This is a genomic window from Bradyrhizobium sp. TM102 (assembly GCF_009176685.1).
Lineage (GTDB): Bacteria > Pseudomonadota > Alphaproteobacteria > Rhizobiales > Xanthobacteraceae > Bradyrhizobium > Bradyrhizobium ottawaense.
On the sequence record NZ_AP021855.1, the window covers coordinates 7,078,744 to 7,277,500 of the forward strand.

Here is a 198,757-nt window from a genome sequence, read left to right on the forward strand (position 1 = left end):
ACGCACCCTTGGTCCACTTCTTCAGCTCGGTGCGGAACATCGAGTGCGCCAGCGCGCCCGCTTCCCGCACCGTGTCCTGCAGCAGCGCCGCATCGCGCGTCAGGATGGTTTCGCCCGGGGCGTTCGCCTCAACGTCCGCCAAGCGTCAATCCCTCGATGCGCACCGTCGGCGCATTGATGCCGTAGCGGAACTCGAGATTGTTCGCGGGCTGCATCGACTTGAAGATCTCGAACAGATGGCCGGCGATCGTCACCTCGCTGACGGGATAGGTGATCTCGCCGTTCTCGATCCAGAAGCCGGAAGCGCCGCGGCTGTAATCGCCGGTGACGCCGTTCACGCCGGAGCCGATCAGATCGGTGACGTAGAAGCCCTGCTTGATATCGGAGATCAGCTCGGCCGGGCTCGGCGTGCCGGGCTCGAGATGCAGATTGTACGGCCCGGGCGAGGGCGAGGAAGAAACGCCGCGGTGGGCATGGCCGGTGGTGGCAAGGCCGAGCTCGCGCGCAGTGGCGCAGTCGAGCAGCCAGGTCGTCAGCACGCCCTCGTCAATCAGCGCGATCTTCTTCACGGCAACGCCTTCGGCGTCGAACGTCTGCGAGCGCAGGCCGCGCTTGCGCAGGGGATCGTCGATGATGCGGATGTTCTTCGCAAACAGCTGCTGGCCGAGCTTGTCCTTGAGGAAGCTGGTCTTGCGCGCGATCGAGGCGCCGTTGATGGCGCCGACGACATGACCGACCAGGGAGCCGGCGACGCGCGGATCGAACACGACGGGCACCTTGCAGGTCTCGACCTTGCGCGGATTGGAGCGCGCCACGGTGCGCTCGCCGGCGGAACGGCCGACGATCTCCGGCGACAACAGGTCCGCGCCATGCGGCGCCGAGGTGAAGTCGTAATCGCGCTCCATGCCGGTGCCTTCGCCCGAGATGGCGGTGGCCGAGATGCCCTGGCTGGAGCGCAAATAGGAGCCGTGGAAGCCGGTCGAGGTGACCAGCACCATGCCGCCCATGCCCGCGGACGCCGAGGCGCCGCCGGATTTGGTGACGCCCTTCACGGCGAGGGCCGCAGCCTCGGCTGCGAGCGCGCGGCGCTCGAGCTCGCTGGTGGCGGGCACATCGGGATCGAGCAGATCGAGATCGGGAAAGTCGCGCGCGAGCAGCGCGGGATCGGCGAGCCCGACATATTTGTCGTCGGGCGCAACGCGCGCCATCGCGACCGCGCGTTCGGCAAGCTTGGTCACGGCATCGCCGCTGACGTCGTTGGTCGAGACCACCGCCTGGCGCTGGCCGACCAGCACGCGCAAGCCGACGTCGTCACCCTCGGAGCGCTCGGATTCCTCGACGCGTCCGTCGCGCACCTCGACGCCTTGCGAGACGCCGCGCACCGCGACCGCGTCGGCCGCATCCGCGCCGGCGCGCTTGGCCGCCTCCACCAGCCGCTGCGCCAGATCCGACAAGGCGGACTGGTCGAACAGGTCACGGCTGGCCTTTGACCCCTTGGCGGAATCCTTGGACGAAAGCGTCGAGCTTGCGGATGGTGAAGAGTTCACGAACGAAATCCTGTTGGGGCGGGGGTTCGGGACCGGAACCCACAGATGTGCCCTGATCGCGCGGACTTCAAGCATTTTCAGCCCGCCAAAAGCTCAGATTCGCACCTTTGGCGCAACGTCTCGTCAATCATGCGCGCCAAGGTCTTGTCAATCATGAGCAGCAGTGACGGTGGGTTAACCAGCCTTTTTAAGCGGTTTCGGAAAGCCGCGCGCTAAGGTCCTCGCATCGACCGGGAACATAATCCCGGCGGGGAGAACAAAAGCCGTGAGGCGTCAAACAGCAACATGCGGGGTCGCTCCCGCCGGGTCGAGCCGCTCTCTGCGGCTCGACCCCCTTTCCCTTCCGGTCCGCTTCGATGCGCACGATCCGCGCGCCGACGGACATGTCAGGCAGATCGAGCTTCATCGCGAACGCGTCGTGCTTCGCCGTGCCGTTCGCGGCATGCAGATGGCGATCAACGTCCGCGTCAGCGACTTCACGGGCGTCGCACTGCGCGGCAATGACGAAGCGCAGGCCCTCGTCCTGGTGCATCGCGATCCCTCGCTCTCCGTTCCGCTGCTCGTCGGCGCGGAAGGCGACGAGCTCGTCGAGGCCTTGGCGATTTGGAGCGAGCTGTTCGCGCTTCCGCAGCTCGACGAAGGTGCGCGCAAGCCCGCAGCCCGCCGCCGCCGCGCCAATGCGATCCGCGCCCGCCGTCCGAAATTCCTGATGCGCCGCCGCGTTGCGATGGCGCGCGAGCTGTCGGTTCATCGCGAAGAACGCGAGATCATCGCGAGGAATTAGACGGCATTCACAGGTGCCGTAGGGTGGGCAAAGCGAAGCGTGCCCACCTTATTTGTCAATCATTGAGAGATCGTGGGCACGGCGCAAGGGCGCCTTTGCCCACCCTACGGCAGCTACGCCGCCCGCATCACCGCGTCCACCAGCAACCCCGCAAACAGCAGCGCTCCCGCATATTTGTTCGACTTGAACAGGCGCAGGCACAGCTCCGGATCATCGATCCTAAGCCGCATGATCTGCCACGCCAGATGCACGGCGAAGGCGATCAGCCCGAGCCAGGCCGGCCAGCGCGCATCGCCTGAGGCCAGCGCGACGCCGATCAACATCACAGCGAGCCCGTAGAACAGGATCAGCGCCTGGTGCGTGTGCGCGCCGAACAGGCGCGCGGTGGACTTGATGCCGATCAGCGCGTCGTCGTCGGCGTCCTGATGCGCGTAGATCGTGTCATAGCCGATCACCCATGAAATCGCGCCGGCATAGAGCACCATCGCGGTGACGTCGATGCGGCCGAAGGTGACGGCAAATCCCATCAGGGCGCCCCAGGAGAAGGCAAGCCCGAGCACGATCTGCGGCCACCAGGTGATGCGCTTCATGAAGGGGTAGATCGCGACGATCAGGAGCGAAGCGATGCCGGTCGCAATCGCGAAGCGGTTGAACTGCAGCAGCACGATAAGGCCGATCAGCGCCTGCACGACCATCCAAGCCAGCGCCTGCTTCGTGCTCACCTGCCCCGAGGGCAGCGGCCGCGAGCGAGTGCGCTCGACCTTGGCGTCGAGGTCGCGGTCGGTGATGTCGTTCCAGGTGCAGCCCGCCCCGCGCATCACGAAGGCGCCGATGAAGAACAGCACGATGGTGAGCGGCAGTCCGCGGACGTCATGCGCCATGCCGCTCGCGAGCGCCGCCGACCACCAGCACGGCATCAACAGCAGCCATGAGCCGATCGGACGATCGAAGCGGGACAATCGCAAATAAGGCCGCGCCCATGGCGGCGCGAGCGTATCGACCCAGTTGCCGGTGGAATCGGCAACGCGGGCGGATGTGCTAGTGCCCAGTTTTCGAAGTTCGTATTCCATCGCGGCGTATTCCGGTACGAACTTCGAAAACTACAAGGGCACTAGCAAGAAATTATAATTCACGTGCCGCTTGTCGATTTGAAGTTCCTATGAGGATCTCGCGGCAAGCACCGTAGGAACTTCAAATCGGCGGCACGTGTATCATCGGGTCAGGACGTTGCCGTTGAGCGTGTCGAAGGTGCTGCCGCCCTTCTTGCCGGCATTGGCCTCAGGCGCCGAGCCTGAACCGAGCACCTCGCTCAGCGACGGGCCGGCCGGACCGCGCGGCTGGTTCTGCATCTGCTGCGCGACGTTGCAGACCTTCGTCGCCATGGCCTCGGTATTCTTGTGACCGTCCTTCATCTGCGCGCCGATCTGCGCCGGGATTCCGCATTTGGCGGCGTGGGACTCGATGTACTTGATCATCTTGGTCTCAGCCTGGCTGAAATTGCGGATCAGCTTGCAGGCTTCGTCCGGCGGCGCATGACGGTCGCTCGCGGCCTTGATCAGCTTGCCGCGCTTCTCGGCTTCCTCGCGCAGAGGAATGAAAGCCTTCATGCAGTCCTCGCCGGGGCCGCCCTGGGTCGGCGGGGCCGCGCTGAACGCGCCAGCGCCGCCGACGGGCGCGGCGCCATTCACGGGAAAGGACGATTGCGGTGCCGTGCCGACCGAAGCGGTCGGCGCCGAGCCGTTCACCGGGGGAAACGCGGAACTGGTGGCGGCCTGGTTCGGCAGCGGCGCCGGGAAGGCGCTTTGCGCATAGGCGCCCGCGGTGCTCAGGGTGACCATGGCGGCAGTGATCGGAACCATCAAATGACGGATCATCAGGATAGTCTCTCCGGCAGGAGCTACGGGGTTCAGCGTCTTCCCAATTGAAGCGCAACCAGCGTGTTCGCGTTTTTACGATTCCCGCCGGCGCTTAACAACCCGTTGAATAGGGCAAGAGCGCGGCGCGGGGACGCACCATTTCGGCAATATTTACCCCCGGAATGGCTGCTTTCGGTTAAGAACGGCCCCAAATCGGACCCCTGAACGATGCCCTCCCACGATTTTCGCGCTCCCCGCCTGTTCGTCGACGCTCCTCTTGCCCAGGACGCCAGGATCCCGCTCGACCGCGACCAGAGCAATTATCTCGGCAATGTGCTGCGGCTTGCTGCCGGGGCCGAGGTTCTGGCCTTCAACGGCCGGGACGGCGAGTGGCAGGCCGCCATCGAAGGCCGCAAGCGGCCGGACGGTCTCGTGATCCTGCAGCAGACCCGGCCCCAGGACGGACTGCCCGACGTCGCCTACGTTTTCGCCCCGCTCAAGCATGCCCGGCTGGATTACATGGTCCAGAAGGCCATCGAGATGGGCGCAGCCGCGCTGCAGCCGGTCCTGACCCGGTTCACCCAGGCCTCCCGGGTCAACACCGAGCGGATGCGCGCCAATGTCGTCGAGGCGGCCGAGCAATGCGGCATTTTGAGCATCGCCATGGTCGCCGAGCCGGTGCCGCTGGAGCGGTATCTCAGTCAGCGCCCTGCGGGCCGCCTGCTGATCTTCTGCGACGAGGCGGCGGAGGTGCAAAACCCGGTGCAAAGCCTGCAAGACACCCGCGAGGCCGGACAGGGGATTGACGTGCTGATCGGCCCCGAAGGCGGCTTTGCCGAGGAAGAGCGGGCCCTGCTGCTGCGGCAGCCCAGGATCCTCCGGCTGGCGCTCGGCCCGCGGATCATGCGGGCCGATACCGCCGCCGTGGCCGCCCTGGCGCTGGTACAGGCGGTGCTGGGCGATTGGGGCAATGCCAGCTGATCCCGGCGTTGCCCGCCTGTTAAGCGATTGATCCTTTGGAGGTCGAAACCGCTTTCGGGCCATGCTAAGGGCAGCGCAATTCGCTTGCCTCCCCTTGCCCTGCCCGGTTCCACCGGGACGATGGACCCAGTTATGACCGCGACTGCCACCTCAAATGCTGCCGGCTCCGCCGCCTGGGCGGATACGCTGCTGTTGTCGTTCGCGCAGGCCGGTTACGTCAGGGCCGAGCCCGCCATCCTGCAGCCGGCCGAGCCGTTCCTGGACCTCTCCGGCGAGGACATCCGCAAGAGCCTGTACCTGACGAGTGACCTCTCCGGCGAGGAACTGTGCCTGCGCCCGGACCTGACCATTCCGGTGGCGCGCGATTACCTGACCTCCGGTCGTGCCGGCCAGCCGGCCGGGTTCAGCTATCTCGGCCCGGTGTTTCGCTACCGCAGCGGTCAAGCCAGCGAATTCCTGCAGGCCGGCATCGAATCGTTCGGCCGCCAGGACCGCGCCGCGGCCGACGCCGAGACGTTGGCGCTCGGGCTCGAAGCGACCGCGGCCTTCGGTGTCCGCGACGTCGAGATCCGCACCGGCGACGTGGCGCTGTTCAACGCGCTGCTCGACGCGCTCGACCTCTATCCGGTCTGGCGCCGCCGCCTGGTCAAGGATTTCAACCGCAAGATCAGCCTGGAAAAGGATCTGGAACGGCTGGCGGCCGCGACCACCGCCACCCGCAGCGAATATGAGGGCGTGCTCGCCGCCCTCGCCGGCTCCGACCGCAAGGCGGCGCTCGCCTTCGTCACCGATCTGATGTCGATCGCCGGCACCACCAATGTCGGGGGACGCACCACGGCCGAGATCGCCGACCGCTTCCTCGAGCAATCGACGCTGAAGGGCGGCGCGCTGCCGCGCGAGGCGATTGCCGTGCTCAAGCGCTTCCTGACGATTGCAGGCAATCCCGACGATGCCATCGCCGAGCTGCGCGCGCTCACTGCCGACGCCAGGCTCGACCTCACGGCAGCGATCGACCAGTTCGAGAGCCGGGTCGGCTTCATGGCGGCGCGCGGCATCGACGTGAAGCAGACGCGCTTCTCGACCGCGTTCGGACGCGGCCTCGACTATTACACCGGCTTCGAATTCGAACTGCATCACCGGGGCAACGGCGCCGAGCCGCTGGTCGCCGGCGGCCGCTATGACGGGCTGATGACCCAGCTTGGATCGACTGAACCGATCCCTGCGGTCGGCTTCTCGGTCTGGGTGGATGCGCTGACGAAGATCGGCCGCAAGGTGGGAGCTTAAGTCATGAGCGCGCCATTCGTTCTGGCCGTTCCCTCCAAGGGCCGCCTGCAGGAAAACACCGAGGCCTTCTTCGCCCGTGCCGGGCTCAAGCTGTCGAAGGCCGGCGGCGCCCGCGACTATCGCGGCACGCTTGCAGGCCTCGACAATGTCGAGGTCGCCTATCTCTCGGCGAGCGAGATCGCCTCGCAACTGTCGCGCGGCCTCGCGCATCTCGGCGTCACCGGGGAAGACCTGGTGCGCGAGAACATCGCGGACGCCGACAAGCGCGTGTCGCTGATCGACGGGCTCGGCTTCGGCTACGCCGACGTCGTCGTCGCGGTGCCGCAGGCCTGGATCGACGTTCGCACCATGGCCGACCTCGACGACGTCACGACCGGCTTCCGCGAGCAGCATCACATGCGGATGCGGGTCGCAACCAAGTTCGTCAACCTCACCCGCACCTTCTTCCAGAGCCACGGCATCACCGATTACCGCATCGTTGAAAGTAGCGGCGCGACCGAAGGCGCGCCGGCGGCCGGCAGCGCCGAGCTGATCGTCGACATCACCACGACGGGCGCGACGCTCGCCGCCAACGGCTTGCGGGTGCTCGACGACGGCGTGATCCTGCGCAGCCAGGCCAATCTGGTCGCCTCGAAAGAGGCCGACTGGACGCCGCAGGCGCGGGAGACCGCGCGCGTCATCCTCGATCACATCGCAGCAAGGGCGCGAGCCAACAAGTATCGCGAGGTCCGCACCCGCTTCCGGCAATGCGACGCCGCGCTGCTCGGCGAAGCCCATGGCCGGTTCGGCGTCGAGGCCCCGTTCGGCGGGCCGACCTCGTCGGGCATGTTGACGTTGCACTGCCCGCCGGGACAGCTCTATGCGCTGGCAAGCTTCCTGCGCGAGCATGGCGCCGAGACCGTCTCGGTGGTTTCGCTCGACTACGTGTTCGACCGGGAGAACCCGCTGTTCGCCAAGCTGGAGGCGTTCCTGCGGCAGTGAGCCTCAGGCCGTTCGGCTTTTCCGTTCAGCTTTGCGACAGCAAACGGCAGCTACCATATGCTGTTAAGATGACTTTGAACGCTTCTGGAACTTGATCGATGACGCTGGGCTCTGACGTTTCCGGCATGACGACGACCGCAGGCACCGCCGCGGCGAAGGGACTGTCGATCGTCGTCCCCGTCTACAACGAGGCGGCGGGCCTCGCCGCCCTGCACCAGCGCATCTGCGATCTGGCAAAAACCTTGCGGGAGCGCTATCGGCTGGCTTGCGAGGTCGTCTATGTCGACGACGGCAGCAAGGATGCGACGCTGGCGATCGCCCGCGCGCTGCCGGCCGACGCGATCGACGTCCAGGTGGTGTCGCTGTCGCGCAATTTCGGCAAGGAAGCGGCGCTGATGGCCGGCCTCGACCATGCCCGGCTCGGCGCCGTCATGTTCATGGACGGCGACGGCCAGCATCCGCCGGCCCTGATCGAACAGCTGGTGCGGCACTGGATCGATGACGGCTATGACGTCGTCTACACCGCCAAGGCGCATCGCGACAACGAGACCTTCCTGCGCCGGGTCGCCGTGCACGGTTTCTACGCGCTGATCAATTGGGGGGCACGGCAGAAGATTCCCGAGGACGCCGGCGACTTCCGCCTGCTGTCGCCGCGCGCGGTCACAGCGCTCAGGCAGCTGCCCGAGCGCAACCGGTTCTTCAAGGGCCTCGCCAGCTGGATCGGCTTCCGCCAGATCCGCGTCGACTACGAGCCGTCCGCGCGCGCCCATGGCGTCACCACCTTCAACGCCGCGAGCCTGCTCGGCCTGTCGATCGAGGGCCTGACCTCGTTTTCGGTGGCCCCCCTGCGCTTCGCCAGCCTGCTCGGCGTCATTCTCGCCGGGGGCGCCTTCCTGTTCGGCCTTTCGATCCTCTGGGAGGTGTTCACGACCGGCAAGCAGGTGCCCGGCTATCCCTCGCTCGTGATCGGCCTGATGACGATCGGCGGCGTGCAGCTCATCATGATCGGCATCGTCGGCGAATATATCGGCAAGATCCTCTCCGAGCTGAAGGCGCGCCCGATCTACTTCGTCGCCGAGCATAGTGAAAAGCACTTCGAAGCGGCGCAGGACGCTTCGAGCGACGCCGCGAAGAGGACGGCGGCCGAATGAGCGCGGCCGCGGGTCTGCGGCGGATCTGGCTCTGTGCCGACGATTACGGCATCAGCCCGGGCGTCAACCGCGCCATCCGCGACCTGATCGAACGCGGCCGCCTCAACGCCACCTCGGTGATGATGGTGGGGCCTGCAATCGCGCGCAGCGAGGTCGAGGCGCTTCAGGCCTCGGCGAAGACGAGCCCGCGCTGCGCGATCGGATTGCACGTGACGCTGTCGGCGCCGTTCCGCCCCCTCACCATGCATTTCCGCCCGCTCGACGGCGACATGTTCATGCCGTTTCCGAAGCTGCTGCGCGCGGGCATTTTGCGGCGGCTCGACCGCGAATTCTTCCGCAACGAGGTGAAGGCGCAGCTCGCCGCCTTCGCCGAAGCGTTCGGGCGCGCGCCTGACTTCGTCGACGGCCATCAGCATGTGCAGCTCTATCCGCAGGTGCGCGACGGCTTTGTCGATGCGGTCCGCGAAGGCGCGCCGAACGCCTGGGTGCGCCAGGGCGGCCGCGACCTGCCGCTCAAGCAGCGGCTGGCCTCACCCAAGGCCATCGTGCTCGACGTCCTCAGCGCGCAATTCCGCCGCCGTGCCGGCAGCGCGGGGCTCAGCTTCAACCCGGGCTTTGCCGGCGCCTATGACTTCACGCGGGCGGCCGATTTTGGCGAGCTGATGCGGCAATTCCTGGAAGGCTTGCCGGATGGCGGCCTCGTGATGTGCCACCCCGGCTTCGTCGACGATGTCCTCGCCGGCCTCGATCCGATGACGGATGTCCGCGAACGCGAGCACGCCTATCTGGCGGGCGACGCCTTCGCGCGTCTGCTGGCGGACAGCGGCGCCACGCTGGGATGACACCGGCGGACAGCAAGCCGCGGGGCAGCTTGTCGCATACCGAAATTTAATCCGGCCGGCACTGTTGGGGCCACAATGGAACCCTACATCTGCTTCGCGCTTGTTTTGCGCGAGGGAGACTGATCATGACGCCGCAGGAACGCCAGCTCGTCGACGACCTTTTCGACCGGCTTTCGAAACTGGAAAACGCACCGCGCGATCCCGACGCGATCGCCGCGATCTCGGACGGGCTGCGCAAGGCACCCGGCGCGATCTATGCGCTGGTGCAGACCACGCTGCTGCAGGACGAAGCGCTGAAGCGCGCCCATAACCGCATCCAGGAGCTGGAAGCGGCCCATGCGCCCGAGCAGGCGCAGTCCGGCGGCTTCCTCGACACCATGCGCGATACCTTGTTCGGCGGAGGCCCCTCGCGCGGCTCGGTTCCGAACGTGCCGCCGCGTGACACGCGGCCGGTCTGGAACAGCGGCGGAGCGATGCAGCAGACGCAGCCGGGCTACGGTCAGCCGCCTTACGGCCAAGGCCCAGGTCAGGGCCCGGGCCAGGGCCAGGGTTATGGCGCACCGCCGATGGGCGGTGGCGGCGGCTCGTTCCTCGGTACCGCAGCGGCAGCTGCCGCCGGCGTCGTCGGCGGCTCGCTGCTGCTCTCGAGCATCCGCGGCATGATGGGCGGATCGCATCAGCAGGCCTTTGGCGACACCAACGCCCTCGGCGACCGCAGCGCTGGTGGAAGTCCTTGGGGCGGCAGCGACCAGTCCGGCGGCTCGCTCGCGCGCGATGCCGGCCTCAATGACATCGGCTCGAACCGGGAGTCCCGCCAGAGCTTCTCCGACCAGGCGAACAACGATCGTAACGACAACGACCAGAACTACGGCGACAACAACGACGACGGCAATATGGACGTAGCCGACGACAGCGATTTCGGCGGCGACGACGATGGCGGCAGCGATTACGCGTGAGCAATTCGTCCGAAAGATGCGGACGGCCGCCTCTCGGCGGCCGTTTTCTTTAGAGCATGGGCTCGAGCGCCTTTTGTGCCACGGCAAGCAGAGAGGACGCTCGATATAGTATGACTAATGCGCAGCGCCATTGGACTGAGCTGAACGTTACCCGACGCGCCTGAATTCACCATGACAAATCAAATCGCCGTCTGACGCGTGCGACCGTAGACTCCCGGATTTCCAAATTCGGACATGGGTGTTCAACTGGAAGAACACGTTGCTCATGCCACACACCAATGTGGTTGCCTCTCTTGGTTATAGTCGGGGTTTTAAAAATGAGTCCACTTCAGCAGCGCATCGCAACCCTGACCAACGTGACAACTCATCTCATCACCGAGTTGTCGGAGTTGGAGGGACTGCACGAGCGCCTCAAGAAGGCAGAGCTGTCGGCGCGGCGGTTGAAACGCTCCGTTCGCGCATCGCTTTCCCATTCATCAACTCGTCGTCGCTGCTCTGTTGCCCCTCGTCTCGGTTCGAGGCGGCATCGTCGGCCAGCCTAAAGCATGATCCGGAAAAGGTGCGCAGCGGTTTTCCGAAAAGATCATGCTTAAGCAACAACCTGAAGCGCGATGACGATTCATCCTGATCGCATCGCGCTTTGGACCTTGGCCGGAGGACGTACGCCGGCGGCGCGCAACGCCTTCGATGCCGCGCGTCGCGAGCCGGCGCGACACGCGGAGTTGACGGCTCGCAGCGAGCGCTGGGCTACATCACCACGACCTTGGTGCCGACATTGACGCGGCCGTAGAGGTCGATGACGTCTTCGTTGCGCATGCGGATGCAGCCGGAGGAGACGTTGGTGCCGATGGTCCAGGGCTCGTTGGAGCCGTGGATGCGGTACAGCGTCGAGCCCAGATACATCGCGCGGGCGCCGAGCGGGTTCTCCGGACCGCCTTCCATGTGCCGGGGCAAATCGGGACGGCGCGCGATCATTTCGGCCGGCGGCGTCCAGTCCGGCCATTCGCGCTTGGCTGTGATCGCCTTCACGCCGGACCAGGTGAAGCCGGGACGCCCGACGCCAATGCCGTAGCGCATCGCCCTGCCGTTGCCCTCGACGAGATAGAGGAATTTGTTCGGGGTATCGACCACGATGGTGCCGGGACTTTCCTTGCCGCTATAGTCAACAGATTGCTTCTCGAACCTTGGATCGAACTGACGCTGCCGCGGGTCGGCCGTCTCCTGCTGAACCGCGCCTTGCTGATATCCACCCTGCATCTGCGGCTCGCCCATCGGCGGCAGGCGGCGCTGGTCGTAATAGCCGGGCTGCTGTTGATAGACCGGCTGCTGCGGCGCGTAGGCCGGACCGCGGCCGGGACCGTCGCCGAACAGGAACTCGATGAAGCCGCCGCCCATGTTCGCATTGGAGGCGACGCGCACCGGCGCCGGCGGCACCTGCGGCTGGTAGAGCACCGCGGGCGGATCGTTCGGCACCGAATTGTCGAAGGCGCTGGCACTGTTTGCGCCGGCAATGAAGGTGCAAGCGCTGCCGAGCAGCGCGACAGACATTTTCTTGAACATCGACGTACTCTGTACTGTTTCGTCTAGATCACATGCGCCGTGGAGAGCTGATGGCTGGTCCGCGCCCCCGACGTGGTCAATAAAAAGCAAAAGCCGTTTTGTTTGGTAAACAGAAGCGGCGTTTGGATTCACCACGTCGTCAGCAGCGGGGCAATTTGGCGATCAGCGTTTATTTTCGATGAACGCCGCGCGCCCATGGTTAATCGCTTCTTTGCGCGCCGTCGCGCGCAGCCGCACAACAGTTCCTGCCGTGAACTTCGTGTTAAATCGCTTCTGCCTACAAAGACGCGTGAGTGAGGTGGGGGGAGTATCCAGATGGCTGTTCACCGCAAACGTTTTCGCGTCGAGGATATCGCTGGTGGCGAGATGCCGATTTTGGACGTAACTGAAGAGGCAATCCCGATGCATAGCGAGATCATGGCCGAGCTACGTGCGATCCGTGCACAGATGGCGAAAGGCACCGCGCCCTTGCCCTTGTCCGGCAGCGCAGCCATGGCGGCGATCGACGCCTCCACCGCCCACGAGCTCTCCGAGGCTCGGACCATGCTCGAGACCTATCGGGCCCAGATCGAGCAGTGCGAAAAGCTGAAGGTCGAGCTCGACCTCATCCATGACGCCATCGACCGCACCAAGCGCGAAATCGCGACACTGCACGGCAAGAGCTTTGACGGCGGCGAAATGGCCAAGGTCAATGGCGAGCTCGGCGCGGTGGTCGGCGGCACCGAGCAGGCGACCCAGCAGATCCTCGAGGCCGCGGAGTCGATCGACCAGGCCGCCAGCGCAATGTCCAAGGTGGACTCGATCGACCAGCAGAAGCGGCTCGCCGACGACATCCAGGAACGCGTCATCTCGATCTTCGAGGCCTGCAACTTCCAGGACCTGACCGGCCAGCGCATCAGCAAGGTGATGGGCACGATGAAGTTCATCGAACAGCACATCAATGCGATGATGGAGATCTGGGGCGGCGTCGACGCGATCAAGTCCCACGTCGTGCCGCAGGTCGACAATCGCAGCGAGGACGACAAGCTTCTCAACGGCCCCAAGCTCGCCGGCGACGTCGGCCACGCCTCGCAGGACGACATCGACGCGCTGTTCGACTGAGCGGACGCGGCATAGCGAAAAACAAAACGCCGGCGAGAGCCGGCGTTTTTGATTTTGGCCCAGCCCGTCATTCCGGGGCGGCTCGACAGAGCCGGACCCGGAATCCGGAGATTTAAGGCAGGAAGCTCACCACATCGAGATTCTCAGGTGCGCGAGTGCGCACCATAGTTCGCGCTTCGCGCGCCCCGGAATGACGGAAGACGAACATCACGCCCGCGGCGCGCAGCGGACGTAGACCATGTTGCCGTAGCGGGTGGCGGCGTCCTTGTCGATGAAGCGGGTGATCAGGACGCGGCCGTCGAAGGAGATGATTTCGCGGTCCTGCTCGCCGGGGGTCGGACCCGCCGGTCCGATGTAGTTCTTGCCGCTCGGCGAGCCCTTCAGCCGCAGCTCCTGGGGCGTTGCCTGGTCGGCCAGATGCATGATCACGCCGCCGGAGGAGCCGGCGGTGATCACGTAGGGATTTTTGCACTGGGCCCGGGCGGCGGCCTCGGTGCGGGCGCGGTCGGCCGGGTTCTGGAACGAGGCGAGGCCCCAGCGGCCGACGATCTCGTCGCCGCGAATGGTCGCAGGCATTTCGGGCGCGACGCCCGGCTCGGCTTCGGGCGGCGGCGAGGACGACGAGAAGGACGGCAGGCTCATGCCGCCGCCGCAGGCGCCCAGCAGCAGCGCCAGACAAGAGGCGGCGGCCAGATTGGCAACCGTGCGCGCGTGAGCTGAACTGATCATGGCATTCCCCCGAACAAGACCATGGCCGCACCCCTCCTGCAGCCAAGCGCAAAACCGCTGCCGGAGCAATGACGTCCTTTAATACGTCGGCGCCCCGAACAAGTTTCCAGTGCCACCATCCTATATCCGCCTCACCAATCGCTTAACCACCTTTGCTTGACAGGATCGCGGCCAAGCCATATTTCCGGGCCCACTATTAGCACTCGGAAAGCCCGATTGCTAAGCACGCCGTTCGATCCTCGGGATAGGGGGATGGACGGAAGCGCCGCCCCACCCACTTCCACTACTTCCGAAGCGAGCCTCCAAAGGGAAACGTCATGGCTAAATCCAAATTTCGTCCGCTGCATGACCGTGTCGTGGTCAAACGTATCGACGCCGAGGAAAAGACCAAGGGCGGCATCATCATTCCGGACAGCGCCAAGGAAAAGCCCTCCCAGGGCGAGGTCGTCGCCGTCGGCCCCGGCGGCCGTGACGAGACCGGCAAGCTGACCCCGATCGACCTCAAGGTCGGCGACCGCGTGCTGTTCGGCAAATGGTCGGGCACCGAGGTCAAGATCGACAACGAAGAGCTCCTGATCATGAAGGAGTCGGACATCATGGGCGTACTGGCCTAAGGCCATCCGCCTGAACAGCCGCTGAATGTCATGCCCGGATCCAGGCGGTCCGGGCATCCATCATTCCGCCGGGTTCGGTCCACGAATCCCGGAATTGATGCGACGGGCGTGCGGCAGACACATCACCAAACACGAGGGATTGCTAAAATGGCTGCCAAAGACGTCAAGTTTTCCGGAGACGCGCGCGATCGCATGCTGCGCGGCGTCGACGTTCTCGCCAACGCCGTCAAGGTGACGCTCGGCCCGAAGGGCCGCAACGTCGTCATCGAGAAGAGCTTCGGCGCACCCCGCATCACCAAGGACGGCGTCACCGTCGCCAAGGAGATCGAGCTCGAGGACAAGTTCGAGAACATGGGCGCCCAGATGGTGCGTGAGGTCGCCTCCAAGACCAACGACCTCGCCGGCGACGGCACCACCACCGCCACCGTGCTGGCCCAGGCCATCGTGCGCGAAGGCGCCAAGGCGGTTGCCGCCGGCATGAACCCCATGGACCTCAAGCGCGGCATCGACATCGCGGTCGCTTCCGTCATCAAGGACATCGAGAAGCGGGCCAAGCCCGTCGCCGCCTCCTCCGAGGTCGCCCAGGTCGGCACCATCTCGGCCAACGGCGATGCCGCCATCGGCAAGATGATCGCCCAGGCGATGCAGAAGGTCGGCAACGAAGGCGTCATCACCGTCGAAGAGAACAAGTCGCTCGACACCGAAGTCGACATCGTCGAGGGCATGAAGTTCGACCGCGGCTATCTCAGCCCCTACTTCGTCACCAACCCCGAGAAGATGACCGCCGAGCTCGAGGATGCCTACATCCTCCTGCACGAGAAGAAGCTTTCGGGCCTGCAGGCCATGCTTCCGGTGCTGGAAGCCGTGGTGCAGTCGGGCAAGCCGCTCGTCATCATCGCCGAAGACGTCGAGGGCGAGGCGCTGGCCACCCTGGTCGTCAACCGCCTCCGCGGCGGCCTCAAGGTCGCCGCCGTCAAGGCGCCGGGCTTCGGCGATCGCCGCAAGGCCATGCTCGAGGACCTCGCCATCCTCACCGGTGGCCAGCTCATTTCCGAAGACCTCGGCATGAAGCTCGAGAACGTCACGGTGAAGATGCTGGGCCGCGCCGGCAAGGTCGTGATCGACAAGGAGAACACCACGATCGTCAAGGGCGCCGGCAAGAAGCCGGACATCGAGGCCCGTGTCGGCCAGATCAAGGCCCAGATCGAGGAGACCACCTCGGACTACGACCGTGAGAAGCTCCAGGAGCGTCTCGCCAAGCTGGCCGGCGGCGTCGCCGTGATCCGCGTCGGCGGTGCCACCGAGATCGAGGTCAAGGAGAAGAAGGACCGCGTCGAGGACGCTCTCAACGCCACCCGCGCCGCGGTGCAGGAAGGCATCGTCCCCGGCGGCGGCGTCACGCTGCTGCGCGCCAAGAAGGCGGTCGGCCGTCTCACCAACGCCAATGCCGACGTCCAGGCCGGCATCAACATCGTGCTGAAGGCGCTCGAGGCTCCGATCCGCCAGATCTCGGAAAACGCCGGCGTGGAAGGCTCGATCGTGGTCGGCAAGATCCTGGAGAACAAGTCCGAGACCTTCGGCTTCGACGCCCAGACCGAGGACTATGTCGACATGATCGAGAAAGGCATCATCGATCCCGCCAAGGTGGTGCGCACCGCGCTCCAGGACGCCTCCTCCGTGGCCGGCCTGCTGGTCACCACCGAGGCCATGGTCGCCGAAACGCCGAAGAAGGAAGCCTCGCCCGCGATGCCCGGCGGCGGCGGCATGGGCGGCTTCTAAGCCTCCGTTCCGTTACAATGTTGCGAAGGCCGCCTCCGGGCGGCCTTCTTTTTTGCCGACCCTGCCCCTCCGCTTTCCGATTCAACCGACGGCCAAAACCCACTACGGTGACGCGCCGATTCGAATTGTTTGGGCATGATCCTCTCGGAAAACCGCTTCACACTTTCCGGATCATGCCCGTTGCGCGAGGATTTCATCGATGCGTGCGCTTCTGGTTTGTTCGACAGCCCTTTTGGCTCTGCTTGCAGCTTCTCCGCATTCCGCATCCGCCCAGATGAAGCTGTCGCCGAAGGCCACGACGCCCGGTGGGCCGGAGACACGCTATTTCACCTCGATCGACGGGCTGATGGACGGCAATGCCGACGTGATCCTGAAGGAGACGCGCCAGGGCAAGACGGTGACGGCGGCCGTGCTCGACGTCTGCTATCCCGTCGCAAAGAATTCCGACCGCAAGGACCGCTTCGTCGTCAATCTCCAGGTCGCGGGCCAGACCCTGACCGGCACCACGCAGAGCATCAGCGAGAAGTCGCCCGTCAGCGTCAAGCTGCTGCGCAAGCAGAGCGGCGACACCTTCGAATTCCGCGGCCAGATCAGCATTGGCCAGGTCGTGACCGAGGTGACCTCGCCCGACAATTCCGATCTCAGCGAGAAGGAATTTCAGGACAACCAGACCTCCGACGACGGCATCACGCCGCAGCCGAAGGATTTCACCGACGTCTCGCCGGAGGCGATCGCGGTCAAGGTCAAGCTCGACGCTGCAACCGACTTCCTGAAGAGCCTGAAGGGCCAGGCGGTCGAGGTGACGCTGGCGAGCCTCACGGTCGGCTGCGATGCGCTGCGCGCAGGCGAGCAGACCATCAACATGTCGGTCGATCCCGAGCGCGCCGGCGCGCTGCTGGCGAAATTCAAGGCGACGCCGGGCGTCACCTCCGCGGGCTGGACCGCGGGCATGACCGAGATGGACCGCACCATCCGCTTCGCCGCAGCCGACTGGCGCGAGGGCGACAAGATCAGCAAGGACAAGCTCGCGGCCGCCGTCTCGAACGTTTTGAGCCGGACGCTCGCGGCAAAGCCGGTCTCGCAAAGCTTCAACCCCGCCACGGGCAAGCTCAAGCTGGTCTTCAAGCGGCCGAACCCGGATTTCCCCGCGCTCGATCTCACCGACACGATCGAGGTCGCAGGGCTCGTCTCGCCCGACAAACCGGGCGCGACCGACAAGCTCATGCTGTGGATCGGCAGCCCCGCGACGACGACCGCCGACGAGAGCAGCGGCGCCAAGCTCAATCTCTCCGACGACACGTCGGTCGACGAGGAAGGCGAGCAGCCCGACGACAACGGTTCGATCGAGGCGCTTGCCAAGGAGCTCAAGGGCCAGCGCTGGGATGCCGACAAGTCGGTGTGGAAGTAGGCTTTCGTGCCCCGGACGCTGCGCAGCACGTCAGTGATGCGCAGCAGAGCCGGGGCCCAGAGGCCACACACGAATTTGCCGATAGAAAATCTGGGTCCCGGCTCTGCGGCGCATCGCTTGCGCGACGCGCCTTGTCCGGGACACGAGAGCGGAGCTAATTCCCCGTCGTCCTGAAGCGCAGTGGCTTGGGGCCGATCAGCGTCAGCACGTCGCCCTGACGCTTCCAGGTCTCGACGCTGCTCAGTGCCGCGACCAGATCGTCGTCGGCCTGCGCCCTTGCCGGCGGGCAGGAGCGATCCTGGATCTGACCGGGGACGAAGATCACGGTGTTGCCGGCGACCGAGAACTGGCCCTTGCCGCCCTTGCACCAGAGCTCGAGCACGACCTCGCCATGGTCGCCGATTTCGATGTTCGGAATTCGCTTCGAGCCTGCTTGCGGCAGCGCTTCCAGCGTCATCTCGGTGCCGAACGGGAAACCGTCCTCGGCACGCGCGACAATGGACATCGCTAGCATTGCAACCGCAGCACACACCAATCGCCTGAGCGAAACCATGAGACCTCTCGTCCGACCTGATTTGCCGCACCTTCTATAAGACGGCGGCGCCAATGAGAAGGTTCGCTCGACCTGGAGCGCGATGAGATTTGATTGGGCGCAAAAATCCCCGCGGGGCGGAACCTCGCGGGGATTTGCGTTCGAGCCGGAGTTGGCCTGCTACTTCAGGACCATTGCCGTGAACGGCCAGACATAGGCCTGCAACGTCACGAGCACGCCGACGAGACAGGCCAGCACGATCGAGTGCCAGAACACGAAGCGCAGGATCGTGCCCTCGTGCCCGTACCAGTTGGTGGCAGTGGAGGCGACCACGATCGACTGCGCGTCGATCATCTTGCCCATCACGCCGCCGGACGAGTTCGCCGCGGCCATTAGGACCGGCGACAGGCCGAGCTGCTCGGAGGTGATCTTCTGCAGGTTGCCGAACAGCACGTTGGAGGCGGTGTCCGATCCCGTCAGCGCCACGCCCAACCAGCCGAGCAGCGTGCCGAAGAAGGGATAGAGCACGCCGGTTGCGGCGAAGGCGAGGCCGAGCGTCGCGTCGACGCCGGAGAGCCGCGTCAAGGTGCCGATCGCCAGCATCGCCGAGATCGTAATCAGCGAGATCGCACAGAGCCGGATGGTACGGCCGTACTCGGTCACGAGCTTGCCGGGACCGACGCCCATCAGGACACCGGAGATGATCGCCGCGATCAGCATGCCCGTGCCGGTGAAGGACAGGTAGGTGAAGCCGAACACGGCGCTCTCTTTCGTCGGCCCTGGCGCGACCGGCGGCATCTTGTTGATCATCTGGTGCAGCTCGGGCACGGGATAGTTCCAGACGAAGATCGAATTCGCCCAGGCCTTGAACGCCCCGTTACCCCAGATCAGCATCACGATGCAGACGATGATCCACGGCAGCAGCGCGCCGAACAGTTCGCTCTGCGTCAGCGGCGTCTTGTCGAGCGGTTTGGCCGCCGCCATGGTGGCTGCCGATTCATCGCGGCCGCGCAGCGCCGGCGACAGCCAGAGCTGCCTGGGCTGCCAGACTTTGAGGAACAGGATCAGCGCGCCCATCGAGATCAGCGACGCGCCGATGTCGACGATCCAGGGGTTGATGAAGTTCGAGATCACGAATTGCGGAATCGCGAACGACACGCCGGTGACCAGGATTGCCGGCCAGACATCCTTCATGCCCTTCCAGCCCGCGAACGCCCACACCACCCAGAACGGCACGATCAGCGAGAAGACCGGCAATTGCCGGCCGACCATCGCGCCGACGATGTAGGGATCGAGCCCGGTGACCGAGGCAAGGCCCTGGATCGGCGTGCCCAGCGCGCCATAGGCGACCGGCGCGGTGTTGGCGATCAGCGACAGGCCGGACGCCGCGAGCGGCGAGAAGCCGAGGCCGATCAGCACGGCGCCGGTGATGGCGACCGGCGTGCCGAAGCCCGAGGCGCCCTCGAAGAACGCGCCGAAGGAGAAGGCGATCAGCAGCAATTGCAGCCGCCGGTCCTCGGTGACGCCGCCGATGGCGCGCTTGAGCAATTCGAAGCGTCCCGTGCTCACCGTCACCTGGTAGAGGAAGATGACATTGAGCACGATCCAGCCGATCGGGAAAAAGCCGGTCACGATGCCCAGCACCGAGGCACGGATCGACATGTTCGCCGGCATGGTGAAGACGAAGATCGTGATCAAATTGGCCACGATCACGGCGATGACCGCCGCGATATGCGCCTGGACGCGACCGCTCGCGATCAGGACCAGCAGCGTGACGACGGGCACCGCCGCCGCAATCGTCGACAGCACCGGACTGTGCAGCGGATCATAGACTTGATTCCACATGGTCTTCCTCCCCCACGCATGTTTGCGGCAGACGGCCCGCGTGGAGAGCCGATCCTGCTTGACGCTGGAAGCGATAACCCCCGAGCTGGACGCGAATTCTTCGCGAATGCGGCGGTTCCCGTCCCGCTCACAAGCTCGCGAAATCCCAGAGCACCCCACCCCGCGCCGTCGAGCCCCATGCTAGGGTTGCAAGCTGCGACAAGCCAACGCAAATTGCAGCACTTGCGACTTTAGTCTAAGCGCGCCCATTTCCGCCATTACCTCAAGCCTCTGGCTCCGGGCCGTTGTGCACATCCCCCTAGGAGATTCTGCTCTGTGAAGAACCTCAGCGCCACGCTCGCGATCGTCTGGCGAATCGCCGTCCCCTATTTCCGGTCGGAGGACAAGTGGGCCGGCCGCGGCCTGCTCGCCGTCGTCGTCGCGATGGAGCTGGTACTGGTCGCGATCAACGTGCTGCTCAATCAGTGGCAGAACCGGTTCTACAGCGCCCTGCAGGCCTACGATCTGCCCGAATTCGTCAAGGAGGTCTGGATCTTCCTTGGGCTTGCCTTCACCTTCGTCGCTTTGGCCGTCTACAAGCTCTACCTGAACCAGTGGCTCCAGATCCGCTGGCGGCAATGGCTGACGCAACACTATCTCGGCGAATGGCTCGAGGGCGCCACCCATTACCGCATGCAGCTCAGGGGCGATGCCGCCGACAATCCGGACCAGCGTATCACCGAGGACGTCAAGAATTTCGTCGAGCAAACGCTGACCATCGGCCTAGGCCTTTTGTCGTCGATCGTGACGCTCGCCTCGTTCGTCGTCATCCTCTGGGGCCTGTCCTACAAGGCACCCTTGTACATTTACGGCACCGATATCCTCGTGCCCGGTTTTCTGGTCTGGTGCGCACTGGCCTACGCGATCGTCGGTACCGCGCTGACCCATTGGATCGGCGCCCCGCTCATCAATCTCAATTTCGAGCAGCAGCGCTTTGAGGCCGACTTCCGCTTCAACCTGATCCGCGTGCGCGAAAATTCTGAGCAGATCGCCCTTCTGAAAGGCGAGAACGCGGAGCGAGGGCATCTCCTGCGGCGCTTCGGCTTCGTCATCGGCAATTGGTACGAGATCATGGGACGGACCAAGCGCCTGACCGCCTTCACGGCAAGCTACGGTCAGGCGGCGACGCTCTTTCCCTATGTGGTGGTGGCGCCTGCCTACTTCGCCAAGCGCATCCAGCTCGGCGACATGATGCAGACCGGCTCGGCGTTCGGCAGCGTGCAGGATGCGCTGTCGTTCTTCGTCACCGCCTATCGCTCGCTCGCAGAGTGGCGCGCGGTGATCGCCCGCCTCGATGGCTTCGAGATGTCGGTCAGCTCCGCCGCCCACGGCGCGGCGCTCGAACCGACCATCGACATCGCACCATCGAACGGCAAGGCAATCGCGCTCGAGCAATTGCTCGTCAAACTGCCGAACGGCGCGCCTCTGGTCGCAGCCGATGCCTTCACGATCCAGCCCTCGGAGCGGGTGCTGGTGACCGGCCCGTCGGGCTCCGGCAAGTCGACACTGTTCCGGGCCATTGCCGGCGTCTGGCCGTTCGGCACCGGCACGATCGCCATTCCCGAGACGGCGAAGCTGATGATGCTGCCGCAGCGGCCGTATTTCCCGATCGGCGCGCTTGGCGACGCCGTCATCTACCCGACCGAGCACGGCTCGGTCCCGCCCGAGAAGATCCGCGATGCCTTGATTGCCGTCGGCCTGCCGCGACTGGCGGACCGGCTCGACGAGCACGGCCACTGGAACCGGACATTGTCGCTCGGCGAACAGCAACGCCTTGGGCTTGCTCGTGCGCTGCTACACATGCCGGACTATCTCTTCCTCGACGAAGCGACCGCCTCGCTGGACGAGCCGTCCGAGGACCGGCTCTATCGGCTGCTGACGGAGAAGCTGCCGCAGGCCACCATCGTCTCGATCGGCCATCGCTCGACGCTCGACGCCTTCCACACCCGGAAGGTGGCATTGGTGGAGGACGGCGAGATCCACGTCCTCGGTAAAGCCGTCGAGCCGGCCCGGGCGGAGCCGACCGCGGCGCGCTGAGAGGCCGGCCGGCGTCTCGGACGACCAAGGCTGGGCACCCGCACCCCATAAAGCAAAAGGGCGGCAGATTGCTCTGCCGCCCTCGTAAATGGTCTCGGGAAGAAACTTACTTCAGGTTGGTCATCGCCGTCAGGTCGAACGAGAGCTTGGCGATGCCGGCCGCGCCGCACCAGTTGGAGCCGACGCCGGTGGGATTGATGTTGCTGAAGCTGCCGTTGGCGGTCGCCGTATAGTCGCTGGTGAACGCGTTGCAGTTCGCCTTCGACAGGTCGGTGTCGGAGTAACGCAGGTCGAGCGTGAAGACCTTGTAGGTGAAGCCGACGCCGATATTCCAGGTGTTGTAGTCGGCGTACTTGATGCCGTTCGGGAACGGACCGGCGAAGCCCGGCGCGGCGAAGCCCGTGCCGTAGAACGAGTCGGACGTGCCGAGGAACTGGCGGCCGAACTCACCCGACACATACATGCCGACGCCACTGGAGCCGAAAATGGTGCTCGGAGCGGTGTACTTGGCGGTGATCGACACGTAGTCGCCCCACGCACCGGAGTTCAGGAAGCTCGGCGTGTAGTACTCGTTCAGGCCGACGCTCCAGTTGTCGTTGATGGTGTAGTTCACCTTGCCGTAGACTTCGAAGAAGCTGACGTCCTTCTTCATCACGTTGCCGTTGAGCAGGGCGTTCGCGGCGCACTGCGCGCTGAGCGCGTTGCCGGCGGTGTCGATCGGCGCGCCGTAATAGCAGGTCCCACCCGGATACAGGTAACCCCAGACGCCGATGTCGAAGGCGAACGCACCGAAGGTCGGGCGGATACCACCGTAGACGTCGATCTCGGCTGCGGCGCGGTTCGGGAAGGAGATGCTCTCACCGGCCACGCCGACATAGAGCTGGAGGTCCTTGGTGACGTTGTAGCGCGGCTCGAAATAGGCCGAGACCGACGGCTTGTGGTTCGACTGGGTGATACCGCGGAAGATGTAGTCGCTCATGACCGCACCGCCGAAGGCGATATCCCAGGGATCGAAGGCGGGCGGCGGCGGGGCCTTCAATGCCTTCACGCGCAAGTCTGCCGCGAAAGCCGAACCCGTCGTCACCATTGCCAGCGCCGTTGCCAACAAAGCCACTTTTTTCATTTCGATCCCCATCGCCAGTTCTTACCCAGTCGGATCCCGGAGGCCCCCCGGGGCAACGACCTGTCTGCAAAATTGCGTTACTGCGACAATCTGGATTGAGGGATGGGGACCGTGAAGCAAAAATCACGGGCATCTGCCGACTTTTTGGGCGTTTTGACGATTCCAGGAAAGGTTGTCAGCCTGTGTGTCTTCTCGATCACATTATTTGCATTCCAAAGGGCACGGCAGGACCCGTGCAAGTACGGGGAAGGCGGCTAGCGTGGCATCCGGGCGACGAATCAAACAGGCGCCGTGAACGGAAGACTTCCGGAGGCCCTGCGGCGATGCAAAAAGGCCGCAGCGTCACCGCAGCGGCCTTCCCTGTTGTTGGCGATCGCGGTCGCTGGATGGGACCTAGCCTTGTCCCTCGGCCGGTGCCGCTTCCGCAGAAGACGAAGGCATCGCCCAGCTCGTCTCGGCGGCCGGCTCGGGAGCCGGAGCTGGCGACGGCGCTGACGGCTTCGGCGCGGGAGCTGCCTTCGCCTTCTTCGGTGCCGCTTTCTTCGCGGCCTTCTTCGGTGCAGCCGGCTTGGCTGCTTTCCTGGCTGCCTTCTTCACAGCCTTCTTTGGAGCGGCCTTCTTCGAAGCTTTCTTGCCAGCTTTCTTCGTGGATTTTTTGGCAGATTTCTTCGCGGACTTCTTGGCTGCCTTCTTCGCGGATTTCTTCGCCGCTACAGCCTTCTTCGCCTTTTTGGCCTTCTTGCTTTTTTTCTTCTTCGCTTTCGCCATCGTGGTCCTCCTGTTGTCGACGAACAATGGTCGATCGGGCGTCGTTCTACCGTCGCCTCCGGAGGAAAGCTCAGGCTTGAAAGCTCAAACTTGCGCGTTCAATGCCGGCCGCGACCCGCCCGTAGCCCAATCGAGAAGCTCAATCGTGTGTACGACCGGAACTGACGTGCCACTGGCAATCTGCACCATGCAGCCGATATTGCCCGCGGCAATCATGTCCGGCTTGACGCTCGCGATGTTGGCGACCTTGCGATCGCGCAATCGGCCCGCAAGCTCGGGCTGGAGAATGTTGTAGGTCCCCGCCGAACCGCAACACAAATGGCTCTCCGGTACATCTTTCACCACGAATCCATTCTTGGAAAGCAATTCTTTCGGAAGGCCCGTGATTTTCTGCCCATGCTGCAACGAACACGCCGAGTGATAGGCGACGACGATGTTGTCCTGTCGCGCAGTCGGCTCGAGTGCGAGGCCGGCGATGTATTCGGTGATGTCCTTGGCGAGCGCGGACACCTTCGCCGCATCGGCGGCGAACGCAGCATCCTCGCGCAGCAGATAGCCGTAGTCCTTGATCACTGTGCCGCAGCCGGACGCCGTCACCAGGATGGCGTCGAGCCCCTCACCGGCCGCTTCCTTCCGCCACGCCGCGACGTTGGCTCGCGCCCGCGCCAATGCATCCTGATCGTTGCCGAGGTGATGGGTCAGCGCGCCGCAGCACTGTTCGTCCCGGACCAGGACAACCTCGACGCCATGGCGGGTGAGAAGACTGATGGCCGCCTGGTTGATGCGCGGCGCCAGGACCTGCTGGGCGCAGCCCTGGAGCAGCGCGACCCGGCCGCGCTTCTTGCCGAGCGCCGCGAACACACTGCCGGCGGCGGGGCCCGGCGGCGGCAGCCGGTGCGGGGCCAGCGCCAGCATCGCCTTGATGCGCTGGATCAGGCCGGGCGTCGCCGAGGGCCGCGGCGTCGGCAGGAAAACGGCAAGCGGACGGGCCACCCGCGCCAGCACCATGCTCATGCGAAAGCGCTGCGGGTCGGGCAGGACGAAAGCCAGCACCTGACGCAGCAGCCGCTCAGCCAGAGGCCGCTCATAACGCTGCTCGATCCTGACCCGGGCCTGGTCGACGAGATGCATGTAGTTCACCCCCGAGGGGCAGGTCGTCATGCAGGCCAGGCACGACAGGCAGCGGTCGACATGCTTGACCACTTCCGCCGTCGGCGCCTGGTCCTTCTCCAGCATCTCCTTGATCAGATAGATGCGGCCACGCGGGCTATCGAGCTCGTCGCCGAGCAGCACATAGGTCGGACAGGTTGCGGTGCAGAAGCCGCAATGGACGCAGGCACGCAGGATCTTGTCGGCTTCCGCGATGTCGGGATCGGCAAGCTGGGCGAGTGAGAATTCGGTCTTCATGCCACAGCGCCTCGGCTCAAGCGGCCCCGGTTGAGAACGGCCTTTGGATCGAAACTGGCGCGCACCCGCTCGCTCAGGGCGGCAATGCCCGGCGCCTGCGGATGAAAGACGTCGACATCGCGCCTGACATCCTCGGCCGCCCGGATCAGCGTTGCGTGACCGCCGACGGCGTTGGCACGCATCCGCACCGCGGGAGCATGCGCGTCGCCCTTCGGCGGCAATGCCGCCCAGATCAGCCCGCCGCCCCAATCATAGATCACGTCGCCGCCCGTCTCCCGCGCCAATTGCGTGCCGAGCGCAGCGCCTGAGGCCGGCGGGCAGACGATCCGCCAGACCGGCCAGGCGCCGAGCGCGCCGCTGGCCGCGAACGGCAGCACGTCGCGGATGGTGGCCCACAGCGCGGCCGACGCCGCGTCCTCGATCAGAGTCGCGGTTCCGAACGGCGCCAGCAATTCGCGCAGCGAGCCAGCGCGATGGGCGGCCGAGGCCGTGATACCCTCGAGCCGCAGCACGGTCAGGGCCTCGCCTTGGCCTGCGAGATCGCCAAGCCCGTCGGTCTTGGCCCGGAACGCCGATTTCGGCAGGTGCGCCGCACCGGAGACGTCGAAGGGCGAGCCGAGCGCCGCGGTCATCGCCTTGTTGGCGGCGGCATCGTCGAGGCCGCTTAGCAGCAGCGTCCGCTCGGCCTCGGGCTTGGGCATCACCTTCAGCGTAACCTCAGTCATGACAGACAGCGTGCCCCAGGACCCCGCGAGCAACTTGCAGAGGTCGTAGCCGGTGACGTTCTTCACCACTTTGCCGCCGGTCTTGAAGCTGTCCCCGAAGCCCGAGACGGCGTGGGCCCCGAGCAAATGGTCGCGCGCCCCGCCCGCCCTGATCCGCCGCGGACCGGCGAGCCCGGCCGCGATCATGCCGCCGATGGTCCCCGATACGGGCGTGCCGAGCAGCGGCGCGGTATTCATCGGCTCGAACGCGAATTGCTGGTTCTTGGCGTCGATCAGCGACAGCACGTCGCCCAGCGGCGCACCGGCCAGGAGCGTGATGATCAGCTCGTTCGGCTCGTAGGAAGTGACGGCGTTCAGCGCGGAGAGGTCGAGCACGGCGTTGGTCGCCATGGCATGGCCGATGCCGCGCTTAGAGCCATGACCGATGATCTCGAGCGGCTGCTCATTGGCAATCGCCGCGCGCACCACTTCTTCGACGTCTTTGGCGTCTCTGACCTTAAGCGTATCCACGACTCAGCCGGTATCCAAGTTTAGAACGGAAAGCAAATTTGGCGCGTTGCAGCGAGGCGCAGCGACCGACGCTAGAACCGCGGCAAATCAGGAAACGCCAGCTTGCCGGCATGCACATGCATGCGGCCGAGCTCGGCGCAGCGGTGCAGGGTCGGAAATACCTTTCCGGGATTGAGCAGGCCTTGCGAATCGAAGGCGCATTTCAGCCGTTGCTGCTGGTTGAGGTCGATCTCGCTGAACATGTCGGGCATCAGGTCGCGCTTCTCGATGCCGACGCCGTGCTCGCCGGTGAGCACGCCGCCGAACTCGACGCAGGCGCGCAGGATATCGGCGCCGAAGGCTTCGGCGCGCTCGATCTCGCCGGGCTTGTTGGCATCGTAGAGGATCAAGGGGTGCAGATTGCCGTCGCCGGCGTGAAACACGTTGGCGCAGCCGAGCTGGTATTTTTCGCCGAGCTCGCGGATGCGCGCGAGCGCCTTCGGCAGCGCCCCGCGCGGGATGGTGCCGTCCATGCAGAGATAGTCGGGCGAGATGCGCCCCACCGCCGGGAACGCGGCCTTGCGGCCGGCCCAGAACAGATTGCGCTCGGCTTCCGAATTGGAGATCTGCAGCGTTACCGAGCCGCAGCCTCGTGCAATGGTCTCGACCCGCGTGATCAGCTCGTCGACCTCGATCTTGGGGCCGTCGAGCTCGATGATGAGCAGCGCTTCGACATCGAGCGGATAGCCGGCATGGACGAAGGCCTCGGCGGCGTGGATCGCCGGCTTGTCCATCATCTCCATGCCGCCGGGGATGATGCCGGCGCCGATGATCCGCGCCACGCATTCGCCGGCGGCCTCGACCTCGGCGAAGCCGACCATCAAGGCGCGCGCCGTCTCCGGCTTCTGCAGGATGCGCACCGTGACCTCGGTGATGACGCCGAGCAGCCCTTCCGAGCCGGTGATGACGCCCATCAAATCGTAGCCCGGGTTCTCGCACCCCTTGCCGCCGATGCGCAGGATCTCGCCGCTCATCAGCACGATCTCGCAACCGAGCACGTTGTTGGTGGTCATGCCGTATTTGAGGCAGTGCACGCCGCCGGAATTCTCCGCGACATTGCCGCCGATCGAGCAGGCGATCTGCGAGGACGGGTCGGGCGCGTAATAGAAGCCGGCATGGGCGACCGCCTGGCTGATGGCGAGGTTGGTGACGCCGGGCTCGGTGACGACGACGCGATTGTCGAAATCGATCTCGCGGATGCGCTTGAACTTGCCGAGCCCCAGCAGCACGCCGTCTTCGAGCGGCAGCGCCCCGCCTGATAGCGATGTGCCGGAGCCGCGCGGCACCACCTTGATACCTTGCCCTGCACAATATTTCAGGATCACCGAGACCTGCTCGGTCGTATCGGGCAGCACCACGACCATCGGCGGCTGCCGATAGGCCGTCAGCCCGTCGGATTCATAGGCCCGCATCTCGGCAGGCGTATCGATCACGCCCTCGCCGGGCACGATCGCGCGCAATGCAGCAACGATCTCGGCGCGGCGCGCGAGCACCGCCTGGTCGCTCGCAGGCATCATGATGGCCATATCAAATCCTTCATGGCATATCTTTCCGGCTCACGCCGCACGATCAATTTGTCTCGGCAAATCAATCACGTCCGCGGGTGTTTGGGTAGGCCATCCGAAAGTCGGATCGGCCATCTTTCGCCAGTTCGCTCTGGGACAAGTCGGAAATCATGAAACCTGTCATGGTTTGGTGGCTTGTCCAAGCCGAGCAGGCCTGCCAAAACCGGCAGGTCGGGCGATTGCCGATCCGGCGAGAGACTGACCAGGCCAGACCCACCAGGGAAGAGACGAAGAGCATCCGATGACAAAACTGACTTTTGGCGCACTGACGATCCTCACCATGATTGCCACCGCACCCGCCGCGATGGCGCAGGATGTCGCGGCCGGCAAGACATCGTTCAACAAATGCCTGGCCTGCCACGCGATCGGCGAAGGCGCCAAGAACAAGGTCGGCCCCGAGCTCAACGGTCTCAACGGCCGCAAGTCGGGCACGGTCGAGGGCTACAGCTACACGGACGCGAACAAGAATTCCGGCATCACCTGGGACGAGGCCGTGTTCAAGGAATACATCAAGGACCCCAAGGCCAAGATCCCCGGCACCAAGATGGCGTTCGCCGGCATCAAGAACGAGACCGAGATCAACAATCTCTGGGCCTATGTCGCGCAGTTCGACAAGGACGGGAAGATCAAGCAGTAAGCACGGATCCGTCGACAGCTTCGGCTTCGGTTCTGACCGGGTCAGAACCGAAGCTGCGGCTTTTTGTTTGATGCGTTTTCTTCACGGCGTCGTTGCAAGCGCCGCGACTTGTCCGCCGAAGCCTCGGCGAAGGCGGAAGCAATCCAGAATCCCTCCTCGGAAAGACTCTGGATTGCTTCGTCGCAAGAGCCCCTCAATGACGAGTATGAGGCGGCATCGCGATGCTCCAATGCACATCCCAGCTGCAGTGCCGTAGGGTGGGCAAAGGCGCGTAGCGCCGTGCCCACGATCTCCCTCCATGAGCAACAAGGCGTGGGCACGCTGCGCTTTGCCCACCCTACGAGATCGAGATTGTGGCACACAGCTCAAGTCGCGGACATGCCTTCTCGTCCTCGCGGCGGATTTCGCCCGAGCTTTGCTTGATCTCGCCACCCTCATAGCCAAGAGGGCGCAGGGAAGGCCGGGTGCCGGCTCGCACCCGCGGTCCGCTGCGCGAAAAGCGCACGCAGGAAGAACCGCACAGCAGCATACAGGTGGTGCCGATCACTCGGCCTTCCCTGCGCGGTGGTCGGACGGCTTATGCCGTGCTCTCCCGGGAGCCGAGTTCCCTCTGGCCTCCCTCGCCCCGCGAATTGGATGATGCAGTCCGCCCGGTTGGGCTCGCTCGCACCTTCGCAAGACTTGACCGTAGCAACGACGGCCAGGACCACACGGTTTTGCCGTACGCGTTCAGCGTCGCTCGTCCGCACGCGGTTTCGGGCTCACAGGGACGACCCGCCCTGCCCGCTACCATCTCGTGCCGACGCTGCCGCGTCCACCGCAACCCGGCTCGCGAAACGTGACGACGCGCGATCGCCCCTCAAGGTCAAGCCGGGATGAGCGACACATACGCCGAAACCGAATTTCGGTAAAGTGGAATATTTTTAGCGGAGCGGATTGACAGGGGCCGACACAGGCCCGGTCCCGTAGGGTGGGCAAAGGCGCGCTCTTGCGCGACGTGCCCACGAATCCTCCCCAGTCACACGCAGATCGTGGGCACGGCGCAAGTGCGCCTTGCCCACCCTACGAGAGCTCTACGGGAGCAGCCACTTCGCTCGAAGACGCCCTAATCGGCGGCCGCCTGCGCCGGGGCGATTTTCCCGATCATCGTTTCGATTTCCGTCTTCACGAGCTCCGGCACGGCGTTCTGCACCATGTGGCCGAGATCGGGCAGCACGATCAGCTTCGCATTCGGCACCATGGCTGCGAACGGGCGCGCGTGAATGTTGGTCTTCACCGTCTTGTCGGGCTCGCCGGCAATGATCGTGACTGGCGCCGATATCTCGCCATAGCGCGCGGCTTGCGCAGTCACCGCCTCCTTCAGCGTCACCAGATCATAGGCATTGGCGATGAACTCGCGCGGGCGCAGCAGCAGCGGCGTCGCGGAGTCCTGCACGAATCCATCCGGCATCATCTGCGGCAGGAACACGTTGCGCGCGCCGGCCTCAGCGACGAAATAGCCGAGCGGCAGGGTGATCGTGTAGGCGAGCAGCGGACCGATCACCGGCGTTGCGATGAACTCATTGTAACGGCCGACACCGCCGCGCCAGGGATGGGTGACGGGGGCGAGCATGACCAGGCCGGCGACGCGGCCGGGATGATCGAGCGCAATCCGCGCGCCGAGCGCGCCGCTCCAGGAATGCACGACGAAGATCGCGCGATCGATCCCGAGCTTGCCAAGCGCCTCGTCGATCATCCGGGCCTGGATCTGCGGCGTGGAATCCTGGCGCCGCGCGCGCGTGCTCCAGCCATGGCCGGGACGGTCGACCAGGATGACGCGATGATCTTTGGCGAGCAGGTCCCCGAGCGGGCGCCGCATCGCTTCGAGATTGGAGCTGGCGCCGTGCAGCATCACGATCGGCAGGCCTGCATCGCGCGGACCGATATCGACGACGTGAAGCGTCGCGCCGTCGACCTCGACCATCCCGCCCTGCGGCGGAAAGGCGCGCTGCACGGCGACGATTCCAGCCTGCGTGACCAGCGCCAGCAGAACCAGCGCCGTCACGACTGACATCACGATCATGGAGAGAATCCGGGTGATCCTGGGCACAGGGCAGTTACGGGCGTTACGGGTGGCAGTTTCGCTCCGCCGGCTTTCCGGATTTGCGCCGAAACTGCCGGGGCTGTGGATATGTGCATAATTGAAGAACGTGAAAACTCAATGGAATCAACAACATTCCAGGAGGCCGCGCAAGCCTCGGAACAGCTTCATGCAGCCGTCATCGCGGCTTCCTTATAATCGCCATGGTCGGTTCCGCCATCTAGGCGCGGGTGGGCGCCGATCCTCCTCGCAGGCCCCAGGGCAACCTCAGGGGATGCGGGAAAGACCGGCAGGATTTGTCCTGATTTGAACCGGAGGATTTTCGATGAGCTTCAGATCGAACGACACTGCGATCGACGAGATCGTGGCGAGCTGCAACGGCGATCTGCGCGGTGCCCTGCGGGCGCTGCTGCTGATCAACGAGCACCTGGAATCGGAGCTTGCAAAGGCTTACGCCGCAGCCGCCGATCGCGGCCTGGTCGAGCGCGGCGGCAACGCTCTGCACTAAAGTGCGGTGGACCGCACTTTAGGCTCTCTATCGAGCATGATCTCGTCGGAAAACCGCTGCACACTTTTCGCGAACGCGGCTCTTCGGGTCCGGATCATGCTTGGCACGCAGACTAGTTCGCTCCGTCCTCGTCCTTTTCCTCGTCCGGGGTAAGTGCGGGACAGGCGCGGATCGTCGAACGGGCAAGCTTGGCATCGGCCCTCGACTTGTAGGGACCGTCGCCGAACCAGATATCGCCGATGATGACCGGATTGCTGGTCACGATGTTGCATTTTCCGGTGGCGCGGTTGCCGACCACCCAGAAAAGTCCGTCGGCGAAGCTCACCGTCCCCGACGCGAGCAGCAAGCTACCCGCAAAGATCAAACGCTTCATGGCTTTTGCTCCTGCCATGCAGGTAGGCCCCTGGCGGCGCCGGCAATAGTCCTCACGATGCCGCGCTTCCAATCGTGGTTAATCCACGTAAGGCGCCATCGCTCGGAAGATGATCAAACTATCCGCTATTGCGCGAGCACGGTCCTCCCGAACTATTCCGGATCGAGCTCTAGATATCGCGGCCTTCGACCTTCTCGGTCAGCGCCTTGACCTGGTCGGGAATCTTTTCGAGGTGCGGATTGACGGCCAGCGCCTTGCGATAGGCCTCGAGCGCGCGCTTCTCGTCGCCGACCTCCTGCATGATCATGCCGAGGCCAGCGAGCGCGCCGAAATGGCGCGGCTCCCGGATCAGCACCTGCTGGATATCCGCGAGCGAACGGCCATAGTCATTCTGCATGTAGTAGAGCGTGGCGCGCCGGTTCCAGGCCTCGATGTAGTCGGGCCTCAGCTTGATGACCGAATCCAGCAGCTTGATCGCGACCTCGATCTTCTTGGCGTCGACCGCGGTCTTGGCGCGGGCCATCAACAGCGCGGCGGTGTCGCTCGGGGTCTGTAGCCAGATTGCCCAGATCCGCGCCTCGACATGCTTGGCGCTGGCCTCGTCGGGCGCCGCCTTCAACGCGCCGAACAGGAATTCGAGATTCTTGTTGCGATCGACCTTGGGCAGCTTGGCCGGCGCTTCCGGGAGCTTCTTCTGCTTGCCGGGTGGATCAACCTGCTGTGCCAGGGCCGGAGCAAGGCCGGAGGTTCCCAGCACAAGGGCCAGACACAAGGTGCGCGCGAAGAGGAATCTCACTGCCATGGTCGAAGTCTAAACGCGCAAAGCCGCCCTTGCAAAGCAAAGGCGGCGTCAAACTCGTGTGAGACCGTGGTCTTGCGGGGCGCGCGCGGGCGTCCGGCAGGGCAATATCAGCCCTGACGAGCCTTGAAGCGGCGCTGCACCTTGTTGATCACATAGACCCGGCCCTTGCGGCGGACCAGGCGGTTGGCGCGATGGCGACCGCGCAGCGATTTCAGCGAGTTACGGACCTTCATGGCGGAATCCTGAACGTTCGAAAGGCCGTGTTCGGCACTACCGTTTCGGCACGCGCGAATGTGGCAAAATGAGATTTTTCCCGCCGGCGGACGACCGCCCGGGACGGGGCGGTTCTTAAGGCATGGCGGGAGGTGATGTCAATGTTAACTGCCCGGTTCCGAACCGGCAAATTCGCGAAAACAACCCCATGCACAGTCGAAGCGGCCGAATCGGCCCGATTCAGCGCTGGGGAATCAGACCTTTCGACGACGCCTTGTCGACGACGCCTTGCCAAATTCGTTATATGATATAATCAATTCGGCAACCCGTCGGGAGGAAACCCATGCCGAAGCTGAAGCTGCCCAACATCGACGATGTCGTCGCCATCGACATCCACACCCACGCCGAGGAGCCCTGCGGCTGCCACCCCGACGACGGCTATGACGATTTCCAGGCGCAGATGGCGGAATACTTCAAGTCGCCGAACAAGCATCCGCCGACGGTGCCGGAGACCGCGGCCTATTACCGCTCCAAGAACATCGCCGCGGTGATCTTCCCGGTTGATGCCGAGCGCGAGACCGGCTTCCGCCGCTACAACAATTACGAGATGATCGAGGCCGCTTCCGACCATCTCGACGTCCTCATCCCCTTCGTCTCGATCGACCCGCACAAGGGCAAGCTCGGCGCGCGCGAGGCGCGCAAGCTGATCGAGGAATACGGGGTGCGCGGCTTCAAATTCCACCCGACCATGCAGGGCTTCTACGCCAACGACCGCATGGCCTATCCGCTCTACGAAGAGATCAACAATGGCGGCGCGGTCGCGCTGTTCCACACCGGCCAGACCGGCGTCGGCTCGGGCATGCCCGGCGGCATGGGGATGCGGCTGAAATATTCCAACCCGATGTACATGGACGACGTCGCGGCTGATTTCCCCGACCTCAAGATCATCCTCGCCCACCCCTCCTTCCCCTGGCAGGAAGAGGCGCTGTCGGTCGCGACCCACAAGCCGAACGTCTATATCGACCTGTCCGGCTGGTCGCCGAAGTACTTCCCGCCGATCCTGGTGCGCTACATCAACTCGATTCTGCAGGACAAGATGCTGTTCGGCTCGGACTGGCCGGTGATCACGCCCGACCGCTGGCTGTCGGACTTCGCCAAGATCGAGATCCGCGACGAGATCCGGCCGAAGGTGCTCAAGGCCAACGCGCGAAAACTGCTGGGGATCTGAAGCGCTTCTCATCAGCGCCGCGCATGAGGGCTTCGGGTGACCGAAGCCCTCATGCGAAAAACCTCAGATCTGAGCGAGGCCTCCGTCGACGAACACTTCGCTGCCGGTCATGAAGCTGCTGTCCGACGAAGCCAGGAACGCGGCGACCGCGCCCGTCTCCGACGGGGCTGCCACGCGGCCGAGCGGCGTCGTGCTTCCAAGCGCGTCGAAGGCTTCCTCTCCGACGATCTCCAGTGCCAGCTCCGTCTTGGTCGGCCCCGGCGACAGCACATTGACGCGGATGCCGGTGCCGCGCAGATCCTGCGCCCAACTCCGCGCCAGATTGCGAACCGCGGCCTTGGTCGCGCTGTAGATGCTGAACTGCGGCGTCCCCATCACGCCCGTGCTCGAACCGGTCAGGATGATCGACGATCCCTTCGTCATCAGGGGCAGGGCCTTCTGCACCGTGAAAACCAGTCCCTTCACATTGACGTCGAAGATGTGATCGTAATGCTCGACCGTGATCTCGCCGAGCGGGGCGAATAGTCCGGTGCCGGCATTGGCGAACAGAATGTCGAGCCCGCCGCGTTCTTTCTTCACCGTCTCATAGAGCCGGTCGAGGTCGGCCAGATCCGTCACCGAGCCCCTGACGGCGCGCGCCGAGGATCCGAGCTTCGCCACGGCGGCGTCGAGTTGCTCCTGCCGCCGCCCGAAGATGTAGACGAACGCGCCTTCGTCGATGAACCGTTTCGCCGCTCCAAATCCGATGCCGGTGCCGCCGCCGGTCACCACTGCCGTCTTGCCTTGTAGTCTGCTCATGATGTGCTCCTTCACTGAGGTTGCACTGAGCTGGCGGCATACCCACCTATCGACAAGTATGCACCTTTTGGTAAGTACCCAAAAAAATGTCAGACACGACTTTCCCGCCTGCGCAGTCTCCAACACCGGTCCAGAGCTGCACGCCGACTCTGCCCGGCTTCACCTGCGGCTTAGATGCAACCTTGCGGGTCGTCGCCGGCAAGTGGAAGCCGCTGATCCTGTACTTCGTCGCCCAGGACGGCCCGACCCGCTACGGCGAGCTCCGCCGCGCCATCCGCGACGTCAGCGACAAGGTACTGATCCAGCAGTTGAAGGAGCTGGAGGCTGACGGTCTCGTGAAGCGGACCGACTACAGGGAAGTGCCCCCGCGGGTCGACTACAGCCTCACTCCCTTGGGTCACAGCCTGGCCCAGGCTCTCGTGCCGCTCTGCACGTGGGGCACCGAGCACATGGCGGAGGTCAGCCAGGTCTTCGCCGAGCGCGCGACCTGGACGCGGCGAGGACGTCAGCCGACTGGCTAGCTTGAATGGTTGCATCGAACGCCATGCAACCTCTACCTCTGCGTCTGCTTCCTCTTAAAACGGTTGTTCAGACAGTTGGCTGGCGAACAATATTTGCGGTGTTTTGCAAAAGCCGAACCGTCCATGGCGCAACTGCCGGTGGGGCATTGTCCGTTGTCAGAGCTCATCTTGGCTGCTGGACTGTGCACCTGAGCCCTCGCTTCGACCGCAAACACCAGCGGAAACATTACAACAAAAAGAACTGCAAGAATCCTCGACATCACCCGGCCCCTCGTTTCAGTGTCAAGTCAGACTTTACCCAAGAATTTGACTGAGAAAGAAAGCAAATCGATCATTGAGAGCATGCGCCTTGCGCCTCGACCGTTGAACGACTCCATCCATTTGAGCCGATGCGAGTTCAAAACGCGACTGCGCCGACAACAGCCCAAACACAAGCAAATTTCATTTTTCTCCGCCTTGGTGATTCAGCACGTCGGCTGCCGACTGCACCAGATCTTGGCTCTCTGCGGGTCCATCTGCTGAATGGCCCTTGCATAGCATCCCGTGATGGGGCCCATGCATTTCTGGTAGGTGCCGTTAGATAGAGCCGCATCAGCGCGCGTGACGGCGGAGGACGAAGAGGGTCTTGCTTCGCGGTGCTGCAGCTCTGGCTTTTTCTTTGCTTCAGGCAACGCTCCCTTCTTCTCGCACTCATTCTCGTCGTTCAGGACGTAGCCCTTGCGGCAGGTGATTTTCGTGCAGCGGTCCCCCTCTGCGCGGTAGCCGTTCTCGCAAGTCAGCGGACAGATTCGCCCGCCCTTGTTTCTGACGGCGTCCAGCGCGTCGGTAGTGGCGACGCTCACATTCAGTTTCATGCCAGCGTGCTTGTTGAAGAGGTCGAGGGCTTTCTGCGAGGGCTCACCCCAAACGCCGTCGACAACGCCCACATTGCATCCCACGCGACGTAGCTCGGCTTGCAGCGCGCGAGCTGTGTCGGCACTGATCTGCTCCGTCTCGACGGGAGGTGGTAGAGCAGCGACTTGCTGGTTCTTTTCTCGCGAGGCATTCTCTCGAGTTGCGAGTTCCCGCGCCGCGTTCTCCTGGGCTGTCAGACGAGCTCTTTCAGCCGCAGCAGCCTTGTCCTGCTCGACCTGCTTGACCTTCTCGGCAGCGATGCGGGCCTCTTCAGCTGCCTTGGCAGCCGCAGCTGCTTTTTCTATCTCGAACTGTCTTGCACCTTCTGCGGCAAGTCGAACCCTCTCCTGCTCCGCTAGCCTCGCCTTTTCAGCGGCAGCTGCCCGCGCCTCTTCTGCAGCGATTTTTTTCGCGTGCGCTCTCGCAAGGTTGGCATAGAAACCATCCGGATATTGAGACAGAAAGGCTTCCCAGCCATCGCGGGTGCCGAGTTGCAGCGCCAGTTCGTAGTCCCTTCGGATTGCCGTCTGCGGATCCGCCTGCGGTCCTGTTGGTGACGGCGCCGCCACTGCCGGGACAAGCGATAGATCATCGCCTCCAAGTGAGCCGTAGAGGTATGGCTCTTGCCTGTTGGCGGTAGACTTCAAAACTTCGTCGCGGACGTAACCAAAAGCCTTTCGCAGATCCAGGCCCGGCTTGGTGACGTGGTGAACCATCGCCGCCGTGAACGGACTATTCTTGCCGTCACCATCCAGCGCTGTTGAACCTGCCTTCGATGCGAAGGCAATCAGGGTGTTGGGGCCTGACGGTTCTACCTTTGCGAGGCCGCGCCCAATCGCCCTGGAAGCGAGGGTCCGCTTCATCACCTTCGAGAACGGGCTGTCACGGCATGCGTCAAGAACCACCAGCCGCAGCTTTTTCGCAGGCTCGATAGCGACCAACACCCGATCCAGCGACATTGCCTCGTCATAAATGTCAGTGTCACGTTCGAGGACAGCATCGATCGGGACGAGATAATTGACCCCATCAACCTCGATGCCGTGACCTGCATAGTAAACGACCGCAACCTCGGCATCGCGGGACTGTTCGATAAAGTCCCGCAGCGCCCGCCTCATATCGGCTACTTTCAGGTCATGACGCAGGTCGACAAGATCGAAGCCGGCAGCCTTCAAGGTTTCCGCCACGAGCGCAGCGTCGCTGGAGGGATTGCCGAGCCGGGCGACCTTTTCATAAGCCGAGTTACCGATCACCAGCGCCACGCGACGCTCGGCCTGCGCCGAACCGCAGGTCAGCCAGATGAAAAAGAATAATGAAAACCAGCGAAGAGCGCCCATCGTAGGCCCCGATCAAAGTGTGCGCAGCCTACGTCGAGCCTGATGAAAGGCAAGCATTGGCTCTGTGATGCTGATCACACTTCGATGCCGTGCCTGCAGTTTGGCAAACTTCCGCTGTGCCTTGGTAAGCTGACGACAACGCGTACTCCCCCAAGCGGAGTTCTTGTGCCCACAACGATCCTGGAAGGACAGCCGATGACCATCAAAGCCGTCGTCTTCGACGCCTACGGAACGCTCTACGACATCCAGTCGGTGGCCGAGGTCACCGAGGATGCGTTTCCCGGCTATGGCGAGATCATCACGCAGGTCTGGCGCATCAAGCAGCTCGAATACACCTGGTTGCGCTCGCTGATGCAGCGCTACCAGGATTTCACCGCGGTCACCCGCGACTCGCTGGCCTATACGCTGCGCGTGCTCGGGCTGGCCTATGAGAGCGAGGCGTTCGAGCGCGTCATCGAGAAATATCTGCATCTCGACCTCTATCCGGACGCGACAAGCGCGCTTGCAGCGCTCAAGCCGCGTAAGCTCGCTATCCTCTCCAACGGCAGCCCGGACATGCTGAATGCACTGGTGCGCAATTCCGGCCTCGATCGTCTGCTCGATGCCACCATCAGCGTCGATGCCAAGAAGATCTTCAAGCCGAGCCCGGAGGCCTACTTGCTGATCGGGGAAGTGCTCGGCACCGCACCGAGCGAGACTCTGTTCGTGTCCTCCAACCCCTGGGACGTGGCGGGCGCGAAAGCGTTCGGGCTGAACGTCGCCTGGATCGAGCGGGTGACACCGGAAGCCATGGCGCTGGCTTGCGTCGAGAACGAACTCATGGCACCGCTGACGATGTTTAGGGCGATCCGCACCCAGATGGACGAGCTTGGTTTCGCACCGGATCATCGTGTCCGGGCGCTCTCCGAGCTGCCAATGATTGCTTAGGCATCGCCGCCCGCAAAGTCTGAAATGAGCTGCCCGGAATGAGCCTGGAATCCGTTCGCGCCTTTTTCGCCGAGAAAGCCCCCGACATCACAGTGATGGAATCGCCGATCAGCTCGGCCACGGTGCCGCTGGCGGCCGAAGCCTACGGGGTCGAGCCCGGAATGATTGCCAAGACGCTGAGCTTGCGCGTCGGCGAACGCGTGATTCTGATCGTCGCCGCCGGCACCTCGCGCATGGACAACAAGAAGGTCAAGGCGCAGTTTGGCGGCAAGCCGAAGATGCTGGGGCTGGAGGAGGTCGCCGACATCACCGGACACGAGGTCGGCGGCGTCTGCCCGTTCGGGCTGAAGTCGCCGCTGCCGATCTATTGCGACGTCTCCCTGAAGGCATTCGACGTCGTGGTCCCGGCCGCGGGCTCGACCCACAGCGCGGTGCGCATCACGCCCGACCGGATGGCCGAGCTGACCGCCGCCGAATGGGTCGATGTCTGCGAGGTCAGGCCGTAAGGCGGCACCGGATACGATCCCTGATGCATTTGCCGATCAGGGAGGCTAGCATGGCGCCGATGACCGACGACAAGGTGAAACGACGACTGACCACCGTGCTGTGCGCTGACGTGTACGGCTATTCTCGTCTCATGGAAGCAGACGAGACCGGAACGCTGGAGACGCTCCGCCGCTACCGCACCGCCATCGCGCGATTGGTCGAGCGCCATGACGGCCGCATCGTGAATACCTGGGGCGATGCCGTGATCGCCGAGTTCGCCAGCGTCGTCGAGGCCGTGCAATGCGCGGTCGAGATTCAGCAGGAAATCTCCAGTCAGGCCGCGGACGCGCCGCAGGCGAGCCCGATGCAGTTTCGCATCGGCATCAACCTCGGCGACGTCATGGTGGACGGCTCCGACATCTATGGCGACGGGGTCAATATCGCATCGCGGCTGCAAGAGCTCGCTGAGCCCGGCGGCGTCGTGATCTCGAGCTCCGTCTACGACCAGGTGCACAACAAATTGTCGGTTGGCTTCGACTGTCTCGGCCAGCGTCCCCTGAAGAACATCGCGCCCCTGACCAGCTATCGGCTGACCCTGGGTAGCCAAACGGCGGTGCCGGGAAGCGTCCCGATCGAGGCAAGCGCAGCGCCCTCAGAGCGAGCGCGTGCTCCGCGAATGGACAACAGGCGCGAGCTGTCTTCGGCGACGAATGTCGTCTCGGATTGGCTCGCAAAGCTGCCCCGCCCGCTGGCAGCGGCCCTCACGGTGTCGGCCTTCCTGATTCTGATCAATCTTTTCACTGGCAACAAGATCTGGTTCCATTGGCCGGTCGCAGCCATTCTCTTCGGTGTCGTCCTGCGGATGGTGCTTGGACAACCTGAATCGGACAGCAAGACCGAGCGCTGACCCGGCGGCACGACCGCATCGTCGCGCCTGGCGCTGCGCAATTTTCCGGATCCTGCTCTCTTCAGAGCCTAATCGTCGTAATCGTCATAGGGACGCTGCGGAGGTGGCGGCGGCGCATTGTTATAGCGCGGCGGCGGTGCGGCGCGATTGCGCGGGACCTGCTGCTGCGGCGGCATCTGGTTGTTGGACTGGAACACGGCGCGGCAGCCGCTCGACAGCTGCGGCGTGTTCTGCTGCAGGCAGGCGGTGATCCGGCTCACGTCCGGAATCTGGTCGCTGCACAGACGCCAGACGTCCGGCGTACATGCCATCTGCTGTTCCATGGTGCCGCGATATTCCTGGGCGCATGCAGCGCCCTGCGCGACGATGCCGCCGACCGCGAGCGCCACACCCAGCGCAATCCGCTCTGTTCGCATGTCCCGATCCTTCTCGATTCCCGTCGATTTTCATCAATCAATGAGGCAGGACCCGGTTCTGAACCAACAACAAAATGTGAAAATGGCTTCGGAACCCAATTCACCCTAAATATTCGGGTTGCCCGCAACGTCATCCCCTGCGCTGTTGTCCACTTGCCCGGGCGACATGCGGCGCCACGGTCCGTGGCACCGCCGCAACAGGGCCAGCGCAAACCGGCGGGCTTGCGCCTTTGGCCATAGGGCATTTCGCATAACGCCAAGAACCGCGGCGACGGCCCCGCTAGCAATTGCGCTGGAATGAGGGAATCCGTCGATGCCGACTGCAATACCGGCCTGTGCGCAAAACACCACAACGGCCGCCATCCTGCGTAACAGGCTGCTCGTGACTGCGGCGCTGGCGCCGCTGGTGCTTGCCGCGCTGCCCGTCCTTACAGCCGTCCCGGCGCTCGCGGCCTGCACTGTGGCCGGCACCGGCACGATTGGCGCGCTCAATTCGGGCGATGTCGCGACCTGCACCGGCCTCGGCAACACCGACCACATCAACGCCACCGGCGGCAGCAACGTCACGGTCAACGTCGGCGACGGTACCTTGACGTCGCTCCTGCCGGGCGCCGGGATTCCCGCGATCGTGTTCGACGGCACCATCGCTTCGCATGTCACCGTCAACGATCAGGCGACAGCTTCGACCTACAGCGGAGCCGTGCTGCTCTCCAACGGATCAAGCCACAACAATGTGACGATCGCGGCTGGCGGGATCGCGGAAGGTACGGGCAACGCCGAAGCGGCCATCGTCATCGACAATTCGAACAGCAATCTCGTCAACATTCGCGGGACGGTCGTCGGCACCGGAGGAAACACGACGGGACTGCGGATCAGCGGCACGTCCAGCGACAATGTCGTCCTTGTCTATCAGGGTGGATCGATCGGCGGCGGCCATACCGGCGTGCAGCTCATTGCCGGCGGCAATACCCTCATCAATGGCGGCACGATTTCGGGCGGCTTCTTCATCGCCATCCAGGGCTCTTCCGGCACCGACACTGTCCTCAATGCCGGAACCATCTCCGGCGGCGGCAGCGGAGCGATCGACCTGTCCGGAGGCGATGACCTGCTGGGCCTCGCCCCGGGCTCGACGATCACCGGAAATGTTCGCGGCGGGACCGGCACCGACACGCTGAACCTTGGCAGCAGCGGCAGCGCCTCGTTCGATCTCGGCAATCTCGGAGCCGGCCTTCAATTCGACGAGTTCGAGCAACTGACAAAGACCGGCACCTCGGTCTGGACGCTGACCGGCACCACCGCCTTCAACGGAGCCACCACGGTGGACGCGGGCGGCCTGATCGTGAACGGCACGCTGCCATCGGTCGTCACCGTCAACGGCGGCTATCTCGGCGGCACCGGCACGGTCGGCGGCATCGTCGTCAACAATGGCGGCATGGTCGTTTCAGGCAATTCAATCGGGACCCTCAATGTCAGCGGCAACCTGACCTTCAACACCGGCTCGACCTTTCAGGTCGAGATCAATCCCGGCGGCCAGTCCGACAAGATCGCAGCGACCGGGACGGCGACACTCAATGGTGGCACGGTGCAGATCGTGCCGCTCGGCGCGGGCTTCCTCGCCAACACCCAATATACGATCCTGACCGCGACCGGCGGCGTCACCGGCACGTTCGCGACGCTCACGACCTCGGGCAGCCCGCTGGTCTCGGGGCAACTCAGCTACGATGCCAGCAATGTCTACTTCCTTCTGCAACAGATCGGCGGCTTCGGAACGCTGTCGGGCCTGACCCCGAACCAGACGGCGGTGGCCGGCGCGCTGGATCAGGCGCAGTCCGGCGGCGCATCCGGTCCGCTCGGCACCGCGATCAATACGCTCGCCGCGCTCAATACGTCAGGCATCAAGGCCGGCCTCGACGATCTCGCCGGGCAGATTCACGCCGACGGTCGCCGCTTCACCGCGGACCAGGCCGACATGTTCCAGAGCTTCATGTGGAACGCCGGCACGCAGTCGCGCGGCGAGAGCGTGCGGATGTCAGCCACAGCCTACGCCGAGGCGCCGGTGGACCCGATCGGCAAGGCGCTGCGGGGTCGCCGCGCTGCACCGGTGCAGAGCATCTGGTTCGGCGGCTACGGAAACTGGGACAAGGTGGCGGCGAGCAACATTGCTTTCGGGACCAGCACGGCCGTTGGCGGCGCGGCCCTCGGCGCCGATCTCTGGAACCTGCCGGGCTTCACGGCCGGCCTTGCGATCGGCGCATCGACCGGTCAGTTGCGCATGGCGGGCCGGGCCGACCGCATCGACGCCAATGCCGGTCATGCCGGCTTCTACGCACGCGGTGAAGCGGGAGGATTCAATCTCGCATCCGCCATCAGCTATTCCTTCGCGGCGCTGGAATCCTCCCGCACGATCTCGTTCCTGGGACAGACTGCAACGGCTTCCTCGCGGGCGAATACCTTTGCCGCGTCGTTCGGCATCGCACGTCCCTTCGAGACCGGATGGGGTTTTGCGGCCGAGCCGTTCGCCAAGGCCGACTGGTATTCAACGCGCCAGGGCAGCTTCTCCGAGACCGGCGCGCCCGGCGTCAATCAGCTGGTGCGCGCCGGCAGCTTCGACGTCGGCTACGGCACGGCCGGCTTGCGCACCCATCACCGCATGATGATGCCGAACGGTCACGCGGCGCAGTTCGGCGCGACCCTTGCCGTACGCCATGAGTTTTCCGGCAACGCAGCAACCATTACCGCTGCGCTCGAAGGCGCGCCCGGCATTCCGTTCGCGATCACCGGCGTCGAGCGCGCGCGCACGGTGGCGCTCACCGGTGCCGAGATCCGATGGGACCTCACGGCCGCGACATCGTTCAAGGCATCCTACGAGGGCGCGTTCGCGCCGGGATATGACCGGCATACCCTTCGGGGCGTTGTCCGCAGCGAATTCTAAAGCATGATCCGGAAAGTGCGCAGCGGTTTTCCGAAAGATCATGCTTAAACAGACAACTTGAAGCGAAGCCCTACTCCACCTTGCCGATCTTCTTCACCGCCGCGATCAGCCGCTTGCTGTCGGTCGCGACGAATTCGGCGAAGGCCGGCGCATCCTGATAGGCGACGAGGCTGCCCGAGGTTTCGAAGGCCTTGAGCACCTCGGGACTCGCCATCACCTGTGCCATCGCCTCGCGCAGGCGGGTCGCGATCGGCGCGGGAAGAGAGCTCTGTGCGAACAGCCCGGCCCAGATATACATCTCGACGTCCTTGTAGCCGAGCTCCTGGAAGGTCGGCACATCGGGAAAGCTCGCGATGCGCTGGGCGCCGCAATTGCCGAGCACGCGGAGCTTGCCGTCGTCGACCTGCGGCTTCAGCGTCCCCGGCGCGGCGGCGATCGCCTGCACGGTCCCACCGAGGATTGCGGTGAGCGCGGGACCCGCGCCACGGAACGGCACGTGCAGCAGCTTGATGCCGGCACTGTTGGCGAACATCTCCATCGCCACATGCAGCGTCCCGTAAGGGCCTGACGAGCCGTAGGTGATCTGACCCGGCCGCTTCTTCGCGTCCTCGACGAAATCCTGCGCCGTTTTCCATGGCGCGGAGGCCGGCACCGCCAGCAGCGTGGGATCGGCGAGCACGCGCGCGATCGGCATGAACTGCGAGACCTCGTAGGCGGCGGGACGGTCGAACAGCCGGTCGGCCTCGGGGAGCACCGCGAGCGAGGACAGCGTCATCAGCAGCGTGTAGCCATCGGGCTCGGCGCGTGCCGCCGCGGCATTGCCGACCGAGCCGCCGCCGCCTCCGGCACGGTTGTCGACGATGACGGCCTTGCCGAGGATCCGCTCCAGCGCCATCGCCACCGGCCGCGCGGCGAGATCGGCCTGTCCGCCCGCGGGAAACGGCACGATCATGGTGATGTTGCGGGCGGGGTAGGTTTGCGCAGAGGCCGGTCCGGGTAACGCAGCGCGCAGCAACGGCAGTGCAGCAGCGGCGCGCAGGACGTCGCGTCGATCCATGGCAGGTCCCTCTCCCGAATTTTCTTGTTTCGCACCCAGCCTAGCGCCGCGATCGGCAAGAACAAGATTTTTACGAAGCGTTAGCCATGTTCGGCCGAGCCCGGAACGCATGCCTGGAGCCGCTGTTGCCCTCTTGAGGGAGTTCGTGATGCCAAACATTGGAACCATCGATGTCGCCCTGGACGAGATGCTGGTGAATCTCGCCGCGATCGTTCTGCGGCTTGCAAGGCCCGAAGTGACGCGTACGCCGGAAGCGCGCCGCGCATTGGCGCAATCGGTCCATCAATATGCGGTTTGTGCGAAGCGTTCGAGAGACCCTCGCGTTCACGAATTGAAGTCGCAGCTGGAAGAAACGCTGAAGCCAAGCCTGCGTATCGTCGCGATCGACGGCGTGAAGGTGGCGTAGGCGAACACCGTCATTGATGCCGCCCGCTTTCCTACGACGCCTTGACCTTCCCGCGCGTCCGCCGCTTGCAGGTGCCCGGCAACTTGGCCGCGAGGAAATCGCCGAGGGCTTCGACGCGGGCGGGACGCGGGCCGCCGGGCGGCGTCACCAGGTGCACGGCGCCTTCGGCCTGCTTCCAATCCTTCAGGATCACTTCGACGGCGCCCGATGAGATCGCTTCGCCAACGATGAACTCGGGCAGCTCGGCGATGCCGAGGCCCGCAATCAGCGCCGGCATCACGGCTTCGCCGTTGTTGACGCGGAGCTGTCCACCCGGGCGCACGCTGGCCTGCTCGCCGGCGGAATTGGTGTAGTGCCAGATGTTGGGCGTCGACATATAGGCGTAGCTGAAGCATTTGTGCTCGGCCAGGTGCATCGGATGCGTCGGCCGGCCGTGCTTCTTCAGATAGGACGGCGCGGCCACGGTGAAACGCGGCATGGTGAAGAGCCGCCGCGCGATCAGCGAGGAGTCCGGCAGCCGCGCGATCCGCACCGCCATGTCAAAACCCTCGCCGATCAGGTCGACGGTCGCATCGCTCAAATGCAGATCGACCGAGACTTCCGGATAGGCCTCGAAGAACTCAGGCAGCAGCGGCGCCACCGCCTTGATGCCGAACGTCATGGGCACGGCGAGCCGCACCAGACCTCGCGGCGCCACCGATTGCGCCAGCGCCTCGTTCTCCGCCGCTTCGCCGTCGGTCAGCAGCCGCGTCGCACGCTCGGCGAGCTTGTGCCCGGCATCGGTCAGCGCAAGCCGGCGTGAGGTGCGGTTGAACAGCCGGGCGCCGAGCCGCTCCTCCAGCCGTGTCACCGCCTTGGACACCGTGGCCTTGGACATGACGAGCTCGCTCGCGGCCCCCGCAAACGACCGTAACTCCACAACTTTCGCAAAGATCGCGAGCGCCTCGAAATCAGGGAGTTTTGCCATCAGGGCTATCCAATCGGGGCATCTATGGAAACAATGCGTTTCAACAGTTTCTATTTCTATACCACAAGCGGAGGCTTATCCAAGGGTCAATCGCAAACCTACGCAATGGAGAAATCCAATGACCAAGAAGCTCTCAGGCAAGGTCGCCCTCGTCACCGGCGGTTCGCGCGGCATCGGCGCGGCCTCTGCCCGCGCTCTCGCAGACCAAGGCGCGGATGTCGCCATCAGCTACGTGGCCTCGCCGGACAAGGCGGAAGCCGTCGTCACCGAGTTGAAGGCCAAGGGCGTCAGGGCCCGCGCTTTCAGGGCGGACCAGGCTTCCGCCAAGGACGTCGCGCAGCTCGTCAACGACGTCGCCAAGGAATTCGGCCATCTCGACATCCTCGTCAACAATGCCGGCGTTGCCGCTGGCGGTGGCATCGACGACGCAAATGCCGACACGGATGCCCTCGCCCGCCAGGATCAGGTCAACGTGCACGGCGTCATCGCGGCAATCCGCGCCGCCTCGCAGCTGATGGGTGAAGGCGGCCGCATCGTCACCGTCGGCTCGATGCTGGCCGACCGCGCCTCGTTTCCGGGTCTTGCCGACTACGTCGCCACCAAGGCCGCCGTGGTCGGCTACACCAAGGGCGCGGCACGCGACCTCGGACCGCGCGGCATCACCGTGAACGTGGTGCAGCCCGGCTCGATCGACACCGACATGAATCCGAAGGATGGCGGCGAGTTCGCCGAGAGCCAGCGCAAGCAGCACGCATTGCAACGCTTCGGCCGTCCGGAGGAAGTCGCCGCCGGCATCGTCTTCCTCGCAAGCCCGGACGCCTCCTTCGTCACTGGCACGGTGCTCAACGTCGACGGCGGGTTCGGCGCCTGATCGAGGCGCCAACCACCCACACAGGAATTACGCAAATGATCGAACTCAGACCTTTCAATAAGCTCGGCGGCGCCGATCACGGCTGGCTCAAGGCCAAGCATCACTTCTCCTTCGCTGGCCATTACGACCCGAACAACATGGGTCACGGCGCATTGCGGGTGTGGAACGACGACGAGATCGCGCCCAACACCGGCTTTCCCGCTCATCCCCACGCCAACATGGAGATCATCACCTATGTGCGCGAGGGCGCGATCACGCACCAGGACAGCCTCGGCAACGAAGGCCGCACTGAAGCGGGCGACGTGCAGGTGATGAGCGCGGGCAGCGGCATCCGCCACTCCGAGTACAATCTGGAGCCGACCCAGACGCGGATCTTCCAGATCTGGATCGAGCCGACGACGCGCGGCGGACAGCCGACCTGGGGCTCGAAGCCGTTTCCGAAAGCGGATCGTTCCGGCAAGCTCGTCACCATCGCGAGCGGCTTCGATGACGATGCAGACGCGCTGCCGATCCGCGCCGATGCGCGGGTGCTCGCAACTACGCTGAAGGCCGGCGAGAGCGCGGAGTACGCGCCGCAGAAGGCGCGGCATCTCTACCTGGTGCCTGCGGCAGGTTCAGTCGAGATCAACGGCGTGCGCGTCAACGCCCGCGACGGCGCCGCGATCCGCGACGAGGACCGGCTGAAGATCACCGCGCTCGAGGACACCGAGCTCGTGCTCGTCGACGCGGCGTAAACGCTCTCGCCGTCATGGCCGGGCATAGCCGTCTGAAGGACGGCGTCGCTTCCGCCAGCCTATGTCCCGGCCATCCACGGCTTCGACGAGCCGAAGATCGTCATGCCCGGGACAAGCCCGGGCATGACGATCCCAACAATCATCCAACTCTTCCCCTCAACGGAGACCACCATGACCAAAGTTCTCGTCCTCTATTATTCCGCCTATGGCCACATCGAAGCGATGGCCAACGCCGTCGCCGAAGGCGCGCGCGAGGCCGGCGCCACCGTCGACGTCAAGCGCGTGCCGGAGCTGGTGCCGGCCGAGGTCGCGAAAGCCTCCTATTACAAGGTCGATCAGGCCGCCCCCGTCGCCAAGATTGAGGATCTCGCCAATTACGATGCGATCATCGTCGGCACCGGCACCCGCTTCGGCCGCATGGCCTCGCAGATGGCGAACTTCCTCGATCAGGCCGGCGGGCTCTGGGCCAAGGGCGCGCTGCACGGCAAGGTCGGCGGCGCCTTCACGTCCACCGCGACCCAGCATGGCGGCCAGGAGACGACGCTGTTCTCGATCATCACCAACCTCCTGCATTTCGGCATGGTCGTGGTCGGCATGAACTACGGCTTTGCCGGCCAGATGAAGCTCGACGAAGTCACCGGCGGCGCACCCTACGGCGCCACCACGATCACCGGCGGCGACGGCAGCCGCCAGCCCAGCGCCAATGAGCTCGCCGGCGCGCGCTATCAGGGCCGCCAGATCGCGGAGACCGCCAGGAAGCTGCACGGCTGAGCTCCATGGCTGAGATGTACGGCTGATGCGGCAGGCGGCATTCCCGTTCGGGAGTGCCGCTTCAACGTGTTCCCTTGCCCATGGCGCGCGCCGCAAGGGCGGCCGCCGCGGGATGGCGGCGCAGGCCCTGCGCGGCATGGTCGCGCCATGCGAAAGGAACGCCGCGCCAGGACAGCGCGATGCTGACGTCGGTCAGCGGCACCCTCTCGGCACCGAAGCGCCGCTTGTAATCCTGGTTGCCGATGCTGAGGTCGAAACGGCGCACGCCCTCTGCATGCAGCGCCGCCATCGTGCGCTCGGCGACGAGCAGCCCCGGCGAGCAGCTCGACCATGAATTGCCGGCGTGGCTGATGCGCAAGAGGTAGTAGGTCGCGCCGGATCTGACGCCGAACGCGGTGGCGACAATACCCTTATCGCAGACGAGCGCTGTGACGACCGCATAACCTTCCGCGACGCCCTGGCGGGCGACCTCGCGGTAAAACCGGGCATGGGCGTCGTCGTTGAGGACGAACCGCGAGCCGAGCTGACGCATGCGCGCCTGCTGCTGGACATCCGTCACGTCAAGGAGCTCATGCGCGCGCGCAACGTCCGCGGCGATCTCGAACCGCGCTCCTTCGTGCCGGCTGAAGACGCGCCAGCAACGCGGCATCTGCATGCGCTTGATCGAGGCCTGGTAGTCCTCATAGTCGTCGCTCAGCAGCACGACATTGCCGTTGAGCGATGAGGATCCGATCCGCCCGAGCGACACCAGCGGATTCGGCTTGCCGCCGACCTGGGCCGGCATCTTCCTCAGGCGAAGCAGGTCGAAGCGATCCGGCAAGGCGCGCATCGCCTCGACCAGTGCCCCGCCGATCGCATCCATCGCCGCCGCGTCCAACGCGGCATCGAGCGCCAGGATCGGCGCGTTGTTGTCGGAGACGCCGAGATCTGCGAATTCGACGATGCGGATGCCGCGCCTGATGTGGCTGACCATCGGCACGACCGCGATATCCTTGCCGGTGGCGGCATCCGAGATCATCGCGATCAGCGGCGCAAAATCGTGAAACGCCTCATACCATGCATCGAGCCAGTAACCATGCTGGAATGCGGTGCGATGCCCGGCGTTCAGACGCGACGCGGCCTGCCGCCAGTCACGCACGAAATCGACAGCGACGTTCGACGTGCTGGACACGAGGCCATCTGGTTGCTCGACGCTGAGGAACGTCATCTGCGGGGCATACGATTACTGAATGTTTCGAGATAGATTATGTTTGTCGCACATCACAAGAGACGTAGCCGCTCAATCGTTAAGCCGATGCCACCATCGCCCCGGCTGCGACAAGCTGTCAGCGCTCCGGTTCCATCGGCTCGACGCATTGGAACCTGGCGAGGAAATGCAGGCCGGCCACCGCGAGCGCGAACATGAACCAGATCGGATTTTGCCGTTCGAGCAGGAAGGTCTCGGTCGCGCCGTAGTACAGGCCGAACAGCCACACGGTCAGGAACAGCTTTGCCAGCGCCCCACTGCGGCTGTGAGCCTGGGCTGACTGGAAATTGCCGAGCGGTGCAAGCACGAACACGAGAATCACGAGCAGCAGCCCCGGCAGACCGATGGTGACCGCGAGGTCGAGATAGCTGTTGTGGCTGTGCGCCGCCGACGTCGCCCATTCGGCGCCCTGGGCGGTCTGCCGCGCCGTGACATCATCCCAGAAGGCCGCATAGCCGTGACCGATGATCGGCTTCTCGGCGACGGCCGCGAGCGCGAACTCCCAGATCGCGGAGCGGCCGGTGAAGGTCGGATCGAGCGGCAGCAAGCGCGTCATCGCTCCCAACGCCGGGCTCAAGACACTGCCGACCGTCAGCAGGTTCATCACGATCAGCGGCACGAAGCAGATGATCCGCTTCAGCCACAGGCTTGGCGTCACGTAGACGAGCGACGCGAGCGCGTAGATCGCAAGGCACAGCACCGTCGAGGTCTTGCCGCCGGTGAAGATCAGGAAGATGCCGGCCAGCGCGGCGATCGCCGGTCCCATCACGAACGAGCCGACGGCGGTCAGGTAGATGCCGACATAGACCAGGATGGTCATCACGGGCGAGGCGATGTTCTTATGGCCAAAACTGCCGCGCCAGTCGCCGGCAAGCTGCGGCTCGCCGATATCGAACGCGGTGTGGATCGAATAGTGCGGCGCGAGGAAGACACCGAGATAGCAGAGCGCGAGCAGCACCAGCGCGGCCGTACCCAGGCACAGATTGAAGCTGCGCTGCGTCGGCGGCAGCAAGGGCAGCAGGACGGCGAGCGATGTCACGCTGGCGGCGAGCACGAAGCGCTGGATCGAAACGCCGCGGCTTTCAGAGAGGGCGATGTTGATCACCAACCAGCCCACGAGACAGAGATGAAGCGGCGTCACCAGGGTCTTCAGCGCCGGCGCATCCGTGGTGGCGACGAGCAGCACCGCGACCGCAGCGAGCAGTCCCCAGGAAATATAGGCCAGCGCCATTCGTCCGCCGACGACGGTGGTGACATCGGGATTGCGCAGGTCCGGGAACGGATCGAGCGTCACCAGCACCAGCAGCAGCGAGGCGACGGCGACGAGGCAGCGCGCCGCCTGCACGGCATTCAGCCCCGCAAGGCCGTCGCGGAAGGCGCGGCCCAACGATCGGGCCTCGAGGTCGGTGATGTCGGCGGCGCTGCGGTCCATGGTTCAGGACACCTGGTGATGCCGGTGAGGCTCCAGGTCGTGGCTTAACCCCATCGAGCGTCCATCGACCGGGTTAGCGGGGGCCTGCGACGCCGCCGGCTGCCGCACGATGCTCCGCGCGATCTCGTAATATTGCAGCGCCCGTTGCTCCAGCGTGAGGCTGTCCAGGACATAGCCGCGCGGATCGAACACGCCCGCAGCGCACCCTTCCCAGAAGTCGTTCCACCCCGCCTCGAACCCGGCGACGTCGACGAATTTGGCCCCGCAGCGCTCATCCCAATACGGCACCGACGACACCGGCGCGAACTGCACGCGGTGCGGATAGTAATCGGGGTCTCGCCACGGGCCGCCCGGATCCCAGGCGAATACCGGCACGCCGCAAGACAAGGCCTGCTGATAGGCGATGCCCTGGCTCTCGTTCTGACACAGGAAGATCATCGCGCGCGAGGCCGCCAGCGCCGCCTGATAATCTTCCTCCTTGTAGCTGCCATAGCGCAGCTCCGCGAAGGAGCGCCCCTCTTTTCGCAGGCGGGCGCGGACGGGTTCGATCAACTCCGGCGCAAAACGCTCGCGATCCCAGTGGACCTTGTCGTAGATCAGCACGTCGACGGCCTTCTGCGAGGCCTGCGACGGCGCCCATAGATCGGTGTCGATACCGACCGGCCAGGCCTCCGTCTCGGGCCAGTACGGCCGGTACATGTCCACGTACCAGGGGCCGGGTACCACGACTTTCTTCACCGGCAGCCGCTTGAACAAATCAGGATCGTCGAGCGGATGATTGTGGGCGGCGACGCCGAGCAAGATCGGGTTCTTCCACGCGAACTTGTCGAGCAGGAAGGTGCGGCCGACGATGCAGGCCAGCTCTTCGGGATGCCGCGCGATGTAGCCGTAGTCGTTGACGCGGTAGCGGATGCCGAGCCGGTCGAGCCCCGCACAGAGATTGAGGAACACGCGAAGCTGGCCGCTCATGCGCGGCTCGCCGAGCAGCAAGCGGCGCGCCATGCGCCGCAGATGCCGGTCGCCGGGAAACCAGCGATCGTCCTTGTCCTCATAGAAGAGGTTGAGGATCATCGCATCTGGGTCGTGTTCGAATGTCTTTGCGGGCACTGGATTCCATCCGCGGCAACCGGATGCGCATTCTCGCATGGGACCGGCTGTCACTCTCTTCCAAATTTGCCACAGGCTTAATGCCAGCGGCTTAACGCTAATTGACGAAACCGGCGCCGCGCAGGCCTTCCCGGCAACGATCAGGCTGTAATGCGAGTATCATTCGCTGGGCCTGCCCATGCTGCGATCGATCGCATCATCCATTCAGCGCATGCGTCCTGGTTAACAGACTCTTAAAGGCGAGCCGTGGCTCAGATCACCGCCGAAGACGTTCTCGATTTGCCGGCCACCACGCGCCTCGTTCCGGCGGGACGCCAGCCCCTGCCGTCGAGCTCGACCTCGTCGGTGTCCGTCGTCATTCCCGCCAAGAACGTTGCGGCCTATGTCGGCGAAACCCTCGCCAGCGCACTGGCGCAGGGCGAGGTGGGCGAAGTGATCGTCGTGGACGACGGCTCGACCGACGACACCACCGCCATCGTCCGCGGCATTCGCGATCCGCGGCTGCGCCTGATGACGAATGATTCCGCCGGCGTGTCGGCCGCGCGCAATCTCGGTGCGCGATATGCCCGCGGCGAATGGCTGCTGTTCCTCGATGCCGACGACCGCCTTCGCCCCGGCGCAGTGGCGGCACTGCTGGAGGCGGCACGCGGGGCTCCGCGGGCGGTGCTCGTCTATGGCGATTACAACACGATCGACAGCGAGGGACACCAGATCGGCCGGCGCGGCCTGCTGAAAGGGCGCCGGAAGCCGTCCGGCGACGTGCTGACGCGGCTCGCCGCCGGCAATTTCATCGTCAATGGCGGTATTGCGCTGGCACGCGCGGAAGCTTTCCGGGCCATCGGCGGTTTCGACACATCGCTGCGCTATTGTGAGGACTGGCACTGCTGGTGTCGCCTCGCCGCAATCGGCGAGTTCGAGTTCGCGCCAAAACTGCTGCTCGATTATCGCCTGCACACCGCCAACACCATGAACGCGGCGGTGCGGACGCCGAAGGACTTCTTCCCTGCCATCGCGAGGGTATTCGACGACGGACTGATCCTGGCACGCCTGCCCGAGGGCATGGCGACCGGACTGCGCCTCGCCGCCGAACTTCATCTCATCACCTACTCGGCGATGCAGGCGGTTCGCTTCGGCCGATATCGCCAGGCTTTTGGCTATCTCGGAATGGTCGGCCGGCGCTCGCTCAAGGCGTTGCCGCGCGCCGCGGCCAGGACCGCCCTCGCCCGCTTCGGCATCTAATCGTCACGACACGATCTTCGAGGCCTCATAGGGCTTCGGCTCGATCCCGAATGCCGCGAGCATCGAGCCGAGCGCGACCATCACCGGATGCATCGCGACGACGGCCTTCGACGACGTCAACAGACCTGCGGACCGAACCAGCGAGAGCGGCAATCGCCCGAGCATCTGCGCGAACACCCGCGCTCGCGCCGCCGCGCCCTGCGCGGCCTTGTACTGCACGCGGTAATTGATCGCGCCGATGCGCAGGCCACGCTTGGCGATCCAGCCGAGGCTGGTGCGGCTTTGCGGCACGGTCTCGGTGATGACCGCCTCCGCGGTCCAGTAAAATATCATGCCGGCATCACGGCACCGCACGAAGAAATCACAATCGCCGCCGCCGAGGAAATTGAAGCGCAGGTCGAACGCGGGACGGTCGAACCGCTCGAAGGCGGCGCGCGTGATCAGACAATTGCCGCAGCCATAGATCAGCGGCACAGCGCCGGAATAGTCGTAGGCGGGACAAAAGGCGGGATGACGCGAAAGCCACGGCTTGCTGTCATCGTCGAACATCGGCAGCACCGGCCCGCCGACCACGTCGGCGCCGGTCGCCTCCGCGGTACGGACCATCAGCTCGAGCCAGTCGCTTGATGCGATCTCGTCGTCGTCGATCATCAGGAAGCGGGTTGCGGCAGGAAACAGTGCCTGCGCCGTCTCGAACGCAGCGTTGATGGCCTGGCAATTGCCCTGCCGCTTCTCGACGAGGCAGACGCCCTGCAACCTGCCGGCGGCCAGAAACTCCGCGGCAACCGGCGCGCTCTCGCGCTGCGTGGCATCGTTCTCGACCATAACGACGGCAAAGGACCGCGGGGTCCGCTGGCTCGCCAGCGACTCCAGCGTCAGCCGCAGGTGCTGCGGACGGCGAAAGCAGGGAATGCAGACGACGATACCGACCGACAGGTCGATGACCCCGGAGCTCGCCGCGATCTCCCGGTTGGGATCGCGCACGGCATCCGAGATACGCGTGGCAGACAGGTCTGTCGGGATCAATGTCATGACGTTCTAGATGTCCGAGATATATTGAAAAAGCCCTGCTTCATTCGTACGTCCCGCGACGGCACATCGTCGCGGGACAGATGCGTCCCAAAACGAACGGCCAGTTCATGGCGCCTCACGCGGGTCTCCCGGCGGTCCCAAGACAACATCATGCGTTTAACTGCTTTCGTCTGTTTCTCCCGCGAAATCATGAGCACGTGGTACTGCAATTCGCGGTCCATGCGCCGGCGAAGACCCAACATGAACAATGCCGTAGTTAATGCGCATGGGCATTAACCCGACCGTAAGCACTGCGACCGGTGAGACGGCGCGGCATCGGATTTGCTCTTCGGGCTCGCGATATTTTTCCTGTAAATTTGAATAGAACAAGCGCGGTCAGAAAATATGAACAAGCCAGCCACGATCGATTTTGCGCGAGCCACGGCGATCCAGATTCCTGCGGCCGCGGCCCCCGTCCAGGCACTTCACGATCTCGTCCCCGGCGAAGCCCGCGACAGCCTGCTCGCCGTTCACGACGTGCTGCGCCGTGAACTGCCGCAAGGCCAGCTCGCCATCTATGAAGCCGGCGGCGGCTCGTGCAGCGTCCTGCCGCCGGAATTGCCTGGACGCAGCAAGGTCACCGTCGTCGACATCGACGAGGACCAGGTCCGCAACAACACCTACGCGGATGGGGCGATCCTCGGCGACGTGCAGACCTATCGCTTCGGACGCGAGACCTTCGATCTCGTGATCTGCTACAACGTGATCGAGCATCTGCCCCATGTCGACGCCGCGCTCCTGAACTTCCGCGATGCGCTCAAGCGCGGCGGGCTGATCCTGATCGGCGCGCCCAATCCCCGCTCGCTCTCCGGAATCGTCACCAAATACTCGCCGCACTGGTTTCACGTCTGGTTCTACCGGCACATCCGCGGCATCAAGGATGCCGGCATGCCCGGTGAGCCGCCATTCCCGACCTTCTTCCATCCGCTGGTGACGCTGCCCCGGCTCGAAGCCTTCGCGGCTGCCAACGGCCTTGAGATGATCTACCGCCGCGAGGTCGAAAGTCCGCGCTATCCCGAGATGCGCCGGCGCAAGCCGCTGTTCGCGGCGCTCGTGGACGCCGGCGCGGCCGTGCTGAATACCATGCTCTCGCGTGGGACCGACGTCCGTCGCGGCGACTATCACGTCATCCTGCGGAAGAGCTGACGGTCATGGCGCGCGCGCGGCTCATTGCAGAACAAGCCGAGCCTCGCGGCCAAGCCGTGCGCGGTAACGAACTGTTAATCTCAAGGGAGCCCCGGCATCGCTGGCGTCACGAGGACGCACTGCGGAGTGGCATGCGCTTAAACGCTTTGTTTGCCATTTCGGTGAATAGTCCCTCAATGAGTATGGTTAATTTTCCCTGTTGCGTTGATTGGGCACCTATATCCCGGGTGCATGGCGTAGAGCGAAGAGTAGCCCCTCAGCCTGCGGCAGTTGGAATGAAAGCTGGGGATCATGCTTGACTATAACCAGCCGATAGATCGGGCCGGACCGGAGTCGCCGCTACAACGGCCCCAGGCCGGCTTCAACGTGCTGGAGCTCGCCAATCTGCTCTGGCGGCGCAAGGTCGCGATTGCCGCGGCTGCCCTGCTCGGCGCAACTCTTGCCGTTACCGTGGGCAAGAGCCTGACGCCCCGCTACACCGCCACCGCCCAGCTCTATGTCGATCCGCGCGAGCTTCAGCTCGTCGATCGTGAGCTCACGCCGCGCGCGCAGGACGTGTCCGGCATGTCCATGGTGGTGGAGAGCCAGGCGCGGCTGATCACCTCCAACAGCGTGCTGCTCAAGGTGATCCAGCAGGCGGGTCTCGACAAGGACGCGGAATTCGGCGGCGGCAGCGACGGCCAGAGCCTGATGTCGTCACTGCTCGGCCTGATCGGCCTGCAGCCCCGCGCTCCCTCCGCGGCGGACAACAAGGAAGTGCAGCTTGCGGCGCTCGAGGCGCTGAACCGGCACATCACGATCCGCAAGACCGAGAAGAGCTTCATCGTCGACATCGAGGTCTGGTCGACGGATCCGGCGAAAGCGGCGATGCTCGCCAACACGCTGACCAATGCCTACCTCACCGAATCCCGCAACTCACAGGCTTCGGCGGCACGGCGCGCCACCAACGATCTCTCCGGCCGCCTCAAGGAGCTGCGCGAGCGGCTGCGCAACGCCGAGACCGCGCTCGCGACCTACAAGGCCCAGAACAATTTCGTCGGCACTCAGGATGCACTGATCAGCGATCAGCAGCTTTCCGCCAGCAACCAGCGGCTTTCCGCGGCCCGCGCGGCGACGATGGATGCGCAGGCGCGGCTCGATCAGATCGAGGCGAGCCGCCGTACCGCTGCCGATGCCGGCGCGATTCCGGAAGCGCTGCAATCGCCGACGATCGCGAATTTGCGCGCGCAATATGCCGATGCCCGCAAGAAATATGCTGAGCAGGCCGGCGAGCTCGGGCCGCGCCATCCGGCGCTGCGCCAGACCGAGAAGCAGGTCGAGGATCTCAAGCGCACCATCAGCGAGGAGATCGATCGCTTCGCCCAGTCGGCCAAGAACGATCTGACGCGCGCTCGCGACTATGAGGCCTCGCTGAACCGGGCCATGGAAGCGCAGAAGCGGCAGAGCGTGCAGCTCAGCCAGGCCGCCGTCCGCCTGCGCGAACTCGAGCGCGAGGCCGATGCCAGCCGCGACGTCTATCAATCCTTCCTCAAGCGCTCGCGCGAGACCGAGGAGCAGGAGACGCTGAACACCTCGGCGGCCCGCGTCATCGGCGAAGCGACGGTGCCGCAGCGGCGCTCGTTCCCGCCCGCCATGAGCCTGTTCGCCATGATCGGCTTCGTCTTCGGCGCGCTCGCGGCGTCAAGCTGGTTCGCCGCGGTCGAACTCCTGCTCGTCGGCGCACCGGCGCCCGCACCGGCCCGCCGTGAGCGCAAGCCGGCACCGGAGAGAACGCGCACTCCCGAGGCTTTGCCGGCTCCGGAAGCTCCGCAGCCTCCGCAGGTCTCGCGACCTCAGGAAGTGGCGCAGGCCCTGCCCGAACTTGCCGCGCCATCGCTGCAGCCTGCGATGGTCGAAAAGCCCCTGATCGAAAAGCCGCTGATCGCGCGCCTCCAGGAGGCCGACGTCATCCACACGCTCGGAGCCATTCTCGCCACCGGCGGCGGCGTCGACCTCACCCGGCTGGGCTGGCCGACGTTGCGGCCCGGCTTTCCCCTGACGAAACTGCTCAACGCCTGGCGCGATATGCGAGCTGCCGTGGCCCGGCGCGCCGGCGACAAGACGATGCCGGTCATCGCGCTGGTCGGCGCCGGCGACACCACCGGACGCAGCGTGATCGCGCTGAATTTCGCGCTCGCGGCGGCGCGCGACGGCGCCCGCGTGCTGATGATCGATGCCGACCATCAGGCCCGCGCGCTCTCGAACAAGGTCAGCCGCCCCGGCAAGAGCGAGCCGAGCAGGCTCGGCTGGCTCTCGATCGGCAGCAAGGCCGCTCGCGAGATCAAGACGGTCAACGGCATTTCGGTGCTGCCGGCCGGCGAGGGTGATGCCGGCAAGGCTGCCGACGCGATCCGCAAGGCGATTGCGCAGGCGCGCGCCGCAGGCGGCTATGACCTCGTGATCCTCGACGGCCCCGCGATGCCGCTCTCGGCCGGCGGCCGCAAGCTGCTCGACGACACCGACGCGCTGGTGGCGGTGCTGCCAACCAGCCTCGACATCAACGACAGCCTGGAAGAGATCCTGACCGCGCTGGGCCGCGCCGAGCGCAAGCTCGTCGGCGTCGTGCTGGACGAGCTCACCCCTGCAATCCAAACGCGCCAGCGAGGCAGACAATATGCTTGAGCGTCGCGTCAACCTCGACGGACGGGCAGCAACGGCCGACGTGCCGCGAATCACCGTCGGCGGGCTCCGCATGGCCGCGATCGATCTCGAAGCGACCGCCGATTTCATGATCGAGGCGACCGATCCCGACAATCGCATCGGACGTCCGCTGTTCATGACCTCGGCCAATGGCGAGGTGCTGGCGCGCTGCTCGACGGAACCGCAGACCGAGCGCCTCTTCCGCGCCGCCGACCTGATCAATGCCGACGGCCAGCCGCTGGTGGCGGCCTCGAGGCTGCAATCCTGGTTTCCCCTGCCCGAGCGCGTCGCGACCACGGACCTGTTCCACGTCGTCGCGCGCAAGGCGGAGGCGGTCGGCCGCACCTTCTACATGTTCGGCGCCAGCGAGGCCGAAAACATCGTGGCCGTCGAGAACGTCCAGAAGCTGTATCCGGACCTCAAGATCATCGGGCGCAGCCATGGCTATCTGCGAGGCGAGGCGCTGCGCGCCAAGGTCGAGGAGATCAACGCACTTGCGCCGGACTATCTGTGGGTCGCGCTCGGCGTGCCCAACGAGCAGGCATTCGTGGAAGAGTTCACGCCGTACCTCACCAATGTTGGCGTTATCAAGACATCGGGCGGCCTCTTCAACTTTTTGTCGGGCAGCCGTTCCCGCGCGCCGCAATGGATGCAGAAGGTCGGACTCGAATGGGCGTGGCGCACCTTGCTCGAGCCGCGCCGCCTGTTCTGGCGCTATTTGACCACCAACCCCCGCGCGCTCTATCTTCTCTTCAGCCGCAACCGACCACTCCGCTAAGAGAAGAGCATAAGACGATATGACCGACCGACCGACTGTCCTCGTCACTGGGGGCGCGGGCTATATTGGCTCGCATGCCTGCCGCGCATTGACCGCCGCCGGCTATCAGCCCGTCGTTTATGACAATCTCTCGACAGGTCATCGCAGCTTCGTTGCCGGCCCCCTGGTGACGGGCGATCTGCTCGATGGCACGGCGCTGGCACGCGCCTTCGCCGACCACAAGATCACGGCGGTGATGCATTTCGCGGCGGCCAGCCTGGTCGGCGAGTCCATGACCGATCCGCAGAAATACTACATCAACAACGTTCAGGGCACGCTGTCGCTGCTGCAGGCGATGCGCAACGCAGGCTGCCATCGCATCGTGTTCTCCTCGACCGGCGCCGTCTACGGCAATGCCGATTCCAAGGAGCTGCCGGAAGACTTTCCCTGCGTACCGATCAACCCCTATGGCGCGTCGAAATGGATGATCGAGCGGATGCTCGCCGATTACCGCTCGGCCTACGGCTTCGGCGCGTTCTGCCTGCGCTATTTCAACGCCAGCGGCGCCGATCCGGCCGGCGGCATCGGCGAGCTGCGCGACAATGAAACCCATCTCATTCCCCGGGCCATGATGGCGCTGCAGGGCCATGTCGACTTCGCGGTGTTCGGCGACGACTACGACACGCCCGACGGAACCGCGATCCGCGACTACATCCACGTCACCGACCTCGCCGCGGCGCATGTCGCGGCCCTGAAGCTCCTGGAAGAGGGGCATGCCGGCGGCAGCTTCAATCTCGGCACCGGCTCCGGCTTTTCCGTGCGCGAGATCCTGAACGCGATCAGGCAGGAGACCGGCCGTGAGGTGCCGCATACCATCAAGCCGCGCCGCGCCGGCGATCCGACCTATCTGGTTGCGGATCCCTCCGCTGCGCGAAAGGTGCTGGACTTTGTGCCTGGCCATTCCGACCTGGCTACGGTCATCCGCACCGCCTGGGCCTGGCACCAGAAGGCGCATCCGTTCAGACAGCGTTAGGCAATCCGGGCGCCCGCGCCTTGCTCAGCGGTGGCGTGAACGGCTAGACTGGGCCTTCGCTGCCGGCGACGATGCCGGCATGCCTGGCTCGTCCGAATGCGCGAGCCGATTTTTCCGAGCGTCAGGTCACGATCATTTCGGCGCGAAGGCCCGTCATCGGTCGCGGATCCCTGGGAGCATGGAACGAATGCATCAGGCCGCACGCCTGGAGTTCGAGCGCGTGATGGAGGAGTTTGCCCGCTGGCACATTGTGCCCGCGGACGAGCGCTCGCCTGCGCCCGCCTGGTGGTGGGGACCCGCGATGGCAGTGTTCGATGACCGGGAGCCGATGAGCTGCGCATGGTGCGCCGAACTCGGCTTGAACGAGGGCGCGAGCTTCGCCGAGGGCGCGCACACGATTCTCGCGCTCTTCGTCGAACAGACATCGCTGACGGGACCGCAGGATTTTCCGAGCAAGGCCGAGGGCGGGGAACACGACGCCCGCGAGCTGCACCCGCAGCCGTCAGACGACAGCGCGTTTCAGCCGTGACGCTGCAGCTTCCATGGCCGCAACGTCCGGCTCCGGCTGGAGCGGCGGCGCGATAGGCAGGACCATCGGTCGCAACAGCCCGGCCATCTGCTTGGCTGGCAGCGGCTTCGAGATCAGGAAGCCCTGCATCTCGTCGCAGCCATGGGTGCGCAGGAACGCCTCCTGCTCGGCGTTCTCGACGCCTTCGGCGACGACGGTCATGCCGAGCGCCTTGCCCATGCTGATGATGGCCTGTGCGATCGCCTGGTCTTCCGAATCCTGCGGCAGGTCCCGTACGAAGGAGCGGTCGATCTTGATCGTGTCGATCGGGAAGTGCTTCATCAGCGACATCGACGAATAGCCGGTGCCGAAATCGTCGATGGCGAGGCGGATGCCGCGGCTCTGGATGGCATCGAGCACCTTGAGCGCGCGGCCGACATTGCGCATCATCATGCTCTCGGTGACCTCGAGCTGGAGCAGCACCGGCGACATGCCGCTGGCTGCCAGCGCCTCGTCGACGTCCTGCAACAGATGCTCGTCGGCGAACTGCCGCGGCGACAGATTGACCGCCATCGACAACGGCAACAGGCCGCGGCGCTGCCAGGCCATGGCCTGCGCGCAGGCTTCCCTCAGCACCCAGCGGCCGATCGGCACGATCAGGCCGGTCTCCTCCGCAAGCGGGATGAACTGAGCCGGCGAGATGTTGCCGAGATCGGGATGCGCCCAGCGCAGCAGCGCTTCCACGCCGGTGATCTGGCCAGTCGCCATGTCGACCTTGGGCTGGTAGTTCAGCGAGAACTGCTCGCGCTCCAGCGCGCGGCGCAGCGCGCTCTCCAGCGACAGCCGCTCGATCGACTGCGTCGTCACTTCCTTGGAGAAGAAGCGGTAGCCGTTCTTGCCGTCCTCCTTGGCGAGATACATCGCCATGTCGGCGTTCTTGGTCAGGGTCTGCGCATCGGAGCCGTTGGCCGGATACATCGCGATACCGATCGAGGCCGTGGTGTGGCACTCGTGTCCGGCCAGCTCCATGGGCTCGGCGAGTGCAGCGAGCAGCCCGGTCGCGATGCGCTGGACGTCGTCGATCTCGCCGCACTGGTCGAGGATCACCACGAACTCGTCGCCGCCGAGGCGCGCCACGACGTCGCTTTCCCGCAGCGCGCCGCGCAAGCGATTTGCCACTTCGAGCAGGAGCAGGTCGCCGGCCTCATGGCCGAGCGAATCGTTGATGACCTTGAAGCGGTCGAGATCGATGAACAGCACCGCGAAACGGTGATCGAGGCGCTCCGCCGTTTCGATCGCCTCGCGCAAGAGCCCGTTGAAGGTCTCGCGATTCGGAAGGTCGGTCAGGCTGTCATGCGAGGCGAGGTACTCGATCCGCTCGTCTGCCTCGTTCTTCTCGTCGGCGCGATCGAAATTCTCCATCGCAAAGGATACGTTGTCGGCCAGACGCTGCAACAGCTCGACGAACTCGACCGTGAAGGTAGCCGGCTCGGTCGACATGTAGATCATGACGCCGACGGCCTGGTCGTGCACGATGAGCGGAAATGCCGCGCCCGACCGCGCCCCGTCGCCGCGGACAACGGCGTGGAATGCGCTGACGCGATCGTCGTTGAGATAATCGTTGCTGATGCAGGGCTGGCGCGTGCGGAACGCCGTGCCGCTCATCCCGCGTCCTTCGGGACGCTCGGGGTCGATGGAGAGGCGAACGTTGCGCGTGGTGTCGGAAGATGGCCCGGCGCTCGCCACGATCTCCAGCTGGTCGCTGTCGGCCCTGGCCAGCGCGATCGTGGTCGAGGTGAACTTGGCGCCGTTCGATGCGGCAAGGCAGACGAGCTCGAACAGCTCGGCGCGCGACTTCGCCCGCATGATCGCTTCGTTGGTCGCGCTCAGAGCCGCGAACATGCGCGTCAGGCGCTCCTTCTGGGCATCGGTCCGGACCTTCTCCTCGGCGCGGTCGAAATTGTCGAGCGCGAAGGAGACGTTCTCGGCAAGGCGCCCGAGCAGTTCGACCAGATCGGGCGTGAATGTGTCCTCCTCGGGCGCGAGGAAAAGCAGGATGCCGATCGGCTCCTGGCCCGCCTTTAGAAGCGGGAAGCTGGCGGCGGCCCGCGTTCCGTCCTCGATCGCCTTCGCCCGCCAGTATGCCGACCGCGGCTCGTTCAGATAGTCGTTCATGACGCTGGGCCGGCGGGTCCGGAGCGAGGTGCCGATGATCCCCTCGCCTTCGGGATGGTCGACGGAAATGCTGCAGGTCCGTCCAACCATTTGCTGCTGCAGTCGCCCCTTCACCGCGACGACGCGAACGAGCTCGTTTTCCGCGTCGATGATCCCGATCGTTGCCGACGCGAACACGTCGCCGAGAATAGCTGCCTGGCACGCGGCCTCGAACAGGTCCTCGCGCGTCTTGGCGCGCATGATCGCTTCATTGGTTGCGCTGAGCGCTTCGAACATTCCGCTCAGGCGATTGCGCTGCTTGTCCACCTGCGCCTTCTCCTCGGCGCGATCGAAGCCTTCCAGTGCGAAGGCGACGTTGGCCTGGAGCTTGCGCAGCAATTCGACGAATTCGGGTGTGAACGTGCCGCACTCCGGAGAGTTGAACAGGAACACGCCTTCGACACGGTCGCCGTTGAAGAGCGGCAACGCCGCGGAGGACGCGATCCCGTTGCGGCGGGCGCTGGCGTGCCACGGCGCGATGCGCTCGTCGGCGAGCACGTCGTTGCTGACGGCGGGCTGGCGCGTGCGGAACGCGATGCCGGTCAATCCGCGCCCTTCCGGCACCTCCTCGGAGATCGAGAATTTGAAGTTGCGAACCTGATCGGCGTTAGGTCCGTAACAGGCGACGACGCGCAGCAGCCTGGCGTGAGGGTCGACCAGTGCGATGTTGGCCGAAGTGAACTTGGCGCCCTTCGCCGTCGCCTCGCAAACGAGGTCGAACAGATCGGCGCGCGACCGCGCCCGCAGGATCGCCTCGTTGGTGGCGCTTAGCGCCGCATACATGCGTGCCAGCCGTTCCTCTTCGGCGGCGATTTTGGCCTTCTCGGACTCGCGGCCAAAATTATCGATCGCGAACGAGACGTTCTCCGCCATACGCAGCAGGAGCGCGACGATCTCCTCGTCCTTGGCCCAGGAGCGGCTGATGAAGAACAAGAGCACGCCGACACTTTCACCGTGCCTGATCAGCGGCGCGACCACGCAGGCGGCAACGCCAGTGTTGACGTTGGCCTGCTCCCACGGCGAGCCTCTGGTGCGGCTGGCGAGATCGTCCTCGACGATGGCCTTCTGCGTCCGGAACACCTCGCCGGATATTCCCTTGCCGTAGGGATTCTCCGGATCGATCGAATAGCGCGCCTGGGTGATCAGTGCGAGGTTCTGGCCGGTGGACGCGACCGGACTCATCCAATGCGAATCCGTTTCGCGGAGCAACACGATCGTCGCCAGCGATTTGCCCCCGTGAACGGAGGCGTCACACACGAGCTGATAGAGCTCCTGCTCGGTTTTGGCGCGCAGGATGGCTTCGTTGGTGGCGCTGATGGCGCCGAACATGCGGTTGAGCCGCCGCGTCGCCCGTTCGCTGGTCTGCCGCGCGGTTTCGCGCGCGAAATTGTCCAGCGCATAGGAAATGTTGGCCGACATGCGCCCGAACAGCGACACCATCTGCTCGTTCAGCGAGCCGGCTTCGCGGCGGGTCACGTAGAGCACGCCGACACTCTTGCCGTTGCAGAGCAGCGGCAGCGCCGCAGCCGCGCCAATGGCGGCCGAAGCGGCACCCGCGCGCCACGCCAGCGAACGGGGGTCGTTCAGATAATCGTTGCTGACGCACAGCTTCTGATCTCGAAATGCCTCGCCGCCGACGCCCGAGCCTTCGGGTGTGCCGGCAACCGTCGTGATCTCGATCGAGCGCAGCCGCGCAACGTCGTCGCCACAGCCGGCCGCAAAATGGAGTCGCCGGTCGTCCGGTCCGACCAGAAACACGGCGACAGCCAAGAAATCCCCGCTCGAAAACCCGGCGTCGCAGACCTTCTGGTACAGCTCGTCCGGCGACTTCGCATAGAGAATCGCTTCGTTGATGGCGCTCAACGCCGCAAAGGTGCGCGCGAGTGTCGTCGGCACGATCTCAGCTCCCGGGCATTTCTGCCTATTTCTCCCGGGTGCCTTTATGAGGGGCCATCGCCTAAGTGGTCGTTATTGCGCGCTGCAAACAATCGATCAAAGTGAACGAGCTGCGAACGACCCGGGGTAAACTATCGAAAATACCGCCGCACGGGACGAATCCTCAGCAGGAGGCGAGATCTCTTTACGAATTTGCAGCCCTGTATTGGTTTACGGGAGATTGATATCACAGCCGCGCTTTGAGACGATGGCCCCCAACAATCAGTGCCCGCCAAGGGCAAAGACCCCGGGGAAACGCCATGCCGATCGTCACGGCCGATCGCCTCACGCGCGTCAGCGCTGCCCTGCTCCGCGCCGCCGGAGCCTCCGAGGAAGAAGCCGACGCCGTCGCGATCGGCTGCGTCAACGCCAATCTCGCCGGCCATGATTCCCACGGCGTGATCGCCGTTCCCACCTATATCGACCGCATCAAGGCCGGCCACATCGTTCCCGGCGCCAAATGGACCGTCATCCAGGAATCGCCGACCACGACCGTGATCGACGGCCATTGGGGCTTTGGTTTCCACGTCAACGCCAAGGCGATGGCGCTGACGATCGAGAAGGCAAGGACGGCGAATGTCGCTGCCTGCACCGTGTTCCGGCAAAGCCATGTCGGCCGCCTCGCCGCCTACCCCTTGATGGCGATGCGCGCAGGCATGATCGGGATTGCCACGGCGGATTCCGGCCGCTCGCCGAAGCACGTCGCCCCGTTTGGAGGCAAGGAGGCGCGGCTCGGAACCAACCCGATCTCGATCGCGGTGCCGTCCGATCTCGATGCGCCGTTCTATCTGGATATGGCGACTTCAGCTGTCGCAGCCGGCAAGATCCAGCTCGCGGTCGCCCGCGGCGAGGAGATTCCGACGGGCTGGATCATCGATGCCGAGGGACGGCACACCACCGATCCGACCCAATACCGCAAGGGCGGCGCGCTGCTGCCGCTCGGCGGCACCGAGGGCTACAAAGGCAGCGGCCTCGCCGCCATGGTCGAGGTGCTGTGCGGCCTGCTCACCGGCCTCGGCTTCGGCGTCGAGCCTACGGGGCGGCACAATGACGGATGCTTCATGGCGGTGTTCAATGTCGCCGCATTCCGCCCGCTGCAGGAGTTCAAACGCGAGGTCGCCGAGTTCGCGCGCTATCTGAAATCGACGCCGCCGTCCGAGGGCAGCAAAGGCGTCTACTATCCCGGCGAGATCGAGGGCCTGCGCGAGCAGCAGCGTCTGCGCGACGGCATCGAGATCGAGGATGCCACCTGGGAAAAGCTGCGCGCGCTGGCGCGGGAATACCGGCTCGACACCGTCCTCGATCTGGCCTGACGGCATCAGGAGAACAGCAGCATGAATCGACAGATGGTCCTGGTCGGCTTCCTCCAGGCGCAGAACTGCACCAACCTGCCGAGCTCCTGGCGGCATCCGGATTCGCGCGACGATTCGATGTCGGCGGACTACTATCAGGAGATCGGCAGGATTCTCGAAGCCGGCAAGTTCCACATGGCCTTCTTCGACGACCGCCTGGCGATGCCGGACCGCTACGGCAACGACCACGCCCATACCGTCGAATACGGCATCCGCTGCGTGAAGATGGATCCGCTGATCGTGCTGACCACGATGGGCATGGTCACTGAGAGGCTCGGGCTGGGAGCAACCTGCTCGACCACCTATTACGAGCCGTTCGACGTCGCCCGCCGCTTCGCAACGCTCGACCTCATGTCGGGCGGACGCGCCGGCTGGAACGTCGTGACCTCGCTCAATGACGGCGAGGCCCTCAACATGGGGCGCGACTCCCATCCCGAACATGATTCCCGCTACGACAAGGCCGACGAATTCATGGAGGTGGTGCTTGGCCATTGGGACACATGGGAAGACGGCGCGCTGATCATGGACAAGAAGACCGGCCGCTTTGCCGATCCGACCAAGGTGAAGCGGCTCGACCACAAGGGCGCGGCGTTCAGGTCACGCGGGCCGTTCACCGTGCCGCGCTCGCAGCAGGGCCACCCCGTGATCATCCAGGCCGGCGCATCCGGCCGTGGCCAGCGCTTTGCCGGGCGATGGGGCGAGGTGATCTTCACCGCCGCGCGCAATCTTCAGGGCGCCAAGGACGGCTACGCAGCCGTGCGCAACGAGGCCGCCAAGGCCGGCCGCGATCCCGACCAGATGTTCCTCTGCAATCTGACGACGCCGGTCTGCGCGGCGACCAAGGCCGAGGCCGAGGACAAGATGGCGCTGATCAACAAGCTGCCGCTCCAGATCGACGCGCTGTCGCTGCTTGCCGAAGCACTCAACTACGACTTCGCCTCCAAGGATCTCGATGAGCCGCTGACCACTGACGAGCTGAAGAGCATGCAGGGCATTCTGGGCATCCGCGACGGCGTGCTGAAGAATTCCGGCAAGAGCAATCCGAGCGCGCGCGACTTCGTCACCTTCTCCGGCCGCGGCCAGGTGCAGGACGCCATGGTCGGCGGCCCCAAGGAGATCGCGGACAGGCTCGAGGAAATGTTTGTCGAGCGCGGCTGCGACGGCTTTGTCATCGCGGCGACCTATGTGCCCGGCTCCTACGCCGATTTCGTGCAGCATGTCGTCCCGGAGCTGCAACGCCGGGGCCTGTTCCAGAAAGACTATCGCGGCAAGACGCTGCGCGAAAATCTCGGGCTGAAGCGGCCCGCCGCCGGCGCCTGGAAGGTGCCGCCGCGCGATGCCGCGGAATGATGGCGGGTACACAACATGCGCTGGCTGAAGTTCACTGAGACAGGCAAGACATCGTGGGGAATCATCGAGGGCGACAAGGTCATCACAGTCGACGGCGATCCCTTCGGTGAATGGCAGCGCACCTCGCGCACGCATTCGCTGCCGCAGGTCAAGATCGAGCTGCCGCTGATCCCGCGCACCTTTTATTGCGTCGGCCTCAACTATCTGAAGCATCTGAAGGAGGCCGCCGACAAGCGTGGCGAAGTGCCGGCCGTGCCTGATCGCCCCGAGATCGGTTATCGCGCGCAGAACGCGCTGATCGCACATGACGAGGAGGTCGTGATCCCGTCTTTCGCGACGGAGAAAATCCATTACGAGGGCGAGCTCGTCGTCGTCATCGGCAAGAAAGTGAAACATCTCACCGAAGACACCGCGATGGATTGCGTGTTCGGCTACACCATCGGCAACGACGTCAGCGAGCGCAGCTGGCAGAAGGCCGACCGCAGCCTGTGGCGCTCGAAGAACGCCGACACGTTCAAGCCGATGGGACCGTGGATCGAGACCGAGGCCGATCTCGAACAGATGGAAACGATCGTCCGGGTCAACGGCAAGGAGACCAACCGCTTCGCTACCGGCGACATGATCTTTGGCGTGGTGCCGTTCCTGGTCGAGCTGACCAAGTATTTTACCTTGTGGCCCGGCGACGTGATCTGGATGGGCACGGACGGTGCCTCGCCCGACATCAAGCACGGCGACGTCGTGGAGATCGACATCACCGGTGTCGGGACGTTGCGGAACAGGTTTGTGCGGGAGGGGCAATAGCAGCCCCGTAGCACCGGTGCCGTAGGGTGGGCAAAGCGACTTGTCCGCCATAGCTCGAAGAGCGACGGCGGAAGCGTGCCCACCACCTCTCTCGATCATGGAGAGATCGTGGGCACGGCGCTATGCGCCTTTGCCCACCCTCCGGCACCTCCCGCATGTCAAAACGGCAGCGCCACGCTCGACTTGATCTCCTTCAACACCACGTTGCTGCGGACATAGCGGATGCCGGGAATGCGGAACATGAACTCGTCGAGGAATCTGTTGTAGGCGGCCATGTCCTGCACGACGACGCGCAAATGATAATCGGCATCGCCCGTGGTCGCAAAGCACTCCAGCACCTCGCGGCGTTTGGTTACCCGCGCGACGAACTCGTCGACGAACTTCGCGTCGTGCCGTTCCAGCGAGACGTGGAGAATGGCCGACATCGCAAAGCCCGCCGGCTCGCGCGCGACCAGCGCCGCGTAACCCTGGATGATGCCGACCTCCTCCAGCGCGCGCACCCGGCGCCAGCAGGCCGACGTGGACATGCCGACCTCGTCCGCCAGTTGCTGGTTGGTGGCACGGCCATCCTTCTGGAGATGAGCGAGAATCCGCGCGTCCTGGTCTTCGATCATCGATCGACCCAATTCGGTTTATTCTACCGCATGATAGCCTAGTTCGGGATAACTTACCAGAATCTGGTTGCAGCTAGGAAAGATAGGTAAGACCTACCAACCATCAGGGCCTACCCTCCGCTCATTCGGCAAGGATGCCGCGGGAGGTCCGCATGGACGCCTTTCCGTCACTCGACCCCTACGAACTCTCCGATCGCTACGATCGCGAACACGGCCGCGTCTTCCTCACGGGCACACAGGCCATCGTCCGCATCGCGCTCGATCAAGTCAGGCGCGATCGGGCCAGCGGCCTCAACACGGCCGGCTTCATCTCGGGCTATCGCGGCTCGCCGCTCGGCGGCATCGACCTCGAGCTCTGGCGCATCCAGGAGCGGTTGAAGCGGGACCGTGTCGAATTCCTCCCCGCCGTCAACGAGGACCTCGCCGCGACCGCGGTGCTCGGCTCGCAGCAGGTCGAGACGCAAGGAGATCGCGAGGTCGATGGCGTGTTCGGCCTCTGGTACGGCAAGGGCCCGGGCGTCGATCGCTCCGGCGATGCGCTGAAGCACGGCAACGCCTACGGCTCCTCGCCGCATGGCGGCGTGCTGGTGGTCGCCGGCGACGACCATGGCTGCGTCTCCTCCTCGATGCCGCACCAGTCCGACGTCGCCTTCATGAGCTGGTTCATGCCGACGCTGCATCCCGCGAGCGTCAGCGAATACCTCGCGTTCGGCGAATATGGCTATGCGCTGAGTCGCTTCTCCGGCATGTGGGTCGGCTTCAAGGCGATCTCGGAGATCGTCGAGTCGGGTGCGTCCGTCGCGCTACAGCCGCCCCGCCACTTCCGCACGCCCGACTTCACGCCGCCGCCTGATGGACTGCACTACCGCTGGCCCGATTTGCCGGGCCCGCAGATCGAGGAGCGGCTGGAGGCGAAGAAGCACGCGGTCTACGCCTTCGCCAAGGCCAATCCGATCGACCGTCACATCTACGACATCCCCAGCGCCACCTACGGCATCGTCACCACGGGCAAGGCCCATCTCGACCTGATGGAGGCGCTGCGGCTAATGGGGCTCAATGAGGCCGCCTGCCGCAGCATCGGCATCGACGTCTACAAGGTCGGCATGGTCTGGCCGCTGGCGCTGCATGACGCCATGGACTTCGTGAAAGGCAAGCGCGAGATCCTCGTGGTCGAGGAGAAGCGCGGCATCATCGAGAGCCAGTTCAAGGAATATTTTTACGACTATCCTGGCAGCAAGCCGGAGCGCATGGTCGGCAAGCACGATGAAACCGGGGCAAGGCTGATCTCCTGGATCGGCGAATTGTCGCCTCGCGCGCTCGCAGGCGTGCTGGCGCGCCGGCTCGATCCGATGTTTCCAGGCCTCAATCTCGCCGCACGCGCGGCCGCCCTGATGCCAGAGGCCGCACGCACCATCAACGTCGCTGGCGCAACGCGCACGCCGTATTTCTGCTCGGGTTGCCCGCACAACACATCAACAAAGGTACCTGAAGGCTCCAAGGCGCTGGCCGGCATCGGTTGTCACTTCATGGCAAGCTGGATGGACCGCGAGACCTCGTCGCTGATCCAGATGGGCGGTGAAGGCGTTAACTGGGCGGCTTCGTCACGCTTCACTGGCCACAAGCACATCTTTCAGAACCTCGGCGAAGGCACCTATTACCACTCCGGCTCGATGGCGATCCGGCAGGCGATCGCCGCCAAGGCCAATATCACCTACAAGATCCTGTTCAACGATGCCGTCGCAATGACCGGCGGCCAGCCGGTCGACGGTCCCATCAGCGTTCATGCCATTGCCCACAGCGTCCGCGCCGAAGGTGTGGCGCGCATCGCACTGGTGTCGGATGATCCCGCACAGTTCTCGCCTGCCGACCTGCCGACCGGCGTCACCCTTCATCCGCGCGAGGAGATGGATGCCGTGCAGCGCGAGCTACGCAATATCTCCGGCGTCTCGGTCCTGATCTATCAGCAGACCTGCGCCACGGAGAAGCGACGCCGGCGCAAGCGCGGGCAGATGGCCGACCCCAAGCGTTTCGCCTATATCAACGATCTCGTCTGCGAGGGCTGCGGCGACTGCTCGGTGGAATCCAACTGCCTCAGCGTCGAGCCGAAGGAGACGCCGTTCGGCCGCAAGCGCCAGATCAATCTGTCGGCCTGCAACAAGGATTTTTCCTGCCTCAACGGTTTCTGCCCGAGTTTTGTGACTGTCGAAGGCGCGACGCGCCGGAAGAAGGGCGCGAGCCAGATCGACGCGGTTGGTCGGGCCGCCACACTTCCGTTGCCCGCGACGGCAACGCTCGACCGTCCCTACGATCTGCTCATCACCGGCGTCGGCGGCACCGGCGTGATTACTGTCGGCGCGCTGATCGGCATGGCCGCGCACCTCGAACGCCGCGGCGTCTCGGTGCTGGACTTCACCGGCTTTGCGCAGAAGTTCGGGCCCGTGCTGAGCTACATCCGCCTCGCCGCGAGCCCCGCGGCTCTGCATCAGGTCCGTATCGACCAGGGCGCAGCCGATGCGCTGATCGGCTGCGACCTCGTGGTGAGCTCCTCGCCAAAAGCCTCAGGCACCTACCACCGCGGCACGCGCGCCGCGGTCAACACCGCGGAGATGCCGACCGGTGACGTGGTCCGCTTTCGCGACGCCGATCTCGCCTCCCCCGCGCGCCTGCGTGCCATTGGCCAAGTCATCGGCGAGAGCGATCTCAGTACCATCAACGCCAACGCACTGGCGGAACGGCTGCTTGGCGATGCCGTCTATGCCAACATCATCATGCTGGGCTTTGCCTGGCAGCGCGGACTGGTGCCGATTTCGCTGCAAGCGCTGCTGCGCGCAATCGAGCTCAACGGCGTCGCCGTCGAACGCAACAAGCAGGCCTTTGCCTGGGGCCGGATTGCGGCAGCCGATCAGGACTTTTTGCCGAGGGTGGACGATGCGCCCAGGGCCGAGACGCTCGACCAGATGATCGAGCGTCGCGCCGATTTCCTCACCGCCTATCAGGACGACGCCTATGCGGCGCGCTACCGGGCGACCGTCGCAAGGGTCCGCCGCGCCGAAGCTGTCCTGAACAGCGAGGTCCTGACCGAGGCCGTCGCCCGGGCCCTGTTCAAGCTGATGGCCTACAAGGACGAGTATGAGGTGGCGCGCCTGCACATGCAGGGCGGATTCCTCGATGAGCTGAAGCGCGAGTTCGATGGCTTCAGAGTCCAATATCACCTCGCCCCGCCCTTCCTGCCGTCGCGGCGCGACGCACGTGGGCGTCCGCGCAAGCGCGCCTTCGGTCAATGGATCCAGATGCCGCTCGCCATGCTCGCGCGCTTGAAGGGACTACGCGGCACGCCGTTCGATCTATTCGGCTACACCTGGGAAAGGCGCACCGAGCGCGAACTGATCGCCTGGTACGAAGGCTTGATCGAGCGGATGCTCGGCGGGCTCGATGCGGCGCATCTGCCAGGTCTCGTCGCAATCGCAACAGCGCCGATGGACATCCGCGGCTACGGCCCGGTCAAGGACGCCGCGATCGGGAAGGTGAAGGCCGACGTCGAGCGACTGCTCACCGAACTCGACACACCGTCGCCGGCGAGGATGCACGCCACCGGTTGACGCCGGCTGCTCCCAATCGGCATGGTTCTGGACAACGCGTTCAGACGATTGCCGCCGCCACGCTGATGGAATCGTAGGGCGGGCACAGCGAAGCGTGCCCACCTCTTTTCGAATTCATGGAGATGGTGGGCACGGCGCGTTGCGCCTTTGCCCACCCTACGGCACTGCCGACGTCGCTCATGAATACGGATTGATCAGCTTTTGCTGCTCGGCGCTGTGGTGCGCGAGCAGGTCGATGAAGGTCCTGACCTTCGCCGACAGATGATGACGATGCGGATAGACCGCGTTCATGGACAGTTCGATCGTCCGATATTCCGGCAAGAGGCGCACGAGGCGACCGGCTTCGAGGTCGTCCTGAATGAGAAATCCCGCCATCAGACAGATTGCGGCCCCCTCCAGTGCGACCTTGCGCAGCGCTTCCCCGCTATTGGTGACGAAGCTGCCCGAGATGCGTACGGAGGCCGGTGCGCCTTTGCGATCCAGGAAGCGCCATTCATCGCCAAACGGATAGTTCAGGTGCCGGCCACAATTATGCGCGGCGAGCTCGTCGAGCTTCTGCACCCGGCCGTGCTTCTCGAGATAATCGTGCGAGCAGCACAGCACGTGACGCCAGGTGGCGAGGCTGCGGACGATCAGGCTTGAATCCGGCGGCGAGGTCATGCGCAAGGCGACGTCGTAGCCTTCCTCGATGAGATCGACGTCACCTTCGCCCATGCGCAGATCGATCTTGAGCTCCGCATAGGTCGACAGAAGCTTTGCCACCACAGGCGCGACGAACTGCACCATATGCGTGGCGACGTGGATGCGCAGCGTGCCGCGGGGCACCGACTGCAATTCGCCGGCGATATCGTCGGCCTGTTCGATGTCGGCGAGGATCTGGACGCAGCGGTCGTAATAGGCCTTGCCGATCTCGGTGAGGTTGACCTTGCGCGTGGTCCGCTGAAGCAGCCTCACCCCGAGCCGATCTTCCAGCGCCTGAACGTGATTGCTCACCATGGTGGTCGACATGTTGAGCTTACGGGCGGCTGCAGAGAAGCCGCCGGTCTCTACCACCCGGCTGAAGACTTCGAGGCTGGTCAATCGATCCATGGCAGCGGATTATCCGCCTTTGATGGATAATCGCAATGAATTCACCCCGATTATCTATCAAAAACTTGGAGTTCGTCCGGCTTGGAGGCTCGGGTCCAGCAGGACGCATACGTTAGCGCAAATCGCTCGACGGGCGCGGCAATCGCTCTGGGGCAGGCGCGGGTCTGGCCCGCTAGACATTACAACCAGCCGGATTATCCAGCCCCGATGGATAATCCTTCCAGCATTTCGCCGATTATCACCCGGCCCAGAAAGACCAATAGTCTCGGTACGCCGATAGGAGACTTCCATGTCCGAGATGCCCCGCGCCGAGATTTTTCAGCAGGCAACTGAAATCACCCCCGATAGCACCAAGCCGCCGCCGACTATCCCGCTCCGGAACAGGGTGCGGCGCGCGGCGCTGGCGCTCGCGCTCCTCGCGGGCACGGCAACCGCTGTCTATTACGGGCACGACTACTGGACCAACGGCCGCTACCTCGAGACAACCGACGACGCCTATGTGAAGGCCGACTCCACGATCATCGCGCCAAAAATCTCCGGCTACATCGCCAAGGTGCTGGTCAGTGACAACGAAAAGGTGAAGGCTGGCCAGGCGCTGGCCAAGATCGACGATCGTGACTTCAAGGCGGCGCTCGACCAGGCCAAAGCCGACGTCGCCGCGGGCGAAGCCTCGGTGCGCAACATCGATGCCCAGCTCGAACTGCAACAGCCGATCATCGAGCAGAGCACGGCGGATGTCACCGCTGCCGACGCCAACCTGAAATTCGCGCAGGAAGAGCGCGCCCGTTACGACGACCTCATGAAGACCGGCTCCGGCACGATCCAGCGCGCGCAGCAGACCGACGCGGCGCTACGCGCGAGCAGCGCGCAATTGCAGCACGCGAAATCCGGCCTGCTGGCCGCGCAGCGCAAGATCGACGTGCTCACCACCCAGCGCGCCCAGGCGGCGGCCCAGCTCGAACGGGCCCGCGCCGTCGCGCAGCAGGCGGCGTTGAACCTGTCCTATACCGAGATCACCGCGCCGGTCGAGGGCACCGTCGGCGCCCGCTCGCTGCGCGTCGGCCAGTACGTGCAAGCCGGCACGCAATTGATGGCGGTGGTACCGCTCGATGCGGTGTACGTGGTGGCCAACTTCAAGGAGACCCAGCTCACGCATGTGCGGCCGGGTCAGCCGGTCGAGTTGCACGTCGACAGTTTTCGCAATCGAACCCTGCACGGCCATGTCGACAGCCTGTCGCCGGCAAGCGGGCTCGAATTCGCGCTGCTGCCGCCCGACAACGCCACCGGCAATTTCACCAAGATCGTGCAGCGGGTCCCGGTGAAGATCGTGCTCGACGACCACAGCCTCACCGGCCTGCTGCGCCCCGGCATGTCGGCGGTGCCGACGGTCGATACCAAGCATGCGGTGCTGGCCGAGCGCGAGACGGCGAAGCGCCTCGCCGACAACACGTCCCGCCCGAACGGCGGCTGAAGCCGGAAGGCGTCGGCGGGATTATCAAATCCTGCCGGACGATCCTTCCACAACTTCATCGATGATCGAAACCATTCGCCGAACGCATCCTGTCTCCGTACCCGAGACGAGGCTTCCATGAGCACGCTGCAACCGACCGTCGACGCCGCCGCCAATCTCACCGCCCCCGCAGCTCCGACCACGCCGGCCGTATCCGCAAAAACCTGGGTCGCGGTGATCGGCGCGACGCTCGGCGCCTTCATGGCGGTGCTGAACATCCAGATCGTCAACGCCTCGCTCGCCGACATCCAGGGCGCGATCGGCGCCGGCATCGACGACGGCGGCTGGATCTCGACCTCCTATCTGATCGCCGAAATCGTGGTGATCCCGCTCTCCGGCTGGCTGGCGCAGGTGTTCTCGATCCGGATTTACCTTCTGACCAACGCGGTCCTGTTCCTGGTTCTCTCGGCGGCTTGCGCACTGGCGCAGGATTTGCCGCAGATGATCGTGCTGCGCGCCGTGCAGGGATTTACCGGCGGTGTCCTGATTCCCATGGCGTTCACGCTGATCATCACGCTGCTGCCGCGCGCAAAACAGCCGGTCGGCCTTGCGCTGTTCGCGCTGTCGGCGACGTTCGCGCCGGCGATCGGCCCGACCATCGGCGGCTATCTCACCGAGAATTTCGGCTGGGAGTACATCTTCTACGTCAACCTCGTCCCCGGCGCGGTGATGGTCGGCATGCTCTGGTACGCTCTCGAGCCCAAGCCGATGAAGCTGGCGCTGCTGCGCGACGGCGACTGGGCCGGCATCGTCACCATGGCGATCGGGCTATCGACGCTCCAGACCGTGCTGGAGGAAGGCAACAAGGACGACTGGTTCGGCTCGCCCTTCATCGTCAGGCTGTCAGTGATCGCGGCCGTCGCGCTGACCGCCTTCCTGATCATCGAGCTCACGGTGAAGAAGCCGCTCCTCAACCTGCGCTTGCTCGTCCGCCGCAATTTCGGCTTCGGCATGCTCGCAAATTTTCTGCTCGGCATCGCGCTGTACGGCTCGGTCTTCATCCTGCCGCAATATCTGTCGCGCATCCAGGGCTACAATTCCGAGCAGATCGGCATGGTGCTGGCATGGACCGGATTGCCGCAACTCCTGCTGATTCCGCTGGTGCCGCGCCTGATGCAGAAGTTCGATGCGCGGATCATCATCGGCGTCGGCTTCGTGCTGTTCGCGGCTTCCAACTTCATGAACATCTATATGACCATTGATTACGCCGCCGACCAGCTGCTGTGGCCCAACATCGTCCGCGCCATCGGCCAGGCGCTGGTGATGGCGCCGCTGTCGGCGGTCGCCACATCAGGCATCGAGTCGGAGAACGCGGGCTCGGCCTCGGGCCTGTTCAACATGATGCGCAATCTCGGCGGCGCCGTCGGCATCGCACTGCTCCAGACCGTGCTGACCAAGCGCGAGCAGTATCACTCCAACGTGCTGATGCAGTCGGTCTCGGTGTTCGAGCAGGCCACCCGCACACGGCTGGAACAGCTCACGCAATATTTCGTCAATCATGGCATCCTCGACCGTGCGGATGCGGCGCATCGCGCCTATGTCGCGATTGGCCATATCGTGCAGAAGCAGGCCTATATCTTCGCCTTCAGCGACACGTTTTATCTGCTCGGCATGGCGCTGATCGTCGCGCTCGCCGCGGTCCTGTTCCTGAAGAAGCCCGGCCAGACCTCAGCCGGTGGTGCCCACTGACTCAACCCAGCAGCAAGGAGAACGACCATGAAACCCCGCATGAACTACTATCAGGCCGCGCCGGACACGATCAAAGCGCTGATGGCGCTGGAGACGCAGATCCAGTCCACGGGGCTCGAGAAATCGCTGATCGAGCTCGTCAAGATCCGGGCGTCGCAGATCAACGGCTGCGCCTTTTGCATCAACATGCACACCGAGGACGCGCGCAAGCGCGGCGAGACCGAGCAGCGCATCTACCTGCTCGATGCCTGGCGCGAATCCCCGCTCTACACCGATCGCGAGCGCGCCGCGTTGGCCTGGACGGAATCGGTCACGCTGATCGCGCAGACGCATGCGCCTGATGACGTCTACGGGCAGGTCCGCGCGCAGTTCTCCGAGGAAGAGACGGTGAACCTGACCATGCTGATCGGCGCCATCAACGCCTGGAACAGGATCGCGATCGCGTTCCGCGCGGTTCATCCGGTGAAGGTGAAGGCGTCGGCGGCGTGAAGGGGCGCGCCCCGAGGCAGGTCTCGTAGGGTGGGCAAAGCGACTTGTCCGCCGTAGCTCGTAGAGCGAAGGCGGAAGCGTGCCCAGAGCGAGACAAGACGTGGGCACGGCGCAAGTGCGCCTTTGCCCACCCTACGGCAGCGGTACGCGGCTCAGACCGCCGTCGCCTTGGCAAACTCCACGTAGATTTCGCGCAATCTCGTCGCCATCGGGCCGGGCTTGCCGTCGCCGATCTTCTTGCCGTCGATCGCAACCACGGGCTGGACAAACAGTGACGCCGAGGTGGCAAAAGCTTCCTTTGCAGCCAGCGCCTCGGCCACCGTGAACGAGCGCTCCTCGACGCGAAGCTGACGTTCCTCGGCGAGCGCCACCACGGCCTTGCGGGTGCAGCCCGGCAGGATCGCGTTGGAGTTCTTGCGGGTCACGATGACGTCGTCCTTGGTCAGGATGAACGCCGAGGATGAACCGCCCTCGGTGACGTATCCGTCTTCCAGCATCCAGGCTTCGCCGGCGCCGGCTTCGGCCGCCGCCTGCTTTGCCAAGACCTGCGCCAGCAGGGCCACGCTCTTGATGTCGCGCCGCTCCCAGCGGATATCCGGCACCGTGATGACATTGATGCCGGTCTTTGCGGAGGCGGCGTTGATGATGTCCTTTTCCGAGGTGAACATCACCAGGCTCGACTTGACGTCGCCCTTGGGGAAGGGGAAGTCGCGGCCCTTGTCGGCGCCGCGCGTCACCTGGAGATAGACGAGGCCGCTTGTGACCTTGTTGCGCGCGATCAGTTCCTTCTGCAGCTCGGTGATGCGTTCGAGCGTCTCCGGCAGCCTCAAGCTGATCTCGCCGACCGAGCGCTCCAGCCGCGCCAGATGCGAGGCGTTGTCGACCAGCTTGCCGTCGAGCACGGCCGAGACCTCATAGATGCCGTCGGCGAACAGAAAACCGCGATCGAGGACCGAGATCTTGGCGTCCGAGAGCGGGACGAATGAGCCGTTGACGTAGGCGATCGGGTCCAAGGCAGGTCTCCTGGGGAGAAAGGGGGATTTGGGGCGTTATACGCCGATTGAGGGGCGCAATCATCCCTCGTTTCGTCATTCCGGGGCATTCGCGCAGCGAATGAGCCCGGAATCCATAACCACCATCGGGAGTATGGATCCCGGGCTCGCGCTACGCGCGCCCCGGGATGACGACCGGTTAATGCGACAAAATCTTCGACAGGAACTTCTGCGCGCGGTCGCTGCGCGGCTGGCCGAAGAAATCGTCCTTCGCCGCGTCCTCGACGATCTCGCCGCGGTCCATGAAGATCACGCGATTCGCCACTTTGCGGGCAAACCCCATCTCGTGGGTGACGACCATCATGGTCATGCCCTCATGGGCGAGATCGACCATGACGTCGAGCACTTCACTGACCATTTCGGGATCGAGTGCCGAGGTCGGCTCGTCGAACAGCATCACGATCGGGTCCATGGCGAGCGCGCGCGCGATCGCCACGCGCTGCTGCTGGCCGCCGGAAAGCTGCGCGGGAAATTTCTGCGCCTGTTCCTTCAGGCCGACGCGATCCAGCAGCATCATGCCCTTCGTCACCGCCTTGTCAGACGACCTGCCCAGCACCTTCTGCTGCGCGAGGCAGAGATTGTCGATGATCTTGAGATGCGGGAACAGCTCGAAGTGCTGGAACACCATGCCGACGCGCGAGCGCAGCTTGGGCAGATTGGTCTTGGGATCGTTGACCTTGGTGCCGTCGACGCTGATGTCGCCGCTCTGGAACGGCTCCAGCGCATTGACGCATTTGATCAGCGTCGACTTGCCCGAGCCCGAGGGACCGCAGACCACGACCACCTCGCCCTTGGTGACGCTGGTGGTGCAATCGGTCAGCACCTGGAAGCTCGGAGTGTACCATTTGTTGACGTGGCTGATTTCGATCATGACCGACACGCTCTATCGAATGATGGCGATGCGCGCCTGGAGGCGACGGACGCCGAAGGACGCGATACAGGAAATGGTGAAGTAGACGACAGCTGCGAACAGGTACATTTCGACGAGGCGCCCGTCGCGCTGCGCGACCTTGCTCGCCGCTCCCAGGAAGTCCGTGATCGAGAGGACGTAGACCAGCGAGGTGTCCTGGAACAGCACGATGGTCTGCGTGATCAGGACCGGCAGCATGTTGCGGAAGGCTTGCGGCAACACGACGTAGCGCATGGTCTGGGCGTAGGTCAGCCCCAGCGCGCTGGCCGCGGCCGGCTGGCCGCGCGAGATCGACTGGATACCGGCGCGCATGATCTCGGAGAAGTACGCCGCCTCGAACATGATGAAGGTGATGAGCGAGGATGCGAACGCGCCGACGCTGATGGGGCGCGAGGCGCCGGTCAGCCATTGCCCGATATAGGGCACCAGGAAGTAGAACCAGAAGATGACCAGCACCAGCGGCAGCGAGCGCATGAAGTCGACATAGACGCCGGCGATGCGGCCGAGGATCTTGAAGCCGGACAACCGCATCAGCGCGAGCGCCGTGCCGAAGACCAGGCCGCCGAGAGCTGCGAGCCCCGTCAGCGTCAGGGTGAACGTCATGCCCTCGTAGAACAAATAGGGCAGCGCGCGGCGGATGACGTCGAAATCGAGATTGCCGAACATGGCGCTATTTCCCCGTGATGTAGCCGGGGATCGCGACCCAGCGCTCGAGGAAGCGCATCGCGGTCACGACGACGGCGTTGACGAGGAGGTAGAGAAGCGTCGCGGCGGTGAAGGCCTCGAACACCTGGAACGAGAACTCCTGCATCGAGCGCGCCTGTCCAGTCAACTCGAGCAGGCCGATGGTGATAGCGACCGCCGTGTTCTTGATGGTGTTGAGGAACTCCGACGTCAGCGGCGGCAGGATGATACGGAACGCCATCGGCAGCAGCACATAGCGATAACCCTGCGCGGTGGTCAGACCCAGCGCGGTCGCCGCCATCTTCTGCCCGCGCGGCAGTGAGCCGATGCCGGCCTGCAATTGCACGGCGACGCGCGCCGACATGAAGAAACCAACGCCGATCGCCGCCGTCCAGAACGGCGCGTTCGGCAGCTGCTTCAGCCAGGTGCCGGCGCCTTTCGGCAGCAGTTCCGGCAGCACGAAGAACCACAGGAACAGCTGCACCAGCAGCGGCATGTTGCGGAAGAATTCGACATAAGCGAAGCCGAACCAGTTCGCACCCTTCGACGGCAGCGTGCGCATGACGCCGACGAGCGAGCCGGTGATCAGCGCGATGACCCAGGCCAACGCCGCGGTCTTCAGGGTCAGCACCAGGCCCGACAGCAGCATGTCGAGATAGGTGCCCGTCCCCATCGGGTTCGGCTGGAAAAAGATTCCCCAGTTCCAGTTATAGTTCACGTGTCCCCCGCGCGAACGCGCCAGTCAGAGATATCCTGGCCGCCTATGCAAATGTCCGGCCACCCCTGTGTCAAGAGTGGCCGGACATGATCCCGATCGAAAGATCGAGGTTATCTTACTTATAGTCGTCCGGGTTCGGCGAGTCCGAAGGCTTCGCGAACTCGTTCTTCAGCTCGGCCGAGATCGGCGTATTGAGGTTGAGGCCCTTCGGCGGGATCTTGGCCGTGAACCATTTGTCGTAGATCTTCTGGGCCTCGCCGGACGTATAGAGCGCAGCGGTCGCCGCATCGACCACCTTCTTGAAGGCGGCGTCGTCCTTGCGCAGCATGATGCCGTAGGGCTCGGGCTTGGAGAACGCGTCCTTGGAGACGGCGTAGTCATCCGGCGACTTCGAACCGGCGACGAGGCTCGCGAGCAGGATGTCGTCCATGACGAAGGCGACCGCGCGGTCGGTCTCGACCATCAGGAAGGCTTCGGCGTGGTCCTTGGCGGGGATGATGTTTGCGCCGAGGCTTTTCGCGACGTTAGCCTCGGTGAGCTGCTTGATGTTGGTGGTTCCCGCGGTCGAGACCACCGTCTTGCCCTTGAGGTCGTCGATCGACTTCAGGCCGCTCGACTTCTTGAAGACGTAGCGGCTGGCGGTCAGGAAGTGGGTGTTGGTGAAGGCGACCTGCTTCTGGCGCTCGGCATTGTTGGTGGTCGAGCCGCATTCGAGGTCGATGGTGCCGTTGGCCATCAGCGGGATACGGGTCGCCGACGTCACCGGATTGAGCTTGACCTCGAGCTTGTCGAGCTTGAGCTCCTTCTTCACGGCGTCGACGATCTTGTAGCAGATGTCCATCGCGAATCCGACGGGCTTCTGGTTGTCGTCGAGATAGGAGAAGGGGATCGAGGAGTCGCGGAAGCCCAGCGTGATGGCGCCGGTGTCCTTGATGTTCTTCAGCGTGCCTGCCAGCTCCTGGGCCCCGGCCTGGCTGACGGCGAAGGTCGCGGCGAGCGCGAGCCCAATGCTACGGAAATGTTTCACTTTTTTGGTCCCCTTTCAGGATGATGCGGCCCGGATGCAAGCACAGATTGGGCCGGATTAGAATGTGACTTTCGGCTGGCTTGCGGCAGAGGTTAATGGGCTCAGGTCAGCGGCTTGGGCAATTCCCCGAGATCCCAGAACAGGCCGGCCATCACCGTCAAGGCTTCTTCCGTCAATGGCAGCAGGATGTGCTCATTGGGCGCATGCTGGGAGCAGCCGGGATAGGAGTGCGGGACCCAGATCGTCGGCAGACCCAGGATCTCGGAGAATACGTCGTTGGGCAGCGAGCCGCCGAAGTTCGGCAGCACCGCCGGCGGTTTCCCCGTGGTCTCTTTCACCGAATCCGCCGCCCATTTGATCCAGGGGCTGTCGAAATCGGTCCGCGATGCAGCAAAGCTCTGCGCCGCCCGCACCTCGACCATCGGAAAGCCCTTCTGGACAAGATGCGCGCGGACCGCCTCGATCAGGCCGCCGACCTCGGTGCCGACCACGAAACGCAGTTGCAGCACGGCGTTGGCATGGCCCGGAATGGCGTTGGCCGGCTTCTCGATATTGCCCGATGACATCGCCAGCACTTCCAGCGTGTTCCAGGCGTAAAGCCGCTCGGCGGCCGACAGCCCCTCCTCGCCCCAGTTCTCGGCAAGCGCCGGCTCGTCCTCGGTCGGTACCACCTGCACGTCGGCGAGATAGCTGCGGATCTGGTTGCTGAGGCGCGGCGGCTTCAGCGCGTCGAGCTGCAGGCGGCCATGGCCGTCGACCAGCGTCGAGATCGCGTTGACCAGGATGGTCGCGGGGTTGGCGAGCACGCCGCCCCAATTGCCGGAATGGTGGCCGCCATCGCGCAGGTTTACATCCAGATGAATGCGGATGCCGCCGCGGCATCCCAGGAACAGGGTCGGGCGGTCGGCGGACAAACGGGGCCCGTCGGAGGCCATGAACAGGTCGGCCTTGAGCGCGTCGCGATTGAGGTCGCAGACCTTGCCAAGATCGGGCGAGCCGATCTCCTCGCCCATCTCGACGATGAACTTGGCGTTGAAGCCGAGCTTGCCGCCACGGGCGTCGCGCACCGCGCGGAGTGCCGCCATGTTGATGCTGTGCTGGCCCTTGTTGTCAGCGGTGCCGCGGCCATAGAGCCGCGTGCCCGCAACCGTCGTGCGCCAGGGATCGCGGCCCTCGCGCCACTCGCCCTCCATGCCGTCGACGACGTCGCCATGGCCGTAGATCAGCACGGTCGGCGCGGAGGCGCTTTCGTGATGCTCGGCGAACAGGAACGGCGACTTGCCACTGGGGGACTCGACGATGCGGCTGGTGAAATCGAGCGCCGCGAAGGCCGGCACCATCTCCTGTTCCAGATAGGCGCGCAGCTCGGGGCCGCGCGCGGGATTTTGGCTTTCGGTCTTGAAGGCGACGCGGCGGTCGAGTTCAGCGAGGAACGCACCGGATTTGAAATCCTCACGGGCGCGGGCGATGGCGTCGGCTCTGGTCATGATTTTCTTTTCGGACTTCGAGGCGAAGGACCCTACCCGAGACAGGGTGGCCTTCGAAAGTGGCAGGGACTTGGATAGCTCTTGTACTTCTCTTGTAGTTCTCTTGGGATTTCGTTCTTGCTCTCTTGAGATTGGCTTGCCAAAGGCTGCCGCCCGCTGATTTTGGCCTTGCCAAGCGCAGGTTATATGCAAGAACTTCGCCAAGTTCGGGCGCACATCTACCATTCGAAGAGCGCTCAGTATAGAGCGCCGGGGAACGATCATGGCCAAGCAGATCAGGCTCAATGCCTTTGCGATGAATTGCGTCGCGCACCAGTCGCCGGGCCTGTGGACCCATCCGCGCGACCGCACCGCCGAGTATAACCGCCTGCCCTACTGGATCGATCTTGCCAGGACGCTGGAGCGTGGCCGTTTCGACGGATTGTTCCTCGCCGACGTGCTCGGCGTCTACGACGTCTACGGCAACAGCCCTGACGCGGCCTTGCGCAACGCTGCGCAGACGCCGTCGAACGAGCCGCTGCTGCTGCTCTCGGCGATGGCCGCGGTAACGCAAAATCTCGGCTTCGGCGTCACCAGCAATCTGTCGTTCGAGCCGCCCTACCCGTTCGCGCGGCGGATGTCGACGCTCGATCATCTCACTGAAGGGCGGATCGGCTGGAACGTCGTCACCGGCTATCTCGACAGTGCCGCGCGTGGCGCCGGCAAGGACAAGCAGACCGGGCATGACGACCGCTACGACATCGCGGACGAATACATGGAGGTGGTCTACAAATTATGGGAAGGGAGCTGGGAAGACGACGCCGTGCTGCGCGACCGCAAGCGCGGCATCTTCACCGATCCCGCCAAAGTCCATCGCGTCAACCATGAGGGCGCAAACTATCGCATCAACAACACCATTCACCTCAGCGAGCCGTCGCCCCAGCGCACGCCCGTGCTCTACCAGGCCGGCACCTCGCCGCGCGGCCGGCAATTCGCGGCACGTCACGCCGAATGCGTGTTCATGTCGGGACCGTCGGCCAAGATCATCGGGCCGCGCGTGTCGGCGATCCGCCAGGAGGCCGCCGCGGTCGGCCGCAATCCGGCTGAGATCCTGATGTTCAACATGATGACAATCATCCTCGGCAACACGGAAGCGGAAGCTGCGGCGAAATATGCCGACTACCGGTCGCATATCAATCCGGAAGGCGCGCTGGCGTTGATGTCGGGATGGACCGGCATCGACTTCTCCGGCTACGAGCTCGACCAGCAAGTGCGTCACGTCCAGAACGACGCCGGTCGCAGCGCGCTCGACAACGTCACCCGGGGCGACCCGGACCGCGTCTGGACCGTGCGCGACGTCATCGAGCATGTCGGCATCGGCGGCGCCGGCCCTGTCGTGGTCGGCACGCCGGAGATGGTCGCGGACAAGATCGAGGATTGGTTCGAGAAGACCGACGTCGACGGCCTCAACGTCGCGTTTGCGGTCTCGCCCGGCGACTTCGAGGACATTGCCGACATGCTGGTGCCGGAGCTGACGCGGCGCGGACGGTACAAGTCGGAATACGCAAAGGGCACGCTGCGGGAAAAACTGTTCGGCAACGGCCGCGCAAGGCTGGATGCGCCGCATCCGGCGGCGGGATATCGGGTGGGGAGGAAGGGGTAGTTGCCACACCCGCCGTGTCGTCCCGGCGAACGCCGGGACCCATAACCCCAGGGAGTAGTTTTGGCGAAGATTGGTCGTTCGGGATTGGCAGCCGCGATCGATAGATCACGCGGTATGGGTCCCGGCGTTCGCCGGGACGACAGCGGATCTACACCTTCCCGTCGACCATCACCTCGATCAACTTCGTCCCCGGCCGATTGAACGCCGACGCCAGTGTCGCCTTCAGCTCTCTGGGATCGCTGACCTTGATCGCCTCGCAGCCGAGCGCCTTGGCGACGCCGGCGAAATCGACGGGCGGATCGACGAAATCCATGCCGACATAATTGTCGTCGTCATGGAAAGCGAGCAGGCGCTGCTTGATGATACGGTAGCCGCCATTGTTGGCGATGACGACGTTGAGCGGCAGCTTGTGATGCGCCGCGGTCCATAGCGACTGAATCGAATACATCGCACTGCCGTCGCCCGAGAAGCAGACGACCGGACGATCAGGATTGGCGATGCTGGCGCCGACCGAGGCCGGCAGGCCCCAGCCGATGCCGCCTGAGGCAAGGCCGTGATAGCCGTAGCGATCGCGATGCGGTCGCAGCGCCGTCACCTGGCGGCTGGAGGTGAGGCCTTCGTCGACGAGAATGGCGTTATCGGGCATCGCCTCGACCATCTGCAGCACGAGGAAGTCCGGATCAATGGGCGCGCGGCCGGCGCTCTTGCCGATCTGCTCGACCAGCGCGGCACGCCGCGCGGTCCAGTTCTTCGGCGCGATCTCGGCGAGGCGCTGCTTGGCGCGGCTCGCAAGTGTCGCGCCACCCATCTCCTTCAGCACCGGGATCAACGCGCGCAGCGTTTCCTTCAGATCCGCCTTGAGCGCGATCTCGGCGCCGTAATTCTTGGCGATCTCCCAATCGACGAGGCCGATCTGGACGATGCCGAGTCCGTCAGGCAGCGCATCGACCTCGCTATAGACAGACATCCGCAAGGGATCGCCGCCGAGCGCAATCAGGAGATCGTACGGCGCGAGCGTATCGCGCGCGACCTTCTGCACGCGTGCCAGCGTGCCGACAAAGCTCGGGCTCTCCGACAGGAAGTGCGAGCCATAGGGCGTCGAGGACTGGTAAGCCGCCGCGCCGAGCAGCTCGGCAAGTTGGGCAGCCTCCTTCAGCGCATCGCTCTTGACCACCTCGTCCATGGTGACGATGACGGGGCGCTCCGCCCTCAGCAGCCGCGCGGCAAAGGCCGTGAGCGCTTCGTCCGACGGCCTTGTCCGCGCGTCGATGCGGGTGGAGCGACCGAGATCGATCCCCGCTTCGCTGTTCAGGATGTCGCCGGGCAGTGAGATGAACACCGGACCGGTCGGCGGCGTCGTTGCAATCTTGGCGGCACGGCGCACGATGCGCGGCAAATCCTCCAGCCGCGTCACCTCCACCGCCCATTTCACCAGCGGTTCGGCCATCCGCACCAGCGGCCCATACAGCACCGGCTCCATCAGGCCGTGCCCCTGCTCCTGCTGGCCGGCCGTGAGGATCATCGGCGTGCCCGTGAACTGGGCGTTGTAGAGCGAGCCCATCGCGTTGCCGAGGCCGGGCGCGACATGAACATTGCAGGCGACGAGTTTTCCGGAGGCGCGGCTATAGCCATCGGCGGTCGCCACCACCAGGCTCTCCTGCATCGCCATCACATAGGTGAGGTCGGGATGGTCCTTCAGCGCATGCATGATCGGCAGCTCGGTGGTGCCGGGATTGCCGAACAGATGCGTGACGCCCTCGTCCTTGAGCAGCGCGAGAAAGGCGGAGCGGCCGGTGATCTTGTTCTTCATGTTTCCTCCAGGGAGCGGACGTTGCCGTAAGGACGGCGGCATGATGGCCGAAGTCGCGGGAGGCGCGCAAGGAAGCGTGCTCATGGCTGCGTTGCGTGGAAGCCCCGCTCTCGTGTCCCGGACGCGACGCGGCGAAGCGTTGCGGCGCAGAGCCGGGACCCAGTTGCTCACCGCATTCTCCGCTGCATGGGCCCCGGCTCGGCGGCGCGGCACTTCGTGCCGCACCGCGTCCGGGGCATGAGAGTGGAGCTAAATTTCCTCCCGGCCCAGCTCGAACGGGTCCTCGCCGCCCGCGCGCTTCTTCTTTTTCGAGCGCTGGCAGACCACGCCCGGAAAGCCCTTGAGCGGCACCAGCGGCTCGCCGGTATAGGCCCATTCCTGCAGCTCCTCGATCGCGATGTGATAGAGCGGCTGGCGGCCGGTGCGCTCCCTGAAGAGCGCACGCGGGATGTTGACCATGTGCGGACCACGCGGTCGTTCATAGGCAATCGGCGTGCCGCATTGCGAGCAGAAGCTGCGCGTGGTCCTGGTGGCCTTGTCCTCGTAGCGCGTGAGCGCCGTCTTGCCCGACGTAATGCGAAACCGCTTCTTCCAGCTTCCGACATAGGTCGCATAGGCCGCGCCATGGGCGCGGCGGCTGGCGGCGGAGTGATCGTGCCAGGCCCAGCGCGCGGGGACATCGATCTCGAAGGTGACCTTGCCGCAGAGGCATTGGCCGGTGGCGATCCCTGCGGCGGCTGCGGCTTTGGCCATGGACGTCTTTCCGTTGTCATTGCAGACAATACGATCGTCATTCCGGGGCGCGACAAAGTCGCGAGCCCGGAATCCATCAGGCGGCTTGTTCAGACGGAGAGATGGATTCCGGGTTCGATGCTACGCATCGCCCCGGAATGACAGCCGAACTACGCCGGCGTCAGCTCGTCATAAACAGGATAATCCGTGTACCCCTTCTCCTCGCCGCCATAGAACGTCGCACGATTGTACGGCGTGATCGGGTAGTCGTGCTGCAGGCGGCGCGGCAGATCGGGATTGGAGATGAAGATGCGGCCGAAGGCGATGATGTCGGCATGGCCGTCGGCGATCGCCGCATTCGCAGTCTCGCCGGTGAAGCCGCCGGCGGTCATCAGCACGCCGCTGTAGAGCGGACGAAACAGCAGCATCGCCGACGGCACATTCTGCCAGTTGACCTCGGCGCGACCCGAGCCGCTCGATCGCGGCTCGATGAAGTGCAGATAGGCGAGGCCGAGCTTGTCGAGCGCCTTCACCACGTGGGTGTATAGCGGCATCGGATCGGGCTCGCCGGAATCGTTGGCGATGCCATGCGGCGACAGCCGCACGGCGACGCGGTTCGCACCCCAAACGTCGATCGCGGCCTGCGTCACCTCGAGCAGCAGCCGGGCGCGGTTCTCGATCGATCCACCATATTGATCGGTGCGCTGGTTGCTGCGTGATTGCAGGAATTGCTCGAGCAGATAGCCGTTGGCACCGTGGATCTCGACACCGTCGAAACCGGCCGCGAGCGCATTCTTCGCGCCTTGCCTGAAGGCCTCGACGATACCCTTGACTTCCCCGGTCTCCAGCGCGCGCGGCGTCTCATAGTCCGAGATCTTGCCGTCGGCCGTCATCGCCTTCATGCCTTCCGCCTTGATCGGGATCGCCGAGGCCGAAACCGGCAGCTCGCCGCCGTGGAAGGAGGAATGCGAGACGCGGCCGACATGCCAGAGCTGGAGGAAGATGATGCCGCCCTTGGCGTGCACGGCATCGACCACCTTGCGCCAGCCGGCGATCTGCGCCTCCGAATAGATGCCGGGCGTCGCCGGATTGCCGCGGCCGTGCGAGAGCACCGGCGAGGCCTCGGCGATGAGCAGGCCGCCCGGCGTCGCACGCTGGCCGTAATATTCGGCGTTGAGCGGGCGCGGTGAAAAGCTCTCGCGCTCGGCCCGCATGCGTGTCAGCGGTGCCATCGCGACGCGATGCGCAAGCTTGTACGGACCGACCTGCAACGGTCTAAACAACGCCTCGAATTTCATGCTGACCCCGAGTTTCTTTGGAAGGATGCGGATCATATCGCGAGGGGCGGCACCCGGAAAAGGCGCCGCCCCCATAAAAGCAGATATTCCCTCCCGCGGAAGGGGAGAGAACAAGTGCTAGGCCGTCTTGATCCAGACGGACTTCACGTTGAGATATTCCTCGACATGCTGCTTGCCGGACTCGCGGCCATAGCCGCTCATCTTGTAGCCGCCGAAGGGCACGGCCGGGTCCATCGCCTGGTAGCAGTTCACCCACACCGAGCCGGCGCGCAGCGACTTTGCAACCGCATGCGCCTTGCTGACGTCGCGCGTCCACAGGCCCGAACCGAGGCCGAAGGTGGTGTTGTTGGCGCGCTTGACCAGCTCGTCCATGTCCTTGAATGCGATCGCGGAGATGACGGGGCCAAAAATCTCCTCCTGCGCGATGCGCATGTTGTCCTGAACGCCCGCGAACACGGTCGGCGAGACGAAGAAGCCCTTCGACAGCGCGCCCTCGGTGACGCGGCCGCCGCCGGCGAGCGCCCTCGCGCCTTCCTTCTGGCCGATATCGAGATAGCCGGTGACGCGCTCGAGCTGCTGCTCTGACACCAGCGGGCCGATCTGCACATTGGGATCGAGACCGTTGCCGACCTGCAGCTTCTTGCCGAACTCGGCGACGCGGCCGACGAACTCCTCGTAGATCGACTGCTCGACGAACAGGCGCGTGCCGGCGCTGCAGATCTGGCCCGAATTGGCGAACACCGCCATCGCCGCGCCGGGCACGGCGGCATCGAGATCGGCATCCGCAAACACGATGTCCGGCGACTTGCCGCCGAGCTCGAGCGAGACACGCTTGAGGTTGCCGGCGGAGGCGCGGATGATCGACTGCCCCGTGACGTGCGAGCCGGTGAAGGCGACCTTGTCGACGTCATGATGCGAGGCGAGCGCGGCGCCCGCGGTCTCGCCATAGCCGGGCACGACGTTGACGACGCCGGGCGGAATGCCGGCCTCCATCGCCAGCTCGGCGATGCGCAGCGAGGTCAGCGGCGCCTCTTCGGCGGGCTTGAGCACCACGGTGCAGCCGGTCGCGATCGCCGGGCCGATCTTCCAGATCGTCGCGGTGAGCGGGCCGTTCCAGGGAATGATGGCGCCGACAACGCCGATCGGCTCCTTCAGCGTGTAGGAGAAAATCTCGCCGGGCAGCGAGTTCTCGATGGTCTCGCCGTGGATCGCCGTGGTCTGACCGGCGTAATAACGCAGCATGCCGACGGCGCGCAGGCGATAGGCGCGGGTGCGGCTGAGAGGCGCACCCATGTCGAGGGTGTCGAGCTGCGACAATTCGTCGAAATTCTTCTCGACGAGGTCGGCAAGCTTGAGCAGCAGATTCTGCCGCTCGAACGGTTTCACCTTGCTCCAGGGCCCCTCGAAGGCGCGGCGGGCGGCGGCAACCGCACGATCGATGTCTTCCTTGTCGCCCTCGGCGACGGTTGCGAGCAATTCGCCGGTGGCAGGATTATGAGTCTCGAAGCGCTTGCCTGAGGCTGCATCAACCCACTTCCCGTCGATCAGCATCTGCTTGTAGGACCCATTCGCGAACGGATGGCGCGTGATCGGAATAGCCTGCGACACAGCCATGGCTGCACTCCCTGTCAGGTGATTGATTGGTTCGATCTGGGCGGGATCGTTAGGGTGAAGGATACAGCCGTGCCGGAAAGGCGTAAAGGCAGCGCTGAACGAAGACCTCCCATGCCAACTTGTGCAGGGTCGGACTGCTGCCATGTTATAGCTCGATGAAGAGTCCTCCCCGGAGATGATCCATGCCCCATCCCGCCATCGTCAAAGACAATGTCGCCGTGATTACAGGTGGCGCATCCGGAATCGGATTTGCCGCCGCCGCGGCCTTCGCGCGCGCGGGCATGAAGGTGTGTATCGCGGACGTGGACCGCGAACGTCTGGCGGACGCCGCAACAAGACTCTCATCCGTCACGTCTGCCACAAACGTGATGACCTTCGCCGTCGATGTCAGCAGCGCGGAGAGCGTGAGGGAACTGGAACGCGCCGTGGCCGCGCAGTTCGGCGGAACGGACCTGCTCATGAACAATGCCGGCATCCAGCCGGGCAGCACGCTGTTCGGCGAACCCGACAATTGGCAGCGCGTCATCGCCGTCAACATGTGGGGCATCATCAACGGCTCGCGCATCTTCGCGCCCAACATGATCGCACGCGGCAGGTGCGGCCTCATCATCAACACGGGCTCGAAGCAGGGCATCACCACGCCGCCGGGCGATCCCGCCTACAATGTCTCCAAGGCCGGCGTGAAGGCATTTACCGAAGCGCTCCAGCACGAGCTGCGCAACACGAGAGACTGTCGCGTCACGGCACATTTGCTGATCCCCGGCTTCGTCTTCACGGGCCTCACCGCGAAAGGACGCACCGAGAAGCCGGCCAGCGCCTGGACGCCGGAGCAGACGGTCGATTTCATGCTGGCGCGGCTGGAGATGGGCGATTTCTACATCCTGTGCCCGGACAACGACGTGCCGCGCGCGCTCGACGAGAAGCGCATGCAATGGGCCGCCGGCGACATCGTCGAGAACCGGCCGCCGCTGTCGCGCTGGCACCCGGATTACGCGGATGCGTTCACGAGGTTCGTGGAGGGGAAGTAACTGTCAGACCCTCATGGTGAGGAGCGCGCCCTTGCGCGCGAGGCGGACGATGCTGCGCATCGCCGCGAGAACCATGCAGGCGCGGCTGCAGCAGCCCGGCCTCGATCCTTCGAGACGCCCGCTTTCAGCGGGCTCCTCAGGATGAGGGTTGGAGTGTTCGCGGCGCGGCAGTTCGCGCAACCGCCCTACAGCGTCTCTTGCTGGTGCCCGCAATTCTTGCAAGCGAACTTGACCCGGGTCTGGCCTTTCTCCGCCTGGACCCGGTTCGGCGCGCCGCACTTGCCGCAGACGGCCTCGATGCGGGTCGCGCCCTGCTTGACGACGATGGTCTTCTTTTCCATCGATTCGCGGATCAGGCGCTCGGCCTCCTCACGCAGCGATTGTTTCGACAAAGCTCGTCTCCGCCTCTGGAAAGCGCGAGAGCCATATCGCACCTGCGTTCGAAGTACAATGCGAGATGCGGACCGCGAGGCACGATCAAGACGTCATTCCGGGTGGCCCCGGACGCGAGAGCCGCGGCGCGTCGCTCCGCGGCTCTCCTGCTCGTCGTCCGATTGGCGCAAGGCACATTTTTCAAGCCGCCTTGGAAACCTCCATCAGCAAACGCTCGGCCTTGGCATCCTCGATGCGGTTCACCAGCCGGCTGCTCTCGTGATTGTCGCGCACGGTCTTGGTCAGGGTGATGCAGGTCTGGATCAGCATGACGATGCCCATGGTGAGATAGCCCTTCATCCAGAGGTCGATCGGCAGGAAGAAGATGCCGATGGCGACGAGGAACGCGGAGGCTGCGAAGGACGCGTAAGTGAAGGTCACCCAGGCGCTGCTATGGGGTTGGCCGTTCTGGTTCATGACGGTCTCCTGTTGGTTCGAATGATGATGGGATTGGGGATCAGGCAGTCGGCGCGCGCTTGGACTTCAACCGGACCAGCACGTCGTCCGCAGTCGTCTTCAACCGTGGGCCAAAACCCTGCTCGGCTAATCTCTCGGCGGTGGCGAGCGGACCGGTGGCCGCGTCGAGCTCGACCAGCGCATCATCGGCGGCCTGGGTTTCCATCTGCCGTTCGCGCAGGCGCCGCAGGGTGCTCTCCGCCTCCGGCAGCGTGGATTCGTAAGGGCGTGCCGCCTCGATGCCGCTGCGCCGAAGCGAGCGTACCGCCTCCGAGGCTCGAGCGACGCGGCGGCCGCGATCGAGCTCGGTGATGCGGGCCTGCGCGGTCGCGACGTGCCGCTTCAACCGGGCGATCTCGGTCGCGAACAAGGCGCGGGCCGTCATTGCCGCATCGCGGTCGGCCTCCAAGCCTGCGATGGCTTCGGCAGCGTCCCTGGCGAGATCCTCGCGGCCGCCGTCGAGCGCCGCAACCGCGCGCGTCTCGAGATCGGCAATGCGGGCGATCGTCGCCTCGAGCTTGCGGCCTTCCTGCTGATCCTGCGCGATCGCCAGCGCCAGCGTCCGCTTGCTGCGCTCGACGGCCGCGGCCGCATCGCGCATCTGCTGGTCGAGAATGAGGAGGGCCGTGCGGTCCTCCAGCTCTTCGCCCGCGGCGGCCACGCTGCCGCGGAAAAGTGTCACGACGGTCTTGAACATCTGTTGCTCCCTGTTATGAGCGTTGCTCACAGATACTTTGTAGCAACAACCTTGAACATTGTTCAAGGGAATTTTGAGCAACGCTCAAGAATTTGACCGATGCATGTCTAAAGCCTTGGAACGTCGAGAGAAACTTCGATCCGCGCTCATTCAGGCGGCGGAACGGATGATTACGAATCGTGGATTGTCAGGGCTGAAAACTCGCGATCTCGCCCGCGAGATCGGCTGCGCCAATGGTGCAGTCTATAATCTCGTGGCCGATATGGATGAGCTGATCCTGCGTGTGGGGTCGCGCACGCTGCTCCGGCTCGACGAGGCGCTGAGCGTGGCGGAAGGCGCGGGCGCCCCCTCGCCGCAGGAGACCCTGGTCCGCATCGCCATCGCCTATTGCGATTTCGCGGCGGAAAATCTCCAGCTCTGGCGCGCGCTGTTCGAGCACCGCATGGAGGCCGACAAGGTCGTCCCCGACTGGTCCGTCGACGACCAGATGCGGCTGTTCCGCCACATCTACCAGCCGCTGGCCGCGCTGTTTCCAAAGCGCGGCCCGGAGGAGCTCGGCATCACCGCACGCAGCCTGTTCTCGGCGGCCCATGGCATGGTGGCGCTGGGGTTGGAGCAGAAGCTGGTCGCCGTGCCACTGCCGGCGCTGCGCAAGGAAATCGCTGGCCTCGTGCGCGCGATGATTGACGGACTGATCGCGCGGGCAGCATAGGGCCGCGCAGCAGCGGGATCATAGAGATCTCGCCGGCACCAACGAACGTGCATATGCGCTCCGCTTCACTCCTTCGCGCAGCACCGGATCTGAATCTCGGCGAGAGCTAGGAACGAACATTCCGAGGGTCGGTTGACGCGCATAGTTTCCCTCAGAGCGCGAGCCTTCCCATGTATCACCACGTCAAGAAACTGATGTTCACCGTGCGTGTCGACGAACCCGATCCCCGCTTCGGCAATATGCTGCTGGAGCAGTTCGGCGGCGCCAACGGGGAACTCGCGGCAGCGATGCAATATTCGATTCAAGGTTTGAATTGCGAGGACCCCGACCGCAAGGATCTCCTGATGGATATCGGCACCGAAGAGCTCAGCCATCTCGAAGTCGTCGGCTGTCTCGCGCGGATGCATCTTGCGCCTTCGAAGAATGACCGCCAGGCGGCGGAAGCCGATCCGCTGATTGCGATCGCCGGCGGCGGCGGCGTCAACCTGTTCAATTCGCAAGGCAATCCCTGGACCGCCGACTATCTCAAGATCACCGGCGAGCTCGACGTCGATCTCCGCAGCAACATCGCCGCCGAGGCGCGCGCCAAGATCGTCTATGAACGGCTGATCAATTTCTGCGACGACGCCGGCAGCAAGGACGCGCTCCAGTTCCTGATGACGCGGGAGATCACTCATATGAAGGCGTTCGCGCGAGCGCTCGAAAGCCTGTCGAAGCCGGCCTTCAGCGTCGGCAGGCTCGCGCCGACGCCCGGCCTCGTGAACCAGTACTTCAACGACTCCACCGGCAGCGGTGACCACGGCGAAATCGACACCCGCGGTCCCTGGAACGAGGGCGAGGATTGGGTGTTCACGGAATCGCCTGCGCTGCAGTCCGCCGATCCCGGCGCCGGCACGCCGATCGTCACGGAAAGCTCACCGCCCGTCGACGAAGCCGGCCTGACCGATCTCCTGCTCCATGAACTGCGCGACATTCTCCATGCCGAGAAGCAGTTGACCAAGGCGCTTCCCAAGATGGCGCAGGCCGCCCGCTTCGACCAGCTGCGGGAATTATTCGAGCAGCATCTGACCGAGACCGAGAATCAGATCGAGCGCATCAACGAGTGCTTCGAGCTGCTCGGCGAGAACGCACGCGCCAAGCCCTGCAAGGGCATGATGGGCCTCATCGAGGAAGGCCAGGAGGTCATGAAGGAAGGCGAGGAAAAGGAGGACGCGGCCGCCGACCTCGCACTGATTTCTGCGGCTCAACGCGTCGAACATTACGAGATGTCCGGCTACACCACCGCGCGCAACCTGGCGCAGCAGCTCCGGCATAGCGCAGTGGTCGCCCTGCTCTCCAAATCCCTCGCCGAAGAAGAAAACGCCGATCTCCTGCTCAATCAGGTCGCGCGATCGCTGATGTCGGTTGCGAAGATGCCTGCCGCACTGGAGCAGGCCGAATAGGAAGCGCCTGGCGCGCGCAGACGCACCGAATGAAACCGCCTCGCGCCGTCGCGCGGGGCGGCCGGCCACGGACACGGTACGATCATTCGTGCCGGTGGCACACACCTTGCCTCTCGATGCCGGACAATTGCCGGACAGGAGGCACCCATGAGCAGTTCACCCTTCCATATGAGCCGCCGCAGCGTGCTGCTCGGCGGCGTGGGTGCCGCCGGCATCAGTGCCGTCGCCCCTCCCTTCGCCTGGGCGCAGGGCCGGAGCGAAACGCTGCTGGTGGTGCAGGAGCTGGGTCCGAACTCGCTGGACATGCAGGGCGTCGGCTCCAACCAGACCGTGAACGGGCTATCGTGGAATTGCTACGACCGCCTGCTCTCCTACGCCTCCAAGACGCTGCCGGACGGAACGCTGTCGTATGATCGCGAGAGGCTCGCGCCCGAACTCGCCGAGAGCTGGGAGGTCGCGGCCGACGGCATGTCCTGCACCTTCCGCCTCCGAAAAGATGCGAAGTTCCACGACGGGTCGCCGGTCACGGCCAAGGACGTCAAATGGTCGTTCGACCGCGCGGTGAAGGTCGGCGGCTTCCCGACCTTCCAGATGTCCGCCGGATCGCTGGAAAAGCCCGAGCAGTTCGTGGTCGTCGACGACCACACCTTCCGCATCGACTATGTCCGCAAGGACAAGATGCTGCTGTTCAACGTCGCCGTCGTGGTGCCGTTCATCATCAATTCCGAGCTGGCGAAGAAAAATGCGACGGCCGAAGACCCGTGGGCGCTGGCGTGGCTGAAGAACAACGAGGCCGGCGGCGGCGCCTACAGGATCGAGAGCTGGAAGCCCGGCAGCGAGACCGTGCTGGCACGCTTCGACGACTGGAAGAGCGGACCGTTGCCGAAGATCAGGCGCGTGATCGCACGCGACGTCCCCTCCGGCGGGACCCGCCGCGCCATGCTGGAGCGAGGCGATGCGGACTTGTCGAGCGGCTTTGCGCCGCGGGATTTCGACCAGCTCATCAGGGAAGGCAAGGTCAAGGTGTCGGGCGTGCCGATCCCCAATGCGCTCTGGTACGTTGCTCTGAACACCGCAAAGCCGCCGTTCGACAACGTCAAGCTGCGCCAGGCCATCGCCTGGGCGATGCCATATGAGCAGATCCAGAGCAGCGCGTTCTTCGGCCGTGCCGTTCCCATGTACGGCGGCGCCGCCGACATTTCAAAGCCGGTCTGGCCGCAGCCGTTTCCCTATGTCACCGATCTCGACAAGGCCAACGCGTTGATGAAGGAAGCCGGCTTCGCCTCCGGCGTGGAGACGACCTTGTCACTCGACACAGGCACCGCGACCGTCGGCGAACCGACGGCGATCCTTATCCAGGAGAGCCTCGCCAAGATCGGCATCAAGGCGGCAATCGAAAAGATCCCCGGCGCGAACTGGCGGACGACGCTGAACAAGAAGGAGCTGCCGCTCGCGCTCAACCGCTTCAGCGGCTGGCTGGATTATCCCGAATATTACTTCTACTGGAATTTCCACGGCAACAACTCGATCTTCAACATCTCCTCCTACCAGAACAAGGAGATGGACGTGCTCATCGACAAGGCCCGCTTCACCGCTGATACGGCCGAGTACGACCAGGCCGTGAAGGATTTCATTGCGCTCTGCATCCGCGACGTCCCGGTCGTTCCGCTCAACCAGCCGATCCACGACGTCGCCATGCAGAAGGCCGTCACCGGCTACGAATTCTGGTTTCACCGGGAGCCGGACTACCGTCAGTATGCGAAAGGCTAAACCGCGATACGATCAGGACGAATCGTCATCGCGCTTTGGCTTTTTGTTTAAGCATGATCTTTTCGGAAAACCGCTGCGCACTTTTCCGGATCATTCTTTAGTCCTGACGGGCGAGGCTGATCGCGCCAGAACCCGCTCGGGCCTGCTCGATCGGAAATCCTCTTTCCAGACGCGTCGCGCTTGCGCGCAGCATCGCCGCATCGAGCCTGCCGTGCCGCAACCCGTCCAGAGCGCAGGCGAAGACGCGATAGAACTGCGCGCCGTCATAGGCGACCAGCAGCAGGTCGACGCCGGCATTGATCGCCTCGACCACGGCCTTGCAGACGTCGTTCTGGTAGATCGCACCCATCACGAGGTCGTCGGTCATCACCATGCCCTGGTAGCCCCATTTGTCCCGGAGAATGCCATCGACGACGCGCTTGGAATGCGAGGCGGCGCGGTCGGGATCGACCGCGGTCAGCGTGACATGCCCGACCATCAGCGCGCTGCGCGAATGCGACAGCACATCGCGGAACGGAAGCCAGTCGGAGGCTTCCAATTCCCCGACCGGCGTATCGAGATTGGCACTGAAATGATGCGTGTCGGTGCGGACGCGGCCGATGCCCGGAAAATGCTTGAGCGTGGCACCGACGCCGGATTCTTCCAGCCCGCGGACATAAGCGCTTGCGATCGTGCCGACGACAGCAGGATCGGTTGCAATTGCGCGCTGGCCGATCAGCGTGTGGAAATCGAGACGGTTGCGCCTCGCCGGCGGCTTGAGGTCGAGCACCGGCGCGAGATTGAGGTTGACGCCAAGCGCGCCGAGCTCGTGTCCGTGGATGCGGCCGAATTCTTCCGCTTTGGCCTGCTGGTCGTCGGGAGCCAGCCCGGTGAGCGTCGCCAGCGCCGGCACCTTGGTGAGCGGCGGGGCAAGGTGCCCGACGATGCCGCCTTCCTGGTCGGCGGCCACGACCAGCGGCGGCAGGCCCGCCGCGCGCCTGATATCCTGAAGCGCCGAGATTTCGGCACGTAGCGCCGCAATCGTCCGGCCCCGGATGTTGTGCCGGGTCACATAGACGCCGCCGATCAATCCCTGCTCGGCCAGCCGCGCGACCTCGGAAAACGAGGAATAGCCGACCATGAAATGAGGCCCGAGCTGTCGCGCCTCGGCGGCGCTTGCGCCGAGAACGTCGTGCTTGCGCAGCTCGAACTTCAGATGCGCGGCGGACATCAGGAGCGGCGGCAGGCACCAGAGCGTGACGAGCAGCTTGCCCGCGATAGTGCGCCACCGTTCTCCGCGCAGCAGGAGGATGACGATCACAAGGCTTGCGACGACAAGCGCGACGTTTCCGGCGCCCCGGAGCGCGACCAGATAGGGATCGTTCTTGTTCGCGGCCACGAATGCGACCAGGGGTGCGGCAAGCCAGAGCAGAATGAGACCGATACGGCGGAGGAATTGCATGATGCATCACGCGCTGGGAGTGGCGATGCTTCGCACCTATCAAAGCGATTTGCGCTCCGCGAGAGGCAAACGCGTGCCTGCACGAAATCTGCAAAAGACTCCTGAAACCGTGCAGACGATGATCCCGGCTTCTGCACAAGCACCGTTCAGACTTCGTGATGCCACCCATCACGAAAGGTCTTCTGGACATGACGAGCCTGGCTTCGACGATCGTAGAGGAAATCAAGCCGATCGGTCATTCCTCGATCCCGGCCAAGCTCGGTCTCGCGCTGGTGCTGGCCGCACTCGCCGACTGGCTGTTCTACGGCCAGCGAATCGGGCTGTCGCTGACGCTCTTTGCGATCGCGCTCGCCGGCGTGTCGGTGCTCTTCAATCACGCGGCCCTAAACCTGCGGCGCGCCCTGATCGGCACAGCCATTCTCATCGCCGGCCTCGCACCGGCCGTCGAGGAGCTCAACGCGCTCTCGTTGCTGATCCTCGGCGCGGCGCTGCTTATCGCCCTGCTGCTGGCGACCAATCCGGAAGCGACCGGGCTCGCCGACCGCGTCCGCGCGCTGCGCAATTTCGTCCTGCTCGGGCCCTTCAGGTTCTTCCTCGATGCGCCCCAGGTGTTCAACGCGTCGGCGCTGACCCGCGGCATCGCGCGCTGGCTGCTCCCTGCAGCACTCAGCACGGTCTTCGTCGCGCTGTTCGCCGCGGCCAATCCGGTGATCGAGCAATGGGTGTTTATGCTCAATCCGAAACTCATCCTCCAATATATCAGCATCCCGCGCGTACTTTTCTGGGCCTTGATGCTGGCGCTGGTCTGGCCGTTCATCCATGTGCGCTGGCGGCGCAAGACGATCGTCACCACCGCCGTCGCGGACGGACCTGTGCCGCCGCCGCTCCCGCCTCTGGTCTCGGCGGAGTTTCTTGGTCCCTCCACCATCCTGCGCTCGCTGATCCTGTTCAACCTGCTGTTCGCGGCGCAGTCCATTCTCGACGGCATCTATCTCTGGGGCCATATGGCGCTGCCGGACAATCTGACCTATGCGGGCTATGCGCATCGCGGCGCCTATCCGCTGATCGTAACCGCCCTGCTCGCCGCGGCGTTCGTGCTGGTGGCGATGCGCCCGGGCGGGCCGGCCGAGAAATCGTCGGTGATCCGGCCGCTGGTCTATCTCTGGGTCGGCCAGAACGTCCTTCTCGTCGCCTCCTCCATCCTTCGCCTCGACCTGTATGTCGATATCTACATGCTGACTTACTGGCGGATCGCGGCCTTCATCTGGATGGGGCTGGTGGCGCTCGGATTGCTCCTGATCGTCGCCCGCATCGCGCTCGGCCGGTCCAACGGCTGGCTCGTGGGCGTCAATCTGACCGCGCTCGCGATCGTGCTGTATGGCTGCGCGCTGGTGAACTTCGACGCCTTCATTGCCGACTATAATGTGGCGCACAGCAAGGAAGCTTCAGGTAAAGGCGTGCAGCTCGACACCAATTATCTCCTCTCGCTCGGGCCGCAGGCGCTGCCTGCGATCGACAAGGCCATTGAACTCCTGGCGAACGCGAAGGGCAGCGATCTTTCGGCACGAGGCTACTGTCTTGTGTCCCGACGCGACCGCCTTGTAGAACTGCAGCGCCAGGATCTGGCCTGGCGGAGTTGGGGCTTTCGGAGCTGGCGGCTGCAGCGCAGGCTGGACGCGCAGGCGAAAGATCAGTCCGGCAGCCGGCCGGCAGGGTGAGCGGAGACTTTCTTGGCGCATCGCATTCTCATCGTCGACGACGAAGGCCATATCCGCGAGGTCATCCGCGTTGCGCTGAAGAAGGCCGGCATGGACGTGATCGAGGCCCGCGACGGCAAGGAGGCGCTCAGCCGCTTTGCCGCCGACAGGCCCGATCTGATCGTGCTCGACATCGGCATGCCCGAGTTCGACGGCCTCGATGTCTGCCGCGAGATCCGCAAGGCGTCCGACGTGCCGATCCTGTTCCTGTCGGCGCGCGACGAGGAGATCGATCGCATCCTCGGTCTCGAGATCGGCGGCGACGACTACGTGACGAAGCCGTTCAGCCCACGCGAGTTGGTGGCGCGGGTCAACGTCATCCTGCGCCGGCTCAGCCCGCGCAATGGCGAGGCCAAGGCGGGCCCGGCCGCGCTGTCGCAAGGCGGCCTGCTGATCGATCCCGAGCAGCATGTCGCGACCTTCGCCGGCACGCCGCTGAAGCTGACCGCGATCGAGTTCGGCATCCTCCGCGCGTTCCTGACCCGGCCAACTTCGGTGTTCAACCGGGAGCAGCTGATGCGGGCGGCCTATCAGCTCAACATCCAGGTCTCCGACCGCACCATCGACAGCCACATCCGCAACATCCGCGCCAAGCTCGCAGTGCTGGCCTGCGACAACGTGATCGAGACCATCCACGGCGTCGGCTTCAAGCTCGGCCGCTGCGAGAAAGCGGCATGAGCGCGGCGCCCGACAAATGGCGGCCCTCGCTCGCCCTCGTGATCTTCACGGTGCTGACCACCGTTGGCGTGCTGCCGCTGGTCGGCCTGTTCTTCTTCCGCCTTTACGACAACCAGCTGATCCGCCAGACCCAGGCCGAGCTGATCGCGCAAAGCCGCGTGCTGGCGACGATCTATGCGCAGGAGGTCACGGCCAGGCTCGACAGCGGCCTGACGCTCGGCGCCGAGGTGCCGCCGAACGTGCTGCCCGACCCCGGCGACCAGGTCACCCCGATCCGCCCCGCGCTCGACCTCACCGCCAACGATCTGCTGCGGCGGCGACCGGATGCGCAGGCCGCGCCTCATCCGGCGCAGGCGGCCTATATCGAGATCGGCGCAAGACTGTCGCCGATCATCCGCGAGACCCAGAAGGTGACGCTGGCGGGCTTTCGTATCCTCGATCCGCAAGGCGTCGTTATCGCCGGGCGGCAGGAGGTCGGCCAATCGCTCGCCCATATCGAGGAGGTCGCCGACGCGCTGCACGGGCAGTATCGGGCCACCTTGCGCAACCGCGTGCCGGACAAGCCGCCGCCCCCGATCTATTCCTTCAGCCGCGGCCTCGGCGTGCACGTGTTCTCGGCAATGCCGGTGATCGTCAACAACCGCGTCGCGGGCGTGATCTACACCACGCGGACGCCGAGCAACATCTTCGACCATCTCTACCAGGAGCGGGCAAAGTTCGTGCTGGCGGGGCTCGCCGTGATCCTCGGCACGATCGCGATCGGCCTCGTGTTCTCGCGCACCATCACCCTGCCGATGCGCGAGCTGATCGACCGCGCCGCGCGGATCGGCCGCGGCGACCGCGAGGCCTTCCAGCCGCTTCGGCATTACGGCACGCGTGAGTTCGCCCAGCTCTCGCACAGCTTCCTCGGCATGGCCGAGCAGCTGGCGCGACGTTCCGACTATATCGCGACGTTCTCGGCCCATCTCACCCACGAGCTGAAATCGCCGCTGACCTCGATCAAGGGCGCGGCCGAGCTGCTGCAGGATTCCTATCAAGGCAGGTCAGACGGACTGACGCCGGCCGAGCAGAAGACATTCATCGCCAACATCCTGTCCGACACTCAGCGGCTGGAAGCGATGGCGCAGCGGCTGCGCGATCTGGCGCGCGCCGAGAGCCTGCCGCAGAACGAGCGCACGGAGCTGGCGCCCGTGATCGCCGACCTCAGGAACAGGTTTCCGGCCAGCTCCATCGAGGCCAGCGGCAGCCTCGACCGCCCCATCGGCATGTCCGGTGAAAAGGCACTGATCGTGCTGTCGCATCTCGCCGACAACGCGATGCGGCACAAGGCTGGGACAATCAGGCTGGAGGCTGTGGACGAACGCACGACCTTGCGTCTGACGGTGAGCAATGACGGCGAGCCGATCTCGGCACCGAACCGCGACAGGATCTTTGATGCGTTCTTCACCACCCGCCGCGACCAGGGGGGCACCGGGATGGGGCTTGCGATCGCGCGCGCGGTGATGGCGAGCCATGGCGGCTCGATCAGGCTCAAGCCGACCGACGAGGGCGCGGCCTTCGAGCTGCAATTCCCTGCGGTCTAGATCGCGAACACCCAGGCGGCGACGATGGTGCCGATGGTGACGAGACCAGCGATGGTCCAACCGGCGGCATATTCCAGCTCAGGATGACCGGTCGCCCGCATGATCTCTGCCGGATCGGCGGTATGTTTGTGTGCCATGACAGCCTCGCACGTTTCTTCCCGCGTCATATGTAAGTCGCATCAGCCGCCATTAGGTTCCATCACGGAAATGCGAGGAATGACGCAGCTTGGCTTGTTCGCCGTCCCTGACGAAGGCCCGACCGGCCTTCGCTACATGGACAATTTTATCGAAGCCGCCGTCGAGCAGGCCTTGATCGGCCGCATCGCAGCATTGCGGCTCGAGCGTTTCCAGTTCGGGGCGTTCGAGGGCAACCGCCGGGTGGCGTCGTTCGGCTATCGCTATGACTACACGCTGCAGCGGCTGGCCGAGGCGGAGCCGATTCCGGACTGGCTGTTGCCCGTCGCGCGTCAGGCCGAGGCCTGGGCGAAGCTGCCGGAGGCCAGCGTCCGGCAGGTGCTCTGCACCGAGTATGAGGCCGGCGTCGGCATCGGCTGGCACCGCGACAAGCCGCACTTCGACAAGATCCTCGGCCTGTCGCTCGGCTCGGCCTGCAACTTCCGCTTCCGCCGCCGCAGCGGCGACAAATGGCAGCGCCACACGCGCGAGGCCCAGCCGCGCTCGCTGTACATGATGGAAGGCGAGGCGCGCTCGCAATGGGAGCACAGTATCCCGCCGGTCGAGGCGCGCCGTTACTCCATCACGTTCCGGACGATGAAGCGGGCGTAACGCGGCCGGCCAGACAAAAAATGCGAAACAACCCCATGCAAAGTAAAACGCCCGTTCCGCCCGAGGCGCGGCGGCGCCGCACAAGGGTTTGACACATCGGTGCAAAACCGCCGCCTTGCGCAATCACCGCACGGCTTGCGTCTTGCCTTCCGAATCCGGTTGCATGCTAGATTGGCGGCACGCATTCCGCGGCAGGAGGGAAGCATGGCCGACAATAAGGCAAAGCGCGGCGGGGCCGATCGGGCGCTGATTGCGCTCACGGAAAAATATGAAGTCGCCTACTGGTCGAAGAAGTTCAAGGTGACCCCGGCCAAGCTGAAATACGCCGTCAAGAAGGTCGGCCGTTCCGCCAAGAAGGTCGAGGCGTATATCAAGCTCCAGAAGCACCGCGCCTCCGACAAGAGCCGGATCGCGCTGAGCGAGGCCTATGAGGTCCGTTACTGGTCGAAGAGATTCAAGATCACCCCGGCCAAGCTGAAGGCTGCCGTCGCCGCGGCCGGCCATTCTTCCAGGAAGGTCGAGGCCTATCTCGCCGCCCGGAAGACGGCAAAGAAGAAATCGGCCAGGAAGACGACAAGGAAGACGACGAAGAAGGCAGCCAGGCGCAAGAGCGCCGCCTGAGACCTCGGAAGCCAGGGATGCGGGGGGCCGCAACCTGTCCTCACATGGGCCACGTCGTCGCCAGTGCGACCGGGGGCCGCTGGCGGCCGGGCGCCAGCCGAAAATCTCGCACACGACGACGGTGGGGCTTTCGGGATGGTCGCCTTGCTGTCGCCGAACAAAGGTGCCGTGAAATCGCCTCAAGGCGGACGAATAAGGCGAATTGAAAAGACAGGCCAAACCGGCGAACCAATATGGGGGGCGCAAAGGCCGGCACCAAATGAAGAATTATCTCGCTTTTTTCCTGTTTCTGACCATCACGACAGCATCCGCGCATGGCCCGTTGCCGGCGCGGCTGACGCCGCCCTCCGACCTCATCCTGACAGGCCTGACCGATTCCGACACCACCGCCGGCGGCACCGCGCGGCTGTGCGAGCAGGTCACCTTCTCGCGGGGCCTGCGCTACGGCGAAAACGAGGCCAATGTGCTCGACGTTGCCGCCAGCACGACCAAGGCGGATACGCCGCGGCCGGTACTGCTGTTCGTGGCCGGCGACAGTTTCACCGGCGACCGCGCCGCGCCCGAGCTGTCGCGCCAGATCCAGGACCAGGTCATGTGCTTTGCCGCCCGCAACGACATGATCGGGGTGCGCGTCAATTATCGCTTGGCACCCGCAGCAACCTGGCCGATGGGAGCGACCGATGTGGCGGCGGCGCTGTCCTGGGTCCACGGCAATATCGACCTGTTCAACGGCGACGCACGCGAGATCGTCGCGGTCGGCTACGGCGCCGGCGCATTCCATGTCGCAACCCTGCTGGCGCATCCCGAGCTCCAGGCCGACCGCGCCGATGTTGCGGCCGTCGTGCTGGTGTCCGGCATCTACCGGGCCGGCAAGGACGCCAGCGACAGCGAGAAGGCCTATCTCGGCGGTGACGCCAGCCAGTACAACGCGCGCTCGGTATTCCCCGGCATCCTCAATGTCGATGTGCCGATCGTGCTGGCCTGGGCCGCGGACGATTCCCCTGGCCTCGTGACACAGGGCGAGACCTTGAAGAAGACGCTCTGCGGCGCCGGCCACTGTCCGCGCAGCGCGCTGCTGCGCAGTCGCGACGGCATCGCCTCCGCCTTCGGATTGGATGGCTCCGGCGACAGCCTCGCCGAACCGACCCTGCTGCTGGTGCATCAGCTGGAAGCGCGGGGGCTGCCGTAGCGGCGTGTCAGCACGCCTGCCACTTCGTACGGGCCTGCGCTGTATTGAAGCGGGCTGCCAGGCCACACGATTGCCAAACGCCTGATCTAGATCAACTCGCCTTGGTGCGGACTGAGCCGACCTCGTTGGGGGCCAACGACAAGGTGTCGAGCATGCGCGTCACCGGCAGACTGCTGTTCGTTTTGATCGCCGCACTCGCGTCGCTTGGCGCGATGTCCGAGCAACGCCCAGACCAACCCACAAGCGACAAGGAAATCCGCATCGGCAATGTCATGCCGTATTCGGGAGCGCTCTCTGAATTCGGCGCGATCGGTCAGGCGGAGGCCGCCTATTTCGACATGGTCAACGCGCGCGGCGGCATCAATGGCCGCAAGATCCGCTTCATCACGCGCGACGACAATTCCGATCCGTCGACCGCACTGGAGCTGACGCGCAATCTGGTCGAGAAGGACGACGTGCACCTGATGTTCGGATCGTTCGGCACGCCCGGCAATCTCGCCACCCGCTGGTATCTGAACGAGAAGAAGGTGCCGCAGCTTTTCGTCGCCTCCGGCGACGAGGAGCTGAGCCAGGCCAGGGCTTTCCCCTGGACCATGGGCTGGCAGCCGTCGATCCGGTCGGAGGGGCGCATCTACGCCAACTACATTCAGGCCTATTATCCCAGGAAGAAGATCGTCGTGCTCTGGCAGAACGACCAGTTCGGACGCATGCTCTACAAGGGAATCCAGGACGGACTTGGCGATCTGAACCGCCATGTCCTCGTCGACATCGCCTTCGACATCGGCGACGAGCACCTCGACGGGCACGTCTCGATCCTCAAACGCGCGGGTGCCGATATCTTCGTCTTTCTCGGCGTGCCGTCGACTGCATCCAAGGTGATCAGGCTCGCGGCTTCGCTCAACTGGCGCCCGGTCTTCATCGTCAACGATACCTCCGCCTCGATCGCCAATGCGATGGCGCCCGCGGGCCTGGAGAATTCGGCCGGCGTGATCTCGGCCGCCTTCCTGAAGGACCCCAGCGACCCCGCCTGGAAAGACGATCCTGCCATGAGGGAATGGTTCGCCTTCATGGACAAGTACCATCAGGTCGAAAGCACCAACAACAGCGCAGCGGTCTACGGCTACGCCGCGGCCGAGGCGTTGACGCAGGTGCTGAAGCAATGCGGCAACGACCTGTCACGCGAGAACATCATGCGTCAGGCGGCTTCGCTGAGGGGTTACAACCCCTCCGTCGCGCTGCCCAACATCAGGATGAATACCTCGCCGAACAACTATCTGCCGATCAGGCAGATGCGGCTCGTGCAGTTCGACGGCCGCTCGTGGCAGCCCTTTGGTGAGGTGATCGAGACGGCGTTCACGGAGGGGGCGGCGAGGTGAGGCCCACCTGAACGCTGTCCAGCGGATGGATAGGTAACAAAACAGACCGGATGGATGGGTAACAGTCGTTCATGATCTGGTCGGCTGCGGCGCGGCGCTGGCGCTGCGCCGCAGCTTGCGCGTTTTCTGGTCGATGATGCCGATCGGTACGTCGAGAAGCGCACTTGCCAGGATCCGTCTTCGGTCTCCTCGACGGCAACGGCTTCACCAACGAGAGCGCTGCAAATGTGAATGAGCTCGCCTCGCCATTTGATCTCGCCGTTGGAGCGAACCTGGCGCACCGCGGCTTCGGCCGGATAATCCGGCTCGGGAAGCCGCGTCGTTCAGCGTCGTCGACCGAATAGGGAATCACCTCGCGGCTGATGGAGACAGCTCTGAGAACCAGGAGCCTATGCCGCATCGAGGACTTGCATTGAGAGACCGGGTCTGGCTGGTTTGAGCTCCTGACAATCAGACCGGAACTCACCATGATCCAGTTCGACACGTTGCTGACTTATATCGCGGTGGTTCTCGGCCTCTTTCTCATTCCGGGTCCCGCCGTCCTCTTGGTGCTCGGGCGCGCGTCTGTGGGCGGGCATCGCGTCGGAATTGCCACCGGTCTTGGCATCGCTACTGGAGACCTGCTTCACACCGCGATGGCTACGCTCGGATTGTCGGCGGTGCTGATGACCTCGGCGCTCGCCTTCAGCCTGGTGAAGTACGCCGGCGCTGCCTACCTCATATATCTTGGCATCCGCGCGTTTATGGAAAGAGGCGAGGATATCAAGTTGGCGCAGTCGCGTTTGGTCGACGCGTCGCTCGCCTTCCGGCAGGCCGTGCTGGCCGAACTGCTCAACCCGAAGACGGCGCTCTTCTTCCTGGCCTTTCTCCCACAGTTCGTACATTTCGAGAAGGGCTCCGTCGTTGCCCAGCTTGCAATTCTTGGCCTCATCTTCGTCATCATGAGCGCGATCTACACCGCGTTGATCGCACTTGTTGCCGGACAAGTCGCTGGCTGGCTCACCCGTCATCGCAGCATCGGCCGCTGGCAGGGCCGCGTCATCGGGGTGATCTACCTGGGTCTTGGCGTTCGCATGGCCTTGCAGCAAAAGTAGCCTGATCGTTCCATCCCGCCTGGAGAGATTCATGACCGAGACCATCCGCATCCAACGCTTCCATGCGCGGGCCGTGATCGTGCCGATGAACCTGCCGCTGCAGACCTCGACCGGCGCTGTCGCCAAGGCCCCGCTGGTGCTGATCGACTGCGAGACCGACCAGGGCGCCCGCGGGCACGCCTATCTGTTCTCGATCACACCATCGGCCTTGAAGCCGCTGACGGCGATGGTCACGGAAATGTCAGACTTGCTTGCCGGCGACGAGCTGCTGCCGTTCGAGATCGAGCGCAAGCTGAGCCAGCGCTTCACCCTGCTTGGCCTTGCCGGCCTGCAGCGGCTGGCGCAATCCGGCATCGACATGGCGGCCTGGGACGCGCTTGCCCGCAGCAGAGGCTTGCCGCTGGCCCGGCTGCTCGGCGGCGCGCCGAAGCCGGTCAAGGCCTACAATTCGAAGGGGCTCGGCATCATGCCGGCGGGCGCCGCCGTCGAGGAGGCGCACAAGCTGCTGGCCGAGGGGTTTCAGGCCGCCAAGATCCGCGTCGGCCGGCCCGATGCGCGGGAGGATCTCGCCGTCGTCCGCGCGGTGAGAAAGGCCGTCGGCGACGAGGTGACGCTGATGTGCGACTACAACCAGGCACTGACGGTGACCGAAGCCATCCGCCGCGGCGAGATGCTCGACGACGAGGGCTTGAGCTGGATCGAGGAGCCGATCCGCCATGACGATTATGCCGGCTGCGCCCGCATTGCCGACGCACTGCATACGCCCGTCCAGATCGGCGAGAATTTTGACAGCGCCTTTTCGATGCAAACAGCGTTCTCGGCGGAGGCCTGCGACTACGTGATGCCCGACGTGCAGCGCATCGGCGGCGTCACCGGCTGGCTGCGCGCCGCCTCGCTCGCCCATGCCGCCGGCATCGAGATGTCGACGCATCTGTTCTCTGAAGTCAGCGCGCATCTGCTCTGCGTGACGCCGACCGCGCACTGGCTGGAATATGTCGATTGGGCCGACGCGGTGCTTTCGACGCGACTGAAGATCAAGGACGGCTTTGCGCTGCCGAGCGAGGAGCCCGGCAACGGGATTGCGTGGGACGAGGCGGCAGTTGCCAAATATCTCGTTGGATAGGCTGCTTGCTATGACCGAACAGCGGCAATCATGTTCAGCTCGACCGGCGCCCCTCGCGGCAACTCGGCGACACCGACGGACGTCCGCGTATGACGACCGCGCTCGCCGAGGCGTTCGATCAGCCGATCGGAGGCACCGTTCATGACTTGCGACTGCTGGGTAAATCCAGGTGCCGAAGCGACGTATCCAACGAGCTGGAGGACCTGGACGATCCGGTCCTCTCCGCCTGTGGCGTGATTGATGGCGGAAATGCAGAGATCGGCGCAAAGGGCTGCAGCTTCTTGTGCGGCCGCGATATCGACGCCTGCTCCGACCTTGCCCACATACAGCAGGTCTTCGCCGCGACGCGGCAGCTGGCCACTGACATAAGCGAGTCCACCATGGATGATCACCGGCAAATAGTTGCCGCCGGGCTTGTTCACGCTGCTCATCTCAATAGCCTGCCTTTGCTTCACATCCGGCGAAGCGACGCATTTCGCCGCACGCCATAACTCGATCGCACCGGCTCGTTGCCGTGGTGGATAACCGGACAATGGCAGGCGGCGAGTCATGGATCAAGGCTGCGAAGCCTCATCCGGCCCGACGGAGCTCGCCCCACGCATTGCACCACGGCGGCGCGCGCGATAACGATCCGCTATGACCATTTGGCGCCCGCATCCCCACATCCGCGTCGTCGCGATCGGCCTGCACTGGCGGGACGGGCGCCTGCTGGCGGCCGAAATTCGCGACGATGCCGGGCGGATCAAGGGCGTTCGGCCGCTCGGCGGCGAGATCGAATTCGGCGAAAGCTGGCGCACTGCGCTGATGCGCGAGTTCAACGAGGAGCTCGGCATCGACGTCACCATCACAAGCGAGCCGTTGGTGCTGGAGAACATTTTCATGCACGAGGGCGCAACCGGGCACGAGGTGATGTTCATCTGCGAGGTGGAGTTTCCCGACGGCGCCTTCGCCGACCGGGATCGCCTCGACTTCCTCGAGGACGATGGAGAGCAGATCGTCGCGCGCTGGTTCGACCTTGCCGACCTCGACGTGGACGGTGGACCGAGCCTTTATCCGGCCGGGTTGAAGGATGTGCTGCTCCAACCGGCGAGCCAGCCCGATTGACGGCGTTGGCTAGCTCCACGCGGGGGATTTACGCGATTGGCTGATTTTCCGCCGGGTAGACCAGACGCTCTTCGGGAACGACCCGCGCAGCCGGATTCATCTCGGCCTCTTTGACCTGCCCCGGCCCCAGAATGTGGAACACCGTCTCGCCCGCCGCGAGCAAGTAATCGGTGATGATCCGACGGTGACATCGCCACCACAATGTTTCCGCGCACATGATGGCGCAGCGCTCCACCTGCCCGACGGCGCGCAAATGTGCGAGCCCTTCGTGAAAGGCCGCGCCCATCGCGTGATCGGCGTAATTGTGAAAGCTGACGTTCTGCCAGAAGGCGTTGGTCTCGCGCGGCACCTCGCGCTTGCGGCTGCGCAGGCCGCCGAGCGAGGCAATGTGCTCGTAGCCGATCGAAGCAGCCGCGAGCGATTGCGGCAGGGTCTCGCGATTGTACTGCGGGTTGGTACGGGAGCGGGGCACGGTCCGAACGTCAGCCACGAAGGTGACCGCGCTGCCCTGCAGCAATTCGACGAATTCCTCGATCGAACGTGTGGCGTGGCCGATGGTGAAGAACGGATGAGCCATGGTGACACCTCGACCGCCCGGCTCGCGGGCCGTCAGCTTTTCAACGACCGCAATGCGCGGCCCTTGTGCAGGGCGACGTGATCGGTCTTGTCGCTCCTGATCTCGTACTGCGGATCGTCGGGCGTAGCGTGATGGACGTAGCCCTTGTAATCGACGTCGGCGGTGTGCACGCGCAGGATATGGCCGCGCACCCGGCCGGCCTCGGAATTCCAGCTGACGTGGTCGCCGACGGCAAACCTTTTTCCGGGGGTCTTGGACATGGCCGATCAATGCGCGGCAGCACCGGCCTGTTCCAGGGGGCAGCCCCCGACCGCGCGAGGGCAGGCTAAATCCCTGCGGCAATCCACCAAGGCGTGGGCAACGAAGACGTGATGCAGCGGCGACCGCGGATCGCGCGATCCTGAAAGGCCGGCGAGGCGATTGATGATATGACGATCAACATTCAAACGAGAGGTGACCATGCCCCCTTCCGAGATGTCTCGAGGCTCCATCAGGCCGCGGCCCTTTGCGCGATGTCGTCGTCGTGCTGCGGCAGCGACCGCAGCGCTGCTCCTCGCCGCAGCGTTCTGGCCAGCAGGAGGCGCGCAAGCTGCCGCAAATGACGCGGAGGCAAGAAACATCTTCGAAAAATTCATCGCCGCGCAGAATGCGCATGATGCGGACGATGTGAAGATGATGCTCTGGAATTCGCCCGGCACACTGTTGTTTGCGAGGGGCATCGAGACGAGAGGCCGCGATGCGGTCGCCACCCGATTCAAGGCGTATTACGAGGGCACCTGGCACCTCGAGCCCAACATGTCGGAATTCCACGTTGCGGTGATCTCGAACGAGGTGATGCAGATCCTCGTTCCCATCGTTTTCACACGCGGCCTTCCGGGCAAGCCGTCGCAACAAAATACGTTTCTGATCAGCCAGACCTACGTTCAGGATGCGACCGGCTGGCACGTCGCCTCCATCCTGCCGGTGGCGAACACGGAACTGAAGTGATGGCCGGGATGGGCCTCTGGAGGGGCATCCCTGATTGCGCTTCGCTCCATCCCGGCTACGGGCTGTCCAGGGAAACCGAGCAAGACGCGCCAGTCCGTCTCCGCTCTTCGAGCTACGCCGGACACGCTTCGCATGGAGATCGTGGCTTGCCGAGCCGAAGCTCGCGGCGGCAGCCCGCCTGCGCCCTTTGGGCTTCGGCGCGGCATCCTTCTCTCGCTATCGCGAGCGAAGGATGGTGGGCACGACAGGGATCGAACCTGTGACCCCTACCATGTCAAGGTAGTGCTCTCCCGCTGAGCTACGTGCCCTAAAAGTCCACTTACGTCGGGTGGGGTCCCTATAACGGACGAGGGGACCCTGTGCAAGGACGGAACGGGGCCGATTTAGGCCGCCAGCATCTTGTTCACTTCGCTGACCAATTCGCGCAGATGCACGGGCTTGGACAGCACCTTGGCGTTCTTGGGGGCGTCCGAATCCGAGTTCAGGGCGACCGCGGCGAAGCCGGTGATGAACATGATCTTGATGTCGGGGTCGAGTTCCGAGGCCCGGCGGGCGAGCTCGATGCCGTCCATCTCCGGCATCACGATGTCGGTGAGCAGCATCTCGAACGGCTCTTCCCGCAACCGCTGATAGGCGGCCATGCCGTTGTCATGGGACGAGACCTGAAAACCGGCGTTTTCCAGCGCCTTGACCAGGAAACGGCGCATGTCGTTGTCGTCTTCGGCGAGCAGGATTTTTGGCATGGCAGGAAACGTCGAATCCCCAGAGGATATCAGCAGAGCTTACTAAGCCGGACAGAGGGTAAATTTGGGGTGAAAATCTTAACCCCAAGCCGGCTGCACTGCCGGCTCCTTGTGAACCGGAATGCCGCTCGAATCAATCGAGCCGCCGGCGCATCCCCGCTTCCCTGCCCACACGGTTAAGACATGTTCCAGCGCCAATCACATCTTTTCGCTTGGCAGAATGGTTGCGATTCCGGACAATGACGACACATAAGAGCCGCATCGATCGGCCGAATCAATTCGATCCGAGGCCCGGATCCTGCCGCTAAGGGACGAAGCCTGAGAAGATGACCCGGTTTGACGGCGAGGTGTCGCCAGCCTTCGAGATCGTTGAGCCCGCGCAATGGCGCGCGCCTGTCATCTTCAACTCGCCCCATTCCGGCTCGACCTATCCGGACGAATTCCTCGCGGCGTCCAGGATCGACCTGCCGACGCTGCGGCGGTCCGAAGATTCCTTCATGGACGAGCTGATCGGCCACTTGAGCGAGCGCGGCTTTCCGACCGTGCGGGTCAACTTTCCCCGCTCCTATGTCGACGTCAACCGCGAGCCCTATGAGCTCGATCCCCGCATGTTCAGCGGACGGCTGCCGAGCTTTGCCAATACCCGCTCGATGCGGGTCGCCGGCGGCCTCGGCACCATTCCGCGCGTGGTCGGCGACGGCCAGGAGATCTACCGCGACCGCATCCTGGTCGACGATGCGCTGGGGCGGATCGAGACGCTATACAAGCCCTACCACCGCGCGCTGCGCCGGCTGATCAACAAGGTGCACCAGATGTTCGGCACCGTGGTGCTGGTCGACTGCCATTCGATGCCCTCGGTCGGCGTCAGCAGGGACGAGCCGCGCCGGCCCGACGTCGTGATCGGCGACCGCTACGGCACAAGCTGCACCCCGCTTCTGCCCGACCGGGTCGAGGAGACCATGACCGGGCTCGGCTATTCGATCGGCCGCAACAAGCCCTATGCCGGCGGCTTCATCACCGAGCATTACGGCAATCCCGCGAGCGGCCTGCACGCGGTGCAGCTCGAGCTCAACCGTGCGATCTACATGGACGAGCGGCGGCGCGAGCGGAGTGCACGCTTTGCGCAGGTGGCGTCCGACTTCGGCGTTCTCGCCGACGTGCTGGCGACCACGATTCCGTTCGGCGATCTCGGCCCGTTCCAGGCCGCGGCAGAATAGGCGCCGGCTTTTCTTCGTCAGATCGTATTGTCTGTGATCGGGCGAACGCGTCTTCGCTTCGCTTTCGCTGCGCACCTTGAAACGAAAACGACAGGCCCAAAGAAAAAAGGGCCGCTCGCGAATGACGCAAGCGGCCCAAGTCTAGGGAGGAAACGCCCAAGGAGGGCAGCGGTAACGCCAAGCGCTACCGCACCGCAACAATATGCGACCGCGCCGCACAAAGTGCAAGGGCTTTTGAGCCATTTCCCATGCAATACGCACATGGCTCAATTGCTTCTATGGAAACCCAGATTCAGTTTCTTTGATAAGGAATTTCAATGGGTTGATAGCCATTTGCATACGAACAAGGCATATTCGGAACTAAGTTTTCAACTCTGTGATCGATATTTGGCCAGCAGATGACTTGGATGGGGCAGCAGCCTTCGGCATCCAAAATACCAGGGTGCAAGATCAAGTCAGCGCTGCACGCGGGAGGCGAATTGAGCTAGGCAAGAGGGAGCTCCATCCAACCTTCGCTTTGAGGATTCGGCCTGTGACGGTGATCGACTTTTCCGCCTTCATCGGACGGCTCGCCACCGCCTCCGGCGAAACCATCCTGCCGTTCTTCCGCACCTCGCTGTCGATCGACGACAAGAGCAAGACCAAGGATTTCGACCCCGTCACGGAGGCCGACCGCGCCGCGGAGGCGGTGATGCGGCGGCTGATCAAGGCCAACTTCCCTCAGCACGGCATCGTCGGCGAGGAATTCGGCAATGAGCGCGAGGAGGCCGACTATGTCTGGGTGCTCGACCCCATCGACGGCACCAAATCCTTCATCGGCGGCTTTCCGATCTGGGGGACGCTGATCGCACTGCTGCACAAGGGCGCGCCGGTCTACGGCATGATGCACCAGCCCTTCATCGGCGAGCGCTTCTCCGGCGACAACGGTTCGGCCAACTACAAGGGCCCGTCGGGCGAGCGCCGGCTCCAGGTTCGCCGCTGCGCCTCGCTTTCGGAAGCCACGACCTACACCACCAGCCCGCTCCTGATGAACGAGCGCGACCGCGCCATTTTCAGCCGCATCGAGAAGGGCGCGCGTCTGTCGCGTTATGGCGGCGACTGCTACTCCTATTGCATGCTGGCGGCCGGCCACGTCGATCTCGTGGTCGAGACCGAGCTGAAGCCTTACGACATCGCCGCGCTGATCCCGATCGTGACCGGCGCCGGCGGCGTCGTCACCACCTGGGAAGGCAAGCCGGCCCAGGGCGGCGGCCGCATCGTCGCCGCCGGGGATGCCAGGGTTCACGAAGAAGCACTGAAGCTGCTCAACCAATAACACGCGAGCGGAGGCTTGCATGACCATCTCACGCAGGCTTCTTCTTGGATTATTGCTGCTGCTGCCATCAGTGGCGTCCGCTCAGAATTTCCCGGCCAAGCCGATCAAGCTGATCGTGCCGTTTCCGGCCGGCGGGCCCAACGACATCATCGCGCGGGTCATCGGCCAGCGCATGTCGGAGCTGTCAGGGCAGCCGGTGCTGATCGACAATCGCGGCGGCCAGGGCGGCGTGCTCGGCACCGATGCGGTCTCCAAGGCCGCCCCCGACGGCTACACCACAGCGATCTCCTCAGCCGGCGCGCTCGCGATCAGCCCGAGCATGGAGAAAGTCGCCTACGACACCTTGAGCGACCTCACACCGGTGACGCTGGTTGCGACGGTGCCGGAGATGCTCGTGGTCGCCACCAACGTGCCCGCCAAGGACATGGGCGAATTGATCGCTCTGGCCAAGGCGCAGCCGGGAAAGCTCAACTTCGCCTCTTCCGGCCCCGGCAGCCTGCCACATCTCGCCGGCGAGCTGTTCAAGCTGACGGGGAAGATCGACATCGTCCACGTGCCCTATCGCGGCGCAGCCCCCGCGGTGAACGATCTCTTGGGCCAGCAGGTGCAGATGACGTTTCTCGATCTCCCCGTGCTGCTGCCGCAGGTCAAGGCCGGCGCGCTGCGGCCGATCGCGATGGGCTCGGCAGAGCGCGCCCCGACCGCACCTGACGTGCCGACTCTTTCGGAAGCGGGTTTTCCCGATCTGCGCGTCGAGAACTGGTACGGCATGGTGGCGCCCAAGGGCACGCCGAAGGAGATTGTCACGGCGCTGCACGCCCTGGCGACGAAGGCGATGGCCGATCCCGCGGTGAAGGAGAAGCTCGCCGCGCAAGGCGCGACGCTGGTCGGCGACGAGCCGGAGCACTTTCGGTCATTCATCGCGGACGAGACTAGGAAGTGGGCGAAGGTGATCAAGGACGCCGGGGTGGAGACGGCGAAGTAGTTCGCGTTTTCGCTGGGTAAGCACCACCTTCACAACGCGACAGGTGCGTTCCCTCCCCCCTTGCGGGGGAGGGTTAGGGAGAGGGGGCCACACGGGGACCCCATCGATCTCTCTTCTTCACGACAGAGGCACCTGTTCCTGGACTACCCCTCTCCCCCGCCCTCCGCCACAAGGGGGGAGGGAGCGCAGTTTGCTCGCTGCGGGAGCGTGCCTCACACTAGCGCAGGAACAACTGCTCACACCGCCTCTGCCCGCAGATGCTCCACCAGCATCTTCGCAGGCCTTGGCAGCGTCTTGAAGCTGCGCGCGCAGATCACGAGCTTGCGGTTGGCCCAGGCATCGCGTAGCCGGACCATGGCGAGCGGCATCAGTTTTGCGCAGCGGCGGGCGGCGGATATCGGCACCAGCGCGATCCCGACGTCGGCGGCGACCATCTGGCAGATCGCATCGAAGTCGCGCAGGCGCGCGCGGTAATGCGGGCGCATGCCGAGCCGGGCGGCGTGCTTCGAAATGTGCATCTGGAGCGCGGTGGCGCTGGTGAGCCCGACGAAGTCGCAACTGCCGGCTTCCTGGAAATCGATCTGGCGGCGACCCGCGAACGGGCCGCGCCGCGACGTCACCAATGTCAGGTGGTCCTCGCTGAACACGAAGCGCTCAATATGGTCGGGCAGCGCGTGCTCGGCGGCGAAACCGAGGTCGGCGGCGCCTGCGGTGATCGCCGCCGCGATGTCGGTGCTCTCGCGCTCCTCGATGTCGATGGCGACGTCGCGGTGTTCGCGCAGGAAGCCGGCCAGCGCCTTCGGCAGATGTTCCGACAGGCCCGAGGTGTTGACGAGGAAATGCACGCTGGCGCGCACGCCGCTGGCAAAACCGGCGAGATCGCCGCGCATGGCATCGATCTGGTGGATCACGAGCCTGGCATGATCGAGCAGGCTCTCGCCGGCCGCGGTCAGCTCGACGCCGCGCCGCCCGCGCTTGAGCAGCGCGACGCCGAGCGCGTCCTCGAGCCCCTTGATGCGCGCGCTGGCCGAGGCCAGGGCCAGGTGCGACCGCTCGGCGCCGCGGGTGATGCTGCGCTGGTCGGCGACCGCGATGAAGAGCTGGAGGTCGACGAGGTCAAAACGCATGGCAGATCTCCCAGCCTTCGTTCAGAGCGAAGGCTTACTCCGTAACCTCCAGATTGTGCGCCCGCGCGGCTTCGGTCAATGTGCTGTCATGATCGACCCGCTTCTCATTGTCATCGCCGCCGTGTTCCTGATCGCCGGATTCGTCAAGGGCGTGGTCGGGCTCGGCCTGCCGACGGTGTCCATGGGCCTGCTCGCGGTGAGCATGACGCCCAGCCGCGCGATCGCCATCGTTATCGTGCCCGCCATCGTCACCAACATCTGGCAGACCTTCGTCGGCCCTTATTTGCGCGACATCCTGAAGCGGCTGTGGCCGCTGATGATCGGCACCGTGATCGGATGCTGGCTCAATGCCGGCGCGCTGACCGGGCCGCATGCGCGCTACGGCACGATCGTGCTCGGCGTCCTGCTCGTCATCTATGCCGTGATCGGTCTGAACAAGTTCCAATTCCGCGTCGCGCCGCAGAACGAGAAATGGGTCGGCGGCGTGGTCGGTGTCGTCACCGGCGTGATCTCGGCCTCGACCGGCGTGCAGGTGATCCCCTCGATGCCGTTCATGCAGGCAATCGGCATGGAGAAGGACGAGCTGGTGCAGGCGCTCGGCGTGTTCTTCACGACGGCGACACTGGCGCTCGCCTTCAACCTGACGGCCGTTGGGCTGTTGACGCCAGCCAATGTCGTGCCGGGCGCGGTGGGCATGGCGATGGCTTTTGCCGGCATGTTCGTGGGACAGTCGGTGCGAGCACGGATGCCGGCCGAAGCGTTCCGCCGCTGGTTCCTGATCGCGATGATCCTGCTCGGCCTTTATCTCGCCGGCAGTGCGCTGGCGAAGGAGTTCGTTTGAGGGAAGATCGCCCTACGCTGCCCGCCTCATTCGTTCGAATGAGCCTACCGCGTCTCCAGCATGGCGACGCGGATGCCGAGATAGATGAAGAGGCCGCCGAGGGCGCGGTTGACCCAGGCGATCACGCCTTCGGACTCGCGCAGGCGGTGGGCGGCTTTGGCCGCGAACGCGGCCAGCACCAGGCACCACAGCGTGCCCGTAGAGATGAAGATCAGGCCGAGCGTCAGGAAGGCGAGCGGCTTGTGCGGTGAATCGGCCGCGACGAATTGCGGCAGGAAAGCCAGGAAGAACAGCGCGACCTTGGGATTGAGCGCGTTGGTGAAGACGCCCTGGAGTAAGACCCGCCGCAGCGAGCTCCGCACCGGCTCGTCGATCGCCGTCGCCAGCACCGGGCGCGACCACAGCATCTGAAGCCCGGTGAACACGAGATAGGCCGCGCCGACCAGCTTCAGGATCGAAAAGGCGGTCGACGAGGCCATCAGCAGGGCCGAAAGCCCGATCGCGGCGGCCGCGACATGGACGAAACAGCCGCAACTGATGCCGAATGCGGCCGCGGCGCCGCCCCGCCAGCCCATCTGCATGCTGCGGCCGATGACGTAGACGGAATCAGGCCCCGGCGTGATGTTGAGCAGCACGCCCGACAGGATGAAGAGCCCGATTTCGTGAATGCCCAGCATGCAAAGGTGCCCCCTGCCGCCCGTTCCGGCGGTCAATTCCGCTTAGTCGGTTCGGCGGCCGCCGTCCACCGCCGGGATTGCGGAGGATTTACCTCGAATTTGCAATGCGGATCATGCTTCCGCTCGGCCACATCTGCTTTATAAAGGCGAGGTTCTTGAAATGCGGGATTCGCGTCGACTTGCCACGCCGTGGCCAGTCCCAGATCCCTTCTCGATCCCTTGGAGCTTCCGGGATATGGAAAGACGTCTGGCTGCCATCGTCTGCGCCGATGTCGCCGGCTATTCGCGCATGATGGGCAGCGACGAGGCCGGCACCCATGCCGCCTTCAAGGCCCATCGCAGCGCGATCCACCCGATCATCCTCAATCACGGCGGCCGCGTCGTGAAGAACACCGGCGACGGCTTCCTGCTGGAGTTCCCTTCGATCGTCGGCGCCACCGAGGCCGCGATCGCGATGCAGACGCTGATGGCGGAGCGCAACCACCATCTGCCGGCCGACCGCGCCATGCAGTTCCGCCTCGGCATCCACATGGGCGACGTCATCGCCGATGAGGACGAGGTATTCGGTGACGATGTCAACATCGCCGTCCGCCTGGAGTCGGTCGCGAGCCCCGGCGGCTTTGCGATCTCGGCCAAGGCCTACAAGGAGGCGAGCAAGCATCTCAGCGTGCCGCTGGTCGATGCCGGCAATCATCGCTTCAAGAACATCAAGGATGCAATCGGGGTCTGGACCTGGACGCCCGAGGGTGCACCGGCGCTCGCGCCCGAGCTCCGCGAGGCGTCCGCCCTCTCGCAACAGTACCGCACCGCGATCGTCGGCGTGCTGCCGTTCGCCAATCTCAGCGATGCCCAGGACGAGTATTTCTCCGACGGCCTCACCGAGGATCTCATCCACGCACTGTCGCTGCAATCCTTCTATCGCGTGCTGAGCCGCAACTCGACCTTCGCCTTCAAGGGCAGGAACACCAGCACCCGCCTGATCGCGCGCGAGATCGACGCCACCTATTTGATCCAGGGTTCGGTGCGGCGTGCCGGCGCCAAGATCCGCGTCACCGCCGAGCTGATCGCCCCGGAGACCGGCGAGCAGCTCTGGACCGGCCGTTACGACCGCGACATCGGCGACTTCTTCGCGATGCAGGACGAGATCACGACCAATTTGTCCGCCGCCATCGCCACCGAGATCGTCCGCGCCGAAGCCTCGGCGCCCGCGCGGCTCTCGACGGACGTCACCGCCTGGGATCGCTTCCTCAAGGGGCTGTCGCATTACTACCGGCAGACCAAGGAGGACCTGACTGCCGCCGTCGATCTGTTCCGGGAAGCCATCATGGTCGATCCCAAGCTGTCGATCGCGCACGCCTATCTCGCCACGATCCAGATCCAGAGCATCCAGTTCGGCTGGGTCAAGGGCACGCGCGAGATGTGGGCCGAGGCGATGAACCTCGCCGAAACCAGCGTCCGGCTCGACCCGCGCTCGTCCTTTGCGTTCTCGATCCTGTCCTGGGCGCACGCCATGGAAGGGCATTACGAGGCGGCGATGGACGCGGCCAAGCGCGCGGTCGCGCTCAATCCCTACGACATGGGCGCGCGCGGCGTGCTCGGCATCTGCCATTTCGTCATCGGCGAGCACCGCGAGGCGATCGAGATGTTTTCGATGGCCGCGCAGCGCGACAACAGCGACCCGCGCTACCAATGGGCGGCGCTGAACGCCTTCAGTCATTATCTGTTGCGCCAATATGACGCGACCCTGTCATGGGCGCGCGAGCAGCTCTACATCAATCCCAACCACATGCAGGCGCTGGCAATCCGCGCCGCGGCCCTGGCACAATTGGGCCGGACCGCCGAGGCGAGCGAAGCGACCTCCGTGCTGATGGGCAATTACCCGACGCTCAATGTCGATCGTCACTTGCGCAACTTCCACTGGAAGCGGCCCGAGGACCTCGCCCACTATCGCGAGGGACTGCTGAAGGCCGGCGTGCCGCTAGGCAAGCTGACCCTGGTTCAGAGCGACGTCAAACGCGTCGCCGAGTCCTGACCGGCAGGCCACGGTCCCCCCGCAGCCGTTCCCTTAGGTCTTTGGCGAGACCCCGCCTGCACTTGTTGACAGGACAGTGAATTCGGCCACACTTCGCCACACGCTGAAGTAGTATAGTCTGCTGTCGGTTTGTTAGGACTTTCCGCGCTTGATCGGCGCCTCATTTCACGATTCGCTGTTTTCAGGATTTTGGGCCATGCATGACCCCGCTTCGAAACCGCCGTTCGACCCCTCGATCCAGGTCTCGCCGAACAATCCCTGCCCATTCCTGCGCGGCCTCGTCGGCGAGGGCTTTGTCGAGGGCGGCACTGTCCCGCTCGGCAAGCTGTCGGAGACGATCGCGAACGCGACCGGCGAAACCGGGCTGAAGAAGGCGTCTGCCCGGCTTCAGGTCCGCGGCGTGGCGCTCATCGCCAACGGTCTGGGTCACATCCTCAAGAGCATCTTTTCGGGCGCGCAGCTCGATGCGCTGCGCGGCGGCCCGCTGGACAAGCGCGGTGCCGGCTCGCGCATCCTCGGAGTCGACGGCAAGATCAACGAGGACGAGATCGCGCGGCTCGCGAGTTTCGGCCGGACTTACACCGATCCGAACGGCGGCTCCGAGCTGGGCCTCAACGCCTCGGAAATCGACATCTTCATGCGCGACAACCTCAAGCGCGCCGGCAGCGCCGCGCGCTGGTACTACCCGCTGCTGATGAAGTTCGAATGGCCGATCCTCCTGAAGATCATCGGCAAGGGCAGGGGCGAGGATCGCTATCTCGGCGTTGCCGACGTGCGCACGCTGTTCAACGAGCGCCAATTCCCGGCGCGCATCAACGAGCGGCTGGTCCCGCCGGTGCTGTCGACCTGCCAGCGCGTGGTGCGGGGCGCCCTCAAGCTTGCGGCCTTGCTGATCGCCGTCGGCCTCGTTGCCCTCGTCGCGGTGGCCGAATTCCCCAATCAGGTTCGCGCCATGCTGCCGCAGAAGGGAATTCTCGTAAATCTCTTGCCGCCGCCCTTGCCTGCGGTCCCGGAGACGAAGGCGGCCTTCTGGCTCGAGCAGAACTGGTCGCTGAAGGACCGGCACTGGTTCCATCATGCCAGCCAGGGCACCGCGACCTTCCCCGTGCCCTATGAATGGTTCATGGCGCTGGAGCAGCCACGCCTTCATCTGTTCTCGAAACCCGGCATGATGAAGGAGAGCGCCTATCTCGAAGGCTTCGGCTTCATCCCGAGCCCGCAGTCGATCCAGACCGACACGACGACGTTGCGCCGCTTCGGTTACGCCAATGTCTATGAGACGACGCAGGTGCCGGACTGGTCGACCAGATGGACGCCGGTGGAGAACGTCGACGGCCTGCCGGTCGGATTCGCGCGGATGACCGGGGTCGTCGATCCCGCGACCGGCCGTCGCGAGGAAGACAAGATCGGGTTGACCTGCGCGGCCTGCCATACCGGGCAGATCCATTACCAGGGCGTGGACGTGCGCTTCGACGGCGGCCCGGCCATGACCGACCTGAAGAAGCTGGAGCTCTCGACCGGCCTGTCGATCGCCTACACCCTGTATGTCCCGTTCCGCTTCCAGCGCTTTGCCGATCGCGTGCTCGGCCCCGATGCCAGCAAGACGGACCGCGCCGCGCTCAAGCAGAAGCTCAGCGCGATCGGCACGTTCCTGATCGACTGGGCGAAAACCCAGCAAAAGACGGTTGAAAGCAAGAAGACCTGGAACGGCAGGCAGCAGCAGGACACGGAGGAAGGGTTCGGCCGCCTCGACGCTCTCAATCGCATCGGCAACCAGGTCTTCTCGCAGGATCTCGCGCTGAGCGGGGTCAAGGGCTTCGAGAAGAACCTGCATGCCCAGGATGCTCCGGTCAGCTACCCCGCGATCTGGACCGTGCCCTGGTTCAAATTCGCCCAGTACGACGCATCGATCGAGCAGCCGTTAATTCGCAATGCCGGCGAAGCGCTCGGCGTGACCGCACTGCTCAACCTGTCCGACGCCTATCCGGAGGACCGGGTGTGGCGGTCCTCGGTGAACATCAGGACACTCGGCTGGATCGAGGACATGCTGAGAGGCCCCGATCCGTTCAAGCCGGCCGATCCCTCCGCCGATCCGAAATTCGGCGGCCTGCTGGCGCCGCAATGGCCCTCGCAGATCCTCGGCGACGCATGGAGGATCGATCAGGCCAAGGTCGAGAACGGCCGCAAGATCTACACTGAGATGTGCTCCGGATGTCACCTGCCGGCCGTCAACACCAAGGCTTTCTGGTCCTCGACACATTGGGAGCCGAGCGGCGACAGCAAGGTGCTGAACGCGGTCACGATTCCCCTCAAGGAGATCAACACGGATCCCGAGCAATCCCTTGTTCTCAGCAACAGGATGGTCGATGTGCCCGGCTTCCTGAAGGTGAATACGGCCGACCTCCAGACATGGTGGCAATGCGATATCCCGACCGCAAGCAAATCGCCCAACGAGATGGTCTACGCGCTCGGCCTGATGACGGTGGTCGACCTCGTCGCCCGCAAATGGATGGACGACGAGAAGGTCCCGGAGGCCGAACGGGCGAAAATGTGGAATCTCGCGCGCAAGAATTGTCTCAATCCGGCGCCTGACCCGCGCTATCGGGCGCGGCCATTGAACGGCATCTGGGCTACCGCACCTTACCTGCACAACGGTTCGGTGCCTTCGCTGTACTGGTTGCTGAAGCCGGCGAACGAGCGCCCGACCAAATTCTGCATGGGCCGCCGCGACTATGATCCCGTGACCGTCGGCTTTGCGGTGACCGCGGATGAGAAATGCAAGACGGGCGAAACGCAGTTCTCGGCGGGATCGGAGAAGGACCCGATCCAGGGCAACAGCGTGCTCGGCCATTCCTTCGAGCGCAAGGAAGGCGAACCGAAGCGCGATGGCGTCATCGGCCGCATGTTCAAGGACGATGCCGAGCGCTACGATCTGATCGAATATTTGAAGACGCTTTAACGCGACCAGAGTTCTTCGTCTCGTCATGGCCGGGCTTGTCCCGGCCATCCACGTTCTTGTCTCGCCGAACCGAAGTCCGTGGATGCCCGGGACAAGCCCGGGCATGACGAGTTTGTAGCGCGATGACGCGCTCTTTCCTCACTTGAACAACGGCGTGCCCGGCACGAAGGCGTCGAAGGCGGCCCAGAACTGGGAGCGGTAGCGGTCCTGCTCCTGGAGGATCTCGTGCTTGGCGCCGGCGATCACGAGGTGGGAGCCGGCGCGCAAGTGATAGGCGAACTCCTCGATCGCCGCGGTCGAGACCACCGCGTCGTTGGAGGCCGCCAGCATCAGGATCGGCTGGCGGATCTGCGAGGGGTAGTTCTTGCCCTTGAAGGTGTTCATGGCGCGGAAGGCGGTATCGGCCCAGGCCACGGTCGGTGATGCCAGCCCGAGCGTGGGGTCCTCCTCCAGGATCGCGGCATTGCGCGCATAGCGTACCGGATCGCTGGTCACGGGATTGTTGATGAAGGGATCGAGCCCGGTGAGACGGTCGCTGCCGCCGGGGACATAACGGCCCCCCTGCCCGAGCAGGCGCATGGTCTTGAGCAGCGCACGCACCGGAAGCGAGGTGGTGCGGCCGGGCAGGTCGATCATCGGCGCCGACAACACCATGCGGTCGAACCAGCGCTTGCCCGCATGCGCCACCCGCAGCATCACCGTGCCGCCCATGGAATGGGCCAGCGCGAAGAACGGCGGCGGGCAATCCGGCAGCACGACCTGCTGCACGAACGCCTCCACGTCGACCTCGAAATCGGAGAAGTCGCGCACATAGCCCTTGCGCGGGTCGCGCAGGCGGCGCGAGGAATGGCCCTGCCCGCGCCAATCGATCATTGCCACTGCAAAGCCGCGGTCGCGCAAATCGCGCACGGTCTCGAAATATTTCTCGATCTGCTCGCTGCGTCCGGTGAAGACGCAGACGGTGCCCTTGCGGTTCGCCGGCGGCGCCCAGCGCGCAAAGCGCAGCTCGGCGCCATCGGGCGTCTTGATGGTACCGCTGACGACGTCTTCGGGGACGGGATTGGACGGGATCGAGACCAGCGTCATGATTGGAAGTGCTTGGGCGCGAAGTGCTGCAAATCAAGGGGCGGGAGCGCCGAAAAGGCGCTGATTGCCGCCCTCTTGAACGCCGTCTCGTTCCACCCATATCATCTTCGTGCAGGCCGCTACCAGTGTTTCGGACCCGGAACATCAGGCTGCACACAGACTAAAGCCCGGCCCGATTGGCGGGCGGGTTACCCAACAGTCGCTCAATGGAGGACTAGACCATGCGTAGCTACGATCTCACCCCCTTCTACCGTTCCACCGTCGGCTTCGACCGCCTCTTTAGCCTGCTCGACCAGGCCAGCTCGGACGGCAGCCCCGGTTATCCCCCCTACAACATCGAGCGTACCGGCGAGAATGCCTACCGCATCACCGTTGCGGTCTCGGGCTTCGCCAGGGATGAGCTCTCCATCGTCGCGAAGGAAAATACGCTGACGATCAAGGGCGAGAAGGTCGCAGGCGAGAACAGCAAGAACGAAGTGCTCTACCGCGGCATCGCCGCGCGTGCATTCGAGCGCGCCTTCCAGCTCGCCGACTTCGTGCAGGTGAAGGACGCCTCGCTGGAAAACGGGCTGCTTCACGTCGACCTCGTCCGTGAGATTCCCGAGGCGAAGAAACCGCGCCAGATCGCGATCAATACCAGCGCACCGAAGGCGCAGGTGATCGAGAACTCGGTCGCCGCCTAACCACGGCACGCCACTTCCAGGTTTGAGAAAACGCCCCGGTGCCCCGGGGCGTTTTTTTACTTGTCCAGTTGTATCGCGAAACGCCGCGAGTAGCCCCGCAGCGACTCCTGCGTCGATATATTTCGTACCGGCCTGTTTGTCAGTGCCGCAGAATCCAGCGGCAGTTTTCGGTTGAAATGGAAATACAGGTTGGGCCTGTCGTTCTACGTTACCCCCACTGCAAGCTCGCCCACGCGTCCCGTACACGCCCGACCAAGACGCTGCTCACAGGTAGGTGACTGAGCGTAACGCCGCTGCCCCACGCTCCGTCCTTTGGACATCGAACACAAAACGAGACGGAGCACGATCATGTCACTTTGGCGCAGCCTTTTCGTCGCCGCGAGCCTGTTGGCGGCCCCCCTCAGCCTCGCTCACGCGCAGACACCGCAGACGGTGAAAGCAAAGAACGTCGTGCTGGTGCACGGCGCCTGGGCCGACGGCTCGAGCTGGTCGGAGGTGATCCCGATCCTCCAGGCCGCGGGCCTGCATGTCACGGCCGTGCAGAATCCGCTGTCGTCGCTTGCGGACTCGGTCGAGGCGACCAGGCGCGCGCTGGCCGAGCAGGACGGACCGACCGTGCTGGTCGCGCATTCCTGGGGCGGCACGGTGATCAGCCAGGTCGGCACCGATCCGAAGGTCACCGGCCTCGTTTATGTCGCCGCACGTGCGCCCGATGCGAACGAGGATTTCGTCGCGCTGTCGAAGCAATTCCCGACCGGCCCGGTGCGCGCCGGCATCGTCGAGCGCGACGGCGACACAAAACTTTCGGAAGACGCCTTCCTGAAATATTTCGCCAATGGCGTGAAGCCGGAGCAGGCCAGGGAGCTTTATGCCGTGCAATGGCCGACCGCCGCGTCGATCTTCGCCGGCCGCACCACGGAAGCTGCGTGGCATTCGAAGCCGAGCTGGTACGCGGTGTCGAAGAACGACTACACCATCAATCCGGATCTCGAACGCTTCCTCGCCAAGCGCATGAACGCCACCACGGTCGAGCTCGATGCCGGCCACCTCTCGCTGGTGTCGCATCCGAAGGAGGTCGCCAATTTGATCCTGGAAGCCGCGGGATATCCGCGGAGCTGAAGCGATCGCTGAAATGCGGAAGGCGCCTGAATTGCTCAGGCGCCTTTTTTGTTTTGCCCGGCCGTCGTCCCTGCGTTCGCACTAGGGCATGCACATATCTCTGAGGCTCCATCCTGCTGCGACGGCGTTGAAGTATTCGAGGCCGTTTTTGAAGGTGATCGGGCCCGGCGGCTTGGACGATGGGTAGCCATCCCACCCGCCGAGACGGCCGATGATCCAGGCGGCCCAAGCGAGACTATCGGGCGGATGTGGGTTCTTTAGTCGCTTGCTCGCGGCTTCGAGTTGCCGGTTGAGGGCTGTGAGCGCGCCAATTTGGCCGTTGTCGAAGGCCGCGAGAATGGGCTGGCGACCACCATTGCGGGCCTGCAGAAGCTGGATGGTGATGACGGCCGCCTTGGCGGCGATCGCAACCAGCTTGAGAAGCCGATCGGCGGATCCGATCTGACTGTCTTCGAGCTTGAGGCCTTGTGTCTTCAGGATGCGGAAGAACTGCTCGATGATCCAGCGCTGCTTGTACCATTGGACGATGCGCCAGGCGTCCTCGATGCTGGTGACCTCGTGAGAGGTGAGAAGCCGCCAGTGCAGCGGCTCTATGCCGGTTTCGGCGTTAATCTCGCGCACATCGACCACCGCCAGCGGCAAGCTTTTCGGCAGATGGTGCAAGAACTTATTCTGCGGGCGGGCGAGCTCGATTGCGCCAAAGCGAAGTTCGAGGTGGGCCAGGCGAGCCGGCCGCGCGGCGCGCGCAGGCAGTTGGATCATACGCTGGTCCACCGCGGCCATGGCATCGCTGGCCTCATACAGGCTGCTGCGGTCGGCAAGCTTGCGATCATGCATGCTGCGCGCGATGACGTGGAAGTGTTGCTTGGCCGAGCTGGCATAAAGGGCAAAAATATCGCTCTCGCGGTCACCCAGCACCGTCACCGCCGCGGCCTTGGTGAGCAGCGGCCTTGCCGCCACGGCAGTCGATATCCAGCGTTGCGATTCCTTGTCCGATAATTCCCGATCATCATGCGAGGTCGTGCGGCGACCTGCGCGCGTCCATATCTGCCCGCTCAAAAGCCCAAGACAGCTGCCGTCGTCGGCGTCCACAGCCAGCAGCGGGTGCAGCAGCACGCCGTGGTTATTGCCTTTGCCGATTTCTCCGAGCCCGCGCCGGCGTTGCGGCGTGGTGTTGAAGTGGATCTCGCTGGTGTCCTGGATGGCCAGCACGTGGCGGCCTTCCACGGCAGGGCCCGTGCTATTGCTCCAGCTTTCGATGATCCGATCCACCGTCACCTTGTCATGGCCAAGAAAGCGGTTGAACCGCACTTCCAGCGCGCGGTTCCCCCTGGAGAGCTGCCGAAGGCAGACAGTTTTGCCCGCAACCATGCGTTCAGCGAGCGCCGCCCCCCTTTATCGAGACGACGATCCCCGAACCGGCCCAGCGTCCAGTCAATCCGTGACAACATCGCAGCACCCCCGTCCAAACCATGGAGTGCCGCAATAGGAATCACACAGATCTCCGATTCTGGAACCCCCAGGGCGAACCCGAGTCAATCCGCCGCACCAGAATGTGCATGCCCTAGTGCGAACGCAGGGACCCATAACCACAGGGAGCAGTTTGGCGAAGATTGGTCGTTCGGGACTCGCACCTCATCCCCACCGATAGATCACGCGGTATGGGTCCCTGCGTTCGCAGGGACGACAGCGTGGGTGTGGCTGGCGCTATCGCATCAAACTCGCAGTGCTAATCCAGTCCCTGTGCCGCCGGCATCTCCTGCGTCGGCAAAATCGTCGCCGACGGCTTGGCCTGACCGACGGTTGGAGCCGGGGCTTGCGGTGCCGCTTCCGCCGGCTTGGCCTGCGCGGCAGCGGTCTGCTGCGGTGCCTGTGCCTGCGGCGCTTGAGCCTGCTGCGTCACAGGCTCGGCCGGCTTGGCGGCGGCGACCGGCGTCTCGCTGCGCGGCGGGGCGGCCCTGGGCAGCGGCACGGTGCGGCTCGCCACGTGCGGGATCGAGGCCGGCGGCCGCGGCGGGCCGCTGCGGATCACGGTCGGCGGCGGCAGCGCGCTTTGCGGACCGTAAGGCGAGGCCGCGCGCTCGTCATAGGCGGGCGCCATGCCGTAGGCGTCCGCGGCCGGCATGAAACGGATGATCCGCCCGTCGCGGGCATCGATCACGAGCCGGCCGTCGTCGCCGCGACGGTCGATCACCGCGATGGTGTAGACGCTGCCGCGCAGGCGCGGGATGCCGAGCGGCGAGAAGCCGTTTTCGCGCAAGACCGCGTAGACCTCGGTCGACGGCAGCAACGCCGGACCGCGCTCTTCGTAGCCATAGCCGGGACCGTAGCCTTGGCCGTAACGCGGCGGCAGTGGCGGGGCGGCTTCGGGGGACGCATAGGGTCCGTCGAAATCCGACACCGCGATAGCCGCCCCTCCTGCGATACCTTTCGCGGGAACTTGCGCCAGAACCTGCCCATGCCCGGCGCTCATGGCGAGCGCCAGCGTGGCAGCAGCCACACATCCTGTGAAAAACTTCATCGTCGACACGCTCCTGTCAGGCCCCCGAATGCCTCGCGCTCTTTCGCCTCTTGCGGCGTGGCGCGCCTTTCGAAGGGCTGATCCGAAGCTTCATTTGGGATTTCGGCGCCCACAGGGCCGGATCGGGGCGCGTTTGCTTCAAAACCGGGGCCGCGCAACTTTCGGAAAGCGATTGATTGACATATCGGGAATCGGGACTTCCACGCGCTTGTGTGATAGACAAAAATTTGGCAAGGTGACGGTTAGGACAGGAAGACTGTCTCAATTTTGCTTGCGGTTCCGGCATAGGGATTGCAACGAAAGTCGGTGCTTTCGAGCACAATAAGGCAACAGGCAAAGCCGTTCTCGGGGACGAAGAACGCCTAGGCCTGAATTTAAGAAAATGCGGCTCGCAGCGGACGAGCGGTGACCCAGAGGCGGGTGCCGCGGAACGCCCAAGGTGCGCCGAAGATGGCGGTGAGGCAGCTTGCCGCATGGAGAGGATTAGAACAATGAACGGGTCGCAATTCGAGAGCGCAAACATCGTGGCAGAAGAACTGTCGGCGACGGTCGCCTCGAAAACGACCGATCCGATTCGGGAACACAATTCGCGCCCGCCAGCCGTTGGCCTCTACGATCCGAGCCTGGAAAAGGATTCCTGCGGCGTCGGCTTCATCGCCAATATCAAGGGCAAGAAGTCGCACGAGATCGTCGCGGACGCGCTGAGCATCCTGTGCAATCTCGAGCATCGCGGTGCCGTCGGCGCCGACCCGCGCGCCGGTGACGGCGCCGGCATTCTGGTGCAGATCCCGCACGCCTTCTTCAGCCGCAAGGCCGGGGAGCTCGGCTTCGCGCTGCCGGCGCCCGGCGAATACGCCATCGGCGCGCTGTTCATGCCGCGCGACACCGCATGGCGCAACGTCATCAAGAGCATCATCGCCGACCAGATCAAGGAAGAGGGCCTGACCCTGCTTGGTTGGCGCGACGTGCCGACCGACAATTCCTCGCTCGGCGTCACCGTGAAGCCGACCGAGCCGGCCTGCATGCAGGTGTTCATCGGCCGCAATGGCACCGCCAAGACCGAGGACGAGTTCGAGCGCCGGCTCTACATCCTGCGCAAGTCGATCTCACAGGCGATCTACCAGCGCCGCGACCGCGGACTTGCAGGCTATTACCCCTGCTCGATGTCCTGCCGCACCGTGATCTACAAGGGCATGTTTCTCGCCGACCAGCTCGGCAAGTACTATCCCGACCTGCACGAGAAGGATTTCGAGAGCGCGCTCGCCCTGGTGCATCAGCGCTTCTCGACCAACACCTTCCCGGCCTGGTCGCTGGCGCATCCCTATCGCATGATCGCGCATAACGGCGAGATCAACACGCTGCGCGGCAACACCAACTGGATGGCGGCGCGCCAGGCCTCGGTGAGCTCCGAGCTCTACGGCAAGGACATCAACCGGCTCTGGCCGATCTCCTACGAAGGCCAGTCGGACACCGCCTGCTTCGACAACGCGCTCGAATTCCTGGTGCAGGGCGGCTACTCGCTGCCGCACGCCGTCATGATGATGATTCCGGAGGCGTGGGCCGGCAATCCCCTGATGGATGAGAAGCGCCGCGCCTTCTACGAATATCACGCAGCGCTGATGGAGCCGTGGGACGGTCCCGCCGCGATCGCCTTCACCGACGGCCGCCAGATCGGCGCCACGCTCGACCGCAACGGCCTGCGGCCCGCGCGCTATCTCGTGACCAAGGACGACCGCATCGTGATGGCGTCCGAGATGGGCGTGCTGACGATCCCCGAAGATCAGATCATCACCAAGTGGCGGCTGCAGCCCGGGAAGATGCTGCTGGTCGACCTCGAGCAGGGCCGTCTTATTCCCGACGACGAGATCAAGGCCGAGCTCGCCAAGAGCCATCCCTACAAGGAGTGGCTGGAACGGACCCAGATCGTGCTGGAAGAGCTGCCGAAGGTGCCGACCACCGGCGTGCGCTCCAATTTGTCGCTGCTCGATCGCCAGCAGGCGTTCGGCTACAGCCAGGAAGACATCGCCATCCTGATGACGCCGATGGCGGCCACGGGCGAGGAAGCCGCGGGCTCGATGGGCAACGACACGCCGATCTCGGCGCTGTCGGACAAGGCCAAGCCGCTGTTCACCTACTTCAAGCAGAACTTTGCGCAGGTCACCAACCCGCCGATCGACCCGATCCGCGAGGAGCTGGTGATGAGCCTGGTCTCCATCATCGGACCGCGGCCGAACCTGTTCGATCTGCAGGGGCTTGCCACCACCAAGCGCCTTGAAGCGCGCCAGCCGATCCTGACCGACGCGGATCTCGAAAAGATTCGCTCGATCTCGGATGTTGCCGAGTCGCACTTCAAGTCGCGCACGCTGGACACCACCTTCCACGCCGGTCTCGGCGCGGCAGGCATGGACCAGGTGCTCGACGAGCTCTGCGCGCGCGCCGAAAGCGCTGTGCGCGAAGGCGTCAACATCATCATCCTGTCCGACCGCATGGTCGGCACCGACCGGGTTCCGATCCCGTCGCTGCTGGCCTGCGCCGCCGTGCATCATCATCTTATCCGCACCGGCCTGCGCACCTCGGTCGGTCTCGTCGTCGAGTCCGGCGAGCCGCGCGAAGTGCATCACTTCGCCTGCCTTGCCGGCTACGGCGCCGAAGCGATCAATCCTTACCTGGCGTTCGAAACCATCATCGCGATGAAGGACCGCCTGCCCGGCTCGCTCGACGATTACGAGATCGTCAAGCGCTACATCAAGTCGATCGGCAAGGGCCTTTTGAAGGTGATGTCCAAGATGGGCATCTCGACCTACCAGTCCTATTGCGGCGCGCAGATCTTCGACGCCGTCGGCCTCAAGGCCGACTTCGTCGCAAAGTTCTTCGCGGGCACGCATACCCGCGTCGAGGGCGTCGGCCTTGGCGAGATCGCCGAAGAGGCGGTGCGCCGTCATGCCGACGCGTTCGGCGAGGCGCTGGTCTACAAGGGCGCGCTCGATGTCGGTGGCGAATACGCCTATCGCAGCCGCGGCGAGGACCATGCCTGGACCGCCGAATCGGTGTCGCTGCTGCAGCACGCCGCGCGCGGCAATTCGCAGGAGCGCTATCGCGCCTTCGCAAAGATCCTCAACGAGCAGTCGGAGCGCCTGCTGACGCTGCGCGGCCTGTTCCGGATCAAGAACGCGGACGAAGAGAAGCGCAAGCCGATCCCGCTCGACCAGGTCGAGCCCGCCAAGGACATCGTCAGGCGCTTCGCCACCGGCGCGATGAGCTTCGGCTCGATCTCGCGCGAGGCCCACACCACGCTCGCGATCGCCATGAACCGGATCGGCGGCAAGTCGAACACCGGCGAAGGCGGCGAGGAAGCCGACCGCTTCAAGCCGATGCCGAACGGCGATTCCATGCGCTCGGCGATCAAGCAGGTCGCCTCGGGCCGCTTCGGCGTCACCACGGAGTATCTCGTCAACTCCGACATGATGCAGATCAAGATGGCGCAGGGCGCCAAGCCCGGCGAAGGCGGTCAGCTGCCCGGCCACAAGGTCGACGCGACCATCGCCAAGGTCCGGCACTCGACGCCGGGCGTCGGCCTGATCTCGCCGCCGCCGCACCACGACATCTACTCGATCGAGGATCTGGCGCAGCTCATCTACGACCTCAAGAACGTCAACCCGACGGGGGACGTCTCGGTCAAGCTCGTCTCCGAGATCGGCGTCGGCACGGTCGCCGCGGGCGTCGCCAAGGCGCGCGCCGACCATGTCACCATCGCGGGCTTCGAAGGCGGCACCGGCGCTTCGCCGCTGACCTCGATCAAGCATGCCGGCTCGCCGTGGGAGATCGGCCTTGCCGAAACCCACCAGACGCTGGTGCGCGAGCGGCTGCGCAGCCGCATCGTGGTCCAGGTCGACGGCGGCTTCCGCACGGGCCGTGACGTCGTGATCGGCGCACTGCTGGGCGCCGACGAGTTCGGCTTCGCCACCGCGCCGCTGATTGCGGCCGGCTGCATCATGATGCGCAAGTGTCATCTCAACACCTGCCCGGTCGGCGTCGCGACCCAGGACCCCGTCCTGCGCAAGCGCTTCACCGGCCAGCCCGAGCACGTGATCAACTACTTCTTCTTCGTCGCCGAGGAAGTCCGCGAGATCATGGCTTCGCTCGGCTTCCGCACCTTCAACGAGATGGTCGGCCAGGTTCAGCTGCTCGACCAGACCAAGCTGGTCGCGCACTGGAAGGCCAAGGGCCTCGACTTCTCCAAGCTGTTCGTCAAGCAGAAGGAAGAGAAGGGCCAGAAGATCTATCACTCCGAGCGCCAGAACCATCATCTGGAAGCGGTGCTCGACCGCACGCTGATCGAGAAGGCAAAGCCTGCGCTCGACCGCGGCGCGCCGGTGAAGATCGAGGCCACGATCAACAGCACCAACCGTTCCGCCGGTGCGATGCTGTCGGGTGCGGTCGCCAAGATCTACGGCCATGCCGGCCTGCCGCACGACACGATCCATGTCGGCCTCAAGGGCACCGCGGGTCAGGCCTTCGGCGCGTGGCTGGCGCAGGGCGTCACCTTCGAGCTCGAGGGTGAAGCCAACGACTATGTCGGCAAGGGCCTCTCGGGCGGCAAGATCATCGTCAAGCCGCCGGCCAACAGCGGCATCGTGCCGGAAGAGAGCATCATCGTCGGCAACACCGTGATGTACGGCGCGATCCAGGGCGAGTGCTACTTCCGCGGCATCGCCGGCGAGCGCTTCGCCGTGCGCAATTCGGGCGCCGTTGCGGTGGTCGAGGGCGCGGGCGATCATTGCTGCGAATACATGACCGGCGGCATCGTGGTCGTGCTCGGCAAGACCGGGCGAAACTTCGCGGCCGGCATGTCGGGCGGCATCGCCTATGTCCTCGACGAGACCGGCGACTTCGACAAGCTCTGCAACCTGGCGATGGTCGAGCTCGAGCCGGTGCTGTCGGAAGAGCTGATCAACGCCGGCACCTACAATCACTCCGGTGACCTCGAGGCGCATGGCCGGGTCGACGTGTTCAAGAATTTGCTCGACTCCGACGTCGAGCGCCTGCACGTCCTGATCACGCGCCACGCGAAAGCGACCGGCTCCAAGCGCGCCGCCGACATCCTTGCCAATTGGAAGGAATGGCTGCCGAAATTCCGCAAGGTGATGCCGGTCGAGTACCGGCGCGCACTGCGCGAAATGGCCGCCAACGCGGACGCCGAGCCGAAAATCGCGATCGGGGCGTAAGAGAAAGCTGAGGAGGCGCGGAAAGCGCCGCCTCGAACCATGAGACCATCATCCGGGCCTCTATCCTTCGAGACGCGGCGCGAAGAGCGCGCCGCTCCTCAGGATGAGGAGTGAGAGAACAAACGACTAAGCGGCAGGGACTTCGGGTTTAATGGGCAAGATCACGGGTTTTCTCGAAATCGAACGGCATGACCGCAAGTACACCCCGGTCGCCGAGCGCGTGAAGCATTACAACGAGTTCGTCCTTCCCTTGACCGAGAAGGAAACGCGCGACCAGGCCGCGCGCTGCATGAACTGCGGCATTCCCTATTGCCACGGCACCGGCTCGGTCGCGCCCGGCACGCCCGGCTGCCCGGTCAACAACCAGATCCCCGACTGGAACGACCTCGTCTACCAGGGCAATTGGGAAGAAGCCTCGCGCAATCTGCACTCGACCAACAATTTCCCGGAGTTCACCGGCCGCATCTGCCCGGCGCCGTGCGAGGCCTCCTGCACGCTCAACATCGACGACAACCCCGTCACCATCAAGACCATCGAATGCGCGATCGTCGACCGCGCCTGGGACAATGGCTGGCTCAAGCCTGAGGTCGCGTCCGTCAAGACCGGCAAGAAGGTCGCGGTGATCGGCTCGGGCCCGGCCGGTATGGCCTGCGCGCAGCAGCTCGCGCGCGCCGGTCACGACGTGCACCTGTTCGAGAAGTACGCCAAGGCCGGCGGCCTGCTGCGCTACGGCATCCCTGACTTCAAGATGGAGAAGGGCGTCATCGACCGCCGCGTCAAGCAGATGGAAGGTGAAGGCGTCACCTTCCACTACAACAGCCATGTCGGCGCTGACGGCAATGTCGATCCGCGCGAGATGCTCAACGAGTATGACGCGGTGGCGCTGACCGGCGGCGCAGAAGCCCCGCGCGACCTGCCGATCCCCGGCCGTGAGCTGTCCGGCATCCACTACGCCATGGACTTCCTGCCGCAGCAGAACCGCCGCGTCTCTGAGGAGCCGCTGAACGGCGTCCAGGAGATCCTGGCCGGCGGCAAGCACGTCGTCGTCATCGGCGGCGGCGACACGGGATCGGACTGCATCGGCACCTCGCTGCGCCAGGGCGCGCTGTCGGTGACCCAACTCGAGATCATGCCCGCTCCTCCCGAGCGCGAGAACAAGGGCCTCACCTGGCCGAACTGGCCGCTCAAGATGCGCACGTCCTCCAGCCAGGCCGAAGGCGCGGTGCGCGAATACGCCGTGCTGACCCAGAAGTTCTCCGGCGAGAACGGCCAGGTCAAGAAGCTGCACTGCGTCCACGTCGATGACAAGTTCAAGCCGATTGCCGGCACCGAGTTCGAACTCGACGCCGAGCTCGTCCTGCTCGCGATGGGCTTCGTGCATCCGGTGCATGAGGGTCTCTTGAAGCTGCTCTCGGTCGAGCTCGACCCCCGCGGCAACGTCAAGGCCAACACGCTGGACTACCAGACCTCCCGCCCGAACGTGTTCACCGCCGGCGACATGCGCCGCGGTCAGTCGCTGGTGGTGTGGGCGATCCGCGAGGGCCGGCTGTGTGCAAGGTCGATTGATACGTTCCTGATGGGGAAGACGGATCTGCCACGCTGAGCTGTCATTCCGGGGCGCGCCACTTGGCGCGAGCCCGGAATCCATCAGGCCGCAAGCTTAGTGGATAAATGGATTCCGGGCTCGCGCTTCGCGCGCCCCGGAATGACGAGCGGAGAGAGCCTCGCCCCCGCGCTGCATCTCACTCCGACGTGTGCCGACAGGCGCACTAATTCTGCAGCCTCACCCCGACCATCACCACCGTCCCCTGCGAGCTCGAGCCCGCCTGGTTCGAATCCAGGATGTCGTGGCGCAGCGTGCCCTTGACCCAGATGTTGCGGTTGAGCTTGTAGATCAGGTTGCTTTCGAACGAGTAGGTCTTGTCGTTGCGGTTCTGGCCCTGGTAGTCGAGCGTGCCATAGGTGAACTTGCCCACGGCCGTCAGCCAGCGGCGGAAGTCGTGGTCGACTTCGGCCGAATAGGTGCGCACCAGCACGCCCGAGGAGCCGGGGATGGTGGTCTCGGCGATCTGCGTGTCGGTGAAGAATTTCACCGTGGTGAGGCCGCTCGCGTTCCAGATCAGCGAACCCGTGGTCAGGAAGCCTGCGAGCTGGCTGAGACGCGGGTCGGTGTAGTTGCGCGCGGAATAGCCGACCGAGATCTCGCCGGTGAGGATGCGCGAGAACTCGAAGGACGAGCCGACCTTGGCATAGCCGCCGTTTGAATCGCGGAAGTAGCCGTTGCGGTCGGCGGCCTGGTCGTGGATTCGGGTGTCGCCCTGAATCTCGACGAACGGCTTCAGGCCGGGCTTGAGGTCGTAGGAGAAGCGCCCGATGCCGCCATACTGGTTGAAATCGCGATCGCCGTTGCTGAAGGTCGAGCCGTCGGTGAGCTTGGAGTCCGTGTAGGCGGTGCGATCGACGGTGGCGCCCGCGGCGACCTGGAAACGATTGAAAGTCTGGTCGAAGCCGACAGTGGTGCCGTAGGCGGCGTAAACCGGATATTTCTGAAGGCCGGCCTGCACGTTCGGGCTGCCGGGATTGTCGGTGGCGAGCCGCAGGCGCAGCTGCGAGGTCAGCTTGAGGTCGCGGTCGACGTCGAGGCGGCCGTCGACATGGCCAGTGAAGTCGGGACGATTGATCTCGACCGGCGAAGGCGAGGCAAAGCCGTCGATCGTCGCCGGCATGTTGTTGGTGTAGCCGGAGAACGAGCCGCGCAGATCGGCGACCAGCGCGTGGCGCTCCCAGTCGGACATCACCAGGAGATCGGGTGCGACGACGTAGACCGGCGATCCCACCGGCTTGTTGAGACGCGCAGGATTGGTGTCGTAGCCGGTGGAGAGCTCAAGCCCGCCCTTGATCAGAAAACTGCCGGCGTAGTCGCCGACGGCCCCAAACGCATCGTCATCCGCCTTGAGGCGGCGGCGCAGCGGCTGGCCGGGCACGGTGCCCGCCATCGCCGCCGGCACCGGCGCCTTGTTGGCGGAGGCGGATGGCGGCGGCGCGATTCTGGGCAGGCCGAGCGTCGATGGCGGCGACACCGTGGTCGGCGCCGGCGAGCCAGGACCGGCCGCGCGCTTCGGCTTCGGCTGGCCCGGATAGAGCTTGGGTTGCTGTCGCTTGCGGTTGAGCGAATCATAGCCGGAGCTGCTCGCGCCGGTGGCGGCAGATAGGCCATAAGTCGGGACCTGACCGACGCGTGAGGCCGCCGGCCGCTCGCGGGCCTTGCGCGGATCGGCGCTCGGATCGGGCAAGGCCGGCAGCGCGTCCGACGGCGCCTGCGGCACGCCCGCGGTGCGGCGCGTCGGCAGCGTCTCGGGCGCGGCGAAGCCGCCGCGGTTGGGATTGAACAGATCGGGCGTGAGGCTCTGGCCGGCCGCGGGCGCGCTTGTGAGGGCCGTCAGCGCAAGACCCGGCACAAGGCACGGCAAAGCCGCGCGCAGGAACTGCGCGCGTTTGCTCCGGCCGGTGCCTGGAGACGACCCCACGATGGAATAACTCCAACGAAATCAAACACTTTCACGGTGGCTTCCGCCGGTCAGCGGGAACCATCGTTAATGGAGTTAAAACAATTATGGTTAATGACCGGTTGAGGGCTTAGGCGCGCGCGTCGCCTCCACGGCCGCGGCGTGCTAATGAGGCGCCGACCGGGCAAATGCCCCCTTCTCCCTGGACCAGTACATGCCGAGTTCGAAACCGCTGATGACCGCATCATCCGGCCCCATCCCCGACAGCGTCGAATCCGCGCTCCGCACGCTGGAGACGGAGAGCGGCGGCATCAACGCGCTCGCCGCCGCCCTGCGCGGCCCGCTCGGCGCGACATTTTCGAAAGCAGTCGACCTGATCCGCAACGCCAAGGGCCGCGTCATCGTCACCGGGCTCGGCAAGTCAGGCCATATGGGGCGCAAGATCGCCGCGACGCTGGCCTCGACCGGCACGCCGGCTTTCTTCGTGCACGCCGCCGAGGCCGGCCACGGCGACCTCGGCATGATCACCACCGACGACGTCATCATGGCGCTGTCCTGGTCCGGCGAGCAGCCGGAGATGAAGAACCTCGTGAACTATTCGGCGCGCTTTGCGATTCCCATGATCGCGGTGACGTCGAACGCGGCCTCCTCGCTGGGCCAGGCCGCCGACCTCGTGATCGAGCTGCCGAAGGCGCGCGAGGCCTGCCCGCACAATCTGGCGCCGACAACCTCGACCCTGATGCAGGCCGCGATCGGCGATGCCCTCGCGATCGCGCTGCTCGAAGGCCGCGGCTTCACCGCGCTGGAATTCGCGCATTTCCACCCCGGCGGCAAGCTGGGCGCGATGCTGAAATTCGTCCGCGACTACATGCGCACGGGCGCCGAGATCCCGGTCAAGCCCCTGGGCACCAAGATGTCGGAGGCCGTGGTCGAGATGTCGGCCAAGGGCCTCGGCTGCGTCTGCATCGTCAACGAAGCAAACGAGGTCGCGGGCATCATCACCGACGGCGATCTGCGCCGCCACATGCGCCCCGACCTGCTGACGGCGTCGGTCGACGAGATCATGACGAAGCAGCCGAAAACGGTGCCGCCCTCGATGCTCGCGACCGAGATGATCGAGGTGCTGAACACGCGCAAGATCACCACGCTGGTGGTGACCGAGGCCGGCAAGGTGGTGGGCATCGTGCACCTGCACGATCTGCTGCGGGCGGGCGTGGCCTAGGGCACGCGCTTTCTCTCCGCACCGTCATTCCGGGGCGCGCCATTCGGCGCGAGCCCGGAATCCATTCATCTCCGAGCTCGCTGCCCAATGGATTCCGGGTTCACGCTTCGCGCGCCCCGGAATGACAGCTACACCGGAAACCGCGCCGCGTTCTCCTCCAGCGGCAACCGCAGCCCGTTCGCCAGATACGATACCGTGCGGTAGAAGCCGCACAGCAGCATGATTTCCAGAATCTGCGCCTCGTCGTAATGCGCCGACAGCTCGGCAAACTCTTGATCGCTGAACGTCGCGCGGTGATGCAGCGCGTCGACCGCTGCGATCAGCGCCTGTTCGGCCGGCGACCAGCACGGTGACGTCGCATCGCCCTGCACTGTGGCACGCACCTCGTCTTCGGCGAGCTTCGCCGGCCCGGCGAAAACCGCGACATGCACGCCCCATTCATACTCGCATCTGTTCAGCGCACAGGTGCGGTCGATGACGATCTCGCGCTGGCGCAGCGAGAGCGGGCCGGGGTCGAGCAGGCCGCCGGCGCGAAACTTGTCCCAGGCGCGGCTGTGGCCCGCCATCACCCGGAACAGGATCAGCGGCGGCGCGCCGCGCATGATGCGATCGAACTGCGCCTGGATCTCCGGGGGATAAGGCGGGGTGAGCGGGGCAATGCGCGGCGTGGACTGGGACACCGGCCGTTTCCTTTGCTACATCTATTGTAGCAACATGCTACACTATCTGTAGCATGTCGCAAGAGGGTGGCGATGGCAAAACAGGCGGCATCACGAAGCGTCCGCGGCTCGCGCACCGGCCGGCCGGTCATGGCGCTGCTGGACCTGCTCGGACGGCGCTGGAGCCTGCGAATATTGTGGGAGTTGCGCGGCGAGCCCCTCACCTCCCGCGCCCTGCGCACCGCCTGCGACGACGCCTCGCCGACAGTGCTGCAAGCGCGCCTGACGGAGTTGCGCGAGGCGGGGTTCGTGGAGCTTGGCGAAGGCGGAGGTTATGGGCTGACGCCGCTCGGGCGGGAATTGTGCGAGACGTTCATGCCGCTGCACCGGTTTGCGGAGAGGTGGAAGGACTCTTCCCCTTCTCCCCGCTTGCGGGGAGAGGGTCGGGGTGAGGGGGAGCCTCCGCGCAAACGGTGAGAGACGGACTCGCGGAGAGTCCGCTCACCCGGATTGAATCTGCGATGCAATCCCGCCTCTCCCCGCAAGCGGGGAGAGGCGAAGAATCCTCACGCCGCGGCCACTGTCAGGTTCGCACCGTCCACCTGCACCACCTTCACCCGCGTCCCCGCCGGCGTATCCGGACCTGCGACGCGCCACACCGTGTCACCGATGCGCACGGTGCCGCTGCCGTCGATAATCGGCTTCTCCAGCGTGAACTCGCGGCCGAGCAGTGCCTCGGTACGCTTGTTGAGGAACGGACTGGCGCTTGCATCCGGCTTCGGCCGCGCAAGGCGGCGCCATATCGGCACGGCGGCTGCGGCGAACACCGCGAACATCACGAGCTGGATCTGCCACGATAGGACGACGGTGAACGAAATCAGGCCGACGAGCAGCGCGGCGAGCCCGAGCCAGAACAGGAATATGCCCGGCGCCAGCACCTCCAGCGCCATCAGGATGAAGGCGAAGATCAGCCAGTTCCAGGTGCCGAGCGATACGAACATGTCGGTCATGATACGACCTTCCATCATGGTGCATGCCCCTGCCTGAAGGGACATGCGCCGGGGACTATCCCTGCCGCGGCGGCACCGTCGGCGGCGTGCTGCCGGTCGTCGGCACCGAGCCACCACGGCGGGCGGCGGCAGCGGCGGACGCCGCGCTTTCGCCGAACGTTGCTTTCGCGATCTCGCCGATGCCGGCGAGCGAGCCCAGCATGGAGGTTGCTTCCATCGGCAGCATGATGATCTTCTGGTTCGGCGCGTCCGCGAACTGGCCGAACGCCTTGATATATTTGTCGGCGATGAAGTAGTTCAACGCGGCGACGTCCCCCTTGGAAATCGCATCGCTGACCATCTGCGTCGCCTTGGCCTCGGCCTCGGCGGACCGCTCGCGCGCTTCGGCATCGCGGAACGCAGCTTCCTTGCGGCCTTCGGCCTGGAGGATCTGCCCCTGCTTGGCGCCCTCGGCGCGCAGGATTTCCGACTGGCGCTGGCCTTCGGCGGCGAGAATGTCGGCGCGCTTGACGCGCTCGGCCTTCATCTGCCGGCCCATGGCCTCGACGAGGTCGGCGGGCGGCACGATGTCCTTGATCTCGATGCGGTTGACCTTCAGGCCCCACGGCGAGACCGCGGCATCGACGACACGGAGCAGGCGCTCGTTGATCTCGTCGCGATGCGACAGCACCTGGTCGAGATCCATCGCACCCATCACCGAGCGGATGTTGGTCATGGTCAGGACCGTGATCGCCTGGGTCAGGTTGGAGACCTCGTAGCTCGCCTTGGCGGCGTCGAATACCTGGTAGAAGGCAACGCCGTCGACCGTCACGGTGGCGTTGTCCTTGGTGATGACCTCCTGCTCGGGGATGTCGATCACCTGCTCCATCATGTTGATCTTGCGCCCGACGCGATCGAAATAGGGCACGATCAGATTGAGCCCGGGGCTCAGCGTCTGGGTGTATTTGCCGAACCGCTCGATGGTCCAGTCATAGCCCTGCGGCACCGTCTTGACGCCGGCGACCAGCGTGACGATGACGAGCAAAACCAGAACAATCGCGAAAATGTCGAAACCGCTCATATTTCCTCCAAGGCAGAAAAGCCCTTTCCCGCGCTGTCATTGGTCGGGAGCGCAACCCTACCGGTTCAGCGGTCGCAATTCACGTCGGTATCGATCCAATTCTGCACAAGACATCCAAACGGGGAAGGATCAAGATATGTATTTGTAGCGGGCCCTTGAAAGCGTGCAGCGGAAACCCAGCGGCAAAAATTAACGAATCCGAAGGCGCGCATTGGACGACTTCATTCGATCACGTCATTCGCTAGGGCAATGAGGCCCGGGTGAAGTGTGACGCCACACTCCCTGGCGGCCTTGAGGTTGACCGCGAGCTCGAATTTGGTGGGGTTCTGCACTGGCAGGTCGGCTGGCCGCGCGCCCTTCAGAATGCGGTCGATATAGTCCGCGGCGCGGCGGAGCTGCTCGGCGCTGTCGGTGCTGTAGGACATCAGCCCGCCCTCCTCGACGAAGGTGCGGCTCCAGAACACCGCGGGCACGCGCGCCTGCGCGATCGCCGCCAGAAGACCGCCGCGGTTGGCCATGGTGAAGAAGTCCGGCAACACCAGCAACCCACCGTCTTTCCGCAAGCCCAGCGCCGCGATCGAGGCCGCGTCATGCACCGGCGCGGGCTCGACCGCCACCTGAAGGGTCCGTGCCGCGTCCTCGATCGTCCGCAGCATCAGCGGCGCGAACGGCGCGGTGGCGGGATTGTAGACGACGACAACGCGGGACACCTTTGGCGTGACCTGCGTCAGCATCTCCAGCCATTTGCCGGCCAGCGGGCCGTCGTAATCGGTGAAGCCGGTGACGTTGCCGCCGGGATGCGCGAGGTTTTCGACAAAGCCCTGGCTGACGGGATCGGTGACGACGGCGAACACGATCGGGATCGTCGTGGTGCGCTGGCGCAGCTCCTCGACCGAGGGCGTGCCGACCGCGAGCAGGACGTCGGGCCTGAGCGCGATCAGCTCGTCGGCAAGCTGCGCGATGCGGGCGCGGTCGCCGCCACCGCTGCGCCAGTCGATCTTGAGGTTGTCGCGCTCTTTCAGGCCATGTCCGGCGAGCGCCTTGACCAGGACCATGCTGCGGGTCTGGCCGATCGCATCATCGGCAGCCGTGACCGAGAGCACGCCAAGCCGACGTGCCGCGTTCGGCTGTTGCGCCAGGACCGGGACCGGCAGCGCCGCGATCATCCCAAGAAACGCCAGACACTCACGGCGGTTCATGGGACGCCCATCAGATCCAGCCCTGAAGCTCGCGCAGCACCAGGGTGCGGATCACGTCCATGCCCGGGTCACTGTCGTTGAGGCAGGGGATCGCGGAAAACTGCTCGCCGCCATTGTGCTTGAAAATCTCGGCGTTCTCCTGCGCGATCTCCTCCAGCGTCTCCAGGCAGTCCGCGGAAAAGCCCGGCGTCACCACCGCGAGGCGGCGCACGCCTTCCTTCGCGAGCCGCTCCATGGTCTTGTCGGTGTAGGGCTGGAGCCACTCGGCATTGCCGAAGCGCGACTGGAAGGTCAGCAGCAGCTTCGTCTCGTCCATGCCGAGCCGGCGACGCAGCGCCTCGGTGGTGGCGATGCAGTGCTGCTGATAGGGATCGCCCTTGTCGACATAGGATTTCGGCATGCCATGGAACGACGCCACGATCAGCTCCGGCTTGAAGGACAGCGTTGCCAGATGCGTCTCGATCGAGACGGCAAGCGCCTCGATATAGGCCGCGTCCTCGTAATAAGGCGGCGTTACCCGCAGCGTCGGCTGGTTGCGCAAACGGGCGAGCACGCGGAACACTTCGTCGCAGACGGTCGCCGAGGTCGAGGCGGAATATTGCGGATAGAGCGGGACCGCCAGGATGCGCTCGCAGCCTTTCGCGATCAGTGCGTCGATGCCCGACTTGATCGAGGGATTGCCGTAGCGCATCGCCCAGTCCACCACGACGTGGGTCCGGTCCGACAGGGCGGCGGCCAGCTTGTCGCTCTGCGACCGCGTGATGGTCTTCAGCGGCGACTCGTTCTGCTCGGTGTTCCAGATCTTCTGGTAGTCGAGCGCCTTGGTACGGGGGCGGCTGCGCAGAATGATCCCGTTCAACACGAACTTCCAGACCAGGCCCTGATCCTCGATGACGCGGGCGTCCGAGAGGAACTCCTTCAGATACACCCGCACGCCCGGCGCATCGGCCGTGTCGGGCGTTCCGAGATTGATCAGGAGCACGCCAGCGCGCGGCAGGGCGGATTGGGCGGCCGGTCTCGCGGCCTCGATGGGGACGACACTGGTCATGGCCCTGTGGGTCGCGCGTTGGTCCGAACTTGTCAAGATGAGGCCGGTTTCGCTAGGGTCGCACCCAGGCGGGGGAGGCAAAGATGACACTCGCGGAATGGTGCGTCTTTGGAGCGCTGCTGCTCTATCTGTCGACGATCGGCTCGATCAAATGGATCAGGTTTCGCCGCTTCGACAATTCCCGGCCACGCGACCCCGCCTTCTACGAGGACGCGCTCTCGCAACGCGCGCTCGGCGCGCACCAGAACGGCATCGAGACCTTCCCGTTTTTCGCCTTCGCGGTGCTCCTCGCCGAATTCAGGGATTCGCCGCAGCGGCTGATCGACGAGCTCGCGGCCCTCTTCCTCATCGTCCGCCTCGCTTATGTGCTGACCTATCTCGGCAACCGCCCGACGCTGCGCTCGATCCTCTGGAGCATCGGCTTTGCGATCAATCTCGGGATCTTCTTCATGCCGGCGCTGAAGCGGTTTCTGCCGGTGTGAGGCGCCGTGTCCCGGACGCGGTGCAGCGCTCTTGCGCTGCTCCGCAGATCCGGGATCCAGAAAGCTACGTCCTAATGCGCGGAGAGATGGGCCCCGGCTCTGCAGCGCACCGTCAAAGGGACGCTGCGCTGCGTCCGGGGCACGAGAACTCGGCCTAGAAACACGTCGTCCGCTCGGCCGCGATGTAGCCGAACAAGAGGCCAGCGCCGAACAGCAGCACGACGCCGGCGGCGGCGAATTCGATGCCGCGCATGAACAGCGCGCCGCCGCCGTCGCGCCCGGCACTGAGGCGGGCGGCGATGTCCTTGGCGGAGACGGCGACGACCGCGATGGCCGCAACCGTGATCGCGGTGCCCAATCCCATCAGGAAGGTCGCGGCGATGCCGGCCCAGAACAGGCCCTGGGCGAGCGCGAACACCAGCACCAGGATCGCGCCCGAGCAGGGGCGGATGCCGACGGTCAGGATCGCCGCAAAGCCGCGCCGCCAGCCACCGGGGCCGGCGAGCTCGCTCGGCGTGGGGCCGTGGGAATGGCCGCAATGTTCGTCATGAACGTGGTCATGCCCGTGGTGGGCCGGAGCGTGCGCATGACCATGATCGTGGTGATGGTGATCATGTCCGTGATCGTGATGATCGTGGGCATCATGATGATGGTGATGACCGTGATCATGATCGTGCGGCACGCCGGCGATCGCCGGCAGCGGCTGGGCCGCCTGCAGCGCCCGGATGAAAATGCGGCCCTTGACCCAGACGAGACGCAGCCCGAACAACGCGATCAGGGCGTAACTCGCGATCTCGATCGCCCCTTCCGCCTTGCACATGGTCTTGGCGGTCGCGTTCAGCACCCAGGCCGAGATGCCGACGATGAGGATCGCGACCAGCGACTGCATCAGCGCCGAGGCGAACGACAGCGCGATGCCGCGCCGCGCGGTCTCGTGGTTGGCGACGAGATAGGAGGCGATCACTGCCTTGCCATGGCCGGGGCCGGCGGCGTGGAAGATGCCGTAGGCAAACGAGATGAAGAGCAGTGTCCACACCGCCGAGCCGTCGGACTTGGCGGCGCGGATGGTCGCCGACATCTGCCGATAGAATTCCGACTGTTTGGCCAATAGCCAGCCGATGAGGCCGCCGGTCTCGGGCTGGGCCGCCTGCGCCGGCCGCGGCGCGCCAAAGGGGTTTTGCGCGAAGACATCGTGAAGCGCGGCATCGGCCACACCCACGACGAGGACAACGGCGGCGCAGACAAGAAGCCCGCGGGCAATCGGCGACTGAAGACGACCGATCAAGGACAATCCACCGTGATCTTGTTGGCGAACATCATGCCGAAATTCGAGTTCTCGCCGTTCATGAAGGTCTGCTCGTTGAGCTTCTGCGCGCTCGCGGTGCCGTCGCTCGGGCGTTCCAGCTTCATCTGGCAGCCGGCGGGCGCGCCGACCAGTTTCACCGGGCTTTCCTTGGCCATCTGGAAGTCGATGAAGAAGGAGCGGTCGAACACTTCGAGCACCAGCTGCTTGGACTTGACCGGGTTCTTCAGCGGCAGCGTGAAGTGCAGGGTCAGCACCGTATCCTTGTAGTCGAGGAAATAGTCGACCGGCTCCTGGAATCGCTCATTCTTGCCGTCGGCTCGCGCAAAGGTGAAGTAAGCGTATTCCTTCAGCGACTCGACGTTGGTCTGCGCCAGCGGCCCGAGCTCCTCGCGCGTATAGGCGCCCTTGGTCTTGCTCTCGAGCCCCTGCACCGCATAGGCCGAGAACATGTCGTCGAAGGTCCAGGCGTGGCGAACGCCGGTGATCGAGCCGTCGGCGGCGTAGAGCAATTCGCTGGTCGCGGTGATCCAGACATGCGGATGCGCACGCGCCGTGCCCGCCGCGAGCGACAGGCCGGTGGCGAGCAGCAATCCCAACAGGGCGCGCATGCCCATCAGGCGGCCTTCGCGTCGTCGAGCAGACCGCGCCGGCGCAGCAGAGCGTCGGGTTCCGGAGGACGGCCGCGGAACGCCTCATAGGCGGCTTCCGGATCCACCGATCCGCCCGAGGCGTAGATGTCGTCGTGCAGGCGCTTGGCGACGGCGGGATCGAAGATATCGCCGGCCTCCTCGAACGCGCCGAAGGCGTCGGCGTCCATCACCTCCGACCACATATAGCTGTAATAGCCGGCGGCATAATGATCGCCGGTGAAGATGTGACCGAACTGGGTCGGACGGTGGCGCAGCGCGATCTCCTCGGGCATGCCGATCTTCTCCAGCTCGCGTCTCTCGAAGGCGCGCACGTCGCTGGCCGCTTCGGCCGGCTGGGTGTGGAATTCGAGGTCGACCAGCGCGGAGGAGACGAACTCGACCGTGGCAAAGCCCTGGTTGAATTTTCGCGCGGCAAGGAACCGTTGCAGCAACTCGTCGGGCAGCGGCTCGCCGGTCTGGTAGTGACGGGCGAACTTCTGCAGCACCTCTGGCCGCTCCTGCCAGTGCTCGTAAAGCTGCGACGGAAGCTCGACGAAATCGGTGAACACGGAAGTGCCCGACAGCGACGGATAGGTCACGTTGGAGAGCATGCCGTGCAGGCCGTGGCCGAACTCGTGGAACAGGGTGCGGGCATCGTCGGGCGACAGCAGCGAAGGCTCGCCGCCGGCGCCCTTGGCAAAATTGCAGATATTGAGAACCAGCGGCGCAACATCGCCGTCGAGCTTCTGCTGGTCGCGCAGCGAGGTCATCCAGGCGCCGGAGCGCTTCGACGGCCGGGCGAAGTAGTCGCCATAGAACAGCGCCTTGTGCTTGCCATCGGGGCCCTTGACCTCCCAGACCCGGACGTCGGGGTGCCAGACCGGAACGTCCTTGCGCTCCTCGAAGGTGATGCCGAACAGGCGCGTGGCGCAGTCGAAGGCGGCGGCGACCATGTGGTCGAGCGAAAGATACGGCTTGATCGCGGCGTCGTCGAAATTGGCGCGCTGAAGGCGCAGCTTCTCGGCGTAGAAGCGCCAGTCCCAGGGGGCGAGCTTGAAATTGCCGCCCTCTTCCGTGATCAGCGCCTGCATGTCGTCGCGGTCGGCAAGCGCCCGGGCGCGGGCTGGCTTCCAGACCCGCTCCAAGAGGCTGCGCACCGCGTCAGGCGTCTTGGCCATGGAGTCCTCCAGCCGGTAAGCGGCGAAGGTCGGATAGCCCAGCAGCTTGGCGCTCTCTTCGCGCAGCTTGAGGACCTCGACGATGGTTCCGTTGTTGTCGTTGGCATTGCCGTTGTCGCCCCGTGCGGTGAAAGCCTTGTAGACCTTCTCGCGCAGATCACGCCGGGCGGAGCTTTTCAGGAACTGTTCGACCGAGGATCGCGACAGCGTGACGATGGCCTTGCCTTCCATGCCGCGCTCTTCTGCCGCAGCCTTGGCGCTGGCGACGAAGCTCTCCGGCAGGCCCTGGCGGTCGGCCTCCCCGAGCTCCATGACCCAGTCCTGCTCGTCGCCGAGCAGATGATGGCTGAAGCTGGTGCCGAGTTGGGCGAGCCGCTCGTTGATCTCAGCCATCCGCGTCTTGGCCTCCTCGGAGAGGCCGGCGCCGGCGCGGTGGAAGCGGGTGTAGGTCCGCTCCAAGAGGCGAAGCTGCTCCGGAGCCAGATCCAGATTGGCACGGTTCTCGTGGAGCTGGGCGATGCGGCCGAACAGCACGGCGTTCATCATGATCGGATTCCAGTGCCGCGCCATCCGCAGAGAGACCTCCTTGTCGATCTCCAGGATGGCCGGGTTGGAATGCGCCGAAACGAGGTCGTAGAATACGGCCGCCACCTTGCTCAGCAGCTTGCCCGAGCGCTCCAGCGCGGTGATGGTGTTGGCGAAGTCGGGCGCGGCCGGATCGTTGGTGATCGCCGCGATCTCGGCCGAGTGGTCGGCGAAGGCCTGTTCGAAGGCCGGCAGGAAATGCTCCGGCTTGATCTCGTCGAAGGGCGGGGTTGCAAACGGCGTCACCCAGGCCTTCAGCAGCGGGTTGGTCTCGGAGTCCGTAATTTGGCGGGGTTCTGACATCACAAGTCCCGATTTCGTGGCTCAATTGTTGCGGCCAGCTATAGCACGCGATGGGGCTTTTTTGGGCCATTTGCCCTTGCTCCCGGCCGCCTTTTCGGGGAGATTGCGGCCCTCGACAGACCACGGATCCCTGAGCTCATGAACGCGCCTTCCTCGTCTTCCCGTCAGATCGCTTGGCCAAGCGTCATCACCGTCATCAGCGCCGCCATCCTGATCGGCGCGGAGGTGTTCGGCGCGGCCTTCGCCGGTGGCTGGGCACTCGCGATCCTGTTCGGGCTCGGCGACCAGGGCACGCACATCCTGCAGGCCGTGCTGTTCGCGCTCGGTGTGCTCGTGATGACCGCGTTCATCCGCGCGGCCCAGCGTGTCGAGCCCTTCACGAAGCGCCGCTGACGCTTCGCGTGCGCGAGAGACGCGCGCACGAGGCTTCAAGACTTAACGCCCGTTCATCTTCCGCGGCGCTCGCGCAACACCGCGCAAGCAGATGTTAGGCAATTCTGTTCTCAGCCTAAAAAAATTCTTGCGAAGCAGAGTCAAAACGCTTATGTGCGCTCTTGCCCAATTTCGCACGTGCCTGTGGTCGTGTGTCAGTCGGTAGGTATCCGGACAAGAGGCCGGACAGCCGCCAAGGGGTGAAGAAGCCGAGGGGCTCTTCGGAAGTGCGGAAGTCAGAAGACTGAAGGTCGCAAGGCCTGAAGGTCGGACGAGGAAGCAAACCCGGAGCGTCCAGCATCTCTCTCAAAGAGATGCCTTGTCGAAGGTGACTTCGCTCTTTGCAACCGTGACTGGCAGCCGGAGGCGAACCGGCGCACCCCGCTCTCAACGGGGGACGCGACTTAAAGCAACGACGGATCGGGCTTTTTTGGTCTCTACCGGCAGTCCAACGCCGGCGCGGGCTACTGAAAAGGCTTGTCCTTCATTGCCAGGTGTGCGGGCGGGAAATTCCCAACCAATCCACGGCAGCACAGTCTGATTTGAGTCTTTGGCTCGTCACGCCTCCATCGCGTGATCTGGCCGGGGCGCTTATCCGACGACATTTTTTGAACGGATCCCCGTCGCTGGGCCGTTTGGGAGAGTGCTATGACCGAACGTATTCAGGAATTCCTGCGCAACCGCCGCAAGGATGGCCTCGACACCGAGCCGTGCCTCGTCGTCGACCTCGAGGTCGTGCGCGACAATTACCAGACGTTTGCCAAGGCGCTGCCCGACAGCCGCGTGTTCTACGCCGTCAAGGCGAACCCGGCGCCGGAAGTGCTCGCGCTGCTGGCGTCCATGGGCTCCTGCTTCGACACCGCCACGGTCGCCGAGATCGAGATGGCGCTGGCCGCGGGTGCAACCCCGGACCGCATCTCCTTCGGCAACACGATCAAGAAGGAGCGCGACATCGCGCGCGCCTTCGCGCTCGGCATCCGGCTTTTCGCCGTGGATTGCGCCGCCGAAGTCGAGAAGGTCGCCCGTGCCGCTCCCGGCGCGAAGGTGTTCTGCCGCATCCTCTATGACTGCGCCGGCGCCGAATGGCCGCTGTCGCGCAAGTTCGGCTGCGACCCGGAAATGGCCGTCGAGGTGCTCGACGTTGCCAAGCGCCTGGGCCTGGAGCCGTGCGGCATCTCGTTCCATGTCGGCTCGCAGCAGCGCAAGGTGAAGGCGTGGGACCGTGCGCTGGCGATGGCCTCGCAGGTGTTCCGCGACTGCGCCGAGCGCGGCATCAACCTGTCCATGGTCAACATGGGCGGCGGCTTTCCGACCAAGTATCTGAAGGACGTGCCGCCGGTCGTGACCTACGGCCGCTCGATCTTCCGCGCGCTGCGCAAGCACTTCGGCAACCAGATTCCGGAGACCATCATCGAGCCGGGCCGCGGCATGGTGGGCAACGCCGGCATCATCGAATCCGAGGTCGTGCTCATCTCGAAGAAGAGCGACGAGGACGAGGTGCGCTGGGTGTACCTGGACATCGGCAAGTTCGGCGGTCTCGCCGAGACGATGGACGAGTCGATCCGCTACGCCATCCGCACCGCCCATGACGGCGCGGACATGACGCCGTGCGTGCTCGCGGGTCCCACCTGCGACAGCGCCGACGTGCTGTACGAGAAGAACCCGTATCCGCTCCCCGTCACGCTCGAGATCGGCGACAAGGTGCTGATCGAAGGCACCGGGGCCTATACGTCGACCTACTCGTCGGTGGCGTTCAACGGCATCCCGCCGCTGAGGACGTACCACATCTGATCCGCCTCTTTCTCTGAGGCCTGACGAACCCGGGAGCCGGCTTGCCGGCTCCTCCCTGACATTTCGATCTGACGACGTCTTGGACAGGCGTGCTGCGCGCACGCCGGTTCAAGCGGGGACTGACGCGCCATGACCGCTTTTCGGAAGCCACAGATCGCCCTCACCTCGAAAGCCGCTCCGTTCGTGATCCGCGCGGAGCGTGCTGCCGACGTCGCGGTGCGTGAAGCGCTGCTCGATGCCTGCTTTGGCGAAAACCGCCACGGCCGCACCTGCCAGCGCCTGCGCGACGGACGCGCGCCTGCCGCAGGCCTTGCCCTGTCGGCGGTGCGCGAGGGACAGCTCGTGGGAACCGTGCGGCTGTGGCACGTCAGCGCCGGAGGCAGGCCCGCTTTGGTCCTTGGACCGCTGGCGGTAGACCCTGCCTGCCGCGAGCTCGGGATCGGCGCCGCGCTGATGCATCAAGCGCTGGCCGCCGCCCGGGCGCGCGGGCATGAAGCCGTCATCCTGCTCGGCGACGCCCCCTATTACGCCCGCTTCGGCTTCTCGGGCGAGAAGACCGGCGCGCTGGCGCTGCCCGGCCCGTTCGAACGCGACCGGCTGCTCGCGATCGAATTCCAGGCGGGTGCGCTCGATGGCGCCGAGGGGATGATCGTTCCGACCGGCGCGCCCCTGTCCAAATGGAGGGTCCTTCGCGCCCTCCATGCGCACGCGGCCTGAGGGATTGCCATGATGGTGACGACCGAAGCCGCATAAAGCGGCAACGCTCGGCTGCGCCGTCCTGACGCCTGTTCTTTCGGGGTTGCGCAGGCCCGAGAAACGCCCTTTAACCCCGCGAAACACGCCTTTCAGCCGAGGTCCGAAACATGTCCCGTCGCCTCATCTCCACCGGCTCTCCGCTCGAGAAGACCGTCGGCTACAGCCGCGCCGTGATCGACGGTGAGTTCGCCTTCGTCGCGGGAACCACCGGCTATGACTACACCACGATGACGATGCCGGCCGATGTCACGAGCCAGTCACGCAACTGCTTCAAGACCATCGAAGCTGCCCTGAAAGAGGGCGGATTCGCGATGGCCGATATTGTCCGTGCGACCTATTACGTCACCGACGCCAGCCACATCGATGCCCACTTCGCCGTCTGCGGCGAGGTTCTCGGTGACATCAGGCCGGCGGCGACGTTGCTGGTCGTCAGCGCCCTCGCCAAGCCCGAGATGAAGGTCGAGATCGAAGTCACCGCCAAGCGCCGCAGCATCTGACAAGCGCCGCAGCGCCTGATCCACCCCTCACCATTTGTTTGCCAGCACGTTCCGGAGAAACCATCCCATGAGCCCCGCCTCGCAGATCTACGCGAAGATCATCGGTCCCATCGTCATGGTCGGCTTCGGCTCCATCGGCAAAGGCACGCTGCCGCTGATCGAGCGGCATCTCGACTACGACAAGTCGCGCGTCACCGTGATCGATCCCAAGGACGAGGGCCGCAGGGCGCATTGCGAGAAGCAGAATGTGCGCTTCATCCAGAAGGCCGTGACAAAAGACAATTATCGGGAATTGCTGACCCCGCTGCTCACCGAAGGCGGCGGCCAGGGCTTTTGCGTCAATCTCTCGGTCGATACCGGCTCCACCGACATCATGGAGCTCTGCAACGAGCTCGGCGCGCTCTACATCGACACCGTCAACGAGCCCTGGCTCGGCTTCTATTTCGATTCCTCGAAGGGCCCGGAAGCGCGCTCCAACTACGCCCTGCGCGAAGCCACGCTGGCCGCCAAGCGCGCGCGCCCGGCGGGATCGACGACGGCTGTCTCCTGCTGCGGCGCCAATCCCGGCATGGTCTCCTTTTTCGTCAAGCAGGCGCTGCTCAACGTCGCCGCCGATCTCAAGCTCAATGCCCCCAAGCCCAAGACCAAGGCCGAATGGGCAGATTTGATGCGGCAGGCCGGCATCAAGGGCATCCACATCGCCGAGCGCGACACCCAGCGCTCCAAGAAGCCGAAAGAGGCCGACGTCTTCGTCAACACCTGGTCGGTGGAAGGTTTCCTGTCGGAGGGCGTGCAGCCGTCCGAGCTCGGCTGGGGCACCCATGAAAAATGGATGCCCGAGAACGCGCGGACCCACGAAGCCGGCTGCGGCGCAGCGATCTATCTGATGCAGCCCGGCGCCAACACGCGCGTTCGCACCTGGTGCCCGACCCGCGGCGCGCAATATGGCTTCCTCGTCACCCACAACGAGTCGATCTCGATCGCCGATTACTTCACGGTGCGTGACGCCTCGGGCACGGCGGTCTATCGGCCGACCTGCCACTATGCCTATCATCCGGCCGACGATGCCGTGCTGTCGCTGCATGAAATGTTCGGCCGCGCCGCGAAGATGCAGGAGAAGCACCACATCCTCGACGAGAACGAGATCGTGGACGGCATCGACGAGCTCGGCGTGCTGCTGTTCGGCCACGACAACAATGCCTATTGGTACGGCTCGCAGCTCTCGATCGAGGAGACCCGCAAGCTCGCGCCCTACCAGAACGCCACTGGCCTGCAGGTGACCTCCGCAGTGCTCGGCGGCATGGTGTGGGCGCTGGAAAACCCGAACGAAGGCATCGTCGAAGCCGACGAGATGGATTTCGATCGCCTGCTGGAAATCCAGCTCCCCTATCTCGGCCCGGTCAAGGGTTTCTACACCGACTGGACGCCGCTGACGGATCGCCCGGGACTGTTCCCGGAAGACATCGACACCAGCGATCCCTGGCAGTTCCGGAATATTCTGGTGCGGTGAAACGGCGCCTCTCTCCGCCCGTCATTCCGGGGCGGCGCGTAGCGTCGTGCCCGGAATCCATCGGGCGGCAGGGATCAATGGATTCCGGGTTCGCGCTATGCGCGCCCCGGAATGACGAAGAGACCTACTTCTTCTCGATCGGCGGCGCGATCTTCTCCGCCGGTGCCGGCGGCAGGGCCGGCTTGGTCGCCGCGCCTTGTGTCTGCGGCTCGGGGCGTGCAGGCTCGGGGGCCGGCGTAGTCGGCCGGTCGCCGCCGGGCTTGGCTTCCGCGGGCACCTTGCTCTGCTCGTCGGAAGGCGTGCCCTGAAGCGGCGGTGTCGCCTGCGCCAGCTGCATCCGGCTCTCGGCGCGGATCTGCGCGATCGATATGCCTGATATCACGACACCTGCTGCGAACAGCGAACAGGCGATCACCAAGTCGAGTTTCAGTCTGCGCTTGTCATTGACCGTCATGTCGATCACCGCCTTTGTCCGCGGGATCAACGAAATTGCCCGACCAGGGTTCCGTTCCCGGCAAGGCGGAACTGCGCGCCTGCGCGCCAAAACGCCGCGCTTACTCCGTCGTGCTGACTTCCCAGGTCGCGTGGCGCACGCCCGGCAGGTGCTGGAGATCGGTCGCAACGGTGTTCAACTCGTTCGGATCGACCGCGCTCGCGACCAGCTTCGCCACAATCTCGAGCATGTCCTCGCCGATCTCGACGACCTCGATACCCGCCACCGGATATTTCGCGGCTTCGAGCTTGTCGACGAGCCGGTCGCGCATCTCGGGCAGGGCGTCGGCCGCAACCGCGAGCTTGAAATAGTAGGTCGCCTCGGAGGCCTTCTCGTTCAGCGGGATGCGGTTGATGGCATTGACCAGCGGGCGCAGCATGGTGTTGCCGGCGATGACGAACACAGTCAGCGCGGCCGCCTGCGCGATCATGTCGGCGCCGGCGCAGGAGCCGACCGCGGCCGAGGCCCACAGCGTCGCCGCGGTGTTGAGCCCGCGGACGTCCATGCCCTGCTTCATGATGACGCCGGCGCCCAAGAAGCCGATGCCGGAGACGACGTAGGAGATCACGCGCACCGCGCCGTCGGCGCCGGTCAGATGCATGGCAAGATCGACGAACGCGGCGGCGCCGACCGCGACCAGCACGTTGGTGCGCAGGCCCGCGGTGCGCTGGCGATATTGCCGCTCGGCGCCGATCAGCGTGCCCAGCACGAAGGCCGTGAACAGGCTGACCAGCGTGTCGGCAAAATCAGCAATCTGGAAGGTCGTTAGAAATCGCATCTATTCGCGCCGCCATTGAGGATGCGGTAGGGTGGGCAAAGGCGCGCTCTTCGCGCGACCTGCCCACCACTATTGTTTCGCGGAGAGATCGTGGGCACGGCGCAAGGGCGCCTTTGCCCACCCTACGGCCGGAACCATGACGGATTAAAGCTCCAGCAGACCGCCGTCCCCATTTTCATCGGCGAAGGCGAGCAGCGTGCCCTTGGCGTTCCAGGCGATCGCGGCCACCGGCGGGGTGCCATTGCGGCGGACCAGGATCTCCGCGCCATCCTCCAGCCGCACCATCAGCACGGTGCCGTCGCTGTAGCCGGCGGCGAGGATATCGTTCTTCGGATGGCAGGCGACCACGGAGACCCGCGCCTGCAGCGGCGCGAGCATTGCGGGCTCCTTGCCCATCGGGCCGTCCTTGCTGGCGAACGGCCACAGGATGATGGTGTCGGCACCCGAGGTCGCCAGCGCCTTGCCGCCCGCGCTCCAGGACATCGAGCGGACGCGGCCGGGATAGCCGGTCATGCGCATATGCCTGTTGTCGGCAAGCCGCCAGCCATGCAGCGCCGCCTCGTGCATCGTGGTGACCAGGAACTTGTTGTCCGGGCTGAAGGTGACGCCGAGATGCGAGCCGGCCCAGGGCAGGAATTCGGCCGATCCCGCCATGTTCGGAAACCACAGCGTCGCGCCGTTGTAATGGGCAATCGCGAGCCGCAGGCCCTTCGGCGCGAACGCAAGCCCGCCGACGGTCGAGGGCACCTCGAGCGACTTCTCCTCAGTCTTGCCGCTCTTGACGAACGCCGTCTTGCCGGCAGACCAGGCGTAGGAGCCGTCCGCATGCAGCGCCACCGCATCGATCCAGCGTCGCTTGGGATCGGTGGCGAGCAGCGTCACCTCGCCCTTGGCGTCGAGCGAGACGACCTTGCCGTCGTCGCCGCCCATGACGAGGCGCTTGCCGTCGGAGGCGGTGGAGAGAATGCCGCCGCCATGCACGGCGACCGTCGTGATTTCGCCTTGGGCGTCCACGAACGCGACGTTCTCTTCGCCGCCGACGAAGGCGGCGCGGGGGCCAAGGAAATGCACCGAGGTCACGCCCATGCCGAGCGTAACAGGCTTGACGCGATCGGTGACGGAGACGATCGAGGCGGAATCGGGGGCCGGCGTAAACTCTTTCATCACGAGACGATGCAGCTCTCAAAACCCTTGCGGATGGCCTCTTCCGGCAATTCGCGGCCGATGAAGACGAGGCGGCTCTCGCGCGGCTCGCCCTCCTTCCACTTCCGCTGATGGTCGCCCTCCAGCATCATGTGGACGCCCTGGAAGACGTAGCGGTCGTCGTCGTCGTGGAAGGCGAGGATGCCCTTGGAGCGCAGGATCTTGCCGCCCTCGACCTGCACCAAATTCTGGAGCCAGGGCATGAACACGTTCGGATCGAGCGGCTTGTCGGTCTTGAGCGACAGCGACTGCATGTCCTCGTCGTGATAATGCTTCAGGCCGTGACCGTGATCATGGTGGTGATGATCGTGGCCGTGATGGTGGTGATCATGGTCGTGGTCATGATCGTCGGCCTCCAGGAAATCCGGCTCGATATCGAGGATGCGGTCGAGATCGAAGGCGCCGCGGTCGAGCACGTCGGCCAGGGCCACCGAGCAGCGCTCGGTGCGGTGGAGTTTCGCATAGGGATTGATGCCGCGGATGCGGGCTTCGACCTCGGCAAGCTCGCCCTTGCTGACGAGATCGGTCTTGTTCAGCACGATGACGTCGGCAAAGGCGATCTGGTTCTTGGCCTCGGGCGCGTCCTTGAGCCGGTCGGACAGCCACTTGGCGTCGGCCACCGTGACGACGGCATCGAGGCGGGCGTTCTTCTGCACGTCCTCGTCGACGAAGAAAGTCTGCGCGACCGGCGCCGGATCGGCAAGGCCGGTGGTCTCGACGATGATGGCGTCGAACTTGCCCTTGCGCTTCATCAGGCCGTCCATGATGCGCACGAGGTCGCCGCGCACGGTGCAGCAGATGCAGCCATTGTTCATCTCGAACACTTCCTCATCGGCGCCGATGATGAGGTCGTTGTCGATGCCGATCTCGCCGAATTCGTTGACGATGACGGCGTATTTCTTGCCGTGGTTCTCGGACAGGATGCGGTTCAAGAGCGTGGTCTTGCCGGCACCGAGATAGCCGGTCAGGACGGTCACGGGGATTTTCTGGGAGGTCGCTTCAGACATAACAACTCCGGACATAGGGCTTTTTCGCGCGACGCGAGGCGGGGTGGCCCCTGCCCTAGTGGTCAAGCGCACTGGTCAGGGCCTTTATATTGTGCCTGACCATATCAATGTAAGTGGGTGCAGGCCCCTTTTCGCCGGTCAAACCGTCCGAAATCAGGGTCCCGCCGACTTTTGAGCCGGTCTCCGCCGCGATCCGCCGGATCAACCGGTCATCGCTGATATTTTCCAGGAACACGGCCGGTATTTTTTGGGCCTTGATCTGGCCGATGATGGCCGCGATGTCCCGGGCGCTCGGCTCGGTTTCGGTGGAGACCCCCAGGGGGGCGATGAACTGGATACCGTATTCGGCGGAAAAATAGCCGAAGGCGTCATGGGTGGAGATCACCTTGCGCCGCTCCGGCGGGATTTTCGCCACGGCCTCGCGGACCTCGCGGTCGAGCGTTTCGAGCTTTTCCAGATAGGCTTTTGCCTGGGCCCGGAAGAAGTCCGCATCATCCGGGGCGGCCGCGGCCAGCGCATTGGCGATGTCGGTTGCGTAGGCTTTGGCGTTGGGGACGGACTGCCAGGCATGGGGGTCTGCGGCCGAGCCGAGCTTCAGCGGCGTGATGCCGGCGCTCGCGGTGACGACCACTGCCTTGCTACCTGCAGACTGCACGAGCCGCGGCAGCCAGCCCTCCAGCCCGAGCCCATTGACGATGACGAGCCTTGCCTCCGCGACCCGCTTGGCATCGCTTGGCGCGGGCGTATAGACGTGGACGTCGCTATCGGGGCCGACCAGCGTCGTCACGTTGACCCGATCTCCCCCGACGTTACGGACGAAGTCGCCGAGGATCGAGAAGCTCGCGACGACGTTGAGCCGTTCCGCGGCGTGCAGCGGCGAGGCAGCCAGCAACAGCAGACAAAGCAGGATGAGTCGCATCGCCGTCACGCTTCCAGATGCCGGCCGGGAAACAGTTGCCGGACGATGCCGCCGACGCGGCCGAACAGCACGGAGACGATATAGAGCACCGTCGCCACGAGAATGACCGCAGGGCCCGACGGCACGCGGGTCTGGAACGACAGCACGAGGCCGGCATAGCCGGAAGCCGCAGCGGCGACCACGGCGATGCAGATCATGACGGTGAGATCGCGTGACCAGAACCGCGCGATGCCAGCCGGCAGGATCATCAGGCCGACCGCCAGCAGCGTACCAAGGGCCTGAAAGCCGTTGACGAGGTTGATCACGACCAGCGCAAGGAAGGCGAGATGCGCGGGACCGCCGGCGCGACTGACTGTCCGCAAGAACAAGGGATCGACGCTCTCGATCACCAGCGGCCGGTAGATCACCGCGAGCACGAGCAGCGTCACCGTGGCGTTGAAGGCGACCACCAGCAGGGTCTGGTCGTCCATCGCGAGGATGTTGCCGAATAAGACATGGAGCAGGTCGATATTGGTGCCTTTGATCGAGACGATGGTGACGCCGAGCGCCAGCGAGGCCAGGTAGAAGGTCGCAAGCGAGGCGTCCTCTTTCAGCCCGGTCGAGCGCGCGACGACGCCGGCGAGGATGGCCACGGCGAAGCCGGCGATGAGTCCGCCCGCCGTCATCGCGAACAAATTGAGGCCGGAGAGGAGGAAGCCGACCGCCGCGCCGGGAAGAATCGCATGCGCCATCGCATCGCCGACGAGGCTCATCCGCCGCAGCATCAGGAAGACGCCGATCGGCGCGCCGGCCAGCGACAATGCGATCACGGCGGCCAGCGCCCGCCGCATGAACTCGAATTCGGTGAAGGGACCGATCAGCGCGTCATAGAGCATCGGTGATCACGCCGCCCGCGAGTTGATGTCATCGGCCGCGCAGGCCGCGGCGGTGTCGTCAAAGGCCTCACACATCCGCATCGCCACCAGCAGGTTTTCCGGCGTCAGCACCTCCGCCGTCGGTCCCCACGCCACGGGGCCGCGCGCCAGCACCAGCGTCTCGCTGAAATGGTTGCGCACCATCTCCATGTCGTGCAGCGCGGCGAGCACGGTGCGGCCCTCGCCGTGCCAGTGCTTGACCAGCGCGAGCAGGTCGGCGGTGGTCTTGCTGTCGATGGCGTTGAAGGGCTCGTCAAGCACGATGAGCGAAGCGTCCTGCAGCAGCACGCGCGCAAACAGCACTCGCTGCATCTGGCCGCCCGAGAGCGTGCCGATCGGACGGTTCTCGAAACCGTTGAGGCCGACGGAGGCGATCGCGCGCAAGATCTTTCCGCGCGCGGCCTTGCCGATGCCACCGAACAGGCCGGCGTTGCGCCACAGCCCGGTGCCGACGAAGTCGAACACCGAGATCGGGAAGCTGCGGTCGATCTCCGCGCTCTGCGGCAGATAGGCGATATCGCGAGAGTCGAGCCCGCCGAGATGGATGCTGCCGTCGAGCGGCCGGAGGATGCCGACGATGCCACGCAGCAGGGTCGACTTGCCCGCGCCATTCGGGCCGATCACGGCGACCAGCGCGCCCCGCGCGACCTCGCCGTTGAGATGGTGCACCGCGGGATGCCGGTCATAGCCGAGCGTCACGTTGTGAAAGCGCAGCGCCGCCATCATCACCTCATCGCCAGGAAGACCACGCCCCAGAGCACGGCACAGACGGCGAGCGCGGCCCCGAGGCGCGCGGCCATGGTCATGCGCAGGATCGACCAGGGCGCGGCCTGGGCCGGATGCGGCGAGGCCGCGTCGTGGACATGGGCGTGGGTGTGGTCGTGCCCGTGCGAATGGCCATGAGCAGGCGAATGGTCATGGGAATGACCGTGAGCATGATCGTGATGATGGGCGTGGGACGCGGCGGGAACCATGCAGAGACGTTATATTATAACATTACCCCTGTCCACGACCCGGGTGTCAGGGCTTGCCGATCACCATCGCAATGGCAGCTGCCACGAATGGAAATGGCACCGACACGGCACAGCGGAACCAGACGAAGCGGGCGGGCATGAAGGGAATTTCCCACAAGATCACCCGCTGGAAGGCAAACAGGGCCCAGGCGACGACATAGGCCACCACCTGCGGCACACCGCCGCCCGACTTCAGCGCCACCGTGCCGATGGAGAAGCCGATCACGGGGCCGCCGGGGGTGGCGGCGCCGGCGACCACGGCGGTCGCAACTCCGAGCCAGCCGCTGTCCGGGCCGAGCCAGCCGGTGATCACCTCCTGCGGGATGATGGCGGCGATGTAGCCGGAGCCGATCACCCCGAGCGCGATCCGCGGCACGATGTTGATGAAGTCCATCGAGCCTTCGCGCAGCGAGGCCTTGAACACCGGAGGGCCGCGGCGAAACGCGATCAGGCCGACGCCGAACACCGAGCCCCACAACAGGATGTCGATGAAAAGCGCGGCGCTCATGCCGGGTCCTCGTCGCTTTCGCGCTTCGGATAGAGCCGGACATAGACGAAGCGGCCGAGGGCCCCTGCGAGCACCGGCAGCGGCAGCGAGATCAGAATCCGCCACAGCGTGAAGTCGGTGCCCATGATCGGGATTTCCCAGGCCACTGCCCGGCCATAGCCGATCAGGGTCCAGCTCACGACCATGGCGATGGTTGCGCCGAAATCGGCGCCGACCGCGAGCAGCGCACTCGCCACGGGATAGGCGGTGAAGGGACCGCCGGGCAGGATCGCGCCGAAGGCTGTGCCGATCAGAAGGCCCGTCAGGCCGGATTTCGGCCCGAGCGAGCGCGAGACCTTTTCATGCGGCAGGATCTCCGAGATGAAGGCCCCGAGCAGGCAGCCGGCGAGCACGCGCGGCAGGATGCCTGAGAACAGCGAGAGATCGTGGGTGAGAATATCGAGAACGCCGTCGGTGCCATCACGCCGCCAGACCAGCGCCGCGCTCACCGCGACCAGCGCGGCGATGATGATCGTCGACCAGCCGATCGGCTTGCGCACTCGCCCCGGCCGCGGCTCGGACTCGACGTCCTCGGCAGGCGCCGGGTCTTTCGGGGAAGGTTCTGACAACGGGCTCGGTTGGCTCGAGGGTGATGCCCGTCCTGATTAAGGGCGGCCTCCACACGATGCAAACAGTAGGATGACAGACCCGTGCGCGCGCCACGCAGGGCAATTCCGCACAGCAAAAAGGAGGCCGCGCGAGCGACCGCCCCTTGTTGTCATTCCGGGGCGGCGAAGCCGAACCCGGAATCTCGAGATCCCGGGTTCTATACTGTGCATCGCCCCGGGATGACGGAGTAAAACTCAGGCCTTCTCGAACAGGGACTCGACGTATTCCCAGTTCACGAGGTTCTCGACGAACGCCTTGAGATAATCGGGGCGGCGATTGCGGTAGTCGATGTAGTAGGAGTGCTCCCAGACGTCGCAGCCGAGGATCGGGGTGGCGCCATGCACCAGCGGATTCTCGCCGTTCGGGGTCTTGGAGATCTCGAGCTTGCCGTTCTTGACCTGGAGCCAGCACCAGCCGGAGCCGAACTGGCCGACGCCGGCCGCCTGGAAATCGGTCTTGAACTTCTCGAAGCCGCCGAGGTCCTCGTTGATCTTCTTCTCGATCTTGCCCGGCAGCTTGGTGCCGCCGCCATTGGGCTTCATCCAGCTCCAGAAGTGGATGTGGTTGTAGTGCTGGCCGGCATTGTTGAACACCGCGGGGTTCTTGCCGAACGAGCCCTTGACGATCTCTTCAAGGGACTTGCCTTCCCATTCGGTCCCCTTGAGCGCGTTGTTGCCGTTGGTGACGTAGGCCTGATGATGCTTGTCGTGGTGGAATTCCAGCGTCTCCTTCGACATGAACTGGCCAAGGGCGTCATAGGCGTAAGGGAGTGGGGGCAGCGTAAAGGTCATGGGATGTTGTCCGCGACTGATGGGGAACTGGCTTAACGGGGACTCTTATAGAAGGTTCCACCGCCGTTAAATACCGCCAATTTGCGAAAAGGCGCGATGCCACGGCTTGGCCGGATTGCACAACTTCGCCGCACCGAGGGACATCCAATCCGGGCCGGCCGCCCGCCGCAAAATATCATTGCCTTTGAACCGGTTATGACAGAACGAATGGACCGCGCAGCGTGTTGCGAGAGACAAAGCCATGAGCATCGAGATCGACATTTTGAACGGCGACGCCTCGTGGCCGATCGCGGAGCCGCTGCATCAGGCCGTCTGGGGACCGCACTTGGTCGCGGACAAGCCCTGGGCTCACATCAAATGGGCCAATGCGGACCTGCGCGTGCTGATCGAGACGCCCGAGGATGGCCTCGTCTGCCATGTCGGGATCTACTTCCGCACCGTCATCTGGAACGGACAGAAGGTCCATATCGGCGGAATCGGCGGGGTCTGCACCCGCGAGGACCGGCGCGGTCGCGGCTACGCGACCGTGGCGATCGACGCGGCCGTGCACACCATCAGGGCCAACGAAGCGGTCCGGTTCGCGCTGCTGTTTTGCGAGCCACACAATTTTTCGTTCTACGAGACCCGGAGCTGGCTGCCCTTCAAGGGCGAGGTCTATTGCGAGCAGCCGGAGGGGCGGATCCGCTTCACCGAGATGGCGCCCTACGTCTTCAACATCGTCCGCGCGCCGACGCTGGGCACCATCGACCTATGCGGCCTGCCGTGGTGACCCCTGCGTGGCGTGAGGGCTGCCGCAGGGGCTCGGCCATCCTATAATATGTCGATCATCATCTAAATTCCGCCCGGTGAACATGACGATCGACGCCCCCTTAGAGGCCGTCCCGCCGCTTGCGCCGGTCGCCTCTCCCATCGCCAGCCTGCTGACGGCCCCGATCCTGCCGACGCTGCTGCGGCTCGCGATCCCCAACATGATCGCGATGGTCGGCAGCACTTTGGTTGCGATCGCCGAGACCTCCTATATCGGCCGGCTCGGCACCATTCCGCTCGCCGCGATCGCGCTGGTGTTTCCGTTCGCGATGCTGACGCAGATGATGAGCGCGGGCGCGATGGGCGGCGGCGTTTCGTCCGCGATCAGCCGCGCGCTCGGCGCCGGGGATCGTGACCGCGCCGCGACGCTGGCGCTGCATGCCGCCATCATCGGCCTCTGCGGCGGGCTGTTCTTCACGGTGATGATGCTCGTCTTCGGCCGTTCCTTCTTCACGCTGCTCGGCGGGCGCGATCGCGTGCTCGAGGAAGCCAGCGGCTATTCGCAGGTGCTGTTCTCCGGGGCGGTCGCGATCTGGCTCGTCAACACGCTAGCCTCGGTGATCCGCGGCACCGGCGACATGCGCCTGCCGTCGATGACGCTGATCGGGGCCAGCGTGTTGCAGATCGCGCTCGGCGGCACGCTGGGGCTCGGCCTGTTCGGCGTGAAGCCCTTCGGCATGCCGGGCGTCGCCAGCGGCCAATTGATCGCGTTCACCTGCGCCGCGATCTTCTTCCTCTGGTATCTCGCGTCCGGCCGCAGCCGGCTGCCGCTGAATATTCGCGCGTTTCATTTCGAGCGCGCGATGTTCCTGGACATCCTCAAGGTTGGTGCGGTGGCCTGCCTGTCGCCGCTCCAGACCGTGCTCACCATTTTGATCTTCACGAAGATCCTGGCCACGTTCGGCACCGAGATGCTGGCCGGCTACGGCATCGGCTCGCGGCTGGAATTCTTGTTGATCCCGATCACGTTTGCCTTCGGCATCGCCTCGGTGCCGATGGTCGGCATGGCGATGGGCGCCGGACAGGTGAAGCGCGCCCGGCGTGTGGCCTGGACCGCCGCTGCAGCTTCCGGATTGACGGTCGGCCTGATCGGCCTCGCTGTCGCGCTCGCTCCATCGCTGTGGGTCGCACTCTTCACGCGCGATTCCGGCGTCACCGCCGCCGCGCACAGCTATTTCCACTGGGCCGGCCCGACCTTCGTGTTCTTCGGCATCGGCGTGTCGCTCTACTTCTCCTCGCAAGGCGCGGCGCGCGTCGGCGGCCCTGTGCTCGCTTCCACCGCGCGGCTCTTGATCGTCGCGATCGGCGGCGTCGGCCTCATGATGACGCAGGCGCCGGCGTGGACCTTGTTCGCGCTGGTCGGCGGTGCCATGGCGGTGTTCGGCCTGTCGACTGCGGCCGCGGTCGCCTTCGCGCGCTGGGACAAATGATCGCAGGACATCGAACGAAGGCAATGAACGCAGGAATGTGATTCCAGCCTGCGTTGCACTATCCCGCCGGGCTGCTATGGAGGCGCTCCATTTTCGGGGCCTCTTCCATGACTTCCAGATTCGCTGCTCTCATCGTCCTCCTCGCTGCGCTGCTCGGCGCGACGGCCGCACATGCGCAGAGCGCCGATGGGACATGGCTCACCCAGGCGGGCGATGCGCGCGTCAAGATCAGCAAGTGCAGCGGCGGCATCTGCGGCGTCGTCGCCTGGCTGCGCGAGCCCTACGACACCGCGACCGGCCAACCCGCCACCGACAGCAAGAACCCCAATCGCGAGCTCGCCAGGCGCCCGATGATCGGCTTGCCATTGTTCAGCGGCATGCAGCCGTCCGGTCCGAACAAATGGTCCGGCCAGATCTACAACGCCGACGACGGCAGCACTTATGCCAGCAGCATCTCCGTGACGGGAGCGGATTCGCTGCGGGTCGAAGGCTGCGTCGGCGCGCTCTGCGGCGGAGAGACCTGGACGCGGGCGGGACGGTAACCCCGCTCCCGTGTCCCGGACGCGATGCAGCGTGCAACGCTGCTTCGCTGCGTCCGGGACCCAGAAAGCAGCACGGTACGATCGAGACATGGGCCCCGGCTCAGCAGCGCATCACTGCGTGCTGCGCTGCGTCCGGGGCACGAGATCGTCCTACGCCATCATCGCCTTCAGCGCCGTCGCCGCCGAGGCGTAGCCGCCTCGCGCGCCATCAATGAAGTGCACATGATCGCTGCGTAGCGCCGACGGCGTGAAGCAGGTCATCATGGCGGCATCCTGCTGGTAGAGGCCGTAGCGTACGATGCCGTCACGGGCCGCAATCGCCAGTCGGTCGCTCAGCGCGCGTTCGAGCTGCGGCGTGCAATCGAGGATCATGCGCAGGCCGTCGTCAAATTTCCTGAAGTCCGAGTTCTCGACCACCTGACGCCTGTAGACGTTTGGCACGAAGCCGCCGACGTTGAGGTCGAAACGCATGATCAGATAGACGAACAGCGTATAGGCCAGCACGGTGGCGCGGCGCGCGAGCAGCGGACCACCGCGCCTGGTACGGGCTTCGTATTCCAGCCCCTGTGGCGGCCATTTCAGCGGCGGCCCCTGCGGCGGCACCGGACGGGCGCCGTCCGGGCTGCGCTCGACGAGGTGGATGATGTCCTCGATCACCTTGCGGAAGGCGTGCGGATCGGCGCCGCGCGCCGGCATCACCAGAACCGAGAGGATCAGCCCACGTGAGGCCGGTATCACCTCGAAGCGGCAGGACAGGCCCGAGAGATCGGGCTGCGTGCCCGCCGGCGCGGCCGGGACGGCAAACTCCCCGCGCTTCATTGCGGCATCGGCGAAGGCGAGCCCGCCGCCCGAGAACATCGCGTAGGACAGGTTGGCCGACGGACCGAACCGCGCGACGCGCACGTCGAGGCCCTGCGCGCGGATGGCGCTGACCGGCACCAGCGCGACCCGCATCGTCAGATCGAGATCTTCCCGCACCCAGGTCGCGGTTGCCGCCAGCGCCTCTCGGGCAGATTCGAGATCGCCTGGCGCAACCGCAAAGCTGGCGCCGTCGCCGCCGAACACGAAGGGGAATTCGCGTCCTCCCAATGCGTTCGTCACCGCCGCGATCACGGCGGCGCCGGCCATGTTCACCGCCTTGTAGCGCTGCGCCGCGATCGCCTTGGTGGAATCGACGATATCGGCAACGCCGATGCTCCAATCGTCCGGCAGCGGCGCATAGAGCACAGGGTCCATCAGGCTGGTGAAGCCGCGGAAGACGGGAATGCCGCCATAGAAGGATTCGCCTGAGATCATCGGGAATGCCGGATGGTTGGAATGCGAAACAAATACGTGGCAGGATCGATCCGGGTTCGCCGGCCGGCGGCCCCTTTCAATCATTGGCCGAAACGGGCCAGGACAACAAGATAAGGCGACAACAAGATACGGCAGCAACAACACGAGGCCGCGTTGCAATGCCGCAGCGTGTCTTTGATCGGCATCAAGCGGCCGGTCGGGAAGAACGGCTATCGTCTTCAGCTCCAAGGGTTGCATGGGATGATCGAGGTGTCCGACTTCGGCAGCAAGGATTCCACCTCTCCGGTCCGCCGGCGCACGGGCATCGACCCGATCAGCGCGGTGAAGATGCCCGAAAGACTGACGGCAGCCGTCGATGCCTGGGCTGAAGCCCATCAACTGACCCGCTCGGATGCAATCTGCAAGCTGATCGAGCTGGGCCTGAAGGTCGCGCCCCCGGTCCTCTCCCCGGTGCACCCGATCGCATCGGACGCCGCCAGGATCGAAGAGATCGCGGTCCACGAGATCGAGACGCTGCTCGATCCGGCATTGCCCGTGGACGAACGCGACCGCCGCATCCGCCGCCTCACCGAAGGGCCGCCGGAATTTTCACACGAACGAATTGACCTGCCGAAAGACCGGACCTGAGCTGCTAATGCAGCTTCTCGTCCTGACGCTTGCGCAAACTATCGGGAGACGCATCGTGGCAGCCGACCAGGCGCACGAATTGCTGCGGGTACATTTCGTGGCCATGACCGCCGGAATTCTGGTGCGTCATCGGCGGGCAACGGGCATCGTCCGGCTTCGCGCGGGATTGCTCGGCCCGGCCCTGATTTGAAGCGGTCATGTTGGGCATGGTCATGGACTGCTCCCTGTCGATTAGGGCAGATCGATTGACGTAACCCAATCGATTGCGGGGCATCTTACGACCAAATCCGGCTGGATGTCATTGTGCCGGATCAACGCAATCGTGTCGGCGGAGTTCCGCTTAGGCTGTATTCCCCGCGTCCACGGTAAACACGGTCCCGGTGACGTTGCGGCCCCCCTCCCCCAAGAGATATTCCACCATGCGCGCGACGTCGTCCGTCTCCGGCAGGCGGCGTAGCGCGCTGCGGCCGGCGATGCGCTTGCGCGCCTCGTCGGACAGATTGTGCGTGAGCTCGGTGTCGATGAAACCCGGCGCGATCGCGTTCACGGTGATGCCAAGCTTGCCGACCTCGCGCGCGAGCGAGCGGGTGAAGCCGGTGGCGGCCGCCTTGGTTGCGCCATAGACGGACAGGCCGTTGTAGCCGGTGGTCGCGATGATCGAGGAGATGTTGACGATGCGGCCGGCGCCGTCGGCCATCATCTGCCGTGCCACATATTTGGTGAGGATGATCGGCGACAGCACGTTGAGCTGCACCAATGCCTCGATCTCGGAATTATGCATGGTGGCGAGCAGGCCTTCGGTGCCGAGGCCGGCATTGTTGACGAGGCCGTAGGTCGGGCCGAACTCGTCGCGCACGAGTTTTGCAAAAGCCGGAATGGCGTCGATCACGGCAAGGTCGCAGGCGCGGAAATGGAGGCGCCCTTCGGACTCCGCAATCGCTACCTTGAGCTCCTCGCTCTCGCGTCGGGCGGCCGCGACCACGTTGTAGCCGGCGCCGGCGAGGCGCTTGCCGATCGCGAGGCCGATGCCGCGGCTGCCGCCGGTGACGAGGACATTATGCATCGGTGCGCGCCAGTTTTCCGGCCGGGGTGACGTCGAGCGCCTCGACGAAGCGGATCACCGCCGGCACCTTGTGGGACGCGAGCTGCGCGCGGCACCGCTCCAGGATCTGGTCGCGGATCTCTTTCGCGCGCGCGGGATCGGTGCCCTCGGTGAGGATCACGTCGGAGACCACGATGCCGCCGGTGATCGGGCTCTTGCGCGATTTGGCCCGCGACATCCGCACGTCGGGATGGCGGTTGATGACCGCCTCGATCTCCTCGGGGTGAACCTTCAGCCCGCCGATATTGATGATGCCGCCGCGGCGGCCGACGAAATAATAACGCTCGCCACGCAGCTCGACGATGTCCCCGCTGTCGACAAATCCGTCGTCATCGGTGAGCGCGGCGGCATTGCGGCCGACATAGGCATGCGCGGTGCGCGTCGAACGGATACGGAGCGAGCCGTCCACCACCTTCATCTCGACGCCATTGCGATTGCCGAGATAGTCGGCCGGAAAGCCTTCCAGGCCGTCGTTGACGGCGAAGCCGACGCCGGCTTCGGTCGAGGCATAGGCATGACCGACGGAGGAGTTGGGGAATGCCGCCTTCAGCCCGTCGAGCACCGCCTGGTCGGCGATTTCACCGGAGAGGCGGACGTAAGCCGGAGCGAACTGCGCGGCCGAACCGCTCATCAGGAGCTTGCGCCAGTGCGAGGGCGTGCCGGAGATGTGCGAGACGCCGCGCGCCTTCAGCCGCGCGACGTGATCGCCGAGCGCCTCATGGGGATCGGACAGCACCATCGAGCCGCCGGAAAGCACGGCGCGCAGGAAGATTTGCAGGCCGCCATAGCGGCGAATGTCATAGAAGGTCGCCCAGACCGGCGCCGCGCCCCGCGCGGGGCCTTCGGCAACGATCGCGCCGGTCAGCGCCTCCAGCGTGTGGCCGACGATCTTCGGCACGCCCGAGGTACCCGAGGTGAGCATCAGCCATTCCGTTCCGCGTTCGGTCTTGACCGGCGCGGTGGCTTCAGGCGGCAATTGCGCAGTGACGATGAGCGGGATGCCAGTCCCGGCCCGGCGGTCGGATTCGTCGGTCACGACGGCATCGATCCCGGCATCGGAGATCAGCGCCTCGAGATACGCCGGATTGAGATCGGGCGGGCACAGCAGCATGCGACGCGCGATGCCGTCGAGCTCGATCATGGCAAGGCCCGACCGCAGCTGGTCGGACAATTTGAGCAGCACGGAGCGGCCGGACAATTCGCGCAGGCGGCCGCCCAGGACCGTCTGCGACAGGATATCGGTCAGCGACACGCAGGTGTGCGCGTCCGACAGCGTACGGCCGGTCAGCTCCGCGCCGAGATGGTCGCGAAGCGCAAAGATCTCACGCGGGGACATTTTCGTAGGCCCGCACGAAATCGCCGATCGTGGCGGGAAACGCTGCGTCCTCGGAGATGGTGAAGGGGTCGACGCCGGTCTCGTCCTCGAGGCGCGCGACCAGGATGGCGAAGGCGAGCGAGTCGAAACCCGTCTCGTGCAGCGACAGATCGTCCGAGAGCGCGGGAAGCGTGACGTGCTGCTCTTTGGCGATCTGCTGGATCGCGTCAATGACCTTAGACCTTACCGACATGGCTGGCTCGCTTTGTTATCGTTGGCGTTGCGGCGGCTCTTGCTGGCCGCCTCCCCATGGCCGCTTGTTTACCCGACAGAAGTAAATGGCTTCTTGGACAATTCAGATAAAATTGGACCTATCTGCGGATTTTGGCGCGATTTACAGCCTGATCGAGCCGTCCACGATTCGCGCATAGGCCTCCGTATCGAGCGCCACATAGGCCCCGGACTTCGGGTCTGCCATGAACAGCGGATCGGAGATCGCGGCGGGATCGAAGCCCTCCCGTGCGAGCTCGCCCTTCTTCTGCTTGAACGTCTCGGTCGCATCGATCTCGCTGGAGACGCGAATGAAGACGGGCCGTGCGTAGGCCGGCAGCCGCTGCGCGAGATGTGCGGGCAATGCCGCGATGTCAAAGCCCTCGTTGACGACGATCACGCTCATGCCGGCGCGGCCGTCGGCGCCGGGGACGCTGACGCCGTAGGTGGTGGCATCGACCACGCCGGTGAAATCGCGCATCGCGTCGTTCACCTCCGAGGTCGCGACGTTCTCACCCTTCCAGCGGAACGTGTCCCCGATCCGATCGACGAAATGGAAGAAGCCCTTGTCATCGATCCGCATCAGATCGCCGGTGCGGAACCAGGCATCGCCCCTGGCAAAGACATCGCGAAGAACCTTCTTCTCGGTCTCGCCGGGGTCGGTGTAGCCCTCGAACCGGCCGCCGCCTTCATTGGCGGTGCCGATGCGGCCGATGGCTTCGCCGGCCTCGCCGCGGGCGCAGGCGAGGCAAAACCCCTCTTCGTTGCGCAGCGGCGCGCCGCTGTCGGGATCGAGCTTGACGAGATTGGCAGGGAAGCGATGCGCCAGCAGCGGCGGGATGCGACCGATCGCGCCCGGCTGCCCCTCGACGTTGAACAGCGAGAAATTGCCTTCCGTCGCCGCATAGAATTCGAGGATGCGCGGAATGGCGAAGCGCGCCTGAAAGTCTTCCCAGATGTCACCGCGCAGGCCGTTGCCGCAGACGAGGCGGAGACGATGCCGGTTCTCATATTCCGACGGCGCCGCCTTGAGCAGATAACGGCAGAGCTCGCCGATATATTGAAACAACGTGCAGTCATGGCGCACGATGTCGGACCAGAAATGCGGGGCCGAGAATTTCTCCGCGATCACCACCGAGCCGCCGGCAGCGAGCATGCTGCAGGGCGCGACGATGCCGCCGACCGAGTGAAACAGCGGCAGGCAATCGTAGAGCCGGTCTTGCGGGCTCGCGCCGGTGAGGCCGGCGAACCAAAGGCCCCAATTGAGAATGCGGCGGTGGCTGATGCTGGCAGCCTTCGGCAGGCCAGTGGTGCCTGAGGTGTAGATCAATAGCGCGCGATCATCGATGGTGACCTCGCCGTGCTCCTCCGGCGACAAAGGAGCATCGTCCAGCGCCGCAAGGGCGACGTCGATGGCGCGCTCGCTGCGGGCATCGCCATGCGTCCAGACCTTGGCCTGCGTCTTCAGATGCGGCGTTGCGCTCTCCAGCATCTCCGTCAGCTCATGCGCAACGATGATATGCGAGGGCTTTGCCACATCGAGGCAATGCGCGAGCGACTGCCCCACCAGCTTGGTATTGAGCAGCGCCGCCACACCGCCGATCCGGCTGATGCCGAGCCAGGCCGCGACATAATCGATGCCGTTCGGCATGATCAAGGCGACCGCATCACCCTTGACCACGCCGGCCGAGCGCGCCCAGCGCGCGTAGCGGTTGATGCGCTTCGACAGGCCTTCATAGTCGAGACTTGCGTCGTCCGTGACCAGCGCGACGCGGTCGGGCTGGCGTTGCGCCCAATCGTCGATGACGTCCGCGAACAGACGTCCCGGCAGCGTCTCGATCCGCGCCGTGAGCTCGATGGCCTTCAGCCATATCTTTGAAGCCGAAGGCGCGCGCGCGACTTTTTGTCGTTCGATGACACCGGTGGTCATGCCGTTGATTCTTTCGGGCCGCCTGCTGACATCAGGCAATCTAGCCCCCGCGCCCTGCCCAGGTGTTAAGAGACAAGGTAAAACTCTGTTAGGGCGCGGTTAACTCTAGTGATCCTTTACCGCCGCACGGCAACGCCGGTGAGTTCGGCGGCATGGTGACGGCCGAGACCGATCGCACTGGCCCAAGGTGGTCGAGCTGTGGGGGCAGGAAGGAGATGCGCGCTGCCGACGCTAGCCGCTACGCCTGTAGCGCAAGTGCGGCGGCGGCGCGTGAACCGGATAATACGGATTGAGATCGCAGATCGCGGATCGGCCATAAGCAGTGGCGCGGCACTGGGGCAACGAGGTGAAGGAGCAGTCGTACCACTCCCCGCCTCCCCCGTTCGCACCTGAATAAACGTGCATGCAGACGGGATAGCGCGGATCAAAAGTCTGCGCATGCGACGGCGCGGCTGCGAGCACCGCGCCCACCATCACGACCATTCCGAACGAGAAGCGCATAAACAGTGTTCCGGTGCGTTGCATCGCAGATCGCTATTGCTGTTTCTTGTGACGCCGGCGCGGCGGCGGCTGGTCGAAGGCGTAGTAGGGATTGACGTCGCAGCTGGCCGAGCGGCCCGACGCGGTCGCGCGGCACTGCGGCAGCGAGGTGAAAGAGCAGTCGAAATAATCGCCGCCGCCACCGCCGAAGCCGCCGCCGGGCGTGTAAACGTGCATGCACACCGGGTAGCGCGGATCATAGGTCTGGGCGCTGGCATCCGCCGCGACGAACAGCGTGGCAATCGCGGTGAGGGTCAAAATCGACAGGCGCATGGACTTAGTCCTCGAATCGACGGCGTCGTCGGATCTGATGCCGACGGCCTCGTATGGCATAACACCAGGCCGGAGGCGACTGTTCCTAGGGACAGATGACGGCAAGGTGAGCGCCGCGGGCTGCGGCGCTAGGCGTCGAGCCCCTGCAGCACCAGCCGGTTCAGCCTCGCCGCAAACGCGGCGGGATCCTCCGGCAGTTCACCGTCCAGGATCTGCGCCTGCTCGAGCAGGAGCAGGCTGAGATCGTCGACCGCCTTCGAGCCGGCTTGCGCCTTGGCGATCGCGCCCACCATCGGATGGCGCAGATTGATCTCCAGGATCGGCTTGGTCTTCATGCCGCGGTTTTGCTGCGACAGGATGCGCTCGAGCTCGCGGCTCGGGCCCTGGCTGTCGGCGATGAGGCAGGAGGCCGAGCTGGTGAGGCGCGTCGAGGCCTTGACGTCGCTGACACGCTCGCCGAGCGCGGCCTTGATCACGGCGATGGTGGCGGCTTCATCCGCCTCGGGCTCGTCCTTCTTTGCCTCGTCCTTGTCATCGACGCGCGGGATCAGGTCGAGATTGAGATCGCCCTGGCTCAGTGACTTCAGCGGCTTGCCCTCGAACTCCGACGGCATCGAGGTCCAGAACGCATCGACGGGATCGGACAGCAGCAGCACCTCGATGCCGCGCGCGGTCGCAGCCTCCAGCCGCGGATTGGATTTCAGTCGCTCGATGCTGTCGCCGACGAGATAATAGATCTCGGTCTGGTTCGGCTTGAAATCGGCGATGACCTGCTTCAGCGACCGCTTCTCGCCCGACGTCGTGGTGAAGCGCGACAGTGCCAGCAGCTTTTCGCGCCGCTCGAAATCCTCGTAAATGCCTTCCTTGAGCACCGCACCGAAGGCGTCCCAGATCCTGGCAAAGTTCTCCGGATCCTTCTCGGCGAGGCTTTCGAGCTCCGACACGACCCGGGTCGCCACCGCTTTCCGGATCTGCGCCAGCTGTGGATTGTTCTGCAGCATCTCGCGGGAGATGTTGAGCGGGAGATCCTCGCTGTCGACGACACCGCGGATGAAGCGCAGATAGCCCGGCAACAGATCGGCATCGTCGGTGATGAAGACACGGCGGACGTAAAGCTTCACCCGGCCCTTGCGGTTCGGCTCGAACAAATCGAACGGCTTGGTCGAGGGTGCGAACAGCAGCACGGCGTAGGAGTAGCGGCCCTCGGCGCGGTAATGCAGCGTCATCGCGGGATCGTCGAAAGCCGAGGCGATCTGCTGATAGGCCTTCTTGTAGTCCTCCGGCGTCAGCTCGGATTTCGAGCGTTGCCACAACGCGCTGGCCGAATTGATCTGGCGCGGCTCGCCCTCTTCCGGCACCAGCTCGATCGGGAACAGGATGTTGTCGGAATAGGCACCGACGATGCGCTCGATCTCAAAGCTCTCGAGATATTTCTTGGCGTCGTCCTTCAGGTGCAGGACGATCTCGGTGCCGCGCGTCACGCGGGCGGCCTCCTCGTCGCCGGCACGGGCGATCTCGAAACCGGAGCCGCCGGAGGACATCCAGGTCCAGACGTCGCTTTCGCCGGCGCGGCGGCTGACCACGACGATCTTGTCGGCGACCATGAAGGCGGAATAGAAGCCGACGCCGAACTGGCCAATCAGGCCGAGGCCGTCCTTGGCCTCCTTCAGCTTCGACACGAACGCCTTGGTGCCGGAGCGGGCGATGGTGCCGAGATGGTCGATCAGCTCCTGCCGCTCCATGCCGATGCCGTTGTCGGCGATCGTGAGCGTCCCGGCCGCCTTGTTCGGGATGATGCGGATCTTGAGCGCGTCGCCCTCGCCGAGCAGCGAAGGACTTGCGATCGCCTCATAGCGCAGCTTGTCGCAAGCGTCCGAGGCATTGGAGACGAGCTCGCGCAGAAAGATATCGGTCTCGGAATAGACGGAGTGCACCATCAGGTGCAGAAGCTCGGAAACCTCGGCCTGGAAGGGCTGCGTATGCACAGCCGTGTCTGACGTCGTCATGCGTTTACCCGGTCAATACGAAGGGGAAGAAACCCGGGATATAACGCGAGCCTAGAGGGGATCAAGTGGACGTGAAGGATCGCCCTCCGGGCGGGAGGACGATCTGTCCAGTGCCTAGGCGGATCAGGTCACGCAGCGGCCGGGCTGGAGCAGCTTTGCGACCTCGGTCAGGGAGCTGACCATCGGCTCGCAGGCGATCGTCGGCCGGTTGCGCACCTTCTTCTGGTTCTGGAGCAGCGCCGGCGGCTTGGCATTGCCGGTTTCGATCACGGCGGGGACCCGCAGCAGCACCGAGGTGTCGGCGAGGTCGTTCAGCCGCATCGAGACGGTGCGGGTTGGAACTGCTGCCTGCTTGATCTCGGCGAGCCGGTCGGCCTTGCCGGTACGATTGACGTTGTGTCCGGGCTTGTCGGCCTTGTCGGCGACCGCCTGCCAGCGGTCCGCCAGATCATGGCCCGAGGCCAATTGCACGGCACCGAGCGTCGCAGCAACGGCGACGGCGCTCAAAAATACCTTATGAATCTGTGACATGGCTGTCGGTCCCTCGCCCCATGGCGATCGCGGGAACAACGCCGGGGAAGGATCAGGGGTTCTCAGCGGTTACGATCACTTAACCGTGTGCGACAAATGCGACAACGTGCACAAAATATTCCGCGAGGGGTGGAACGACTTTCGCAGACAGGAGTCGTCTCAACAGCCGGCTATTCCCCCCTGCCCCATAAGCCGGCGACGTAGGGCGCGACTGTGGTGATGCCAGTCGCGCCTTACTTTTTTTCTGGGGTTCACTTCCCCGCCAACCACTCCCGCCCTTCGCCACAGAGCTTCTCGACCTCGGGTCCGATCAGCCCCGGCATGTCGCGCTTGACCTTGTAGCCGATCAGCTCCTGCATGTAGGCGAGGTGGCGATAGCCTTCGGGCAGCCCGGCGAGCGCTGTCTGATCGAGACGGAGCGTCGCGGCGGGATCGACCGGGTCGATCCGATCCTTTTCATAAATCGGCTGGCGGCGGACGATGCCCCATTTTCCCTGCCGCTTTTCCAGGAAATCGTAGAAGCGCCCGGTGCAGACGACGTCGCAAACGACGTCGTGCACCGGGGCACGCTGCGAAATCGTCATCTTGGTCTGCGCGATGGCCCGTTCGCCTGCGAGGTCGATGCTGGTGCCGCCGAGGAAATGCAGGATGCGAACGCCCCTGGCAAATCCCTCCTGGCTGACGCGCATGAAATCCCGCGCCGGCCCCTGAAACCAGGTGGCGGACATCCAGCCCTCTTCGTGCCAGACCGTGGCAAAGCGCTCCCAGTCGCCGGCATCGCGCCACACCGCCCAGTTCTCGACGAGGTCGCGGATGGCGAGGCGATCGAGGAGTTGCTGGTCCATGGGCACATCTCCGGCTGGGATCAATGCAGGAGGTATGAGCGGCGAAGCCGACGCACGTCAAGCACGGCAGGCGAAACGAAAAATCCGGCGTGCCTTGCAGCACGCCGGATCGGATCGTTTGGCCAAATGGCCAGCTCTATTAAGCCGCCGGCGCCTTCGGTGTGCGGTTGCGCGAGTTGCGCTGGAAGAACAGAGCCTGGCTCGCCACCGCCGAGACCATCGCGGGCTGGAACGGTTTTGAGATCAGGAACGCCGGCTCCGGGCGCTCGCCGGTGAGGAAGCGCTCGGGATACGCGGTGATGAACACCACGGGCACCTCGAACGTGCGCAGCAGCTCGTTGACAGCGTCGAGGCCCGACGAGCCGTCGGCGAGCTGGATGTCGGCGAGGATCAGGCCGGGCCGCTTGTTCTTGGCCAGCGCCACCGCATCGGCATGCGTGCGCGCGACGCCGACGACATTGTGGCCGAGATTCTTCACCAGGCTCTCGAGGTCCATGGCGATGAAGGTCTCGTCCTCGATGATCAGCACGTCGGTGGCGATCTCGGCGGCCATCTCGCGTCCGGCGGCATCCGCAAGCCGCCGCGTCTCGGCGACGTCGGTGCCGAGGATGTAGCCGACTTCCTCTTCCGAAAATCCCTCCAGCGAGAGCAGCAGGAAGGCCTGGCGCGGCAACGGCGTGATGTTCGACAGCCGCCGCTCCGGCGGCATCGGCAAGGTCGTCACCTCGGAATCATCGTTGACGGAGACCGAATTCCAGATCTGGGTGAACAGCCGGAACAGGCCCGCGCGCGGCCCATGGCTCTCGTCCAGCACCGAGGGATCCCCCAGCATGGCTTCCAACATGGCTGCGACATAGGCGTCACCGGAGGCCTGGCTGCCCGTCAGGGCGCGTGCGTACCGGCGCAACAACGGCAAGTGTTCAGCAACAAGCTGTGAACGGGACATCCCCACTCCATTCATCTTCGGGCCAACCTTAAGGTCCAGGCAATCCGAGGGGGGCCCGGGTTCCCCTGCTGGGCTGATTACGCCTCAGGCCAAGAAAAGTTCCGTCTGAGCGGGAACTTTTTCTCGAACCTCGAATTGAGCCTATCCAGGGAACGGCTCCCGGTTGAGAAAACCTCTCGATTTTACAGTCACTTAACTCGGGGAAACGTGGAACAGGTCATGAAAGATCTCAAGTCTCAAGCCAGCAGAAGCACGACCCCCGGCAAGGGAGGCCTCACTCCGGAGATTCAATCCCGGATCGGGCACCAGTTGCGCGCCATGTATGATGATGTCGTGCGACAAGGGGTTCCAGATCGGTTCGCAGAGCTGATCAAGAAGCTTGATGCGCCGGGAGCGACACCCCACGTGGGAAATGAGGGCGGATCCAACGACAACAATGGGAGGGATTAATGCCTCTCACGGACTCCCTGCGTAATGACATCCTGGCGGCCGTGCCCAGTCTGCGCGCGTTCGCCATTTCGCTCAGCGGCAATGCGGACCGCGCCGATGATTTGGTCCAGGAGACGCTGCTCCGCGCGCTCGCCAACATCGACTCGTTCCAGCCCGGCTCCAATCTGCCGGCATGGCTGTTCACGATCCTGCGCAACCTTTTCCGCTCCGACTATCGCAAGCGGCGGCGCGAGGTCGAGGACGCCGAAGGCAACTACGCCAAGACGCTGAAGACACAGCCGTCGCAGAACGCGCATCTCGAGTTCGAGGAGTTTCGCACGGCGCTCGACAAGCTTCCACAGGACCAGCGTGAAGCGCTGATCCTGGTCGGCGCCTCCGGCTTCTCCTACGAAGACGCGGCCTCGATCTGCGGCTGCGCGGTCGGCACGATCAAGAGCCGCGTCAACCGCGCGCGGTCGAAGCTCGCCGCGCTGCTTTATGTCGATGGCGCCGAGGACTTTGGCCCGGACGAGACCGTGCGGGCCGTGATCGGCGGCAGCGGCGGCTGACGGCCGGCGTCAACCCGAGCTCAGATGAGATGAAGACGGCCGTTCTCACGGCCGTCTTCGCGTGCGTCCGGCAGCGATAGCGCAGAGCTACGCCGCTTGATCACTCGTCCGCGAAGGTCACGGTCTCGGCCACGCTGGCGCGCGAGGTGCGGTAGCTGTTGACCTTGTGGGCGTCGTCGGCATAGCCGAACGAAATGCCGCAGACGACGCGGCGATCGTCGGGCAGATTGAAGTGGCGGCGGATCAATCCGGAATGCCGCGCGAGCGCCGCCTGCGGAATCGTGCCCAGCCCGAGCGCCTGCGCGGCCAGCATGAAATTGCTGACATAGGCGCCGCAATCGATCGCACCGTAAATGCCGAGCGGCTCGTTGGTGTGAATGATGGCGACATGCGGCGCGCCGAAGAAATTGTAGTTCTCCAGCGCCTGCCTGGCGTAGGCGCTTCTGTCGCCCCTGATGATGCCGAGCGTGTTGTAGAGCTGAAAGCCGCTTTCGCGTCGGCGTTCCAGATAAACACCGACATACTCGCGCGGCGGCGTGAAATCGTAGTCGTCGCCGAGACCGCCCGAGGCTTCCGCGTAGATCGCCTTGCGGAAGCGCTCCTTGGCCTCGCCGCTGGCGATGATCACCTGCCAGGGCTGGCTGTTGCACCAGGACGCAGTGCGCTGCGCGGTGGTCAGCACATGCTCGATGGTCGCGCGGTCAACCTCTTTGGGAAGGAAGGCCCGGACGGAGTAGCGCTCGTTGAGCAGCTCTTCGAGTACGCCGATGCGATCGGTTTGTTTGACGGTAGCGTCCATGGTTCAGCTCGCGCTCTTCTCGTAGGGTGGGCAAAGGCGCATCGCGCCGTGCCCACCGACAGACTTGCTCCGGAGCATCTGCATATGGTGGGCACGCTTCGCTTTGCCCACCCTACGAGATGCAGCGAGAGGTGATATCACCGCCCCTTGGTCGGGATCTTGTTGTACGGCACGTCCTTGTCGACGCGGATGTCGCCGGGCAGTCCCAGCACGCGCTCGGCGATGATGTTGCGCAGGATCTCGTCGGTGCCGCCGGCGATGCGCATCGAGGGCGAGGACAGCAGCATCTGCTGGAACTGGCCCTGCACGGTTTCCTCGTCGCTGCCCGTGAGAACACCGGCCGCGCCTTGCAGGTCCATGGCATAGGTCGCGATGTCCTGCAGCATCATGCCGGAGACCAGCTTGCCGATCGAGTTCTCCGGGCCCGGCCGCTCGCCCTTCGACAGCGCCGAGATCGTGCGGTAGCTGGTGTATTTCAGCCCGCTCGACTTCGCCGCCCAGCTCGCGAGCCTGGAACGCACCGCAGGATCGTCGATCGCGAGGCCATCTTCCAGCATCAGATTGGAGCAGAACTCGAACATTTCCGGGACGCCGGTCGCAAGGCGCGAGCCGATCGACATGCGCTCGTTCATCAGCGTGGTCAGCGAGACGCTCCAGCCCTCGCCGACAGCCCCTAACCGCTGGCTGTCTGGGATCACGACGTCGGTGAAATAGACCTCGTTGAACTCCTGCATGCCATTGGCCTGCTTGATCGGCCGCACCTCGACGCCGGGGCTCTTCATGTCCAGAAAGAACATGGTGAGACCCTTGTGCTTGGGCACGTTCGGATCGGTCCGCGCGATCAACAGACCATAGTCGGAGTAATGCGCGCCAGAGGTCCAGATCTTCTGGCCGTTGACGACCCAATTGTCGCCTCTCTTCTCCGCGCGGGTGCGCAAGCCGGCGACGTCCGAACCGGCGGACGGTTCGGAGAACAGCTGGCACCAGATCTCCTCGCCCGAAGCCAGCTTCGGCAGATACCTGCGCTTCGCATCCTCGCTGCCGAAGGCCATCACGGTCGGGCCGCACATGCCCTCGCCGATCTGGAACGGCTGCGTCAGCTTGCCGTAGACACCCTCTTCCTGCTGCCAGATCACCTTCTCGATCGGCGTCGCGCCACGGCCGCCATATTCCTTGGGCCAGTGGAGGCAGGCCCAATTGCCTTCGAACTTCTTCTTCTGCCAGGCCTTGCCGACCTCGACGATGTCGTGGCTGGCAAGGCGAATGCGGCCGAGCGAGGATTTTGACAGCTCGGCATGCAACTCCTTCGGCGCATTGGCGTCGATCCATTGGCGCGCGGAGGCGCGGAATGCGGCTTCCTGCGGGGTGTCGTCGAAATTCATCTTCGAGCTCTCCTCTCTCGTGCCCCGGACGCGGCGCAGCGCGGAGCGGTGCGCTGCAGAGCCGGGGCCCATCGTAGTTTCTGGATCCCGGCTCGCCGGCGCGTTGCGCCGCGTCCGGGACACGCATTCATCTTCCCTTCGTCGGGATCTTGTTGAACGGCACGTCCTTGTCGACACGGATATCGCCGGGCAGGCCCAGCACCCGCTCGGCGATGATGTTGCGCATGATCTCGTCGGTGCCGCCTTCGACGCGGGTGCCGGGCGCACGCAGCAGCATCGCCTGGAAACGGCCGGCGAGCTCGCCATCCTCGCCGCTGACGACGCCGCCCGCGCCCTGCAAATCCAGCGCGTAGGTCGCGACGTCCTGGATCATCGAGCCCGCCACCAGCTTGCCGATGGAATTTTCCGGCCCCGGCCGTTCGCCTTTCGACAGCGCCGAGATCGCGCGCATGCTGGTGTATTTCAGCCCGCTCGCCTTCACCGCCCAGTTCGCCAGCTTCGAGCGCACCGCGCGATCTTCGATCGCGGGGCCGTCGTCGAGCATCAGGCTGGAGCAGTACTCGAACAGCTCCGGAAATCCGGTCGCGACGGCCGCGCCGATCGCGCTGCGCTCGTTCATCAGCGTGGTCAGCGAAACGTTCCAGCCGTCACCGACCTCGCCGAGGCGCTGGTGATCAGGGATACGCACATTTGTGAAATAGACCTCGTTGAAATCCGAGGCGCCGCTTGCCTGCTTGATCGGCCGCACTTCGACACCCGGGCTCTTCATGTCCAGGAAGAACATGGTGAGGCCCTTGTGCTTGGGCACGGTCGGATCGGTGCGCGTGAGCAAGATGCCGTAGTCGGAATAATGCGCGCCCGAGGTCCAGATCTTCTGGCCGTTGATGATCCAGTCGTCGCCGTCCTTTTCCGCGCGCGTGCGCAGGCCAGCGACGTCAGAACCGCCGGCCGGCTCGGAGAACAGCTGGCACCAGATCTTTTCACCGGAGGCCAGCGGCGGCAGATAGGCGCGCTTATGCTCCTCGCGCGCGAACGCCATCATGGTCGGCCCGCACATGCCGTGGCCGATGATGAACATGCGGGACAGCAGTCCGAACGGCCCTTCCTCCTGCTGCCAGATCACGCGCTCGATCGGCGATGAGCCGCGGCCGCCATACTCCTTCGGCCAGTGCAGACAGGCCCAGCCGGCGTCGGCCTTCTTTTTCTGCCAGGCTTTTGCCACGTCGAGAATATTGGCGTTCTTGAGCACGGTGCGGCCGAGCGAGGATTTGCGCAGCTCGTCCTCGTATTGCGTGGGCGCATTCGCACCGATCCAGGCGCGCGCGGCGGCGCGAAATTCGGCTTCCTGCGGGGTGTCGTCGAAATTCATGGTCTCATCTCTCGGTTCGTTCCCCGGACGCTGCGCAGCACGAAGTGATGCGCTGCAGATCCGGGGTCCATTGCGGCCTCCGGGTCCCGGCTCTGCGGAGCGGCATTACATGCCGCATCGCGTCCGGGACACGAGCGGCGGATTACGCCGCATTCTTCTTGCGCATGCGGTCGATCAACTGGTCTTCCCAATAGCTGAGGCTGCCGAGCCCGAGCGCCATGGCGTTGGCGCGGCGGTAGTACATGTGGCAGTCGAACTCCCAGGTGAAGCCCATGCCGCCGTGGACCTGGATGTTGTTCTTGGCGCAGTGCTGGAACGCCTGCGTCGCGCTGATGCGCGCGGCAGCGGCGGCTTCGGGCAATTCAGCCGCGTTGGTCGAAAGCGCCCAGGCACCGTAATAGCTGTTGGAGCGCGCCAGCGTGGCCGAGACATACATGTCGGCAAGCATGTGCTTGACCGCCTGGAACGAGCCGATCTGGCGGCCGAAGGCGATGCGGTCGAGTGCGTAGTCGCGGCCCATTTCCAGCGCACGGTCGGAGCCGCCGACCTGCTCGAACGCACAGAGCACCGCGGCGCGGTCGAGCACCTGGGTCAAAATGCTCCATCCTTCGCCGGTAGCGCCGAGCGGCTCGGCCTTAGCGTCCTTGAAGGTGATCTCCGCCTGCCCGCGGGTCGGATCGAGATTGGTGAGGCTCTTCACCTCGACGCCACCGGCCTTGAGATCAACGAGGAACAGCGAGATATCACCGTCGCGCCCGCTCGCTCCTGTGCGCGCCGCGACCACCGCGAAGTCGGCAACCGCACCGTCGGCGACAGGCTTCTTCACGCCGTTCAGGACACCGTTCGCGGCCGTGAGCTTGACGCTCTTCGGCGACGGATTGCCCTTGCCCTCGAACAGCGCCAGCGTGCCGATCGCCTCGCCCGAGGCAATCGCCGGCAGCCATTTCTTCTTTTGCGCCTCGCTGCCTGCGATCAGCAGCGCTTCGGCGGCGAGATACACGGTTGACGAGAACGGCACCGGCGCGTTCGCGCGGCCCATCTCCTCGGCGATCACGCAGAGCTCGAGATGGCCGGCGCCCGCGCCACCGAATTCCTCGGGGATCGCGACGCCGAGGAAACCCATCTCGGCGAGGCCCTTCCAGAGTTCCTTGTCGTAAGGCGCCTTGCCGTCGAGCACCACACGCACCGCCTTCGGCGAGCATTTTTCGGTGAGGAATTTGCGCGCCTGATCGCGGAGCTGCTTCTGGTCGTCGGAGAAATCGAAGTTCATGGCGGGCTACCTCTTATTCGTTGTCATTGAGACCGTCATTCCCGGGCGCGACGAAGTCGCGAGCTATGATGCGCAATTGCACATCTGAGAATCCATAACCACGAGCCGGGGTTATGGATTCCGGGCCTGGCCCTTCGGGCCATCCCGGAATGACGAGGTGAGCGAGTGTCGTCTTCATTTCAGCACGATCACATCCTGATCAGGCTTGTCGGCATAGAGCCGCTCGACCAGTGCCGCGCGGCGTTCGAGGCCGGCGCGCTGGTTGATGTAGCCCTTGTCGGTGAGTTCGTTGCCGTCGATCGAGGGCGGCTCGACCATCAGCATGGCGCGCGCGATGATGCGGCTGCTGGCACCTTCGCACTCCCTGTTGTGCGTCTCCAGCCCGCGCTTGAAGCAGGCGACGATCTCGGGGTGCTTCGCTGCGTCCTCGAAGCTCAGCTCGGGATTGCCGACGAGTTGCCGGCAGGCGTGCAAATTGGGCCAGGCGAGCAGGCCGATGAACGGGCGGTCCTGCCCCGCGACCAGCGCGTCGTGCACGACAGGCGTGGCCGCCGCGATCGCATCGGTCCGCAGCGAGCCGACATGCACGAAGGTGCCGGTGGTGAGCTTGAAGTCTTCGACCACGCGGCCTGCAAAGATGATGCCCTTCACCGGATCGGCATCGTCGACGAAGATCCCGGCATCGCCGATGCAGTAAAAGCCTTCCTCGTCGAACATCTTCTTTGTCAGCTCAGACTGGCCGAAATAGCCCGGCGTAACGTTGACGCCGCGCAGCCGCAATTCGTATTTCGAGCCGCACGGCACCATCTTCAACTCGACGCCGGGGAATGGCAGGCCGATCAGGCCGACGCGCTCGGTGTCCCAATAGGTGCCGGTCGAGGTCGGCGCGGTCTCGGTCGAGCCCCAGCCGGTGTAGAACACGATGCGTTCGCCGGTGGTCTTGACGGCGAGAGCCTGCATGCGATCGTAGAGATCATCAGGCAGCCGCGCGCCGCCATAGGCCATGATCGACAGGTTCTTGAAGAACGAGCGGCAGAGCGCATCATCCTTTTCCATGGCGGCCGCGAGCGCCGCGTAACCGGCCGGTACATTGGCGTAGTAGGTCGGCGAGATCTCGCGCAGGTTTCGCAGCGTCTCCTCGAACTGGCCCGGCATCGGCCGGCCATCGTCGATATAGAGCGTGCCGCCATCGACCAGGATCGGGTGGAACGCCGCGTTGCCGCCCATGGTGTGATTCCAGGGCATCCAGTCCAGCATGGTCGCAACAGGACCATCAGGCGAGCGCGGCCGCACCTGCATCATCATCGCCGCATTGGCGCACATCATCTTCTGCGTGTTGATGACGGCCTTGGGCATGCCGGTCGAGCCTGACGTGAACAGCAGCTTGCCGACGGTGTCGGGCGTGATCTTGGCGATCGACTCCTCGACGTCCTTGGTCACCGGAGTTGCCGCGAGCTCAGCAAAGCTGACGCTCTTGATGCCCTCACATGGCCGCGCGACGTGAACCACGGTGACGCCGGTGAGATCGATCGCCTTCAGTGCCTTCTCGAAGGTCGGGCCGTCCTGCACCATCACCACGGCCGGCTTGATCAGGTCGAACAGATACTTCAGCTTGACGTGATCGTGGCTCATCAAGGAATAGGCCGGCGACACCGGCGCCGCTGGCGAACGCGCCTGCATCGCGGCCTGCGTCATCAGCGCATGCTCGATCGAATTGCCGGAGAGGATCGCAACGGGCCGACCATCGAGTCCCAGGTTGAGCAGCCCTTGCGTCAGCGCATCCACGGTGCGCTTGGCTTCGCCATAGGACACCTTGCGCCATTCGCGGTTCGGACCGCCGCGCTGCGCCAGCCAGATGCGCTCGGGCGCTTCCTTCGCCCATTTCGCCAGCGATGCCGGAATGTGCTTCTCGTAAGCTTGCAGCGGAATGCGCGACTTCAGCACCACTGTGCCGTCGCTGCGGCGCTCGACGTCGATGTCGCGCGCGAGCCATTCGATCTTGCGAAAGGCGGGCTTCGTCATCACAGCCGCCGCGCTTCCACTCATTTTGCGTCTCCCGGAATTATCGTCCTTTGCGGATCGTTCTCGTTCAGCGCTTGATATAGACAGGCTTTCGCTTCTCAAGGAAGGCCCTGATGCCTTCCGAGAATTCCTCGGAACGGCTGCACAGGACCTGGTTGCGATCTTCCATGGCGATAACCGCTTCCAGCGATCCCGCATCGACGCTCATGTTGAGGCATTCCTTGGAGAGACGCAGGCCCACGGGCGACGCCGTCATCATCGCCTCGACATAGGGTTCGGCCGCCGCATCGAGCTTGTCTTCCTCGACGACCTCCGAGACCAGCCCGACCGCCAGCGCGCGCTCGGCGCCGATGAACCGGCCGGTGAGGATCAGCTCCGACGCCACGGACACGCCGACCAGCCGCGGCAGGAAATAGCTGGTGCCGATGTCACAGCCGCCGAGGCCAAGCTTGATGAAGGCGCAGTTCATCCGCGCCGATTTCGTCGCGATGCGGATGTCGGAGGCAAGCGCCAGGGCAAAGCCGCCGCCGGCCGCCGCGCCCTGTACCAGCGACAGGATCGGCTGCGGACAGCGCCGCATCAGCATCACGATGTCGGCGATACGCCGTTGCGAGTCCAGCGACTCCGTGACGCCAGGCGGCTCCTGTTGCCCGGCCCGGCGGGCCATGGCCGCCTTGAGATCGAGGCCCGCGCAGAAATTCTTGCCGGCACCCTTCAGCACCACGACACGCGTGTCGCGGTTACGCTGGAGGCCCTGGAAATAAACGTTGAGCGCATCGATCAGCGCGGGATCGAGCGCGTTGAGGCTGTCAGGACGATTGAGCGTCACCCGGTCGACGCCGTCATCATGCTCAATCAGCAGCGGTTGGGACATGGGGCGCTCCTCCTCACTGTCGTCCCGGCCAAGCGAAGCGCGAGCCGGGACCCATAACCACAGGCGTTTGTTGTTTGCGCACCGCGTCTGCCAGCGCGCCCGCCACAGACGCCGCGGAGTATGGGTCCCGGCTTTCGCCGGGACGACAGCGGAGTTTGCAGCTACCTCGGCGCCATGCGGATGGCACCGTCGAGACGGATGGTCTCGCCGTTCAGCATCGGGTTCTCGACGATATGCACCGCGAGCGAGCCGTATTCCTTGGCGTCGCCAAGGCGCGAGGGATGCGGCACCTGCGCGCCCAGGCTCTTGCGGGCCTCCTCGTTCAGCCCCATCAGCAGCGGCGTGAAGAACAGGCCGGGCGCGATGGTGTTGACTCGGATCTTCTGGCTGGCGAGATCGCGCGCGGCCGGCAAAGTCAAACCGACGACGCCGCCCTTCGAGGCCGAATAGGCGATCTGGCCGATCTGTCCTTCGTAAGCGGCAACCGAGGCCGTATTGATGATGACGCCGCGCTCTTCACCGACTGGCTCGATCGTGACGAGGCGCTCGGCGAACAGCCGCAGGCAGTTGAAGGTGCCGATCAGATTGACGTTGATGATGCGCGCGAACTTCTCCAGGGGATAGACGCCGTCTCGGCCGACGATGCGCTGCGAGCCGCCGATGCCGGCGCAGTTCATCAGCACCCGCGCAACACCATGCGCGGCTTCCGCCTTGGCGATCGCGGCCTTGATCTGCTCTTCGCTGGTGACGTCGGCATGGAGCGCCACGCCCTTCACCTCGGCCGCGACCTTCTCGGCATTCTCCTTGTTCTGGTCGATCACGCCGATCCTGGCGCCCTTGGCCGCCATGGCGCGGGCGGTCGCCTCGCCGAGGCCCGAACCACCGCCGGTGATGAGAACGGCTACGTCTTTCAATTCCATGACAGGCTACCTTTCCTTGGACGTTTCTTCTCTAGACTTGAGAGTTGCGGCCGGATCATCCGGCCGCGGCAGCTTCCCCGGCTTGCGTGAGGATGCCGCCGCAGATCAGCGTTTCCATGTGCTTGATATATTGCCGGCAGACGTCGTCGGTGACCGGGCCGACGCCGGTCGCGCGGGACATCGCGTGCCGGCCAAAGAACAGATGATCGCAGGCGCCGATCAGGCTGGTGTAGAACAGCACCGGATCGGTCGGGCGGAATTCGCCGCGGCTGACGCCCTCGGCGAGCAGGCGGCGGTGAAAGTCGAGCAGCGGCGCCACGAAGAATTTTGAAACTTCGTCCGCGGAGCCGGCGACGCTCTCGTGCAGGAGATAGTGGATCAGCCGGTTCATATAGGGGAACCGGTGATAGGCGCGGATGATGCCGCCGATATGCAGCTTGAGCTTCGCCGTCGCCGTGATCGGCTGCGCCAGCAGATATTCGAGATTGGACATCTCGGTCGCGGCATCCCGCGCGAGCAGTGCCAGCAGCAGGCCGTCCTTGTTGCCGAAGTGATATTTGACCAGCGCGGCGTTGGCGCCCGACTTCTGGGCGATGTCGCTGAGCGAAATCTCGATCGAGGAGCGTTCGATCATCAGCTCGCTCGCGGCCACGAGCAATTTCTCTGCCGTGGAATTTTTTCCGCTGGGGAGCCTGTTCGGTACGCTGGTAGCCACGGAGATCCCTGAATGCACCTCGAGAGGCACGCAGATAAGCCCAAGCAGCGCCTCATCACAAGAATTAATTGATCGATTGACTAAATCATCTTGCGTCCCTTAAATCCGCCCCGACAACCGACCCAATCAAGAATTCAGGGAGAAACCGACATGGCCGAGGCTTACATCGTCGCCGCTGCGCGTACCGCGGGCGGGCGCAAGGGGGGCCGTCTCGCTGGCTGGCATCCGGCCGATCTCGCGGCAAAAGTGCTGAACGAGCTGGTCGACCGCACCAAGGTCGATCCTGCGCTGGTCGAGGACGTGATCATGGGCTGCGTCATGCAGGTCGGCGAACAGTCCAACAATGTCGCGCGCAACGCCATCATGGCCTCGAAGCTGCCGGAGAGCGTGCCCGGCACCTCGATCGACCGCCAGTGCGGCTCCTCGCAGCAGGCGCTGCACTTCGCCGCGCAAGCGGTGATGTCCGGCACCATGGACGTCGTGATCGCTGCCGGCGTGGAATCGATGACGCGCGTGCCGATGGGCCTGTCCTCGCAGCTTCCCGCCAAGAATGGCTTTGGCAATTACAAGAGCCCGGGCATCGAGCAGCGCTATCCCAACATCGTGTTCAGCCAGTTCACCGGCGCGGAGATGATGGCCGAGAAGTACGGCCTGTCGAAGGATGATCTGGACGAATATTCCTATAACAGCCATCAGCGCGCGATCGCGGCAACGCAAGCCGGCCACTTCAAGAAGGAGATCGTGCCGCTCGAGATCACCCGCGCCGACGGCAGCAAGGACACCCACCACATCGACGAGGGCATCCGCTTCGATGCCACCCTCGACGGTATCAAGGGCGTCAAGCTGATCGCCGAGAACGGCAAGCTGACCGCGGCCAGCGCCAGCCAGATCTGCGACGGCGCCTCCGGCGTGATGGTCGTCAACGAGCGCGGCCTCAAGCAGCTCGGCGTGAAGCCGCTGGCTCGCATCCATCATATGACCATGACTGGCGGCGATCCCGTCATCATGCTCGATGCCCCCCTGCACGCCACCAAGAAGGCGCTGGAAAAGGCCGGCATGAAGATCGGCGACATCGACCTGTTCGAGGTCAACGAGGCCTTCGCCTCGGTGCCCACGGGCTGGCTCAAGACGACCGGCGCCGATCCTGACAGGCTCAACGTCAACGGCGGCGCCATCGCGCTCGGCCATCCGCTCGGCGGCTCCGGCACCAAGCTGATGACGACGCTGGTCCACGCCCTGCACCAGCGCGGCAAGCGCTACGGCCTGCAGACCATGTGCGAAGGCGGCGGCATGGCGAACGTGACGATCGTGGAGCGGCTTTAAGCTGCGGCCATACAGATAGTGTCGTCCCGGACAAGCGCGCCTCAAGCGCGCGCCGATCCGGGACCCATAACCACAGGAGGCTGCGGTTATGCCGCGCCGGAGCTCCATCTCGTTTCAACACCAGGCCTGTGGTTATGGATCCCGGCCCCCCGTGCGCAATTGCGCACTAGGCCGGGATGACACCTTTTTTGCCGCGAGATATCGACCATGACTCACCCCTCCATCCACGCCCGCACCACGCCCGACAAGATCGCCTACCGGATGGCCGGCACCGGCAAGGCGATCACCTATCGCGAGCTCGACGAGCTTTCGAACCAGGGCGCCCATCTGTTCCGCTCGCTCGGCCTCACGGCCGGCGACCACATCGCGCTGCTGATGGAGAACCGCCTCGCCTTCATGGAGCTGTGCTGGGCCGCGCAGCGGAGCGGGCTCTATTACACCGCGATCAGCCGCTATCTGAAGCAGGACGAGATCGACTACATCATCGCTGATTGCGGCGCCAAGGTCGTGATCACCACGCCGAAATGCGCCGACCAGATCAAAGGCCTGATCAAGGGCACCCCCGGCGAGCCGGTCTTCTACATGATGGACGAGCCACAGCCCGGCTTTCGCTCCTACGACAAGGAGGCCGCGGCGCAGCCGACCACGCCTGTTACGGATGAGGTCGCCGGCTACGACATGCTGTATTCGTCCGGCACCACCGGCCGGCCCAAAGGCATCAAGAAGGCGTTCGAAGGCAACAGGATCGACGTGCCGAACGCCTTCCTGCGCGTGCTCTGCGCCGACATGTGCGGCATGAACGCAGAGAGCACCTATCTCTCGCCTGCGCCGCTCTATCACGCGGCTCCCTTGCGCTTCAACATGATGGCGGTCGTGCTCGGCGGCACCTCCATCATCATGGAGCATTTCGACGCCGAGGAATTCCTCAAGCTCGTCGAGAAATACAAGGTCACCCAATCACAGCTGGTGCCGACCATGTTCGTGCGCATGCTGAAGCTACCGGACGAGGTTCGCAACCGATACAACGTCTCCACGCTCAAGGGCGCGATCCACGCCGCCGCTCCCTGCCCGATCGACGTCAAGGCGAAGATGATCGAATGGTGGGGGCCGATCCTGATCGAGTATTACGCGGGCTCGGAAGGCAACGGCGTCACCGTCTGCAATTCGCAACAATGGCTGGAGCATCGCGGCAGCGTCGGCCGCGCCGTGGTCGGCAAGATCAAGATTCTGGACGAGAACGACGAGGAGCAACCGCTCGGCGAGATCGGCACGGTCTATTTCGCCGACGCGCCCGCGTTCACCTATCACAACGACCCCGAGAAGACGAAGAAGGCCTACAACGCGAAAGGATGGTCGACGCTCGGCGATGTCGGCTATCTCGACAAGGAGGGCTTCCTCTATCTGACCGACCGCAAGTCCTACATGATCATCTCGGGCGGCGTGAACATCTACCCGCAGGAGACCGAGGACGTGCTGATCACCCACCCCGACGTCGCCGACGTTGCGGTGTTCGGCGTGCCTAACGAGGAGATGGGTGAAGAGGTGAAGGCGGTGGTGCAGCCGCACGACATGAGCCGCGCCGGCAAGGCGCTCGAGGCCGATTTGATCGCCTATTGCAAGGGCCGCCTCTCCGCCATCAAGTGCCCGCGTTCGATCGATTTCGAAGCGGAGCTGCCGCGCACGCCGACGGGCAAGCTGGTGAAGCGGCATTTGCGCGATAAATATTGGCCGAAGACCGCGACGAAGATTTAGCACTCGGTTCGTAGGGTGGGCAAAGGCGCGAAGCGCCGTGCCCACGACCTTTCCATGTTACGACGAGACGGTGGGCACGCTCCGCTTTGCCCACCCTACGGCACGGGTGCAAGCCGCCTCAATCAAACAAACTCGGCGTGTGGTTCACCAGCGCGCCTTCGATCTCGAGCATCTTCAGCTTCGTCACCACGCCGCCATTCGCCGAGAAGCCGCCGGGCTTGTTGCCGGCAGCCAGCACGCGATGGCAGGGCACGACGATCGGGCACGGATTGTGGCCGAGCGCCTGGCCGACGTCGCGCGACAGCTGGACGCCGCCGAGCTGCTTGGCGATGTCGCCATAGGTGAGGGTCTTGCCGGGCGGGATGGCACGGGCGATCGCATAGACGCCGAGGTTGAACTCGGGCACCCCGTCGAGATCGAGCTCGATATCGGTGAGGTCATCCGGCTCGCCCGCGAGCAGTTTTGTCATGCGGTCGATCGCCTGCCGCACCTCAGGGGTCGGCTCGGCCTCAACGGCATCGGCGTGCCGCTGGCTGATGCGGGTGCGGACCTTCCCTTCGCCGCCCATCGGCAATTGCGTGCCGTTGATGCCGCGCGGGCCCCAGGCGATGGCGCAGAGGCCGATCCTGGTGTCGAACAGGGCGAAATGCTGGTCGGTCATGGCTTGGTTCCTGGCTTGCGTTGCCTCGCATGCCCCCAATGTGATCTCGGGCCAAATCTAGGCTTGGAAATAGTTGCGATCCACCCGGTTTCCGGGAATCTTGCACAGGAGTTCCAACCCCTTCGCGAGCTAAGAATGCAGAGCCTCCACGTCAACGGATACGACATGCCCTATCTCGATGTGGGCGAGGACAGCGGCCGGCCGCCGCTGGTCTGCGTGCACGGCTCGCTCAACGACTTCCGGGCCTGGGGCTGCGTGCTCGGCCCACTGACCCAGCGGCATCGGGTGATCGCTGTCAGCCTGCGGCACTTCTTCCCGGCGCGATGGGACGGCATCGGCGACACCTACTCGATCGCCCAGCATGTCGACGACGTCATCGCCTTCATCGAGAAGCTCGATCTCGGCCCAGTCGACCTGATGGGCCATTCCCGCGGCGGACACATCTGTTTCCGCGTGGCGCAGCGGCGGCCAGATCTGTTGCGGCGGCTGATCCTGGCCGAGCCCGGCGGCGAACTCGATGCGAGCCTCGACCCCGATTATGCCGGCGGGCCCTCGCCGCTCCTGGCGCGCTTCGTGGCCTCGGCCGAGAAGATCGCCGCCGGCGATGTCGACGGCGGCCTCGCCGTGTTCGTGGACACGCTGGAAGGCGCCGGCACCTGGCCGCGGCTGCCGGCGATGGTGAAGCAGAATTTGCGCGATAATGCCTATACGCTGATCGGGCAGGTCCGTGACAACCGCCCGCCGTTCTCGAAGGCGGATGCGGAGCAGATCAAGATGCCAACGCTGTTCATCCTGGGGGCGCGGACCAAGGGCCTGCTGCCGAAGGTGCTGCATGCGCTCGCCGCGCATGTGCCCTATTCCAAGACGGCGATCATCCCGAACGCGACGCATCCGATGTTCGAGCAGGCGCCGCAAAAATACTCCGAAGTGGTCCTGGATTTTCTGGCGAGCTGACCATGCAGACATTCCACGTCAACGGTTACGACATGGCTTATCTCGAAGTCGGAGATGGCCATCCGCTGGTCTGCGTGCACGGCACGCTCGGCGACTTCCGCACCTGGTATTCGGTGCTCGGCCCGCTGTCGAAGACGCATCGGGTGATCTCGGTCAGCCTGCGGCATTTCTTCCCCGAGCATTGGGACGCCGTCGGCGACGATTACAAGATGGCGCAGCATGTCGCCGATATGATCGCCTTCATCGAGCAAGTGAGGCCCGGCCCCGTCGACCTGATGGGTCATTCGCGCGGCGGACATATCGCGTTTCGCGTGGCGCAGGCGCGGCCTGATCTGGTGCGAAAGCTGGTGCTGGCCGAGCCGGGCGGCGATCTCGACGCATCGCTGCCGGTGCCGGAAGGCACGCCCGCGCATCCGCCGCTGGCCGCGCGCACCGCGCGATCGGTCGAGATGATCCGCGCCGGCGATATCGAGGCCGCGCTGCAGAATTTCTACGAGGGCATCGAGGGTGACGGCTCGTGGCGGCGCGTGCCGGCAGCGGCAAAGCAGCAGCTGCGCGACAACGCGCTGACGTTCCTCGGCCAGATCAACGAGCAGCGCAGGCCCTACACGCTCAGCGATGCGCAGGCGATCCGGACGCCCACGCTGCTGATCGGTGGCGGGGCGACAACGGGAAGCCTCTCGGTGATGTGGCGCGTGCTTGCCGAGCATATCGCAGGTGCCCGGACGGCGATGATTCCGAACGCCGGCCACTGGATGTTCGAGCAGGCCCCGCTGGAGTTCGGCGAAGTGGTGAGCAGGTTCCTGGCGGAATAGGAGCTCTCCCCGCAAGCGGGGAGAGGCAAGGAAAGAGACCTCACACCTTCCAAACACCGACCGGCATCTTGATCGTCGCGTTCAGCCGGTTCCAGACGTTGATAGTGGCAATCGAGAGGACCAGCGTTGCGAGCTCGCGCTCGTCGAAATGCTTGGCGGCCTCATTCCAGATCGCATCCGGTACCGGGTCCTCGCGATCGGCGAGGCGCGTGACGGCCTCGGTCAACGCCAGCGCGGCGCGCTCGGCGTCGGTGAAATAGGGCGCATCGCGCCAGGCGGACACGGCGAACAGGCGCTCGTCGGTCTCGCCCAGCTTGCGGGCGATCTTGGGATGCATGTCGACACAGACGCTGCAACCGTTGATCTGGCTGGCGCGCAGGTGCACCAGTTCCAGGAGCTTTTCCGGCAGACCCTGCTTGGTCAGATTACCGAGGGACTGCAGGACATTCATGGCCTCGGGGAGGACCATGACAGGGTGATTCATGCGGGCGTGCATCTTTTTCGTCTCCATCGCTCGAATTGCGAAGGTTCCGGTCACATCGGCCGGATTGGCTTCGTCATGGGCATGACGGATCGCGACGAGGGAATGTGACCGATGACCGAAAAAAACTTCGAAGACAATTTTCTCAGCCACCAGTTCGAGGCCAGCAGGGACCATCTGCGCGCGGTCGCCTACCGGATGCTGGGCTCCGGCGCAGAGGTCGACGATGCCGTGCAGGAGGCCTGGCTCCGGGTCAGCCGCTACGACATGTCCGATGTCGCGAATTTGCGCGGCTGGCTGACGACCGTGGTCGCGCGCATCTGCCTCGACATGCTGCGCGCGCGGAAGTCGCGCAAGGAAGAGCCGATGGGCCCGCATGTGCCGGAGCCGGTCGACGAAACGCGGGAGCGCGAAGCGGAGATGGCCGATTCCGTCGGCGCGGCGCTGCTCGTCGTGCTCGAGACTTTGCAGCCGGCGGAGCGGCTCGCCTTCGTGCTGCACGACATGTTCGCAGTGCCCTTCGAGGAGATCGCGCCGATCGTCGGCCGCTCGGTCGACGCGTCGCGACAGCTTGCAAGCCGGGCGCGGCGGCGCGTGCAGGGGGCACCGGTGCCCGAGACCGACCTGTCGCGCCAGCGCGGAATCGTCGATGCTTTCCTCAAGGCATCGCGCGAGGGCAATTTCGAGGGGCTGCTCGCCGTGCTCGATCCCGACGTCGTATTCCGCGCCGATCAGGCCGCGGTGCGGCTCGGCTCGCTGCCGGAGATCCGCGGCGCGGACGCGGTCGCGCAGCTCTACAAGGGCCGCGCCCAGGCCGCGCGGACGGCACTGGTCGACGGCGAGATCGGCGTTGCCGTCATTCTCGGCGGACGGCTGCGCATCGCGCTGCGTGTGACGTTCAACGGCGAACGTATTGCCGCGATCGAGGCGCTGGCCGATGCGGAAGGGATCGCCGCGCTGGAGGTGAAGGTGCTGGAGGGTTGAGGCGGGCGCCTTTTTGCGAAAACAACCCCATGCACAGTAGACGGGCACAGTAATATCAATGACTTAGTGGAGCAGCACGGGGCGCCATGGCGTGGGCGCGGAGCCCGTCTTGACGCCCTTCCTCTCCCGCGATACCGTCGAATACGGAATTCCGTATTCCATCGTAGGAGCCGCCGGCGTGATCCCTCTCGACCCGCTCCCGAACCTGATCGACCAGGTCTATGCCCGGATCCTCGAGGCGATCTCCGACCGCACGCTTCAGCCCGGCCAGCGCATCCGGCAGAACGAGCTCGCCGACAGGCTCGGCGTGTCGCGCCAGCCTGTCTCGCATGCGCTGCACCTGCTGCACCGCCAGGGTCTGGTCGCCGAGAGCGGACGGCGCGGCTTTGAGGTCACCCAGCTCGATCCCGCGCGCATCCGCCAACTCTACGAGGTGCGCGGCGCGATCGACGCGCTGGCCGCGCGGCTTGCGGCGAAGCGCGCCGCCAGCGACGCGGCAGGACGCGCACGGCTGGAGGCTGCGTTCGCCGCGGGGCGCGGCATCGACCGCAACACGACACTCACTGAACTGATCGTGCTCGACGTGGATTTTCACCGCGCGATCTATCAGCTCGCCGGGAATCCCGTGATCGAGGAGACCATTGCGCCGCAATGGCCGCACATGCGCCGCTCGATGGCGACGGTGCTGTCGGAGCTCGACTACCGCGGCAGCGCCTGGGCCGAACATGCCGATATCGCCGGACACATTCTCGCGGGCGACGTGAAGGCGGCCGAAGCCGCCGCGCTGGCGCACGCGCAGACGGCGGGACGGATGACTGAGGAGAGATTGAGGGCGACGGAGGAAGCGGCGGCGTAGCGACAAACGCCGTCATTCCGGGCGGGCGACAGCGCGACCCGGAATCCATCGGGCCTCAGAAACTGCGGAGAAATGGATTCCGGGCTCGCGACTTCGTCCCGCCCCGGAATGACAAAAACAAACAAAACAGGAGGAAACGGCCCATGAAACTGTCTCAGGAGCAATTGGAGTTCTTCCACCGCGAGGGCTGGCTGTTCCTGCCCGAGCTGTTCAGCCAGGAAGAGGTCGATCTGCTGGCGCGCGAGGCGGTCGGCATCTACGACGCAAACCGTCCCGAAGTCTGGCGCGAGAAGAGCGGCGCGCCGCGCACGGCTTTTGCCGCGCATCTCTACAATGAGGCGTTCGGCCTCCTCGGCGCGCATCCGCGCATGATCGATCCGGTCGAGCAGCTGTTCGGCGAGCCCGTCTACATGCACCAGTTCAAGATCAACGCGAAATCGGCCTTCACCGGCGATGTCTGGCAATGGCACCAGGATTACGGCACCTGGAAGCGCGACGACGGCATGCCGGAGCCGCGCGCCATGAACATTGCGATCTTCCTCGACGAGGTGATGCCGATCAACGGCCCCCTGATGCTGGTGCCGCGCAGCCAGAATGCCGGCGATCTCCAGGCCTCGCATGATCTCGCCACCACCTCCTATCCGCTGTGGACGCTGGACGAGGCGACGGTGACGCGGCTGGTGAAGGAGGGCGGCATCGTGGCGCCGACCGGCAAGCCGGGGGGCATGCTGATGTTCCACGGCAATCTCGTGCACGGCTCGGCCGGCAACATCACGCCCTTCCCGCGCAAGATCGTGTACCTGACGCTGAACGCCGTCTCGAACTACATCCGCAATCCCACGCGGCCGGACTACATCGCGCATCGCGACTTCGCCCCGATCAAGACGGTGGACGACGACGCGCTGCTGCGGCTTGCCCGTGCACCAAGGCAAGCGGCGGAGTAGTCTCTCACTGTCATTCCGGGGCGACGCGTAGCGTCGAGCCCGGAATCCATAACCACCATCGGGAGTATGGATTCCGGGCTCGCGACTTCGTCGCGCCCCGGAATGACGACGTTGATAGTTCGCGTGGTCCCCCGATCACAACTGCAATCCTGGACATTTCCCATGAACCTCTTCCGCCTCCTCCAGGCCCGCGCCTCCGCCGGCAAGCCCGTTCGTGTCGCGCTGATCGGCGCGGGCAAGTTCGGCTCGATGTTTCTGGCGCAGGTGCCCCACACGCCGGGGCTCGAAGTGCCCATCATCGTCGACATCGACCGCGACCGCGCACGCGAGGCCTGCCGCACGGTCGGCTGGAGCTCTGAGCGGATCGCCGCAACGGTCTTCACCGATGACGGCGCGCGCGCCATTGCCGGCGGCGCGATGGACGTGGTGGTGGAGGCGACCGGAAATCCCGCCGTCGGAATCAGGCATGCGCGCGCCGCGATCGCGGCGGGCAAGCATATCGTAATGGTGAATGTCGAGGCCGACGTGCTGGCAGGTCCGCTGCTCGCCGAGGAAGCGCGCAAGGGGGGCGTGGTCTATTCGCTCGCCTATGGCGACCAGCCCGCATTGACCGCGGAGATGGTCGACTGGGCCCGCGCCACAGGTTTCCGCGTGGTCGCCGCCGGCAAGGGGACAAAATACCTGCCGGCCTATCACGACGTGACGCCTGACGGCGTCTGGCACCATTACGGCCTCACCGCGGGCGAGGCACAATCGGCCGGCATGCATCCGCAGATGTTCAACTCCTTCCTCGACGGCACCAAATCGGCGATCGAGATGGCTGCGATCGCCAATGCCTGCGCCCTCGACGTGCCCGCGGATGGCCTGCTGTTTCCGCCCTGCGGCGTCGACGACCTCCCGCACATCATGCGGCCGCGCTCGCGCGGCGGCGTGCTGGATCGGGCGGGTCTGGTGGAGGTCGTGTCCTCGCTCGAGCGCGACGGACGGCCGGTGTTTCGCGACCTGCGCTGGGGCGTCTATGTCGTGCTGGAGGCGCCGAACGACTACGCCGCCGACTGCTTCAGGCAATACGGCCTCAAGACCGACGCCAGCGGACGCTATGCTGCGATGTACAAGCCCTATCATCTGATCGGGCTCGAGCTGAATATCTCGGTGCTGTCGGCCGCGCTGCGCGGCGAGCCAACCGGTCAGGCCAGCGGCTTCCGGGGCGACGTCGCAGCGGTCGCCAAGCGCAATCTGCGCGCGGGCGAGATGCTGGACGGCGAAGGCGGCTACACGGTGTGGGGCAAGCTGGTACCGGCGGCAGCAAGCCTGAAGGCCGGCGCCTTGCCGATCGGACTTGCGCATCGCCTGAAGCTGAAACACGACGTCGCACACGGCGCGGTGGTGCACTGGAGTGACGTCGAGTTCGACGCGGGCAATGAGACGGTGAAGGTTCGAAAGGCCATGGAAGCCGCGTTCGCAGCGCAGCATTGAACGGCAGCGACGATAGCGCAACCAAAGTGCGCTTGATTTGCGCTCCCCCTTTGGTCATCCTGACCGCGATCCGGGACATCCAAATCTCGGACGCCAAGAAACGTCGGCCAGCGGCGAAGATAAAGCGACGCAAGATCGCGATCCCTCGTCGAGGACACGACATCACAGGAAGAGGGGAGACGCATGGAACGTCGTAAGTTTCTGACGGCAGGCGGGCTGGGCCTGGCCGCGAGTGCAGTTGCCGCGCCGGCCGTTGCACAATCGATGCCCGAGGTGAAATGGCGGCTGGCGGCGAGCTGGCCAAAATCACTCGATACGCTCTATGGCGGCTGCGAATATTTCTGCAAACGCGTCGCCGAGATCACCGACAACCGCTTCCAGATCCAGCCCTTTGCCGCCGGCGAAATCGTGCCGGGCCTGCAAGTGCTCGACGCCGTCTCGAACGGCACCGTCGAGATCGGCAACACTGCGCTCTATTACTATTGGGGCAAGAACCCGGCATTCACCTTCGGCACGTCGCTGCCGTTTGGTCTCAACACCCGCCAGCACATCTCCTGGCTGTTGTGGAATGGCGGTCAGGAGATGCTCAACGATCTGCTGAAGGAGCATAATGCGATCGGCGTTCCGACAGGCTCGACCGGTGCCCAGATGGGCGGCTGGTTCCGCAAGGAGATCAAGACCGTCGACGATCTCAAGGGCCTGAAATTCCGCGTCGGCGGGTTCGCCGGCACCATCATCTCGAAGCTCGGCGGCGTGCCGCAGCAGATCGCGGCCGGCGACATCTATCCGGCGCTGGAGAAGGGCACGATCGACGCGGCCGAGTGGGTGGGCCCGTATGACGATGAGAAGCTCGGCTTCGTGAAGGTCGCGAAGTACTACTACTATCCGGGCTGGTGGGAAGGCACCGGCCAGGGCCACAACATCATGAATCTCGAGAAGTGGAATGCGCTGCCGAAACATTATCAGGCGGCGATTTCGGCGGCCTCGCTCGATACCTTCACCTGGGTGACCGGCAAGTACGACTCGGTCAATCCGCCCGCGCTCAAGCGGCTGCTCGCCGCCGGCGCGATCCTCAAGCCATTCCCCCAGGAGGTGCTCGAGGCCTGCTATGGCGCGGCGGGCGAGATCTACGCCGATCTCGCCAAGAGCAATCCGCATTTCGGCAAGATGTATGCGAGCCTGACCGCCTACCGGGCCGACTCGCTGGCCTGGATGCAGGTCGCCGAGCTCAGCTTCGACAGCTTCATGATGCGGATGCGGACGCGGACGTAATCGCACTGCGCTGCGAGGCGCGAAACGACAAAAGCCCCGGAGATGTCCCCGGGGCTTTTCTGTTGCGTCGATGAAGACATCGTAGGGTGGGCAGAGGCGCGACAGCGCCGTGCCCACGATCTCACGCATGTGGACAGGGATGGTGGGCACGCTTCCGCTTTGCCCACCCTTGTATTAGCGCGCCGGATTAGAATGGCCTGGTTCCGTGAGGAATGGCCCAGCCCGGGTGGCCGCCCGAGCTGGGCCGCCGATCGATCGGATCGATGCCCACCGAAGCCTTGAGGGCTGCGTTTTGTAGCAAGATCGCGGTCGGCACTTCATCGGGACCCGCATGGTTGAACGAACTTCAGGTTCGCATCACAAGGGAGGGTCGAGGAAGATGGCCAAACGTAACACGATCTGTGCTGGAATCGATACCAGCAAAGATAAGCTCGACGTGGCGCTCGATGGCAGTTCGGAGGAGCTGCAGGTCAAGAACACGGCGGAAGGCCACCAGGAGCTGGTGGAGTGGCTGAAGCGCCACAAGGTCAAGCGGGTTGGGATCGAGGCAAGCGGTGGTTACGAGCAGGCGGCGGTCGCCGAACTGCGACGCCAGCGGTTTGTCGTCATCGTGTTTCAGCCGATCCAGGTCCGCGCCTATGCCACGTTCCATTTGCAACGGGCCAAGAACGACAAAATGGATGCCGCATTGATTGCGGCCTGCACCGCCGCGGTCAAGAAGATCCATCCCGCTCCAGACCCCCGGCTGCAGCCTTTTGCCGTGCATCTGACGATGATCGACCAGATCAAGGAGGACATCGCAAAGCTCAAGAATCGGCTGGAGAGCTGCCCTGACGAACGTATCCAGAAGTTCTGGAAGGAGCAGATCGCTTTGTTGGCCAAGCACAGACGAGCCGAGTTCAAGGCCCTGGTGGCAGCGATCCGCAAGCATCGCGATCTCGCCGCAAGGCTCGATCTGATCTACAGCGTTGGCGGCAGCGGCTTGCCGACCGCGGTTGCCATCTTGATCAGGATGCCCGAGATCGGTCAGATCACCCGCGAGCAAGCCGCAGCCCTCACCGGGCTTGCGCCGTACGATGACGACAGCGGCAAGCATGTCGGCGCCCGCAGGATTGACGGCGGACGCCAGCGCTTGCGTCAGGCGCTCTACACCGCAGCTCTTCCGGCATCCTTCCGCTGGAATCCGCAGCTCATGGCCCTGTACAGCCGGCTGATCGCCGCCGGCAAGGGCCACAAGCGCGCGCTGGTCGCCTGTGCCAGGAAGCTGATCGTCATCATCAACGCCGTCGTCGCCCGCGGAACACCGTGGGTCGCCGAACCGCCCAGAACCGCGAGTGTGTCCGTCACCTGATCTCGTTTCTTTGTTCGATCAGGCGACCGTTTCTTCGTCCCGACCTGCCGTCAAGACGACGCCGCGCGCCGCGGCCGTCAAGGATGGCCGTCGCGCTCGTCTCACCTCACGTCGACTGCCGCCAGGCCACGCCTTGACGGCCGCAAGCACGGCGTCATGCTCGCGGAAATCGGGCGTGCTTTAATGGTTGCTACGGCAGTGATTGCGTGGCGCGAGCAATCGCGCCGCAGACCTTGCTCAGTTCTCGTCATCGCCGAGCGCTGCGACCAGCTTGTCGTAGTACTTGGCGACGAGATCGATGTTGGCCTTGTTCTCGACCGCAGGTGCCGGCGTCTTCAGCGCCTCGTTGAGCTCGTCGAGCGCTTCCTTCTTGTCCTTGGCCGGCATCTT

The 198,757-nt window shown here is 64.7% G+C and carries 183 protein-coding genes and 1 tRNA gene (2 of these 184 running past the window's edge); 87 read left to right on the forward strand and 97 right to left on the reverse strand.

Annotated features, from left to right (window positions below):
• Positions 1–70 carry the 5' portion of a 3'(2'),5'-bisphosphate nucleotidase CysQ gene (locus tag GDN70_RS33490; RefSeq protein WP_370126368.1) on the reverse strand. Its footprint begins 677 nt before the window's first position, so 70 of the gene's 747 nt are visible here — the first part of the coding sequence; its start codon is at positions 68–70; the stop codon falls past the left edge of the window.
• Positions 71–128: 58 nt separating this feature from the next.
• Positions 129–1,547 carry a TldD/PmbA family protein gene (locus GDN70_RS33495; protein WP_161966344.1) on the reverse strand — a complete coding sequence of 473 codons (1,419 nt, stop codon included), beginning with the start codon at positions 1,545–1,547 and terminating at the stop codon, positions 129–131.
• Positions 1,548–1,812: 265 nt separating this feature from the next.
• On the opposite strand from GDN70_RS33495, the gene GDN70_RS33500 reads away from it, so the two are divergent.
• Complete coding sequence (locus GDN70_RS33500) at positions 1,813–2,331, forward strand: DUF6101 family protein (RefSeq protein WP_152103581.1); 519 nt, start codon at positions 1,813–1,815, stop codon at positions 2,329–2,331.
• Positions 2,332–2,444: 113 nt separating this feature from the next.
• Here GDN70_RS33500 and ubiA read toward each other — a convergent pair whose 3' ends face one another.
• Together ubiA and GDN70_RS33510 are read right to left on the reverse strand one after the other, a co-directional pair.
• Complete coding sequence (ubiA, locus tag GDN70_RS33505; protein ID WP_152103582.1) at positions 2,445–3,401, reverse strand: 4-hydroxybenzoate octaprenyltransferase; 957 nt, start codon at positions 3,399–3,401, stop codon at positions 2,445–2,447.
• A gap of 141 nt (positions 3,402–3,542) precedes the next feature.
• The gene (locus GDN70_RS33510; RefSeq protein ID WP_028140105.1) at positions 3,543–4,205 is read right to left on the reverse strand and encodes a hypothetical protein; all 663 of its coding nucleotides are present in this window, start codon (positions 4,203–4,205) and stop codon (positions 3,543–3,545) included.
• A 210-nt stretch (positions 4,206–4,415) separates the two neighbouring features.
• On the opposite strand from GDN70_RS33510, the gene GDN70_RS33515 reads away from it, so the two are divergent.
• The 6 genes from GDN70_RS33515 (at position 4,416) to GDN70_RS33540 (ending at position 10,382) form a co-directional block, all read left to right on the forward strand.
• The gene (locus tag GDN70_RS33515) at positions 4,416–5,168 is read left to right on the forward strand and encodes a 16S rRNA (uracil(1498)-N(3))-methyltransferase (RefSeq protein WP_152103583.1); all 753 of its coding nucleotides are present in this window, start codon (positions 4,416–4,418) and stop codon (positions 5,166–5,168) included.
• 132 nt (positions 5,169–5,300) lie between these two features.
• The gene (locus GDN70_RS33520; protein ID WP_028140103.1) at positions 5,301–6,452 is read left to right on the forward strand and encodes an ATP phosphoribosyltransferase regulatory subunit; all 1,152 of its coding nucleotides are present in this window, start codon (positions 5,301–5,303) and stop codon (positions 6,450–6,452) included.
• A 3-nt stretch (positions 6,453–6,455) separates the two neighbouring features.
• Positions 6,456–7,433, forward strand: coding sequence for an ATP phosphoribosyltransferase (gene hisG / locus GDN70_RS33525; RefSeq protein ID WP_152103584.1), 978 nt, complete (start codon positions 6,456–6,458; stop codon positions 7,431–7,433).
• 98 nt (positions 7,434–7,531) lie between these two features.
• Positions 7,532–8,584: a glycosyltransferase family 2 protein gene (locus GDN70_RS33530; RefSeq protein ID WP_028140101.1), complete on the forward strand. Its 1,053-nt coding sequence runs from the start codon at positions 7,532–7,534 to the stop codon at positions 8,582–8,584.
• Complete coding sequence (locus tag GDN70_RS33535; RefSeq protein WP_028140100.1) at positions 8,581–9,426, forward strand: ChbG/HpnK family deacetylase; 846 nt, start codon at positions 8,581–8,583, stop codon at positions 9,424–9,426. Before GDN70_RS33530 ends, GDN70_RS33535 begins: the two co-directional genes overlap by 4 nt.
• A 125-nt stretch (positions 9,427–9,551) precedes the next feature.
• Complete coding sequence (locus GDN70_RS33540) at positions 9,552–10,382, forward strand: DUF2076 domain-containing protein (RefSeq protein WP_095424788.1); 831 nt, start codon at positions 9,552–9,554, stop codon at positions 10,380–10,382.
• A gap of 747 nt (positions 10,383–11,129) precedes the next feature.
• On the opposite strand, the gene GDN70_RS33545 is transcribed toward GDN70_RS33540, so the two are convergent.
• A complete protein-coding gene (locus GDN70_RS33545) occupies positions 11,130–11,942 on the reverse strand; it encodes a L,D-transpeptidase (RefSeq protein ID WP_028140098.1) in 813 nt (270 codons plus the stop codon).
• A 315-nt stretch (positions 11,943–12,257) separates the two neighbouring features.
• Here GDN70_RS33545 and GDN70_RS33550 point away from each other — a divergent pair, with 315 nt between their 5' ends.
• The gene (locus GDN70_RS33550) at positions 12,258–13,043 is read left to right on the forward strand and encodes a protein phosphatase CheZ (RefSeq protein ID WP_028140097.1); all 786 of its coding nucleotides are present in this window, start codon (positions 12,258–12,260) and stop codon (positions 13,041–13,043) included.
• A 207-nt stretch (positions 13,044–13,250) separates the two neighbouring features.
• Here the strand turns inward: GDN70_RS33550 and GDN70_RS33555 are convergent, their stop codons facing one another.
• Positions 13,251–13,772: a hypothetical protein gene (locus GDN70_RS33555; protein WP_028140096.1), complete on the reverse strand. Its 522-nt coding sequence runs from the start codon at positions 13,770–13,772 to the stop codon at positions 13,251–13,253.
• A 317-nt stretch (positions 13,773–14,089) separates the two neighbouring features.
• Here GDN70_RS33555 and groES point away from each other — a divergent pair, with 317 nt between their 5' ends.
• The 3 genes from groES to GDN70_RS33570 all read left to right on the forward strand — a co-directional run bounded on the left by groES (position 14,090) and on the right by GDN70_RS33570 (position 17,573).
• A complete protein-coding gene (groES, locus tag GDN70_RS33560) occupies positions 14,090–14,386 on the forward strand; it encodes a co-chaperone GroES (protein WP_018321905.1) in 297 nt (98 codons plus the stop codon).
• A gap of 147 nt (positions 14,387–14,533) precedes the next feature.
• The gene (gene groL, locus GDN70_RS33565) at positions 14,534–16,165 is read left to right on the forward strand and encodes a chaperonin GroEL (RefSeq protein ID WP_038974643.1); all 1,632 of its coding nucleotides are present in this window, start codon (positions 14,534–14,536) and stop codon (positions 16,163–16,165) included.
• Positions 16,166–16,364: 199 nt separating this feature from the next.
• On the forward strand, positions 16,365–17,573 hold the full coding sequence (locus GDN70_RS33570) for a hypothetical protein (protein ID WP_028140092.1): 1,209 nt from the start codon (positions 16,365–16,367) through the stop codon (positions 17,571–17,573).
• 154 nt (positions 17,574–17,727) lie between these two features.
• Here GDN70_RS33570 and GDN70_RS33575 read toward each other — a convergent pair whose 3' ends face one another.
• Entirely contained in the window at positions 17,728–18,126 is a 399-nt protein-coding gene (locus GDN70_RS33575; protein WP_028140091.1) for an META domain-containing protein, read from the reverse strand.
• 159 nt (positions 18,127–18,285) lie between these two features.
• Positions 18,286–19,950, reverse strand: a complete 1,665-nt coding sequence (locus GDN70_RS33580; protein WP_152103585.1) for an L-lactate permease — start codon at positions 19,948–19,950, stop codon at positions 18,286–18,288.
• 315 nt (positions 19,951–20,265) lie between these two features.
• On the opposite strand from GDN70_RS33580, the gene GDN70_RS33585 reads away from it, so the two are divergent.
• The gene (locus GDN70_RS33585) at positions 20,266–22,026 is read left to right on the forward strand and encodes an ABC transporter ATP-binding protein/permease (protein ID WP_095424786.1); all 1,761 of its coding nucleotides are present in this window, start codon (positions 20,266–20,268) and stop codon (positions 22,024–22,026) included.
• Positions 22,027–22,132: 106 nt separating this feature from the next.
• Here GDN70_RS33585 and GDN70_RS33590 read toward each other — a convergent pair whose 3' ends face one another.
• The 5 genes from GDN70_RS33590 to GDN70_RS33610 form a co-directional block, all read right to left on the reverse strand.
• Positions 22,133–23,149, reverse strand: coding sequence for a TorF family putative porin (locus tag GDN70_RS33590; protein ID WP_038947510.1), 1,017 nt, complete (start codon positions 23,147–23,149; stop codon positions 22,133–22,135).
• Positions 23,150–23,542: 393 nt separating this feature from the next.
• Positions 23,543–23,917 (reverse strand): histone, encoded by a 375-nt coding sequence (locus GDN70_RS33595; protein ID WP_152103586.1) that lies wholly within the window; start codon positions 23,915–23,917, stop codon positions 23,543–23,545.
• Positions 23,918–24,001: 84 nt separating this feature from the next.
• On the reverse strand, positions 24,002–25,324 hold the full coding sequence (gene glcF, locus GDN70_RS33600) for a glycolate oxidase subunit GlcF (protein WP_095424785.1): 1,323 nt from the start codon (positions 25,322–25,324) through the stop codon (positions 24,002–24,004).
• Complete coding sequence (locus GDN70_RS33605; RefSeq protein ID WP_152103587.1) at positions 25,321–26,559, reverse strand: FAD-binding protein; 1,239 nt, start codon at positions 26,557–26,559, stop codon at positions 25,321–25,323. Before GDN70_RS33605 ends, glcF begins: the two co-directional genes overlap by 4 nt.
• Positions 26,560–26,630: 71 nt before the next feature.
• Complete coding sequence (locus GDN70_RS33610; protein ID WP_152103588.1) at positions 26,631–28,124, reverse strand: FAD-linked oxidase C-terminal domain-containing protein; 1,494 nt, start codon at positions 28,122–28,124, stop codon at positions 26,631–26,633.
• A 280-nt stretch (positions 28,125–28,404) separates the two neighbouring features.
• Here GDN70_RS33610 and cycA point away from each other — a divergent pair, with 280 nt between their 5' ends.
• Positions 28,405–28,800 (forward strand): cytochrome c-550 CycA, encoded by a 396-nt coding sequence (gene cycA, locus GDN70_RS33615; protein ID WP_028140083.1) that lies wholly within the window; start codon positions 28,405–28,407, stop codon positions 28,798–28,800.
• 1,105 nt (positions 28,801–29,905) lie between these two features.
• Here cycA and GDN70_RS33630 read toward each other — a convergent pair.
• Complete coding sequence (locus tag GDN70_RS33630) at positions 29,906–30,862, reverse strand: alpha/beta fold hydrolase (protein WP_038947515.1); 957 nt, start codon at positions 30,860–30,862, stop codon at positions 29,906–29,908.
• 343 nt (positions 30,863–31,205) lie between these two features.
• Here GDN70_RS33630 and GDN70_RS33635 point away from each other — a divergent pair, with 343 nt between their 5' ends.
• Positions 31,206–31,388, forward strand: a complete 183-nt coding sequence (locus GDN70_RS33635) for a hypothetical protein (RefSeq protein WP_152103589.1) — start codon at positions 31,206–31,208, stop codon at positions 31,386–31,388.
• 112 nt (positions 31,389–31,500) lie between these two features.
• On the opposite strand, the gene GDN70_RS33640 is transcribed toward GDN70_RS33635, so the two are convergent.
• The 3 genes from GDN70_RS33640 to ykgO all read right to left on the reverse strand — a co-directional run bounded on the left by GDN70_RS33640 (position 31,501) and on the right by ykgO (position 32,796).
• Positions 31,501–31,761 carry a hypothetical protein gene (locus GDN70_RS33640; RefSeq protein ID WP_028140081.1) on the reverse strand — a complete coding sequence of 87 codons (261 nt, stop codon included), beginning with the start codon at positions 31,759–31,761 and terminating at the stop codon, positions 31,501–31,503.
• Between the two features lie 169 nt (positions 31,762–31,930).
• Positions 31,931–32,563 carry a tetratricopeptide repeat protein gene (locus tag GDN70_RS33645; protein WP_038947517.1) on the reverse strand — a complete coding sequence of 211 codons (633 nt, stop codon included), beginning with the start codon at positions 32,561–32,563 and terminating at the stop codon, positions 31,931–31,933.
• Positions 32,564–32,670: 107 nt separating this feature from the next.
• Positions 32,671–32,796 (reverse strand): type B 50S ribosomal protein L36, encoded by a 126-nt coding sequence (ykgO, locus tag GDN70_RS33650; RefSeq protein ID WP_006611362.1) that lies wholly within the window; start codon positions 32,794–32,796, stop codon positions 32,671–32,673.
• A 323-nt stretch (positions 32,797–33,119) separates the two neighbouring features.
• Between ykgO and GDN70_RS33655 the strand changes: the two genes are divergently transcribed.
• The gene (locus tag GDN70_RS33655; RefSeq protein WP_018321552.1) at positions 33,120–34,004 is read left to right on the forward strand and encodes a 4-hydroxyphenyl-beta-ketoacyl-CoA hydrolase; all 885 of its coding nucleotides are present in this window, start codon (positions 33,120–33,122) and stop codon (positions 34,002–34,004) included.
• Positions 34,005–34,067: 63 nt separating this feature from the next.
• Here the strand turns inward: GDN70_RS33655 and GDN70_RS33660 are convergent, their stop codons facing one another.
• The gene (locus GDN70_RS33660; protein WP_028140078.1) at positions 34,068–34,802 is read right to left on the reverse strand and encodes an SDR family NAD(P)-dependent oxidoreductase; all 735 of its coding nucleotides are present in this window, start codon (positions 34,800–34,802) and stop codon (positions 34,068–34,070) included.
• Positions 34,803–34,951: 149 nt separating this feature from the next.
• On the opposite strand from GDN70_RS33660, the gene GDN70_RS33665 reads away from it, so the two are divergent.
• The gene (locus GDN70_RS33665; protein ID WP_028140077.1) at positions 34,952–35,323 is read left to right on the forward strand and encodes a helix-turn-helix domain-containing protein; all 372 of its coding nucleotides are present in this window, start codon (positions 34,952–34,954) and stop codon (positions 35,321–35,323) included.
• A 464-nt stretch (positions 35,324–35,787) separates the two neighbouring features.
• Here the strand turns inward: GDN70_RS33665 and GDN70_RS33670 are convergent, their stop codons facing one another.
• Complete coding sequence (locus GDN70_RS33670; protein WP_095424779.1) at positions 35,788–37,551, reverse strand: caspase family protein; 1,764 nt, start codon at positions 37,549–37,551, stop codon at positions 35,788–35,790.
• Positions 37,552–37,746: 195 nt separating this feature from the next.
• On the opposite strand from GDN70_RS33670, the gene GDN70_RS33675 reads away from it, so the two are divergent.
• From GDN70_RS33675 to GDN70_RS33685, 3 genes are read left to right on the forward strand one after another with little or no spacing between them, the layout of a single operon-like run.
• Complete coding sequence (locus tag GDN70_RS33675) at positions 37,747–38,478, forward strand: haloacid dehalogenase type II (protein WP_095424778.1); 732 nt, start codon at positions 37,747–37,749, stop codon at positions 38,476–38,478.
• A gap of 38 nt (positions 38,479–38,516) precedes the next feature.
• Complete coding sequence (locus GDN70_RS33680) at positions 38,517–38,984, forward strand: YbaK/EbsC family protein (RefSeq protein WP_028140075.1); 468 nt, start codon at positions 38,517–38,519, stop codon at positions 38,982–38,984.
• Positions 38,985–39,043: 59 nt separating this feature from the next.
• Positions 39,044–39,871, forward strand: a complete 828-nt coding sequence (locus GDN70_RS33685; RefSeq protein ID WP_152103768.1) for an adenylate/guanylate cyclase domain-containing protein — start codon at positions 39,044–39,046, stop codon at positions 39,869–39,871.
• A gap of 68 nt (positions 39,872–39,939) precedes the next feature.
• Here the strand turns inward: GDN70_RS33685 and GDN70_RS33690 are convergent, their stop codons facing one another.
• Positions 39,940–40,287, reverse strand: a complete 348-nt coding sequence (locus tag GDN70_RS33690) for a hypothetical protein (RefSeq protein WP_095424777.1) — start codon at positions 40,285–40,287, stop codon at positions 39,940–39,942.
• 313 nt (positions 40,288–40,600) lie between these two features.
• On the opposite strand from GDN70_RS33690, the gene GDN70_RS33695 reads away from it, so the two are divergent.
• Entirely contained in the window at positions 40,601–43,219 is a 2,619-nt protein-coding gene (locus GDN70_RS33695; RefSeq protein ID WP_152103590.1) for an autotransporter domain-containing protein, read from the forward strand.
• A 70-nt stretch (positions 43,220–43,289) separates the two neighbouring features.
• Here the strand turns inward: GDN70_RS33695 and GDN70_RS33700 are convergent, their stop codons facing one another.
• The gene (locus GDN70_RS33700; protein WP_028140072.1) at positions 43,290–44,276 is read right to left on the reverse strand and encodes a tripartite tricarboxylate transporter substrate binding protein; all 987 of its coding nucleotides are present in this window, start codon (positions 44,274–44,276) and stop codon (positions 43,290–43,292) included.
• Positions 44,277–44,424: 148 nt separating this feature from the next.
• On the opposite strand from GDN70_RS33700, the gene GDN70_RS33705 reads away from it, so the two are divergent.
• On the forward strand, positions 44,425–44,682 hold the full coding sequence (locus GDN70_RS33705) for a hypothetical protein (protein ID WP_038947524.1): 258 nt from the start codon (positions 44,425–44,427) through the stop codon (positions 44,680–44,682).
• 31 nt (positions 44,683–44,713) lie between these two features.
• Here the strand turns inward: GDN70_RS33705 and GDN70_RS33710 are convergent, their stop codons facing one another.
• Positions 44,714–45,649: a LysR family transcriptional regulator gene (locus tag GDN70_RS33710; protein ID WP_028140070.1), complete on the reverse strand. Its 936-nt coding sequence runs from the start codon at positions 45,647–45,649 to the stop codon at positions 44,714–44,716.
• A 118-nt stretch (positions 45,650–45,767) separates the two neighbouring features.
• Here GDN70_RS33710 and GDN70_RS33715 point away from each other — a divergent pair, with 118 nt between their 5' ends.
• The 3 genes from GDN70_RS33715 (at position 45,768) to wrbA (ending at position 48,025) form a co-directional block, all read left to right on the forward strand.
• A complete protein-coding gene (locus GDN70_RS33715) occupies positions 45,768–46,520 on the forward strand; it encodes an SDR family NAD(P)-dependent oxidoreductase (RefSeq protein WP_152103591.1) in 753 nt (250 codons plus the stop codon).
• Between the two features lie 35 nt (positions 46,521–46,555).
• The gene (locus GDN70_RS33720; protein ID WP_028140068.1) at positions 46,556–47,254 is read left to right on the forward strand and encodes a pirin family protein; all 699 of its coding nucleotides are present in this window, start codon (positions 46,556–46,558) and stop codon (positions 47,252–47,254) included.
• A 171-nt stretch (positions 47,255–47,425) separates the two neighbouring features.
• Positions 47,426–48,025, forward strand: coding sequence for an NAD(P)H:quinone oxidoreductase (gene wrbA / locus GDN70_RS33725; protein ID WP_038947528.1), 600 nt, complete (start codon positions 47,426–47,428; stop codon positions 48,023–48,025).
• A 61-nt stretch (positions 48,026–48,086) separates the two neighbouring features.
• Here wrbA and GDN70_RS35340 read toward each other — a convergent pair whose 3' ends face one another.
• The 3 genes from GDN70_RS35340 to GDN70_RS33740 form a co-directional block, all read right to left on the reverse strand.
• Entirely contained in the window at positions 48,087–49,232 is a 1,146-nt protein-coding gene (locus GDN70_RS35340; RefSeq protein ID WP_173015922.1) for a GNAT family N-acetyltransferase, read from the reverse strand.
• 118 nt (positions 49,233–49,350) lie between these two features.
• Positions 49,351–50,703: an O-antigen ligase gene (locus GDN70_RS33735; RefSeq protein WP_152103592.1), complete on the reverse strand. Its 1,353-nt coding sequence runs from the start codon at positions 50,701–50,703 to the stop codon at positions 49,351–49,353.
• A 3-nt stretch (positions 50,704–50,706) separates the two neighbouring features.
• Positions 50,707–51,810: a glycosyltransferase gene (locus GDN70_RS33740; protein ID WP_173015923.1), complete on the reverse strand. Its 1,104-nt coding sequence runs from the start codon at positions 51,808–51,810 to the stop codon at positions 50,707–50,709.
• Positions 51,811–52,056: 246 nt separating this feature from the next.
• Between GDN70_RS33740 and GDN70_RS33745 the strand changes: the two genes are divergently transcribed.
• The gene (locus GDN70_RS33745) at positions 52,057–53,049 is read left to right on the forward strand and encodes a glycosyltransferase (RefSeq protein WP_161966342.1); all 993 of its coding nucleotides are present in this window, start codon (positions 52,057–52,059) and stop codon (positions 53,047–53,049) included.
• 3 nt (positions 53,050–53,052) lie between these two features.
• Here the strand turns inward: GDN70_RS33745 and GDN70_RS33750 are convergent, their stop codons facing one another.
• On the reverse strand, positions 53,053–54,081 hold the full coding sequence (locus GDN70_RS33750; protein WP_152103594.1) for a glycosyltransferase family 2 protein: 1,029 nt from the start codon (positions 54,079–54,081) through the stop codon (positions 53,053–53,055).
• A 384-nt stretch (positions 54,082–54,465) separates the two neighbouring features.
• On the opposite strand from GDN70_RS33750, the gene GDN70_RS33755 reads away from it, so the two are divergent.
• From GDN70_RS33755 to GDN70_RS33775, 5 genes are all read left to right on the forward strand, one after another.
• A complete protein-coding gene (locus tag GDN70_RS33755; protein WP_152103595.1) occupies positions 54,466–55,266 on the forward strand; it encodes a bifunctional 2-polyprenyl-6-hydroxyphenol methylase/3-demethylubiquinol 3-O-methyltransferase UbiG in 801 nt (266 codons plus the stop codon).
• Between the two features lie 291 nt (positions 55,267–55,557).
• Positions 55,558–57,927, forward strand: coding sequence for an exopolysaccharide transport family protein (locus tag GDN70_RS33760; RefSeq protein ID WP_152103596.1), 2,370 nt, complete (start codon positions 55,558–55,560; stop codon positions 57,925–57,927).
• Positions 57,920–58,723, forward strand: a complete 804-nt coding sequence (locus tag GDN70_RS33765) for a WecB/TagA/CpsF family glycosyltransferase (protein WP_038947534.1) — start codon at positions 57,920–57,922, stop codon at positions 58,721–58,723. The genes GDN70_RS33760 and GDN70_RS33765 overlap by 8 nt, the downstream gene beginning before the upstream one ends.
• Positions 58,724–58,742: 19 nt before the next feature.
• Entirely contained in the window at positions 58,743–59,735 is a 993-nt protein-coding gene (galE, locus tag GDN70_RS33770) for a UDP-glucose 4-epimerase GalE (protein ID WP_152103597.1), read from the forward strand.
• Positions 59,736–59,922: 187 nt separating this feature from the next.
• Positions 59,923–60,264, forward strand: a complete 342-nt coding sequence (locus tag GDN70_RS33775) for a hypothetical protein (protein ID WP_038972844.1) — start codon at positions 59,923–59,925, stop codon at positions 60,262–60,264.
• Here GDN70_RS33775 and GDN70_RS33780 read toward each other — a convergent pair.
• Positions 60,238–64,353: a GAF domain-containing protein gene (locus GDN70_RS33780; protein ID WP_152103598.1), complete on the reverse strand. Its 4,116-nt coding sequence runs from the start codon at positions 64,351–64,353 to the stop codon at positions 60,238–60,240. The two genes, GDN70_RS33775 and GDN70_RS33780, sit on opposite strands and share 27 nt — an antisense overlap.
• Before the next feature lie 299 nt (positions 64,354–64,652).
• Here GDN70_RS33780 and GDN70_RS33785 point away from each other — a divergent pair, with 299 nt between their 5' ends.
• Genes GDN70_RS33785 through GDN70_RS33795 form a run of 3 tightly spaced genes read left to right on the forward strand, consistent with a single transcriptional unit; the run spans position 64,653 to position 67,895 of the window.
• Complete coding sequence (locus GDN70_RS33785; protein ID WP_095424767.1) at positions 64,653–65,705, forward strand: Ldh family oxidoreductase; 1,053 nt, start codon at positions 64,653–64,655, stop codon at positions 65,703–65,705.
• Positions 65,706–65,726: 21 nt separating this feature from the next.
• A complete protein-coding gene (locus GDN70_RS33790; RefSeq protein ID WP_095424766.1) occupies positions 65,727–67,094 on the forward strand; it encodes an LLM class flavin-dependent oxidoreductase in 1,368 nt (455 codons plus the stop codon).
• 15 nt (positions 67,095–67,109) lie between these two features.
• Entirely contained in the window at positions 67,110–67,895 is a 786-nt protein-coding gene (locus GDN70_RS33795; protein ID WP_038947539.1) for a fumarylacetoacetate hydrolase family protein, read from the forward strand.
• Positions 67,896–68,053: 158 nt separating this feature from the next.
• On the opposite strand, the gene GDN70_RS33800 is transcribed toward GDN70_RS33795, so the two are convergent.
• On the reverse strand, positions 68,054–68,509 hold the full coding sequence (locus tag GDN70_RS33800) for an Lrp/AsnC family transcriptional regulator (RefSeq protein ID WP_028140052.1): 456 nt from the start codon (positions 68,507–68,509) through the stop codon (positions 68,054–68,056).
• Between the two features lie 152 nt (positions 68,510–68,661).
• Between GDN70_RS33800 and GDN70_RS33805 the strand changes: the two genes are divergently transcribed.
• Positions 68,662–72,108: an indolepyruvate ferredoxin oxidoreductase family protein gene (locus tag GDN70_RS33805; protein ID WP_152103599.1), complete on the forward strand. Its 3,447-nt coding sequence runs from the start codon at positions 68,662–68,664 to the stop codon at positions 72,106–72,108.
• A 177-nt stretch (positions 72,109–72,285) separates the two neighbouring features.
• Here the strand turns inward: GDN70_RS33805 and GDN70_RS33810 are convergent, their stop codons facing one another.
• A complete protein-coding gene (locus GDN70_RS33810) occupies positions 72,286–73,197 on the reverse strand; it encodes a LysR family transcriptional regulator (protein ID WP_152103600.1) in 912 nt (303 codons plus the stop codon).
• Positions 73,198–73,486: 289 nt separating this feature from the next.
• On the opposite strand from GDN70_RS33810, the gene GDN70_RS33815 reads away from it, so the two are divergent.
• The 3 genes from GDN70_RS33815 to GDN70_RS33825 all read left to right on the forward strand — a co-directional run bounded on the left by GDN70_RS33815 (position 73,487) and on the right by GDN70_RS33825 (position 76,885).
• Positions 73,487–74,668: an HlyD family secretion protein gene (locus GDN70_RS33815; protein WP_152103601.1), complete on the forward strand. Its 1,182-nt coding sequence runs from the start codon at positions 73,487–73,489 to the stop codon at positions 74,666–74,668.
• A 117-nt stretch (positions 74,669–74,785) separates the two neighbouring features.
• Complete coding sequence (locus GDN70_RS33820; RefSeq protein ID WP_152103602.1) at positions 74,786–76,396, forward strand: MDR family MFS transporter; 1,611 nt, start codon at positions 74,786–74,788, stop codon at positions 76,394–76,396.
• A gap of 27 nt (positions 76,397–76,423) precedes the next feature.
• Positions 76,424–76,885 (forward strand): carboxymuconolactone decarboxylase family protein, encoded by a 462-nt coding sequence (locus tag GDN70_RS33825; RefSeq protein ID WP_028140047.1) that lies wholly within the window; start codon positions 76,424–76,426, stop codon positions 76,883–76,885.
• Between the two features lie 152 nt (positions 76,886–77,037).
• Here GDN70_RS33825 and GDN70_RS33830 read toward each other — a convergent pair whose 3' ends face one another.
• The 6 genes from GDN70_RS33830 to GDN70_RS33855 all read right to left on the reverse strand — a co-directional run bounded on the left by GDN70_RS33830 (position 77,038) and on the right by GDN70_RS33855 (position 82,763).
• On the reverse strand, positions 77,038–77,898 hold the full coding sequence (locus GDN70_RS33830; RefSeq protein ID WP_152103603.1) for a D-amino-acid transaminase: 861 nt from the start codon (positions 77,896–77,898) through the stop codon (positions 77,038–77,040).
• Positions 77,899–78,076: 178 nt separating this feature from the next.
• The gene (locus GDN70_RS33835; RefSeq protein ID WP_018321511.1) at positions 78,077–78,808 is read right to left on the reverse strand and encodes an amino acid ABC transporter ATP-binding protein; all 732 of its coding nucleotides are present in this window, start codon (positions 78,806–78,808) and stop codon (positions 78,077–78,079) included.
• A gap of 12 nt (positions 78,809–78,820) precedes the next feature.
• Positions 78,821–79,513, reverse strand: a complete 693-nt coding sequence (locus GDN70_RS33840) for an amino acid ABC transporter permease (protein ID WP_028140044.1) — start codon at positions 79,511–79,513, stop codon at positions 78,821–78,823.
• A 4-nt stretch (positions 79,514–79,517) separates the two neighbouring features.
• Entirely contained in the window at positions 79,518–80,249 is a 732-nt protein-coding gene (locus GDN70_RS33845; protein ID WP_038947549.1) for an amino acid ABC transporter permease, read from the reverse strand.
• Between the two features lie 115 nt (positions 80,250–80,364).
• Positions 80,365–81,276: an amino acid ABC transporter substrate-binding protein gene (locus tag GDN70_RS33850; RefSeq protein ID WP_152103604.1), complete on the reverse strand. Its 912-nt coding sequence runs from the start codon at positions 81,274–81,276 to the stop codon at positions 80,365–80,367.
• A gap of 101 nt (positions 81,277–81,377) precedes the next feature.
• A complete protein-coding gene (locus tag GDN70_RS33855) occupies positions 81,378–82,763 on the reverse strand; it encodes a M20 family metallopeptidase (RefSeq protein WP_038947550.1) in 1,386 nt (461 codons plus the stop codon).
• Positions 82,764–83,025: 262 nt separating this feature from the next.
• Here GDN70_RS33855 and GDN70_RS33860 point away from each other — a divergent pair, with 262 nt between their 5' ends.
• The gene (locus GDN70_RS33860) at positions 83,026–84,405 is read left to right on the forward strand and encodes an LLM class flavin-dependent oxidoreductase (protein ID WP_038972852.1); all 1,380 of its coding nucleotides are present in this window, start codon (positions 83,026–83,028) and stop codon (positions 84,403–84,405) included.
• Positions 84,406–84,553: 148 nt separating this feature from the next.
• Here GDN70_RS33860 and GDN70_RS33865 read toward each other — a convergent pair whose 3' ends face one another.
• From GDN70_RS33865 to GDN70_RS33880, 4 genes are all read right to left on the reverse strand, one after another.
• The gene (locus GDN70_RS33865) at positions 84,554–86,215 is read right to left on the reverse strand and encodes a thiamine pyrophosphate-binding protein (RefSeq protein WP_152103605.1); all 1,662 of its coding nucleotides are present in this window, start codon (positions 86,213–86,215) and stop codon (positions 84,554–84,556) included.
• Between the two features lie 249 nt (positions 86,216–86,464).
• Positions 86,465–86,968 carry a GFA family protein gene (locus GDN70_RS33870; protein ID WP_152103606.1) on the reverse strand — a complete coding sequence of 168 codons (504 nt, stop codon included), beginning with the start codon at positions 86,966–86,968 and terminating at the stop codon, positions 86,465–86,467.
• 149 nt (positions 86,969–87,117) lie between these two features.
• On the reverse strand, positions 87,118–88,245 hold the full coding sequence (locus GDN70_RS33875) for an alkene reductase (protein WP_028140037.1): 1,128 nt from the start codon (positions 88,243–88,245) through the stop codon (positions 87,118–87,120).
• Between the two features lie 117 nt (positions 88,246–88,362).
• Positions 88,363–89,859, reverse strand: a complete 1,497-nt coding sequence (locus GDN70_RS33880) for an aldehyde dehydrogenase family protein (RefSeq protein WP_152103607.1) — start codon at positions 89,857–89,859, stop codon at positions 88,363–88,365.
• Positions 89,860–90,041: 182 nt separating this feature from the next.
• On the opposite strand from GDN70_RS33880, the gene GDN70_RS33885 reads away from it, so the two are divergent.
• Entirely contained in the window at positions 90,042–90,887 is an 846-nt protein-coding gene (locus GDN70_RS33885; protein WP_152103608.1) for an SDR family NAD(P)-dependent oxidoreductase, read from the forward strand.
• A 185-nt stretch (positions 90,888–91,072) separates the two neighbouring features.
• Here GDN70_RS33885 and GDN70_RS33890 read toward each other — a convergent pair whose 3' ends face one another.
• The 3 genes from GDN70_RS33890 to GDN70_RS33900 form a co-directional block, all read right to left on the reverse strand.
• The gene (locus GDN70_RS33890) at positions 91,073–91,279 is read right to left on the reverse strand and encodes a hypothetical protein (protein WP_008145196.1); all 207 of its coding nucleotides are present in this window, start codon (positions 91,277–91,279) and stop codon (positions 91,073–91,075) included.
• Positions 91,280–91,460: 181 nt separating this feature from the next.
• The gene (locus GDN70_RS33895) at positions 91,461–91,736 is read right to left on the reverse strand and encodes a YiaA/YiaB family inner membrane protein (RefSeq protein ID WP_014491840.1); all 276 of its coding nucleotides are present in this window, start codon (positions 91,734–91,736) and stop codon (positions 91,461–91,463) included.
• A 40-nt stretch (positions 91,737–91,776) separates the two neighbouring features.
• A complete protein-coding gene (locus GDN70_RS33900) occupies positions 91,777–92,472 on the reverse strand; it encodes a PspA/IM30 family protein (protein ID WP_104464877.1) in 696 nt (231 codons plus the stop codon).
• A 103-nt stretch (positions 92,473–92,575) separates the two neighbouring features.
• On the opposite strand from GDN70_RS33900, the gene GDN70_RS33905 reads away from it, so the two are divergent.
• The 3 genes from GDN70_RS33905 (at position 92,576) to GDN70_RS33915 (ending at position 96,396) form a co-directional block, all read left to right on the forward strand.
• Complete coding sequence (locus GDN70_RS33905) at positions 92,576–93,184, forward strand: TetR/AcrR family transcriptional regulator (RefSeq protein WP_152103769.1); 609 nt, start codon at positions 92,576–92,578, stop codon at positions 93,182–93,184.
• A gap of 170 nt (positions 93,185–93,354) precedes the next feature.
• The gene (locus GDN70_RS33910; RefSeq protein WP_028140032.1) at positions 93,355–94,626 is read left to right on the forward strand and encodes a DUF892 family protein; all 1,272 of its coding nucleotides are present in this window, start codon (positions 93,355–93,357) and stop codon (positions 94,624–94,626) included.
• 147 nt (positions 94,627–94,773) lie between these two features.
• A complete protein-coding gene (locus GDN70_RS33915) occupies positions 94,774–96,396 on the forward strand; it encodes an ABC transporter substrate-binding protein (RefSeq protein ID WP_152103609.1) in 1,623 nt (540 codons plus the stop codon).
• 97 nt (positions 96,397–96,493) lie between these two features.
• Here the strand turns inward: GDN70_RS33915 and GDN70_RS33920 are convergent, their stop codons facing one another.
• Complete coding sequence (locus GDN70_RS33920; RefSeq protein ID WP_038947559.1) at positions 96,494–97,837, reverse strand: glycoside hydrolase family 3 N-terminal domain-containing protein; 1,344 nt, start codon at positions 97,835–97,837, stop codon at positions 96,494–96,496.
• A gap of 188 nt (positions 97,838–98,025) precedes the next feature.
• On the opposite strand from GDN70_RS33920, the gene GDN70_RS33925 reads away from it, so the two are divergent.
• The 3 genes from GDN70_RS33925 to GDN70_RS33935 are packed head-to-tail and all read left to right on the forward strand — an operon-like array spanning position 98,026 to position 101,855.
• Positions 98,026–99,555 carry a DUF4173 domain-containing protein gene (locus GDN70_RS33925; RefSeq protein WP_049806503.1) on the forward strand — a complete coding sequence of 510 codons (1,530 nt, stop codon included), beginning with the start codon at positions 98,026–98,028 and terminating at the stop codon, positions 99,553–99,555.
• Positions 99,556–99,567: 12 nt separating this feature from the next.
• Positions 99,568–100,272, forward strand: coding sequence for a response regulator transcription factor (locus tag GDN70_RS33930; protein WP_038947561.1), 705 nt, complete (start codon positions 99,568–99,570; stop codon positions 100,270–100,272).
• A complete protein-coding gene (locus GDN70_RS33935; RefSeq protein ID WP_095425190.1) occupies positions 100,269–101,855 on the forward strand; it encodes an ATP-binding protein in 1,587 nt (528 codons plus the stop codon). The genes GDN70_RS33930 and GDN70_RS33935 overlap by 4 nt, the downstream gene beginning before the upstream one ends.
• On the opposite strand, the gene GDN70_RS35345 is transcribed toward GDN70_RS33935, so the two are convergent.
• Positions 101,852–101,992, reverse strand: coding sequence for a hypothetical protein (locus GDN70_RS35345; protein WP_018321489.1), 141 nt, complete (start codon positions 101,990–101,992; stop codon positions 101,852–101,854). The genes GDN70_RS33935 and GDN70_RS35345 overlap by 4 nt on opposite strands.
• 79 nt (positions 101,993–102,071) lie before the next feature.
• Between GDN70_RS35345 and GDN70_RS33940 the strand changes: the two genes are divergently transcribed.
• The 6 genes from GDN70_RS33940 (at position 102,072) to GDN70_RS33965 (ending at position 108,044) form a co-directional block, all read left to right on the forward strand.
• Entirely contained in the window at positions 102,072–102,641 is a 570-nt protein-coding gene (locus GDN70_RS33940; protein WP_152103610.1) for an alpha-ketoglutarate-dependent dioxygenase AlkB, read from the forward strand.
• A gap of 204 nt (positions 102,642–102,845) precedes the next feature.
• On the forward strand, positions 102,846–103,262 hold the full coding sequence (locus GDN70_RS33945; RefSeq protein WP_028140025.1) for a DUF3606 domain-containing protein: 417 nt from the start codon (positions 102,846–102,848) through the stop codon (positions 103,260–103,262).
• Positions 103,263–103,521: 259 nt separating this feature from the next.
• Positions 103,522–104,451: an alpha/beta hydrolase gene (locus GDN70_RS33950; protein ID WP_095425189.1), complete on the forward strand. Its 930-nt coding sequence runs from the start codon at positions 103,522–103,524 to the stop codon at positions 104,449–104,451.
• 152 nt (positions 104,452–104,603) lie between these two features.
• Entirely contained in the window at positions 104,604–105,827 is a 1,224-nt protein-coding gene (locus GDN70_RS33955; RefSeq protein WP_173015973.1) for an ABC transporter substrate-binding protein, read from the forward strand.
• Positions 105,828–106,294: 467 nt separating this feature from the next.
• Positions 106,295–106,921, forward strand: a complete 627-nt coding sequence (locus GDN70_RS33960) for a LysE family translocator (RefSeq protein ID WP_152103611.1) — start codon at positions 106,295–106,297, stop codon at positions 106,919–106,921.
• Between the two features lie 31 nt (positions 106,922–106,952).
• The gene (locus GDN70_RS33965; protein WP_152103612.1) at positions 106,953–108,044 is read left to right on the forward strand and encodes an enolase C-terminal domain-like protein; all 1,092 of its coding nucleotides are present in this window, start codon (positions 106,953–106,955) and stop codon (positions 108,042–108,044) included.
• Between the two features lie 8 nt (positions 108,045–108,052).
• Here GDN70_RS33965 and GDN70_RS33970 read toward each other — a convergent pair whose 3' ends face one another.
• Positions 108,053–108,475, reverse strand: coding sequence for a RidA family protein (locus GDN70_RS33970; RefSeq protein WP_018316149.1), 423 nt, complete (start codon positions 108,473–108,475; stop codon positions 108,053–108,055).
• A 205-nt stretch (positions 108,476–108,680) separates the two neighbouring features.
• Between GDN70_RS33970 and GDN70_RS33975 the strand changes: the two genes are divergently transcribed.
• The gene (locus tag GDN70_RS33975; RefSeq protein WP_152103613.1) at positions 108,681–109,148 is read left to right on the forward strand and encodes an NUDIX hydrolase; all 468 of its coding nucleotides are present in this window, start codon (positions 108,681–108,683) and stop codon (positions 109,146–109,148) included.
• Positions 109,149–109,176: 28 nt separating this feature from the next.
• Here the strand turns inward: GDN70_RS33975 and GDN70_RS33980 are convergent, their stop codons facing one another.
• Both GDN70_RS33980 and GDN70_RS33985 read right to left on the reverse strand, forming a co-directional pair.
• Complete coding sequence (locus tag GDN70_RS33980; RefSeq protein WP_152103614.1) at positions 109,177–109,725, reverse strand: DUF488 family protein; 549 nt, start codon at positions 109,723–109,725, stop codon at positions 109,177–109,179.
• 32 nt (positions 109,726–109,757) lie between these two features.
• Positions 109,758–109,985 (reverse strand): DUF2945 domain-containing protein, encoded by a 228-nt coding sequence (locus GDN70_RS33985; protein WP_018316154.1) that lies wholly within the window; start codon positions 109,983–109,985, stop codon positions 109,758–109,760.
• A 412-nt stretch (positions 109,986–110,397) separates the two neighbouring features.
• Between GDN70_RS33985 and GDN70_RS35650 the strand changes: the two genes are divergently transcribed.
• Positions 110,398–110,712, forward strand: coding sequence for a hypothetical protein (locus GDN70_RS35650; protein ID WP_240536477.1), 315 nt, complete (start codon positions 110,398–110,400; stop codon positions 110,710–110,712).
• Positions 110,713–110,945: 233 nt separating this feature from the next.
• On the opposite strand, the gene GDN70_RS33995 is transcribed toward GDN70_RS35650, so the two are convergent.
• Both GDN70_RS33995 and cpdR read right to left on the reverse strand, forming a co-directional pair.
• A tRNA-Val gene (locus tag GDN70_RS33995) sits at positions 110,946–111,020 on the reverse strand.
• 75 nt (positions 111,021–111,095) lie between these two features.
• Positions 111,096–111,455: a cell cycle two-component system response regulator CpdR gene (gene cpdR, locus GDN70_RS34000; RefSeq protein ID WP_007597092.1), complete on the reverse strand. Its 360-nt coding sequence runs from the start codon at positions 111,453–111,455 to the stop codon at positions 111,096–111,098.
• A 326-nt stretch (positions 111,456–111,781) separates the two neighbouring features.
• Between cpdR and GDN70_RS34010 the strand changes: the two genes are divergently transcribed.
• The 3 genes from GDN70_RS34010 (at position 111,782) to GDN70_RS34020 (ending at position 114,972) form a co-directional block, all read left to right on the forward strand.
• On the forward strand, positions 111,782–112,672 hold the full coding sequence (locus GDN70_RS34010) for an N-formylglutamate amidohydrolase (RefSeq protein ID WP_018316156.1): 891 nt from the start codon (positions 111,782–111,784) through the stop codon (positions 112,670–112,672).
• A 532-nt stretch (positions 112,673–113,204) separates the two neighbouring features.
• Positions 113,205–113,987, forward strand: a complete 783-nt coding sequence (gene hisN, locus GDN70_RS34015; RefSeq protein WP_028140016.1) for a histidinol-phosphatase — start codon at positions 113,205–113,207, stop codon at positions 113,985–113,987.
• A 19-nt stretch (positions 113,988–114,006) separates the two neighbouring features.
• Complete coding sequence (locus GDN70_RS34020) at positions 114,007–114,972, forward strand: tripartite tricarboxylate transporter substrate binding protein (RefSeq protein ID WP_152103615.1); 966 nt, start codon at positions 114,007–114,009, stop codon at positions 114,970–114,972.
• 236 nt (positions 114,973–115,208) lie between these two features.
• Here the strand turns inward: GDN70_RS34020 and GDN70_RS34025 are convergent, their stop codons facing one another.
• Positions 115,209–116,099, reverse strand: a complete 891-nt coding sequence (locus tag GDN70_RS34025; protein WP_028140014.1) for a LysR substrate-binding domain-containing protein — start codon at positions 116,097–116,099, stop codon at positions 115,209–115,211.
• Between the two features lie 88 nt (positions 116,100–116,187).
• On the opposite strand from GDN70_RS34025, the gene GDN70_RS34030 reads away from it, so the two are divergent.
• Complete coding sequence (locus GDN70_RS34030; protein ID WP_038972869.1) at positions 116,188–116,940, forward strand: sulfite exporter TauE/SafE family protein; 753 nt, start codon at positions 116,188–116,190, stop codon at positions 116,938–116,940.
• A 44-nt stretch (positions 116,941–116,984) separates the two neighbouring features.
• Here GDN70_RS34030 and GDN70_RS34035 read toward each other — a convergent pair whose 3' ends face one another.
• Positions 116,985–117,617: a LysE family translocator gene (locus GDN70_RS34035; protein WP_152103616.1), complete on the reverse strand. Its 633-nt coding sequence runs from the start codon at positions 117,615–117,617 to the stop codon at positions 116,985–116,987.
• A 235-nt stretch (positions 117,618–117,852) separates the two neighbouring features.
• On the opposite strand from GDN70_RS34035, the gene GDN70_RS34040 reads away from it, so the two are divergent.
• Entirely contained in the window at positions 117,853–119,649 is a 1,797-nt protein-coding gene (locus GDN70_RS34040; RefSeq protein WP_038972871.1) for an adenylate/guanylate cyclase domain-containing protein, read from the forward strand.
• A 196-nt stretch (positions 119,650–119,845) separates the two neighbouring features.
• Positions 119,846–122,608, forward strand: coding sequence for a di-heme-cytochrome C peroxidase (locus GDN70_RS34045; protein WP_152103618.1), 2,763 nt, complete (start codon positions 119,846–119,848; stop codon positions 122,606–122,608).
• 138 nt (positions 122,609–122,746) lie between these two features.
• On the opposite strand, the gene GDN70_RS34050 is transcribed toward GDN70_RS34045, so the two are convergent.
• Positions 122,747–123,694 carry an alpha/beta fold hydrolase gene (locus GDN70_RS34050; protein ID WP_028140009.1) on the reverse strand — a complete coding sequence of 316 codons (948 nt, stop codon included), beginning with the start codon at positions 123,692–123,694 and terminating at the stop codon, positions 122,747–122,749.
• Positions 123,695–123,915: 221 nt separating this feature from the next.
• On the opposite strand from GDN70_RS34050, the gene GDN70_RS34055 reads away from it, so the two are divergent.
• Together GDN70_RS34055 and GDN70_RS34060 are read left to right on the forward strand one after the other, a co-directional pair.
• Complete coding sequence (locus tag GDN70_RS34055) at positions 123,916–124,377, forward strand: Hsp20 family protein (protein WP_038972875.1); 462 nt, start codon at positions 123,916–123,918, stop codon at positions 124,375–124,377.
• A gap of 348 nt (positions 124,378–124,725) precedes the next feature.
• Positions 124,726–125,496 carry an alpha/beta fold hydrolase gene (locus tag GDN70_RS34060; protein ID WP_038972876.1) on the forward strand — a complete coding sequence of 257 codons (771 nt, stop codon included), beginning with the start codon at positions 124,726–124,728 and terminating at the stop codon, positions 125,494–125,496.
• Between the two features lie 81 nt (positions 125,497–125,577).
• On the opposite strand, the gene GDN70_RS34065 is transcribed toward GDN70_RS34060, so the two are convergent.
• Entirely contained in the window at positions 125,578–126,867 is a 1,290-nt protein-coding gene (locus tag GDN70_RS34065; protein WP_038951373.1) for an IS4 family transposase, read from the reverse strand.
• Between the two features lie 358 nt (positions 126,868–127,225).
• The gene (locus GDN70_RS34070) at positions 127,226–128,017 is read right to left on the reverse strand and encodes a hypothetical protein (RefSeq protein ID WP_152103619.1); all 792 of its coding nucleotides are present in this window, start codon (positions 128,015–128,017) and stop codon (positions 127,226–127,228) included.
• Between the two features lie 491 nt (positions 128,018–128,508).
• Here GDN70_RS34070 and gltB point away from each other — a divergent pair, with 491 nt between their 5' ends.
• Entirely contained in the window at positions 128,509–133,242 is a 4,734-nt protein-coding gene (gltB, locus tag GDN70_RS34075; RefSeq protein WP_152103620.1) for a glutamate synthase large subunit, read from the forward strand.
• Between the two features lie 151 nt (positions 133,243–133,393).
• Positions 133,394–134,845: a glutamate synthase subunit beta gene (locus tag GDN70_RS34080; RefSeq protein ID WP_028140004.1), complete on the forward strand. Its 1,452-nt coding sequence runs from the start codon at positions 133,394–133,396 to the stop codon at positions 134,843–134,845.
• A gap of 166 nt (positions 134,846–135,011) precedes the next feature.
• Here GDN70_RS34080 and GDN70_RS34085 read toward each other — a convergent pair whose 3' ends face one another.
• Positions 135,012–136,769 carry an outer membrane beta-barrel protein gene (locus GDN70_RS34085; protein WP_152103621.1) on the reverse strand — a complete coding sequence of 586 codons (1,758 nt, stop codon included), beginning with the start codon at positions 136,767–136,769 and terminating at the stop codon, positions 135,012–135,014.
• Positions 136,770–136,962: 193 nt separating this feature from the next.
• Between GDN70_RS34085 and GDN70_RS34090 the strand changes: the two genes are divergently transcribed.
• Positions 136,963–137,970 carry an SIS domain-containing protein gene (locus GDN70_RS34090; protein ID WP_038973465.1) on the forward strand — a complete coding sequence of 336 codons (1,008 nt, stop codon included), beginning with the start codon at positions 136,963–136,965 and terminating at the stop codon, positions 137,968–137,970.
• Between the two features lie 128 nt (positions 137,971–138,098).
• Here GDN70_RS34090 and GDN70_RS34095 read toward each other — a convergent pair whose 3' ends face one another.
• Positions 138,099–138,650, reverse strand: coding sequence for a carboxymuconolactone decarboxylase family protein (locus GDN70_RS34095; RefSeq protein WP_095425180.1), 552 nt, complete (start codon positions 138,648–138,650; stop codon positions 138,099–138,101).
• 72 nt (positions 138,651–138,722) lie between these two features.
• On the opposite strand from GDN70_RS34095, the gene GDN70_RS34100 reads away from it, so the two are divergent.
• Positions 138,723–139,106: a helix-turn-helix domain-containing protein gene (locus GDN70_RS34100; RefSeq protein WP_095425179.1), complete on the forward strand. Its 384-nt coding sequence runs from the start codon at positions 138,723–138,725 to the stop codon at positions 139,104–139,106.
• A gap of 89 nt (positions 139,107–139,195) precedes the next feature.
• Here the strand turns inward: GDN70_RS34100 and GDN70_RS34105 are convergent, their stop codons facing one another.
• From GDN70_RS34105 to hemH, 4 genes are all read right to left on the reverse strand, one after another.
• Positions 139,196–139,639, reverse strand: a complete 444-nt coding sequence (locus GDN70_RS34105) for an NfeD family protein (RefSeq protein ID WP_152103771.1) — start codon at positions 139,637–139,639, stop codon at positions 139,196–139,198.
• A gap of 55 nt (positions 139,640–139,694) precedes the next feature.
• Complete coding sequence (locus GDN70_RS34110) at positions 139,695–140,699, reverse strand: SPFH domain-containing protein (protein WP_095425178.1); 1,005 nt, start codon at positions 140,697–140,699, stop codon at positions 139,695–139,697.
• A 221-nt stretch (positions 140,700–140,920) separates the two neighbouring features.
• The gene (locus tag GDN70_RS34115; protein ID WP_028139998.1) at positions 140,921–141,898 is read right to left on the reverse strand and encodes an ABC transporter substrate-binding protein; all 978 of its coding nucleotides are present in this window, start codon (positions 141,896–141,898) and stop codon (positions 140,921–140,923) included.
• 10 nt (positions 141,899–141,908) lie between these two features.
• A complete protein-coding gene (gene hemH / locus GDN70_RS34120; protein ID WP_038973462.1) occupies positions 141,909–142,946 on the reverse strand; it encodes a ferrochelatase in 1,038 nt (345 codons plus the stop codon).
• Between the two features lie 83 nt (positions 142,947–143,029).
• Between hemH and GDN70_RS34125 the strand changes: the two genes are divergently transcribed.
• Positions 143,030–143,428, forward strand: coding sequence for an MAPEG family protein (locus GDN70_RS34125; RefSeq protein ID WP_018316180.1), 399 nt, complete (start codon positions 143,030–143,032; stop codon positions 143,426–143,428).
• A gap of 154 nt (positions 143,429–143,582) precedes the next feature.
• On the opposite strand, the gene GDN70_RS34130 is transcribed toward GDN70_RS34125, so the two are convergent.
• From GDN70_RS34130 to GDN70_RS34140, 3 genes are read right to left on the reverse strand one after another with little or no spacing between them, the layout of a single operon-like run.
• Complete coding sequence (locus GDN70_RS34130) at positions 143,583–144,719, reverse strand: nickel/cobalt transporter (RefSeq protein ID WP_085967885.1); 1,137 nt, start codon at positions 144,717–144,719, stop codon at positions 143,583–143,585.
• Entirely contained in the window at positions 144,710–145,348 is a 639-nt protein-coding gene (locus GDN70_RS34135) for a DUF1007 family protein (RefSeq protein WP_152103622.1), read from the reverse strand. The genes GDN70_RS34130 and GDN70_RS34135 overlap by 10 nt, the downstream gene beginning before the upstream one ends.
• Positions 145,348–147,429: a M3 family metallopeptidase gene (locus GDN70_RS34140; RefSeq protein ID WP_152103623.1), complete on the reverse strand. Its 2,082-nt coding sequence runs from the start codon at positions 147,427–147,429 to the stop codon at positions 145,348–145,350. The genes GDN70_RS34135 and GDN70_RS34140 overlap by 1 nt, the downstream gene beginning before the upstream one ends.
• 138 nt (positions 147,430–147,567) lie before the next feature.
• Between GDN70_RS34140 and GDN70_RS34145 the strand changes: the two genes are divergently transcribed.
• The 5 genes from GDN70_RS34145 to GDN70_RS34170 all read left to right on the forward strand — a co-directional run bounded on the left by GDN70_RS34145 (position 147,568) and on the right by GDN70_RS34170 (position 152,415).
• Positions 147,568–147,822, forward strand: coding sequence for a hypothetical protein (locus GDN70_RS34145; protein ID WP_018316184.1), 255 nt, complete (start codon positions 147,568–147,570; stop codon positions 147,820–147,822).
• A 687-nt stretch (positions 147,823–148,509) separates the two neighbouring features.
• On the forward strand, positions 148,510–149,652 hold the full coding sequence (locus GDN70_RS34155) for a type III PLP-dependent enzyme (protein WP_028139993.1): 1,143 nt from the start codon (positions 148,510–148,512) through the stop codon (positions 149,650–149,652).
• A gap of 129 nt (positions 149,653–149,781) precedes the next feature.
• A complete protein-coding gene (locus GDN70_RS34160; protein WP_038973459.1) occupies positions 149,782–150,369 on the forward strand; it encodes a GNAT family N-acetyltransferase in 588 nt (195 codons plus the stop codon).
• 146 nt (positions 150,370–150,515) lie between these two features.
• Positions 150,516–150,905 carry a RidA family protein gene (locus tag GDN70_RS34165; protein WP_152103624.1) on the forward strand — a complete coding sequence of 130 codons (390 nt, stop codon included), beginning with the start codon at positions 150,516–150,518 and terminating at the stop codon, positions 150,903–150,905.
• A 67-nt stretch (positions 150,906–150,972) separates the two neighbouring features.
• Positions 150,973–152,415 carry a homospermidine synthase gene (locus tag GDN70_RS34170; protein WP_152103625.1) on the forward strand — a complete coding sequence of 481 codons (1,443 nt, stop codon included), beginning with the start codon at positions 150,973–150,975 and terminating at the stop codon, positions 152,413–152,415.
• Positions 152,416–152,539: 124 nt separating this feature from the next.
• On the opposite strand, the gene GDN70_RS35350 is transcribed toward GDN70_RS34170, so the two are convergent.
• From GDN70_RS35350 to GDN70_RS34225, 11 genes are all read right to left on the reverse strand, one after another.
• A complete protein-coding gene (locus tag GDN70_RS35350; protein WP_028139989.1) occupies positions 152,540–152,869 on the reverse strand; it encodes a hypothetical protein in 330 nt (109 codons plus the stop codon).
• 100 nt (positions 152,870–152,969) lie between these two features.
• Positions 152,970–153,686, reverse strand: a complete 717-nt coding sequence (locus tag GDN70_RS34180) for an MgtC/SapB family protein (protein WP_028139988.1) — start codon at positions 153,684–153,686, stop codon at positions 152,970–152,972.
• A 144-nt stretch (positions 153,687–153,830) separates the two neighbouring features.
• Complete coding sequence (locus tag GDN70_RS34185) at positions 153,831–154,850, reverse strand: WD40 repeat domain-containing protein (RefSeq protein ID WP_038950609.1); 1,020 nt, start codon at positions 154,848–154,850, stop codon at positions 153,831–153,833.
• Positions 154,850–155,896 (reverse strand): GTP-binding protein, encoded by a 1,047-nt coding sequence (locus GDN70_RS34190; RefSeq protein WP_018316192.1) that lies wholly within the window; start codon positions 155,894–155,896, stop codon positions 154,850–154,852. Before GDN70_RS34190 ends, GDN70_RS34185 begins: the two co-directional genes overlap by 1 nt.
• 55 nt (positions 155,897–155,951) lie before the next feature.
• Positions 155,952–156,815, reverse strand: coding sequence for a metal ABC transporter solute-binding protein, Zn/Mn family (locus tag GDN70_RS34195; RefSeq protein ID WP_173015924.1), 864 nt, complete (start codon positions 156,813–156,815; stop codon positions 155,952–155,954).
• Positions 156,816–156,820: 5 nt separating this feature from the next.
• Positions 156,821–157,690 carry a metal ABC transporter permease gene (locus GDN70_RS34200; RefSeq protein WP_028139985.1) on the reverse strand — a complete coding sequence of 290 codons (870 nt, stop codon included), beginning with the start codon at positions 157,688–157,690 and terminating at the stop codon, positions 156,821–156,823.
• 6 nt (positions 157,691–157,696) lie between these two features.
• Positions 157,697–158,452 (reverse strand): metal ABC transporter ATP-binding protein, encoded by a 756-nt coding sequence (locus GDN70_RS34205; RefSeq protein WP_173015974.1) that lies wholly within the window; start codon positions 158,450–158,452, stop codon positions 157,697–157,699.
• Between the two features lie 2 nt (positions 158,453–158,454).
• Positions 158,455–158,703 (reverse strand): hypothetical protein, encoded by a 249-nt coding sequence (locus tag GDN70_RS34210; RefSeq protein ID WP_028139983.1) that lies wholly within the window; start codon positions 158,701–158,703, stop codon positions 158,455–158,457.
• 46 nt (positions 158,704–158,749) lie between these two features.
• Positions 158,750–159,250 (reverse strand): hypothetical protein, encoded by a 501-nt coding sequence (locus GDN70_RS34215; protein WP_018316197.1) that lies wholly within the window; start codon positions 159,248–159,250, stop codon positions 158,750–158,752.
• The gene (locus GDN70_RS34220; protein WP_028139982.1) at positions 159,247–159,858 is read right to left on the reverse strand and encodes a permease; all 612 of its coding nucleotides are present in this window, start codon (positions 159,856–159,858) and stop codon (positions 159,247–159,249) included. Before GDN70_RS34220 ends, GDN70_RS34215 begins: the two co-directional genes overlap by 4 nt.
• Positions 159,859–160,092: 234 nt before the next feature.
• Positions 160,093–160,689, reverse strand: a complete 597-nt coding sequence (locus GDN70_RS34225; protein WP_028139981.1) for a superoxide dismutase — start codon at positions 160,687–160,689, stop codon at positions 160,093–160,095.
• A 241-nt stretch (positions 160,690–160,930) separates the two neighbouring features.
• On the opposite strand from GDN70_RS34225, the gene GDN70_RS34230 reads away from it, so the two are divergent.
• From GDN70_RS34230 to GDN70_RS34240, 3 genes are all read left to right on the forward strand, one after another.
• Entirely contained in the window at positions 160,931–161,458 is a 528-nt protein-coding gene (locus GDN70_RS34230) for a GNAT family N-acetyltransferase (protein WP_038950614.1), read from the forward strand.
• An 82-nt stretch (positions 161,459–161,540) separates the two neighbouring features.
• The gene (locus tag GDN70_RS34235; RefSeq protein WP_173015925.1) at positions 161,541–162,926 is read left to right on the forward strand and encodes an MATE family efflux transporter; all 1,386 of its coding nucleotides are present in this window, start codon (positions 161,541–161,543) and stop codon (positions 162,924–162,926) included.
• A gap of 107 nt (positions 162,927–163,033) precedes the next feature.
• On the forward strand, positions 163,034–163,468 hold the full coding sequence (locus GDN70_RS34240; protein ID WP_028139978.1) for a DUF2147 domain-containing protein: 435 nt from the start codon (positions 163,034–163,036) through the stop codon (positions 163,466–163,468).
• A 150-nt stretch (positions 163,469–163,618) separates the two neighbouring features.
• On the opposite strand, the gene GDN70_RS34245 is transcribed toward GDN70_RS34240, so the two are convergent.
• Positions 163,619–164,764: a DUF3095 domain-containing protein gene (locus tag GDN70_RS34245; protein WP_028139977.1), complete on the reverse strand. Its 1,146-nt coding sequence runs from the start codon at positions 164,762–164,764 to the stop codon at positions 163,619–163,621.
• Positions 164,765–165,004: 240 nt separating this feature from the next.
• Here GDN70_RS34245 and GDN70_RS34255 point away from each other — a divergent pair, with 240 nt between their 5' ends.
• Positions 165,005–165,391 carry a hypothetical protein gene (locus tag GDN70_RS34255; protein ID WP_028139976.1) on the forward strand — a complete coding sequence of 129 codons (387 nt, stop codon included), beginning with the start codon at positions 165,005–165,007 and terminating at the stop codon, positions 165,389–165,391.
• A 4-nt stretch (positions 165,392–165,395) separates the two neighbouring features.
• Here the strand turns inward: GDN70_RS34255 and GDN70_RS34260 are convergent, their stop codons facing one another.
• The 11 genes from GDN70_RS34260 to GDN70_RS34310 form a co-directional block, all read right to left on the reverse strand.
• Positions 165,396–165,605 carry a hypothetical protein gene (locus GDN70_RS34260; protein ID WP_028139975.1) on the reverse strand — a complete coding sequence of 70 codons (210 nt, stop codon included), beginning with the start codon at positions 165,603–165,605 and terminating at the stop codon, positions 165,396–165,398.
• Between the two features lie 126 nt (positions 165,606–165,731).
• Positions 165,732–166,454 carry an SDR family NAD(P)-dependent oxidoreductase gene (locus tag GDN70_RS34265; RefSeq protein WP_028139974.1) on the reverse strand — a complete coding sequence of 241 codons (723 nt, stop codon included), beginning with the start codon at positions 166,452–166,454 and terminating at the stop codon, positions 165,732–165,734.
• Positions 166,447–167,829 carry a class I adenylate-forming enzyme family protein gene (locus tag GDN70_RS34270; RefSeq protein WP_173015926.1) on the reverse strand — a complete coding sequence of 461 codons (1,383 nt, stop codon included), beginning with the start codon at positions 167,827–167,829 and terminating at the stop codon, positions 166,447–166,449. Before GDN70_RS34270 ends, GDN70_RS34265 begins: the two co-directional genes overlap by 8 nt.
• Complete coding sequence (locus tag GDN70_RS34275; RefSeq protein ID WP_028139972.1) at positions 167,816–168,061, reverse strand: acyl carrier protein; 246 nt, start codon at positions 168,059–168,061, stop codon at positions 167,816–167,818. The genes GDN70_RS34270 and GDN70_RS34275 overlap by 14 nt, the downstream gene beginning before the upstream one ends.
• 141 nt (positions 168,062–168,202) lie before the next feature.
• A complete protein-coding gene (locus tag GDN70_RS34280) occupies positions 168,203–170,017 on the reverse strand; it encodes a long-chain-acyl-CoA synthetase (protein ID WP_152103773.1) in 1,815 nt (604 codons plus the stop codon).
• Positions 170,018–170,239: 222 nt separating this feature from the next.
• Positions 170,240–170,509: a DUF3551 domain-containing protein gene (locus GDN70_RS34285; protein ID WP_028139970.1), complete on the reverse strand. Its 270-nt coding sequence runs from the start codon at positions 170,507–170,509 to the stop codon at positions 170,240–170,242.
• Between the two features lie 33 nt (positions 170,510–170,542).
• Positions 170,543–170,821, reverse strand: a complete 279-nt coding sequence (locus GDN70_RS34290; protein ID WP_028139969.1) for a DUF3551 domain-containing protein — start codon at positions 170,819–170,821, stop codon at positions 170,543–170,545.
• Between the two features lie 128 nt (positions 170,822–170,949).
• On the reverse strand, positions 170,950–172,827 hold the full coding sequence (gene htpG / locus GDN70_RS34295; protein ID WP_152103629.1) for a molecular chaperone HtpG: 1,878 nt from the start codon (positions 172,825–172,827) through the stop codon (positions 170,950–170,952).
• A gap of 123 nt (positions 172,828–172,950) precedes the next feature.
• Positions 172,951–173,358 carry a hypothetical protein gene (locus GDN70_RS34300; protein ID WP_028139967.1) on the reverse strand — a complete coding sequence of 136 codons (408 nt, stop codon included), beginning with the start codon at positions 173,356–173,358 and terminating at the stop codon, positions 172,951–172,953.
• A gap of 251 nt (positions 173,359–173,609) precedes the next feature.
• Positions 173,610–174,203, reverse strand: a complete 594-nt coding sequence (locus GDN70_RS34305) for a nuclear transport factor 2 family protein (protein WP_152103630.1) — start codon at positions 174,201–174,203, stop codon at positions 173,610–173,612.
• Positions 174,204–174,342: 139 nt separating this feature from the next.
• Positions 174,343–175,149: a response regulator gene (locus GDN70_RS34310; protein ID WP_026201627.1), complete on the reverse strand. Its 807-nt coding sequence runs from the start codon at positions 175,147–175,149 to the stop codon at positions 174,343–174,345.
• A 219-nt stretch (positions 175,150–175,368) separates the two neighbouring features.
• Between GDN70_RS34310 and GDN70_RS34315 the strand changes: the two genes are divergently transcribed.
• Both GDN70_RS34315 and GDN70_RS34320 read left to right on the forward strand, forming a co-directional pair.
• Positions 175,369–175,599 (forward strand): NepR family anti-sigma factor, encoded by a 231-nt coding sequence (locus tag GDN70_RS34315; RefSeq protein ID WP_028139965.1) that lies wholly within the window; start codon positions 175,369–175,371, stop codon positions 175,597–175,599.
• Positions 175,599–176,147, forward strand: a complete 549-nt coding sequence (locus tag GDN70_RS34320) for a sigma-70 family RNA polymerase sigma factor (protein WP_018316216.1) — start codon at positions 175,599–175,601, stop codon at positions 176,145–176,147. The genes GDN70_RS34315 and GDN70_RS34320 overlap by 1 nt, the downstream gene beginning before the upstream one ends.
• A 100-nt stretch (positions 176,148–176,247) precedes the next feature.
• Here GDN70_RS34320 and GDN70_RS34325 read toward each other — a convergent pair whose 3' ends face one another.
• The 8 genes from GDN70_RS34325 to GDN70_RS34360 form a co-directional block, all read right to left on the reverse strand.
• The gene (locus GDN70_RS34325) at positions 176,248–176,946 is read right to left on the reverse strand and encodes a nitroreductase (protein ID WP_028139964.1); all 699 of its coding nucleotides are present in this window, start codon (positions 176,944–176,946) and stop codon (positions 176,248–176,250) included.
• Between the two features lie 137 nt (positions 176,947–177,083).
• Complete coding sequence (locus tag GDN70_RS34330; protein ID WP_152103631.1) at positions 177,084–178,328, reverse strand: acyl-CoA dehydrogenase; 1,245 nt, start codon at positions 178,326–178,328, stop codon at positions 177,084–177,086.
• A 127-nt stretch (positions 178,329–178,455) separates the two neighbouring features.
• Complete coding sequence (locus tag GDN70_RS34335) at positions 178,456–179,697, reverse strand: acyl-CoA dehydrogenase (protein ID WP_152103632.1); 1,242 nt, start codon at positions 179,695–179,697, stop codon at positions 178,456–178,458.
• 142 nt (positions 179,698–179,839) lie between these two features.
• Positions 179,840–180,967 (reverse strand): acyl-CoA dehydrogenase family protein, encoded by a 1,128-nt coding sequence (locus tag GDN70_RS34340; RefSeq protein WP_152103633.1) that lies wholly within the window; start codon positions 180,965–180,967, stop codon positions 179,840–179,842.
• A 174-nt stretch (positions 180,968–181,141) separates the two neighbouring features.
• The gene (locus GDN70_RS34345) at positions 181,142–183,013 is read right to left on the reverse strand and encodes an AMP-binding protein (protein ID WP_152103634.1); all 1,872 of its coding nucleotides are present in this window, start codon (positions 183,011–183,013) and stop codon (positions 181,142–181,144) included.
• A gap of 43 nt (positions 183,014–183,056) precedes the next feature.
• Complete coding sequence (locus tag GDN70_RS34350; protein WP_038973620.1) at positions 183,057–183,863, reverse strand: enoyl-CoA hydratase/isomerase family protein; 807 nt, start codon at positions 183,861–183,863, stop codon at positions 183,057–183,059.
• Positions 183,864–184,024: 161 nt separating this feature from the next.
• Positions 184,025–184,783: an SDR family NAD(P)-dependent oxidoreductase gene (locus GDN70_RS34355; protein ID WP_028139958.1), complete on the reverse strand. Its 759-nt coding sequence runs from the start codon at positions 184,781–184,783 to the stop codon at positions 184,025–184,027.
• A gap of 55 nt (positions 184,784–184,838) precedes the next feature.
• Positions 184,839–185,417 carry a TetR family transcriptional regulator gene (locus GDN70_RS34360; protein WP_240536554.1) on the reverse strand — a complete coding sequence of 193 codons (579 nt, stop codon included), beginning with the start codon at positions 185,415–185,417 and terminating at the stop codon, positions 184,839–184,841.
• A 231-nt stretch (positions 185,418–185,648) separates the two neighbouring features.
• Here GDN70_RS34360 and GDN70_RS34365 point away from each other — a divergent pair, with 231 nt between their 5' ends.
• Together GDN70_RS34365 and GDN70_RS34370 are read left to right on the forward strand one after the other, a co-directional pair.
• Positions 185,649–186,821, forward strand: a complete 1,173-nt coding sequence (locus GDN70_RS34365) for an acetyl-CoA C-acetyltransferase (protein ID WP_038950636.1) — start codon at positions 185,649–185,651, stop codon at positions 186,819–186,821.
• Positions 186,822–187,028: 207 nt separating this feature from the next.
• Entirely contained in the window at positions 187,029–188,573 is a 1,545-nt protein-coding gene (locus GDN70_RS34370; protein ID WP_038950637.1) for an acyl-CoA synthetase, read from the forward strand.
• Between the two features lie 118 nt (positions 188,574–188,691).
• Here the strand turns inward: GDN70_RS34370 and GDN70_RS34375 are convergent, their stop codons facing one another.
• Positions 188,692–189,234, reverse strand: coding sequence for a methylated-DNA--[protein]-cysteine S-methyltransferase (locus GDN70_RS34375; protein WP_038950638.1), 543 nt, complete (start codon positions 189,232–189,234; stop codon positions 188,692–188,694).
• Positions 189,235–189,369: 135 nt separating this feature from the next.
• Between GDN70_RS34375 and GDN70_RS34380 the strand changes: the two genes are divergently transcribed.
• Positions 189,370–190,188: an alpha/beta fold hydrolase gene (locus GDN70_RS34380; RefSeq protein WP_038950639.1), complete on the forward strand. Its 819-nt coding sequence runs from the start codon at positions 189,370–189,372 to the stop codon at positions 190,186–190,188.
• A 2-nt stretch (positions 190,189–190,190) separates the two neighbouring features.
• On the forward strand, positions 190,191–191,003 hold the full coding sequence (locus tag GDN70_RS34385) for an alpha/beta fold hydrolase (RefSeq protein WP_152103635.1): 813 nt from the start codon (positions 190,191–190,193) through the stop codon (positions 191,001–191,003).
• A gap of 40 nt (positions 191,004–191,043) precedes the next feature.
• Here GDN70_RS34385 and GDN70_RS34390 read toward each other — a convergent pair whose 3' ends face one another.
• Positions 191,044–191,499 (reverse strand): carboxymuconolactone decarboxylase family protein, encoded by a 456-nt coding sequence (locus GDN70_RS34390; RefSeq protein ID WP_152103636.1) that lies wholly within the window; start codon positions 191,497–191,499, stop codon positions 191,044–191,046.
• A 99-nt stretch (positions 191,500–191,598) separates the two neighbouring features.
• On the opposite strand from GDN70_RS34390, the gene GDN70_RS34395 reads away from it, so the two are divergent.
• The 6 genes from GDN70_RS34395 to GDN70_RS34420 all read left to right on the forward strand — a co-directional run bounded on the left by GDN70_RS34395 (position 191,599) and on the right by GDN70_RS34420 (position 198,367).
• The gene (locus GDN70_RS34395) at positions 191,599–192,468 is read left to right on the forward strand and encodes a sigma-70 family RNA polymerase sigma factor (protein WP_038973611.1); all 870 of its coding nucleotides are present in this window, start codon (positions 191,599–191,601) and stop codon (positions 192,466–192,468) included.
• A gap of 178 nt (positions 192,469–192,646) precedes the next feature.
• The gene (locus GDN70_RS34400; RefSeq protein ID WP_038973614.1) at positions 192,647–193,324 is read left to right on the forward strand and encodes a GntR family transcriptional regulator; all 678 of its coding nucleotides are present in this window, start codon (positions 192,647–192,649) and stop codon (positions 193,322–193,324) included.
• Positions 193,325–193,467: 143 nt separating this feature from the next.
• Entirely contained in the window at positions 193,468–194,268 is an 801-nt protein-coding gene (locus tag GDN70_RS34405) for a phytanoyl-CoA dioxygenase family protein (RefSeq protein WP_038950644.1), read from the forward strand.
• A 162-nt stretch (positions 194,269–194,430) separates the two neighbouring features.
• Positions 194,431–195,744: an NAD(P)H-dependent oxidoreductase gene (locus GDN70_RS34410; protein ID WP_038973610.1), complete on the forward strand. Its 1,314-nt coding sequence runs from the start codon at positions 194,431–194,433 to the stop codon at positions 195,742–195,744.
• A gap of 183 nt (positions 195,745–195,927) precedes the next feature.
• The gene (locus GDN70_RS34415; protein ID WP_028139955.1) at positions 195,928–197,016 is read left to right on the forward strand and encodes a TRAP transporter substrate-binding protein; all 1,089 of its coding nucleotides are present in this window, start codon (positions 195,928–195,930) and stop codon (positions 197,014–197,016) included.
• Positions 197,017–197,395: 379 nt separating this feature from the next.
• The gene (locus GDN70_RS34420; protein WP_049801720.1) at positions 197,396–198,367 is read left to right on the forward strand and encodes an IS110 family transposase; all 972 of its coding nucleotides are present in this window, start codon (positions 197,396–197,398) and stop codon (positions 198,365–198,367) included.
• A gap of 237 nt (positions 198,368–198,604) precedes the next feature.
• Here GDN70_RS34420 and GDN70_RS34425 read toward each other — a convergent pair whose 3' ends face one another.
• Positions 198,605–198,757, reverse strand: partial view of a hypothetical protein gene (locus tag GDN70_RS34425; RefSeq protein ID WP_038971934.1) — the 3' portion only. Its footprint extends 456 nt past the window's final position; 153 of the gene's 609 nt are visible here — the last part of the coding sequence; its start codon lies off the right edge, out of view; it ends in the stop codon at positions 198,605–198,607.

What these genes read in the sequence shown, in the direction of transcription:
- ubiA (WP_152103582.1), bottom strand. Translation starts at nt 3,401, where the DNA reads ATGGAATACGAACTTCGAAAACTGGGCACTAGCACATCCGCCCGCGTT.
- GDN70_RS33510 (WP_028140105.1), bottom strand. Translation starts at nt 4,205, where the DNA reads ATGATCCGTCATTTGATGGTTCCGATCACTGCCGCCATGGTCACCCTG.
- GDN70_RS33515 (WP_152103583.1), top strand. Translation starts at nt 4,416, where the DNA reads ATGCCCTCCCACGATTTTCGCGCTCCCCGCCTGTTCGTCGACGCTCCT.
- GDN70_RS33520 (WP_028140103.1), top strand. Translation starts at nt 5,301, where the DNA reads ATGACCGCGACTGCCACCTCAAATGCTGCCGGCTCCGCCGCCTGGGCG.
- hisG (WP_152103584.1), top strand. Translation starts at nt 6,456, where the DNA reads ATGAGCGCGCCATTCGTTCTGGCCGTTCCCTCCAAGGGCCGCCTGCAG.
- GDN70_RS33530 (WP_028140101.1), top strand. Translation starts at nt 7,532, where the DNA reads ATGACGCTGGGCTCTGACGTTTCCGGCATGACGACGACCGCAGGCACC.
- GDN70_RS33535 (WP_028140100.1), top strand. Translation starts at nt 8,581, where the DNA reads ATGAGCGCGGCCGCGGGTCTGCGGCGGATCTGGCTCTGTGCCGACGAT.
- GDN70_RS33540 (WP_095424788.1), top strand. Translation starts at nt 9,552, where the DNA reads ATGACGCCGCAGGAACGCCAGCTCGTCGACGACCTTTTCGACCGGCTT.
- GDN70_RS33545 (WP_028140098.1), bottom strand. Translation starts at nt 11,942, where the DNA reads ATGTTCAAGAAAATGTCTGTCGCGCTGCTCGGCAGCGCTTGCACCTTC.
- GDN70_RS33550 (WP_028140097.1), top strand. Translation starts at nt 12,258, where the DNA reads ATGGCTGTTCACCGCAAACGTTTTCGCGTCGAGGATATCGCTGGTGGC.
- GDN70_RS33555 (WP_028140096.1), bottom strand. Translation starts at nt 13,772, where the DNA reads ATGATCAGTTCAGCTCACGCGCGCACGGTTGCCAATCTGGCCGCCGCC.
- groES (WP_018321905.1), top strand. Translation starts at nt 14,090, where the DNA reads ATGGCTAAATCCAAATTTCGTCCGCTGCATGACCGTGTCGTGGTCAAA.
- groL (WP_038974643.1), top strand. Translation starts at nt 14,534, where the DNA reads ATGGCTGCCAAAGACGTCAAGTTTTCCGGAGACGCGCGCGATCGCATG.
- GDN70_RS33570 (WP_028140092.1), top strand. Translation starts at nt 16,365, where the DNA reads ATGCGTGCGCTTCTGGTTTGTTCGACAGCCCTTTTGGCTCTGCTTGCA.
- GDN70_RS33575 (WP_028140091.1), bottom strand. Translation starts at nt 18,126, where the DNA reads ATGGTTTCGCTCAGGCGATTGGTGTGTGCTGCGGTTGCAATGCTAGCG.
- GDN70_RS33580 (WP_152103585.1), bottom strand. Translation starts at nt 19,950, where the DNA reads ATGTGGAATCAAGTCTATGATCCGCTGCACAGTCCGGTGCTGTCGACG.
- GDN70_RS33590 (WP_038947510.1), bottom strand. Translation starts at nt 23,149, where the DNA reads ATGAAAAAAGTGGCTTTGTTGGCAACGGCGCTGGCAATGGTGACGACG.
- GDN70_RS33595 (WP_152103586.1), bottom strand. Translation starts at nt 23,917, where the DNA reads ATGGCGAAAGCGAAGAAGAAAAAAAGCAAGAAGGCCAAAAAGGCGAAG.
- glcF (WP_095424785.1), bottom strand. Translation starts at nt 25,324, where the DNA reads ATGAAGACCGAATTCTCACTCGCCCAGCTTGCCGATCCCGACATCGCG.
- GDN70_RS33610 (WP_152103588.1), bottom strand. Translation starts at nt 28,124, where the DNA reads ATGGCCATCATGATGCCTGCGAGCGACCAGGCGGTGCTCGCGCGCCGC.
- cycA (WP_028140083.1), top strand. Translation starts at nt 28,405, where the DNA reads ATGACAAAACTGACTTTTGGCGCACTGACGATCCTCACCATGATTGCC.
- GDN70_RS33630 (WP_038947515.1), bottom strand. Translation starts at nt 30,862, where the DNA reads ATGATCGTGATGTCAGTCGTGACGGCGCTGGTTCTGCTGGCGCTGGTC.
- GDN70_RS33635 (WP_152103589.1), top strand. Translation starts at nt 31,206, where the DNA reads ATGAGCTTCAGATCGAACGACACTGCGATCGACGAGATCGTGGCGAGC.
- GDN70_RS33640 (WP_028140081.1), bottom strand. Translation starts at nt 31,761, where the DNA reads ATGAAGCGTTTGATCTTTGCGGGTAGCTTGCTGCTCGCGTCGGGGACG.
- GDN70_RS33645 (WP_038947517.1), bottom strand. Translation starts at nt 32,563, where the DNA reads ATGGCAGTGAGATTCCTCTTCGCGCGCACCTTGTGTCTGGCCCTTGTG.
- ykgO (WP_006611362.1), bottom strand. Translation starts at nt 32,796, where the DNA reads ATGAAGGTCCGTAACTCGCTGAAATCGCTGCGCGGTCGCCATCGCGCC.
- GDN70_RS33655 (WP_018321552.1), top strand. Translation starts at nt 33,120, where the DNA reads ATGCCGAAGCTGAAGCTGCCCAACATCGACGATGTCGTCGCCATCGAC.
- GDN70_RS33660 (WP_028140078.1), bottom strand. Translation starts at nt 34,802, where the DNA reads ATGAGCAGACTACAAGGCAAGACGGCAGTGGTGACCGGCGGCGGCACC.
- GDN70_RS33670 (WP_095424779.1), bottom strand. Translation starts at nt 37,551, where the DNA reads ATGGGCGCTCTTCGCTGGTTTTCATTATTCTTTTTCATCTGGCTGACC.
- GDN70_RS33675 (WP_095424778.1), top strand. Translation starts at nt 37,747, where the DNA reads ATGACCATCAAAGCCGTCGTCTTCGACGCCTACGGAACGCTCTACGAC.
- GDN70_RS33680 (WP_028140075.1), top strand. Translation starts at nt 38,517, where the DNA reads ATGAGCCTGGAATCCGTTCGCGCCTTTTTCGCCGAGAAAGCCCCCGAC.
- GDN70_RS33685 (WP_152103768.1), top strand. Translation starts at nt 39,044, where the DNA reads ATGACCGACGACAAGGTGAAACGACGACTGACCACCGTGCTGTGCGCT.
- GDN70_RS33690 (WP_095424777.1), bottom strand. Translation starts at nt 40,287, where the DNA reads ATGCGAACAGAGCGGATTGCGCTGGGTGTGGCGCTCGCGGTCGGCGGC.
- GDN70_RS33695 (WP_152103590.1), top strand. Translation starts at nt 40,601, where the DNA reads ATGCCGACTGCAATACCGGCCTGTGCGCAAAACACCACAACGGCCGCC.
- GDN70_RS33700 (WP_028140072.1), bottom strand. Translation starts at nt 44,276, where the DNA reads ATGGATCGACGCGACGTCCTGCGCGCCGCTGCTGCACTGCCGTTGCTG.
- GDN70_RS33705 (WP_038947524.1), top strand. Translation starts at nt 44,425, where the DNA reads ATGCCAAACATTGGAACCATCGATGTCGCCCTGGACGAGATGCTGGTG.
- GDN70_RS33710 (WP_028140070.1), bottom strand. Translation starts at nt 45,649, where the DNA reads ATGGCAAAACTCCCTGATTTCGAGGCGCTCGCGATCTTTGCGAAAGTT.
- GDN70_RS33715 (WP_152103591.1), top strand. Translation starts at nt 45,768, where the DNA reads ATGACCAAGAAGCTCTCAGGCAAGGTCGCCCTCGTCACCGGCGGTTCG.
- GDN70_RS33720 (WP_028140068.1), top strand. Translation starts at nt 46,556, where the DNA reads ATGATCGAACTCAGACCTTTCAATAAGCTCGGCGGCGCCGATCACGGC.
- wrbA (WP_038947528.1), top strand. Translation starts at nt 47,426, where the DNA reads ATGACCAAAGTTCTCGTCCTCTATTATTCCGCCTATGGCCACATCGAA.
- GDN70_RS35340 (WP_173015922.1), bottom strand. Translation starts at nt 49,232, where the DNA reads ATGACGTTCCTCAGCGTCGAGCAACCAGATGGCCTCGTGTCCAGCACG.
- GDN70_RS33735 (WP_152103592.1), bottom strand. Translation starts at nt 50,703, where the DNA reads ATGGACCGCAGCGCCGCCGACATCACCGACCTCGAGGCCCGATCGTTG.
- GDN70_RS33750 (WP_152103594.1), bottom strand. Translation starts at nt 54,081, where the DNA reads ATGACATTGATCCCGACAGACCTGTCTGCCACGCGTATCTCGGATGCC.
- GDN70_RS33755 (WP_152103595.1), top strand. Translation starts at nt 54,466, where the DNA reads ATGAACAAGCCAGCCACGATCGATTTTGCGCGAGCCACGGCGATCCAG.
- GDN70_RS33760 (WP_152103596.1), top strand. Translation starts at nt 55,558, where the DNA reads ATGCTTGACTATAACCAGCCGATAGATCGGGCCGGACCGGAGTCGCCG.
- GDN70_RS33765 (WP_038947534.1), top strand. Translation starts at nt 57,920, where the DNA reads ATGCTTGAGCGTCGCGTCAACCTCGACGGACGGGCAGCAACGGCCGAC.
- galE (WP_152103597.1), top strand. Translation starts at nt 58,743, where the DNA reads ATGACCGACCGACCGACTGTCCTCGTCACTGGGGGCGCGGGCTATATT.
- GDN70_RS33775 (WP_038972844.1), top strand. Translation starts at nt 59,923, where the DNA reads ATGCATCAGGCCGCACGCCTGGAGTTCGAGCGCGTGATGGAGGAGTTT.
- GDN70_RS33785 (WP_095424767.1), top strand. Translation starts at nt 64,653, where the DNA reads ATGCCGATCGTCACGGCCGATCGCCTCACGCGCGTCAGCGCTGCCCTG.
- GDN70_RS33790 (WP_095424766.1), top strand. Translation starts at nt 65,727, where the DNA reads ATGAATCGACAGATGGTCCTGGTCGGCTTCCTCCAGGCGCAGAACTGC.
- GDN70_RS33795 (WP_038947539.1), top strand. Translation starts at nt 67,110, where the DNA reads ATGCGCTGGCTGAAGTTCACTGAGACAGGCAAGACATCGTGGGGAATC.
- GDN70_RS33800 (WP_028140052.1), bottom strand. Translation starts at nt 68,509, where the DNA reads ATGATCGAAGACCAGGACGCGCGGATTCTCGCTCATCTCCAGAAGGAT.
- GDN70_RS33805 (WP_152103599.1), top strand. Translation starts at nt 68,662, where the DNA reads ATGGACGCCTTTCCGTCACTCGACCCCTACGAACTCTCCGATCGCTAC.
- GDN70_RS33810 (WP_152103600.1), bottom strand. Translation starts at nt 73,197, where the DNA reads ATGGATCGATTGACCAGCCTCGAAGTCTTCAGCCGGGTGGTAGAGACC.
- GDN70_RS33815 (WP_152103601.1), top strand. Translation starts at nt 73,487, where the DNA reads ATGTCCGAGATGCCCCGCGCCGAGATTTTTCAGCAGGCAACTGAAATC.
- GDN70_RS33820 (WP_152103602.1), top strand. Translation starts at nt 74,786, where the DNA reads ATGAGCACGCTGCAACCGACCGTCGACGCCGCCGCCAATCTCACCGCC.
- GDN70_RS33825 (WP_028140047.1), top strand. Translation starts at nt 76,424, where the DNA reads ATGAAACCCCGCATGAACTACTATCAGGCCGCGCCGGACACGATCAAA.
- GDN70_RS33835 (WP_018321511.1), bottom strand. Translation starts at nt 78,808, where the DNA reads ATGATCGAAATCAGCCACGTCAACAAATGGTACACTCCGAGCTTCCAG.
- GDN70_RS33840 (WP_028140044.1), bottom strand. Translation starts at nt 79,513, where the DNA reads ATGTTCGGCAATCTCGATTTCGACGTCATCCGCCGCGCGCTGCCCTAT.
- GDN70_RS33855 (WP_038947550.1), bottom strand. Translation starts at nt 82,763, where the DNA reads ATGACCAGAGCCGACGCCATCGCCCGCGCCCGTGAGGATTTCAAATCC.
- GDN70_RS33860 (WP_038972852.1), top strand. Translation starts at nt 83,026, where the DNA reads ATGGCCAAGCAGATCAGGCTCAATGCCTTTGCGATGAATTGCGTCGCG.
- GDN70_RS33865 (WP_152103605.1), bottom strand. Translation starts at nt 86,215, where the DNA reads ATGAAGAACAAGATCACCGGCCGCTCCGCCTTTCTCGCGCTGCTCAAG.
- GDN70_RS33870 (WP_152103606.1), bottom strand. Translation starts at nt 86,968, where the DNA reads ATGGCCAAAGCCGCAGCCGCCGCAGGGATCGCCACCGGCCAATGCCTC.
- GDN70_RS33875 (WP_028140037.1), bottom strand. Translation starts at nt 88,245, where the DNA reads ATGAAATTCGAGGCGTTGTTTAGACCGTTGCAGGTCGGTCCGTACAAG.
- GDN70_RS33880 (WP_152103607.1), bottom strand. Translation starts at nt 89,859, where the DNA reads ATGGCTGTGTCGCAGGCTATTCCGATCACGCGCCATCCGTTCGCGAAT.
- GDN70_RS33885 (WP_152103608.1), top strand. Translation starts at nt 90,042, where the DNA reads ATGCCCCATCCCGCCATCGTCAAAGACAATGTCGCCGTGATTACAGGT.
- GDN70_RS33895 (WP_014491840.1), bottom strand. Translation starts at nt 91,736, where the DNA reads ATGAACCAGAACGGCCAACCCCATAGCAGCGCCTGGGTGACCTTCACT.
- GDN70_RS33900 (WP_104464877.1), bottom strand. Translation starts at nt 92,472, where the DNA reads ATGTTCAAGACCGTCGTGACACTTTTCCGCGGCAGCGTGGCCGCCGCG.
- GDN70_RS33905 (WP_152103769.1), top strand. Translation starts at nt 92,576, where the DNA reads ATGTCTAAAGCCTTGGAACGTCGAGAGAAACTTCGATCCGCGCTCATT.
- GDN70_RS33910 (WP_028140032.1), top strand. Translation starts at nt 93,355, where the DNA reads ATGTATCACCACGTCAAGAAACTGATGTTCACCGTGCGTGTCGACGAA.
- GDN70_RS33915 (WP_152103609.1), top strand. Translation starts at nt 94,774, where the DNA reads ATGAGCAGTTCACCCTTCCATATGAGCCGCCGCAGCGTGCTGCTCGGC.
- GDN70_RS33920 (WP_038947559.1), bottom strand. Translation starts at nt 97,837, where the DNA reads ATGCAATTCCTCCGCCGTATCGGTCTCATTCTGCTCTGGCTTGCCGCA.
- GDN70_RS33925 (WP_049806503.1), top strand. Translation starts at nt 98,026, where the DNA reads ATGACGAGCCTGGCTTCGACGATCGTAGAGGAAATCAAGCCGATCGGT.
- GDN70_RS33935 (WP_095425190.1), top strand. Translation starts at nt 100,269, where the DNA reads ATGAGCGCGGCGCCCGACAAATGGCGGCCCTCGCTCGCCCTCGTGATC.
- GDN70_RS35345 (WP_018321489.1), bottom strand. Translation starts at nt 101,992, where the DNA reads ATGGCACACAAACATACCGCCGATCCGGCAGAGATCATGCGGGCGACC.
- GDN70_RS33940 (WP_152103610.1), top strand. Translation starts at nt 102,072, where the DNA reads ATGACGCAGCTTGGCTTGTTCGCCGTCCCTGACGAAGGCCCGACCGGC.
- GDN70_RS33945 (WP_028140025.1), top strand. Translation starts at nt 102,846, where the DNA reads ATGGCCGACAATAAGGCAAAGCGCGGCGGGGCCGATCGGGCGCTGATT.
- GDN70_RS33950 (WP_095425189.1), top strand. Translation starts at nt 103,522, where the DNA reads ATGAAGAATTATCTCGCTTTTTTCCTGTTTCTGACCATCACGACAGCA.
- GDN70_RS33955 (WP_173015973.1), top strand. Translation starts at nt 104,604, where the DNA reads ATGCGCGTCACCGGCAGACTGCTGTTCGTTTTGATCGCCGCACTCGCG.
- GDN70_RS33960 (WP_152103611.1), top strand. Translation starts at nt 106,295, where the DNA reads ATGATCCAGTTCGACACGTTGCTGACTTATATCGCGGTGGTTCTCGGC.
- GDN70_RS33965 (WP_152103612.1), top strand. Translation starts at nt 106,953, where the DNA reads ATGACCGAGACCATCCGCATCCAACGCTTCCATGCGCGGGCCGTGATC.
- GDN70_RS33970 (WP_018316149.1), bottom strand. Translation starts at nt 108,475, where the DNA reads ATGAGCAGCGTGAACAAGCCCGGCGGCAACTATTTGCCGGTGATCATC.
- GDN70_RS33975 (WP_152103613.1), top strand. Translation starts at nt 108,681, where the DNA reads ATGACCATTTGGCGCCCGCATCCCCACATCCGCGTCGTCGCGATCGGC.
- GDN70_RS33980 (WP_152103614.1), bottom strand. Translation starts at nt 109,725, where the DNA reads ATGGCTCATCCGTTCTTCACCATCGGCCACGCCACACGTTCGATCGAG.
- GDN70_RS33985 (WP_018316154.1), bottom strand. Translation starts at nt 109,985, where the DNA reads ATGTCCAAGACCCCCGGAAAAAGGTTTGCCGTCGGCGACCACGTCAGC.
- GDN70_RS35650 (WP_240536477.1), top strand. Translation starts at nt 110,398, where the DNA reads ATGATGCTCTGGAATTCGCCCGGCACACTGTTGTTTGCGAGGGGCATC.
- cpdR (WP_007597092.1), bottom strand. Translation starts at nt 111,455, where the DNA reads ATGCCAAAAATCCTGCTCGCCGAAGACGACAACGACATGCGCCGTTTC.
- GDN70_RS34010 (WP_018316156.1), top strand. Translation starts at nt 111,782, where the DNA reads ATGACCCGGTTTGACGGCGAGGTGTCGCCAGCCTTCGAGATCGTTGAG.
- GDN70_RS34020 (WP_152103615.1), top strand. Translation starts at nt 114,007, where the DNA reads ATGACCATCTCACGCAGGCTTCTTCTTGGATTATTGCTGCTGCTGCCA.
- GDN70_RS34025 (WP_028140014.1), bottom strand. Translation starts at nt 116,099, where the DNA reads ATGCGTTTTGACCTCGTCGACCTCCAGCTCTTCATCGCGGTCGCCGAC.
- GDN70_RS34030 (WP_038972869.1), top strand. Translation starts at nt 116,188, where the DNA reads ATGATCGACCCGCTTCTCATTGTCATCGCCGCCGTGTTCCTGATCGCC.
- GDN70_RS34035 (WP_152103616.1), bottom strand. Translation starts at nt 117,617, where the DNA reads ATGCTGGGCATTCACGAAATCGGGCTCTTCATCCTGTCGGGCGTGCTG.
- GDN70_RS34040 (WP_038972871.1), top strand. Translation starts at nt 117,853, where the DNA reads ATGGAAAGACGTCTGGCTGCCATCGTCTGCGCCGATGTCGCCGGCTAT.
- GDN70_RS34045 (WP_152103618.1), top strand. Translation starts at nt 119,846, where the DNA reads ATGCATGACCCCGCTTCGAAACCGCCGTTCGACCCCTCGATCCAGGTC.
- GDN70_RS34050 (WP_028140009.1), bottom strand. Translation starts at nt 123,694, where the DNA reads ATGACGCTGGTCTCGATCCCGTCCAATCCCGTCCCCGAAGACGTCGTC.
- GDN70_RS34055 (WP_038972875.1), top strand. Translation starts at nt 123,916, where the DNA reads ATGCGTAGCTACGATCTCACCCCCTTCTACCGTTCCACCGTCGGCTTC.
- GDN70_RS34060 (WP_038972876.1), top strand. Translation starts at nt 124,726, where the DNA reads ATGTCACTTTGGCGCAGCCTTTTCGTCGCCGCGAGCCTGTTGGCGGCC.
- GDN70_RS34065 (WP_038951373.1), bottom strand. Translation starts at nt 126,867, where the DNA reads ATGGTTGCGGGCAAAACTGTCTGCCTTCGGCAGCTCTCCAGGGGGAAC.
- GDN70_RS34070 (WP_152103619.1), bottom strand. Translation starts at nt 128,017, where the DNA reads ATGAAGTTTTTCACAGGATGTGTGGCTGCTGCCACGCTGGCGCTCGCC.
- gltB (WP_152103620.1), top strand. Translation starts at nt 128,509, where the DNA reads ATGAACGGGTCGCAATTCGAGAGCGCAAACATCGTGGCAGAAGAACTG.
- GDN70_RS34080 (WP_028140004.1), top strand. Translation starts at nt 133,394, where the DNA reads ATGGGCAAGATCACGGGTTTTCTCGAAATCGAACGGCATGACCGCAAG.
- GDN70_RS34090 (WP_038973465.1), top strand. Translation starts at nt 136,963, where the DNA reads ATGCCGAGTTCGAAACCGCTGATGACCGCATCATCCGGCCCCATCCCC.
- GDN70_RS34100 (WP_095425179.1), top strand. Translation starts at nt 138,723, where the DNA reads ATGGCAAAACAGGCGGCATCACGAAGCGTCCGCGGCTCGCGCACCGGC.
- GDN70_RS34105 (WP_152103771.1), bottom strand. Translation starts at nt 139,639, where the DNA reads ATGACCGACATGTTCGTATCGCTCGGCACCTGGAACTGGCTGATCTTC.
- GDN70_RS34110 (WP_095425178.1), bottom strand. Translation starts at nt 140,699, where the DNA reads ATGAGCGGTTTCGACATTTTCGCGATTGTTCTGGTTTTGCTCGTCATC.
- GDN70_RS34115 (WP_028139998.1), bottom strand. Translation starts at nt 141,898, where the DNA reads ATGAACCGCCGTGAGTGTCTGGCGTTTCTTGGGATGATCGCGGCGCTG.
- hemH (WP_038973462.1), bottom strand. Translation starts at nt 142,946, where the DNA reads ATGACCAGTGTCGTCCCCATCGAGGCCGCGAGACCGGCCGCCCAATCC.
- GDN70_RS34125 (WP_018316180.1), top strand. Translation starts at nt 143,030, where the DNA reads ATGACACTCGCGGAATGGTGCGTCTTTGGAGCGCTGCTGCTCTATCTG.
- GDN70_RS34135 (WP_152103622.1), bottom strand. Translation starts at nt 145,348, where the DNA reads ATGGGCATGCGCGCCCTGTTGGGATTGCTGCTCGCCACCGGCCTGTCG.
- GDN70_RS34140 (WP_152103623.1), bottom strand. Translation starts at nt 147,429, where the DNA reads ATGTCAGAACCCCGCCAAATTACGGACTCCGAGACCAACCCGCTGCTG.
- GDN70_RS34145 (WP_018316184.1), top strand. Translation starts at nt 147,568, where the DNA reads ATGAACGCGCCTTCCTCGTCTTCCCGTCAGATCGCTTGGCCAAGCGTC.
- GDN70_RS34155 (WP_028139993.1), top strand. Translation starts at nt 148,510, where the DNA reads ATGACCGAACGTATTCAGGAATTCCTGCGCAACCGCCGCAAGGATGGC.
- GDN70_RS34160 (WP_038973459.1), top strand. Translation starts at nt 149,782, where the DNA reads ATGACCGCTTTTCGGAAGCCACAGATCGCCCTCACCTCGAAAGCCGCT.
- GDN70_RS34165 (WP_152103624.1), top strand. Translation starts at nt 150,516, where the DNA reads ATGTCCCGTCGCCTCATCTCCACCGGCTCTCCGCTCGAGAAGACCGTC.
- GDN70_RS34170 (WP_152103625.1), top strand. Translation starts at nt 150,973, where the DNA reads ATGAGCCCCGCCTCGCAGATCTACGCGAAGATCATCGGTCCCATCGTC.
- GDN70_RS35350 (WP_028139989.1), bottom strand. Translation starts at nt 152,869, where the DNA reads ATGACGGTCAATGACAAGCGCAGACTGAAACTCGACTTGGTGATCGCC.
- GDN70_RS34180 (WP_028139988.1), bottom strand. Translation starts at nt 153,686, where the DNA reads ATGCGATTTCTAACGACCTTCCAGATTGCTGATTTTGCCGACACGCTG.
- GDN70_RS34185 (WP_038950609.1), bottom strand. Translation starts at nt 154,850, where the DNA reads ATGAAAGAGTTTACGCCGGCCCCCGATTCCGCCTCGATCGTCTCCGTC.
- GDN70_RS34190 (WP_018316192.1), bottom strand. Translation starts at nt 155,896, where the DNA reads ATGTCTGAAGCGACCTCCCAGAAAATCCCCGTGACCGTCCTGACCGGC.
- GDN70_RS34195 (WP_173015924.1), bottom strand. Translation starts at nt 156,815, where the DNA reads ATGCGACTCATCCTGCTTTGTCTGCTGTTGCTGGCTGCCTCGCCGCTG.
- GDN70_RS34200 (WP_028139985.1), bottom strand. Translation starts at nt 157,690, where the DNA reads ATGCTCTATGACGCGCTGATCGGTCCCTTCACCGAATTCGAGTTCATG.
- GDN70_RS34205 (WP_173015974.1), bottom strand. Translation starts at nt 158,452, where the DNA reads ATGGCGGCGCTGCGCTTTCACAACGTGACGCTCGGCTATGACCGGCAT.
- GDN70_RS34210 (WP_028139983.1), bottom strand. Translation starts at nt 158,703, where the DNA reads ATGGTTCCCGCCGCGTCCCACGCCCATCATCACGATCATGCTCACGGT.
- GDN70_RS34215 (WP_018316197.1), bottom strand. Translation starts at nt 159,250, where the DNA reads ATGAGCGCCGCGCTTTTCATCGACATCCTGTTGTGGGGCTCGGTGTTC.
- GDN70_RS34225 (WP_028139981.1), bottom strand. Translation starts at nt 160,689, where the DNA reads ATGACCTTTACGCTGCCCCCACTCCCTTACGCCTATGACGCCCTTGGC.
- GDN70_RS34230 (WP_038950614.1), top strand. Translation starts at nt 160,931, where the DNA reads ATGAGCATCGAGATCGACATTTTGAACGGCGACGCCTCGTGGCCGATC.
- GDN70_RS34235 (WP_173015925.1), top strand. Translation starts at nt 161,541, where the DNA reads ATGACGATCGACGCCCCCTTAGAGGCCGTCCCGCCGCTTGCGCCGGTC.
- GDN70_RS34240 (WP_028139978.1), top strand. Translation starts at nt 163,034, where the DNA reads ATGACTTCCAGATTCGCTGCTCTCATCGTCCTCCTCGCTGCGCTGCTC.
- GDN70_RS34245 (WP_028139977.1), bottom strand. Translation starts at nt 164,764, where the DNA reads ATGATCTCAGGCGAATCCTTCTATGGCGGCATTCCCGTCTTCCGCGGC.
- GDN70_RS34255 (WP_028139976.1), top strand. Translation starts at nt 165,005, where the DNA reads ATGATCGAGGTGTCCGACTTCGGCAGCAAGGATTCCACCTCTCCGGTC.
- GDN70_RS34260 (WP_028139975.1), bottom strand. Translation starts at nt 165,605, where the DNA reads ATGACCATGCCCAACATGACCGCTTCAAATCAGGGCCGGGCCGAGCAA.
- GDN70_RS34265 (WP_028139974.1), bottom strand. Translation starts at nt 166,454, where the DNA reads ATGCATAATGTCCTCGTCACCGGCGGCAGCCGCGGCATCGGCCTCGCG.
- GDN70_RS34270 (WP_173015926.1), bottom strand. Translation starts at nt 167,829, where the DNA reads ATGTCCCCGCGTGAGATCTTTGCGCTTCGCGACCATCTCGGCGCGGAG.
- GDN70_RS34275 (WP_028139972.1), bottom strand. Translation starts at nt 168,061, where the DNA reads ATGTCGGTAAGGTCTAAGGTCATTGACGCGATCCAGCAGATCGCCAAA.
- GDN70_RS34285 (WP_028139970.1), bottom strand. Translation starts at nt 170,509, where the DNA reads ATGCGCTTCTCGTTCGGAATGGTCGTGATGGTGGGCGCGGTGCTCGCA.
- GDN70_RS34290 (WP_028139969.1), bottom strand. Translation starts at nt 170,821, where the DNA reads ATGCGCCTGTCGATTTTGACCCTCACCGCGATTGCCACGCTGTTCGTC.
- htpG (WP_152103629.1), bottom strand. Translation starts at nt 172,827, where the DNA reads ATGACGACGTCAGACACGGCTGTGCATACGCAGCCCTTCCAGGCCGAG.
- GDN70_RS34300 (WP_028139967.1), bottom strand. Translation starts at nt 173,358, where the DNA reads ATGTCACAGATTCATAAGGTATTTTTGAGCGCCGTCGCCGTTGCTGCG.
- GDN70_RS34305 (WP_152103630.1), bottom strand. Translation starts at nt 174,203, where the DNA reads ATGGACCAGCAACTCCTCGATCGCCTCGCCATCCGCGACCTCGTCGAG.
- GDN70_RS34310 (WP_026201627.1), bottom strand. Translation starts at nt 175,149, where the DNA reads ATGTCCCGTTCACAGCTTGTTGCTGAACACTTGCCGTTGTTGCGCCGG.
- GDN70_RS34315 (WP_028139965.1), top strand. Translation starts at nt 175,369, where the DNA reads ATGAAAGATCTCAAGTCTCAAGCCAGCAGAAGCACGACCCCCGGCAAG.
- GDN70_RS34320 (WP_018316216.1), top strand. Translation starts at nt 175,599, where the DNA reads ATGCCTCTCACGGACTCCCTGCGTAATGACATCCTGGCGGCCGTGCCC.
- GDN70_RS34325 (WP_028139964.1), bottom strand. Translation starts at nt 176,946, where the DNA reads ATGGACGCTACCGTCAAACAAACCGATCGCATCGGCGTACTCGAAGAG.
- GDN70_RS34330 (WP_152103631.1), bottom strand. Translation starts at nt 178,328, where the DNA reads ATGAATTTCGACGACACCCCGCAGGAAGCCGCATTCCGCGCCTCCGCG.
- GDN70_RS34335 (WP_152103632.1), bottom strand. Translation starts at nt 179,697, where the DNA reads ATGAATTTCGACGACACCCCGCAGGAAGCCGAATTTCGCGCCGCCGCG.
- GDN70_RS34340 (WP_152103633.1), bottom strand. Translation starts at nt 180,967, where the DNA reads ATGAACTTCGATTTCTCCGACGACCAGAAGCAGCTCCGCGATCAGGCG.
- GDN70_RS34345 (WP_152103634.1), bottom strand. Translation starts at nt 183,013, where the DNA reads ATGAGTGGAAGCGCGGCGGCTGTGATGACGAAGCCCGCCTTTCGCAAG.
- GDN70_RS34350 (WP_038973620.1), bottom strand. Translation starts at nt 183,863, where the DNA reads ATGTCCCAACCGCTGCTGATTGAGCATGATGACGGCGTCGACCGGGTG.
- GDN70_RS34355 (WP_028139958.1), bottom strand. Translation starts at nt 184,783, where the DNA reads ATGGAATTGAAAGACGTAGCCGTTCTCATCACCGGCGGTGGTTCGGGC.
- GDN70_RS34360 (WP_240536554.1), bottom strand. Translation starts at nt 185,417, where the DNA reads ATGATCGAACGCTCCTCGATCGAGATTTCGCTCAGCGACATCGCCCAG.
- GDN70_RS34365 (WP_038950636.1), top strand. Translation starts at nt 185,649, where the DNA reads ATGGCCGAGGCTTACATCGTCGCCGCTGCGCGTACCGCGGGCGGGCGC.
- GDN70_RS34370 (WP_038950637.1), top strand. Translation starts at nt 187,029, where the DNA reads ATGACTCACCCCTCCATCCACGCCCGCACCACGCCCGACAAGATCGCC.
- GDN70_RS34375 (WP_038950638.1), bottom strand. Translation starts at nt 189,234, where the DNA reads ATGACCGACCAGCATTTCGCCCTGTTCGACACCAGGATCGGCCTCTGC.
- GDN70_RS34380 (WP_038950639.1), top strand. Translation starts at nt 189,370, where the DNA reads ATGCAGAGCCTCCACGTCAACGGATACGACATGCCCTATCTCGATGTG.
- GDN70_RS34385 (WP_152103635.1), top strand. Translation starts at nt 190,191, where the DNA reads ATGCAGACATTCCACGTCAACGGTTACGACATGGCTTATCTCGAAGTC.
- GDN70_RS34390 (WP_152103636.1), bottom strand. Translation starts at nt 191,499, where the DNA reads ATGCACGCCCGCATGAATCACCCTGTCATGGTCCTCCCCGAGGCCATG.
- GDN70_RS34395 (WP_038973611.1), top strand. Translation starts at nt 191,599, where the DNA reads ATGACCGAAAAAAACTTCGAAGACAATTTTCTCAGCCACCAGTTCGAG.
- GDN70_RS34405 (WP_038950644.1), top strand. Translation starts at nt 193,468, where the DNA reads ATGAAACTGTCTCAGGAGCAATTGGAGTTCTTCCACCGCGAGGGCTGG.
- GDN70_RS34410 (WP_038973610.1), top strand. Translation starts at nt 194,431, where the DNA reads ATGAACCTCTTCCGCCTCCTCCAGGCCCGCGCCTCCGCCGGCAAGCCC.
- GDN70_RS34415 (WP_028139955.1), top strand. Translation starts at nt 195,928, where the DNA reads ATGGAACGTCGTAAGTTTCTGACGGCAGGCGGGCTGGGCCTGGCCGCG.
- GDN70_RS34420 (WP_049801720.1), top strand. Translation starts at nt 197,396, where the DNA reads ATGGCCAAACGTAACACGATCTGTGCTGGAATCGATACCAGCAAAGAT.